We start from the raw sequence: 230,686 nt of genomic DNA on the forward strand, positions 1-230,686 counted from the left end.
AAAGAATATCCTAAACCCAGACAGGTTAATAAAATTGCAGAAACAAACAGCGGCAATCCCTGCGTCCCCAACAGCAGCCACAAATCGCCCCAGAGTTGACTGGAAGAAGCAGCATCTTTGAGATCGAGCGATCGCCCCCACTCTTGCCAAGTTTCCCTCGCCCCTTCATACATTCGCACTCGAATGACTTTAGCACCGTCTAAGAAACCCACTTTGAATCCTTGGGTAGCGGCGTAGCGAGCAAGGGTTACGTCGTCGCAAAACGAACTTGCCGCACTGCTATATCCTCCCAACCTCTCTAAAACCGAACGACGACAGAAAAAACACTGTCCGTTTGCCATGACTCTTTCCGGTACTTGCTCCCTCACGCCTGCCGAATTGAATCGGTACAGTAACGTCATCAACAGGGCTGGTTGCAACCACCATTCCCCCGGATGGCGGAGGATAAACTGGGGCGACAGGGAAACGAGATCGTATCCTTCTTCCTCTGCTGCTGCCAGCAAACTCGCCACTAAGCCGGGTTGAGGTTGTGTATCGGCATCGATGCCCAAAATCCATTGACTTTTAGGGGAACTGTTCAAAAAACCCGTATGTAGTGCCCAAGGACGACCGACCCAACCGCGAGGGAGGGGATCGTCCGTCATTAGGCGAAAACGGGGATCTTTTTGGGCGGCTGCTTTAACCCGTTCCTGCGTCCCGTCTTGGGAATGGCTATCGACGACAATAATTTCCCGCACTTCGTAGCTTTGCCGACTCAACCCCGCCAGACAAGGATCGATTCGTTCCGCTTCATTGAGGGTAGGAACGATGATGCTGACCGTTCCTAACAGGTCTGGTGTGGGGTTTTTGGGTTCGAGGGGCGGACGGCGACCGGAACCCCTCAAAAGACGGGAGAGAAGAATTGGGATAGCGGTTCCCTGGAATAGCAACAGTCCAAGGGAAATCGCACCCAGAATTTCTTTGCCCAGCAATCCAGCTATCACCAAGAACCTCCGGGAAGCCCCGTGAGTTCGCGCTGGGGAGGGATAGGAGCGGCGGTTAAGAGGCTCGATGCCTCGAAAACCGCCACATAATCTTCAACTATAAACCGCTTCTCTTTATCCACTTGCTACCTCACTAATTGATATGATTGGAGCATGAAACAAACACTGACACTGGTTTGTAAGCTTAAACCTACACCTGAACAAGCCCCTCAAATTGAGGCAATGCTTCAGGCGTTTGCCGATGGCTGCAATTTTGCCAATGAATCCGTGAATCCAAAAGTTACAAACAAGGTAACGATTCAGGCACAGACTTATGGGCAGTTGCGCTCTCGGTTTGGTTTGAGCGCTAATCAAGCAGTGCGTGTTTGTGCCCGTGTTGCAGCTAACCGGAAAACCGCAAAGCTCAAAGGCAAATCGGTTAAAACGTTCAAACCAACTAGCGCTGATTATGACGCTCGAATCTTTGCGTTTCGAGAAAAGGATTGGTCGGTGAGCCTGACTTTGTTGGGGCATCGGGAACAGATCGAACTCGATGTTGGCAAATACCAGAGTGGCAAGCTCAAAGGGAGAAAACCGACATCTGCAACGCTGTGTAAACATCGCGACGGGCAATTCTACATCCACATTCAGGTGAGCGATGAAACGCCACAGCCAATTAAATCTAATCATGTCATCGGCGTTGATTTCGGCAGACGAGACATTGCTGTAACGAGCGATGGAAAGAAGTGGGACGGTAAACCCATCGAGAAAGTTAGAGACAAATTTTCCAAGACAAGAGCATTGCTCCTGGCAAAAGTCTCGAAAGGCACAAGAACGACGCGCCGTAGGGTGCGCAAGATCTTGAAACGGCTGTCGGGAAGAGAGCGATGCTATCAAGCTTGGTTGAACCACAACATCAGCAAACGCATCATTGAAACTGCAAAATCTCAAAGCGCCATGGTTGCCATTGAAAATCTGACTGGCATCAGAGATAGAACCAATCAGCAACCGCGAAACAAGACAGAACGGAGACGTTCTAACTCTTGGGCATTTTACCAACTTCGCACCTTCGTGGAATACAAAGGACTCAAGGAAGGGATTGGGGTTGTTGCGGTCAATCCTGCCTACACAAGCCGAACTTGCCACGTCTGCAATCATTTGGGATTGCGCAGTGAGAAGCGGTTTAAGTGTGGCAACTGTGGATGGCATGGCGATGCTGATGTAAATGGCGCAATTAATATTTCTAAGCTTGGGGCAGCGTTTGTAAGCCTGCCTGGAGGCTCGAATCTAAGTTTTTCTTTGAACCGCGATGATTCAGGGCTACTGAAAGCTCCGCCCTTCTAGGGCGGAGTTGCTTACTCGGGCATGACTCCTATAGGGACTTTTACGGAGGCGATCTCGGTCATTTCCGTAGCGACCATTTCATCGGAGGATTGCATTGCAGCTTGGCTAGCCCCAGCGCGTGCCAATTGATAAAATGCGATCGCGGGCACTACTCCTAAAATGACCCCTAAGAAGACAGGAATGTAGATCCCAGCAGCCACACTCATAATGGTGGCAAACGCAAAGTTGCTGAGATATATGGCTAATGGAAGTCCCAATTGTGTCCGAGGCAGGGTTACGGGTTTTGCTTTCCATAGCAGAGTTGCTACGGTCATAAATACCGTTCCCGTTCCCAACCAACCAGCAAAGTTTTGATAGGGCATGCCAAAGAAAGCGCCCGGTTGCTCCCAAATCCAAAACGGCATGGTGGTTTGACTCATAGCGGGATCGAGAACGAAGTCCCAAGAAGTTAACATGGTTGCACCGAGAGCGATCGCGCCCACATATTGTACCCAATTCGGAATTTGACGGCTTTCCAAGCCCGCACGGGCAAGCAGATAGGCGCTAAATCCCAGATAGAACCAAGATAGGGGAATGGTAAAGGGCACTAAACCCGCCACCTTATAGCCCAAGCCGGTCAGATAGCGGTAGTGACCGAAGGGAAAGCCCGTACTCGTTCCCAGCAGTTCGCTACACAGAGACAGAGCGATCGCCGGCGCCATAAACCCCAGCCAGTGCCACAGTCCCAAGGTTCGATAGGCGTAGACGGCAACGGCAGCCGTTGCTAAAAGCATATAAACTACGCCACCCCCCGCCATCGACCAAGCAAAGGCAGTTTTACCGAATTCTGGCAGGTTGACGACAAATTCAGGATTCGGCAAGACGATTAATAATCCTGCCAAGCCAAAAGCCATCGATAGGATATGACCGATTAGTAAAAAGCGCTCAGCACTGATAATGGGTTTCATTAATTTGATATCCAGCGTTCAAATAGAGAGATGGATTAGTAATAGTTTACAAATCTTTATGAGAATAGGTAACGCAAATCTAAAAATTCTCTTAAAAATCGTGATTGCTGAAGATAACCTATGGAAATATTGGCACTTTGCCTCTTAACAAACGATCTTAGTAGTAAGAACGCAAAAGTGCCGATCGCTACTAAAATCGGTCGCCCCAAAAATTTTGATAGACTGATAGAAATATAAGATAAGGGCAGTAGGCATTTCACCGAGCCGCGATCTGATGAACTCATTTCTTTCTGACACCGCCAAAATCCTCGTCCGTCCGGCACAGTATCGCGACTTAGAAGCGATCGAGGTTCTAGCCGCCGAGTCTTCCGAAGTCGAACGGTTGAGCGATCGCGCGAACATAGGCGAGCAAGTGCAACAACTCCGACGCTGGTACGGGCCTCTTAAGTTTTTGAGTCTTTTTCCCAATCCGTTTCAGTACCATTTTTGCGTTTACGTTGCCGAGCTAGTAAAAGCAGACAATCGCAACGCGCACAAACTGCTAGGTTGGATTCAAGTTGCCCCCTTCAACAAAACTCGCAGCACCTGGCAAGTAGGTCGGGTATCGATCGCAAGATCGGGCGATTGCCCGGAAACCCTGGTAGATCCGCTAGCGATCGGTTCGCAACTGTTACGCTACTGCTTTGAAACTATTTGGGAAGCAAGAACCTGGGTTCTGGAACTCGATGTCAACGAAAAAGATGCTTTGGCATTATATCGACACAATGGGTTTCAGCCGTTAGCTCAGATGACCTATTGGTCGCTCGCTCCCGATTTGCTAGCAGAGTTGGCGCAAAACGACCCGGACTTGCCCAATCTGCTGCCGATTAGCAACGCAGATGCTCAATTACTCTTCCAATTGGATTGTGTTTCGATGCCGCCTCTGTTGCGCCAAGTCTTCGACCGTCACGTCCAGGACTTCAAAACCAGCTTTGTCAACACGCTGCTGGCAAAATTCAACCAATGGTGCCATCGTACCGAGACGATTAGCGGTTACGTTTTTGAACCGCAGCGCAAAGCAGCGATCGGCTATTTTCAGTTAAATTTGCAGAAAAATGGTTCTCGTCCCCATCAAGCTAGACTGACCGTTCACCCAGCCTACACCTGGCTCTATCCCAAGTTACTCGCTCAAATGGCGCGACTTGTAAAAGATTTACCGTCTCAAGATCTCGAACTGGTATCGGCAGACTACCAGCACGAACGGGAAGAGTATCTGGAAAAATTAGGAGCGCAAAGAATAGCGCATACGTTACTCATGTCTCGTTCCGTATGGCACAAATTAAAAGAGACGAAACCAGAAGGGTTGCAGTTGTCAGAAATGCTTCAGGGATTGCAAGCAATTCCTCGTACTCCAATCCCTAGCAGAATGTCTTGGCAAAAAGTCCCGTTTCAGTCGCCGCCAATCACCTCTCGTCGTCCAGAAAGTTCGGAAATTCCCTCCAACTCGTCGTCTAAAAATGGGAAAACCTCTGACGGAGCTTCAGAAGGATCGGATATCAACCCTCAATTCTAAAAAAAGAGTCATTGATGCCAAAAATCTCTGCCTTGGGATTGGATGTGGGTAAAAAGCGGATTGGCGTGGCGGGGTGCGATGGGACGGGGTTAATCGCCACCGGCATAACTACCATCGAGCGAACCTCCTTCGAGCGAGACCTAGAGCAGCTCAGGCAACTCGTCGAGGAACGAGACGTCCAGATACTGGTCGTTGGTTTGCCCTATTCGATGGATGGCAGTCTGGGATTTCAGGCGCGGCAAGTACAAAAATTTGCTCGGCGACTATCGAAAGCCTTGCAATTACCCGTCGAATACGTTGACGAACGGCTGACCTCCCTAGAAGCCGAACAGCAGTTAAAAGAGCGCAAACAATTTTCTAGCCGCGACAAAGGAGCGATCGATCGCCTAGCTGCTGCGATTATTTTACAGCAGTGGCTCGATAGCCGTCGCTCTAGTCAGTTATCAGTCACTAGAGAATGAGCGCGAGGAAAAAATTAATCTAACAAGGGCAAAAATAAAGTGACGAAATAGTAAACCAAAGGAGCAGTAAAAACATAACTATCCGTGCGGTCTAGAATTCCGCCGTGTCCGGGAATTAATTGTCCCGAATCTTTTACGCCTGCATCGCGTTTCATCATCGATTCGGTTAAATCTCCTAGAAGACTGACAATGCCAATTAACACCCCTAAAATCAGCCCCGTTATTTGCCAATAGGGCCACTCTAAATACCAGGCTCCAATTTCTGCAACGGTGATACTTCCTAAAATGCCAAAAATAGTGCCTTCAACTGTCTTTTTTGGACTAATGTGCGACAGTTGAGTGCGACCAAAGAACTTGCCCGTGATGTAGGCACTGATATCGGCTGCAATAATGCAACCGAATGCCAGAAAAGTAATGACTAAAGCTGGCGGAAACAGCTTAAGGTGCATCCAAGACTCGGGCCAAAAACCCATCAAAGGCAGATTGCTGCTAGCAATACTGACTGGCATTGTGGCTGGCATAAAACCAATCCGCAATCTAATCCAATAGCTGGGAAGATAGCCACCGTAAAATAATCCGAGAATCGAGGTCGATATGTCGGCAATCGTCGCTAATTTGGGCTGAAACAGCAGATAAAAGCAGATTAGAGCGCCCGTCAAGGGAAATACGGCATCGGTTAGCGTAGGCGCGATCGCAGCCGTGACGAGCAATAATTGAGAGAGGACCAATGTCGTCTTAGCAGCAGGTGCAATGCCTTTGGCACGAACCAGTTGGAAATATTCCCGTTGTCCCAAAAAGACAATGACTCCAATTCCTAGAGTGAAGTACCAGCCCCCGACAATAATCATCCCCAAAGCCAGGGGGATCGCAACAATAGCACTAACAATACGAGACCAAGGCATATTATTGTTTTTAGAAAAAAACCCAGTGGCGAAAATAAATACCAGCCAGGTCAGGTTAAGAAATCCTTATGAAAGGTTAACAAATTCCTGTATTCAAATTGTATAAATTTTGGATGGATCGTAGGGAGCGATCGCGCTCTCAGGAATCCAACTTTTCGCCGCTCAAAATAAAAATGGGATCGACTGCGGCGAAGATTTGATGAATTCCGCGCGTCTCCAAGCGATTGACGGCTGCTTGAACTACGTCAATATTGCGCGCTTGTAACTTTGCCAAGCCTTCTGAGATCAGGTAAAGACTTTCTAGATTGGCTGCCGTTGCGACGACTCTGCCTCCGGGTTTTAGGTATTGCCAAACTTGCTTCAAAATCTCTTCAATCGGTCGCCCTCCTTCAATACAAACGCGATCCGGCAAAGGATGCAGCCCTTCAAGACAATCTGGGGCGCTTCCTTCGATGACTTCTACATTGGCGACGCTAAAGCGATCGCAGTTGCGACGAATCAAGCTGGCAACTTCTTCGTCTCGTTCTACTGCAATAATTTTTCCTTTGGGACAGAGCAATCCTGTTTCTACTGGAATAGTGCCAGTTCCTGCCCCAATATCCCATAAAACCGAATCGGCTTTTAATCTGAGGGCAGAGATCAACAGCAATCTTACCTCTCGCTTGCTTAAGGGAATGCCGGGCAAGCGCTCGAATAGATCGTCGGAAATGCCGGGAGTTGTATAGGGCCAAAGCATAGCGATCGCAAAGACGAACGACGGACGAGGAGATAGACATCAGAAATGATTTTCCTTGCCAAATCTTTTTCTTGTCCTCGACTTCTTCTATTTTCGACTAACTTCTTAAGTTGTGATGGTGCAATTTCTATAATTTCTATAGAAGTCAATATGGCAAAGAAGCGATCCTTTGAGTGCGAGAAATTGTGCAAAAGAATTAACCTCGCATTTACTTTCCGGATTCCCAAGGAAAATATTCCGATATTTTGGTTTTTAATGGCTCAAAATAGCAATAATTGCCAATTTAAGGAAATTATACCCTAAGGAATCGGTGTTTGCTTCTTCTAACGTCTTTACAGATACAATATCCAGGATAAGCTAACCAGACAATTGCAATACGATTGCAATAATGATGGTAGAAATGTCTAAAAGCTAGATTTTTCTGGTAAATTTACAAAAAACTCAAGAAATGTCTGGACTCTGTTTCGCTCAGCTTGCAACAAAAGGCATGTTAGAGCGAGCCAGACTATTTGAGAATTTAATAAAGACATTTGCTTAAAACCAACAGACAAAATCTAGCATCAATTCCCTCTACCCTGACCGAGAAAAGAAACTAACGATCTCAACAGCAAGATTTTAGTGACTCTCTAATAGATTGCCTAACTGTTATGGTTGTTCCCTCCGCTCAAAATAAAATAATGGTTGTAGATGACGATCCGGCAGTTCGTTACCTAATTTCTCGTTTTTTTAGCTATAATAACTATGAAATTGCCGCCGCAGAAGATGCGAAAACTGCTCGTAAAATCTTCCAAATATTTCAACCAGATTTGGTAATTTTAGATGTCAATCTTCCCGACGATAGTGGCTTCAATCTCTGCCAAGAAATTCGTCAAACAGGGAAATTTGTTTTGATGTTAACCTGTCTTACAGATGCCAATTATGTATTAAAAGGATTTGAAAGAGGAGCTGACGATTATCAAACTAAACCATTTAATCTAGAGATTCTCAAGGCTAAAATTGAAGCCTTATTAAAACGACGACAGGTTCCTAATGACGTAATATCTCCCCTGGTTTCTTCTTATTCACCCCGCCTCATTTTTGATAACTTAATTATCGATCCTCAAAAATTCGAGGTAGTAGTAGGAGAAAAAATAGTATCTCTAACCGCTTTAGAGTTTGAGTTGTTGTATTTTTTAGCTAGCCATCCCGATCGCGTTTGGGAACGTTCGGAATTAATTTTATCAGTCTGGAGTCAAAATGATGAGATCGGTGCCGAAAGGAAAGTTGACGTTCATATCGGTCAAATTCGTAAAAAAATCGGCGATTTTGACAGCAAATGGATTAAGACTATTCGCGGTAAAGGTTATATGTTTGAGCCACCTGTTTGGAAATAGGAAATGCAAATTAAAATTGCAAATATATTAGTTTGTTAACTTGAAAATGAGCAGCAAAAAAGTAACCAATTAAAACATCGCTACAAAAGTTGCTGAAGCGCTTGGTCTACTCTTTTGCTCACGGCTTCCCAAGAATATTCTGCCTTAACCAATTCGTAAGCAGCAGCAGTCAGTTTCTCAACTAGGGCATTTTTCGACCAAAGCTGTTCTACGGCATCGGTTATCGCTTCAATTTCGTCTCTAATTAAGAGATGCTCGCTATCTCTGACGTTTAATCCCTCTGCCCCTTTAGTAGTACTGACTGCCGGACAACCAGATGCAAAAGCCTCCAGAAGTTTTAAACGAGTGCCTCCTCCTTGCTGTAAAGGAACGACCATAACACTAGCAGCAGCTAAATAAGGTCGAATGTCTGGAACGCTTCCGGTCACGATGATTCCCGGTTCTAACTCGGCAGCTTGCAGCATCGATTTGGTCGGGCTTCGTCCTACCAGCAGCAGGCGACAATTTGGGTTAATTTTTCGCAGTCGAGGATAAATTTCTTCTATGAGTAACTTCGCTGCAACTTTGTTGGGAGGATAAGAAAAAGTTCCCATGTAGATTAAATTGTGTTGTTTTTCCCCGAACCCTTCAGGAGGATTGCATTGCTTGAGGCGAACGCAGTCATAGGAAGCTACATCAATTCCGTTAGGAATCGCTTGGGGTTGAAATTGCCGCCCGTACAACGTCTTTACAAGAGCGACATCTTCTTCGCTACAAACCCATGTTTGATCGGCTTTACGAATAAAATCTAACTCGATCGATTTAAGGCGCGGCAATCTCATTTTTAAGGCGCCGTGTTTTTGCTCGAAGAGATCTGCTTCAATATTGTGTTCGTCAAAGATAATTCGACATTTTTGGCGTTTTATAATTTTAAGATAGCGATACAACCATATCTCTTCGACTATAGTTAAATCTGGCTGAAATTCTGCTAATACTTTTTCTAATTCTTTGGCAGCAGCTTGTTGATACAACCTATCCACATCGGGATGGGCATTGGGGCGAAGCAACCAGGCACGGCGTTTCCAATTTTCCCAAGACGAAACGGACTTGGCAAGCGTGTAGGGATACCAAAAGTCAATTCCTGCGGGCACTTGCGAACTCGCGCTCCACTGACAGATAGAAAAAACCCCTACCGAGCCATATTGCATCATAATGTTGATATTTTGCCAGTTGCGCAGCTCCACGCCACCTGCTGGGGGGTAGGGTTTTTCCTTGGTAATAAAGAGAGTACGAACCACGTTATATTATGCAAATATTGTGTTTTTCTTAATGTATCAAGCTCTCTTGCAAATAACATCATCCTTGTGGTTCGATGACTTCAAATTCTGCCTCTTCTAAAGACAAAAAAAGTGGCTCGTCGCTCTTTTCAAGCGGATTTTCCTCTAACTTGACTATCCAACGTCCCGACGTTTCCCTTGCTAGGATCCGTCCCAGAATCCCTGCTGCATAATCGGGATAAAGTACCCGAACCAGGGTTCCTACCTGTACCATTGCTTCACTGTGACATATCATAGCTTAGTTAAGTCCTGATTAATAATAGGTTAAAAGAGGAGCAAAAAAATAGAAGATTTGGGTCTTAGCTTTCTCAGCTTTGTTGCTCCGCGCTATAAACAAGGCTAATGAATACTTAGAAGACATCTGAAAAGTAAAAAACGCGGCTCATGTGTAAAATATGTGCAGGAGAAGTAATGTCAGCATGCTATGGAATTTCCCCTGAACGATTTGCTCAATCGAGACAAATGCACGCAATTTTGGAGCATTTTCATCCGGATGGCTTGAGCTGTCCCAACTGTAAAGCTGGGGTGGAACAAGCCCGAAGATTTAGAACCACGCATCGCTCTCAGTTGAGAGTTTATCGCTGTCGTGTGTGCGACCACACTTACAACCTCTACAGTGGCACGTTACTAGCGCAACATCACCTGAGACCTGAACGGGTTGTGTTGTTGTTGCGAGGCATCCTCAAGGGAGAGTCCACTAAAAGCTTGGCAGGAGAATTACAGTTAAATTACAAAACGGTGTTAACCTTACCTCATCAACTGCAAGCTCGTGCCGAGCAGTTACAATCGCAGGAACCCGTACCTGACACTCGAACTGAAACCGATGAGATGTTTCAGAAGGCGGGGGAAAAAAGGAGAGCAGCATCTTGACCCGTTTGACCCACCTCGACGACGAGCGAACAAACGACGAGGTAAAGGCACCTAGGATCATGACCGACCACCAGTGGTTGGAACGGTTGGACGAAACAGTGGGCAAGTCCGATTGCGAGTAGTGAGGAACACTACAGGTGAAATACTGGTTAATCATGTGCATCAATTCACAGTAATTGAGAGTCAGCTCTTCACTGACGAATCAGCCAGTTATAATCACGTCATTCGTCCTCATGCTACTGTTTGTCATAGTCAGCATAAATGGGCAAGGGATGATGAGGGAGATGGGCTTCGAGAAGTTCATGTCAACACAGTTGAAGGGATGTGGACAGATATGAGGAATTTCTTGAGCTCCTTTAAGGGTGTTCACCAAGAGCGCCTGAGTGGTTATGTTGCTATTTTTGAGTTCAAGGGAAACCTCAAACGCATCTGCCCTGCCTTCATTGCCTCACTGGTTACTCCGCACACTTCTTACTTATGAGCCAAAAAACGCTACAGATGCTCGAGGAAAAAGCCTTACACCCAGAGCAGCTGACTAATTGATAATTCGCAATTCGCCATTAAAATATAAAAACAAAGAACCCGAACTATTTGTTCGAGATCGGAGCGCGAGTTAACCGATCTCAGCGATCGCAGCAGATGCAGAATGTTTGAAGGCTGAACCTAATAACGAGAAACGATCTACTCATTTTGCCCAGATGCTCGAAAAGTAGGAACGGTTTCTTCTTCAGAGGAGGGAGGCAACATGGATTCCACCGTCCGTCGGGATGGACGAGGTTTGCCCGATCCACCGCCTTTTAAGAAGGCCTCTTCTAGATTTTTAATGACGATATAAAGGATAGGAGCAAACAACAGACTCAAGAAAGTGGCTACCAACATGCCACCAAAAACGGCAGTTCCCAGAGACCAACGAGCGAGAGAACCCGCACCCTTTGCCGTCACGAGAGGCATGAAACCGACTAGGGTAGAAATTGCCGTCATGAGAATTGGTCGGAAGCGCTGTTCTGCGGCATAGAGTGCTGCTTGAGTAATGCTCATGCCCAACTCTCGCGATTGGTTGGCAAATTCCACAATCAGAATCGCGTTTTTGCTTGCCATCCCGATGAGCATTACCAGACCCACCTGACAATAGATATTGTTATTGACCACGGGCCAAAGTCCGCCCGCCTGGAAGATATTGGCTCTGAACCAGATGCCTCCTAGAGCGCCCAAAACGGCTAGAGGCACGGTGAGCATGATGATAGCGGGATCGATGTAGCTTTCGTACTGAGCGGCTAGAACTAAGAAAACCATGACAAAACCCAAGCCGAAAATAATCGGCGCAGCACCGCCAGAAGATTTTTCTTCTAGGGCGGTTCCCGTCCATTCAAAGCCAAAACCGGGTTGTAAGACTTGGGCGGCTATCTCTTCCATGGCTGCGATCGCTTGTCCGGTACTGTAACCGGGTGCGGGAGCGCCTTGAATTTTGATCGAAGGGTAGATATTGTAGTGAGCCACCGTGGGCGGATAGATAAAGTCATTGATATTAACCACGTTGCTCAGTTGTACCATGTTGCCATCGCGCGATCGCACGTACAAGCGGCTGATGTCGTCGGGATTGGAGCGAAACTCGCGGTCTGCCTGCACGTAAACCCGATATTGTCGTTGTCCGAGGACGAAATCGTTGACGTAGTTGGAGCCAAGATAAGTTCGTAGGGTTTCAAAAATTTCGTCGATATCGACGTTGAGCGCCTTTGCCTGAGCGCGATCGATGGAAATCTCCATCTGAGGCGTGTTAGATGTGAAGGTCGTAAATACCAGCGGTCTCGGACTGGGCGATTTGAATTCGGGTCTTTGGTTGGCTGCCGCAACGAGTTTCTGGGCATTGTCGATCAGCGCTTCCATCGGAAGAAGTTGGCGGTTTTGCAACTGAAACTCAAAACCGCCAGACTGACCTAATCCGTCAACGGGAGGCGCATTCACGGCAAAGGCTAGCATGCCCGTAAGACTTCCAAGTTTCTGGTTGGCTTGAGCGAGCAATCCATAGACCGAGTTTTCTGCGCCGGGGCGTTCGTCCCAGGGTTTGAGAGGAGCAAAGCAGATCAGTTTATCGGAGCCATTACCATCAAAGCCAAAACCAACCAGACAGAATCTGCCTCGAATTCCCTTAATGTCGCTCATAAGCTTATCGATCTGTTCTGCTTGGGCGGCGGTGTAGTTGAGGGAAACGCCAGCTGGGGCTTGACCGATAATGATAAAGTATCCCTGGTCTTCTTCTGGAACAAATCCACTCGGAACGATCTGATAGATCCCTATCGTTATTACCAAACCTGCAACAAAAATGCCGACGACCAGCATTTTAATGCGGGTCAGAAATTCTATAAACCTTCTGTATTGTCGGTTGACCCACTCGAAGAATCGATTGAACAAGCGGAAGAATGCGCCCAGAGGACCTTGGGCTTCCTGCCTGGGGCGCAGCAGGACGGCTGACATGCTCGGCGAGAAGGTGATGGCGTTAAAGGTAGACAGGGCGATCGCAAAAGCGATCGTTAGCGCGAATTGCCTGTAGACGATGCCCGTACTGCCGGGGAAGAAAGAGACGGGGATGAATACTGCCATCAATACGATTGAGGTGGCGATGACGGCTCCAAACAATTCTTCCATCGAATCGAGGGCGGCTTGCATCGGTCGCATGCCATGCTCGATTTTTTTAGCGATCGCTTCAACGACAACGATTCCGTCGTCTACGACCAACCCCGTGGCTAACACGCAGCCGAACAAGGTTAACTGGTTGAGTTCAAACCCAAACATCAACAGAAACGCCATCGCCCCAATCAGGGCAACGGGGATGGCAATGGCGGGAATTAAGGTGGTGCGCCAGTCTTGCAAGAAGACAAAGATGATCGCAACTACTAACGCGATCGCTTGCACCAGCGCCAAAACTACTTCTTGAATCGAAGAAGTGACGAATAGAGTCGGATCGAATCCCACTTCTCCTTTCATGCCAGGTGGGAATTGCTTTGATAGCTCGGCTAGTTTGGCTTTGATGGCATTAGCCGTATCCAGAGCATTGCTGCCGGGCAACTGATAGACTGGCAAACCGATGGCTGGCAAACCATTCCAGATTACGTCTGTGTCATAACTCTCTGCACCTAATTCGGCTCGACCTACATCTTTTAGTCGAATTAGAGTGCCGTTATCCCCCACCTGAATAACCAGGTTTTCTGCTTCTTCGACGTTCTTAATCCGACCGACGGCTCGCAGGGGGATTTCATATTGTTGCTCGTCTGGAGCTGGCTGCTGACCGATTTTTCCTGCCCCCACCTGAATATTCTGTTCCTGAACGGCACTGACGACATCCCGAGCGTTCAGTCCCCGTGCGGCGAGTTTGTCGGGGTCGAGCCAGATCCGCATGGCATATTTCCGTTCCCCAACGAGCTGTGCCCTACCAACCCCTTTAATCCGCCTAATTTCGTCAAGAACGTACAAGTCAACGTAGTTACTGATGAATGAGGTGTCGTAGATGTACTCTCCGTTCTCATTTTTTTCTGAGTAAAAAGCCATCGCCATAAGAATGTTTGGGGAAGCTTTGTTAATTGTCACCCCCGTTTGTCTGACCACCTCTGGCAACTCTGCTTCTGCCTGAGCAACTCGATTTTGAACGTTAACTTGAGCAGTATTTCTGTCTACCTCTGTGGGAAAGGTAACGGTAATATTGGTAACCCCATTGTTGCTCGTGTTGGAGGACATATATTTCATGTCCTCAACCCCGTTGATTTCTCGCTCGATAATCGTTGTGACGGTCTCTTCTGTGGTTCTCGCATCGGAACCGATGTTAGTGGCGGTCACTTGTACCTGCGTTGGGGCGATCTGCGGAAGTTTCGCGATCGGCAGTAGGGGAATGGAGATTGCTCCGACTAGGATAATTACTATGGTGCAGACTGTCGTTAGGACAGGTCGTTTGATAAAGAGAGTGGAAATAGAAAACAGCATAAGCTCCTCGATAAGAGTGAGGGGAAGCAGAGGAACGGGAAGAGGAGGAGACAAGGGGGAGTTAGGGGATTCCGAAGAAGAGGAACCAGACAAACTACTAACCACTAACTACTAACAAATGACCAATCCCCGATCGCCTTCTCACCCATTACTTCTTCTGTTCCGATGCGATCGTCTCTTGGGCAACGGGCGTTCCATCCTGGAGATTGAGCAAACCCGAAGTAATTACTTTTTCACCTGCCTTAATTCCCGATCGCACTGCGTAATCTTGCCCTTGAATGCTTCCCAGAATCACGGGCTTTTGCTTTGCTACTAATGTCGGCTTTCTTTGTTGGTTTTCTGCTTGTTGGGCGACAAAAACAAAAGCTTGTCCGCCAATGCGGGTAACGGCAGTGGTGGGAATTAACACGCCCGGTTGTTGCCCCCAAACGATTCTCGCCTTGACATATTGGTTGTCTCGCAAGCTGCCGTCATTGCGGAAGGTGGCTTTGGCGAGGATGGTTTGGTTGCTGTTATTGACATTGGGGGAGATGAACGTAACTTGACCCTTGACTGCTACCTTGCCATCTGCATCGATCGTCTCGACAGGTAGTCCGGTTCGCAATTGGGCGCGACGTTCTGTGGGAACGCTAATTCGTAGATCGAAGGTTTGGTTATTTGTAATCGTGGTTAGTTCTTCCCCAATTTCGACGTAATCTCCTACTTTACTGGGGAAATCGCCGACTATGCCGTTAATTGGAGCAGTCACGGTGTTAAAGCCCAACATCTGGCTGCTGACTCCTAACTGTCCTTCAGCTCTTGCCACGGCTGCCTTTTGACTGTCTATGTTAGCTAATGCCTGTTCGACTCGTTTTTCGGCTGCTTGTAAAGATTTGACGGAGGCATTGAGCGATCCTCTCAGAGAATCGCGGGTTTTAATTCGGGATGCGAGTTGCGCTTTCCTGGTATTGAGGTCGCGGGTGCGATTGTCTAAATCCTGTTGGGATTGTGCCCCTTCCTTGACTAGAAAAACGAAGCGAGCGTAATTTTTTTGCGCCAATTCTAATTCGGCTTGAATGTCTTGTACGTCCGCATCTGCTCTCGCCAAATTAGCCCTAGCCTCTTCGACTTGGGCTTCTGCTCGCGCGCGTTCTGCTTCTGCTGCCCTCAAGTCAGCTTGTCTTGCATTGAGATTAGCTTTCTCGATGTTGACTTGCGAGGCGGCGGCTCTTACGTTTTCTTGCTCTCTGGTCGGTTGCAGTTCGACGATTTTCTGCCCTGCCGCGACTCTCTCGCCACTATCGACGAAAATCCGCAGAATTCGACCGTCGATTCGTGGTGCCAAGCGAACTCTCTGTTTGGCTTCGAGATTCCCTACGTATTCGCTGCTGTCGGAAACCAATCCTTTTGCGGCTGCTTGCATTTTGACCTGAAAGGCTGGCGGACCGCCAGCCCCTCCCTGCTGTTTGCCGGGGCTGCACGCTGCCGCGAGCAGAGAAAGGGCAATAGCAGTTCCCAATAACCGTTTTAAGCACGGACTGTTAGGTGTAACCATTAAAGTCTCAACTGGTTAGAGAATTAATTGGGTAAGAAACTCTAAGCTCTGTCGTCAGGTGGATGAAATTATTCAACCCATAAGGTAAAAATTCTGAGTCGAAAATTTTCAAAGACAATTCATGAAACATTATATAAATCCTTTCGCGATCGCTGAATTTTTTTTCTGGCATTTCGTCATTCTACTAGATAACAAAAAAGACAAAGTTAAGAAAAGAAAATTAGAGCTATAGCATTATTTTTTCTTTTGATTTAATGATTTTGTTTCGTTCGCTGGGGGCATTACATTCAATGGGTTAGTTTCGCTCGCTGGAGGCGTTGGATTCGCTGGGGGAGTGACTAACTTGCAGTCAACCATTCGCTTGCTAAGTGTGACATATTCGAGCCTTCCTCCATTAATTTGATATTCTTGTCTTGGGTTGGGAAGATGTCCTATTGGTGCGTCGAGACTATAGTTTAAATTTTCCTTAAAATCGATCCATCGTTGTTCCTTTCGCCAGCCAACGCGATCGCCAAATTTTTCGTATGCATCTACGTCTACCAATCGCCCCGGTCTATTACCAGTTTCTACAAAAATAGGAAACTGAATGCTAAAACCAAAGCGCCCTTTGGAATATTCTTTCCAAAGACTGTCAATTGTTTTCAAATCCCAGCAAGGAAATTTTTCGATATTTTGGCTTGAAAGCCATCCTTGCGCTTCTCGATTGGCTGCTTTCAACATCAATTGTTTGGTTCGGTCATTGGCTTTGCGCCACTGTCCAGTCGCTAATAATTGACGCAAAAAGTTATAGTTAATGCGAGTTTCGGGCGAAATCAGCGAAGAGTCGTTAGTGGGTGGGGAGTTAGTCTGAGAAAGCAGTTGGGCTAAAGCAGCACTCGTCGGCAACAAGCACAAAGCCAAAGCTAACGCGAGCTTTTTCATAGTCATCATCATTTTTGTCATATTTATGTCTATTAGCTTGAAGTTAGGAGTCATAGAATAACGCGATCGTTGTTTTCTTGAGGCGATGCGCCACCTTTTGTAGCAAAATAATCGAAGATATGAATAGGGAACTTTCCCATTATGCAATTTACCTGGACTCGTCATCACATCCTCGCCCTAGCTGATTGGGTTCCCCAAGAATACGATATCGTGTTGCAAACCGCTTCGAGTTTCCGGGAAGTTCTCTCAAGGCGAACCAAAAAAGTCCCAGCGCTTCAGGGACAGGTGGTGACAAATTTATTCTTTGAACCTTCAACGCGCACGCGCAGCAGTTTTGAACTTGCCGCTAAGCGGCTTTCTGCCGATATCCTCAATTTTTCGCCAGGAACTTCTTCTATAACCAAGGGAGAAACCATTTTAGACACGGCGAAAACCTATCTGGCGATGGGAACCGATATTATGGTGATCCGTCACCAGCAAGCAGGCGTTCCCAACGCGATCGCACAAGAAATGGATCGCCTTAATACTGGAGTTAGCGTTTTCAATGCAGGCGACGGACAGCACGAACACCCTTCTCAAGCTTTACTGGATTTATTTACCATTACATCTCTACTAGACCCAGAAAATCCCCGCGTCGAACTGCTAAAAGAAAAAAAAATCGCCATTGTCGGCGATATCCTACACTCAAGGGTAGCGCGGTCTAATATTTGGAGTTTGACGGCGGCAGGAGCGGAAGTTCATTTAGCAGGACCGCCGACGCTAGTTCCCATGTTATTTGCAAGTATGGGCAATCGCACTTATGGAGGGAAATTATTGTTGCACTGGGAGATCGAACCCGCCTTGCAGGATGCCCATTTCATTATGACCTTGCGACTGCAAAAAGAACGCATGACCGAGCATTTATTACCCAGTTTGAGGGAGTATCACCAACGATATGGCATTACACGCGATCGTCTCAAGCTCTGTCAAAATGATGTCAAAGTTCTCCATCCGGGTCCCGTTAACCGAGGCGTAGAAATTGATTCCGATTTGATGGACGACCCGGCTTTAAGCCTCATCTCCGAGCAAGTCACCAATGGCGTAGCAGTACGAATGGCGCTTTTGTATCTGATTGGAAACCTCAAGGCGAGTTGAAAATCTGAGCCAAAACAATTCAAAAAATGGTCATGCGACCAGCCTATTTAATATCGTGCGAATGGACGAGCTTGCAGGACTTTTGCTCATTGGTTTGAGTGTTTTGGTCTATCGCAAGTAGAAAGATTATTCTGTTGCATAATACAAATATATTTTTGTAGTATATGATTACATCAAGGCGATCGAGTCAGGCAGAACCACGAGCAGAGAAAAATGAATAACAATGACTCACTAATGACTCACTTGCTTTATGGCGATCGCTTGCACCTGCGTCCGTGCCAGATCGACGATCTCGACTTCTTGCACAAGTTATGGAACGATCCAGATATACGGCGGTTTCTCTTCGACGATCGCATTATTTCCCGCGAAGAAGCACAATCTTTCGTCGATTTAAGTATCAAAAGTTTCAAAAGTGGATATGGGCTTTGGCTTTTCTTTGAACGCCAGAGCGATCTAGTCGCCGGGTTTGCAGGTCTGTTAGACTTTTCCCAGGAAGCGCCGAGTCTCATCTTTGGCACCAACCCTCTACTCTGGGGGCGCGACTATGCTACTGAAGCCGCTTCAGTAGTATTGCGTTATGCTTTTGATACGCTAAAGCGCGATCGCGTTATTGCCGATGTTGACGAACCAAACGCAGCTTCAATCCGAGTGCTTGAGAAACTCGGCATGTCGCCTGCCCGACGGACGATCGTTAACGAACGACCGCTTTTGTATTATGAAATTCGCGATCGCGTTGGGAATTGATTGTTAGCGATCGCCCTTGACTACGCCAAAATATAAGTAAGTCAATCCAAAATCCTTTTTGCCTATGACTTTTAGCGTAACCCCGGTTTCCAGTACGACTGGAGAACGCGATCGCTTTAGAATCAGTTTTGCTCCCCTATCGCTCGATGAAGTTTACAATCTTGCCAACGATCCTGCCAATGGCGCGATCGTCGTGATGAGCGGTACGGTTCGCCAGCAAACCGATGGAAAGCCCGTTCTTTACCTAGAATACCAAGTCTACGAACCAATGGCACTGGCAATCTTTCGTCAAATTGCCGCCGAGATTCGCCAGCGCTGGATGGATACCAATCGCGTTATCATTCACCATCGCATTGGCAAGCTAGAGATTGGAGAAATTAGTGTTTTAGTAGCAGTTGGTTGTCCCCATCGCGCGGAAGCTTTTGAAGCTTGCCGCTATGCCATTGATACCCTTAAACACAATGCCCCCATTTGGAAAAAAGAATACTGGGCAGACGGTTCGAGTACTTGGGTGAGTATCGGGGCATGCGAGCAAACGAATGCTAATTGCTGAAGTTTTAGATTTGACTTGTAGTGCGAGCATCTTGCTCGCTAGATATAAATATCACCCTAAAAAGAATTTATTCTCATTAAGTTATTTTGAGAATTATAAAAAACAAGTCATAAAAGCTCAGAGCGATCGACCCTCAATAAGCTTATCTAATAAGAGTTTCGTCGCAACTGAGAGAAAATTCATTAAAGATTTTAGATCTTTTTTTAGTTCTTTCCAAAGTTGAGCTAGCTTACTGCAAAATATTACAGATTATGAAAAAACGAAATTTTGGCAAACGCCATCTTTTACCCTCAAAGATAAATAAGCAAAATTACTTATTCAATTGAGAGCGGCAGCGATTTCTGACTAAGACGAAAACTTTAGCTCTGTGCTCGATTGAGGAGGTTAAGGTGTCGATTCCTTTGTTAAACTATCCCCCATCTACCTCAAACCAGCGAGTAGAAGGTTTTGAAGTTCCGGGGGACGAACAGCCCGCGATTTATAACACAGAAAATCTTCTATCAGGAGGAGAAATCGACGAGCTAATTAGAGCAGCCTATCGGCAAATTTTTAACGAACAACAGCTTCTCGCCAGCAATCGCCAAAAAACTTTGGAATCTCAACTGAAATTCGGTCAAATTACGGTTAGAGATTTCATCCGGGGATTGGTTCTTTCTGACACTTTCCGGCGGCGCAATTACGAGCCAAATAATAATTATCGGTTCGTACAGATGTGCATTCAACGACTGCTAGGACGGGATGTTTACAGCGATCGCGAAAAACTGGCTTGGTCTATCGTACTCGCTACCAAAGGGTTGAAAGGGTTTATTGACGAACTGCTCGATAGCGAAGAGTATCTGACTAATTTTGGCTACGATACCGTTCCTTATCAACGACGGCGAATTCTGCCCCAACATAACCAAGGCGATCTGCCTTTTGCGCGAATGCCTCGCTACGGGGAAGACCATCGCAAGCAACTGGAAGCACTAGGTTATTTCCAAGCCAAACCCATACGAGAATATCGGTGGGAGTGGCAGAAACCGCCTTATCCGAAAGCAGCGCGAATGCTGGGCAAAGCGATCGTTATCTTTGGCGCGACCTTTATCGGACTGGTTGCTATTGCCTCTGCCTTAGCGGCTTGGGAACTGATTAGCCTATAGACAATAAAGAGCGGTTCCATCAAATTCTGAAAAAATTTACAAGATGTAACAAACAAAAGTTCATTCCCATTGTATAAAAGTAACTTGAGGTGGGAAAAAGTCAGGTGAGAGTTAACCCAAACACCTAAATCCACCTTCTTGAGGTTCATCACATTTGTGTGAAGTTTTCTCAGTTTCTTAAAAAAACTTTAAGAAATGCTGGGGGAGCGGAAAAACAAGACAACTGTTTCTATAAACCTTCTAAGTGGCTCAAACTGCTTAGAAAATTTGCATCGAGACTCGGTTTTGTCAAACCAAACTCAACTTAACTTGAAGTACTTTAATTAGGAGATGAATTCCAATGTTTGACGCATTTACCAGGGTTGTTTCCCAAGCTGATGCTCGCGGTGATTTCGTTTCTACCGCTCAAATCGACGCCCTCAACAAAATGGTTGCCGATGGCAACAAGCGTCTAGACGCAGTCAACCGGATCACCAGCAACGCTTCTGCTATCGTTTCTAATGCAGCTCGTGCCTTGTTTGCCGAGCAGCCTCAACTGATCGCTCCTGGAGGTAACGCTTATACCAACCGTCGTATGGCAGCTTGCTTGCGCGACATGGAAATCATCTTGCGCTACGTGACCTATGCTACCTTTACTGGCGATGCTAGCGTACTCAACGATCGCTGCTTGAACGGTCTGCGCGAAACCTATGTCGCTCTGGGGGTTCCCGGTGCTTCCGTTGCTGCTGGCGTTCAAAAGATGAAGGAAGCTGCGATCGCGATCGCTAACGACCGGAATAATATCACTCCTGGCGATTGCAGCGCTTTGATGGCTGAAATTTCTAGCTACTTCGATCAAGCTGCTGCGGCTGTTGCTTAATAGCAGTCATCAAAAGCAGATAGATTAAACAACATTACTTTCTAGGAAAATTTTGCAAAATAATCGGGAGATAGCAAAACTATGAAAACCCCTTTGACTGAAGCCGTTGCCTCTGCTGATTCTCAAGGTCGCTTCCTCAGCAGCACCGAGATGCAAGTTGCTTTTGGACGTTTGCGCCAAGCCAAATCTGGATTGGAAGCCGCTAAAGCATTGACTGCCAATGCTCAAAACTTAATCAACGGTGCCGCTCAAGCGGTATACAATAAGTTCCCCTACACCACTCAAATGCAGGGACCGAACTATGCTGCCGACCAACGCGGAAAAGACAAGTGCGCTCGCGACATCGGCTACTACCTCCGCATGATTACCTACTGCTGTATTGCTGGCGGTACTGGTCCGATGGACGAATATTTGATCGCAGGTCTTGATGAAATCAACAGCACCTTTGAATTGTCTCCTAGCTGGTACATTGAGGCGCTCAAGTACATCAAAGCCAACCACGGTTTAAGTGGCGACGCAGCAGTCGAAGCTAATTCCTACATCGACTATGCAATCAACGCCCTGAGCTAATAGAGCTTTTAAGCTCCTTTTGACCCGGAAAGGCGGGAGGTTGTTAGCAAAAGGGTTAGCAATCGTTCGTCTTTCCGGGTCTTGTTATATCTAAAACCAGCTAGGAGGCAAACATGACAAGCTTAGCAGCAGCCCAACGGTTAGGAATCGAACCTTATAGCGAAGCAGCAGTCGTCGAACTGCGTCCTGATGCTTCAGAAGCCGATCGAGCGACGGTCATCAGAGCCGTATATCGGCAAGTTTTGGGCAACGCTTATGTAATGGAGAGCGAACGGCTAACCGTTCCCGAATCTCAACTCAAACAAGGAAATATTTCCGTGCGCGAGTTTGTCCGGCAGGTAGCCAAATCGGAATTGTACCGTTCCCGATTTTTTGATAATTGCTATCGATATCGAGCTATTGAATTAAATTTCAAGCATCTCCTCGGTCGCGCCCCGGAAAGCTACGAAGAAATGATGGCTCACAGCCAATTGCTCGATGAAGGCGGCTATGAGGCAGAAATTGACTCTTACCTCGATTCAGAGGAATATCAAAGCAACTTTGGCGAGTGGATTGTGCCTTACTATCGCGGCTTTGCTACCCAAGGTCTACAAAAAATGGTTGGCTTTACCCGGATTTTTCAACTGTATCGCGGGTATTCCAGTAGCGATAAAGCTCAAATTGGCGGTGGAAAACAGCCCCGTTTGAACCGAGAAGTCATACAGAATACCTCTTCGCCTATCTATATTGGGTCTACGGGTACCGTTCTTGCCGGAACTTCTGGCGGTAGCCGAGGAAGATTCTATCGGGTAAGAGTTACGCAAGCACCGAAAATCGGGCGCATGGCACGAATTCGTCGCAGCAATATGGAATATTTGATTCCTTACGAGCAATTATCTGAAAGATTGCGGCAAATTAACCGCCAGGGCGGTCAGGTTACCAGCATTACGCCGGCTTAAGAACGCGAATTGAATTCTGTTTTCATTAAGGAGAACTCAAAAATGGCGATTACATTAGCCGCATCTCGGCTGGGCACCTCGGCTTTTAGCGAGATGGCGCCCGTTGAGTTGCGCCCTAATTGGTCTCAAGAAGATGCCGAAGCTGCTATCCGTGCCGCCTATCGTCAGGTCATGGGCAACGAGCACCTGATGTCGAGCGAACGGCTAGCGAGTGCTGAGTCTCTGTTACGCAATGGCACGATTAGCGTTAAAGACTTCGTTCGGGCTTTGGCACTCTCAGAATTGTATAAAGAAAAGTTTTTTTACTCTAATCCGCAGAATCGGTTTATTGAGTTGAACTATAAGCATCTGCTAGGACGGGCACCTTACGATCGCGCGGAGATTGCTTATCATACCGATCTCTATAACCATGAAGGTTATGAAGCCGAGATCGACTCTTATCTAGATTCTCCAGAGTATCAAGAAAATTTTGGCGACTCAATCGTCCCTTATTATCGAGGATTTACGACTCAACGAAATCAAAAGACGGTGGGCTTTAGCCGGATTTTCCAACTTTATCGGGGATATGCCAGTAGCGATCGCTCTCAAGGAACAAAAACAGCTAGACTGGTGCGAGAAGTTGCTTACAATACTGCTTCGCCCATTCGCATCGGTTCGACAAAAGAAGCCCTGGCTGGGATTGCTGGTGGCAGTCGCGGACATTTCTATCGAGTGTGCGTCGCTCAAGCCCCGACGGTCGGTCGCATGGCAAGAATTCGGCAAAGCAATCAAGAATATCTCGTGTCCTACGAGCAATTATCTGATAGATTGCAACAAATCAACCGTCAAGGTGGCAGAGTTACTAGTATCACGCAAGCTTAACCAGTTAGATTTTGATTTTCAAAAAGGAGAATTGTAAGTGGCTATTACAGTAGCAGCATCTCGTTTGGGGACATCAGCCTTTGATAGCGCAGCACCTGTTGAGCTGCGTCCCAATTGGTCTCAAGATGACGCTAAAGCCGTCATCCGCGCCGTCTACCGCCAGGTAATCGGCAATGAGTATATCATGGAATCCGAGCGTCTAAAAAGCGCAGAGTCGCTTCTGACTAACGGCTCTCTCAGCGTGCGGGAGTTCGTTCGCGCCGTAGCGAAATCGGAACTTTACAAAAACAAGTATTTCTATAACAACTTCCAGACTCGGACGATTGAGCTGAACTTTAAACACTTGTTGGGTCGCGCTCCCTACGACGAGTCAGAGTTCATCTATCACCTCGACCTCTATCAAAATCAAGGCTACGAAGCTGATATCGATTCTTATATCGATTCAGCCGAGTATCTGGAGAATTTTGGCGAGAATGTCGTTCCTTACTATCGCGGCTTTGCGACCCAGACCGGACAAAAGACAGTCGGATTTACCCGCATGTTCCAGCTGTATCGCGGCTATGCCAATAGCGATTGCTCGCAACTTGGAGGCGGAGTACCTCGCTTAGCAGGCGAACTCGGTCAGAATACCGCATCTGCGGTGGTTGCACCCGGGAATACTTATAGGGCTTCCCGGTCTCGTAACTTGGGAGTAGGAACTACGCCTACGAAAGCATTGGGCGGTTCCGTGCCTTTCGGTTCTCCCAACAAAGTTTACCGCGTTGAGGTAGCAGGAATGACAGGACCCGGATATCCCAGAGTACGTCGGGGCAGCAAAGCTTTCTTCGTTCCTTACGAACAGCTCAACAGTACCTTAGAGCAAATCAACCGTCAAGGGGGCAAGGTGGCGAGTATTACTCCTGCGAGTTTGTAACTTAGCCTAAAAAGAAGATAGGAATTGGGGAAGCTGTCTGCTAGAGCGCGATCGCTCTCCAATTCCTAATTCCCCAGATAAAATCTTTTTTGAGTTAGCTAAAGAAATATCGCAATTATGCTCGGTAAAACTGCATCAGATAATCGCGTTTTTGTCTATGAGGTCGCGGGACTGCGGCAAAATACGGACAATGATAAAAATAGCTATTCTTTTCGTTCGAGCAGCAGCGTTTTCATTAAAGTGCCCTATCAGCGCATGAATGATGAAATGAGACGAATTACTCGCATGGGTGGCACAATTTTAAGTATCAAGCCTTGGACATCCAACTAATGGGTTGGGCGAGCAGTCGAATGATGGAGACTAATCCCAATTCAAATTTGGAAACTTATTTATCGGCAGGCGATTCATCCGCCGATAATCCGTCTTTAACGGTCGAAGGCGCGATCGCCAATCTCAAACAGCGAAAAGACTTGGGACAGCGATACTATGCCGCCTGGTGGCTCGGTCGTTTTCGCGTCAGGGAACCGGAAGCGATCGCGGCTTTACTCGAAGCGTTAGAAGACGAAACGGATAGAACTCCCGATGGCGGCTATCCCCTGCGTAGAAATGCGGCAACGGCGTTAGGAAAATTGGGCGATCGCCAAGTCGTTCCTCCCTTGATTAAATGTTTGGATTGTCCGGACTACTACGTCCGAGAATCCGCCGCTCAAGCCTTAGAAAGGCTAGGCGATCCGACAGCTATTCCCGCGCTGAGAAAATTGTTGGACGGGGGAGTGCAAGCCGCCCGGCAATTTCCCGGCAAGCCTCATTTAGTGCAACCCTACGAAGCGATTCTTGAGGCATTGGGAACGCTACAGGCGAAAGACGCGATCGCAGCGATCGAACCGTTTTTAGAACATTTTGTCGAAAAAGTTCGGTATGCAGCGGCCCGGGCGATGTACCAGCTGACCGGGAACCCCGTTTATGGAGAGCGTTTGGTTCGAGCATTAGAACGGGACGATTTGCAATTGCGGCGCTCGGCTTTGATGGATTTGGGGGCAATTGGTTATCTTCCCGCCGCTGAAGCGATCGCAGACACGCTTGCCGAAAATAGCCTCAAACTGATTTCCCTCAAAGGATTGCTGGAGAAGCATTTAGAAAACCAGTCGCCGGCAGCGATTTTATCCCCAGAAAGCATTCGCGTCATGCAATTGATGGATACGCTTTTGTAGGAGCAAGATCGTTTTTACCTGTAGGGCGAGCCAAAATCTAGCTCGTCCTATTTCTAATCTCTAAATTGCTCTATTGACGAGTTTTGTCCTAGCAGATCGGCTCGTGCATCAACCGATCTACGTAACCACGGCTTCCGCAGGAAAAAGATTTGATGAGGTAGCCCAGCTAGTCATGCAAGCGACTTGCTACGACCGAGACGCGATCGCTCGCATTTAACAGTTCTCCCGATCGTTGCGAAGAGGACTGCGATAGCTCTGACAGATGGACGATATTCCAAAGACAAGCCGTTAAAAAGGCACTCCAGAAAAGACGTTCTAACATTTGCTCCTCCTCTTCCACACTCAATCCTTTGGGTTGAGTTTTAAGCAACTCCCCCATCTTTCAACTACTTCAGCCACTCAGGAACTTTTTCCGCAAAATTTTTTTAATGCCTACTTTAAGTTTAAAAGCGATTCCCAGTTTTGCGATCGCTCAAATTTAATAAGATAAACCAATAAATTCTGTTTCTGACATTTTAAAATATCAATCAAATAGCTTTGTTTTACATATCTTAATGTGTGAGAATAATTTTTATTAAGCAACGAAGTTTGGTCATTTGAGGGATTATTATCTAAAGATAATCCCAGGCCTGCTATAACTAAAAAATAAAGTGATTTTCTAAGATTTAGATTTAGCAAGACTTTTGCTCCAATATTAAATAAAAAAAATGAAATTTTTGCTTTTTTCAAGCGATCGTCTCGTATGAATTTATTTAAAGCAATATAAAAATTCTTATAGAGGAATTGACAAAAAACGACTATAGATACAAAGGGACATCTGAAAAGTCCATATAGAGCAGAAGGAAATAGAGTATCGTTGGCGAATTTAGTCCGGAGGATAGCGTAGACTTTGTTTCCTGGTTTAGTAAAAAAGTGAATTGGTATTACTACTTATGTCCCTACGTCACTGTATCCTGCTCTTGACGATAACTGGTATTTGCCTGCTAGGACAACTCAGTCCGGTTCGCGCAGATAGTCCTCTGATATCAACCGATTTGGCTAGCGCTTATCAAGATTTGTCCGTCGTGCGCTTGGCACGGCAGTAAAAGGTACTTCAGGGAAAAATTTTAGAATTCTTGCTAAGTTCGGCTTCTAGCGATCGCAAAGCGGCAGTTATCAACGCGCTGGGATGGAATGTCGAAGGGCAGAATAACGGATCTCGTTTTCTTGAGGGATTGGCAGATACTAGAGGCGTTCGGGTAGAAGACTTAACTCTTGAGGATCTCTCGTCTGAAGAGCGCTTCGTGTTAGGCTACCTTCTGGCGATGGATGACTATTCTAATTTGTCACCCTTGCAACCCAATGCTTCAAACCCTCTGTGGAGCGCAACTCCCCTAGAACTCCTCAGCCAAGCAACTTATGCGCTACCAAGCGATTTTACCGTTCATTTCGTATGGGCGATCGTTCAGGGACAAACAAACTTTTCTAGCTCCTGGTGTTCGATTTATTTAGTTCCTAAGCTGATATTAGATCGATTTCCTCCAGAACAACGAAATATGCGCGAGGGAGCGATTGAGAGCGCAACGAGCTATCTGGGGAATATGAGCCTTCTTGCAACCCGCCAGCAGCAAACAGCATTGACAGTTGATAACTAATGGGAGAATAATTGCGAATTGGGAAGACAATTCTTCTCTCATCGTGCCAAAGAAAAATTCCCCTCTCCGAAATTAGAAAAGGGGAAGAAAAATAATCAACTCTTGTACTTAGCTAACTGCTAACAGACGCGACTAAAACCTTACAACTTGGTGCCGCAGTCGGGACAGAATTTATTGCTGGGAGGATTTTTGGCTCCGCAATTGGTGCAAACGATTGGCTCGTTTTCCGGGCGAGGAGTTTTAGGTTCTGGCAGTCCCACCATCTGCGCGTTGCTCTTACCGGGAGCAACCATTGGATAGCAGTTTTCGTCTTTAGTGACGTGGGCATCGACGAGAACGGGACCGTCGTGGGCAAGCATGGCCGCAATGCCATCGACAAGTTCGGTGCGATCGCGAATTGTGATACCTTTGATACCAAAAGCTTTCGCCAATAGCTCGAAGTCGGGCATTCCCGTCTGCATGTTTGAGGCGGAATACCGCTCGCCATAGAAAGCCTGCTGCCACTGGCGCACCATGCCTTGCCAACCGTTATTGATGATGACTGTCTTGACATTAATGTTATATTGTGCTAATGTTCCCAACTCTTGTAAGTTCATCTGGAAGCTGGCATCGCCGCTGATACAGATGACCTCTTGGTCTGGTACGGCTAGCTTGGCTCCCATCGCTGCGGGCATGCCATAGCCCATTGTTCCCAAGCCAGCGCTGGAAATCCAGCGACGGGGACCTGTCTTAAGGAACTGAGCCGCCCACATCTGATGCTGTCCGACATCGGTGGTATAGTAAGCGTAAGGAGCCTGGCGACCGACTTCTAGGATCACTTCTTGGGGAGACATGCTATCGCTGTGGCGAGGAACGATTAGAGGATAATCCTCGCGCCAGCGTTGGATTCGTTGTAGCCATTCCTGCGTGCGTCCCGACCGAGAGGGGAAATTCAGTTCTTTTGCCCGTTGCAGGATCTGTTCTAGAACTTGGCGTACGTCGCCCACGATGGGAACTTCGGGAGCGCGGTTTTTACCGACTTCAGCCGGATCGATATCGATGTGAATGACTTTAGCGCGGGAGGCAAACTCGTCTAACTTACCCGTAACGCGATCGTCAAATCTCGCCCCAACTGCAATCAACAAATCGCAATCGGTGACGGCAAAGTTAGCATAGGCTGTCCCGTGCATCCCCAACATGCCGACGGAGAGAGGATGATTCTCGTCAAAAGCTCCTAACCCCATCAAAGTTGTAGTTACGGGTAACTGAAAGCGTTCTGCCAATTCGTGGATTTGAGCGTGAGCGTTAGACGCGATCGCGCCGCCCCCGACATACAGCAGCGGTCGTCTGGATTCTTCAATGAGCTGCAAAGCTGCGTTAATCTGACGGGGATTGCCTTTGACGGTGGGACGATAACCGGGCAACCTCACATCTCCGGGTTCGATTGGTACGTAGTCGCACTCTTCTAAACCCACGTCTTTGGGAACGTCGATTAGCACTGGACCCGGACGACCCGTACTGGCAAGATGGAAAGCTTCTGCTACAATCCTCGCCATGTCGCTGGCTTGGCGAACGACATAGGAGTGCTTGACAATCGGTAAGGTAATTCCGTAAATATCGGTTTCCTGGAAGGCATCAGTACCGATCGCCGGACGAGGAACCTGACCCGTCACCACCACCATTGGGATAGAATCCATATGGGCGGTAGCAATTCCCGTTACCAAGTTCGTCGCGCCAGGACCGGAAGTTCCAAAGCAGACTCCGACTCGACCTGTCGCGCGAGCATAGCCATCAGCCGCATGAGCAGCGCCTTGTTCGTGTCTGACGAGAATATGCTGAACCTCTCCTCTCGCTTCGGCTCGATATAACTCGTCATAAATCGGCAGGATCGCGCCGCCGGGATAGCCGAAAATATGTCTAACACCGTGGCGCGCGAGGCTATCGATTAAGATAAAAGCACCAGTCCGGCGTTGGGGAATTATCTTTAGCAGATTTGTTGTCGGGGGAACGCTTGAAGAAACCACAGGGCAACCTACTCTAACTTGTTTATTCTTTTTTGTAATTTTGTTGTTTTTGATGCAACAAGGGCAGTAACAACATTGTTATGCTGTTATACTTTAAGTTTAATAGTTTAAGCTAAGGTGTAAATGCTGTCGAGAGGGCTTTTGCTCTTAGATTGAAAAGCTAGTGGCTAAGAGCGACAAGCAAGATCCAACATTGTGAATCAAAGCTAAAGGTTTGCATGTTGAGCGTTTCCTGACAAGATCTCTGGGTTTGTTACATTACTTTATAGAATGGTCATTAGTCATTTGTCCTTTGTTATTGGTTAATGGTCGATCGTTTCCACTTCCGCTCCCGCTTGTGCCCTAACGTGAAGTTTCCTTGCACTTAAACAACGTTTTTGTTGCTTAAGTGCCATGTTCAATCCTAGTCAGCACAAACAAGACAGCGATCGCTCTTTATGTAAACTCTTATGAGTGCCTGCTTGTCAAGGTCTCTAAGTCTGGGACAATCAAATAGAGTTTTAAAAGTCACTTATTTTTGTCTTCTACTTATCCTCTTCACTTTCTGACAGCAAAAGGGAGAACTCTATGAAATTAGCCTACTGGATGTATGCAGGACCCGCTCATATTGGCACGCTGCGCATTGCCAGTTCCTTTAAAAACGTCCATGCGATTATGCATGCTCCTCTAGGAGACGATTATTTCAACGTCATGCGCTCTATGTTAGAGCGAGAGCGGGATTTCACCCCAGTAACCGCTAGTATTGTTGACCGCAACGTTCTCGCACGGGGTTCTCAGGAGAAAGTCGTCGAGAACATAATCCGTAAAGACCAAGAAGAAACTCCCGATCTAATCGTTCTTACTCCTACTTGTACCTCCAGCATTTTGCAAGAAGACTTACAAAATTTTGTAGAGCGCGCTCAGATGGAATCTAAGGGCGATGTCATGCTGGCGGACGTGAATCACTATCGAGTTAACGAACTGCAAGCAGCAGACAAAACTCTCAGTCAAATCGTCCAATACTATCTTGAAAAAGCTCGCAAGCGGGGAGAAATTCCGGAAGGGAAAACAGAAAAACCATCAGTCAACATCATCGGCATTACTACCCTTGGTTTCCACAATCAACACGACTGCACGGAATTGAAGCGATTGATGGCAGATTTGGGAATTGAGGTGAATGAAGTCATTCCCGAAGGCGCTTCCGTCCAAAACCTCAAGAATTTGCCTCACGCTTGGTTTAACCTCGTGCCTTACCGCGAAGTCGGTTTGATGGCAGCGCGTTACCTCGAACAAGAATTCGGGATGCCCTACGTAGAGATTACGCCGATGGGCGTGGTAGAAACTGCTCGTTGTATCCGCAAGATCGGGCAAGTAATTAATGCTCAAGGGGTAAAGGTTGACTACGAAAAGTATATCGAAAACCAAACCCTCTATGTTTCTCAAGCAGCTTGGTTCTCCCGTTCTATTGACTGTCAGAACTTAACGGGCAAAAAAGCGGTTGTTTTTGGCGATAATACCCACGCTGCGGCGCTGACGAAGATTTTGGCGCGAGAAATGGGCATTCATGTAGTTCTCGCAGGAACTTACTGCAAGTACGATGCAGAGTGGTTTAAGGAGCAAGTGAGCGAGTACTGCGATGAAATCCTTATTAGCGATGATAACGGAGTTATTGGTGATGCGATCGCGCGTCTCGAACCCGCCGCCATCTTCGGAACGCAAATGGAACGTCACGTCGGCAAGCGGTTAAACATTCCCTGCGGCGTAATTTCAGCACCGATTCACATTCAAAACTTCCCCATCGGATACAAGCCTTTCTTAGGATACGAAGGAACGAATCAGATTGCCGATTTGGTCTACAACTCTTTTACCTTGGGAATGGAAGATCACCTCTTAGAAATCTTCGGCGGACACGATACCAAGGAAGTGATTCACAAAGGAATTTCTGCCGATTCTGACTTGAACTGGAATAAGGAAGCCTTGGCAGAATTAAATAAAGTTCCTGGTTTCGTGCGCGGTAAAGTAAAGCGCAATACCGAGAAATTTGCTCGCGATCGCGGTTTGACTGAGATTACCCTTGAGGTAATGTACGCTGCGAAAGAAGCTGTTGGGGCATAGTTAGTTCTCAAATCACACAATGATAGCGATTGTCTTAGGAGGCGATCGCTTCTTCCCTTTCTAGCTTAGCTTCTTGTCGTTGAAACTCTGCCAATTGTGCCTCGATCTCGTCGCGAACAATTTGGCGATATTCGAGAAAATGCTCGTTATGGGCGCATACGGTTAGATAATGTTCCCAAACTGCCGGATTATTCTTGAGAATGCTAAAGAGATGATGCCAGAATTTCCAACGAGTGTTGCGTTTGAAACCTTGCCGCCAAATGACAATCCCTAGCGCACGTAAATCCACCCAGCTAGGCATCTTAAAGGGAGCTTTGCACTTGGGGGCACCTAGCTTCAAGAAACAGCGATAGGTACGATCTAGGAAGACCTCAGGGTCGTACAGCGTCCAAAATGCCTCGATGTATTCCTTGGCAATATCTTCGATGGGGCGCGTGGGGACAAAGTTCATCAGGGTGGTCTGATTGATATCTTGTCTGCCACTTATGCGCAAACGCCCCTCTTTTTCCAAGCGATGCCAAAGGGCAGTGTTAGGCAATGCTTGCAACATTCCAAACATAGCGGTGGGAATGGCTGCTTGTTCGACAAAGCGAATAATCCGGGAGGCAGCGCCTTTTTTCTCGCCATCAAAACCGATAATAAACCCTGCCATTGGGCGTATTCCCGCACGAACGATCTTATCGACGCTATCTGCCAGAGAACTGCGAGTATTTTGAAATTTCTTTGTGAGTTGTAAACTCTCTTCATCTGGCGTTTCAATGCCTAAAAACACGGCATCAAAGTAGCATTCCACCATTAACTCCATCAATTCTGGATCGTCTGCGAGATCGACTGAGGCTTCTGTATTAAAACGAAAAGGATAGTGGTGTTCGGCTTGCCAGACTTTTAATTCTCTGAGCAATAACTTGACATTGCGCTTATTGCCAATAAAATTGTCATCTACCATAAACACGCCCCGTCGCCACCCCAATTCGTAGAGATAATCCAATTCTTTTAAAAGTTGGGCAGGGGTTTTGGTTCGCGGTTTGCGACCGTAAAGAACGATGATATCGCAGAATTCGCACTGGAAGGGACATCCCCGCGAAAACTGAATCGACATCGAGTCATAGGCATCCAACTCCAACAAATCGTAGCGAGGGACGGGGGTTGTCGTAACATCGGGTTTTTCCATGGCGCGGAAAACTCCGCTAGTTTCTCCTTTTTGTAAGGCTTCGACAAACATCGGCAGGGTGATTTCCCCTTCGTCTAAAATCAGGAAATCTGCCCCTGCGCTCTGGGGTTCGGATGGCACGGAAGTCGCATAGGGACCGCCGACGGCGACTAATTTACCCCGTTGTTTTGCTTCTTGGATTTGCTCTAGTAAATCCTGCTTTTGTACGATCATTGCCGAGAGAACGACGAGATCTGCCCATGCCCATTCTTCTTCGGTGACGGGACGAATGTTGCGATCGACTAGCTTAAATTTCCACTCTTGGGGCAGAATTGCTGCCACGGTAATTAACCCCAAAGGGGGCAATAAGACTTTGCGGTTGACTAATTCAAGAATTTTGTTATACGACCAGAAAGTCGGCGGAAATACCGGATAGACTAATAAGATCCTCAATGTTTTGAACTCCTACTGCGTTTTCCCCATTCTAATTTTTGTTCGTTACTTCTGTGTCGGTAGCATCAACGCCTAGAATTTTAGTTCTAGGCTCAAAGCTCAACTCGATTAAAATAGACTGAAATTCCTCTCTGTACGGAACAAAAAATTAGAGTAGAGGTTGCAACGGTTAACCAAAAAAGGGTTTCATAGAAAGTTACCACACAATCATTGAAACCCCATAAACCAGGTCGATCTACAGCGATCGCCTTCACTTTGAGACGCCAGTTTGGGGAATAGCTAAAAATTTCCTACATTTTATCGATCTGATTGTTTAAACAATCGAATAAATTAAAAGCAAATAGGGAGCAGCGCTACCTTCTCCCCATACCAATTTTTCATCTAATAGAAGCCTAGCACAATGACTAATTTCCCCGACGATCAAAGCTCGATAACAGGAAAAGATTTACAAGATTTGAGAAGCTTTTTGACCGAACAGTTTACCCAAATCGAACGGCGATTTAGCCAATTGGATGGGAAAGTAGATGAGGTTGATAGAAAGTTAGAAGTCTATATGGCTAGAACTGACGAGCGATTAAAAGGAATTGACGACCGTTTCAGGTTGGTGGAAAGCCGTTTCGATACTCTCCAATCAACCGTTAACAAAATTCCCGAATTGGCAGAGAGAGTTGGCGAGCTGAAGAACTGGAGGCAAATCGCTATTATCGTTATCACTGGAACTTTTGGCAGTATCTTTGGTTGGCTGCTACGAGGAGGTAAACTCTAAATCCTCTCAAAACCTTCAAACTTACATGGAAAAATGTGCAAGGTATGTTTTAGAAAATTGATTCAAAAAAGAGTAAGGTTTTTCTCGTCGCGGTCGTGGCCAGAAAACTTGATTTTTTCACAGGAGAGGCGGGACTCGAACCCACAACCGACCGCTTAGAAGGCGGTTGCTCTATCCATTGAGCTACTCTCCCAAGCACCAGATGAAGCGATCGCAACAAAACGATCTTACACGATAACTGGAGATTGGATACAGTTTTCCTCAATCTCCAGTCTTCAATGGTTAACCTGCCAAACTCTCTAAACTCAAAGGCACAAAATCTCCGTGTATTGTCAATCCTAGTAACATTGGTTCATTTTCCCGAATTAGCTTTCCGGTTAGGACGCAGCTTTCATCCTTTCTAGCAGTTGCTTCTAACGTAGCGCGAATATCGGCTCTCGAAAACTGCGGTCGATAATCTCCCGACTTCTGTTGTACGTAGTTCCAGAGAATGTCTCTGATCAGCGCTTGATAGCCTTGGTTGCCAGACAGTTCTTTGAGTCTATCTTTGAGGGATCTCTCAAGGCGGATGCTAGTAACTTCCATCTCGGTTGTGGATGTGCGAGTCAGCGTTCGCATAATTTTTTTTCCTCCAGGTAGTAGACATTTCAGTAATACAAGTGTAGTATTAAAATGTCCCTTTTGGCACGAGTAAAAAATTCATCAATGCTTCCGTCTTCCCTACTAACCTCCATTTTTGCCGCCAGCTGCCCAAATAGTTGGCAATTTGCGGCAATAGCGGGGGTATTTTCATATTTAGGGCAGCTCGGAGATACGAACGATGCAATTAGATTTAAACCTCAAATTAATAGCGATCGAGATTATCGCCATATCTGCGGCGGTAAGCTTGAAGGTATTAACGTAAAACTGTATTTAGGACGCGGGAGGTGCATACTAGCCAGTACTGTACCTAAGTAAATTAAAAGAACCATAAAGGTTGCTACACCCCCGCCTCTAACCAAAGAAGTGGGGGTTTTTCAATCCAAACAATCTATTTTCAATCCAAACAATCTATAAATGGTGTCAGCCGTGAGCAGTGCAACTGAAATATTAGATCGATCGGTAGTGGTGTTTTCAAAAAACTATCTTCCCATTAGTCGGGTCAATATCCGACGCGCCATTTGCCTGCTAGTGACTGGCAAAGCCGAACCGATGGAGTTTGCCGATGGAATGATTTTTGAAGTTCGTTCGCCGAACCTAATTCTAGAAGTCCCCGCCCATATTCGTCTCAAAATTCACAGTCGAGAGCGAATCTGGAAAGTGCCTCCCGTCAGTCGGCGCGAGGTGCTACGGCGAGACAAACATCAGTGTCAATACTGCGGGAGTGGCAAACGCTTAACGCTCGACCACGTAATTCCGCGCTCGAAAGGTGGAAAACATACTTGGGATAATGTAGTTATCGCTTGCGAGCCGTGTAACTCCCGTAAAGGCGATCGCACTCCCCAGGAAGCTGGAATGCTGTTGAAAATGATTCCTAAGGCTCCTATTCACCCCGCGATCGCTTTCGCCGAACGGTTTTGGCGCAAACAACAACTGGATTCGGAATTAAAAACAATTAATTAGCCCTAGTTGGGAAACTCAGACCGATGCTGAAACTTACCTATACTGAAAATGGCTTTAATTTAGAGCATCTGGCTCAATCTCTCGAAGATTGGGTAACTACCAGAGTTATTCTCGCTCTGCGATCTGGGACGGGTTTCTATGCCGAACCCAGCACGGCTGCCTTTTTACTCCCCGCCGATTTGCCCTACTTGAGCGATCTAGAAAAACTCGTTCAAAAGGAAAACGGCGAGAGCATCGAACTATCTTTTTGCGATGGCGAGTATGTCGAAGTCATCCTGCAAGGAACTTGGCTAGCTTCATTGCCAGATAGCGAAGAAGGAATATTTGTTACTGTCATGAGCCAACGAACTGAATTTTTCCTCTACCAACTGTGGCAGGAAGTTCAAATTGGGGCTTCTGTAGTTAATGACTGATAGTAGCCAGAGAAATAAATGTATTTTATTGTTCCTATTTCTGTTGTTTCTTTGGTCAAAAATGGACAACCCTGATCTAAGCTGCTAGTAAATCTCATTACAGTTACTTCGCGAGGATGCTTCATTTAGCTAGAGAGAGCTAGTCAATAAGGAATGTAATTGTTGATTGAGAAGCTCGAAGGAATTTTGTTCGGGTATTTGAGCAATTTGCCGAACAATTTTGCGTATGTCTCTAACTAAACGTTCTTGATCTTCTAGAAAAGAAACTCCTTCAAATTGGTGGACATAATCGTTTCTTTGGTCGCAATACTTGTTTATTTTCTTCAGTGGCTCTAATAAGCTTGATTGCTCGGAAACATATTCTAAAATAGCTAGTAAAACTGGTCGGCTTGGATGATTTAATTGTAGAGAGCGACCATTGGGTAATCGGTAATTTTGCAAATAGCTGTACAGTTGTCCTTCCTGATATTGTTGAATAGCTTTTTCAACCTGTTCTTTCACATCTTTCCAAGGATAATTGAGCAGTTTGGGACACAATCTTTTTCTTACTTGAAAGCGCAAGACGCTTTCTTGGAAAGCAAAAAGAAGCACCAAAAAATTAGAATACTCTTGATTTTTGAGTTTGGTGAGAGCCTGGAAATATAATTCAACAACAAAGTACTTTTGATCGTGACTAGCTAAACGATCAATTTCTTCTGAAAGTCTCGGGTCGATTATTGTCCGAAACTGATGAATTTCTTGACGAGCTTTTTGAAAATCGCAAGCTAGACGACAACGTCCATATTCTAAAAGAACGCTGACCCCGTTATCTTTCAAACCGCTTTCTTTAAAGTTAGCTAAAGCCCCACTATAGTTATAGTTATTAATCTGCTCTCGAATAACTTTTAAATCAAATTCTTTTTTAAGAGAATTGACATTAGTTTCAAATACTCTGCTTTGACCGGGCATCATTTTGTCAGGATTTCTTACCTGCCAGACTCGACTTTGAGGTGCATAACCAGCAGCTTGTAAAATATTCCAAGCCGATTTCATTGCAGGTGTACCAGAAGAAGCATTTAATTCTAAAAAATCTCCTCGATTCAAATACAATTTGGCTCGTTCTAACGCTTGTCTCGCTGCTTGAATTGCTAATAATAAATCGATTGGATCTTGAGATAGTTTTTCATCTACTGGAATTAATTCGATATTTTTTTCAACAATTTTTAGTTGAGGTAATTCACTTGAAAGTAGCCATTCTTTAGTAAAATTAGCAGCTTCTTGAGTGCCGTGAGTATATAGTAAAATTACGCGCTTAATTTCTTGATTTTGTTCTAATAAGTGATTAGTTAAACTAACAATCGATCCTTCTTTGTCATTTTTATCCGTACCTGGATCTTGATTGCCGACAAAAGATAAAACAATACTGGTCATATTAAAATAACGATGAAGTATGAATCGAGTAATGATTATTTGAGGTTTTTAGAAAAGCAAAAGCAGAGAAGATAGAGATGGAGTTAGTTAGTTGTAAAAGGAAATATTTGATAATACTGCTGCGATCGCTGACGTAAATTGTGTAGATATTTAGATCGAGGATTAGCGGTTGCACCAAAAACTGTAACTACTTGATAATCTTCTAAATCCGCTATCCAAACAGGAGAAGGTTTGACAGGCTTATTAGTTTGTCCGCAAAGATTGCCATCGTAATCTAATTGACCTCTTGAGTTAGTAACTTTCAAATCTTGACCGTGTAAAACAGCTAAAGCATGGGGTTTGCCGTATTGTTCTTGTCCCGAACAAACTACAATACGGCAATGATTATCTGCTGCATCAGACCAATTGCGATCGCTTGGATTATTAAAAGATAGAAGAGAATTAATATTTTTAGCAATATTGCTATTAGGAATTAATTGTTCTAAAGCAGTATAAAAAGTTTTAAGCCTGGTTTGAAATAACTTTTGAAAATTTTTAGCTGATTCTGGTGCATACCAAAAAGAATTAGGGTTTTCTAAGTCTGCATCAACAAAGAAAGTAGAACCGCGAAACCAAGGGGCATATGGTCGATTTTGACGAGAATAACAGGGTCTTCTCGCACCTTGTCCAATGCCACCAAGATTAAACATCATCCAAGTAAGATTTTTGAATAAAGATGAAATTGCTTGGCTTTTATCTTGAGGTGCAGCCACAGAATAAGATAAGGTTAAAATACCTTCTTGTTCGCCACGTCGCTCGTTATTTCTTTTTGGTTCTGGTTGAATTAATTGACCATTAATAATATTTACCCTTACCCAACCTAACTGTTGTTTGGGAGTAATGGCACCAAAAATTTGACCTTCCCAATTCATGACTTGTTCGACAGGTAATACACCCAAAGCAAAAGCCCGAAACCAATAGCGCAGCATTGATTTAAAAGCCGTAGGACGAACTTCAGGAACGGCAGAAGTAGCAGGTTTTAGGTTTCCATTTCTATCAGTTTTTAAATTGCCATCTCGAGCTGTTTGAAATGGCTGTCTGATATTAGCAAACTTTTGGTGAGCGTGAATTAATTGCCCTTCTACGGCAAATTTAACGCGGAAAAATTCACTACTAGATTTATCTCGATCGCCTAAAATTAACTGTCCGTATCCAGTATTAATTTGCGAACCTACACCAGCTTGTAAGCCTTTGATTAACCATTTTTTGATTTTATTTAAAACTTCTTTATCCTGACAATTACTAGCTAAACGTAAACCAATTAAAAAACTAGATTCTTGAAGAGATAGGAAAACATTGGGGTTAGATTCGTATTTGGGTTGCCGATTTTCATCCCATTTCCAAATATTATTTGCCATATCCATACTCAAACCACCAGTTTTACTGGGTAAAGGATAGGCATCGAGAAAAACTACTTTTCCCGTACTATGTTGCGGATTATCGGTATCAATCGAACCAAAGTAAGGGGCTATTTTTTGTTCTGCTGCCGACCATTTAATCTTTTCCGCAGCAACTATTTCTCGAATGGCTTGAGTTCTAGCTACACCGCGAAGGGTACTGGCTGGAATATAGGGCATTCCCAAAGCATCAAAAGCGGGTAATAATATACTTTCGGGTCCGCGATGTCCGCCAACACGAATACGCCAGGGGCATTTGACTGTAAAGGTGTTTTCTTTACCTGCGATTAGTTCGGTACGTTGATTTAATTGCTTCAGGCGATCGCGATAATTGGCATTTTCCTGGGCTAATTGCAAGATCTGTATTTTAGTCGCGTCTTTATATTCCCGTTCTGGTTCACGCATCCAACGCAAGTATTCGACAAAACTAGCTGTAGAATCAGGTCTAGGTGGTTTATCCGAGTTTAGCCAAGGCGAAGGAGGTTGGTTATTTCCTCCATTGTTGTTTCCTCCATTATTATTTCTTCTATTTCCATGACCGTCGTTATTTCCTCCACCATTATGATTGGAAGATTGTTGAGATCTATTAGGTCTTGTTATCGGTCTTTGAGGTCGTTGAATAGGTTGAGGAGACATTTTAAAAACTATAAATTAATAAGTAATAAGTTTTTTAAATGATGAAAAATGAGTGATGAATATTTAATTATTCCGCGTTCATCATTCCTAATTCATCATTTTCTTAAGCATCGCCTTTGACATCATGGTAAATAGCATTTGCCCAAAAACTAAATTCTTGTGCCAAGTTTAATCCCAGTCCAGTTAAACCCAGATAATCATCGGCTTTGAGTTGTTTGAGAGAATCTAAACCTTTATTACCAGCTAAATCTTTGACTGGAGAAAGAAGTTGCAGACATTCAAAGTACTTTTTGACTACATCTTGTTTACCTTTCTGGCTTAAAGCTTGTTCTTCGGCTTTTAATCGCATCATGCCCCAAGTAGCAAGATAGGTATAGAGTTCGACTGCTTGGCTTTTTTGTTCTTTAAGACGAGAATTATCGTTACTATTGCGATTGCGTAACTCTTGTAAAGCTTCGTAGACGGGAGTGCTGAAGGTTCGGGGGTCAAAGGTTTGCATAGACTTTAAATAAGTGATGAGTGATGAGTTTTGTTTTAATGATGAAGGATGAATGCTGAATGATGAATCTTTTTGTTTATCGTTCATAATTCCTAATTCATCATTTTTCTAGCCACTGTTGAACAAAGCCTCTTCCTAAGCTTTCTTGTCCGCCAATTTGCAAGATTTCGTGTTTGGCTAGTAACTGACTGAACTCTTGATGTATTTGAGATGCCGTACCATTAGCAGCCGAGGTAGTTCCCCAAGTAAAATACATTAGGGTATCGGGAGGAATGGCTTCTTCGTAGCGAAAACCACCATCGACAGTTTTGTTTTCGTCGAGTTTAATTTTGACCTGTCGCCACAGACTCATTTGAATTAAGGTGGCACAATGTTTGTCTGGAAGAACGATCGCTCTTTCAATCGTGTTAGTTTGAGGAGTTTGTGGAAGAAAATCTTGCCAATCTTGCCATTGCTTTAATTCTTCTGCTTTGAGAATGGCATCTTTGAGATAAACAGCCGAGTTACCATTCAAAAAATTGCAGCTATATTCAACTGGAATTCGATTCAACTTACCTGTGAACCTCGCCCATCGTTTTAACAGCATCGGGCAACTAACCCACACTACCCCATGACTGAGAGAAGGTACGGGAAGCCAAAGTAGAGAACCATCACCGATCCAAATAGTTCCTTGTTCTAGTTGGCTAGCATTCTCTAAATCTGTACCAAAAAGTTTAAATTTCTGGTCTTTGTCTTCAACACTAGCCCGTAGTCTGCCGCGAATACTGCTAGAAGGAATATAGGGAAAATTGGTGTGAGATTCACGGGCAATTCCTAACAAATTACCCTCTTGAGTTGTTCCACCTGTATGTAAGGGGGAAAGTAAATAAAGATAAGCGTAGTTAATCATAATTTCAGTCTGATGTTTAATTATCTTGATAAGAAATCCAAAGTAATTCCGAATATCCCAACTGTCGCCAGCGTTTGGCTTTTTCTAAAGCTTTACCTGGTTGGGAATTGAGATTCTCAGCAAACAAAGTATCTGGTCGCTCTAAGTAGTAAACGCTACCAGCAGGGGCAGCAAACACTTGAGGGGCGGGGATGCTTTTTAATGATGAAGGATGAGTGCTGAATGATGAATTATTTCGTTCATCGTTCATCATTCCTAATTCAGCATTGTCTTTAACTCTTCCACTAATCGGTAAAGGTTGGGCGGTTGCTACGCTAACTAAATTTCCTGGTTTTTGATTGGAATTAACTGTATGGGCTAGTTTCCATTCCCAAGGATAGGGTTGACAAACTGCTTTTTGGTTTTTATGGATGCGTTCAAACACTCCAGGGGTGATTAAATAAGCTAAAGATTTACCTCCTCGTTGATAGTTGCGTTGAGATTGCTGCTGTAATTGCTCCCATTGTTCGCCTAGTGAAGGACATTCTTCGACTAATACCCGATGTCCTTCTCCTCCTAAACGCATCGAAGTAGGAACATTGGGGATTTTTCTGTCTATAGCGATCGCCATACTCCAACCTGAATGCAGACGAATGGCATTCTCGACAAAGTAGCCATCTGCATCTTTTACCTGACGACTATCAGGGGCGATCGCATTGTGGGAACGAGTTTCTACCGTCCAGGGTTGGGAACTTTCCCCCTGTTGGCATAACCAATCTTCAGGATTTAAAATTTCGTTATTTAGCAGTTTGGTAACTACAGAAAAAGGTAAATAATGTCTTGGTTTTTGTTCGAGCTTATTTTCTTTTTCTTTGCCCTTGCCTGATTCTTTTTCTTTTAATAACAGAGGCGCGGGCGATAGCCTATCCCAAATCATTTGCCGAGCGGGAGATTTTTCATCTAACCAAGTTAAAGGATGGAGCAAAGAGTTATTAACGTAATTGAGAGGACGAGGGAAATAAAGCTGCTGTTGATAGCAAAGAAAAGTACCTTTAATAGTTAGGTTGTCTTTACTATTTAATAATCCTCTAATTGCGCCCGCGATCGCGTGTCCGTTGGGAGGAAAAACACTGCCCGCCCAGGCTCTTTCTCCTGGGCTAAAAGGTTTAGCGTCGCGGAATAAAAGTATATCTAGGGGTGTGAGAGTATACCAGTGCATAAATAAATTATGAATTATGAATTATGAATTATGAATTATGAATGAGTAATTGTTTTGTTTATCGTTCATCATTCCTCATTCATCATTAGTTTGCTCGTTTTGCTGTTTTGACAGAGGCAACTAAAATACGCATTAGTTCTTCTGCTTCTTGAAACAAATTTTGAGTTTTAGCCGTATTTACAGTATTAGTTTCTGTTAAAAGCTCTAGCCAATAAACAGTTTCTTCTAATTCTTGTAATCCTCCTTCTATTTTGCTAATAAATTCTGCTGTTGAACGGGCGCGAGTTGCTTCTCGATAATGTGCGCCAACGGAAGTTCCGCTACGAAGTATTTGTTTACCCATAACACTTGCTTCTGTTGTTTTTGGTAAATTTGAATAGAGAATAATAATTTGTATGGCAAAATCTTTAGTCCTTTTCCTCAAATCATGTTTATTCCCGTTCATAATTCCTAATTTATCATTCATCGTTACTAATTTATTTGCCTATTTCTTAGAGTAAATGCTGCTAATTTGAGCCAATTTTTTATTTCAGTATCTGCTTGTTTATTATCTAAGCTATGCTCTACTAAAATGGTTAGGAAATTGCTCAAATAGTCAATAAATAATTGTTTTTGAGATTTTGATTCTTCGCTGAAAATTGCTCGTCGTTCACAAAAAGCCTTTGTCCATTGAGCAATAGCTACTTTGGGTGCGGGATGAGCTGACCAAATTTCAGCAGCTTGTTCAAAGATGGCACTGTCTAATTCTGAATGTGTTTGAGCAAAATCTACCAATTCGCGCCAGCTTGCAAAGACTTTAAATTTAGCAGTAGATTTTAAAATATTACCGTTGCCATAGATTGTGCGAACTTGAACCGCATCTTTCGAGAATTTTTCGTTATTAACAATATAATAATGCTCTTTGGCTTCTTCTTCAGCCTCCCAAAGATTTTCTAAAGCAATAGCTAATGGTACAGAATGATGAGCGATAACTATGCCAAAACTAATAGTTGCTGACGACCCCAGAGTAAATAAAGGACGGTTTGTTAATGATGAAGGATGAGTGCTGAATGATGAGTTTTGGTTTAATGATGAAGGATGAATGATGAGGGATAAATCTTTTTGTTCATCGTTCATAATTCCTAATTCATCGTTATTTTTTTTATCGTTCATCGTTCCTAATTCATAGTTATTTTTATATTTCCAATAATCCCCTTCACTTTCAAACTCACCTTGCGGATCTTCTTGACCTTTAAAACACTGACGAATATCCCACAGCCAACTATCCCATTCCCAGAGATTGGTATAGGATAAAATATCATCGCCACCGCAATAAATTAGTCTGCCAGCGTAGCGAGATTCAGTCAGATAAGGTACTAATTGATTGGCAAAATCAAGCAGAGAACGACTCAAGGCACTATGGGTAGCGGGTCCCATTCTTTTCTTAACTTTGAGAAATTCGCTTACTGGTTGTTTGATTTCGTCGGGAAAGCCGTCGATTTTTTCTTGTAATTCTTGGGGAATATATTCTTGATAGGGTTTTAATTTTGCTCCTTTTAACCACTCACGCATGCTATCGCCGTCGCCAGCAGCGAGTACATACCAATCTGTCGGATTTTTACCAGGAGGAAAATAATTAGCAATAATATTTTTTATTTTACTAAGTTCAGTTTGTTTTTCATCAATATTTTTAAAATCTTCGATTAGCCAACCTGCATTTAATAATCTAGGATTGGGTAATTTGGGATAATTATTTTTAATCCAAGGAATACCCCAGGCGGTTCTGGCTGCATCTTGTGTCCAACTAAATTGCTGATAAATTTCACCACAAGCAGTTTGATAATATTTAATTGCTTCTCTATTTCCTGCTATCTCCGCTTGCTTTAACCAACCAGCAACCCCAGAACTCAGGTCGGGATAAGTTAAAGATAAATCGTTGATACCTAAGATATCTGGCAATATTTTATGTAAAACTCGCTTAACAACTTCAGTAGCGTTTAATTCTTCAATGCCATCAAATAAGCCAGTATTTTTTTGCTCGGACCAAAACTTTTTGGTTTGTCCTTCTGTTGCCCAGTCTGGTTTAGTTTCATCGTAAATGGGATGGACTACCGAACCGATTCCAGAAATGGTCGAGCGAGGACCAAAAGCAGTTGGCATTGACCAAGTACGGGCATTTTTGACTGCGGTTAGATTATCGCGAAGGCGATCGAAGATACTGCCCCACCAAGAACCGACATTCAGATTAGGCTGCCTGGAATAACCTTTAGAATCAGTTTCTGTTTCTTTGTCTAATAAACCAAAGACTGCTTTGAGAAATTTTGCTTCATTGGTTTCAAATAAAGCTAAATTTTCTTTTAAATTAGTAAAATCATTTTGTGAATCGCACCATTTTTCATATTCTCCTGCTTCATTTTTTCGGGGAGAATGATGTAATTCTGTCTCTAAATTACCAATGGGTAAAGCCGTCCAATAGGTTTGCCATTGAGATTTTAGCCAATCATCCCAAGTATGAGGGTTAATTTCTTTCCAAGCTGGATTCATCTTTTGGAGAAACTCTAATGATTTAGTTCCTAATTCTTGCCACTCTTTTTCTAAAACTTGTTTGGCATATTGGGTTGCTGCATAGATGGGATTATCTTTAATCTCATCTCCCTGTTTACCGTTGTTGGGGAGAATCATCACAATGACATTAGGAAAACCAGCCGTAAGTAATTGTTGTGGTGTCGGTTCCTCTATCCACTGACCAAAGTGGGGATATTCTTTTAATAACCAATGGTCGATTAAAGGTTGTTGATACAAACAAGGATATAAAAATGTATCTGCACCGTATTTTTTGGCTAATTCCCAACAAACTTTGGCTGATAGATAATGCAGCAACCACGAACCAGCCCAAAAATCTCGCATTTTCCGACTAGCTTTTACTAATTCTTGAACGGGAGAGAAAGTAAAGACAACTAAATGAGGACGAGAGGAGCGAGTAAAACTTTGATTCTTAGCCGGATAATTTTCTTGTTGTCGATAATAGCCTGCTAATCCTCCAGCTAGAGCGGAAGTAATACTGGTATGACTCCAAAGAGAAGCATCGGGTAGGCGAGTTTCGGCAGGCAGTAAATAAATTTCAGGAGTATCTTTAGCTAATAAGTCGGGATAGCAACGCCATAACCACCAATGTACTTGAGAGGGATTGTCCCAGTCTTTGATGGAGTTTAAGACTTCTAGTTCTTTCTGTTCTAAAAATTCTTTACGCTTACCTTGTTGTAACCTTTCATGCCATTGGCATATTTGTAATTTTTGGGCTTTGCCAGAGAGTAAATGGTGAATTTGTAACCCGTTTTCTTGATAACTAATCGCACTATATTGAGGAGCGAGTCTACCTATGGTACTGCGATCGCTTGCCGAGGCGATTAAGTCACATAATCCTACATAGTCTAGCCATCTACGATTGAGCGAATCTACCGCAGATTTGTCTTTTGGAGACTGCCATCCTTGCATACATCTAAGGATTGCCCATTGTCCTTCTCTACCTAAATCTTGACTGTGGGATAAGGCTTTTAAACCCGGATCGTGGAGCAATCCCCAAATTTTGGCTTGCCAGTAAGCTTCAGACACAATCGAAAGTTCCTTACAAGAGCTTTTTGAAACTATAGCTATTGTTCCCGTTTAAATTCTAGAGCTAACACGATCTTGCAATTACTTTTTTAAAAAAGTCTGAAATTGTCTACTAGTCTGGGTTCTAGGATTTTTTGATTCGGATTTTCAATTATTGGCTTTTGTGTATCTATCGACTAGATTTAAAGCTGCCTGACGGTGCTTTTCCACTAACTGAGGGGGAGATAGTACCTGTGCTCGATCGCCATAGCGTTGAACCCAAATACTAAATTCATCCAAGGAGCGAGGGGGCAATTCGAGGCAGTAATCTACATACTGAGGCTTGCCCGTCTGACTATCTTTGGGTCCGCGCCGAATCTTTTGATGGGAATGGCGCAGTTCTCCTTCTTCGATAAAACTACTTACCGGAGGGAAAAAGCGAACTTTCACCCTGACAAACTCTAGCTCTCCTCTTAACTCTAACTGTTGTTCTTCAAGCTCGCCCAATTTAAACCCCCACCCATTCTTGAGAAGTCGATAAGCTCTTTTGAGGCTTTGTTTTTGGGCTTCTATTCCCCTTCCCCCCGGTGTCAGAATCTGGCAGTAATTACTAAAACGATTGACCCGAGCGATCGCTAAACAACCATTACTACAAGATTCATAGAGCAAGTACCAAGCAATATCATAGTAAATTAACTGGAGCGGCCAAATTACAAGCGGGCCGACTTTTTGATGTCCATACAAATCGAAGGAGCGAGAAATTTCTATCGCTTGTCCTTCCACGATCGCTCGTTCGACCTTGTCAATTTGATGGAACAGAGTATTCCTAAATTCTCCTTTTTCCATCATTTCTTGAGGATCTGTGTAATTAATGGCTCGATTTAAATGTTGCCGAACTGGATAAAAAAAATCTTTTCTCGGGTAATCCTTTCCCCATCGAACGGCGGAGGTTTGGACTTCGTTAAATTCAAATCCTCTCAGTCTTTTACGAAGCTGGCGGTAAATTTGTCTGATTCTGGGGTCGCCTTGGTAAATAGCTTGAGATTCTAAAGCATTGAAAGCTACTCTGAATTCATCTCGATCCATGACTCCAGTACCCAAATAATAACCCCAGCGATACATTCGGCGATCGAGAATGTAATAATCGCGCAGTTTCTCCAAATCTCTTCGCAAGGTAGGTGTAGCTGGATAACCCTCTGGAAGTTGGAATCCAACTGCGGCTGCCAACTCTCGCAACTGGTTTTTCAAAGCTTCTAGGGCATTGTGATGATTACCTGGTTCTGAGATTTCCGCTCTATCATTTTCCCGATAGCCGACACCGGGATAGTTAACCAAAGTAGCAATTAACAACATCAGACGGTCAAAAGCTTGCGGGTCGGCGTAAGGATGAGATTTAGCTTGTTTAGCCATAATAATGAATGATGAATGATGAATGATGAATGATGAATGATGAGTTTTAATTCATCGTTCATCGCTCCTAATTCATCGTTTTTAAATGACGATTAACTTGAGGGAGCTATTCTCGTCAAGCTAAAGCCAATCTAGCATTAACTTACCCACACCGACGCAAAAACTCTCAAGTCCAAGGTACTCCGCTAAGAGAAAAACTTATCTCGATATTGGCTTTAATTCGCTACCGAGACTTAACCCAGCTAAAGTAGCAATAAGAATTAGACCTGTAAAAAAAAGCGAGGCATCGAATGTATCTTTCCCTGCGTGCTACTTTTGTGCGCAATGTAGTTGTTGCTGGAGTTAACGGAGCCATTACCCTCATTTTGCTTTTGATTGCACCGTTAGGATTGGCAGCAGTGATTGTTAACACTGTTATGGTTACGGCTTCTACCTTTGTGGTGTGTACTTTGGGAGATTTGGTCGTGGCGTGGTTATTGAAATCTTCCTCTCCCAATCAATTGACTCGGGGTGGAGAACTCAGACAATTCAACCCCTTCTCCCAACCCAAAGCAATTGACAGAAGAAAACGTTATTGATTCGGCTGTAAAAAAGGCATGAAAAGTCTTTATGTATCTCAGCAAGGCTGTTACGTTTCCCTCAAACAAGAAAGCCTAATTGTCCAGCAGAAAGGAAAAATTTTAGCAGAAGTTCAACTTCCCCTGTTGGAACAAATTCTGATTTTTGGTAAATCTCAGGTTACTACTCAAGCAATTCGCACCTGCTTGTGGCGCAATATTCCCATTGCCTATCTTTCTCGCATGGGATACTGCTACGGACGACTCCTTCCCCTCGAGCGTGGCTATCGCCATCTAACTCGCTATCAACAACAGATTAGTTCGCTAGAGCGATTGCTCGTAGCACGGGAAATTGTGCGAGCCAAGCTTAAAAATAGCCGCGTCATCCTCTTACGACAACAGCGACGGCACAACTCAGAAACGATCGCTTTTGCCATTCAAAGTTTAGAGCATTTGATTCAAAAAGCCACACAAGCAGATAATTTAGAGCGATTGATGGGATATGAAGGTGCTGGGAGTGGTAGTTATTTTTCCGCTTTTGGCGAAAGTTTAACTAATCGCGAGTTTGTCTTTCTGGCTCGTTCTCGCAGACCGCCAGGGAATCCTGTCAATGCCCTGCTCAGTTTTGGCTATCAGGTATTATGGAATCACCTTTTGGCATTAATCGAAATCCAAGGACTCGATCCCTATCAAGCTTGTTTACACCAAGGAACAGAACGTCATGCCGCTCTAGCTTCAGATTTAATCGAAGAATTTCGCGCACCAATTGTCGATTCTCTCGTGTTATGGCTGGTTAATAGCAAAGTAATGGATGCTGCCAACGACTTTGAATATGGCAATGGAGGCTGCTATCTCAATAATTCGGGACGGAAGAAATATTTGAAAGCCTTTTTACAGCGTATGGAAGAGGAAGTTCAAACCAATTCCCAACAGAAGCAACCGCGCTGGGATTTGCTCGCGCAGCAGGTGAAGTTGTTTAAGCAGTTTATCTATGAACCTTCTCGAGGTTATCAACCTTTCTTGATTCGTTAGCTGAAAAGATGCTTTTCTATGTAGTCGTTTACGATCTTCCTTGCGATAAGCGGCGCAAAAAAGTAGCAGATTTATTAGAGGGATACGGTCAGCGGGTACAATATTCTGTCTTTGAATGTATCCTCACTAAAGCTAAGTATGATGAATTGCGCCAAAGATTGAAAAAACGCATCAAAGAAGAAGAAGATAGTGTCAGATTTTATCCCCTTTCCGGTCATACTTTAGCTCAAGTAGAAATTTGGGGACAACCTCCGCTAACCAAACCTCCCAGTTCTCTCATCGTCTAATTTGGGTTCACCCGAGAGCGAGGGCCTCGAAAAATCTTTAGAAAGCTTTTTTTTCGTTCAGCCCCTCGAACTCAATCTTAATAAGGGTTTCAAGATTTAGAAGTTCTTTTTTGTCGAGCAGGTAACTCCCTAAGCGCGACCCCCTCGCGATTGCCCTCTGGACACTAGTTGGGATATAGGTTTCAATAAAGAAGACTCTCTATTTATTAGAGAAATTAGTTGAATGGAAACTCAAGGGCACGACCGGCGAGGCGCGGCTAGGCAACCTCTCTATTTATTAGAGAAATTAGTTGAATGGAAACGCCGGCCAGGGCCTCGGCCACGGTGCGCGCGGCCTCTCTCTATTTATTAGAGAAATTAGTTGAATGGAAACAAAACCCAGTTTTTGCGAGTTAACGGCTTGTAAAAAAGCTCTCTATTTATTAGAGAAATTAGTTGAATGGAAACTAGGTCTGAGGCCTTGCGACAAGCACAATTAAAACTCTCTATTTATTAGAGAAATTAGTTGAATGGAAACTTGGTAAAAGGATTGACCGTTCCTGTGTTCACAAAGGTTGCAGCTCTCTATTTATTAGAGAAATTAGTTGAATGGAAACCCTGAAAAAATAGGCGGATTTGTAGATACGCTTATTCCCTCTCTATTTATTAGAGAAATTAGTTGAATGGAAACAACATCCGCCGTCGGAGTTTACCTGCCCGTGCACCGAAGCCCTCTCTATTTATTAGAGAAATTAGTTGAATGGAAACATAAACCCAGTTGAGATTGGCCGCCATGCGCACCTCGCCTCTCTATTTATTAGAGAAATTAGTTGAATGGAAACGGTCGTCCTGCCAGTCTCCCGCCACCAGCGGCGCTCTCTATTTATTAGAGAAATTAGTTGAATGGAAACCGGGCTTTGCCTGGAGCGCCCGGCGCAACACGGTGGTCTCTCTATTTATTAGAGAAATTAGTTGAATGGAAACGTCAGGTCCACGACCCGAACCCCTCGCCTGTGCGTCACTCTCTATTTATTAGAGAAATTAGTTGAATGGAAACGACTGTTTGAGTATCAATGAGGACATTTTAAAACAAGCTCTCTATTTATTAGAGAAATTAGTTGAATGGAAACACAAAATCACCAGCGAGCTGGAAACCCGCAATGCACTCTCTATTTATTAGAGAAATTAGTTGAATGGAAACGTCGAGTATTACGACGCGCTGGCCGCCAGCTTCCTCGGCGAACTCTCTATTTATTAGAGAAATTAGTTGAATGGAAACTATCTTTTTTGGATTGTAAATCTATATCAAGATTAACTCTCTATTTATTAGAGAAATTAGTTGAATGGAAACTTCCTCATCGGATTCCCCACGCACGTCTACTGTTTCAACTCTCTATTTATTAGAGAAATTAGTTGAATGGAAACATCTCTGGTTACCGGCAAGCGCTTGTTTATGCGGCAGTTGGCAACTCTCTATTTATTAGAGAAATTAGTTGAATGGAAACGGCTTACTTCAAGAAAGAGAACTCGGACCTCAGGCCACTTCAGACTCTCTATTTATTAGAGAAATTAGTTGAATGGAAACCAAAAAGGTTTGGCAGAACCTAAGTCAAGAACATCAGAATGCCTCTCTATTTATTAGAGAAATTAGTTGAATGGAAACCGATAGAAGCGAGTTTCAGCCGAGGAACGCCGGGTGCTCTCTATTTATTAGAGAAATTAGTTGAATGGAAACAGCCGACCACTATAACGCGATGGTCATGTTCGTCAAACTACGCTCTCTATTTATTAGAGAAATTAGTTGAATGGAAACGCCCGTGTAGAGCGAGGCTGCGTCGGTCTGCTCTTCTCTCTATTTATTAGAGAAATTAGTTGAATGGAAACTTAGTGTAATAGCGCTCGATTTTAGTGATTGGCTTTTCAATTATCTCTCTATTTATTAGAGAAATTAGTTGAATGGAAACCACAATTCCAAAACATCAAAGCTAAGATAGAGACCGACTCTCTATTTATTAGAGAAATTAGTTGAATGGAAACCACTTTCACCATCGAATCCGGTGACACCCACCAGGGTTCCACCCTCTCTATTTATTAGAGAAATTAGTTGAATGGAAACGACAACCCCCATATCTTCAAACTCGGACGGTTCAAAGTCCGCTCTCTATTTATTAGAGAAATTAGTTGAATGGAAACTCAGCTCTCATAGCAGTGCTAAGCCCTTTAACTGCTTCCTCTCTATTTATTAGAGAAATTAGTTGAATGGAAACATCTCCGATGCTACAAAAATTGCCAATCGTGCCGAAAGCAAACTCTCTATTTATTAGAGAAATTAGTTGAATGGAAACTTTCATCGCCCATGAAAACCACTATCGACTGGATGCGCCTCTCTATTTATTAGAGAAATTAGTTGAATGGAAACATCGGTTTCCCCATTTCCAGCGTCAACAGTTGACCAAAGCTCTCTATTTATTAGAGAAATTAGTTGAATGGAAACTCACCAATGCGGTCGGCATGGCACTCGCTGAAAAGCTACTCGCCGCTCTCTATTTATTAGAGAAATTAGTTGAATGGAAACGTCGCGGGGCTTGCCGTCGCGATATTTCCAACTTGGCCTCTCTATTTATTAGAGAAATTAGTTGAATGGAAACTCGCGAAGGTGAACGGCGCGCGCGGCGACGCGGCGGGGCTCGCCCGGCTCTCTATTTATTAGAGAAATTAGTTGAATGGAAACAGTATCCGGCTCACGCAACGAGAGCGCTCTTCATGCTCTCTATTTATTAGAGAAATTAGTTGAATGGAAACCTATTTACTTACTTATATAAGTAAGTAATTAATTTATATCTCTCTATTTATTAGAGAAATTAGTTGAATGGAAACTTGATCGTCTTTATAGGCTGAATTGTTTTGCTCAGGCGTGTGTCCCAGCGATTGCTCTCTATTTATTAGAGAAATTAGTTGAATGGAAACTGGGCGCGCAATGCCTCTGTATTGCAAAAGTTGCCTTAGCTCTCTATTTATTAGAGAAATTAGTTGAATGGAAACCACAAGTTGGCCGAGTCGCAGAAAAAATCGGCGCGGACTCTCTATTTATTAGAGAAATTAGTTGAATGGAAACGATGGGCAACTGGGTCTTCGGGTGTGACATCTGCCAGCTCTCTATTTATTAGAGAAATTAGTTGAATGGAAACACTCCAATGTGGTTTTTACCTCTTGTTCCACACTGGCTCTCTATTTATTAGAGAAATTAGTTGAATGGAAACCTGAGTTGCATGCAGAGCCATAAGGGCATCGAGCTGAGCTCTCTATTTATTAGAGAAATTAGTTGAATGGAAACACCTGGTATCTTCGCAACCCTACTCGACACACCGTAGTTCTTTGTAACTCTCTATTTATTAGAGAAATTAGTTGAATGGAAACTTGGATAAAAATATTCGTTACCTTTTGCAGCTCCGCCAACTCTCTATTTATTAGAGAAATTAGTTGAATGGAAACTAAACCACGTAAAATTATTTCCACCCAAGACAATTGCTCTCTATTTATTAGAGAAATTAGTTGAATGGAAACGTGGTAGCTCTAACATTACATGGATAATGGTTTGTATCCGCGCTCTCTATTTATTAGAGAAATTAGTTGAATGGAAACACCTTCGGGTCAGGTGGGCTGGTTGAGCTTCTTAAGCCCTCTCTATTTATTAGAGAAATTAGTTGAATGGAAACAACCGAAGCCAGCTCTTGAGGTTCCATGCCAACAACTCTCTATTTATTAGAGAAATTAGTTGAATGGAAACAACCGAAGCCAGCTCTTGAGGTTCCATGCCAACAACTCTCTATTTATTAGAGAAATTAGTTGAATGGAAACTCCACCAAGAATTTGGCTGATGAATTTAGCAGGGGATGAACAACAGCCCCATTCAATTAATTTCGGATAGCTAATACAGAGAAGCTTGGGCCATTAGGATGATCTGGCTGTTCAAAATTTATTTCAATTTCATTAAAGCCAAGATATTTAAGGCAGGCTAAGATATCCCCTCGACTCATCCAATTACTAAATGGTTGACTCCCGCCACAAAATCCCGCATCATCCAAGGCTGTTAAATACTCATACCGATATAGAGTATGTTTAAATCCGTTATGTTCTGCACTGATGCTGCTGGGAAATTTTTTCGCAATTTTGTGAGGGTTTGCTTGAAGCAAGTCACGGTCATAATAGTGAGTCCAAATAAATACTTTGTTGGTGACTTGGCTGATTAAACTGAGTAGTTCCACCGGGTTGGTCATGTGGTAAAGCACACCACTGGCAAGACAAATATCAAACTTAGTCGAACAATTTTGCAGATATTTTACAAAGTCACCACAAATAAATTTGGCTCGTTTTAATTCCAAAATTTCTTTGATGATTAAACACTTTAAATAGGCGCGAGTATTAGCTTCTATTGATAGAATAGAAGCGGCTCCCATTTTTTCTAGCATATAGGTATGTCCGGCTTCTAGGGGGCCGAGTTCTAGGATAGTTTGATCCGCAATGCCACCTAAGCTTTTGACACACCAATGGATGCGACCGTCTTCAAACAAGGGAATCTGCCCTGCTGCCAATTCGGCAAATTGATCGGGTAATCGAGATGCCCACTCGTTTTTAAATATATTTAAAGCGTTCTGTTCACAGGGTGATGATGTGATGTAACTGTCAAGAATTTCCATGATAATTGCTCTAATTATTTACTGGTTATTGTCAAAATAATCATCTTGATCGCTGCTCATAATTGATTATGGCATTAAAGGCAATATCATACTAGATTATGCTAGATTTTTTATATCTATACAATTTCACCAAATCAATAGCTAAATGAAGTCTACTAATTTGTTTCCTGGCTTTTCTCCAACGTTTAGATGCTTTAATTTTCTTTTTGAAATTAGGCGCACGTTTGCGACGCAATCTCTTAGATAATTGCTCTATTTTTTGTTGGGTTTTGGCTAAAAATTTCGGAGGAGCAATTATTGTTCCATCTGAACAAGCAATAGCGTGGTGAGTACCAAAATCTAAACCTATAGCACCAGTGCTAGTTTCTCGTTTTGGTTCGCAGTTTACAGTGATTGAAGCATACCATTTACCTGGTTTCCAGATGATTGTACAAGTTGTTGGTGTCCCCCAAGTTCTAGCTTTACCTCTCATCTGAATTTGTCCTAAATTAGACAATTCCAGGTAGCCGTTATCCCCTGTTGTCTGCGCCTTCCATCCACTTATTCCCGGATAAGTCCAACCACGATCATGTCGTGCGGACTTGAATTTTGGGTATCCACCCCATCCACGGAAAAAACGTTGAAAGGCATAGTCAACACGCTTTACCGTTGCCTGTAAAGCTTGCGCACCTAATTCTTTATATTCAGGCCAACATTCTTTGAAATCTGGCAGAATATTTTGCTGGTCATAGTAGCTAATAGAATTCCCAAAACGCTGATATTCTGTCTTTCTGTGGTAAAGACAGGCCTTGAACAAATCTTTATGAAGTCGTCGCCAATAATGCAATTTCGACTCCTGAGATTTAGTTGGATATAAGCGAAAGGTGGTTCTACGTGTTACTCTCATGGGTGCGAGCGTACCATTCACTTAACGCCCAGTGCAACCTTTGCTCAGAAAGAGTTCTCATGCTGTATTTTTGTATTCACTTGCATATTGTATTGATAACGAAGTATCGAGGCAAGGTGATTACTTCTGAAATTCTCACTAGGTGAACAACAAAAAAGCATTATAAATCCCCGTCCTTAAGGACGGGGTCTCAATTGGTCAGTCTGTCTCCAGACAACCAGATTTCTGAGTTTGTAAAAGTTCTCAAAGCGTCATCAAGCAGACTAATTCGCAAGGAGTTCAAGTCTCATGTTGACAAATACTACTGGAAACCTGTTTTTTGGTCTAGCTCATACTTGGTCAATTCCAGTGGCGGAGTATCGCTTGATGTTTTGAAAAAATCTATCAAGCAACAAGATTCTCCGCGTAGCTAACTATATCCTGCCCTTGCTTTCATCCCCCAGTTCCGTTTCCCTGCACTGGGGGACTTCCCGCAAGGATGTTAAAGATGTAGTTTTTGAGCGCGAATTAGTATTATTTTTCCTGCTGTTGAATCACTAAAACCGAGCAATGGGCGTGATGAATCACGTAGTTACTGACACTTCCCAGAATCAATTCCGATAAACCCGATCGCCCTCTGCGACCGATGACGATCAGATCTGCGCCCCACTGTTTGGCAGTCGCGCAAATTTGCCGACCGGGTTCGCCCGGTTGATAATCGGATTCTGCCTTAATTCCCGCCTCGGTGGCTTTTTGGACGAAAGAACTCAGCCAAGCTTTCAGTTCCTCTGTCGCTTCTCTAATCAGTTGTTCTTCTAGTTCAATAATTTCTTGGGAATAAACGCCGCTGTAAGCCCCCATTCCGGCGTGAGCGAGGAATTCGGGCATTCCTGCTATGGGTTCTTGCAGGCAATGAAAGATCGTCAACTGACTGTTATAGGCTTTGGCTAGCTGTAGCGCCTTCTCAAACAATTCTGGCGTAGATGCCAAATAATCAACCGCTACAAGAATTTTTTTAAAACCAACTGTTAAAGAGTGCCCCTCTTGGTTTTGCGGGGTAAGGACTTTCTGACTGTTTACCGAATAAGTCATAGCCCCTCACTTGTATTTTGCTATACCTCTAATTTCAGAGTGACATAGTTTTAAAGTTTAGGAGCGGCTTCGATAGAAAAGTTAACTGGCTCTTTAGAGGGGACGAACTCGCTCTAGAGCGGCTTGCAGTTCTTCTCCTTCAATGACTTCCGTTTTAAGCAACTGTTGCGCGATCGCGTCTAATAACTCGCGATTGCGATCGAGGATGGCTATAGCTCTTTGATATTCGCCTTCTACTATCCGTTTGACTTCCTCATCGATCGCTTTAGCAGTTTCTTCGCTCACCAGGCGGCGGAGATTGCCGTTGCCATTGCCCAAAAAGTTCGCTTGTCCGGCGCGATCGAATGCCAACGGACCTAATCTTTTGCTCATTCCATAGGTAGTCACCATGCGTTCGGCAATATCCGTCGCGCGTTGCAAGTCATCCGCTGCGCCGTTAGTCACGCTGTCGAACACCAGTTCTTCAGATGCCCTACCGCCGAGCAGCGTAGCAATTTGCTCGCGAAATTCCGCTTCGCTCATCAAAAAGCGGTCTTCTGTAGGCATTTTCAGCGTATAACCCAAGGCAGAAAGACCGCGAGGAACGATGGAAATTTTAGCCACTTTCCCGCCTCCTGGCATGACGGCACCGACTAAGGCATGACCGACTTCGTGGTAAGCGACAATCTGTTTCTCTTTTTCGTTGAGGACTCGACTTTTCTTCTCCAACCCGGCAATTACCCGTTCGATCGCCTCTTTCAGTTCGTTTTGGGTTACGACTTCTTGCTGGCGGCGGGCGGCGAGGAGGGCAGCTTCATTGATTAAATTAGCTAGATCTGCCCCAGCAAAGCCAGGGGTACGAGCGGCGATCGCTTTTAAATCCACATCTTCTGCCAACTCGACCTTGCGAGCATAGACCTCTAAAATTGCTAGCCGTCCCAACAAATCGGGGCGATCGACCAGTACTTGTCGGTCGAACCTTCCGGGGCGCAGAAGGGCTGAATCGAGGGTTTCCGGGCGGTTTGTCGCCGCCAAGACAATGACCGTCGATTCCCCGGCGGCGAACCCGTCCATCTCCGTGAGCAATTGATTGAGGGTTTGTTCGCGCTCGTCGTTACTGCCGCTAGCAACCCCTCCGCTATTGCGAGATTTGCCAATCGCATCCAATTCGTCGATAAAAATAATGCAAGGCGCTTGTCTCTTTGCCTGATTAAATAAATCGCGGACTCGCGCCGCACCAGTCCCGACGAATAATTCTACAAACTCGGAGGCGGAAATGCTGAAGAAAGTCACGCCCGCTTCTCCGGCAACCGCTTTTGCCAGAAGCGTTTTTCCCGTACCGGGAGGACCGACGAGCAAAACGCCTTTGGGAATTCTAGCTCCAATTTTGTTATAGCGCTCTGGGTTTTTGAGAAATTCGACGATCTCGACTAATTCGGTTTTTGCCTCTTCTGCACCAGCAATATCGGCAAAGGTAATCCGGGCAGACTCTCCCTCGACATAAACTTTGGCTTTGCTTCTGCTAAAAGCAAGGCTTCTACGCTCCTCGCCGCGATTGAGTAAAAAATGCATGGCTCCCACCAAGATTAGCGGCGGAACTACCCAAGCGAGTAAAGTCATCCACCAAGGATTTTGAGGCGGGGGGGACGCAGCAAAAACGACTCCCTTCTCTCTCAGTTTGTTGGGCAATTGCGGATCGTTAAGCGGGATCGTTTCTAAAACCTCTCCTTCAGCAGACGTGTTGTTAGCGCTTGACGAAGCATCCGCATGAAATGGGTTATTGGGGGTTTTCGTTGTCTGAAGTGGGTTGTCAACGGGAAACTGAAATAGGTTTTCGGGATTCTCCCCGATACTGCGAGAAGCTTTAAGCTGGTAGCGAATCAGATCGTTGCCAATCATCACCACTGCAACTTCGCCTTTTTCTACTTGCTCTAAAAACTGGCTGTAGGGTTGTAGCGGATATCGAGACGATCGCGGCCAAAATAAATAAGCTAAAAAGGATACGCCTGCTAGCACCAAAAGAAGATTGCCAAGAGAGGGAATTTGAGGCTTGTTTTTAATACTCATGATTTCGCGATGCTTTCTAGAAAGCTGATGAGAGCAAGCAACAGTTTTTCCATTTTAGCTGTAGATCTTCTCCGCCCCTACGTCTAGGGATAGTCCTTTGTCATTGGTCATTGGTTATTGGGGAAAGGGAAAAGGACTTTTGATAAAGGACAAATGACAAAGTCCCACTCCTTTTCAGGGTGGGATGAGCTTAAGATTACCCGGTAATTGATTTGTGACGCTCTACGGCAGCTAAAAACCCCGTACTCCTTAAATCCAAAGCTTTTCCAGCGATTGTGTCCTTTGAATCTTGGATAGCCTGGTGTTTTGCCTGCTTTAAGCCTACGGAAGAAGGCTTTAAATGCCTTATCCAAATCTTGTACTACATTTTGAAGAACATGACTGTGTACTTTGTTAAATATATATATCTAATACCAGTTATCAACTAAAGATTCAAGCTCTTATCTGGCTAAAGCCTACAATCGCCTAACGACTGGGGAGGACGCGGTGCCGGAACTTGTTTCCGGCACTTTAGCCGTCCGTGCTACAAGCCCCGAAGCTTGCGGCGAGCTAAAGCCAATTTCGGTCATTTAAGCGTCGAACGGCAACGACTGCCGGACGGGGAGGATGGTTAGCAGCTTTGTCGGGCCAGTTTGAACCGATTGGAATCTTGCGCTCTTGCATGAATTCCCGACCTGTTGTCGTCCGCATGTCAAACTGACGAATTTCTGTTTTGAGATCTTGGCGTATTCCTCCTGCTTCTCCCGGATGTTGGATCGCTAGAAATAGGGTTTGCCGATCTTCGGTAAAACGCAGACCGCAGATTTCCGTATCCATGGGAGAAATCGCAAAGGGATATGCTGTGCCAGCATTGGCACCCGATGTGGGAATAAACCAAGCAGAATTGTTGCCAAACAGACCAACTAAATCGATTTGGCTGACTGGATTTCCATTAACAACTCGGCTAGCAACTGCTTTATTTTGGCTGCTGGTAGACATATCAGTGACCATCCAGAGATTGCCATCGGGATCGATTTCGAGATTATCGGGATTGGAAAAACCCAACCCTCCTTCGGCAGGTTCGCCTCCGGTTGCAAAAAGCTCCCAACGAAAGGTCATCGAATCGGGATTGCTGTCGTCTTCCTGCAAGCGCATTATCCAACCGAATTCGTAGGGAGTTTCTCCTTTCGATCCTTTAAAAATTTGCTTGTCGGAACCGCCATCGCTGCCAGGAGAACCGGAAGTAAAGGCGATAAACAGCGTTCCGTCTTGGGCTACTTCGGTATCTTCAGGACGTGCCGTACAGGTAATTCCTGCCGCGTTTGCCGCGTAGTGAGCGTCGATTAAAATTGCCCCCTGTTTTTCGGTAGGATCGCCTTCATAGAGGTCGCCCAGGGTTTTGAATCGTTCTTTGAAAATGGCAATTTCAGATTCGCTAATCGCTTTGATAATTCCCCCAGCAAGACGATCGGGATTGGGGAGAGGAACCATGCCTTTTCCGTCCTCGCCTGCCACTTGACTGGGCAAAACCGGATTGATAGGGGTATCGGGACTAAGGGGAATCCAGCGACCCGTTCCATCGGGATTAAATTTCGCACCATAGAGCATTCCTTCTTCGAGCAAGCGAGAGTTTGCCTTGTCTTTGATATCGTTTATCGTTTCCTTGGAGATAAACTTGTAGAGGTGCCCGCCCCGGCGATCGCATCCCGAATAAACGGCTAATGGCTTGCCAGGAACGGCTCGAAAGGCAACGGCTTCGTGGCGATAGCGCCCTAACCAAGTATGCTTAGTACCGTAATCGTCGGGGTTGGCGGGATCGATTTCTACCATCCACCCGTATTTATTGCCAGCCAAACCCAATACATTGGCTCGACCGTCTAGATCTTCATCGGTAATCAGAAAGGGAGTCTCGGAAGGGTCTAAAGAAGATCCGTCTGCCATGACGGGTTCGGGCACTTGGTCTTGAAAATTCTCTTCTGCACTCAAGACGGTTCCCCAAGGAGTCGTTCCGCCCGCACAGTTTTGAAAGGTGCCGATAATTTTGTCGCCCAGTTTGTCATCGTAGCCTTTCTTATTGGACTTGTTAAAGATGGCAACAGCAGGACCGGTTGCTTTGAGATAGCGTCCGTCTTCTAAACCCGAAATTCCGGTAATGCGGCGATCGCTTTTTGAAAAAGTCCGCTCCCATCTACCATCAGCGTTGCGACGAATGGAGATAAGGCCAATCCCTTGATCGATTAATCCTTCTTTAGAAATTTCGAGAATTTTGGCTTTAAGCGGGTCGTTTTCTGGCAAGGCAAAGGCATCGATCTCGCCTTGAGTGTCTTTAGCGGCGGCTTTTACTTCGTCGAAGGGCAGAGACTTCCCGATAACCATTGGATAGGTTTGCATCCAGGTTTTGCCGCTAATGTATTCAAAGTTAACCGTCAAAAATCCTTCGTTGGGACTGGTTTCAATAAAAGATAAGTAATCGTTATTGTAACCGAAGCGAGAATCTCCCACGCGATCGCCCCACGCGGCAATCACATCGTAGGTAAAGCCTTCTGGCAACACCAGATCGTCCACTACTTCATAGGTGCTGTAAGCTGATATCTGTTCTGCCTCTGCCATGCCATCAATATCGAGTGGCATGGGGACCTTAACGGGTTGAAAACTCAGTCCTTCGATCTGTAGCGAGTTGGTTTTGGGAGAGGTTTGAGCTAGCGTCGGCGTGGTAAAGGACAGAGAAACTTTTTTACTGGGTTCGCCCAGTGCGATCGTTCCAGCACTTGCCCCTAGAAAGTAAAGAAATTCTCGACGTTTGATTGTCATGGGTCGGTCTTGTGTTGAAAATGCCCATCTGGGAAAAGTACCAGATGTTATGAGTGATAAACGTTAAATCTTAGTCGATGTAGTTTATGAAAAAGTTATAGCTTGGCGAACAGAATTAATTCGCCGCTAGACAAACAAAGCCTGCCTACACAGGGTCGTAACTTGAGATCGTCAAACATATAGCTTGTGGATTTGGATTGGGGGTTGTTATAATACAACTTGAAATATAATTGGTATTATGACAAGAGCGCGATCGAATTTTCATCGAGACCAACAACCTCGCGGCATAATATTACAAGAGAAATATTACCGAGTATTCCCGTAGAACTGTGACAGAAGTAAAGAAGCTCAAAGATACCGTTAATCTGCCCAAGACCAAGTTTGACATGCGGGCAAACGCCGTCAAGCGAGAACCAGAAATCCAGAAATTTTGGGCAGAAAACCGAATTTACGAAACCCTGTCGCAGAATAATCCCGGTGAAATTTTTGTCCTCCACGACGGACCTCCATATGCCAATGGTGATTTGCATATGGGTCATGCTCTCAACAAAATTCTCAAGGATATCATCAACAAATACAAGCTGCTGCGCGGCTATAAAGTTCGCTATGTACCTGGATGGGACTGTCATGGGTTACCCATCGAACTGAAGGTGTTGCAAGCCATGAAGTCCGAAGAACGGGAAGGTCTAACCCCTTTAAAACTTCGCCGCAAAGCAAGAGATTTTGCCCTGAAAACGCAAAAAGAACAATGCGAGGGCTTCAAACGCTATGGCGTTTGGGGAGACTGGGAACATCCCTATTTAACGCTGACTCCCGACTACGAAGCGGCGCAAATCGGCGTCTTCGGTCAGATGGCCCTGAAAGGGTATATCTATCGAGGATTAAAACCCGTTCACTGGAGTCCCAGTTCGCAAACCGCCCTAGCAGAAGCAGAATTGGAATATCCAGAAGGTCACACCTCCCGCAGCATTTATGTGACTTTTCCCATCACCCAAGCAGGAGAAGCAGCTAAGGAAGTTTTAACCCCATTTATCCCCAATCTCGGTGTTGCCATCTGGACGACAACTCCTTGGACGCTTCCAGGAAACCTAGCCGTTGCTCTCAATCCCGATTTAACCTATGCAGTAGTAGAAGCGGATTCTTCTTTGTGCCAACACCGATATCTCATCGTTGCCAAGGATTTGGTCGAGAGGTTATCAAAAACCTTTGGCGTGAACCTGACAGTCAAAGCAACCATTTTAGGAAAAGACTTAGAACATACCACCTATCGCCATCCTCTTTACGATCGCCTTGGCGAGATCCTCATCGGCGGAGATTATGTTACCACTGAGTCCGGTACGGGTTTGGTTCATACCGCACCCGGTCACGGACAAGAAGACTTTATAGTCGGTCAGCGGTATGGATTGCCTATCCTTTCCCCCGTAGACGACAAGGGCAATTTTACGGCAGAGGCGGGACAGTTTGCGGGGTTAAACGTCCTCAAAGATGCCAATGAAGCGATTGTTAAGGAACTGCAAGAAAAAGGCGTGCTTCTCAAAGAAGAACCCTACACGCATAAATATCCCTACGATTGGCGCACCAAAAAACCGACGATTTTCCGCGCGACAGAACAGTGGTTTGCATCAGTCGAAGGATTCCGGGATGAGGCACTAAAAGCTATCAAATCCGTCAAATGGATTCCAGCCCAAGGCGAAAATCGCATCACCCCAATGGTAGCCGATCGCGCGGATTGGTGCATCTCTCGTCAGCGGAGTTGGGGCGTTCCCATCCCCGTTTTCTACGACGAAGAAACCAACGAACCCTTGATGACCGAGGAAACTATTAATCATGTCCGGGAAATTATTGCCCAAAAAGGTTCCGATGCTTGGTGGGAGTTATCGGTAGAGGAATTATTGCCTCCAACCTACCGCAATAACGGACGCAAGTATCGCAAGGGAATGGATACGATGGATGTCTGGTTCGACTCCGGTTCTTCTTGGGCAGCAGTTCTCAAGCAACGAGAAGAATTAAAATATCCGGCGGATATGTATTTAGAAGGGTCAGACCAACATCGCGGTTGGTTTCAATCGAGTTTGTTAACCAGCGTTGCCACTAATGACATTGCCCCTTATAAAATGGTTTTAACTCATGGCTTTGTTTTAGACGAACAAGGTCGCAAAATGAGTAAATCGTTGGGAAATGTCGTCGATCCAGCCGTTATTATCGAAGGCGGCAAAAATCAACAACAAGAACCTCCCTACGGGGCAGACGTGCTGCGGTTATGGGTATCTTCAGTCGATTATTCTGCCGACGTTCCTCTCGGTCCAAATCTTCTCAAGCAGCTAAACGACATTCGCGGAAAAATTCGCAATACAGCCCGATTTTTATTGGGAAATTTGTATGATTTTGACCCAGAAAACCATGCGGTTTCCTACGAACAATTACCCGAATTAGACAAATACATGCTGCACCGGATAACCGAGGTGTTTGCAGAAGTGACGGAGGCATTTGAAACTTTCCAATTCTTCCGCTTCTTCCAGGTGGTGCAGAATTTCTGCGTGGTAGATTTATCGAATTTCTATCTCGATATCGCCAAAGATAGACTTTATATTAGCGCTCCAGATTCTTGGCGCCGTCGCAGCTGTCAAACGATTTTAGCAGTAGCCGTAGAAAATTTAGCAGTTGCGATCGCGCCCGTACTATGCCATCTAGCAGAGGATATCTGGCAATTTCTTCCCTACAAGACCCCTTACAAGTCCGTCTTCGAGTCTGGATGGGTAAAAACGAAAGATGAGTGGAAAAAGCCAGAATTAGTCGATTCCTGGTTAAAATTCAGGCAGATCCGCAATGAAGTCAATAAGGTAATGGAGTTGGCGCGAAATGGTAAATCGATAGGCGCATCTTTAGAAGCGAAAGTGTTGCTTTACGTGTCGGATGGAGAGTTACGAAAGCAGTTAAATTCTATCAATCCGGCCGACAGTTTGAGTGGCAATCGAGTCGATGAATTGCGCTATCTGTTTTTAGCCTCTCAAGTAGAATTAGTTGATTCTCTCGAAGCAATTGCTTCAGCAGACTACAAAAGCGAATCCGATCTCGTTTCTGTTGGCGTTGTCAAAGCTGATGGGCAAAAATGCGAACGCTGTTGGAATTATTCGACTCGTGTAGGAGAGTTTCCAGAAGCTCCGACGATTTGCGAGCGATGCAACGCGGCACTAGCTGGGGAGTTTTGATTGAAGCTCGCGTTTCGGGAAGCATTGCGCTATCCTAAAAACAGCTTGTAGGCTAGATTGTGGCTTTCGTCCCAGTAGCGATAGCCGAGTGTATCGAGAAAAGCCTGCCACTCCTCCATCTCGTGGGGAGGAACCTGGATCCCAACAACAATTCGCCCGTAGTCTGCCCCGTTGTTGCGGTAGTGGAAGAGACTAATATTCCAATCGGGACTCATGGAATCGACGAACTTCATCAGTGCACCGGGACGTTCGGGAAACTCAAACCGATAGAGCAACTCATGATGGGCGAGGGGAGAATGTCCTCCAACCATGTGTCGCAGATGCAGTTTCGTCAATTCGTCATCGGTTAAGTCAAGGGTTTTAAAACCGTTAGCTTCAAAAGTTGCGGCTATTTTTACCGCGTCGGCGCGGTTTTGAATTTGAACGCCGACAAAAATATGAGCGGTTTGTTTATCGGCGATGCGATAGTTAAACTCGGTCAGATTGCGTTTGCCGATACATTCGCAAAACTTGCGCAGACTGCCTGGTTCTTCAGGAATGGTGACGGCAAAAATAGCTTCGCGGCGTTCGCCCAACTCCGCTCGTTCTGCAACAAAGCGAAGGCGATCGAAGTTCATATTAGCACCGCAGGCGACGGCAATTAAAGTTTGTTCCTGAATTTGTTCTCGTTCTACATAGGCCTTAGCTCCCGCGATCGCAAGCGCCCCCGCAGGTTCTAAAATCGATCGCGTATCCTCAAACACGTCTTTGATGGCAGCGCAAGTATCGTCCGTCCCCACCAGAATAATGTCATCTACGTACTGTTGGCACAACCGAAAGGTTTCTTCGCCCACTTCCCGCACTGCCACGCCGTCGGCAAATAAGCCCACCTGAGACAAACGTACCCGCTTTCCGGCTTTGAGGGATTGGTGCATGGCATCGGCATCCACTGGTTCAACGCCAATAATTTTAATTTCGGGACGCAATCGCTTCACATAAGCTGCAATTCCAGAAATCAATCCGCCCCCTCCAATGGCTACAAAAATGGCATGAATAGGTTTCTGATACTGCCGCAAAATTTCCATGCCAATCGTTCCCTGTCCGGCAATCACATAGGGATCGTCAAAGGGATGAATAAAGGTCAATCCTTTTTCCGCCGACAGTTGACGGGCGTAGGCATAAGCATCGTCGTAGGTATCCCCATATAACACGACCTCTCCCCCGCGCGCTTTAACCGCGTCTACTTTCACTTGGGGAGTAGTCACTGGCATGACGATAATCGCTCGCGTTCCCAGCACAGAAGCGCCGAGGGCAACTCCTTGGGCATGGTTTCCCGCAGATGCGGCAATTACTCCTTGTGCCAACCGCTCCGGCGGCAATTGTGCCATTTTGTTATAAGCCCCCCGCAGCTTGAAGGAAAAAACTGACTGCATATCCTCCCGCTTGAGGAGAAGTTTATTATTAAGCCGTGTCGATAGATTCGGAGCGTATTCTAAAGGCGTTTCTTGGGCAACATCATATACGCGAGCAGTCAGGATTTGTACCAAGTAGTCACAATACATGAATTGACACTCCCACGGCTACGCTTCGCTTTCTTAATCTTTATGAAACAACGACTTCTTGAGGGGCTTCGCTTTCAGCCGTTTCCTTCTGCTGCAACGCTGCATAGAGACGATTGAGCGCACTGATGTAAGCGCGAGCAGAAGCAACGATAATATCGGTATTCGCTGCATGACCGGAGTAAATTCTTCCTTCGTGCCGCAGGCGAATGGTAACTTCACCCATTGCATCAATCCCTGCCGTGACAGACTTGACGGAAAACTCGATCAGTTCGTTAGGGATGTTCACCACTCGATTGATCGCTTTGTAGACGGCATCCACGGGTCCCGTACCAATGGCAGCATCCATAAGTTCTTTTCCGTCTGGGGTACGCAGCGCAACTGTGGCAGTGGGACGAGCATTATCGCCGCAGGAAACTTGTACTAACTCTAGGCGGAATAGTTCCGGTGCGGTATTAATTTCGTCGTTGACAATTGCCTCTAAATCCCAGTCGGTAATCTCTTTCTTTTTGTCGGCGACTTCTTTAAAGCGCAAGAACGCTTTATTGAGATCGGTTTCCGATAGATCGAATCCCAATTCTTTGAGGCGAGTGCGAAAGGCGTTGCGTCCCGACAGTTTACCAAGCACGATCTGATTGTTGGTCAAACCGATGGACTCGGCATCCATAATTTCGTAGGTTAGCTTGTGCTTGAGAACGCCATCCTGGTGAATGCCCGACTCGTGGGCAAAGGCATTGGCACCCACGATCGCTTTGTTGGGTTGTACCATCATCCCTGTCAGGTTGGATACCAGGCGGGAGGTGCGGTAAATCTCTTTAGTATTAATATTTGTAAGCGGTTCGGTGGAGTCGGCGGGTCGTCCCAAGAAGGGGTTAAAGTACTGGCGGCGCACGTGCAGCGCCATTACCAATTCTTCCATAGCGGCATTGCCTGCCCGTTCGCCGATGCCGTTGATGGTGCATTCGAGCTGTCTAGCCCCATTTTTAACGGCTTCGAGGAAGTTGGCGACTGCTAAACCCAGGTCGTTGTGTCCGTGGACGGAGATAATGGCGCGATCAATGTTGGAGACGTTTTCTTTGATTCCTTTTATCAACGCGCCAAATTCGCTAGGCGTCAAGTAGCCTACCGTATCGGGAATGTTGACGGTGGTTGCCCCTGCTGCGATCGCGCTCTCCAGTACCTGATAGAGAAATTCCGGATCGCTGCGTCCGGCATCTTCTGGCGAGAACTCTACGTCGTCTACCAGCGACTTGGCATAGGCGACCATCTCCGGCACGATCTGCAAAACTTCCTGCCGCGTCTTTTTGAGTTTGTACTCTAAGTGGATATCAGATGTAGCGAGAAAAGTGTGAATTCTTTTCTTAGCGGCGGGCTTGAGGGCTTCTGCTGCGGCTTTGATGTCCTGTTGGGTCGCTCTTGCCAAACCGCAGATAGTGGGTCCTCCTTCGACTCCAACGGCTTCGGCAATTTTTTGAACGGCTTCAAAATCTCCCGGACTGGCGTAGGGGAAGCCTGCTTCAATTATGTCTACTCCCAGTCGTGCTAGTGCCGTCGCGATCGTTAGCTTTTCATCTACATTCAGGGTAGCTCCTGGCGACTGTTCGCCATCTCTGAGCGTGGTATCGAAGATGATAATGCGATCTGGTTGATTATTCATGGCACTATTTGCACGTTATTTGAGAATTTTTGGCAAAACTTATCGATAATATCGGCTTAAATTCTATATTAAGCCATTAATTTGTGAGTTGAATAGATTAAGAATCCGTTTTTTCGATCTTGTCGCGAATGTCATTGAGGTCGATGTAGCGATCGGTGGCATTTCTTAGCTCTCTGGCAATCATTCCTTCTGTCGATACAACGGTGATGTGGGTATTTTTAGAACGCAGGAGTTCGATCGCTCTCTCAAAATCTCCGTCGCCGCTAAATAAAATAACGCGATCGTATTGATCGACAGTATTAAACATATCTACAACAATTTCTATATCGAGGTTAGCTTTTTGGGAATAGCGACCGGAACTATCGTCGTAATATTCTTTTAAAATTTTGTATCTTACCGTATAGCCGAGGCTGATTAATGCATCTCTAAAACCCCTTTGATCCTGAGAATCTTTTAAGCCAGTATACCAAAAAGCATTAATCAAAGTAACGGTAGGATCGCTGGTAAAATATTCTAGAACGCGCCTAGGATCGAAAAACCATCCATTTTTTTGCTGGGCATAAAACATGTTGTTTCCATCGACAAAAATAGATAGTCTATCCTTTTTTTGACAAGTACAATTATTAAAGTAAGTCATAAAAGCTCATACCTAATTTTTTTAAAGATAACTAATTTAATTACATAATTTAATCTACTATTTTAGCAGCTTTTTTTAGTAAAAAGCCGAGGGCAAAATTTACGATTTTTAGATTCCTATAAGTAGGCAAAATTTTTCCTACTTAGATGAGATAGGAACACCAATCGCTCCATCCACCGGGATATAACTTAGCTGTACGGATTCCAGCAAGTTCCATCGAGAAAAGGTTGACGCAAGCCGTTACCCCAGAGCCACAGTAGACGATAATTTCGTCAGCTTGTTGATAATCTGCCCATAGTTGCTGCTGTCTGGAGAGAGGCTGAAGGTTGCCTCGTTCGTTAGAAACCAGTTGCCAAGGGGAATTGACAGCGCCGGGGATATGCCCGGCGATCGGGTCGATGGGTTCTCTTTCGCCGCGATAGCGATCGCCGTCTCTAGAATCGAGCAACACTACCGAGGGCGAATCTTTCCTCGCTCTAACCGTTTCGATATCGACAATCCAATCGGGTTGAGGATTGGGCGCGAAGTTGCCCGATTTGGGTGCAGGAATCGCATCGCAGACGGGATATCCGTCCGCTATCCATCCCTGCCAGCCACCGTCGAGGAGAGCAACCCTATCGTGTCCGAGATAACGCAACAGCCACCACAGGCGAGCGGCAAAGGCAAAGCGAGAATCGTCGTAAGCCACTACTAGGGTTTCGCCAGAGACAATGCCGATGCTGGCAAGCTTTTGAGCTAGCAAATCGCGATCGGGCAAAGGATGTCGTCCGCCGTGTTTGTTCGGGGGAGCGGAGAGGTCTTTTTCGAGATCGAGATAGTAAGCACCAGGAACGTGACTGGCGAAATATTGTTGATATCCCCATTGAGGATTCGCTAATTGAAAGCGGCAATCGACTACAACAACCTGTGGGTCATGCTGTGGGTCATGCAAGCGCTCCCAAAGCCACTGCGGCGATACAACGCATTGAATTTTTTTCATTTGAATTAAACATAACAATTACAGAAGTAAAGAGTTAATATAGTTTCCGATAATTAGGAACGTTAGAGAATTCTAGGGGTCATTGACAGCAATTGGGGTTTCCGAGGAAAATTGCTTGACGATTAACAAACAATTGCGATCGTCATTCGTGCGAGTATAGCTCAAATGAGAAGCAATTTTCTGTAAAATAACTAATCCCTGACCGTGCCCGGACAAACGATCGTTGCGCAGGGCAACATTTTTCAGAAATCCGTCTAAATCGAAATAAGAACCGCGATCCCAGATGCGCATTTCTATACTTTGCTGACTCAGAACGATTTCCACCTCAATGGGAGTTTCAGGGGGAAGATTTCTGTGGGCGTGTCGAACAGCATTGGTAAACCCTTCCGCTAGTGCTAGTTGGCACTGCAACCAATCTTTTTTGGGAATCCAAGGTTGATAAAGTCGGTCAAAGTGTTGCAGAAGAAGGTCTAATGCTTGTAAGGCGCTCTCAACCTTGAAAGCACTTCTTATGGGAAGTCTCAACTGTTCAAAGCCTCTTAAATCGACTAAGGTTGAATCAATACGGCTAGGGTATAGCTTTTGTTGGCTATTCGTCCAGTCGAACTGGAGTATCATGCTACTTACTTTGATTACTGATTCACATCCGATCCAATTATCTCACTGTCTTAACGATGTCAACTTCAGATTCAAAAATTTGGTTAGAGAATTTAAAAGTTTCTCCAATCTAATCTCGCCTTCTTACGCTCTCTACACGCACGCAACCTCTTATGGTAAAAATACTGATTATTGACGACGATAGCATCGTTCGGGTTTTGTTGGAGCGAACCCTCACTCAATGCGGCTATGAGGCAATTATCGCTAGCAACGGCGAGGAAGGCTTGGAAAAAGCATTACATGTCCGTCCGGCGTTAGTGATTTGCGATTGGTTAATGCCTGGCATGAACGGGTTGGAGGTTTGTCGTCAGATTAAGACAACTCCAGAACTTTCCACGACATTTTTTATCTTGCTCACTTCCTTGGGATCGATTGAAGATCGGGTTAAAGGGCTAGATGCGGGGGCAGATGATTTTCTGTGCAAACCCATTGAGATGAACGAGTTGAAGGCAAGGATCAGGGCGGGATTGAGATTGCATCAACTCAGTCGCGATCTGCAAATTCAAAAACAACTTTTAGAAGCTGAATTGGCAGAAGCAGCGGAATACGTTTGCTCTATTTTGCCCGAACCCTTGAACGATCCATCGATCGCCATTGACGTGCGATTTATTCCTTCGCGACAACTGGGCGGAGATGGTTTTGATTATTATTGGTTAGATAGCGATCGCTTGGCTATCTATTTGCTCGATGTTTCCGGGCACGGTTTGCGAGCGGCTTTACCCTCGCTTTCGGTGATTAATTTATTGCGCTCTAGAGGCTTAAGTAAAGTTAATTACTATCGTCCTAGCGAAGTGTTGCGAGGGTTAAATAAAATTTTTCAAATGACTCATCGCAACGATAAATATTTCACGATTTGGTATGGGGTTTACGATCGCAAAAAACTTCAGTTAACTTATTCGAGTGCCGGACATCCGCCTGCTATTTTGCTCTCTCCCAATGCCCAGGGAAAGACCATCGAGCAACCTCTAAAAACTCCCGGTTTTCCCGTCGGCATGTTTGCCGATGCCGAATATACCGATGCCGATTGTCAGATTATCCAGCCTTCTAGCCTCTACCTTTTCAGCGATGGCATCTACGAAATTGAAAGACCCGATGGCAAAATTTGGGGATTAAAAGAATTTATTAAATTCCTAAGAATTTATCATTCAATGCCCCGTCATAACCTAGATTTACTTTTAGATTATATTCAAACTTGGAATACTAAAAAGCAATTTGATGACGATCTTTCCATCATGCAAATTAATTTTTATTAGTTACTTCCATCGCTTGGAAGTTGTAGAGAACCGTTAAAAATTTTTTCTTCTAATTCTTCTCGGCTTGGAAAAATATCAAAAACGCGATCGACATTCGTTAATTCAAATAACATTTTAATTTGCTCGTTGATCGCACAAAGAAAAAGTTTAGCTCCAGCCGAGAGGACGATTTCGCGAGAGAGAACCAAAGCGCCCAAGCCAGAACTATCCATAAAAGTTACATCTTTAAAATCAATGACAACAACATCAGTCTTGTCTTCTACCAGTTTGCTAATCTCTTGTCGAAAGTGACTCGCTTTTGTGCTATCTAAAATACCGGAGGGTTGAAGAACTTTAATAACAGGATTCATAAACTGAAAGCTTGACTAGAAACTGTTGCTTAGCAAGTAGGAACTAGAAATTAGAAATCATTTCCCGATTGCCCATACTTGATGCTCGTACAAAACTGACAGGTTGTCCCAAAAGTGAGAATGTCATGTTGAGCGTAGCGATAGCGAAGCGAAACATCTGAGTATACCAACTCCAAAGAGAGATTCTTCATTACCTTCTCCTGCACTCAGAATGACAAAACAGACTTTTCAGATGACCTCTGAGCCGTTTGGATAAAAAGCGCCGGACTTTGCTAGTATAACTCTCATACTTCCCACAATCAAAGTATTAACATTCACCAATCCTTAAGTTACTACAATCGACTCTCTCAAGCCTAGATTGCCCTCGCTCTGTATTATTTCTTTGCAACCATTGGAAGCAAATTGAATGGAATCCTATGATGTTATTATTATTGGCGCTGGTCACAACGGGCTAGTTTGTGCCGCTTACTTGCTCAAAGCAGGCTACAGCGTCTTAATGCTCGAAAAGCGTCCAGTCCCAGGGGGAGCCGCAACAACAGAAGAAGCCATGCCAGAGGATGCCCCTGGATTTAAGTTTAATCTCTGCGCGATCGATCACGAATTTATTTTTCTCGGGCCCGTCATCAAGGAACTGGAACTCAATCGATACGGCTTAGAATATCTCTGGTGCGATCCGACAGTCTTTTGTCCCCATCCCGATGGCAAATATTTCCTAGCCTATCAATCCCTGGAAAAAACCTGTGCTGAGATTGCTCGTTACAGCCAGCGGGATGCCCAAAAATATGCCGAGTTTATCCAATATTGGTCGCGCTTAATAGGCGCGATCGCGCCTTTATTTAACGTACCACCCCAAGCGATCGTCGATATTGTCAGAAACTACGATCTCGACAGCCTCAAAAACGTTTTAGCGGTTGCTGGTTCCCGCAAAAAGGCGCTTGACTTCATCCGCACAATGATTAGCTCCCCTCAAGATTTGCTCGATGAATGGTTCGACACCGAAATCGTCAAAGCGCCTTTGGCGCGACTAGCGGCGGAAATTGGCGCACCTCCTTCCCAAAAAGGCATTGCCGTAGGCACGATGATGATGGCGATGCGCCACAATCCTGGAATGGCAAGACCGCGCGGCGGTACGGGAGCGCTGACTCAGGCATTGGTAAAGCTAGTTAAAAACAAAGGCGGAGTCATTTTAACCGAACAAACAGTCAAGCAAGTTCTTGTAGAAGATGGTCGTGCCGCTGGCGTGCGGGTTGCTGGCGGCAAAGAATATCTTGCCAAGAAAGGAGTCATTTCTAATATCGACGCTCAACGCTTATTCCTGCAATTGATAGACAAAGCCGATACAGACGATGCCGATCCCGAATTGCGAAAAAGGCTAGAACGCAGAATTGTCAATAACAACGAAACAATTCTTAAAATTGATTGTGCCCTCTCAGAACCGCCTCGCTTTGAAGCTTACGGTCACAAAGATGAATATTTAACTGGCACGATCTTGATTGCCGATTCGGTTAGACATGTAGAAAAAGCACACGCTTTGACAATTATGGGAGAAATTCCCGACGAAAATCCCTCGATTTATTTAGACATTCCAACAATGTTAGATCCTTCGATGGCACCGGAAGGCAAGCATACTTTGTGGATCGAATTTTTTGCCCCCTATCAGATTGCTGGTGCTGAAGGAACGGGATTAAATGGCACGGGTTGGACGGACGAACTGAAAAATAAAGTAGCCGATCGCGTCATTGATAAACTAGCAGAATACGCGCCCAATATTAAGAAAGCAATAATTGCGCGTCGGGTAGAAAGTCCGGCAGAATTAGGCGAAAGATTGGGTTCCTATAAAGGCAATTACTATCACATCGACATGACCCTCGACCAAATGATTTTTCTGCGCCCTCTACCCGAAATTGCCAACTACAAAACCCCAATTAAAGGATTATATTTAACTGGTGCGGGAACCCATCCAGGCGGATCGATTTCAGGCATGCCGGGACGAAATTGCGCTCGTGTTTTTCTGCGATCGCAAGAACCAATTAAGACTTTTTTGCGATCGATTTTTAGGATTGGTTAATAGTTAGTTGTTAATCGTTGGTTGGAGATACTTCTTTGCGCCTTTGCGTGAGGTCAAACAAATGCTTCTGCTCTTCTGTGCTTATTTATTCCCCGATTAACGCCCCATACTGCGCTTCATCCGTTCGAGTTCTTCATCTGTTTCCAAACGCTGAAATTGCGCTTCTAAAGGGTCGGTTGCTCTACTATAACTGCTTCCCCGATCCCAACCGATCGTATCCCAGTTAGACGTGCTTGTGGCTTTAGCTTGAGTCGCTTTAGCTTGAGCCGCTTTAGCTTGGACTTCTTGCTTTCTCTGCTGAATCTGACGCAACAGCTCCTGGGACTGGAGAATACGTTTTCTGGCTCCTTCCATTTGTCCCCAAAGCTGGTTGCCCTGACGCAACAACGCTGCTTCTCTTTCTTGCGCTGCTTGAGCTAGATCCAATCTTCCAGCCGCTTTTGCCTTATCGATTCTGAGATGCCAAGTTTTGATATCTTGAGCGACGGAGAGAATTTCAGTTTCCAAGCGCTGTTTTTCTCGCTCTAGGTCGGTAATTAAGCGTATCGTACCTTGCTCTTGTTCTCGCAGTTGCTCTAGGAGCGCTTGCAACTCCAGATGCGGATTATTGCGTAAAAATTCTTCGAGCCGAGTTTCGAGGAACCGACTAACTTCATCAAATAAACCCATTGTCGATCGCTGGTTGTTATTAGTTCTTCGTTAGTTATATCCCATCCTTGTGACTTTCGACTTCTAACTTCCGACTTCTTTAAAACCCCTGTCCTACCTCAAGAGAGCGAGTCGCGCCGTTGGAGTGGACGATCGCCTGTTGATTCTGTATGCCTACTAGCGTCCAGCCGCTAGCACCAAGAACTTCGCCCTGCTCGAACCGCCGAGTCGTCCCTTTGACATCGAATAATGCATAGGAGCGATCTCCAGATTCCAGCACGCCTACCAGGGTGATGTCTGCCTTATCGGTTTTTGAAGTGGGGGCTGCTTTTGGCGAAGGCATTGCTGTAGGAGCAGGTTTGGGAGCTTCTCCTACTGAGGTTGGCGGGGCTTGCGGATAAACAGGAACGTAGATCTTTTCAATAATAGTCGGTGCGTTCTCAGGAGGCGGAGGCGGTTCGCTGGAAGTCATAGCTGGAGGAATGGCAACCGTTGGCGGAGCGGGTGCCGCAGCGGTAGCTTTTTCGGGTTCTGCTTTGATTCGTTCGAGCGAGCGCTCTAGGTAAGCGATGAATCGAGCATCTGCGGGGGACACTTGCTTAGTTTGAGCGACGGGTTGAGGTTGAGGCTTAGCCGCCCAAGGAAGCGCGAGTCGATCGTTGCTAACCAGCCAAAATAAGACCGTACCGAGATAGGTGCTAGCTGCCGCAAAAAGGAGCTTGTCGATATGCTTCATGTCAAGATACTAGAACGCGATCTTAATATTAAGCCTCTAACCGCCTAATATGCTAATTTTATCAGCAAGTATCCAAAGGCAAACTTAGGAGTTTATGACGAGCAAGAAAACTGAGAAGACGAGGTTTTTAACTTCTTTCAAAAATCAGCCAATTCAATAAACAATCGCTTATAATTGCTCAATTAATTTCTCAATCGCATTGGATAAGAGGGGTGAGGAGCGGAGCATGTACAATATTATTTCTCGAAAAACCATTCCTTGGCTGTTGCTAGGCAGCGATATTGTTGGTCTAATTGTATGTTTTAACGTTGCCTTTTTGTTGCGGATCGATCGTTTAATGAGCTGGGATTCCCTACTTTCTTATGGGATTATTTCACTGTGTTTGTTAGGACTGTATATAGCAGATACCTATAGGCTGGATCGATACGCAGTTCACATTGCTGGTCGCTTGACCCCAGCTCGCGTCCTACTCAGTTTAGCAGTTACGTTTGGACTCGCCAGCTCTTTCATTTATATAGCTGGCTTGTGGGGAAGCCAACCGATTACAGGTCGGGGAATTTTGCTGCTGGGCATGGTTTTTTTTGCGATCTGGGCAGTCATCTCGCGTTTCGCTGTGGTTAGATGGTTGCAGCGAAAGATAGAACAGAGCCGTTGGTTAGTGATTGGCAGTAGAGAAGAGGCGGCACAACTGGAATGCGAATATCGAGCTTTCAGTCCTAAAACCGAGTTTGTTTTTTGGAGCGATCGCGAGGACAAACCCGTTGCTAAGGGCAATCTTGCTTTATCTGTTAGAAGTACGGATAAACTTGCTATCTTGTGCCAACAGCAGTGGTCGGGGGTGCTAATCGCTCAGGACAAGGAACCTTTATCGGATGCAACGGTAAGACAATTAATGGCAATGCGCTTGCGAGGCATATATGTTTATGAGCTATCGGCTTTTTACGAGCAATTTTGGGGAAAAATCCCCCCCGTGTTAATTAGGGAGGATTGGTTTGCTTTTGCGGCTGGATTCAGCCTGCTACACAGTCGCATCAACGTCAAGCTCAAACGACTCTTAGATGTTGTCATTGCTGGATTATTACTAATTGTAATGCTTCCAGCGATGTTGCTAGTTTCCCTAGCGATCGCCATCGACAGTCCCGGACCGATATTCTACAGTCAAGTACGGACGGGACTAAACAGACAAAAATTTAAAGTGCATAAGTTTCGCTCGATGTATCGCGACGCAGAAAAGATGGGGGTACAATGGGCTAGCACGAAAGATTCTCGAATCACCAGGGTGGGAGGTTGGTTGCGAGTCATGCGAATTGATGAATTACCTCAATTGTGGAATGTCCTCAAAGGAGAAATGAGTTTAATTGGTCCTCGCCCAGAACGTCCCGAATTCGATCGCCGATTAAGACAAGAAATTCCTTATTACGATTTGCGCTACTTAGTCAAACCAGGAATTACAGGTTGGGCGCAAGTCAACTATCCCTATGGGGCTTCTGTAGAAGATGCTTACCAAAAAGTTGCCTATGACCTCTACTATCTCAAAAACTATTCTTTGTTGCTCGATGTCATGATTATTCTCAAAACCATACGGGTTGTTTTTCTGGGGAAAGGTCGATGAGTACTCAGAAAATTTTGGTGACAGGAGGGGCTGGTTATATTGGTTCTCACGTGGTACGCCAACTAGGGGAAGCTGGCTATGAAGTCGTCGTTTACGATAACTGCTCTACTGGAGTGCCTTCGGCAGTGCTGTATGGGGAATTGGCAATTGGAGATCTAGCCGATATCGAGAGCTTATATCGAACCTTTGCACAAAATCAGTTTGATACGGTCTTGCACTTTGCCGCTAGTACTTTAGTACCAAATTCGGTGGTTCGACCGCTAGATTACTACACCAATAATAGTCGCAATACGTTGAACTTGCTGCGTTGCTGTCAAGCTTTTGGCGTGAATCAGCTCGTTTTTTCCAGTACGGCAGCGGTGTATGGCAATCCACAAGAAAATCCGGTGTCAGAATCAATGGCTCCATTACCGATCAATCCTTACGGACGCTCAAAACTGATGAGCGAGTGGATGATTCGAGACTATGGACTAGCATCAGGTTTTCGTTATGTCATTTTACGGTATTTTAATGTCGCTGGAGCCGATCCACAAATGCGCATCGGTCAGTATAACCCCAAGGCGACGCATTTAATTAAGGTAAGTTGCGAGGCAGCTTTGGGGCTGCGATCGTCGGTAAGTATTTTTGGGAGCGATTTCCCTACGCCTGACGGGACGGGAATTCGAGATTACATTCACGTGGAGGATTTAGCTGCCGCACATATAGATGCGCTGCGGTATTTACAAGCTGGCGGTAAGAGTGAGGTACTCAACTGCGGCTATGGACGGGGTTATAGCGTGCGGGAAGCGATCGCGATGGTAAAAGAGGTATCTGGAGTGGATTTTCCGGTTTTTGAAGGAGAAAGGCGAGCAGGAGATCCGGCTTGGGTTGTCGCAGCATCGGAACGAATTAGGGAAGTATTGGGATGGCACCCTCGGTACGATAATTTAAAAGCCATTGTGGAGACAGCTTTTGAGTGGGAGAAAAAGTTGTATAAGCTGTAGCTTAATAGTCTGTCAGCGATGTTCTATCGCTGCCTCATAGGTGAAGTCGTCTAAAGACGACTAAATAATATAAATGTTTTAGTCCATTAAAATGGACTTGATATGTAAGCCTGGAAATTGATTTCCAGGCACCTGTTGCGAAGAGTACAAGCTCTCAATTTTAATGTACTTGAGATATAAGACGCTTAATTTATTCCCCGGCACCTGTTACGACTTCGCTCACTTGGGAATCGCTATAATCTTTTCTCTTGACAGGATTTTAACTGGCTTATTGACACGATAATTTCATCGATCGCGGCGCGTAAATCCGATGCAGGGCGATCCGATTGATTGACAATAATACTAAATACTAAACGTCGATATCCGGGGACGGTTAAATATCCAGAAAGTGCGGAATTTCCCGATAAAGTTCCCGTTTTTCCTTGCAAATTTTCTGCAACTAAAGTATTCTTAAATCGCTCTTGTAAAGTGCCACTAACTCCGGCAACGGCTAGGGAGTCTTGGTAAGTCTTTGCTTCTGGTGTTTGTGCCATTAATCTTAACGTTTGCGCGATCGCTTCTGGACTGACGAGATTGTGGCGAGATAGTCCAGAACCGTCTGCTAAAACGTAGCTTTCGGGATTGACTCCTAGTTCGGTTAATTTTTCTTTGACGACTTCTAAACCCATTTTATCGTGCGATTCGCTGCCTAAGATTTGCAGCAATACTTCAGCAAATAAATTATTACTTTCTCGATTAGTTTTTTGTAATAAAACCGACAGAGGATCCGATTCGATGAAGGCTAATTCTTTTCCCAAAGAATTCTCCTTAGACTCTTTTGCGATCGCTCCTCGTTCTACCTTAATTCCTTGAGCAATTAACGCCTCAAGAAAAGATTCTAAAAAATATTGATTTGGATCGACAATAGCTAACTCCCAAGGAGTTGGTTCGGAATCGATTGCCATTTCTCCTTGAATTTCTAGAAACGATCTCCCGAAATTTCCTTGGATTTCTATACTTGAAGAGGTTTCTTCGGAAGCAGTTATCGTTTGATTTTCTATTTGCCATTGTCTAGCTGCAATTGGGTCAGACCAATCTACTTTTAAGGAGAAATCTGGTTCTCGGGGGGAAAGGGTTAATGTCACTGAATTTTCGTTTAAAATTAGACTATTAATAGAAGTCCCATAAGAGAAAAAAATATCTCCCCATTCCCAACTAGAATTAATTCCAGTTTGCTCGAAATAATTATCCTCAACAATAACGTTGGATATTCGATGAACACCTTGGCGTTTGAGTTGTTGGGCTAAATCTTTTAAGCGATCGCTACTAAAACTGGGATCGCCTTTGCCAACTAATCTTAATGTGTTAAGATTGGCAATATCTCCCGTTCCATAAACGGAGGTACGAATGCGAAATTGCGATCCTAATTGCAGCAATGCGGCAGCAGTCGTTAATAATTTGACGCTGGAAGCAGGAATAAAATATTTTTCAGCATCTAAGGAATAAAGCATCTCTCCAGAGTCGAGAGTTTGAATCAGAATTCCCCAACGCGATCGCTTAAACTCAGGACGATTAATAACTGTTTCAATTGCTGTTTTTAAATCGCTGGGACACAGAGATTCAGAAAACCCTCTAGATTCCTTACTAACTAACGATTCTTCAACTGTATTTGCTAAAATTTCCTGTCTGGGAACTTGAATGCCTAATAATAAAACGAGGAAGCAGACAGAATATCTCCAGCCTACAATACGATTCTGCATTTTATAATAACAAGTTTTTCGTCCTGAAATCTTTAATCACTCTACAACTCAAGTCGAAGATCGAACAATAGGATGACGGTACTGCCCATGACAACAGAACTTTATGGTTGCATCCTTACCCAAAATAGTCCTCAATGGAAAGCGTTGGTAAACAATCGCATTCAAGGCAAGTAGTTTAATTTAGAAACAGAAAGCTTTCCTTATATAATAAAAACCTTCCCTTAAAATTTTTTTCCTTTTGCCTTTTTACTTCCTTAGTATGTCTTTCGTCGGTTTACATACGCATAGCGACTATAGCCTCCTCGATGGCGCTTCTCAGATTCCCGATCTCGTCGATCGCGCCGTAGAATTAGGAATGCCCGCGATCGCGATTACCGATCACGGTGTTATGTACGGCGCGATCGAATTGCTTAAAGTTTGCCGAAACAAAGGGATTAAGCCGATTATCGGCAATGAAATGTATGTCATTAACGGCGACATTGAAGTTAACAAGCGCTGTAGGAAATATCATCAAGTTGTCCTAGCCAAAAATAACCAAGGCTATAAAAATTTAGTTAAATTAACAACAATATCTCACCTTAAAGGAATACAAGGAAAAGGCATTTTTGCTCGTCCTTGCGTCAATAAAGAATTGCTAGAAAAATATCGCGAAGGATTGATTGTCACTAGCGCGTGTTTGGGTGGCGAAGTTCCTCAATCAATTCTCGCAGGCGATCTACAACGTGCCAGAGAAGTTGCTCAATGGTATAAAAAAGTTTTTGGAGACGATTATTATCTGGAAATTCAGGATCACGGCTATCCAGAAGATCGAGTAGTTAATGTTGAAATTGTCAAAATTGCTCGCGAACTAAACATTAAAATTATTGCTACTAACGATTCCCATTTCACTTCTTGCTACGATGTGGAAGCGCATGATGCACTATTGTGCATTCAGACAGGCAAGTTAATTCAGGAAGAAAAACGCCTACGCTATAGCGGAACAGAATATGTCAAATCACCTGAAGAAATGCGACAATTGTTCCGCGATCACTTACCCGATCAGGTTATTGAAGAGGCAATTAATAATACCTTAGAAGTTGCCAATAAAATTGAACCTTATAAAATTTTAGGCGAACCTCGAATTCCAGATTATCCCGTTCCTGCGGGTTATACGCCAGATAGTTATCTAGAAGAAATTGCTTGGCAGGGATTGATGGAACGCCTCAAATGTCGATCGCGTGCCGAAATCGATCCAACTTATAAAGAACGACTGGAGTATGAACTAAAAATGCTTCAAAAGATGGGTTTTTCAACCTATTTTCTAGTCGTTTGGGACTACATTAAATTTGCTAGAGATAATGGAATTCCAGTTGGACCAGGAAGAGGAAGTGCCGCAGGTTCTTTAGTTGCATATTCTCTCAAAATTACCAACATCGATCCCGTTCACCACGGATTATTATTTGAAAGATTTCTCAATCCAGAACGGAAATCAATGCCAGATATCGACACAGATTTCTGTATCGATCGCCGGGATGAAATGATTGATTACGTTACTGCAAAATATGGAGAGGGTAACGTCGCGCAAATTATTACCTTTAACCGCATGACATCAAAAGCGGTATTAAAAGATGTTGCCAGAACTTTAGGCGTTAGCTATGCAGATTCGGATCGCATGGCAAAATTAATCCCGGTAGCGAGAGGCAAACCTACCAAACTCAAAGTAATGATCTCCGATGAGACGCCAGAACCACAGTTCAAACAAGCTTACGAAAATGAAACCGTAAAAATCTACAACGATCGTAAAGAAGAAATCGGAGAAATTTCCGTTCGGCGTTGGGTAGATATGGCAATACGCATCGAAGGAACTAATAAAACCTTCGGCGTTCATGCAGCAGGAGTTGTTATTTCCTCGCAACCGTTAGATGAAATTGTTCCCCTCCAAAAAAATAATGATGGTGCAACGATTACCCAGTATTTTATGGAAGATTTAGAATCGCTGGGACTGCTAAAAATGGATTTTCTTGGATTAAAAAACCTAACTACTATCCAGAAAACCGCCGAGTTAATTAAACAAAATCGAGGTCATGAATTAGATTTAGACCAATTGCCAATTGATGAAAGAAAAGCGCTACAAATTCTAGCAAAAGGAGAAATTAAAAAATTACCCCCTGATGTAGAAAAAACACATAAACTTTTAGAATCTGGAGATTTAGAAGGAATTTTTCAATTAGAATCTGATGGAATGCGTCAGATAGTAAAAGATTTAAAACCATCTGGAATCGAAGATGTTTCTTCTATTTTGGCACTCTATAGACCCGGACCTTTAGATGCAGGTTTAATTCCTAAATTTATTAACCGCAAACACGGTCGAGAACCGATTAAATACGAACATCCTCTACTCGAACCAATTCTAAAAGAAACTTATGCAGTTCTCGTTTATCAAGAGCAAATCATGAAAATGGCGCAAGATTTAGCCGGATATTCTCTAGGAGAAGCCGATCTATTGCGTCGTGCCATGGGTAAAAAGAAACCCGAAGAAATGAAGAAGCATCGCGAGATTTTTATTGATGGTGCAACTAGAAATGGAGTCGTTCGCGAAATTGCTGAAGAATTGTTCGATCAGATGATGCTTTTTGCTGAATATTGTCTCAGTTATGACACAAAAATTTTAACGGTTGAATATGGGGCAATGCCCATTGGTAAGATTGTCGAAGAACAAATAGATTGCACCGTTTACACGGTCAATCAAAATGGATTTGTTTATACTCAACCTATCGCGCAGTGGCACGATCGCGGCAAACAAGAAATTTTTGAATATTGCTTAGAAGATGGTTCAATTATTCGCGCTACTAAAGACCATAAATTTATGACAACTGACGGTCAAATGCTGCCGATTGATAAAATTTTTGAAAAAGGACTTGATTTAAAAACTATTAATTGCGATTGAACGATTAACTTATCTCCGTTCATTTATGACAGGAATGAGAGTGTGATTGGTCATCGGTCATTGGGATTGGGGGGAAGGGAGCAAGCTTCGCTTGGGAAAAGGAGAAAGAACAAAAGACTTTTGATAAGGGACAAAATACAAAAAGCAAAGGATAAAACGGTGCTTCCTTTCCCACTTAAAAAATGAGAGTTATTGAGCGTATTTTCTGTAAAATAAAACATCGGCAAAATAAATTTATTAATATAAGATGATTGCGCATTAATCTCACTGAATTTTCTTTTTGAATTAACAATATTTTCAAATAATTTTAATATTTATTGTCAGAATTGATTGCTGTTAAAATTGTAATATATAGCAGTCAATGTCATGTCGATCGTAGCGATAGCGAAGCGAAACATCTTATCCCAATTCTTATAATATCAAAAAAAACAACAATTAAAGACTAACTAATAACAATAAGGGAACGTTGGTACGGGTTAGAACAATGCCGGAGTGGCTAATCGCGATCCTCAAACCCTAGTTTCGGTTGGTTTGGGATTGCAGTGGCAAATGGGGGATTTTTTGAGCGCCCGCATCGACTGGAGCATTCCTCTGGTCGAAGACAATCTTGATGGCAATACCTGGCAAGAAGATGGCATTCACTTTTCTGTCATCATAAAACCATTCCAATAAGTCAGTCTTGCGGCATAGCACTCATCTGTTCTAAATCGAGAACTTTTGCCAAGGCTTCTTCAGTCATCAGTCCTTTCTCAAGCACGATTTGTCGGAGAGACTTGCCCGTTTCCAAAGATTCTTTAGCGACCGCAGCAGCATTGAGATAGCCGATGTGAGGATTGAGAGCAGTAACTAAAGCGAGACTGCCTTCGGCATAAGCCAGACAGCGATCGCGTTTTGCCATAATTCCCTCGATACACTTTTTACTCAAAGCATCGATAGCATTGCCGAGAATTTCGATACTGTGAATCAGATTATAGGCGATCAGCGGCATCATCACATTCAATTCCAATTGTCCCGCTTGAGCTGCAAGCGCGATCGCCGTATCGTATCCCATCACCTGAAAACACACCATCGAAGTCATTTCTGCCATGACTGGATTGTATTTCCCAGGCATAATCGAAGAACCGGGTTGAACGGGCGGAAGTTGGATTTCTTTCAACCCCGTTTTTGGTCCCGAATCCATCAGTCGCAAATCGTGAGAAATTTTGATGCAATCTTGGGCTAGGTTTCGCAAGGCCCCAGAAACGCTGACGAAGGGAGCCATACTTTGCATAGCTGCCATGAGATGGGGAGCGGGTTTTAGCGGTTTGTTAATCAATTGAGAGAGAATTTCGGCAGCGCGATGGCGATATTGAGGATGGGTATTCAATCCCGTTCCTGCGGCACTTCCTCCCAAACCGAGCAAGTATAGATCTTCTTCCGCTCGTTCTATCCTGGCTCTATGATCGCTTAAAATCTGCGCCCAAGCCCTAAATCCTTCTCCCAGTCTCACGGGAACGGCATCTTGCAAGTGGGTTCTGCCGGATTTGACGATATCTCGATATTCTATCGCTTTGTTTTCTAAGGTAGCGATCGCGTCGAGTAAAGCTGGGTAGAGGGAATGTTCGAGGGCAAGTAAAGCACCGACGCGAATGGCAGTGGGAATGACATCATTAGTAGACTGACCGTAATTTACATGGTCGTTGGGGCTAACTCGCTTATAATTTCCTTTCTCATCTCCTAGAATTTCTAAAGCACGATTTGCCAAGACTTCATTAACATTCATGTGGTGGGACGTTCCCGCACCCGCTTGGTAAACATCTACCACAAATTGATCTCGATACTTGCCATTGAGAACTTCATCGGCAGCTTGTGCGATCGCGTTGCTAATTTCTTGGGAAATGCAACCGAGTTCGCCATTGGCGATCGCAGTTGCTTTTTTAATCAGCATGCAAGCATCGACATAGGTTGCTAAGGGTTTAATGCCGCTGATGGGGAAATTTTCGATCGCTCGTAGCGTTTGAATCCCGTAATATACACTTTCTGGGATTTGTCTTTCTCCCATCGAATCTTTTTCGATGCGATAGTTGGAGCTTGTCAGTTCAGTCATAAGATTTAGGATGGTAAATTTTTTTTCTAATCTGAGGCGAAGGCAAAAGAATACAGGGCTTACGCACCATAACGAAATTGTGTCATCGGTCGCGATCGCGAAGGGTCTCTCAGAGGACTAAGATGCTTTACTATCGCTCTTGCATGACAGTTGACTGCGTAAGTCTGAGAATGTATGGCGCTGCCTTAACTAATATAGAAGGGGAATGGCTCATCAAGCCCGATCTCTTAAGCAATTGTTATGGTTTCTCAACACGGAGTAGAAGAGTATTACGGTTACGATCCCGATAAAAATGACTTAGCTGGTTGGTTGCGTTCTCAAAGGCGTTTGGATGTCATCGATCCAGAGGAAATTGAATAAGTAGGGGCGCAACGCCTGTAGGGATTAAATTTTAGTTACTATCGCCGCATGTTTCAAACCACTCGCCGCCGCCTAGCCCTTTGGTATACTGCCGTCACTGCTATACTGCTCTTGCTGTTTGCGACTGGCGTTTATTTCTACGTTCGCAGCACCCTAATCGAACGGATAGACGACACGCTCAAGCACGTCGTAGAAGTGGTCAGCCGCTCTCTGGTCATTCAATCGCTCCCTGCTGCCGAGGGGCGCTATCGTATTAACCTCGAAGCCAGCTTTCGCCACAATGCGGACGAGGTGGAAGACGATCGCATCGATCTCGAATGGTTCGATTCCCAAGGAAAATTGCTCTGGTCTACGTTTTCCGAACCCTTAGATATTCCCCTACACCCGAATCGTAGTGGCGAAACCGTTCATTTCGATCGCGATCGCCTACTGCGGCAAGTGACCGAAAGAATTGAAATCAACCATCACGTCCTCGGTTATCTGCGGGTTAGTCATCCCTGGTTTGAAGTTACCAAGCCGATTCGTCAGTTAGCGGTAGATTTGACGATTGGTATCGGTATGACGATCCTTTGCGTCGCCGCGATCGGCTGGTTACTCTCCGGCATTGCCATCAAACCCGTGCGAGATTCTTACCAAAGTCTGAAACAATTTACGGCTGATGCGTCCCATGAACTGAGAAATCCGATCGCCACCATCCAAACCAACGTGCAAATGGCACTGGCGTATCCCGATGCCGAACCGCAACTTCAGCAACGGCAATTGAGGGTTATAGAAAGACTCACCCAACGGTTGGGAAATTTGGTTAACGATTTGTTGTTTTTGGCTCGTTCTGATAGCGGTATGGTAAAATTAGATTACCAAGCCGTACCGCTCGATGCTTTATTAATAGAAGTCATTGAAGAACAGAGAATAATTGCCCAACAAAAAGGAATTTTTTTATCGCTGCATATTGTCGAACCCCCTTCTGAATTCGATCGCGCCGATGAAGAGATTTTTACGCTCAAAGGAGATTGGGATCAGTTAGCTCGATTATTTACCAATTTAATCGGTAACTCATTAGAACATGGGTTTGAGAAGCCAGGAGTCATAGAGGTGGGTTTGGGTTTATCGAAAAACTCGAAGGACTTACCGACAGTTAATGTAGAAAACACGCCCATACAGGAGTCAGAGGCTAAAATCCAAAATCCAAAAGAGACTTCAGTTGAAGTAGAATTGCAGCGAATTAAGCGAGATCGCCATGCTTATTTGCAAGTAAAGGTAAAAGATACGGGAAAAGGCATTCCTGAAGCAGACTTACCTCACATCTTCGATCGCTTTTATCGAGTCGATCCATCTCGCAGCCATCCGCAGCAAACATCAGCCTCAACGGGTTTGGGATTGGCAATTGCTCGCGCTATTGTCGAAAATCACCACGGACACATCGCGGTAGAAAGCGCTTGCGATCGCGGAACGACTTTTACAGTTACTTTACCCATCAATCCCCAACCTTGATATTGTTAGTCGCTATTCTTAAATAAAAATTTAATCAAAGAATTTAGTGCAGGAGTCATTCTAGCTTCTTACTCGAAGCTTCTGTCTCCTTTTCAATAAAATTAATAATTTTTTTATTAATACCCTCTTTGGATTCTGTGCCATCAACTTTCAATAACAAGCTATGATAATTCTCAAAAATATATTGATAATTGTGTCTGACTTTTAATAATTTTTCTTGATGTTCATAAACTTCTTTAAAAGAGCGAGCGCGGATTCTTTCCAAAGCTACTTCAATCGGAAGATCGAGATAAATAACTAGATCGGGATTAGGAAATCTTTGATTTAAATTCCTAACGAATTCAAAGTCTTGTTGGTTATTGCAATTATAGGCGAGAGAAGAAAAATAATATCTAGGCGTAATGACATGAGTGTTCTCATCCCTGATTAATTTAAAAACACCATCGATATCATTATACAGATGGTAATGGCGATCGGCAGCAAACAAATAAGCCATTTGCTCGTCGAACTTTTGGCTATCTTGAATCAAAATCGTTTTATTTTGTAAAGCTTCTCTAATTAATTTTCCAATCGGACCATTAGAAGGTTCGGGACTAACTATTGCCCGATCTCCTTGACTGAGAAAATAATCTTTTAAAAGGGATGCTTGCGTAGATGTACCAGAGCCGTCAATTCCTTCAAAAACGATAAATAATGGCTTCATTTAGACTTCTTTAAATTCTCAAGTTTATTTTAAGATGAGAAATCGCGCAAGCAAGTAAACAAGTTTTCAAGAAAATTCTGTAGAGTTTTGTTGGTCTTGAAGCGCTGATTTTGCCACTCAAGGGCGAGTTTTTGCACAATCTCGGAAAAAGTCAGCCAAGGAAAAGAAGTACTAGCAATCGAGCTGAGTTTAATCTTATTCTTCATCGCCAACGCGATCGCACCGATTAATTCTCCTGCTTGGGGACCGACAACGTGCGCTCCCAAAATCTCTCCATTTTCTCGAATAACTAACTTACAAAACCCGGTCGTTTCTCCTAACAATTGAGCGCGATCGCTTGCCTTAAAATCTTGTTTGACTACCCAAACATCTTTACCATAGCGTCTTTTTGCCTGTGCTTCGGTCATCCCTACTCGTGCTAGCGGTGGATTGGTAAACATGACATAGGGAATTGCCCGATAATCTACTTTCAGTAGCGGTAGAAACAGGGCATTCTTGAGAGCAATACTGGCTTCGTAGCGAGCAACATGAGACAGTGAATAGCCGCCAGCAACGCTTCCACAAGCATAAATGCGAGGATTAGTCGTCTGTAACTTTTCGTTAAGCTGTATGCCCCTATCGTCAAATCGAACCCCAACTCCTTCTAAATTTAATCCATCAATATTGGCTTTGCGCTTTCCGACTAAAATAATTTCATCGGCTTCGATGGCGCGATCGCCTGCCTGCAACCATTTTTTCCCATCTATGCGCAACACCTGCGTTACGGGACTCTCAAGTAAAATTTCTACTCCAGAGGCTTCTAACTGTGCCTGAATTAGCCTAGCCGCTTCGAGATCTTCTGCGCAGAGAAGATGTCGATCGGCGACGATGAGAGTGACACTTCTCCCAGTTTGGCTAAAATTTTGCGCTAACTGGATGGCAACCGGACTCTCGCCAATGATGGATAAGTTACCAGGAAGCGATTCTAACCTATCTTCTTGCCAAAGGTCATTAGGAGTGAGATAGCCAACTGCTTCTATTCCTAGAATGTCAGGGATAACAAAATGGGAATCCGTCGCAATCAAATATTTTCGCGATCGCAGCTTTTTATGCCCCACGACGAACGCTTGACGGGGAAGTCGGCAAAATTCTCCCGAACCTCGGATGAGATCGATTCCCAAGGATGCCAAAACTGCTGGAGCATGTCGTTCCGATAGAATGGCATTAACTTCTCGCGCCCAAGACGCGACTTGGGTTAATTGAATGCCTAAGTTGGGAGTTGGCTGGTATACGCCGATTTGCACAGCCATATCCAACTGTCTGGATAAATGGGCTATGTGGCTGAAGGTTGAGTGATAAATCGTCTCACAGTCTCCCCAGCAGACCTTGAAAGGCTGTTCGACTAGGGCGACGCGAGCATTGAGAGAAGCAGCCGCGATAGCAGCAAAAATCCCTTCTGGACTGCCTCCGATTACAACAAGGTCATATTCTACTGACATGACAGTTGATTTTGGATGAAAGGATTTTAGATTTTGGATTGATTTTTTCCTTATTCCCCTTCTAAGCGATCGCCGATTTTAGCTAAAGCTTCTAGGAGCTTTTGATTATCTTCTTGGGAACGAACGGCGATGCGAAAGTAGCGATCGCCCAATTCGGGAAAGCTAAGACAGTCGCGAATGAGTAAACGAGCTTTTTTTAAGAGTGCTTTTTGCAATTGCGAACTGGATTGTTTGGTACGAACTAATAAAAAATTGGCGGCTCCCTCTAGAGGATGCAATCCTGGCAAAGAGGACAGTCCTCGATACAGTTTTTCTCTAGTAGGGAGTAACCAATCCCAGGTTTGCGCCTGAAAAGTTCGATCTCGAACGACTGCTGCTGCTGCCGCAGCAGCAAGCGTATTGACGGGCCAAGGATCGCGCCACCTTTGCCAACGTCGGAGACGATCGGGACGAGCAATTGCGTAACCCAAGCGCAGTCCGGGCAAGCTGTAGAATTTAGTGAGCGATCGCACGATTGCCAAATTGGGATAATCCTGCACCGCTGAGATGAGACTTTGTTGCTCCTGGGGAGGAAGAAAGTCCATAAATGCCTCATCTACGACCGTTAGAGCAAATCTGTCTAGGTAAGGCAGGAGCTTGTCCCGTAAAAACAACCTGCCCGTTGGATTGTGGGGATTGTTTAGCAGTAGTCCTGCCGATTTGGTATCGATGGAAGCGAGTTGAGCGGGGATTTCCTGCGCCTCACTCTCCAAATCTAGTAGGCAAGCTTGAATCCTCGCTCCAAAAGTTTTTAACGCCCGCCAGTAGTCGCCAAAAGCAGGCGTGACGATGTAAGTTACCTCTTGTTGGGACAATTCCCAGCTTGCCCAAGTGAGTAATTCTGCCGAGCCATTGCCAGGCAAAATCCAGTCTGGTGGTAGCTGATGGTATTGTGCCAAAGCGGATCGAAGCTGGGTGTAGTCAGGGTCTGGATAGGCAGTGAGTGCCGCCAATCCTTCCTGGATTGCCGCGATCGCGCTAGGCGGCGGTCCCAACGGATTGATACTGGCAGAGAAATCGATAATGAGGGATGCCGGACAGCCTGTGATTTGAGCTGCCCAAGCTAAGTTTCCTCCATGAATGGGTCGGTTCAAGCTTGCTACTGTCGGTCGGAGTGGGAATTATTTTGTCGCTACTTTCTCTTTGAAAAGCTTACCTGCCGAAAAAGCCGGAACGATGGTTTCTGGAATCACCATCTTTTCGTTAGTCTTCGGGTTGCGACCTTCTCTGGCTTTGCGATGGCGTGCCTCGAAGGAACCAAACCCGACTAGAGTAACTTTATCCCCGGCAGAAACTGCTTCCATGATCGCCTCAATTGCAGCCGTCAGCACTGCATCGGCTTGTTTTTTGGTAACAGTTGCTTTCTGAGCGACTTTATCGACTAATTCGCCTTTATTCATTTACAAATCTCCTTTTTTGCTTGTTTTTGTTGTTTTTAGGTTCGATCGCTTAAGATGAACCCAAGGGATTTTGTGAGATTCTTTGAATCTATCTGATTAAAATTGCGCGATCGATCTCTGAAATCCCGATAGATTCAAAGTTTCACTGCATTATTCTAAGCTCTATTTGCTCGATCTGGATCGTTAAAACCTTGTTTTTATGTAGATTTCAATAATTTTTTGTTTTTTCTTATCTCTAATTCGTAAATTTCCGATGTCCGAGCAACCGTTCTAAGTGGCTCAAAAGTAGTCTAGATAAAGGATTGAGGCTCTAAAGCACAACAGGAGCATCTCAAGCACAACAAAAGCGATTGTGAAGAAAGACAAACAAGAAACCTTAGCGAGATAGTGCGATCGCCTCTCATAATTTCAATAAAATAGTAATAATAGGTAAATCTACTAGAGAAAAAATACTTATGAATAGCGAGCGATCTCAAACTCCTGCCTCCCTTTCGGATAGGGAATTGGAAATTCTCGATTTAGTGGCAAATGGCTTAACCAACGATCAAATTGCTAAAGCACTGGAGATTAGCAAGCGAACGGTTGATAACCATGTTAGCAATATTCTGAAAAAGACTAGCACCGAGAACCGGGTGGAACTGGTGCGCTGGGCATTACACTGGGGGAAAGTCTGCCTAAATGACGTTAATTGTTGTGCCTTACCTCTTTCCAGTCCGCAAACCAGTTCTCAACAAGCACTTTCCTAAGCTTGAAAATTTTTGTCAAACGCTTTTGGCAATCGGTTTGATTGCTGGGATGAGTAGTTGCAGTGATGCTAGTCTTGTCACCTCACCTCCACAGAATTTTGGTTCCAGCCTCAATACTACCGCAGCAGAACAACATCCTCGTTTCTCTTACGATGGTCGCTATTTAGTGTTGGCTTCCGACCGTCAAGCTCAGAGAAATATTTTACTTTACGATCTGCCAAATCAGCGCTTCATCCCACTGCCGGGATTGAATCAACCCGGTATCATGCACGACTTGCCCGATATTAGTGCAGACGGTCGCTATATTGTTTATGTTTCCGAGAACTCAGGCAGACCGGATATTTTTATTTACGACCGCCACACACAACAAACGGAAAAAATATCTAAAGATTGGTTGGGCGAAGTACGCAATCCAACCATCAGCGGAAACGGACGGTTCGTTGCTTTTGAAACCAACCGTACCGGACAATGGGATATCGTCATTTACGACCGAGGCGCGAACGCAGAACTATCTCTGCCGCAGAGGAATTAGGAGAAGTCGGAAGTCGGAGGTTAGAAGCCAGGGGAGACAAGGAGACAAGGGGAGTGTGGGGAGACTGGGAGACAATTAACTACTAACTACTAACTACTAACTACTAACTACTCACCAATCCAAAATCCGATCCCCCCAACCCCCCCTTATCAAGGGGAATAAAAAAGGGGGATTCCAAAATCCTTTCATCAAAGAACTAATGATTAATGACAACTGACCAGTCCCTAATTGTAGGGTTAATAATTCCTTTGATTTTGATATTGAGGAGGTACGACATTAGTGCTGTAGTTTGGCTGTCTGAGCTGATTCTGAGTAACAGGGGGAGTTTGTTGGACGGGGCTATTAAGGTAAGGAGATGGATAGTTTGGCGTAGAAGATTGAGCTGGATTGGTTTGGACGGGATTGTTGAGATAGGGGGATTGATAAGGCTGGCTGGGTTGTTGAGCTTGCTGAGCTAAATTTGGCGTTTGAACGGGTGTGTTGCGGTAAGGATTAAAAGAAGGATCGTAATATTGAGATGACTGCATTGAAGAGGAAGATAGTCCTGGCAGTCCCATATTGCCTTGCGTTGGAGCATTATTATAGTAAGGCTGGTAGGGCTGAGTGGGAGGTTGACCGACGGTGGGTTCGTTAGAAAAATTATTGCTGGTTGGCTGAGGTCGACTGAGTGGATTGACTTGTTTTCGCCCAGTAGAATCCTGTTGTTCGGGCGAAGTTGTAGCAGCCGAAGTAGAGCCAGCGCCAGTCGAAGATCTTTGATTCATTGCATCTTGTAATGCATTATTTGGGAGAGTTGTCGATCTAGGCTTTGTTAATACATCAAGAGAAGATGGCTGTATCTGACTGATTGAAGGATTTTGATTATTTTGTTTCTGAGAATTGGTGTTAGGCGAAGTAGGCGCTGAAGAGTTATTGAGATTGGGAACCAGAGGCATAAAAATTTGAGGCGATTCTGGCTCTTTTTTCGCTTGCTCTGCTGGCTTTCCAGTCAATCGACTTAAGACATCGGTGTTAGCGGTAGATGTCGTCTTATCCATTCCTTTTTGTGTTCCCAAGCCAGGCATGGGATCGCCATTGGGATTAATATTAGCATTATTGAGGGGATTTGTTAGCCTTAACTGCTCCTCCTGCCTCTGAGCTTCCTGGGATAGCGATTGTAAAGGCATCTCTAACCCGATGTCTGGGTTGCTTGCATTGTTTGGATTATTGCCAAGCATATTGGCTACCCCGTCCGGCTGCTCGAAATCGGTATTGAGCCATTCTGGGTGCTTGCTATATTGCCAAAAGCACAACGCGAGAACGGCAAAAATACTTGGCGGTCCCCAAAAGCTAAAGCGTCGAAAAGGTTTTAAACCAGCTTTGAAATAGCGCCAGACTGAAAGAGGGTTTTTAGGAGATCTCATAAGCCAATTCAAGGATAATTTAGCTCGAGCCAGACTTTTGCGTCTAAATCTATATTAAATCGTTACTAAATGTCGTCAACTCCCGACGCTCGATCGCTCTAGCCCAAGGTTAAGACAATCGATGTCCAATTTCAACCGAACTCTTCATTAATTTTTTTTTAAGCATTAATCTAAAATCTTACCAATTAGTCTTTAAGATGCGATAGATAACCTGGCGTAAACAGGGACTTGTCAAGCTTTCCCCTTTTAGAGCAAGTTGCAGTTGATTGAAGTCCGCGACCCTTAGCTTCCAAATTTCCGGCAAGATGTCCCTTAATTTCCTTAAAAAACGCTAAATGCGCTCTAATAGCAAGATTTATGTTTAAGGCTGAAAATCATTTGCCAAAAGAACTGCGTTTTTTTATCGTAACTGTCTTGGTTGTCGGAATAGTTTTTAGATTTATCAATATCAATAAAAAAGATTATTGGAATGACGAGATCTATACTTCGTTGCGAATTTCTGGTTATACGAGTCGTGAAGTCAAACAGCAAGTCTATACAGGTCGTCAAATTAGCGTTGAAGAACTGCTTCGGTATCAATCTGTTAATCCTGATAAAAGCGTAATCGATACGGTTAAAGGGTTAGCTAAAGAAGAAGCTCAACTGCCACCACTCTATTTTGTGATGGTCAGATTATGGGCGCAATGGCTTGGAAGTTCGGTGGCGATGGTGCGAAGCTTGTCGGCTGTAATGAGTTTATTTGCCTTTCCTTGTCTCTATTGGCTGTGCTTGGAATTATTTGACTCGCCGATGGTAGGAAGTGTAGCAGTAATGCTATTAGCTGCTTCGCCTTTTCAGGTTTTATATGCTCAGGAAGCAAGGATGTACAGTTTGTGGTCAATACAAGTTTTGTTGACCAGTACGGCATTTCTCAGAGCCATACGCCTTAATACTAAATTTAGTTGGGGCATTTATGCAGCAACTATAGTTTTAGGACTATACACCCACCTTTTATCTACATTAGTCATCATTATTAGTCATCATTATTATTAGTCATCATTGGTCAGGGAGTTTCTTTAAGTATTTTAGAAAGATTTAAAGGGACTAAAAAAAGCTTTTCTTATCTAATTTGTTTAGCGATCGCACTTCTTTGTTTTACTCCCTGGCTTTTCATTATATTGTATTATTTTAATGGAATAAAATCTGCTCTTGCTTGGCTCAACACTTCATCTAATTTTTCAGAAATATTTAATCAATTTATTATCCATATCTGCGAATCGCTAGTCGATCTGGGATTTTTGGACAAGGATATTTACTTACTCAATCTCAAAATTCCTAATTTAAATTATGATAGTCACTTGCAACCAATTATAATAATCCTCATAGGATATTCTCTTTATTTTTTGTGTCGTAGAACTCCGATAAAAGTCTGGCTATTTGTCTTAATTCTAATTATTGTAACTCCACTGCTGTTGGCTTTAAGAGATATAATCGCTAACTCACAAAGTTTAGGTCACGCTAGATATATAGTACCTTGCTATTTAGGAATTCAGTTATCTCTTGCCTACCTTTTTGCTACTCAAATAAGTCAAATATCGATTAGGGCATGGTCAAAAAAGTTTTGGCAGTTGGCTACGGTTTTGTTAATTTCAGGAGGTATATTATCCTGTGCAATTAGCTCTCAAGCACTAACTTGGTCAAACAAATACAATAGCAATCAATATCAAGCCGCCCGTGTTATTAATCAATGCGATCGCCCATTACTAATCAGCGATGTTAAATTTACTAAAGTCCTATCTCTTAGCCATTTACTCAAGCCAAAAGCACAGTTTCAGTTGATAAAAAATTCCAATTTTTTTTAAGTTTCCTAGTGACTTCAGCAATTTCAGTGATACTTTCTTATTTAAACCTTCTAAACTACTAAAAGAGACAATAGATAAAAAAATAGCTCGCGAACAATTTACTGTAAAAAAAGAAGCAGGATTGTGGCAAGTAAAAATAGGCAATAAAGAATCGTTGACTAAAATAATTCAGAATTCTGAATTATGAACTATTAATTATTCGGTTACATTGAGATGTTTCACTTCGTTCAACATGACAGTTGATACTTTTGAGACAACCACTCAGGCGAGTTGATGGTTGGTAAGAGATTTCCCCGCTTGATGCCAAAACTGAAGGATTTGCCTACCGACTAACTGAGGATGGTAGTAATGGAAAAAGTGATGTCCTCCTGGACATTCCCAGATGAGATCGCCTTCTTTCATCCAAGCTTTCCATCCTTGCAAAGCCATGGGATCGACGATGAGATCGTCTTTACTTCCGCATACCATCAAGGGAACCGATACGCCGCCAGAAGGGATGCTGGCTTTTCGGTAAAGAGAATGGGGTGAGGGAGAAGAATTTAAATCTTGTTCTAGAAGTCGGATTAAAGTATGAGTGCTATTTTTTTCTTGAAAGCCAAACAAATTCTGAACCATTTTGGCAAGAATCATTCGACGACTGCATGGCAAAAGCTGATACATGGCATAGTAATGAGCTTGCCAGTCAATGGCTGGATGCACTCCTACGGCAAGTAGAGTTAGAGATTTGACCCTTTCTGGATGTTGGCGTGCATATAGCAATCCTAACAATCCTCCCGTGCTGTGACCGATGAGATGTATTGGCTGTCGGCAGGATTTAAGATAATCGTGAAGCAGCACTAGAGCGATATCTAAAGAACTGGGTTCGTCCGGATTTTGGAGATATTCCCATTGTGCGATAGAAACTTGATGCGATAGGTAACGAATCAAAAAGCGATCGAAGCGTTGAAAACTAGGACTCACATTTATCCAAAGAACATCGGTTTGTACGGACATATAACTTCTCCTCAAGAAAGCTGAGATAGATTTTTGGTAATAGTCTCCTGTGAAAAAAAACACGGCGACTGCAAGGAATTTGATTAGCGAGCCAACTAAGAGTCATACATAAGTTCCAAGAAATAATTTCAATCCCACTACCTTCTACTTCTTAGTTTAATATCAGTTTCGCGATCGGTTAATAATTATGAGTTATTAGCCGATCGCTATTTAGATTCCAACTCAGTTTTTAATTAAGAAACTCATTTTTTAATGCGATCTTTATCCAAATAACCAGGACATTGTTGAATAATTAGTTATTGCTCCTAGAGGTAAAAGTTTGCGATCGCAATGAGTTACAAGAATTTTTTCTTAGCAATGGCTAATTTTCTAGGACTGTTTCATTCATTGCACAATCCGCCTGGAAATTGATTTCCAGGCTAACATCTAAAGTCCGTTTAAACGGACTTAAAGCAATTAACCCAGTTGGTTTAAACCAGCTTCTGTTATTGGTTCCAAGGAATTCATTTCTTAGCAGATTCATCGAGCATTTTTATAGCTCTGTTATTCTAGGGCGGTAAAAAAATGCTATAGAATCTCCCTTCCTTTTACCTTGTCCCGAAGAGGCTTTAACAATCTAGATTTACACTGCTAAAAATCTTTGAATTACTTCTTGACTGAGTTCGCTAGTAGAACCAGAAGCGACGATTCCTCCCTTTTGCATGGCATAATATTTATCGGCTTGGCGCACGAAATGTAAATGCTGTTCTACTAATAAAACCGATATACCAGTTGCTTCAATAATACGACGGACAGCCGCTTCGATTTCAAGAATAATAGAGGGTTGGATCCCTTCAGTTGGTTCGTCCAAAAGTAATAACTGCGGTTTACCCATGAGGGCGCGTGCTATTGATAGCTGTTGCTGTTGTCCGCCACTAAGATCGCCTCCCATACGAGATAACATCGTTTTTAGCACGGGAAATAGTTGAAAGATTTCTTCAGGAATTTCTTCCTTTCCTTTTCTTCCTCCCGGACATGCTTCCAAACCTAATAACAAATTTTCTTTTACAGTAATTCGAGGAATAATTTCTCGTCCTTGGGGAACGTAACCAATTCCCATCTTGGCACGTCGATCTGTCGATATTCCTGTAATTAATTGCCCTCCATAGTTAATATTTCCCGTGCGAGGTTTTAACAATCCCATAATCGTTTTTAGCAACGTAGTTTTTCCTACGCCATTGCGTCCGATCAGGCAAACCATTTGTCCTTTTGGTACGCTTAAATCTACATTGCGAAGGATGTGGCTCTCGCCGTAATAAACATTCAGATTTGAGATTTGTAACATTAAATCGGTCATTTGATGAAAGGATTTTGGATTTTGGATTGATAATCTGTTAATAATTATCTTCTTGTCTTCCTAAATAAACTTCAATGACGCGAGGGTCATTTTGCACTTCATCCATGCTTCCTTCACACAAAACGGAACCTTGATGTAAAACCGTTACCTGACGGGCAATTTGTCGCACAAATTCCATATCGTGTTCGATGACGATAATCGAACGATCTTTTGATAAGGCTAGTAGTAAATTCCCTACATTTTCGGTTTCTTCATCGGTTAAACCAGCGACGGGTTCGTCAACTAATAATAAATTGGGCGACTGAGCAACTAGCATGCCGATTTCTAGTCGTTGCTTTTCGCCATGAGAAAGTAAAGCAGCTTTTAAATCTGCTTTCGCTTCTAATCCGATGGTTTCTAATAACCCCGCTACATTTCGATTTTCAGTTGAGGAAGAATGACTAAATAGGGTAGAAAAAACATTCTTATTGCGATTGCAAGCTAAATCTAAATTTTCCCGAACGGTTAAATTTAAAAAAACTCTTGGCGTTTGAAATTTTCGACCGATTCCCAAGCGAGCAATTTTGTGTTCTGGCATTCGTTGTAAATTGTGTCCTTTAAAGATAACTCTTCCTTCAGTTGGCTGAACTTTGCCTGTAATTACATCGAGAAAGGTGGTTTTACCCGCACCATTAGGGCCGATAATCACTCGCAGTTCTCCAGCATTCATGCTGAAGTTTAAGTGATTGAGTGCTTTAAATCCATCAAAACTAACCGTTAAATTTTCTATTTCTAATATTTTTTCATTCATTTTTGATTAGCGTTTAAATGTTAACTGTCCTGAATACTAAAGCCCAAAAAACACAGATAAGTATCAAACTAAGTGCATACAGAGTTCGGGTAGTACGTTGAGCCATAACCCAAATTTCCCGATAGGAAAGTCGATGATTCTGGATGAGAAAGAAAGCTGGAGGACTAAATCCGAAAGGCAACAAGCGACTAAGTGCGAGTCGGAGGAAAAAGTTGATCCCCCACAACCACTTGCCAAGGGCATCTTGATTGTATTGCCAGGGAAAAGCCGTTTGGGCAAGACGGATCAAAGCTTTAACATCGTGAAATCGCAAGGATTCGTATAGAGGCAGGGCATGCGAAAGGTCGTCATTACTCTGAGAAAGTGCCTCATTGAGAACGCACACATCCTCTAATACCGAGTTTACCCCTTGTCCGATGTCTGGAGGAAAGCAATGGATGGCATCTCCTAAGAGAACTATGCCGGCAGTAGACCGATCTTTGTCTGCTCGCGCTTGTCTGGGCAAGAAATACAACCCAGAACAGTATTGGGGTTCGGGGAAGTAACCGCCTTCACTTTTGGCAAAGCGATCGCATTCTTCGGGGGATAGGATTTGACGCACGGGCAATTGTGGGAAGGCTTTCTCTAAAAAGTCGCACACTTCTTTGCCGCTTTTCAATTTCCAGATCTCGTGGTTGGGTCGCGTAATAATATTGGCAGTACGGGGTTCATTTGGGTTTTTGAGGGGCAATAAACCGAGGGATAGCGATCGCAAGCGATCGCGAAAAGACCCGCGAATGGCATATGCCATGTCGGATACGGCGCGTTCCTCGCCGTTAGCATCGAGAGGAAACCTCGGCGGCAAGCTTAAGACTTTATACCTCAAACCCGAACTATGCGAGGGGAAACGTTTCATCTCAAATCTGTCCGATTTGTCCCACTCTTGCAAAGCGTTTCGGACAATCGAGTTAACCCCATCGCAACCAACCAAAAGATAAGGCTCAAATTCAATAACTCTACCGTTCTCGGCATTGGCAACAATTTTCAGTTGGTCTGCTGCTGTTTTGTCGATGCGATCGCACCTGGTATCGAACAGCACGGTGATTTGGTTTTGCCAATTGCGTTGGATTTCCTGGTATAGCAACAGGACAAATGCTCTGCGTGGCAGCCAATAGGCGGTTTTCCGGTTAGGATCGACGATGGGTAATTTGGAAGTTTTTCGGCTACCATCCGCTTTAATCTGCGTTAAGTAAAATTCTGTATTGGGAACGCTAATTTCTGCAAGCTGTTGGGTAAGTCCGAGGAAGTCGGTCAATTTTTGACCTCGACCGTCAATCTGATAGTTGAATGATTTATCTGGTTCGTAGTAATCGGCGGCAGGACGTTTTTCAAGTACTGTAATCTCCGTCCAGCCTCGTTTGGCTAGCATTAATGCAGTCGCAAGTCCTGCTGAACCTCCGCCAACAATTAATACGTTTTTTCGAGAGGAAGTTGAGAATTCGTTAGCAAGCATGATAGCAAATCAGAAATTTTTGCCAGCAATTTCTAGATTAACCAATCTCCTCTCTTTCCTTTTGCACCTCTGGCGCTTCTTCTATACTCGGATAGGTTACCAGACGCGGACGGAAACCCAATTGCGATCGCAATTGATTCAATCCCCCTAAAATTCCATCGGGAAGCACCGTTACGACGATTAAGAATAATGCCCCTTGGAAAAATAGCCAAACTTCGGGAAATCGTTCGCTCAAAAGCGTCTGCGCCCATCTCACTAAAAGAGTCCCAATAATCGGCCCAACCAGCGTTGCCCGTCCGCCGACGGCAACCCAAATGACCATTTCAATCGAAAAAGCCACATCCATTGCCTTGGGGGTAATAATGCCAGTTTGTACGGTATAAAGTGCCCCAGAAATGCCTGCGATCGCACCAGAAATGGCGAAAACTAATACTTTAAATCCAGTCGGATCGTAGCCCGAAAAACGAGTCCGTACTTCATCATCGCGAATGGCAACTAATAATCGTCCAAAACGCCCGCTAGTCAGCCAACGACAAAGTAAATAAGTCAGAACTACCAATAAAATGGTAAATTCATAAAATGCTATTTGTGCGCCCGCAGAACTGGCAAGAACGCCAAAAATCGCTTGCGTATCCGTCTTGAGTCCGTTAGTTCCATTAATTAATTTCTGTTGCCCGTTAAAGAAATTGAAAAAAACTAACAGTGCTGCCTGGGTGAGGATGGAGAAATAAACGCCTCTAATGCGATTGCGAAAGATTAAATACCCTAGCAAACCAGCGACGATTCCTGGAATTAAAATAATCGCAACCATCGTAAACGGAAACGAATAAAAAGGCTGCCAAAACCAAGGCAGTTTGCTGACTCCATAAAGGCTAAAAAATTCGGGTAACTGTCCTTGCGGCAGTTGCAAGTTGAGATACATGGCAAAAGCATAGCCGCCGAGAGCAAAAAAGATGCCATGCCCCAAGCTAAGTAATCCGGTATAACCCCAAATTAAATCGATTCCTAACGCTACGATCGCAAGCGATAGAATCCTTCCCAGAATTTTTAGGCGAAAAGCTGGCAGCAATAATGGCATTGCGATCGCTAAAATCAGGACAACTGCTAAAAGTATTTGCACTTCAAGTAGTAGTCTTTTTCGCTTTCTAATACTCTCAAGTTTCATCAATTTTTCCAGAGTAATTTTTTCTAGAATTCATACTTCAGAATTTAGAGGATATCCCCAAAATTCCTGGTGTCATTCTGAGTGGAGTCAAACGTAAGGAAGAATCTAGGTTTTTCGCCGAGATTTTAGACCTGTTGCATCAGGTTTTTTTATCTCACGCAAAGGCGCAAAGGATTCCGCTAAGATTTCGTTCAACATGACACTTGAGACAACCCTTAGATTTCAGCCGTGCGTCCTTTTTGCGGGAAGAGTCCGGCGGGTTTAACTTGCAAAAAGGCAATAATCAAGACAAAAATCATCACCTTTGCCATGCTGCTATCGGCGAAGAAGAGAAAGAAATCCGTCACTGGTTTGAGCGATGCTACGGGTGATAGTATCAATGCCAGAGTTCCGCTACCGATGAGGTAATTGAGAATACCAATTCCCATCGCGGCAACAATGCTGCCAACTAAATTGCCGACTCCCCCGACGACGACTACCATAAAAGTATCGACAATGTAAGCTTGTCCGGTATTAGGCCCGACAGAACCCAAGTAACTAATCCCACAGCCAGCAATACCTGCCAGTCCAGAACCCAAGGCAAATGTCAGGGCATCTACCTTGTTAGTCGCAATCCCCAAACAAGCGCTCATGGAGCGATTCTGCATTACGGCACGAATGCGCAATCCCCAGCTAGAACGGTTTAAAAACCAATATGTCCCGACGAGACAGAGGATCGTTAAGACAATGATAAACAGTCGCGTGTAGGGGACTTGGAACCCTAAAAGGGTAAACCCACCTCTCAACCAAGTCGGTGCGGTTACGTTAACATTTCTGGCACTAAACAGAGGTCTGATTAAGACCGATTGCTTGCTTTGTGCTATTAACATTCCCGTTACCGTTGCGATCGCGCCGGATAAAACCAGTAAAATTGCGATCGCCCAACCTCGAATCCTTTCCCAATCCAGACGGCGGTGTACAATCCACCAACCGCCAAAAAACAGCAGGCAGAAGGTAACGATACTAATGACCAAAAGCCAATTCACGCTACGGACGAATTGTTGCAAGATCAGACTCACGCCCCACGTCGCCAGTAGCGTCTCTAAAGGTCGTCCGTAGAGAAAGCGAATCACTCCCCTTTCTAACGCTAACCCTGCCAACCCCGCCACCAAAAAAGCCATGGGCAGGGCAAAGAAAATATATAAACTAAACCAGGGTTCGCCTAGCGATTTGAAGACATTTTGTACGACAAAGGTCGTATAAGCTCCCAGCATCATTAATTCTCCGTGGGCGAGGTTAATTACGCCCATCAGTCCGAAGACGATGGCTAACCCCAGCGCTGCAATTAGCAGCACCGAACCAATGCTAATGCCGTTAAATAAAGCTTCTAGTAATGCAGACACTTTTATTTGGCCATCCGTTTTCTAGTTATTAGTTACCGACGTTCTCGCGCCATCTGAGAGGAAAAAACGTCGGCTCGTCAGTCACCAGCCGTTTGGTTATAGGAATATAGCGATCGCAGATCGGTTTCTGTTCGCTACAAACTTTCTCGCGATCGCTGGTTGCCGATGGCTGAATCAAGTTTTTTCGACTTTGTACTTACCGCCCTTGTTAGGATCTGTCCAATCGCAAGCGTACCCCTTGGTATCGGGAACGTATTGATTCCACGGCACCGGATCGACGGGACCGTCACTCGACCAAACGATGTCAAACAAACCGTCATCTCTAACTTGACCGATGCGTACCGTCTTGGAAATATGATGGTTGACGTTCATCTTCACTTTCCCCTCAGGCGCGGCAAATTCCTGTCCGATAGCAGCAGCGCGAACTTTTTCCAAGTCTGTCGATCCCGCTTTTTCGACTGCCTGCTTCCAGAGATAAACCATGATATAAGCGGCTTCCATTGGGTCATTGGTGACTCTATCGTCGCCGTACTCTTTCTTAAATGCCTCAACCCATTTTTGATTTTCAGGCGTGTCTACGGTTTGGAAATAATTCCAAGCAGCATAGTGACCGACAAGATACTCTGCCCCGATTTGTCGGACTTCTTCTTCGGCGATACTGACGGACATGGTGGGATATTTTTCTGGAGTCAATCCCGCTGCCTGAATTTGCTTGAAGAATGCAACGTTGCTGTCGCCGTTGAGGGTGTTGAAAATCACGCCGCCATCGGGTAAAGCCTGTTTGATTTTGGTGATGATGGCTGTAACTTCGGTATTGCCTAGAGGAAGATAATCTTCGCCTACCGTTTTGCCGCCTTGGGCTTTGAGTTGTTCTTTAATAATCGTATTAGCAGTACGCGGGAAAACATAGTCAGAACCGACTAGGAAGAAGTTCTTTCCCTTGTTCTTCAATAGCCAATCAACGGCAGGTTCGATCTGTTGGTTGGGCGCTGCACCCGTGTAGAAAATATTTTGAGAACATTCCTGTCCCTCGTACTGGACGGGATACCACAACATGTGTTTCTTTGACTCGAATACGGGCAATACGGCTTTGCGACTTGCCGAAGTCCAGCAACCAAAGACGGTGACGACTTTATCTTCATCGATTAGTTTGGTGGCTTTTTCTGCAAAGGTGGGCCAGTCAGAGGCACCATCTTCTTCGATTGCTTCGATTTGCTTGCCGAGAACGCCCCCAGCTTCGTTAATTTCTTTAATCGCGAGTTTTTCGGCTTCTACGACGGTAGTTTCGCTAATCGCCATCGTACCGCTTAGAGAATGAAGGATGCCCACTTTAATCGTGTCGCCAGTACTACCAGTACTGGCAGCAGGACTTGCAGCCGTGGTTGGCGTTGTTGGTGGGGCTGTTGTGGTGGTGTCTCCGCCACCGCCCCCGCAAGCCTTAAGCAATAAGCTAGTTCCTAAAGTAGCAGAACCATAGACTATAAATTTTCGTCGTCCCAATCGCTTTTTCATCGTTTATAAATTGATTATCCTTTGTGAAATTCTGTTTAAGCTAAAAGTTGCGGCGCCCAGAAAACGCAAATTTAGACCGATTGAGAATAGTAAAGCTAGGCGATCCAGTGCATTGTATTTTTAGATACAATTTTTCTTAAGTTTAAGATTTAGTTAATATCTGCGCTCCCATATGAAGTTTGATGAAGTCTTTGACCGTCTCCAATCCTTCTTTGGTTTTTAAATTCGTGAAGACAAAAGGCTTATCGCCTCGCATTTTTTTGGCATCTCTTTCCATCACGTTTAAATCGGCACCGACGAAAGGAGCGAGATCGATTTTATTGATAACTAAAAGATCCGACCTGGTAATACCGGGTCCGCCTTTGCGCGGAATTTTATCGCCTGCTGCGACATCGATGACATAGATAGTCAGATCGACTAATTCGGGACTAAAAGTAGCCGCTAGATTGTCACCGCCACTCTCTAGAAAAACTAAGTCTAGATTCGCAAAGCTATCTTCAAGCTGTTCGATCGCGGCTAGGTTCATAGAAGCGTCTTCTCGAATGGCGGTATGAGGACAGCCTCCCGTCTCTACGCCAATAATCCGAGTCGCATCTAGCGCTTGGGAACGAACTAAAAATTGGGCATCTTCTTTCGTGTAAATATCATTGGTTACGACAGCGATTTGATAAGTATCCCGCAGCGACTTGCACAGGGAATCTAACAGGGCAGTTTTTCCCGAACCTACTGGTCCTGCAATTCCTACTCGAAAAGCTGTCATCGGCGATCGCCTCCTAAATCAAAAGATAATTTAATATTATTTCGTCCTCAAAACTATGCAATTTAAATTTTAAAATAAATCAATAGAGTTAACAGACAACCTATCGAGCTTTGTTTTTAAAATTTTGATTTTTTGAGGATTTAAAATTTCTTTGATTGTCCGATCTGTATATTTTCCAAATCGGACTTTTGATAGTCTAAAAGACCATTGTATTTTAATTTAGTATATGCTTCGATACCTGAAAAGTATTTTAAGTTTTATGGTGTTTAGGACTAGGAAAAGAAATTGCCTAAAATTTTAGATAAATAGCAACTAGACTGTAGCGATCTCGCGTAATTGCCTCGTTGCATTCACACGGATAAGCATATTGATGTGCTTGGTATTATGAGATGAACGATTGGCTGTACAATAGACGAGACAATTTCACCGGATAAAGGGGCGATCGCGTGAGTCAAAAAATCGTTGGGATGCTAAGCAGCTACCGAGGACTGAGCGATCGCGCAGATTGGTTATGGAAGCAAACCCCCTATCCTTTTGGACTCTGGCGAAATATGCAAATGCTGGCGAAAGCAGATAAGCCTGATTTTTTGCTTCTGTATCAATTTGACTTTTTTACCTCGCCTAAACCTCAGTCTCTTCCTTGGTGGAAACGCTGGCGAACTCAGAAAAAACCTCCTACCCAACCGGACTTTTCTTCGTTGATGAGAGGCGTTTCTAAAGAACGAATTATTTACCTATTAAGAGAACCTCCCTTAGAAGAAGTCATCGCCAAAAACAAGGCGAATTATCAAGCAGCAAGCCAGTATTGCGGCTATGTGTCCGGGCCCGACAATTTTGCGCCCAATCCCGACTACATGCCAGCCATCTGGTACGTAGACAATTCTTTCCGCGAGTTGAACGAGATGGGAGCGCCAGAGAAAACGCGATCGTGTAGTTGGATTACCTCTGGCATCGATCGCACGGCAAATCATCGCAAGCGTTTGGACTTCCTCAAGCTTCTGAGGGAAAATGAGATCGACTTCGATTTGTACGGACGGGGTTTGCCAGATTGGGCAAATGGTTGCGGCAGCGTTGATAACAAATGGAGTGCCATGGCTCCCTATTATTACAATCTCGCGATCGAAAACTATGCAGACAATGAATGGTATGCCAGCGAAAAGCTTTGGGATGCTCTGCTATCTTGGTGCCTGCCGCTCTATTATGGGGGGACGGCTGCGGATAAATTACTGCCGCCGGGAAGTTTTTTAAGATTGCCGAGTTTGGACGAACGAGGAATGGCTTACATCAAAGAAGTGACGGCGAATTTAGATGCATGGCACGAGGCAAAAGACGCGATCGCCCAAGCAAGACAGATTATTCTTCACAAGCTCAATTTGCTAGCATGGCTATCCGATTTTGTCGGAAAATTCTCTTGAGATCGGGTAAATCTTAGCAACGGAGACTTCCGTAGGAGGAAGATATTGTCTTGAACCCTTATTTTTCCAACTGCGAGAAATCGATTCATGGCACTTAGGAAACGCATTTTAAAAAGGTTTGCACTCATCGTCAGCACAATGGTTGCGATCGCTGTGTTTATATCGCCAGCGCGATCGCAGCTTTCCCTACCCAATTTCGGACAAACGCCAAATTGGTTCATCCAAAACGCCGATAATTTGGTGGTTTCCTATTGTATTCGCCTCGACGGACGTTGTTTGTTTAAAATTGCCTCACCCAAATCCGATCTCTCCCAACGAGTCGATCAGATCGAACAGCGATTGGAAGATATCAGCGATGATTATTTCAATCGCAATGCCGAATCCTTGAAAGTTGAGAGCAGAATCGAGAATAACGCACCGAATATTTATATTTCCGTCGGCGATCGCGAAGTTCGACTTTTGAGCGTTACCAATTTGGATACCGGACGCGAAGGGATCGATCTCGAAACGAAAGCCAGCGAGATTGTCGAACAATTAGAAACCGGATTAAAACGAGCCAAACAAGAACGACAATCGGAATTTCTTATCCGTCAAGGAATCATTGCTGGCGGTTTATTGGGAGTCATGCTTTTATTGACTTGGATAATTGGTCGCCGGGAAAAGCGACTCAAGCAGTCAAAAAAGCTTATTTCTCCTGAAATTCATCTCTCCAATCATCAGCCGATTTCAACTCAGTTGATGCAACGGCAACAATGGAATCTCAAAGAAGTTCAACATCGACTCCTACAGCTAATTCAAATAGGTATTTGGATCGGAGGCTTACTGCTAGTTTTAGGACTCTTTCCCTACACCCGCATCTTACAAATTGAGATTCTCAATTTTCTGGAAATTCCTTGGCGAATAGTTATCATTGCCGCGTTAGTTTATATTTTTATTCGCCTCAGTTACGCTTTCATCGCCAAACTGAATTCCTTTCTGGCTAGCGACTATTTGCTTCCGCTAGAAGCCGATCGCCGGGTGCAATTGCGCATCAAAACTATCTCTGTCGTAGCCAGAAGCATCGTCACGATTCTTTGGATTGGGGTTGGTATTTTAGTCGCTCTTGCAGCGATCGGCGTTGATATTACCCCCGTACTCGCTGGCGTGGGACTTCTCGGCGTTGCCGTCTCCCTGGCTTCGCAAAACTTAATCAAAGATGCCATCAATGGATTTTTGATTATCCTCGAAGATCAATATGCCGTAGGCGATGTGATTAGCGTTGGGGACGCAAGCGGTTTGGTTGAAAATATCAATCTACGAATTACCCAGCTTCGAGATGCAGAAGGGCGATTGATTACCATCCCCAATAGTAAGATTGAGATAGTTGCCAATCTATCGAGCTATTGGTCGAGAGCAGATATTACGATCCCTGTCGCCTATCAAGCAGATTTAGATAGGGCGTTAGAACACATTAACCTCGTCGCCCAGGAAATGAGCCAAGATGACAGTTGGCGGCGACAGATCCTAGAAACTCCCCAAGTCCTAGGCGTAGATAGCTTTGACGATCGCGGGGCAATCGTGCGAGTCTGGATCAAAACCCAACCGCTCAAACAATGGGATGTCTCGCGCGAATTTCGCCGTCGCATTAAGATAAAGTTCGAGCAAGCCGAAATTCCTCTGCCTGTGCCGCAGCAGCAAGTCTGGTTTAGTAGGCAGTATACAAGTAAGAACAGAAGACGGAAGGTAGAAAACGGAGGAGTGGGAGACTTTTGAGACCAGGGATTGTGGGGAGTGTGGGGAGAACTGGGAGACAATTAATCACTAACTACTGTACGGGCAGTTTTTTTGCAGTAACTGTAGATAAATCTCTAGGGTTTTTAGATAAACTTGCCTCTACTAACCATTAAATACTAACCGATCCCCTAACCCCCTTATTAAGGGCGGATAAAGGGGGGATTCCAAAATCCTTTATCAAATGACCAATGACTATTCTGGAAGAAAAATTCTTTGCCAAGCTCAGAGAAGCAGGCATGCCAGAAGTTCCCCATCGCTTTTCTGTGGTTGCGCATCATCAAGAAATTCCCCAGTCAATTTTGACAGAAATAGGCACCTTTATTCGCATCTTCGATCGCGTGACACAAAGATCTACCTGGCAAGAAGCAGTAACGACCGATGCCCCAGAAATCGCCCGTTCTCCCCGTCCAGAAGTCTGTTTTTTTAGCGCCTGGGATTTTCATCTGCCGCCCGAACGTCCGTTTGCTTGGCAAGCGCTCGAATTCAATGACAACGGTTCTGGGCTTTTCTTGGCTGGATTAATTAACGCGACTTTTTATGAAATAGCCGACCTACAAAAACGCGCCGATATCCAACCTCCACTGCAATTTTCTGCCCTAAGCGAGTTAGTAGCCAGCTTCGTCGAAGAAGAAGCCAGAAGATTTTATGGAGAATTTCCTCGAGGGATATTTCTCATTCTCGACGATGCCGAATCGCTAGAGCGAGGTAAGTTTCAGTCAGAACTGAGACTGATGCGAGACCTCTGGCGGAATCGAGGATGGCAGGTAGAAATCGCTTCCCCGACAGAAACTCAATGGGATGGTCGGCGACTACTAGCTAAAGGAAAGGAAGTTTCCTTTATTGTCAACCGCTCGACTGATTTTTTCTGGCAAGCCGATGTATTCTCGTCCCTGCGTGCTGCCTACGCGGCAGGCAAAGTGTATGTAGCTCCTAATCCCTTTACCTACATTACTCGCAGCGATAAGCGATTATTAGAGTTTTTCTCTCTGCCTCACTGGGATAAAGAATTAGGTATTCAACCGGAGGAGCGAATTTGTCTGAGTACCCATGTCCCAGAAACTTACTTGCTCAGAGAAAGCAATGTTGACGAGATCGCATCTCGCAAGGAGGAATTTTTCTTTAAGCCTCTCTATAGCTTTGCTAGTCACGGTGTTTTGACCAGTTCGCAGGTGGGGCGATCGCGATTGCGCCGACTGATCGAGAAGGGAAAGCCTTATGTCGCCCAGAAAAAGGTTCCCAAGTCCTGGCTGCGACTGCCAAAAATGCAAGAAAATGCTCGTTTGTGGGCGGATTTGCGAGTGTGGGCTTATCGAGGCCAGATTTTTCTCTTATCTGGACGAGCTTCCCGCCATCCCGAATTGCTCGATCTGACTCCTCCAGGAGGCTGGATTCCTACTTATGCAAGATAATATCTCTTTACATGCAAAAATGCTACAAGTCTTCGGTTGAAAGCCCCTCTCCCGCTCTGGGAGAGGGGTTGGGGTGAGGGCGATTGTCATTTTTGAGGCAATAAATTTTTCCTTTTTCCTTTTAATTTGAGGGCGCGATCGCCATAAATTATTTGAATTACCATAACATATGGTTGAGAAAGTAACGGCAAAGTTTCAGTCCTTCTGGTTCCTGGTAGTCTGTTGGCAAGAGTGCGACCAATGCAGCTTGCAACGCCTCCAAAGCAGCATCTACTTCTTGGCGTTTCGGTCGCTTCGATTGGGGAAAACGTAATGGTTCTCCGAACCGAATGGTTAATTCTTTCCACAAATAAAGATCTTGTGTTCCAATCAGTACAACAGGTACGATTGGAACTCCAGCCTGTAACGCATAAATTGATGTCCCTCGTTTTAGTGGCAGGTATAATTTCCCTTCGGCAGTTCCCAAGCGTCCTTCAGGAAAGAGGATAATCCCTTCCCCACGCATCAAAATTGTTCGAGCGATGCGATTGAGTTGTCGTAGGGTTGGCATGTCACTTCCTGTTGGGACATCTCGTTCGATGCTTTTAGCTAACTCGACGAGATCGGCGCGATCGCGTTTTGCCCCTTCGATGACCGCCTTCTCCTCTTTCCACCAACGATCTAGAGGAACGATCCCACCGGCAAAAGAGAGAATTTGGCGCTTCCACCACTTATTGTAGAGCGCGCGACCATCACCGAAAACGTAGTAGTAGGGTTGCGCGGGGAGTTCGGCAAGCAGGAGCAGGGGATCGATAGAATTGAGGTGATTGGCTGCCAGAATTGCCGATTCGTTAGGTAGTCGTTCGAGGTGTTCGACCCGTATCCGAAAGAGCGCATGGAGCAGCGATCGCAGCACAAAGCGTCGCAGTCTACCGCTGGCTCTAGATTCAGGATATTCTTGGGAAAGCGGATCGAGCCGATCGAGCGTTTTCTCCATTGCATGGCGAACATCGCGATCGCGTGCGGCAGCGAGTCCCTCTTGCGCCCGTTTGATGGTTGCGGCAGTCAAGGGCGGCAAACTATCCGATTGTGTTTCATCCATTTTTCTCGTTTTTTCCCACCAACAGGCTCTTAGCTAGCAAAAACAGAGCCGATTAGTCTAAATTTTATAGATATAGTTACTAACTGCGATCGCCCGTCGCCGAGCTAATCGTTTTTGCTTGTGCTTATATGACTTTTATCCGCATACCAAAATCCCGGGAAGTTTCAGAGAACGAAATTACCTCAGAAACCATCTATTTCAATCGCCGTCGCTTTCTAAAAACTTTAGTCGGTGCTGGGATTGGCGCAAGTTTAATTCCGCTGGCAGGATGTCAAAAATCTTCTTCCGAAGCTGCATTGGCAGCCAGCCTCGATTTGCCGAAAATTAGCTCTTTTCACACCAATCCTGCTTTTGCCAAGGTCGATCGCCCCATTTGCGATCGCGAGTTGGCAGGACGTTACAATAATTTTTACGAATATGGTAGCACCAAAAATATCTGGTTGAAAGCTCAAAAATTACCAACTGAAAATTGGCAAGTAGAAGTTACGGGATTGGTCAAAAATCCTCGTACTTACGATCTCGACGATCTCAAAAAAACTTTTCCTCTCGAAGAGAGAATTTATCGCTTCCGTTGCGTTGAAGCTTGGTCGATGGTTCTCCCTTGGATTGGCTTTCCGATGAAGTCGTTAATTGAAGCCGTCGAACCCACTTCAGCGGCTAAATTCGTGCGCTTTACCTCCTTTTACGACTCAGACGTGACCAAAGGGCCCGGTCTTCATTTAGGATCTCTTCCTTGGCCCTATACGGAAGGATTGCGCATCGAAGAGATGGCGAATGAATTAGCCTTTTTTGCCGTAGGAATTTACGGACGCGAGTTGCCCAAACAACACGGCGCGCCCATCCGCATGGTACTTCCTTGGAAGTATGGATTTAAAGGGGCAAAATCGATTGTCAAGATTGAGTTTGTCGATACTCAACCAGCAACCTTTTGGAATACGGTCGTACCGAAGGAGTACGATTTTGAGGCCAACGTCAATCCTACTAAACCCCATCCTCGTTGGTCGCAAGCGACTGAAAAATTTATCAGCAAAGGGCCGGGTTTATCGTGGGAATTTAAGGAAACTTTACCATACAACGGTTATGGAGAGTACGTTGCGAGTTTATATCGAGTTTAATTTTATGCAGAGGTAATGCTGTTGGTTTCTAAAAATAGCTCTAAATCTTTATAGGTGATGCCATAGGTCACGGTCGGCTTTTCGTATCCTTTGAGCGTTACTTCAGACTGATGAAATAGCGCTTGAGCTTCCTTAAATTCTGATAGGTAACTGTAAGTCGTCTCTCCGATCGCGATATCCAACCCGATTTCTTTTGTCGTCGATTCCAAACGAAAGGCTGCATTGACGGTATCGCCGATCGCCGTGTAATCTGGATGCTCGTCGCTGCCCGTATTGCCCACCATAGCATAGCCTGTATTGATTCCCGTGCCAATTCTCAACGGGAAAGGCAGCGGGTATTGAGCGCTCAATTCCTCTGTCATTTTATAGAGATCGCTAGCTGCCTGAAAAATTTGCAGCAGTTCCTCTTTTTTAGCTTCTTCGTGTCCGTGAAACCAGATTGCCATGATGGCATCGCCGATGTATTTGTCTACCCAACTGCCTGCGTCGCGAATGATATCTCCTGCTTGACGAAACCAGTTGCCGATCAGCGATGAGAGCATCTCTTCGTTTAACTGTCTGGTAAGGACGGTAAAGTCCCGCATATCCACTACCATCACGGACATCAGTCTTCGCTCGTGCAACACGGAGGTCATCGTTTCTCGATCTGAGTTGTGACGAGAGCTTTGCGCTTGGCGACTAGCAGAGGGACAATGAAACTCTACGTCAGTTTTGCCAAAGGTGACGCGATCGCTATCCCGTAACGTTACCGGAATACTGACTCTGCGTCCGTTGACAAACGTGCCGTTGCGACTGCCTAAGTCGATCAGAAAAAATTCTCCCGTCCCCATAGACTGTAAAATGGCGTGATGGCGAGAAATACAGTTATCGGAAATAACAAAATCATTATCTTTACCGCGACCGATCGTCCAATAGGTTTTGCCAACTAATGGTAGGTAGCGGTTACCTCTAGTTGTTTGAAGTAGCAAGTATGGATTTTGTCCTGGGTTCTCCACGGGTAGGCGAGCGATGTGAGTATAGATTTCTTTTTTAACTCATAGACGCTGCTAGCAAAAACAGACTATCCACTAAGATTGTACTCAATACTGCCCCAGCAAATGCCCACCAGTGTAATTCTGGTTTTTGTAGCGATCGCCACCCCACAACAATCAGTAAATCGACTAAAACGACTGCCCAACTGATGCCCCAAGGCGTTTGGATTTGCGCGATCGCGCTTTGAAAAATCGGTCTTGCTAACGCGGGATTGACTTGCATCAATTGTCGCCAGTAGGGAATTAACCCAGTTAAATAGAAAAATAAGTCTGTGATAGCAGTCCCCAACAAAGAACCGAGATAAAACCAGTTGCCTATTTTTCCCCAACCCCGCCACAAGCACCAGCAAGCAAACGGTACGCCAATCGACTCTACAGGCAGATGAATAAGGGGTTCCCAACGCAGCCATCCCCAATAAATCGAGCCAGCCAGCCAACTCCAACTAAATCCTATCAGCAAATCTCCCCAGATTTGCGTCTTCGGATGCTTAAGCAACGCGATTCCTAAGATCGCCCATCCACCTGTCAGCAATAAACTTACCCAGGGAAATAATCTCACCAGAGGAGTCTGAATAAAGACGGGAACGGAAACTAAAAAAGCTGCTGCTAAGAAAAAAAATCCAGCTTGACGTTCTCTCGTTTGAGTTAAAGATAGAACCTGCGAAGTTTTGCCTGATGGCAATGCGCGAGCGGAAGTGACAGAAGACGTGGAAGAAACCAAGGTTTGATTTATCAAAATGTTTTTAATATTCTTTACTTATCTTTACCTATCTCAATATACCATAGGTCAAGATTCCTTATATTTAAGGATAAAAGATGGGGCATAAATTGGAAAGACCTTCTGTAAGTCAATTAAGAGAGACAGGATAACTGGGGGATCCTTTTTTAAGGATGGGGAGACTGGGGGAGGGGGGAGACAATTAACTACTAACCAATTCCCAATGCGATCGGCAAACGCCCCGATTCGATGAATTCGATTTATAATATTATTTAAGGATTAAGGATTTCTAAAAATTTTTCAAAAACTTCATTTTTTCAATTTTTTTATCAAATAACAATTGACGACTTAAGTCTACTTTCTCAGTCTTTTTAACAATGGTGCGTCTGCCCTAAAACACCACTGGTAGCTTTAGGAAGGTAAAATATGTCTAGAACGACCGATCGCAATTCTTGGCTATCGCTAAAAACTGGCACGATTTCCTTCGAAAGCGCTGTGCGGATAGCAGCAAGTACGCTAATGTTGGGGATGTTAATCTCTATCCCCCCGTTGAATTTACCTGCTAGCGCATACAAGCTGAGTACCGGACAGACTGTCTTTTTTAAATCTCCCCGCTTAATTCGGGCTGCTGCCAGCCAAAACGCGCCAGGAGCCGCATCAACAACCTATCAGTTTACTATTGAAGTTCCCAAAAATGCGGGAGAAGCGCTAGCCGCCGTTACGATTACGCAGAAACCCAGTCCAGAACGGATTAAATTTGATGTCAGCCAAAGCAAAGCGTTTATCGGCGACAGTTTTGCTGGGGGATCGCAACTGGCTCTCTCTAGTATTGGCGGGAGCGAGCCATCGGAAGAAAACTCGGTGACTATAGCGTTTGACGAGCCTGTAGAACCCGGAACGACGGTAACGGTTTCTTTAAAAGCTTTACGCAATCCCGACCGAGGCGGCAACTATCAGTTTGGTGTTACGGCTTATCCAGTAGGAGAAAATAGCCTCGGTTTATATTTAGGTACGGCACGGTTGCAGTTTATGCCCCGTTAGCTCGCTTTTTGCTGAAAACTAAATCCTATCGGCTAAAGCCCTGAAACATCAGTAGTATGAGTGGTACGAAGTCCTTCGAGTTTGGAGACAATCTTAGGTTTGAGCTTTTCTAGTTCTTGTTTAAGTAGCTTTTTGGTCACTTGCGGCTTTCCTGGCTGGACGATTTGACTGGTATTTGCCCATTCAAGCAACATTTTGCATTGATTGGGTGCGATAGTAGACTTCATCACATGCTGGCATCGCTGGGGATTTTCTAAGGGAAAGAACAAAATCCAGTAGCAGCCAGTCTCTGCTAAAAGCCTAGCTAATTTCTGGCCGGCAGGCGTTTTGAGATCCAAATAACAGGGCAACCACCGAGGACCGTAGTCGCGGTGATAGAGAACCGTTATCCAGAGAATCGTTGGATGGGGATTGGGCATAAAGAGAAATTGGTTATAGCGGATGCTGGCGATGCGATTGTGAATGTCTTGGCGATCCAGCATGACCCACAAGCTAGTAAATATGCCCTCAGAAGTGCGAATCAAATTAGGAAAAACAATTTTTTGCTGGGGTTTATCTTCGGGCCAGGATTTTTGCAGGCAAATATCTTTCGTTGAACCCAGAGAGCTGCGAGAACTGCGGCTGATAGTTTTATCCTGCTCTAAAGTCGGTGGCAACTCGCGAGCAATTGGACGATTATTTTGATAAATGGGATCGATCCCGTCTAGAGCTTGGATCAGTTCGCTGACGCTTTGTGGGCGATCCTGGGGCGATTTGGCAAGGCACTTCACGATCAGTGCTTCTAATGCCGGAGGGATTTTTAAGCTAGGGTTGAATGGTTGAGGCTTGGCATAGTGATGGGCTTCATACCACCCGCCAAAGGAGGAATTTTCTGGGAAGATCGGCATCTCGCCCGTCAGCATCTCGTACATCATAATCCCCAGACTGTAAATGTCAGAACGATTGTCGAGTTCTTTGCCCTCCATTTGCTCTGGGGAACAGTAGGCGAGAGTTCCCATAAACGACTGGGTTTGCGATTCGCCAGACTGAATCAGCTTGGCAATTCCAAAATCGAGGATTTTAACTAATTCTCCTAAAGCAGAATCTTGCGTGACTAAAATATTGCTCGGTTTGATATCTCGGTGAATAATAGGACAAAGTTCGCCCCCAAATATGATTCCCTTATGGGCGCATTCCAAACCAAAACAAATTTGGCGAGTTAGCTTTAAGAATCGCGGCAGAGGGAGAGGTTGATATTTAATAACTTCACTGAGACTTTCTCCTTGAAGGTATTCCATGACATAGAAAGGAATATCTCTCTCATCGACTCCGTAGTCTCTGACACGAACGATGTGAATGCTTTTTTCGCCTAATTGGGCAGAAATGGTAGCTTCTCGCTCGAAGCGATCGCGCATTTTGTTGTTGAGTAATGCCTGAGAGAGGAATTTAACGGCAACAGTGACCCCTCCGAGTACTTTATCCTCGGCGCGATAAACGTGACCCATAGCACCGCTACCAACTAAGTCAACGAGTTGATAGCGGTTAGCGAGTAAGCGGCGGTGTCTGGAATCTGTCGTCATGATCGGGCGACTGTCTGAATGGTGAGTAATGTTTCTAAAAGCAATAGCTAATTAATCTGTCTCAAGGCTGACGTTCCAAAACGGCTTCTATGGTACATTCAAGTAAATGCCCCGCTAGAATGCCACCGGAAAGGTGATAGGTGTTATCGTTAACTCGATAATAGGTTTCAAAACCGCTCCGCCTTTGGCGATCGCTTAAAACCAAGTATCGTTGAACGATCGATTCCGGCCCAATCCATCCTTCTCCTTCAACTCGCCCCAAGAGACTTTGCTGTAGAACATAGGTGTACTGGCGTTCCTCCTCGTCGAGACGACCCCGATACTCAAAGGAGATTTCTTGGCGATCGCTGTCGGGAAAAACGATTTTGGTTACCATTGTGAACCAGTTTTCCTGATTCCAGGCAACAATGGTTCGACCTTTAACGGGAAAGACGATCCCGTTGCGTTCTAGCCAATGTCCTTCGATTGTCCAACGTCCCGCTTCCATCAAAAAGCTGTGCGTCAAGGCAGTACTCCTTATCCCATCTTGGGTTTTAAGGTTTAGATCGAGAAGGTCTGTTCTGGTAGACATTGCCAAAAATCCTCACTCGAATTGGATTATGGATCGATAGCGCGATCGGGTTTGAGGGGCGAATTTAGAAATCTACAATCATAGAATTCCCAAAAATCTTTAAAAGATCGCCATGACAATCAACAAAAAAAATTTGAGTTTTATCTAAGTCGTGATGGGAAGATGAATTTCTCCTAGTAATGTGGGTTGTTTTGCTCCAGTTACTTGCACTAAATTACCGGGAAAAGAACAACAAAAGCGCCAGTAAGCTAAAACGGCAAACGCGATCGCTTCTTTAGCATCTGCGCTGATTCCGACTTCATCGGTTGTCAAAACCTTCGCTTTGCCTGCTAATTTCTCTTCTAAACGTCGTTTTAAATAACGATTGCGACTGCCGCCACCACATAAAAGTACTTCATCGGGCATTCGCGGTAAAAATGTGCGATAGCTGTGGACGATTGAAGCCACGGTGAATTCTGTCAGAGTTGCCAGCCAGTCTGCCTCGCTGAGTTGATGGATTTGAGCCTCCTGCCAACAAGTGTCTAGATACGCTTCGCTAAATAATTCTCGTCCGGTAGACTTAGGTGGCGATTGTTGAAAGAAATCATGGGCTAACCATCGCTCTATCAGTTCCTGAGCTGGCATTCCTTGCGCTGCCCAATTGCCGTCTTTGTCGAACGTTTGCCGTCCGCCAGTCAGTTTAGATACTGCTAAATCCAGTAAGGCGTTTCCCGGTCCCGTATCCCAACCGCAAACCGACTCCTCCCAGTCGTTTTGCTGGCGGGCTGGCAGATAGGTGACGTTGCCGATGCCACCAATATTTTGCACGCAGCGATACAAAGTCGGATGGCTCAGCAAACAAGCATCGACTTTGGAAACCATCGGTGCGCCCTGTCCCCCCGCTGCAATATCCGCCGCCCGAAAGTTATAGACGGTGGGAATCCCCGTCAGATTGGCAATGACCTCTCCCCGTCCCAGTTGTAGGCTATAACCGATTTTGGATTGATTCTCTCTCTCTTCCAGAAAAGGTGGTCGATGAAAAACCGTTTGACCGTGAGAACCAATTAATTGTGCGGGGGGATTTCCCGTTTGAATTTTCTGTGCCGCTAGGGCAAATTGAGTGGCGATCGCGTCGTCTAATTCGGCAAATTCTGCCATCGATAGAGATTGTCCGCCACAAACCGCTAGAATTTGCTCTCTAAGCTCGATGGGATAGGGAAAGGTTTCTTCAGCTATTAGCTTGACTTGTAGCTCGATCCCCGTGCCAGTAATTTCTACTAGAGCAGCATCAATTCCATCGACAGAGGTGCCGCTTATTAAACCAATGCAGTACACTTAATTCCTTATTCGCTTGACCGATAACAACACTATAGGGAAAAGAACGCGAAAAGTTGAGAGTTTAGGATAAATTTTGGCAAAAAACATTTATAAGTCCGTACTTTATCTCGATCTCGCGAAAATACCCCACGAAAGTGGGGTACTTACTCCTAGTTATTTTTAACTCGGTACCAGACAATAAATGCAGTCTAGATTAGGCTTCGCTTTCGATGTAAATAAATAACAGACCCATGACAACGGCTGGCAAGAGCCAACAAACAATTGGAATCAGAATCCAAGGTAAATACGAAGCTGCATATGTACCTGTCATTTCAAATTCTCCTATCTAAAGTTTGAGGATTACGAGAAGAGTATTGCTATGCAAAAAAGACTTAATTATTGACAAGCCCGCGCATGATGGCATCAATAACACCTAAATTTTCTAGGAGGAAATAGGCAGTAAAAGCGCCGCCCATGCCGCCGACAAAGAAACCAGCCGTAAACTGGCTCCAGCCTTCCGAGGATTTCAGCGATGCATCGCCGGTTCCGATCGCTCGTCCGCCTTGGAAAGAGACAAGACCGTAGCTAGCTAAACAAGCCGTTGCAATGAGAATTATTGCTAAACCTGAAATTAAACCGCCCAGACTAGCAAACTCCGAATCCCGTAACGGTCCGAGTAAAACCCAAGGACCGATAATAAAATAGCCGTGAGCCATGCCAATCTCTAGACCTCTTAGGAGGGGAGATAGCCCCGGACGATAGGCGGGAAGATTGCCGATAAAAGCTTTAGTAAAATCGGAAGCAGAAATGGGGGTTGCTAGATGACCAGTAAAGGGATCGCCGTTATAAGGTTGAACTACTTGTTTGTAATCAGCCATCTTTTTAGAGTTCTCCTCTCTATTAAGAAAGTGAAATTTTTGAAAAACTCAAGAATCCATTTTAAGCATGGACAGGTAGTCGCACGGTCAAAATTCGTCTAAGCGTTAGAAAAGTTCATGAATTTCTCTATCCTTCGGTTAAGGAAGAGGGCAGAAAGATAAATGACTAATGACCGATGACCAATGATAATCTGGGATCGATTAATATTGGGATGAAGGACAATGAAACAGAGTCTTACTCCACACAATAGCAAACAACGGATTTTAGCGCGTTTATTTGCTGGCTTGCTATCTTTTATTTTTGCATTAGGCTTAATGGCAGCTCCTGCCAAGGCTACGGGAGCGTACGATCTGCCGTCTTTGGGGGTCGGGTCGTCAACTTGGGTGGTCGATTCGGCGGAGGTTATCAGCCTTGCCAATGAAGGCAAGCTGAGCAGTGCTTTGAAGCAATTAGCCCAAAAAACTGGCAATGAAGTAAGGATGGTGGTTATTCGCCGCCTCGACTTTGACGAGACGATTGACAGTTTCGCAGACAAGCTGTTTGCGAACTGGTATCCTACTCCAGAGGAGCGGGCTAATGAGACGCTACTGGTCATGGATACTTTGACAAATAGTACTGCCATTCGCACTGGGGAAGCTGTCAAAGCAATTATGTCCGATGAAATTGCCAAGAGCGTGGCTTCGGAAACAGTAGCCATTCCTCTGCGAGAAGGCAACAAGTACAATCAGGCATTGTTAGAGGCAAGCGATCGCTTGGTCGCCGTTCTCTCCGGTCAACCCGATCCCGGTCCTCCCAGCCAACAAGAACTCAATATTGAGAGTACTTTTGCCAGTGCAGAAGAAACCGACGATCGCAGTGCAACTGTCTGGGTTGTGGTGCTGTTAGTGTTAGCAACAGCAATTCCGATGGCAACCTACTTTTGGTACGTCGGCTTACCCGGACGCTAATCCTGAACGTATTCTGTCCCGTCGATCAGAGCATACTCAGCCCGCATGAATTCCCGTCCTAAATACGCTGCATGGTCGAGCATCGTGATGGGAGGTGGCTGGGTTTGCTCGAAAATTTTGACGCAAAGTTCTTTAGCCGTTCTGCCAGTGTATAGTGTTTGGGCAGTCCGTTCGACTTTTCCTTTGGCGGGAATCACTTTACCCGTTTCTGGATCGACGGCTAAGCCTTTTTCGTTGATGATATTGGTGAAGTGCTTGGCGCAGATCAGTCCGGCTTCGCGATCGAGATAAATGATAAAATACCCGCCCGGATCGAGTTCGATGTGGCGTTTGGAAAGTTCGTTATTGATAGAAGTAATGGTATCGGCTAATTGATTCATCTTGTCATTAAATCCCCGATCGACTAATTACTATAGTAGAAAATTATGCGACTTTCCAAACGATTCCCAAACTGTCGTTGGTGCAGTGACATTACAGGCAAACTAGCTTGTAGGCAGGCTTGATGAAGTTAAACTCAGATCTTGTACCTTTGGCATTAACGCCTAGAACTAAAGTTCTAGGCTCAAAGCTCAACTCGATTAAAATCGACTGAAATTCCTATTGGGTCTTTTTTAGAAGACTTTTTCGATCGTCTGGGAAATTAATGACAACAGCAGTAGTTGAGAGCGATCGCTTTTTTCCCTCAAAAAAAGCAGCACGCTTTGGTGCTGCCCAATTTGAATAGAAACAATTACTTACTAGGTTAGAGCTGCCATTTTCACGTCATTGTTTGCCAAGAGAGCTTGCAACTCTTCCGCGTCTACTGTTTCTTTCTCGACGAGGATTTGTGCCAATTGGTCGAGGACGTGACGATTGTTGACGAGAACATCTTTGGCGCGGCGATAAGCTTGTTCGACGAGAAGGCGAACTTCTTCGTCGATGGTTGCTGCCGTTTCATCGGAGAAGTCGCGATCCGATGCAATGTCGCGACCGAGGAAAACTCCGCCATTCTGCCGTCCCAAAGCCACGGGACCGAGGCGATCGCTCATACCGAAGCGCGTAATCATCTGACGCGCAACTCGCGCTACCTGTTGTAGGTCGTTTGCCGCACCCGTGGTCACTTCTTCTTCACCGAAGACGATCTCTTCGGCGATGCGACCGCCAAGGGCGACTGCCATTTGATTTTGCAGGTAGGCACGAGAATATAATCCTGCTTCCATGCGCTCTTCGCTAGGCGTAAACCAAGTCAAACCGCCAGCGCGACCGCGAGGGATGATGCTGATTTTCTGTACGGGGTCGTAATCGGGCATCAGAGCGCCCACTAGCGCGTGACCTGCTTCGTGATAGGCAACCAGAGTCTTGCGCTTTTCGCTCATGACGCGGTTTTTCTTCTCCGGACCCGCTAAAACGCGATCGATCGCGTCGTTGACCTCATCCATGGAAATTTCGGTGAGGTTGCGACGGGCGGCGAGAATAGCCGCTTCGTTCAAGAGGTTAGAGAGGTCGGCACCCGTGAATCCAGGAGTCCGGCGAGCAATCTTATCTAGGTCAACATCCTTGGCAAGGGTCTTGCCGCGAGCGTGAACTTTGAGAATTTCTTGGCGACCTGCATAGTCGGGGCGATCGACGACGACCTGGCGATCGAAACGACCCGGACGCAACAAGGCGGCATCGAGAACGTCGGGACGGTTGGTAGCGGCAATGACGATAATGCCCGTATTCCCCTCAAACCCATCCATCTCGGTGAGCAACTGGTTCAGAGTTTGCTCGCGCTCGTCGTTACCGCCGCCCAAACCAGCACCCCGCTGACGACCGACAGCATCAATTTCATCGATGAAGACTATACAAGGAGCGTTGGCTTTTGCTTGCTCGAACAGATCGCGGACGCGGGAAGCACCAACGCCGACGAACATTTCGACGAATTCTGAACCAGAGATGGAGAAGAAAGGAACGCCAGCTTCTCCGGCAACTGCACGAGCTAAGAGGGTTTTTCCGGTTCCGGGAGGTCCGACTAAGAGTACGCCTTTAGGAATTTTTGCCCCAACTGCCGTGAAGCGATCGGCATTTTTGAGGAAGTCAACGACTTCAGCTAATTCTAGCTTGGCTTGTTCGATTCCTGCTACGTCTCCGAAAGTCACCTGGGTTTGGGGTTCCATTTGCACTCTGGCTCTAGATTTGCCGAAGTTCATCGCTTGAGAACCGGGACCGCTTTGAGCGCGTCGCAGGAGTAAGAACAGTCCTACCAGCAACAAAATGGGGAAGAAAAGGCTGCTCAGAGCGCGGAACCAAACGCCATCATCTTTTTGGGGAAGCACTGAGATATCTACCCCGTTTTTGGTTAGGAAGTCGATCAGTTGAGGATCGTTGGGCAGAAGGTTGACCAAGACTTGCGTTCCATCTTGAGCGGGAACGATCGCTTTGGTGCGATCGGCGGTCAGTTTGACGCTCTCAACTCTGCCGCTGGTAACTTCTGAGATGAATTTATCGTATCTCCAAGTTGCCTGACTTTGGGGTTGTCTGTCTAAAAAGGCGGTCGCTAGGGCAATGACTACTATAGCTAGCAAGGCATACAGTCCTGCATTCCGCCACTTTTTATTATTGTTATTTTTGTTCACGCTTTAAGCCTCCTGGGATGTGAGGATGAGGATAGATTCATCGTTATGAGGATTTATTTTGAGCTTAGAGATCGATGCTCCTGGAATGTTAGGGATTCGCTTTGAATTCACTCGTTGTTAAATTATGTTAACCTTTCTCAGGAACTATTGACAGCATCGATTTTCATTTCGGTTTTTCTAGTGAGTCTAGCTGGGAGATCCAGTCTGGATCGGTAGTGTCTATAGTAGTAATGTAGGCTCGTTCGAGTTCGCTAAAGGGTTCGGCTGTCGCTTGCTGCTGCGCGAGCAAATCAACAGTCGCATCGGAGATGTCTTTTGTTCGCTGCAAAATGCGATCGCGCAACACTTCCATCGGAGCGCTACAATGGATAATCCGCAAGGGGATCTTGTTGGAGCGAGCATAGTCAATAGCAGGATCTCGCCATCTGTGCCGATCGTATTTGGCATCCAAGATGACTGAATATCCTTCGCTCACAAGCATTTTACCCAATTCCAACAAACGTTCGTAGGTTTTTTGGCTCATCTGCGGGGTATAGAGTTGGTCTCCTCCTCGTTCGGAGATCTCAATTCCTGCTAGATGCTTGCGTACCGCATCGGAACGAATGTGAATCGAACCAATACACTTGGCGAGCTGTTTTGCCACAGTGGTTTTTCCCGAACCCGACAATCCCGACATTAAAATGAGTTGTCCCTTTGTAGTTCTAGTATATTCCCAAGCCAATCGATAATAGTTGGCTGCCGTTTGTATGGCGATTTGTTTATCTTTCTCAGAAATAGCGGGATCGTCTAATAATAATGAAGTAACTTTGGCTCTAACATAAGCTTGGCGGCTCAAATAAAGTGGCAAGACTTGCAATCCTTGCCAGTCGCCAGTTTCTTCTAAATACGTGTTGAGAAAAATATTACTAAAGTCCTTTCTTCCCCGCGCGTCTAAATCCATTACCGTAAAGGCAACATCGTACATGACATCGACAAACCGAAATGGTTCGTTAAATTCAATGCGATCGAAAAGTTGAATTTTATCGTGCCACAGACAAATATTTTTCAGATGTAAATCGCCATGACATTCTCTAATGCGATCGCTGTCTTGACGGTGCTTAAATAATGCTTTCTTTTGGGAGAAAAAATCATCGGTAAACTGTTTAGTTTCATCATATTGCTTTTGCGTTTGAGCGATCCCTATATATTTCTCGGTTTGGTCGTAATTTTCATCGACTGCCTCTTTGATTTTTTCTACTTCTCCAAAACTCCGTATGTAATCGTTAGTCAAAGTTTGACGGTGAAAGCGAGCCACAACTTTCCCTAAATCCTCAAGATGGATTTCTGTCAGCTTTCCTTGCTCGATCATATTAATAAATAGATTTTCTTGAGGAAATCGATGCATTTTGAGAACGTATTCTATCGGTTCTCCCGTGCCATCTAAGATAAACCTGTCTCTGACTTGAGTAATTGGCAAAACTTCTAGATAAATATCCGGTGCGATCGCTTTATTCAATCGTAGTTCTTCATTTAAAAAATGTTGTCGTTTGGCTAAAGTAGAAAAATCTAAAAAGCCAAAATTGACAGATTTTTTGAGTTTATAAGCATGATCTCCAGCCAACAACACAGAGGAACAGTGAGTTTGAATTAATTGAATGGGTTCTCGAACCGGATGGGGATAAAATTCCGATTTTTGCATCTGTTCGATGAGAGGAGTAAATGTGGCAGACATAGTTTGAGAAGCTATCGACTTAAACTAGATGCTTAGGGCATAAAGCTGACTTTTTCCACCAAAAAATTAGCGGGCATATTGCCCGCATTATCTAATCTTAAGAAGCTGCTAGCAAGCCACTGTGTCTCAGTAACGGTTCGGTTTTGGGTTCTCGTCCTCGGAAAGCTTCGAAGACTTCCATCGGATGCAAACTTCCTCCCAACCCTAACACCGTATCTCGGAAACGTTTTCCAGTTGTAGTTACAGCATCTTCATTCTCTAACCCCGCCTCCTCAAAGGCAGCAAAAGCATCGGCACTGAGAACTTCTGCCCATTTGTAGCTGTAATAACCTGCCGCATAACCGCCAGCAAAGATATGTCCGAACGAACACAAGAAAGCATCTTCCGGTAAAGGTGGGATAACGGTAGTGATTTTAGCAATGCGATCGCGCACTTGGTAGGGCGTTTCTTCGCCGCCTGGTTGATAGCGATGGTGCAGTTCGAGATCGAGCAAACTAAAATGTAACTGCCGCAACATGGCAAAACCGCTCATGTAATTTTTGGCAGCTAGTAATTTCTGATAATAATGTTCTGGCAAAGGTTCCCCAGTTTCGTAATGCCTTGCCATGCTAAATAGAGTAGCGCGATCGTAGCACCAGTTTTCCATAAACTGACTGGGCAACTCGACCGCATCCCATTCCACATTATTAATTCCTGCCGCCCCAGAATAATCTACTTTGGTCAGCATGTGTTGCAATCCGTGACCGAATTCGTGGAAAAGGGTAGTCACCTCATCAAAAGTCATTAAACTGGGTTTGCCATCGACGGGAGGGGTTTGATTGCAGACCAGATAAGCGACGGGTAAACGAATGCTGCCATCTACCATTTTCGCCCGACCGATGCAATCATCCATCCAAGCACCACCGCGTTTTTCGGCAGGACGGCTATAGGGATCGAGATAGAAATAGGCGATCGCTTCTCCAACTTCATTGTTAATCTGGAAATAGCGTACATCTTCCTGCCAAACTGGGGCTTGTCCGTCCGCAGGAATAATCGTGACTGCAAAGATACGCTTAACCAAGCTAAATAATCCTTCTAACACTTGTGGTAAAGGAAAATATGGGCGTAACTCCTCGGCATTAAAATCAAACTTGGCTTCTCGCTGTCTTTCCGACCAAAAAGCAATATCCCAGGGTTTCAAATCGTCGGTTTGGGCAAACGCTTTTAACTCTTCTAATTCCCTTACAGCCGCATCATAACTCGCGCCGCGCAGTTCTTCGAGTAAGTTTTCTACAGCTTCCACGTCAGGAGCCATTTTTCTAGCGAGACTGACTTCTGCGTAACTGTTATACCCCAGTAATGCGGCTTTTTCTTGGCGCAGTCGTAGAATTCTGTCGATTAAAGGATTGTTGTTTAATTCGCCGCTAGAGGCGCGGCTAATGAAAGCTTTGTAGAGTTTTTCCCGCAATTCCCGATTGGTACTGTATTTCATAAAGGGGAGATAGCTGGGGTAGTCTAGCGTAATAACCCAAGATCCTTCCTCTGGCGTGGCGTTCTCTTCTCCTTCGACGCGGGCAGTTTGGGCGGCTAAACTGAGAAGGCTAGCGGGTAAACCATCTACGTCTTGCTTATCCGTTAGTTTGAGTTTAAAGGCTTTGGTTGCATCCAAGACATTATTAGAAAACTTAGTAGAGAGTTCCGCCAACTCCAGCTGAATTTGGTTGAAGCGTTCCCGTTTTTCGGCTTCGAGTCCTACTCCCGATAGTTCTGCATCGCGGATAGCTGCCTCGACAATGCGTTTTTGGGCGCTTTCGAGCGCATTCCACTCTTGTCCGTCGCGCAACGCTTTAAACGCCTCGTAGAGGGGTTTGCTTTGGCTGAGTTTATTGATAAATTGAACGACTTGGGGTTGGACGATTTCGTAAGCTTGCCGCAATTCGGGACTATTTTTTACGCCCATCAAATGTCCTACGATTCCCCAACTCCAGGTTAAGCGTTCTTCAATTTTAGTCAAGGGTTCGACTAAACTCGACCAAGTGGGAGTAACGTTGGCTTCTAGGTTAGCAAGTTCGGTTTCTAAGTCAGCTAACAGTTGAGTCATCGCGGGAACGATGTGTCCCGGCTGGATTTTGTCAAAGGGAGGAAGTCCTTTGCCGATAAGTAAGGGATTATCGATCGCAGTCGCGTTAGTCATGCTTGGGTAATTTATATTTCTATGTAGTTCGCTATTTCTTACCCTAGCGCGATTGAAGGGTATGTTGCCGCGCGTGCTGATTTGGAAATTTCTCTATTTGACTTCGATACGTTTGCTCGACGTTAGCGGATTGAAGGTCAATCCCATGAAGGTACTTGTGTCATCTCTTCAGATAGATCTAACTCTGGCGTTTGAGTTAAAAAGGGCAAACCCGCACCTGCCAATCCTCGCTTAATCCTAAAAGGCGTTGTTTCAAAAACGATAAATAGAGGATAGGTTTTGGCGACTCCTTCGCTCAACATGTGTTGCTCGCTGAGGGGCATCAGCCATTCATAATCCCTATCCAAATAAACCTGCATCTTACGCCAGCGACCGAGCAGCTGAGAAAAATCTTCTTGGGGACGATGGATAAAAATCAGGATTTCCGTCTCCATTTTAATTTTCCACTCCGGATCGCAGGTAAGAATTGCGAGATCGCAGGGCAAATGAATCGTTTCTCTTAAATTTGCCGCACTCGCGCCCTTTTGACCGACAGATTGAGAGCTGCGAATTCTCGCAACTGGTAAAGGAATGGTAATCAAGCTTTCCTCTGGGCGACGCATGCTAGGAATCATCTCCAGATAAGAGCGATACTGTTTGAGGAGCGCGATCGCACCTTCGCGGCTACTGTACTCCGACAGCAGGGTTTCGTAATCAGATTGCTTGACAGACATAACGTTATTAGAAGGAGGAAAACTCGTGAATGATGAACGATGAACGATGAAAAATAAGTTTTTAGAAGCTATTCTTTTCATAATTCACAATTCATCATTCAGAATTCGGCATTCATTATCCGAGTTGATCGAAGATGGAGAACATCGGTAGATACATAGACAGCAGAATGGTTCCTACCATCCCAGCGATCGCGACCATCATCAAAGGTTCTATAATGCTAGTTAAAGCTTTGAGGGCTTGTTCTACTTCATCTTCATAGAAATCAGCGACTTTCATCATCATCGAATCCAGCTCCCCCGTCTCTTCGCCAATGCTGATCATTTGAATCGCGAGAGGAGGAAACACGTTAGCTTTTTGCAACGCCAGACTCATCATGCCACCTTGCTGAATTTCCGCCTTGGCTGCCGAGATCGCGTTAGCAATCACTTGATTGCCCACGGTATTGCAGACTATCTCTAAAGACTGGATGATAGGTACGCCCGAACGAGTCAAAGTTCCAAATACCCGACAGAAACGAGCCACGGCTGATTTTTCATTCAAATCCCCAAAAAGTGGCAGCTTTAACATCAAAGCATCTATCTGCAAGCGTCCGGCGGGAGTTTTATAGTATCGTCTAATCAAGAAGACAGTTACCATGATGGCAACGATGGGAATGAGAATTTTCGGACTTCTCATGATGTCGCTCAAAAAGAGCATAAACTTGGTCAACGCAGGTAATTCTGCCCCCAAACTTTTGAAGATGTTAGCAAAAATAGGGATAAGAAAGACGGTCATCGCGAAAAATACGACCACTGCCAAGATCCCAACTGCAACTGGATAAGCCATAGACGATTTGATTTGGTTTTGTAGCCGAGCCATATCCTCCAGCAGCTTAGCCAATCGGTTCAGCACCTCGTCGAGAACGCCACCTGCTTCGCCTGCTTCTACCATATAGATATAAAGCTCATCGAAGCATTCGGGGTGTTTGCTCATGGCATCAGAAAGATTACCTCCCTGCTGAACGTCAGCACTAATCGCCAAAAGGGCTTTTTTGAGCTTGGGATTGGGAGACTGGTCGGCTAAAACTGCCAAGGAGCGGACAATTGCCACCCCCGCGTCGATCATTACCGAAAATTGACGGGAAAAAACAGCTTTGTCTTTGACGGAGACTTTACTAAGAGCTAACTCCAAACCGGATAGATCGATATCCATGTTTATGCCCGCTTTTTTGATTTTTCCAATCGTGGTATATTTCCCTTTGAGTAGGGTGCGGACTTGTTCTGGAGACATCGCCTCCACTTTTTCTTGGTGGGTTTTCCCTGAAGAATCAATAACTTGAGCAATAAAAGTAGGCATAATAGGTCAATTCAAAATTTACAATTGGACAATTCATCAAGCGCGGGCTTTCGCTTTAGGATTTGTTAGCGCGCCACTGCTAACAAGGCGCTGTAATTCATCGGGTTTGCTGCTCTTGGAAATCGCTTCCTCAAATGAAACGGTGCCACTGAGAATCAAATTGGCAAGCGCTTGTTCCATGGTTTGCATTCCTAGTTTTCCTCCAGTTTGAATCGCTGAGTAAACTTGAGGTGCTTTTCCTTCTCGGATCAAGTTAGCGATCGCTGGGGTGACTACCATAATCTCCTGTGCCAAACACCGACCATATTCGCCGGGTTTGGGGTTTTTCTTCTTCACCAAACATTGGCTAAAAACAGCGAGTAAAGAGTTAGACAGCATTGCTCTGATTTGAGCTTGCTGGTTAGCTGGAAACACGTCAATAATCCGGTCTACCGTACCCGCAGCCGAGCTGGTATGTAGCGTTCCAAATACCAAATGACCGGTTTCTGCTGCCGAAATCGCTAGCGAAATCGTCTCTAAATCCCGCATTTCTCCTACCAGGATAATATCGGGGTCTTCGCGCAGCGCCGCTTTGAGAGCGTTGGCAAAACTCTTAGTATCCTCTCCCTTTTGTCGTTGGTGGAATAGGCTTTTAACATTGGGAAAGACATATTCAATCGGGTCTTCCACTGTCAAAATATGTTCGGCTCTCGTGCGGTTGATTAGGTCTAGAATTGCTGCCAAGGTGGTTGTTTTTCCCGATCCCGTTTGTCCCGTTACCAAAATCAGCCCTCTCGGTCTTTCTGCCATTTCGCGGACGACATCGGGCAATCCAAGCTGGTCGAAGTTAGGAATTTTAGAAGACAAAGCTCTCAAACACGCTGCATAGCAACCCCGCTCTTTATAAACGTTGACCCGGAAGCGTGCTAATCCTTTAACGCCATAGGAACAATCCAGCTCCCAATTCTGCTCTAATTCCTTGCGTTGGGTGTTGTTGAGCATGCTGAAGATTAATTTTTGGCATTCTTGAGGATTAAGAGGCTGGTCGTCGATGGGAGCTAGCTTGCCGCTCACCCGAAAGTAGATGGGCGCGCCTGCTTGGATGTGCATGTCCGAGCCGCCCATCTCCACCAAACGCTCCATTAAGTCTTCAATCATTAAATCCATAGCCATAGTCTCCAAATTAGTTATTGGTTATTGGTTATTAGTTATTGAGCAACTAATAAAAAATCAATCGCTGAAGCGAGGGGTCATGCAATAAGGACAATCCAACCACTCCGGCACCAGTTCTGCATGACAAGTCCGACAAGTCAAAGCAGTTTTGCGTTTGGCTTTGAGTTCTGCCTCTAAACCGGAATCGGTAAACGTTACTCGCTCTACTTCTTCTAGGGTTGTATAGCCTTCTCGCACCAGATTTAAGCTGTAAGCCAGCAGCGTCGTCATGCCCTCTTCGACGGCGGCTTCTTTGATTCGGTCGGTGGTTGCACCTTGGTTGATTAAGCTTTGCAGGCGCTCGCTGTTTTGCATCACCTCATAAACGCCAACCCGTCCTTTGTAACCGCCACCGCCACACTTAGCGCAGAGAGTGCCTTTCGCTTTGGCTTCTTGAATTTCTTCGGTGGTTAAGGTGTTAGCTTTGTAGAAGGTAACTTCTCCTTCGTTAGAAGCCGAGAAGCCAAATCGAGCGAGTTCTTCTTTGGTTGGATGATAAGGAATGCGACATTCGGTACAGACGCGGCGCATGAGACGCTGAGCCAGAACGCCGATTAACGAGCCAGAAATCATAAACGGTTCGACCCCCATTTCGTCGAGACGGGCGATCGCGCCTGCCGCGTCGTTGGTGTGCAAGGTAGTCAAAACCAAGTGACCCGTCAGTGCGGCTTCAATCGCCGTTTTTGCCGTTTCTTTATCTCGCGTCTCACCTACTAGAATTACGTCTGGGTCTTGCCGCATGAATGCCCTGAGAATATTGGCAAAGTCCATCCCTTTTTCGCGAATGACCTGCACCTGCGTAATCCCTGGCAGCGAATATTCGATCGGGTCTTCTGCCGTACTGATGTTGACGCCGGGATGGTTTCGTTCTGCTAGAACCGAGTACAGCGAGGTAGACTTTCCGGAACCCGTCGGACCCGTTACCAAGATCAATCCGAAGGGACGGCTTGCCATTTCTCGAACGATATCTAGGGTTCTCTGGTCGGTAATCAACTTATCCAAACCAAGCTGAGTTGCCGAGTTATCGAGAATCCGCAAACAGACTTTCTCTCCGTAGCGGCTGGGTAGGGTATTAACCCGAAAGTCCACTTTGCGACCTTGAAACATCCGCCGAATTTTTCCGTCTTGGGGCAAGCGTCGCTCGGCAATGTCCAACTCTGCCATAATTTTGAAACGCGCGACTACGGCTGGCGTAATCTTTTTGGGCAGGGGGTCGAAGGCTTGCTGAAGCACCCCATCTTTGCGGTAGCGCACTCGCAGATATTCTTCTTGAGGCTCGACGTGAATGTCAGAAACATTTTCCTGTAAGGCTTTTGCCAAAATTTTGTTGACCAGATTGATGACGGGGGCTTGATTGGCTTCGTTAGCTCCCAGATCGTCGTTGATTTCGTCTTGCGCTTCTTGAAGGTTAACGTCTAAATTTTCGACGATCCCGCTAAGATCGGCTAACTTTTCGAGGTCTTTTTCTTTTTGAAGCCGCTCTTTTTCTTTTTCTCTTTCAGTCTGTATCTCGTAATATTGTTCCAGCAATCTTTCGTAATCTTCCTGGGTAATGACTGTGCGCTGGAGTTTGATGTCTCTGGGGCGCAAGATACGGTTGAGGTCGTCTTGAGCTTCCAAGTTATCCGGATCGACCATCGCTACTAAAACGCTAGGGGGCTGAGTATCGATCTTTTTGAGAGGAACTAGCTTATAACGGCGACAAACATCGATCGCAATTAAGGTTTCGATGAGATCCGCCATCTCGTTATTAGCGATGGGATCGAGTTCTGGGTCGAGGCAATCAACTCCATACAGAATTTTGAGTTCAAATAAATGATGTTTTTTATACTGGCGAACCAAATCGGCGGGGAGTTCGCGACCCACGATCGACTGGAGAACCTCTACCAAAGTACGACCGGACTTACGAGTTTCGATTAATGCTTGCTGCATTTGTTCGGGCGTAGCATGACCCGCTTGAATCAATTTGTTCCCAAAAGGCGAAAAATAATTGCGTAAAGCAACGGCTCTAGTCCGCTTTGAAGATGAAGAGTAAGCCATAGTGTCGCGACGAGATCTTCTAACAACACTGAGTATTCCCAAAGTCAGGCAAAAATTTAATAGGAGCTATGAAAAAGGATGAGGAAGAGAGTAGGTCAACCCATCTCACAAAATGTTACATTTGAGTTTAATGAATTTATCAACCCACAGAGAAAACAGACTCAAGTAAAGTAAGCACAAGAGAAAACTAATAAAATCTCTTGAGAGTAGACAGAAGTGCCTTATGATTGACGAGCAAAAGCAGCCAGAAAACAATCCAATAGAGAGCGAGCAAAATTTAAACCCTTCTGAGAAAATCGAGAAGGAAGAGTTCGGTCAACCCAATGCCAGCGCAAGCCAACCAGAAGCCGCTGCAACTACTGAAACTTCCTTCCAAGACACGATCGGCGCAGCAGGGGAAGCCGAGTTGCCAGAATCAGAAAAAATCACTGAATTGCCAGAACCCGCTCAAGTCATAAAAGCTCTGAGCCAGGAAAATGAAAGCCTCAAACAGCAACTCGAGCAGCAAAACCAACAAGTAGATGCCTTAAAGAAACGGTATATTTCTCTAGCTGCCGAGTTCGATAATTTCCGCAAGCGCACCCAAAAAGAAAAAGAAGAACTGGAAGTTCAAGTCAAGTGCAAGACAATCGGCGAACTTTTGCAAGTAGTAGATAATTTCGAGCGGGCACGAACCCAGATCAAACCAGCTAATGAAGGAGAGATGGCAATCCACAAAAGCTATCAGGGAGTTTACAAAAACCTGGTAGATGGACTCAAGCGTCTCGGCGTTTCGGCAATGCGTCCAGAAGGGCAGCCCTTCGACCCTAATTACCACGAAGCAATGCTTCGAGAACAAACGGACGAACATCCAGAAGGGACAGTACTCGAACAACTGGTTCGCGGATATACTCTCGGCGATCGCGTTCTTCGCCATGCAATGGTCAAAGTTGCTGCGCCTAAAGAACCCACGATAACGTCAGCAGAAGAGACAACTGAGAAAGAAAATCTCGAAAATAAGGAAAGTTAAATTTGCGAGATTGTAATAAAAGCACGATAATAGAGCTTTTAGGAGCTTTTTTTGGAGAAGAGTCAGTTAAATTTACACTAAAATGACTGACAGCTTCTCTAAAAGTTAACTCCCGATCTTGGATGGTTTTATCGCCGAAGCGCTATGGGAAAAGTCATTGGTATTGACCTGGGGACGACTAATAGTTGTGTATCCGTGCTAGAAGTGGGGAAACCAGTAGTCATCCCCAATTCGGAAGGAGCGAGGACAACTCCCAGTATCGTTGGATTTGGGAAGGCAAATCAACGTCTCGTAGGTCAGTTGGCAAAGCGGCAATCCGTTACCAATTCAGAAAATACTGTCTACAGTATCAAGCGCTTCATCGGTCGTCGGTGGGACGAAACAGAACAAGAGCGATCGCGAGTTCCTTACCAATGCGTTAGGGGTCGAGACGATACCGTTAACGTGCAAATCCGCGATCGCGCTTTCACGCCCCAAGAAATCTCCTCGATGATTCTGCAAAAGCTCAAAGCCGATGCCGAAGCTTTCCTCGGCGAACCCGTTAGAGAAGCCGTCATTACCGTTCCCGCCTACTTTACCGATGCCCAACGACAGGCAACTAAAGATGCGGGAACGATCGCGGGCTTAGAAGTTTTGCGAATTATTAACGAACCCACAGCCGCAGCCCTCGCCTATGGCTTAGACAAACAAGAAGAAGAACAATACATTCTCGTCTACGATCTAGGGGGCGGAACGTTTGATGTCTCTGTCCTTCAACTTGGGAACGGGGTGTTTGAAGTAAAAGCCACCGCTGGCAACAATCACCTTGGAGGCGACGACTTCGACAACGTCATCGTCCGCTGGGCGATCGACGAATTCAAAGCCCAAGAGGGGATCGACCTAGCAACCGATAGAATGGCGCTACAGCGTCTGCGAGAAGCCGCTGAAAAAGCTAAAATCGAGCTTTCCAGCATGCTCACCACCTCGATTAACCTTCCCTTTATCACGGCAGACGAAAGCGGTCCAAAGCATCTAGAAACCGAACTCACGCGGGCAAAATTTGAAGAACTAACCAACCATCTGGTCGAGGCAACTGTCGGACCAGTCGAGCAAGCGCTCAGAGATGCCGGACTCAAACCGAGCGAGATCGATCGCGCGATTCTCGTTGGCGGTTCAACTCGGATTCCCGCGGTGCAAAAGACGATCCAGCGCTTGTTCGGTAGCTCTCAAATCGATCGCTCTATCAATCCAGACGAAGCCGTTGCCTTGGGCGCAGCCATCCAAGGGGGAATTTTAGGCGGCGAAGTCGAAGATTTACTGCTCCTAGACGTCACTCCCCTCTCGCTGGGAATTGAAACCCTCGGCGAAGTCTTCACCAAAATAATCGATCGCAACACTACCATCCCCACTAGCAAATCCCAAGTTTTTTCTACTGCCTCAGACGGACAAACCTCAGTAGAAATTCACGTTCTCCAAGGAGAACGGGCGATGGCTAAGGATAACCACAGCCTGGGCAAGTTCGTTCTCACGGGAATTCCGCCAGCACCGCGCGGCATACCTCAAATCGAAGTATCTTTTGAAATTGACGTAAACGGAATTCTTAAAGTTTCAGCTCAAGACCAGGGGACAGGTCGAGAACAAAGCATTGCCATCAATCAGACGGGCGGACTCAAAAGTGGTGAAATCGAGCGAATGCGGGAAGAAGCCGAAAGATTCGCCGAACAAGACCGCCGTCAACTGCAACTGATCGAACTCAGAAATCAAGCAGATAGCTTATTCCACACCTACGAAACCACTCTAGAAGAAAACGCTGCCTACATTAGCGAAGACCTCAAAGTCAAAAGCAAGCAGAGAAAGGAACAGTTGGAAGTCATTCTTAGAGAGGTTCCCATTAATCCCGAAAGGCTGAAGATCGCTATAGAAGCATTCCGGCAAGTTCTCTTGACAATCGGGACTCAAATTTATCAAAAAGGTAATCCAGAAGTCGCTCAAAACTTTGAAACCGTCGGCTCGCCAAATTTAACCTACAGTGAAGGCGAAACTGAGTTCAGCGAACAAACTCAAACTTTCGCCTTAGACGAACAAGAGTACGCGATCGCGCAAGGAGAAGAAGACTATAATTATACGACGGAAGGAACCGAAGAGTACAGCTTCGATTTTGATGAGGATGAAACGGTTGCCAGCGATTATGAAGCAGTAGACTAGGAATAAGGACGGAGAACGAAGGACACAAAGCGGAGGAAAGAATAACTCCCAGTCATCAATCCCGTTCACTGAAGGCGATAGTTTGCTACAGTACAACTAAACCTGAATATTAATACTGAACCACTAAAAAACGAGATCAGCGCTTTATGCCAGCCGACTACTATGAAATCCTGGGGGTTCCCCGCGATGCTAGCAAAGAAGAGATCAAACGAGCCTTTCGCCGTCTGGCTCGAAAATACCATCCCGACGTAAATAAAGAACCGGGGGCAGAAGAGCGTTTTAAAGAAATCAATCGCGCTTACGAAGTCCTCTCAGAACCAGACGCTCGCGCGAGATACGATCGCTTTGGCGAAGCCGGAGTTGGTGCTGGTGCGGGAGTTGGTTTCGATTATGGCGACATCGGCGGGTTTGCCGATATCTTTGAAACCATTTTTAGTGGTTTTGGCGGGATGGGCGCAGGAACGTCGGCCCGTCGGCGCACCGGTCCGGTACGAGGAGACGACCTGCGATTAGATTTAAAGCTGGAGTTTCGCGAAGCTGTTTTTGGCGGCGAAAAGGAAATTCGCATTCCCCATCTGGAAACCTGTCAAGTCTGTAAGGGAACGGGAGCAAAGCCAGGAACCGGGGTGCGTACTTGTTCGACCTGCGGAGGGTCGGGACAGGTTCGCCGCGCTACTAGAACGCCTTTCGGTAGCTTCGCTCAAGTTTCCGTTTGTCCGACTTGCAATGGCGCGGGAGAAGTTATAGAAGAGAAATGCGAAGCTTGCGGAGGAGTCGGTCGCAAACAAGAAACCAAAAAGCTGAAAATTACTATCCCGCCCGGAGTAGATAACGGAACTCGCCTGCGAGTTGCCCGCGAAGGCGATGCAGGAGCGCGAGGAGGTGCTCCCGGCGACCTCTACGTTTATTTGTTTGTCGAGCCGGACGAAGAATTTAGACGAGATGGAATTAATATCGAGTCGGAAGTGACGATTAGTTACCTGCAAGCGATTCTTGGTTGTCGCCTCAAGGTCAATACAGTGGATGGAAGCGAGGAGATAACGATCCCTCCCGGAACCCAACCCAATACGGTGTTGACCCTGGAAAATAAAGGCGTGCCTAAGCTAGGCAATCCCGTCAGTCGCGGCGATCATTTGATAACGGTTAAAATAGCTATTCCTACGCGCATCAATGCAGAGGAACGGGAGTTGTTAGAAAAGCTCGCTAAAATTAAGGGAGAAAGTCACGGTAAAGGGGGTATAGAAGGATTTTTAGGGGGTCTGTTTCACAAATGAATGCTACCGCCGATTCGCTTCTCGACCTACGCGACACGCCTTGTCCGATCAATTTCATTCGCACTAAGCTCAAGTTGGAGCAAATGTCTCCTGGCTCTTTGTTAGAAGTCTGGCTGGATCCGGGAGAACCAATCGAACAAGTGCCAGACAGTTTAGCAATGGAAGGTTATAAGATAGAAGCCATCGAAAATCGGAGTGAGTTTTTTGCGCTCAAGGTGCGTCGCCCAGTGGTCTCGTGAGGAATTCTGTCGTTACCCAAACTCAGAATTCGTCTGGACTTCTTGGCACGGTTGTAGCGGTACAGGCAAATTTTTATCGAGTGCGTCTAGAACGCCCAGAAGGGGAGAATTATCCTCAATATCTGCTCTGTACGCGCAGAACGCGCCTGAAAAAAATTGGGCAGCAAGTGATGGTGGGCGATCGCGTTGCGATTGAAGAACCGGATTATGCAGACGAACGGGGCGCGATCGCAGAAGTTTTTCCGAGGAAAACCGAGTTAAATCGCCCTCCCGTTGCTAACGCCGACCAAATTCTCTTGGTTTTTGCCCTAGAAGAACCTAGTTTAGATGCTTGGCAGTTGAGCCGTTTTCTAGTCAAAGCCGAGTCTACAGGTTTAGATTTGTGTCTGTGCCTCAACAAAACCGATCTCGTCACTAAAACACAACAGCAGTCGTGGGAAGAGCGTTTGGGCGAGTGGGGTTATCGTCCCGTATTTATTAGTATTGCTGCTAATCGCGGTCTAGAGCAATTGCTCGATCGCCTCAAAAACAAAATTACGATTCTGGCAGGACCTTCGGGGGTCGGCAAATCTAGCTTGATTAACAAGTTAATTCCTGCGGTCGAGCAACGAGTTAGCCAAGTCTCCGGCAAACTCCAAAAAGGTCGCCATACGACTCGCCACGTAGAACTATTTGAATTACCTGACGGCGGTTTGCTGGCAGATACCCCTGGCTTCAATCAACCCGATCTCGACTGCGATCCCGCGCAATTAGCCCAATATTTTCCCGAAGCGAGAATGCGACTCGCCCAAGGGAATTGTCAATTCAACGATTGCCTGCATCGCGACGAACCCAACTGCGCCGTGCGCGGGGATTGGGAACGATACGAACATTATTTAAGATTTTTAGAAGAGGCGATCGCTAGACAAGAAGCAATTCAACAAACCCGCGATGAAGAATCGACCGTAAAACTGAAAATTAAAGCGTTAGGACAGCATCAGTACGAACCCAAGCTAGAGACCAAAAGATATCGTCGGCGATCGCGGCGAGAAAAACATCAAGCCCTGCAAGATCTCTATGATAGTCAATCAATTGAAAAGCTCCATGAAGAGCTAGAAGATTATTAAATAATGTAAAAATATTTGCTGAATTCTATTGCTAGATTAAGAATTGAATCAAATTTAACCTGTCCTTGAGCAACAGAAGTTATCTAGAAAATAGAGAGTTTCTCAAGGAGGTGCGAAAGATGATGCAATTACTGTTAATATTGTTCATTATTTTGACTGTCGGCTTGACATTACTTTTTGAAGCTTTGTTTTACACCGAAGAGCAGGAAACTCAATCGTAGTGGTTAGTCGTTAATTGCCTCTCCGTCCCCCACTTCCCCGCGCTTCTCATCTCCCCGTCTACCTGCTCCCAATCGCCTGGAACGATAGACTAGAAGAAAATAATGAGGAGGCAGTCGTGACGGAAAAAACTCGTTCTCCCTGGAATGTGGGTCGTTTTTTTGAGACTTTGACTTACTTTGACGCTATCCCATTTATTGGTTGTCTCAAGCGACTATTCGCCGAGCGCGCGAGTGAAGAAACAGCAACTCGAGAAGGAAAGAAAATAGTGGGAACAATTTTAGTCGTTGGTGCAACCGGCGGGGTTGGCAAACGAGTTGTCCGTCGTCTTTTGGAGAAAAATTATCAGGTTCGCGCTTTGGTTAGAGATGCTAAAAGAGCGAGAGAATTATTAGGCGATAAAGTCGAACTATTTGAAGCAGATCTTACCATCCCTGAAACGCTAACTTCAAAATTAGCCGATCGCATTTCTGCCGTAATTTGTTGTAGTGGAGTCCGAGTTCAACCCGTAGAAGGCGATACGCCAACGAGAGAAAAATACTATCAAGGGATTAAATTTTATCTGCCAGAAGTAGTCGATAGTCCCGAACTGGTAGACTATCGAGGCATTAAAAACTTAGTTGAAGTTGTCAAGAAATCTCTGCGATCGGGAGAAAAAATTTTGTTTGATTTTACTAACCCGTTAGCCGATTTAAAAGAAACTTGGGGTGCGGTTGACGATGTCGTCATGGGAGGAGTTAGTGAAAGTAATATTAGACTCGTAGGTGGTAGAGCTATCTTTTCTGGCAATGTTTGTACGGCCAACAATGGCGGGTTTGCTTCAGTTAGAACGCGCAATTTTAATCTACCTTTAGACCTATCAGATTATCAAGGAATTGAATTAAGAATTCAAGGAGACGGAAAGCGATATAAATTTATCATTCGCGCTGAAGATAAATGGGATGGAATCGGCTATTGTTATTCCTTTGATACTCTCTATAATTGTTGGACGACAATTCGCATTCCTTTTACCGATCTCATCCCGGTTTTTCGTGCAAAAACCGTTCCCAATGCAGGTGCTTTTGAGGCAAGCAAAGTCTATTCAATGCAGCTAATACTGAGTAAATTTGAATACGATGGCGCATTAAATCCAAACTTTTCGCCCGGATTATTTAGCTTAGAAATTGAATCGATTAAAGCCTATGGCGGTCAAGCAAAACCGCAATTTATTATGGTCAGTTCTGCTGGCGTTACTCGTCCAGGTCGTCCGGGACTTAACCTAGAGGAAGAACCTCCGGCAGTGCGCCTAAACGACCAATTAGGAGGAATTCTAACTTGGAAATTACAAGGCGAAGAAGCCGTTCGTCAGAGTGGCATAAATTACACAATTGTAAGACCTTGTGCTTTAACCGAAAAACCAGGCAATAAAGTTTTAGTCTTCGACCAAGGCGATAATATGAAAGGCCAAGTCAGTCGAGAAGCGATCGCCGAACTTTGCATTCAAGCATTGCAAATTCCCGAAGCCTGTAATAAAACTTTTGAAGTGAGAGAAGAGGAAACAGTAGCGAATTCGATTGATTGGAAAAGTTTATTTGCCAATTTAAAGCCCGATTGAGCGCGATCGCCATTAGGAATGAAGATTTTATGCCTTTCAGGTCTTGGCTTGAGCATTCTTAGTATAAAAAACGCTTTAACGAGTTTCTTGTCCTTAAAAGAGGCGGAATGCTTTTATTTTCAGATTTGAAACTGGCGCGATCGCGATCGCGCCTTTCTAAGATGATATAAATAAGTTAAATCCTTAGTAGACTCCACTCGCGATCGCGATGTTCATTAGCCGAACTACGAGATTGAAATGGCTTTATTTTTCGATTATCGTGGTAGCTATTGGCGCGATCGTCTACTTTTTCAGACAACAGCCAAGCCTTTTGCTAGCCACTAGCCTTCTTCTGCTCGTTCCCGGACGAATTCAAGGGCATCTTTGGCGAGATTTCTTCCGAGGTAGACGACTTCTGCAACGGCGGCAGTGCGATCGCGCTCTCGCGTACTTTTATAATTTTCTCAAACGTCTCAAAGAAAAACCAATTCTAAAGCGGGCAATCTGGTTGAGCTGGGCTGTTTACTCAAGAGATATCGAAGCGATGACGCACAATAACATTGGCGTAGCTTATATGGAACTCGGCGACTTTAAGAAGGCTAAACGCGCTCTACTAACCTCTATCTCTATCGATCCCAAGTATCCACTTCCTTTTTTTAATCTGGCAATAGTTGCCAAAATGCAGCGCGATTCTGCCCGCGCCAGAAAACTGTTAGATAAGTCAGCGAGATTGGGATACAGACAGACAACAGTCGATCGGTTAATCCACCTATCAGAAAGCTTACTTGCGCGTGTTGAGGGTCGCGGGATCTCTGAAAAAGAACTACCTACACTGCCCTAGAAGGTCAGTGCGAGCTTTCCTTCCCAACAAAAAGCTTAGTAGTGAATTTCTTACGTCCTCCTCTAGTAGGACTTATACCATTTCTAAAAAAGAACGCTACAAATACTCAAGGAAAAAGCCTTACATACAGAGCTGCTGACTAATTGCGAATGGCGATGCCGATCCTTTGAAGAGAGTGTGTTGTCTTTGCAAATTCGGAAAGATATACTAAAAAGGCTAATTTCCCTGCATCGGTAATGATCGCTCCCAAAACTTCTACCGCTAAGACTGCTTGGGCGCTACCCATTCTACTTGCTATCTTTTTTGTTTCGGGTTTTACTGCGCTTCTGTACCAAGTTGTATGGCAGCGAATGCTGGGGTTGTTTTCCGGTTCTGATGTGCGCTCCGTAACGATTGTGGTAGCCTCCTACTTAGCAGGACTGGGATTGGGCGGTTTAATTGGTGGCTTTTTGAGCGATCGCCTCAGCAGTCGCCAGAGCGTCCAGACTTACGGGTTGTGCAATCTGGGGATCGCTGCCTTCGCAGTCTTGAGTCGTTTTTTATTTTATGACTTGCTTTTCCTCAAGTTGCGATACCTGGCGCGATCGCCTGTTTCGACGCTACTTATTGCTTTCATTAGCCTGTTAATCCCAACCATTTTGATGGGATTATCCCTACCTTTATTATCCAAGGCGATCGCTCGCCGTGCCGATAAAGCTGCGTCTGGGATTGGTTTGCTCTACGGCGTTAATACGCTCGGTTCGGGACTGGGATCGCTCATCTGCGGCTGGTACATTATCGGAACCTTGGGGTACGAAGGAACGGTTTATGTAGGGGCAGCTTTAAATGCTGTGGTTGGGATAGTTGCTCTGGGCAGTGCCTACCAGTTTGAGCGCGATCGCCTCCTCCGGGATGCAGACACACCGACAATTCCTTTGCTGCATCAGCCTGTCGATCGCTCTGTAAAAACGTGGTGTTTTTTAGTCTTCCTTTCTGGGTTTGTCGCGATTTCTTTAGAAATTATTTGGTTTCGCGTTCTAGACATCGCCCTGCAATCAAATGCTTATACCTACGCCCATCTGCTGGCTTTTCTTCTAGTTAGCAATGCGCTGGGCAGTTTAATGGGAGCGAAAGCTATCCGCTACATTCGCCAACCAAGACGGGTATTTTTAGCGATTCAGGGATTTGTTGCCGCTTACTCGGCGATCGCTATCTGGCTCATCGGTCTTTACTGGCAATCTCATCCAGACTTGCGATCGGACATAGGCTACATCGATCCCAATAATATTACTGCGGCAGTGGTATTCAAGTATCTGGTTTTGCCTTCGATAATGATAGTGTTGCCCAATCTATTGCTGGGGTTTTATTTCCCACTGGTACAAAAGGCGGTTCAAACCGACGATCGCACTATTGGGTGGCGAGTCGGTCTGATTCTGGTTGCGAATATCCTCGGCAATACGGCGGGAAGCCTGCTTACGGGTTTAGTGCTACTCGATAAATTGGGAACGGCAAATTCATTGCGATCGATCCTCTTATTAGGATTGGGATTTGTCCTCGCCATCCGTCCCAATTGGATGAAAGCGAAGTTTATTGGTGCCCTAGCGCTAGTTTTGCTGGCTGCCGTGGTATTTTTCCCCAACAATACTCGCCTCTGGGCATCACTGCACAGCATTGAGCCAGAAAAATATTTTATCGTTGCTGAGGATTCGACGGGCACAGCCGCGATCGCACAGGACAATCGGCAGGGAATTTTATTGGCTAGCGGACAAGTTCAGGCAAATTTCCCTTACATGCACGTCCACGCGCTATTAGGCAGCATACCAGCCCTACTTCATCCCAATCCGGCACAGGTAATGATTATTGGACTGGGTTCGGGAGGAACACCCCACACTATTGGTGTAAACCCTTTAACTCAGCGGGTTCGAGTGGTTGAAATTCTGGGCGCTGAGTTGCCCGTGTTGCAAGAGTATGCGAAAACGACTGTCGGGAAGCCTCTCAGTTTCCTCTTCCAAGATCCGCGTTACGATATCGTCGTTAACGATGGACGCAGAGAATTGATACTTGCCGATCGCAAGTTTGATATTATTGAGGCGGATGCGATTCAGCCCTGGCGATCGCGAGCGGGGATGCTCTATTCGCAAGAATTTTTCCAAGAAGTGCGATCGCGCTTAGCACCTGGAGGATTCTTCGCACAATGGAATGTCGGATCGGAGGCAGAACAAACCTTTCGCAATGTTTTTCCCTACGTTACTAGGTTGGATATGAGCGGGGGGTTGAGCGTTTTAATAGGGAGCGAGCGTCCTGTTGATTTTAACCGAGAGACGTTACTGACAAGACTAGATTCGCCAGTTGTATTAAGTTTTCTGGCAAAAGCTGGAGTCAATGTAGAAGCAATCCGCACAGATATAAAAGCCGCAGGGGTCTTTATATATTCCCATGCGAAGGACGGTCAGCCCAAAGCTATTAATACCGATTTATTTCCGCGCTCGGAGTATTATTTAAATCGTCCTTCAAGCTTCAAGTTGAGTTTTTAGGATATTTTTTCTCTGCGGTTCTGTGGTCTAGTTATAAACAGAACGGTTGGCGCGATCGCTAATAAATGTTAGCCAATAGGCAGTACTAACTCTCCAGACAAAATTAAAGAATGGGACAAAAATTGGAGAGATAAATTATTACTGAAAAGATTTAGTTAGCTTTTCCTAAATGGCTACAGCTTCTGCCAGATTGTTCATCAGCAGTGCGAGCATCTCGCTCGCGAATGCTTAAAAGCGAGCGAGACGCGAAGCGTTAGCCAGCGAAGGGCGAAGGATTTTTCGCACTCCAGAAAACACTCATAATTTATCTAGGACTGCCATCTAATCGCTACGAAAGTTTGGTCAAGAAACCTAATAAACGCTTCGTTCGAGAAGTTAGTAAGGTGCGTCGATAGGTATCTGCTGCTTTCTTGATTGCTTCTGCTTGAGTAGGGTAGGGATGAATGACGCTAGATAACTTACTCAAACCGATTCCGCCTACAATCGCTGTCGTCACTTCACTAATCATTTCTCCAGCATGACGCGCCACGATGGTTGCGCCTAGGATTTTATCCGTTCCTGCCTGATGTAGAATTTTGACAAATCCTTCTTCCTCTCCGTCGGCGATCGCGCGATCGACTTCATTCAAGTTAATCTTAATTGCATTTGTCTTAATTCCTTTGGCTTGGGCTTCATGCTCGTACATGCCGACGTGAGCCACTTCTGGGTCGGTATAAGTCACCCAAGGCATTACCAAATCGCTAACTTTAGATTTGCCCAAACCCAAGGGAGAAAAGAGAGCATTCTTAATGACAATTCGCGCCGTTGCATCGGCAGCGTGGGTGAATTTCCAATGTAGACAGATATCGCCCGCAGCAAAGATTTTTGGGTTAGTCGTTTGCAAATAATCGTTGACTTTAACTCCTTTGCGATCGTAGGCTATTCCTGCCGCCTCTAAATTTAAGCTTTCTGCATTCGGGGCGCGACCCACTCCTACTAGAATTTCATCAACGACGATTGCTTCTTCTTTTCCATTGCGATCGCAGTAAATTACTTTTCCTTCTGGAGTTAATTCTGCTCGTTTTGGCGAACAATTTAGTACTAAATTAATGCCTTCCCGGACGAACGTGTTTTGAATAATCGCAGCCGTATCGCCATCTTCGCGGTTTAATAAGTGCGTGCTGCGATGAATTAACGTCACTTGCGAACCCAAGCGATGAAATGCCTGTGCCATCTCGCAACCAATAGGTCCTCCTCCAATAACCGCTAATCGTTTGGGGCATTCAGTCAGAGAAAATACCGTTTCATTTGTTAGATAGCCAACTTCTTCAATCCCAGGAATCGGAGGTTGAACTGCCCTTGCACCCGTGGCAATGACAGCTTTTTTAAATTTCAGCGTTTTATTTGCAACCGTCACAACCTCGTCACTAACAAACTCAGCACTGCCCAAAAAGACATCAACTCCCAACTTTTTGAACCGTTCTGCCGAGTCGTGATGGCTGATGCCAGCACGGATTTTCCGCATTCGCTGCATCACTGCCGCAAAGTCGATATCGATGTTATCTGGCGGATTAATGCCAAAGGAGCGAGCATAACGAATATCGGCGACGACACGAGATGACCGAATGATAGACTTTGAGGGAACGCAGCCCACATTTAAACAATCTCCTCCCATCAAATATCGTTCGATTAGCGCCACTTTCAAACCCAAACCCAAACCAGCCGCACCCGCTGCCACGACTAATCCGGCCGTTCCCGCACCAATGACGACTAAATCGTACAAAGCGGCAGGAGTGGGATTTACCCAACCGGGAGGATGGACGTAAGAAACTAACTGCTGGTTATACTCGTCCATCGGTAAGACGGTTACTCGTTCAAATGTAGGATTTTAATCATTAGTCATTAGTCCTTTGTCATTGGTTATTTGATGAAAGAATTTTGGAATCCCCCTTTATCCCCCTTGATAAGGGGGGTTGGGGGGATCGGATTTTGGATTAGTTAGTAGGGGCGGGTTGATCTAAAAACGCGAGAGATTTACCCACACTTACTGTAAAAAAACCGCCCCTACAGTGGTTAGTCGTTAATTGTCTCCTCCTCTTCCCACACTCCCCACACTCCTCACACTCCCGGTTCTCCCCATCTCCTCCTCTCCCAGTCTCAGAAGTCTTCCCGTTCGCTGGTCACTGTGTTGAGTGCTTTGCGGGCAATGCGAGTTACGTAGACGGTAACGGCAACTGTAGCGATTAAGCCAACAATGCGAATTGCCCACTGTACGGTAAGATTGGTTGGTTGCTCCCCAACTCCTAGGGTAGCGAGATTCCCCGCTAAAGAACCAAGGTATACATACATCACCGTACCGGGAATCATTCCTACAGAACCTAAGAAATAATCTTTGAGGGAAACGTCCGTGAGTCCGTAGGCGTAGTTGAGCAAATTAAAGGGAAATATAGGGGATAATCGGGTTAGCAGAACGATTTTAAACCCTTCTTTTCCGACTGCTTTGTCGATCGCTGAAAATTTTTGACTTCTCTCAATTTTCTTGGCAATCCAACCCCGCGCCAAGTAACGTCCAACTAAAAAAGCAAGAGTTGCGCCGAGAGTCGCCCCAATAAAAACGTAGATAGAACCGAGAACTACGCCAAAGACGACACCAGCCCCTAAGGTGAGAATCGATCCTGGCAAGAAAGCAACTGTAGCGACGATGTAGACTAGGATAAAGGCGATCGCGCCTATAAAACCCAGATTTTGAATTTGTATTAGGGCATTTTGCAGTAGTTGTTGAGGATTAATAGCTCCCCTTTCGGTTACTTCCTGAGCAAGCGCGGGAAGCGTTGCACTCAAGCAGAAAATAACGATTAATGCGAGACATTTTGCTAAATTGGTGAGGCTATGTCGATCTCGAATTTGTGTTTTGTTCATCGAAAATTTTGGGTCTGAAACTCCGTCCCTCGCTTGACGGCTTTACATAATGGGATAAAGCTCCGTGGCGTTGACTCCTGGAGTTGGTTACCACATTAATTCGAGCCTGAATTGATTTTTCATTGACAGTTTTTAGTCGATTTTTCGGCAATTAGATACTAGCTAACTGCCAAGCGCTAGGCTAGCTATCGCTTACTTTTATATATGACATCCGGAACTGAAAATAAACTTAATTACCGATTAAAGTTTCCCAATTAGATCGATTGAGTCGCTAATGCAGCATATCGAATTAAGGTAACGTCAACTGAGCATTTTGATTGAAAAACCGACGATAAACCCCTTCTGCGACCAGTAAAGCCGCCAGCAAATTTGTCAAGGCGATCGCAAACAAAATTAAAATTTGATAGGATGCCGCATCGACGGGATCGACTCCCGCCAAGACTTGTCCGGTGAACATTCCCGGCAAACTGACGATTCCCACTACCAGCATTTGATTGAGCGTCGGAATGAGACTGATGCGAATGGCTTCTTGACGATAAGCCACGATCGCCTGTTTCGGCGTTGCCCCCAAACACAGGTAAGTTTCTACTTCTAGGCGATTGTGCGAAATGAGGCTGGCGAGGCGTTCTCCTGCTAGAGAAGCCCCATTCATCGCATTTCCCAACACCATCCCCGCTAAAGGAATCAAATACTGAGGAGAATACCAAGTAACCGGTCGAACGATGAGGATAATAATATAACTTAGCGATAGAGCGCTGCTGATAAACAGCGAACCCCAAATAATCGGTAACATGCCTTTTGTTTTTTTGCCAATGCGATTGCGAGCAACGATCGCGGCAACTGTCACCATAACCCCTAAAATTCCCAATACGGCGATCGGATTGTTCAAAGCAAAGATAATCGCTATGATATAGCCCACTACCAGAAGTTGTAGCAGCGATCGCGCGGCAGCAAAGATTAGTTGTCCTTCTAACCCCAATCGCTGCCAGCTAGACAGCACCACTGCTATGCCAATAATGCCTAACGACCAACCCAAGTCGATAAAATCGAGTGTGATTAATTCATTCATATTCGTTAGTACGTGGCCCTACCTTGCTCGTACAATTACCGCTCTCCAACTTAATATATTTCTTTTTTGGAAAAAATTTGCTTTGATCGATATAAATTCTGGGTAAAAAAACGAGTGAATCAGATTCCACCTGTCAATTTAGCCCGTCAGCATCAATTAATTCGTGAGGAAACGGAAGCTGCTGTCTTAGAAGTATTGAGTTCTGGTCGTTACATCGGCGGTGCAGTCGTCAGCGAGTTTGAGAAACAGTTTGCTAGCTACGTTAGCGTATCTGAATGCGTCGCTTGTAATTCGGGTACGGACGCGCTTTATTTGGCACTGCGATCGCTAAATATCGGACGGGGGGATGAAGTCATCACTACGCCCTTCAGTTTCTTCGCCACGGCAGAAGTGATTACGAGAACCGGGGCTACTCCCGTTTTTGTCGATATCGACCCGCAAACTTTTAATATCGATGTCGATCGCATAGAATCTGTTATTACCAGTAAAACAAAAGCCATTATTCCAGTTCATCTATTCGGGCAACCGACGGATATGAACGCAGTAATGGCGATCGCTTGCAGCTACAATCTCTTTGTCATCGAAGACTGTGCCCAAGCAACGGGGGCGCGATGGCAAAGCAAACCAGTAGGCAGTATCGGACATATTGGATGTTTTAGCTTTTTTCCCACAAAAAATCTAGGAGCGTGCGGAGACGGCGGGGCAATAACGACTAACGATCGCGCGATTGCCGCCTCTATCCGCACGCTTAAAGAACACGGCATGAGCGATCGCTATCGTCACGACGCGATCGGACTCAACAGCCGTCTCGATACGATTCAAGCAGCGATTTTACAAGTCAAACTGCGCTATCTCGATCGCTGGAATCAACAACGAACCGAAATAGCTGCTATTTACGATCGATTGCTCTCTCTCCTGCCGGGAATCGAGCTTCCACAGACATTAGCTAACAGCAAGCATGTTTGGAATCAATACACGATCCGGATAAAAGATAGGGGAGAAGATTCTCAACCTTACCGAGATATCGTGCGCGCCAAACTACAACAAATGGGGATAATCTCGATGGTTTATTATCCCATCCCCTTACACTTGCAGCCCGTTTACAAAGATTTGGGTTATCAAACAGGGCAACTCCCAGTAGCCGAACAAGCCGCCCGTGAAGTTTTATCCTTGCCCATGTTTCCCGACCTTTCTTTTGAAGAACAGCAGCAAGTGGTCTATAGTTTGAAGGATTGTTTGGATTAAAAATTAATATGGGCGATCTAGATAATCTTCAGAAGATTCGGGATCTAACTCCCATCGCTTTTTGTCGCGCCACTCTAACTTGTCTAGCGTATGCACGGGTTCGCCATCGGCAACGTCAATTCCCATCGACTGAAGCAGGGCATCGGTCACGTTTTGATCGGGTGTGGGATTATCTCCTCCAACCGCTTCTTCTCCCACTACCTCAGCTTGATACCAATCGTCGTCGAGATCGCCTCCCGTCGCGTCAGCGCCAGAAAGCCCAGAAGCTCTTAATTTCGCCAATATCCGTCCCATGCCAGTATCGCGATCGACTAAGCCTTCACTCATTGGGTCAGCGTTTTCTGCTGCGATCGGATCGCCAAACAGCGCTTCGTTAGAAGAATCTTTCCACGGGTCTTGGGGAGGATTACCTGCCCCAGAAAAGTTGGTCTTTTTCATAAAATTCACTCCTTGCTGGCTTAGCGCTCAGAGGTGAAAGAGTTATAGAGACCAACTCTGACCCAGGTGGACGTTACCCGCTTGGGAAACTAAGCGTGGATGCTGCCATCCGGCATCGTTGCGCCGCTCAAATCCGTTCCCGTCAAGTCGGCTTCAGCGAGGTTAGCTCCCCATAGTTCTGCTCCCCGCAGGTTGGCACCGCGCAGGTTAGCTTTGCTTAGATTCGCATTAACCAAATCGGCTCCGCTTAAGTCGGCTCCACACAGAATAGCGCTCATGAGTTTGGTCTCTATTAAGCTAGCTCCCTTTAGAGAAGCTCCGCTCAAATCCGCTTCGCTCAGGTCGGCTCCCTTGAGAAAAGCGCCACTGAGGTCGGCTCCAGTTAAGTTGATATGCGTTAGGTCAGCGTCACTTAAGTCGATCGAGCGCAAAATTACTCCATTTAAGGAAACGCGATTCAGTTTAGACTGGCTAAAGTTTCGCTTTCCTTCTGCATATTGCCTTAGAAGCTCTAGGATCTCCATACTCTAGCCCTATCTCTCTAATTCCATCCTATTCTATTTTGTTAAATCTATAACAAACTCTATGCCCTGGCGATCGCGATTCATAATCTTTAGCAGTGGTTAGTAGTTAGTAGTTAATTGTCTTCCCACACTCCCAACTCTCCCCACACCTCCTCCTACTTCCGACTTCTATTAGTCACTTTTAATCGGGATCGTCAATTAGAACTTCCCCTTGCCAGATTTTTTCTTGAAGAAGGCTAAATAAATGGGCTTCTTCGGAGGTAACTTTCTTATCTGCATAGATCGCAGTTTTGATTGCTTCGCTTTCTAGGCGAGAGAGCCTGCCATCAGCTAAAGCACGTTCTATCGTGACTTGAATTTGTTTAATTTCCACGATCGATTCCGCCCTATGGTTTTCCTTCAGCTTAGGCAAACCCTACTGGCGCGAATCTTAAAAAATAGCTAAAACTTTTACTACTATACGAGTTGGGCGATCGGTTCCCAGTCAAGTACGTCTTGCAGTAAGGCTTTATAACCTTGAGTGTTGGGATGAAGTCCGTCGGGATTGAGGCGCGATCGCACCCAAGCATCTCCCCGCTTCACCCATAGGTCAAAAATATCTAAATAGGGAATTTGCCGCGCCTGGCAAGCTTGCTTGGTAAATTCTTTATAGCGATATTGGTCTTGATGGTTGAAATACAGGCAATCTAAAAAAGGCATTTTGGTTTCATCGACGGGTGCCATCCCCACAAAAAGAACGGGACAAAGCAGGCGCGATCGCTCTAGCAGGTTAGTGACTTGTTCTTGAAACGTCTCAAATTCGGTAAATAATCGTCCGTTGGGGCGACCCAAACGCGCTGAATCGTTAACTCCCACTGAAAGAATGATTAAGTCTGGAACTTGATTGCGCAACTCTCCCCGATTGCGAAATTCATGTTCGAGTCGCTCGGAAACCTGAAAGACTCTATCGCCGCGAATGCCTAAATTGTACAAAATGTGACCTGGTTGCTCTGCTGCCATCCATTGTCTTCGCAGCCGTTCTACCCACCCTCCGCCTTCAGGGTCGCCATATCCGTAAATTAGACTATCCCCAAGCGCAATTACTTTTAAAGAGGAGCGCAAGCGCTGTTCGATAGCTCTAGTCCTAGCGGCAGAAATCGTTTGCATAGAAAAAGCAAGATAGTTTCAGCTCAGCAGCAACTTTACATTTCTACATATATAACTATACCCAATAATAATAGCGAACGATTGGCATTCGTCAACCAGTCTAGTGCGTCTGCTATTGTGCTGGATCTTTCATAAAGAAGCGATCGCGAAAGGGTTTTAAAGATATGGCGATCCCGCGAGAGGTAATAGAACTTTGAAAACTCTTCAGCCCAGATCGGACCAAACCCCAAATTCGCTCGCATGCTTGTACTACAAGCTTTACAATTAGTCAACTGCTCGGTCGTTTGGACAGAGCGCGAACGATAATTGAGGTAGGAGGCTAATTTTTCTGAGATCGCGAAATGGCAAAAAGATTTACTCAACCCTTAAATGTCAAGATCCCATGAATTTTGAGCGACTCATCGACCTCGATCTTTCTCAACCCGTATGGGAGCGATTCTTTTCCGTTGCTCCCCTAGTTCTCATTGGAACGCGGGAAGAAGGAGGCGGCTACGACCTTGCCCCCAAACACATGGCGATGCCGCTAGGCTGGGGAAACTATTTTGGTTTTATGTGCACCCCTCGCCACCACACCTATCAAAACGTTTGCCGCGAGCGAGTCTTTACCGTTAGCTTCCCGCAACCCGAGCGCGTAGTGCTGGCAAGTTTAGCTGCTGCTCCTCGCTGCGATGACGATTCTAAGCCTTCTCTGTCTGCCTTACCGACCTTTCCCGCTTCCGTTATCGATGGAGTCTTTTTTCAAAATGGTTATCTATTTCTAGAATGCGAACTAGACCGAATTGTAGACGGATTTGGGGAGAATAGCTTGATTGCAGGCAAAATCATAGCTGCTCGCGTTCGGGAAGAGGCAGCGCGGTTGTCCGATCGCGACGACGGCGATCTCCTAGTGCAAATGCCTCTACTGGTATACCTTCCGCCGGGACGCTACGCCACGGTCGAGCGCAGCTTTTCCTTTCCCTTCCATTCTGGTTTCAAGCAATGATGCTCGCGAATACAAGATCGCCCCAAATGTCTCGGCGGCTGCTCGACTACCTACACCGCCGCCAGAAGGAGACGGTCGAATTGCTAGAAAAACTGGTAAGAGCCGAATCTCCTTCGACCGATCCGGCGGCACAACAGCAAGTGTTGGCACTGCTTGAGGGAGCTTTGCAAAAACTAGACTATCGCGTCCGTCGCCTTCCCGGTCGTCGGACGGGAGGACACCTGTTAGCCATTGGGCGCGATCGCTCAAAGAATCAACCGACGCAACTGTTGCTGGGACATTGCGATACCGTCTGGCCCCTGGGAACCCTAGACAAGATGCCCCTATTACAAAAGGCAGGCAAACTGTACGGTCCCGGAACCTATGATATGAAAGCCGGATTGGTTCTGAGTCTGGCGGCGATCGAAGCCATTCGGGCGCAAGGACTCGAACCGGAAGTTGCCCCCGTCATTTTTATCAACTCCGACGAAGAAATCGGCAGCATTGAATCGACTCCCTATATCCGACGGCTGGCAAAAACCAGCGATCGCGTTTTTGTCATGGAACCATCTCTCGGTCCAACGGGAAAACTAAAAACGAGTCGCAAAGGTGTCGGTCGGTTTACCATTCGCGTCGTTGGCAAAGCGGCTCATGCTGGCTTAGAGCCGGAGAGGGGGGCTAGCGCTATCCTAGAGCTATCCTTTGTCATTCAGAAGTTATTCGCCCTCAACGACCCACAACGAGGCATTACCGTTAACGTCGGTACGATTGACGGAGGGATTCGCCCCAACGTGATTGCTCCCGAAAGCGAAGCCGTTGTAGACGTGCGAGTTCTGCATCAAGAGGATGCCAGGGAAATCGAACGAGCCATCCTGGGATTGCAACCGACCACTCCGGGCACGCAACTTATTATCGAAGGTCGTATTGGACGACCGCCAATGGAGAGAACCCCAGGCAACCAAAAACTCTGGCAGCAAGCGCAACAAGTCGCCGCCGAATTCGGATGGCAGCTTGAGGAAGAAACCGCTGGCGGCGGTTCCGACGGCAATACAACCAGCCTCTACGCACCCACCCTAGATGGTCTGGGCGCAGTAGGCGACGCAGCCCATTCGCCAGGAGAGTTTGTCTACTTGGATCGGCTGGTAGAACGAGCCGCACTCCTATCGCGACTGTTGTTAGAGCCAGCAATTAGCGATTGATGATTAGTGCTGGGGATTGGTTTAGGAGTTTCTCCTTTCCCTAGCAATCGGAGGAAAAACGATGTCTGATAAATACTTCTTCGCTTCTCTGACCCGGATCTCCGATCTAGAATCCCGTCCCTTTTCGGTTTGCCCTCTGCCTCGGTATCAATGGGCGACGGGAGATTACGTCGTCGGAGAAGTCATTCCTCCAGTGTACCAGTCCTCAAGCGTTGAGTTAACTAACGGACGCATCGCGTATTTGCTGGAAGGAGACTTAATTATCGGTGCTTTTGGAATTCGTCGAGCGACTTTGGAAGCGGTAGGAGACTGGCAATCGATCGAATCCGACGATCGCATGGAGAACATGACCACAGCAGGGCTTTTCGGGCGAGTCACTTCTAAGTCTTTCCTGCTAGCCCCGCTTACCTCTCTACTTTACCGAGGTCACGTCCTTCGAGATGGGCAGAAAGTCTGTATGAAAGATTTTGTTGCTGACCTGCCAGCACTTCAATACAATTGTCCGACGATTATTATTATCGGCACATCGATGTCAGCCGGAAAAACGACGACGGCAAGGGCTATTATCCATCAGCTCAAGCGCATGGATCTGAAGGTGGTTGGCGCGAAGTTAACAGGAGCTGGGCGTTACCGCGATATTTTGTCAATGGGCGATGCTGGAGCCGATAAAATCTTCGATTTCGTCGATGTCGGTCTTCCGTCTTCTATCGTTCCTCCCGAAGAGTTTCGCGTCTGCGTGCGCAAATTGCTGAGTGCGATCGCGGCTGAAAAACCCGATGTAGTCGTCGCAGAAGCGGGAGCCTCTCCTTTCGAGCCTTATAACGGTTCTGTCGTGTTAGAGGAATTAAAAGAGCAGATTCGCTGTACCGTGCTGTGCGCGTCCGATCCTTATGCAGTCGTCGGAGTTAGCCGCAGTTTTGGTTTAACTCCCGATTTGATTAGTGGAATAGCCACCAGCACGACAGCAGGCGTGGAGTTGGTAGAAAAACTCTCAGGAGTCAAAGCTTTGACGCTCAGCGATCGCAAATCTCTACCCGAACTAACGCAAATGCTCAAAATTAAGTTAGCACTTTAGCAGGGGCAGGTTTTACCATCCAGTTATTGTCGTAGTCGGGATGCAATAGAAAAATGGCTCTGCCCAACGCAGAGCCAGATCGATGGGAAAGTTGTGGGATTTTAGCGAACTGTTCCTTCTAAGGAGTCAACCCGAATGGGTTTGATTAAGTACAATTTCAGGAACTGCCAACCGTTGGAGACGAAATAAGGTAGCTTGCGCAACAGTTTTAAGAATTTGGGGCTGCTAGATTCATCGATCGCCCGCAATTGCTCGTTATTCTTAACGCAAATCTCCAGGCGATCGTAAAATTCTGGATTTTCTACATCCAGAATGACTGGGAAAACTCGCCCTGCCGTTTCATTGGTTTTCTCAATCACGTACTTATCATATGACCGAGCTTCTAAACCGATAGAAGCATAGAAGTCAGCACGCTGGATGTCGTTGAGATACATCGTTGCAAATACCGACAGCAGGAAGAAACGGCACCACAGTCTTGCCTTCCAATCATTCAAAATGTCGGGCTGCGATCTCATGATCGCATCGAAGAAATCTCCATGGCGATTTTCATCCTGACACCAGTTTTCAAAGAAGCGGAAGATCGGATATATCCGATTTTCTGGATGCTGCTCTAGATGGCGATAAATGGTGATATAGCGCCAGTAACCGATCTTTTCGGATAGGTAAGTGGCGTAGAAAATAAACTTAGGCTTAAAGAAAGTATACTTGTGATTTTTGGTCAGAAATCCTAAGTCCAGCGAGAGTTTAAAATCCGACATGGCTTTATTCAAGAAACCAGCATGACGGGCTTCATCTCGCGACATCAGCGTAAAACACTCTGCTAGGACTGGATTTTTATCCTTTAACCGCCGTCCTAATTCTTTGTAGAGTAAGAAACCAGAGAATTCCGCCGTGCAAGATCGTTCCAAAAACTCAATAAACAAGCGGCGAGTTTCCCCATCGATACGATCCCAAGATTGATTAAATTCTTCATCCCGAACGAAGTGATGGCGGTTATAGTCAGCGCGGAATTCTTCTAGAATCGCTCTCAACTCGTCCTCATTGGCAGAGATATCCATTTGCGCCATTGCTTCAAAATCGGTCGTGTAAAACCGAGGCGTGAGGATTGTTTCTTTGGCAGGGACTTTGATTCCCGGACGCAGTTCTTCAAATTCTGGTTTTTTGAGGGTATTGACCATGGCTTGTTTATAGTGCTTTTTTCTTTGATTGGGCTGCCTGGTGGCGTAGCGAGGTTTGAATTCCTCACAATTGGGTAAGTCTAAATTGTCTTATGCGAGGCTAGAATTCAGTCTACCAAGGTCTAGACGAGGAATTAAGCGGCTTTTCATTAAGAGTTATAACACAATATAAAATTTTGTTAAAAAAGCCAGCTAAAACCTTGACAAAATTTTGAGTGACCGCGATCTCGGCTAGAGATTGAGCGAATTCTCTGACACCCCGCTATTTTCTTGTTAGTCTGACTAATGAAAGATTTAAACAGCAATTTTTAAACCCAGAAACTCAACAATGCAGAACCAATTTCACATCAAATTTTGGGGCGTTAGAGGAAGTATCCCCTGTCCGGGAACGGATACCGTTCGCTATGGCGGCAATACTTCTTGCATAGAAATGCAGATAGGAGGCGAACGTCTAATTTTTGATGGCGGTACGGGACTGCGAGTTTTAGGCGAATCTATGCTTGCCGAAATGCCCGTGCAAGCGCATTTATTTTTTACTCACACTCACTGGGATCATATACAAGGATTTCCCTTCTTTGTACCAGCGTTTGTTAAAGGCAATCGTTTCAGGATTTATGCGATTCCTGCTCCCAATGGAGCAACGATCGAACAACGCCTCCACGATCAAATGCTTCATCCCAACTTTCCCGTCCCCTTGCAAATCATGCAGGCAGATCTGCAATTTTATGACCTCGAAATCGGAGAAACTATCAAAATTGGCGAGCTAGTTGTTGAAACAGCCAGACTCAACCATCCCGGCGTAGCAGTAGGCTATCGCGTCAATTGGAGAGGGCTTTCAGCCGCCTACATCACCGATACGGAACATTTCCCCGATCGCCTTGACGAGAATGTTCTCTGGCTCTCTCGCGAAGCCGATGCGGTCATTATCGATGCGACTTACACTGACGAAGAATATTACGATGACAAATGTAGCAAAGTCGGTTGGGGACATTCAACTTGGCAAGAAGCCGTAAAAATCGCCAAAGCTGCCAAGGTGAAACAGTTGATTCTCTTCCACCACGATCCCTCTCACAACGATGACTTTTTAGATCGCCTCGGCGAACGAGCTGCCCTAGCTTATCCGAATACCATTTTGGCACGGGAAGGTTTATCAATTGAGTTGATGGAAACAACTAAAAGATTTTCGATTCCAAAACAAATCACCAATGACCAATGACCAATGACTAAATTGTGTCAAAATGTAAAGCGTGTGGGTAACATCTTCGACCGATAAAGTTTTAACGCCTAGCGCGATCGCCCTTGGCAATTTTGACGGCCTTCACCGAGGGCATCAGAGAGTCTTGCAGCCAATTTTACAACAGGCTTCGGCTGTCATTGGTTGTCCGGCTTCTGCTCAAGAAGTTGTCAGAGATAGCCAATGTCCTTATGCGACAGTAGTTACTTTTAACCCCCATCCCCAAGAATTTTTTACGGGGCAAAGCAAACAACTACTAACGCCACTCCCAGAAAAGGTTAAGCTACTAGAACAGTTAGGCGTAGAACAGTTAGTTCTGTTGCCCTTCGATCGCGAACTGGCTGCCTTGAGTCCGCAACAATTTGTCGAAGAGATCTTAATGCGGCAGTTGCAGGCGACTCGGATTAGCGTCGGAGAAGATTTTCGCTTCGGGCACAAACGGGCAGGAACGGCAGAAGATTTAAGAGCGATCGCGGCGAAATTTGGCGTAGAAGTTGTCATTACCTCCCTCCAAACCTGTCAAGGCAATGAAAGCGAGCAACCCACTCCCCGCATCAGTAGCTCTGCGATCCGCCAAGCCCTAGCAGAAGGAGACATTGCTCGAGCCAACCGCATGTTAGGACGTGCTTATACCCTGATGGGAACGGTCGTGAAGGGACAGCAGCTAGGCAAAACGATTGGCTTTCCGACGGCTAACCTACAACTTCCCCCCACAAAATTATTGCCCCGCTATGGGGTTTATTGTGTCAAAGTTTTCCTGGAAGGAGAGGAGGGGGAGACGGGGAGACTCCCAGAGGGGAAGAATATTATTACCCAGTCCTCAATCAAAGGTGTAATGAATATTGGCTGCCGTCCAACAGTAGCAGGCAATACACCGACTGTTGAAGTACACCTACTCGATTGGGCAGGGGATTTGTATGGGAGAACCCTTACCGTAAGCTTAGAAAAGTTTCTGCGTCCCGAACAAAAATTTCCTTCAATCGATGCCCTCAAAGCCCAAATTGCTTTCGACTGCGACTTAGCTAGAAAAATTCTTGAGCGAGCGACGTGAAATCTGGCAGGGGAATCGGGAAAGTTAGTTAATAATTAGAATTTGACGATTACTATGAGAGAAAAAATTGACACGCTGACCGAAAACCTAAGTCGCACGATTGTCGGAAAAGTGAATGCGATTCGGTTAGTATTAGTCGCCCTGCTGAGTGGCGGTCATGCCCTTTTGGAAGACGTTCCTGGAGTGGGTAAAACTCTGCTGGCAAAATCCTTAGCGCGATCGATTAACGGTCGCTTCCAGCGCATCCAATGTACCCCAGACTTGCTGCCAACTGATATTACGGGAACGAATATTTGGAATCCCAATACGAGAGAATTTGAATTTTTGTCAGGGCCTGCCTTTGCTAACGTTCTGCTCGCCGATGAAATCAACCGAGCAACCCCCCGCACCCAGTCCGCCTTGCTAGAGGTGATGGAAGAGAAACAGGTAACGGTAGACGGCGCAGCCCGTCCCGTTCCCCAACCCTTTTTTGTCATTGCCACGCAGAACCCCATCGAGTATCAAGGGACATTTCCCTTGCCAGAAGCACAAATGGATCGCTTTACCCTTTCTCTGAGTCTGGGCTATCCGACTGAACAAGAAGAACTGCAAATGTTGCAAAAACAACGCCAGAGAATTGGCACCGACGAACTGCAACCCTGTATTTCCCTAGAAGACGTTCTAGAATTACAACATCTCGTCAGTCAGGTAAAAGTGACCGCAGATTTACAGAAATATATGCTCAATTTGGTGCGAGCATCCCGCAGCGATGACGAAATTACGTTAGGAGTGAGTCCGCGAGGCACCGTCGCTTTACAAAAGGCAACTCAGGCACTGGCTTTCCTAGAGGGACGAGATTATGCTATTCCTGATGATGTTAAATTGCTAGCACCTCACGTTTTGTCGCACCGTCTTATTCCCGCAGGCGGACGACAAGCCAAGACAATTGTCGAAAGGTTGCTGCGTACCATCCCGGTGGAAATCGTTGCCACTTGAAACACCAAATGTTCAACTTAGTTCGACAAAAACTGATTCGACACAAAACCATAAAGGCTCTTTCGCCGTTAATTTTGTTATTGGCGACCGCGTTGTGGTGCGTCGGACTGGGGTGGGGAATGGCATTTGCCCTCGATCCGATTCCCAGTCGCTACGAAAACGGACGAGATTTATATTTAGAAAATTGCTCTGGCTGTCATATCGCCATTCCTCCAGAAGTTATGCCAACGCAAACCTGGAAACAACTTCTAGAAAACCCTGAAGACCATTACGGTCGATCGCTGACGAATTTGATTAGGATTACCCAACTTCTAATCTGGGATTACTTGAGTGCTTATTCCCGTCCCTTAACAACAAACGAACCCATTCCTTTGCTGATAGAGCAATCCCGTTATTTCAAGGCACTTCATCCCAGAGTTCAATTCTCCGAACCCGTTACTGCCGATGCTTGCGTTAAATGTCATCCAGGAGTGGCTCAATTTGACTATCGTACCCTGACCCCTGAATGGCAAGATGCGCCCTAATATCGATTACCTTTCCTTGATTTGTACCGAGCGGTTGAACCAGTTCATGAGCGAAGCAATAATTAAGTCAAAAATCAAATAGGTCGCCATAACGACTAGCAACATTTCTACAGCGTTTCCCGTTTGATTGGAAATCGTGTAAGATACCGCGTAAATATCGCTGTAGAGAACGGCGATCGCTAAACTAGAATTTTTGGCTAAGTTGAGAAATTCGCTAGTTAGGGGCGGAATCATGACCCGCAAGGCTTGGGGAAATATCACCAAACGCATGATTAGAGAGGGTTTTAGTCCTAATGCCCTCGCTGCTTCCCATTGTCCTTTGCCTACGGACTGAATCCCCGCGCGAACCACTTCTGCAATAAATGCCGCCGTGTAAACTGTCAGTCCGAACGTCAAGGCGGCAAATTCAGAAGAAAGGCTCAATCCTCCTTCAATACTATTAGTCGCGCGATCGAATTGAGGTTGCTGCCAATCGAGACCGAAAATTATGGTAAGAATGGCAGCGATCGCAATCCCAATCAATCCCACTTGGAAAACTCGTCCTGACGACCCTTGTCCTACGATTGCCTGGGTTTGTTTGCGCCAGATAATAGCGGCTAAAATGGCGCTCAAAACCAGAAATCCTAAAGATAGCCAGGTCTGTAAAGTTCCGGCCGGAAAAGGAATCTGCATTCCTCGGTTGGTGAGAAAAATGGAATCCCAAACGACGAGTGGATTGTCAATTTTCGGCAATCTGAGAAAAATGGCAAAATACCAGAAAAAAAGTTGCAATAGCAGAGGCGTATTGCGAAATGTTTCTACATAAACGGCGGCAATTTTTCGCACTAGCCAATTATCCGATAATCTGCCCATGCCAACGGTAATACCGAGGATGGTGGCAAGAATAATCCCGCTTAACATCACTCGCAACGAGTTGAGCAAACCTACCAAAAGAGCACGAAAGTAGGGATCTGTAGGACTGTATGGGATGAGGGAATCGCCAATTTTAAAAGAAGCGGGGCGATCGGCATCAAATAGAAATGCCAAGCTAAAATCTAAACCCCTGCGGCGAAAGTTACGAGCGAGATTATTTCCCAGAATAACGAAGATAGTAACGACAATGAAGACGATTACTATCTGAACAAGGATTTTTAGGAAGCGATCGTCCCGCCAAAAAGGAATTTTTTCATTATCGGTCATTGGATGAAAGGATTTTAGATTTTGGCGAAGCTGCCGCACGCTCCCGGAACCGCTTCCGGGAGAACGGCGGATTTTGGATTGGGGATTGGTCAGTTGTCCTTTGTCATTAGTCCTTTGATTTTGGATGCAAGGATTGAGGAGTAGTTAGTAGTTAGTGGTTGGTGGTTAGTGGTTAATTGTCTCCCCATTTCCCCGTCTCCCCCCACACTTCCCACACTCCCCACACTCCCGGTTCTCCCCACCCTCCCACTTCCTCCCAGTTCCCCAGTCTCCTAACGGAAAGGTGGCGAATACATTAGTCCGCCTTTTGTCCAAAGGTTATTGAGTCCGCGTTCTAGCTGGAAAGGTTTGCCGATGTTGCGATCGTAGACTTCGCCATAGTTGCCGACGTGTCTGATGACGCGAGAGGCAAAATCATTGGGCAATCCCATCTCTTCGCCCAGTTTTCCATCTTGACCTAGGAAACGTCTGATGTTGGGATCTTGGCTATTTTGAAATTTGGACAAGTTTTGAGAGTTGATGCCAAATTCTTCCGCTTGGATGAGCGTATAGGTAATCCATTTAACCGCATCAAACCATTGTGAGTCACCATCGGCAACCGCCGGTCCCAACGGTTCTTTTGAGATCTCCGCGTCTAGCAACACGTGGTTATCTGGTTTGGGCAGCAGGGTGCGCCGACTAACCAGTTTGGAGCGATCGGCACTAACGGCTTCGCAACGTTCTTGCTCGTAAGCGGTAAAAAGAGCATCGTCATTATCGGAGGTAACGGGAGTATAAGTCTTTACTCCTTCCTTGCGCAACCAATCTGCCAGGTTTTGTTCCGTTGTCGTTCCAGAAAGAACGCAAATAGATTTTCCTTCTAGGTTTTTTGCTCCAGTTATGTCGCTTACTTTAGCAACCATTATCCCCTGACCGTCGTAGAAGAGGGTAGGTCCAAATTCCATACCAACGGCTGTATCTCGGTTAATTGTCCAAGTTGTATTGCGACTGAGTATGTCAATTTCTCCTGTTTGTACCGCCGTAAATCGTTCTTGGGCGCTGACAGTACGGAATTCAACTTTTTTAGGGTCGTCAAATAAAGCCGCAGCAACGGCGCGACATAAATCGACATCCATACCGGAGTATTCGCCTTTTTCATCTGCGAAGCTAAATCCTGGAACGTCTCCGTTGATTCCGCAGATGAGAGTCCCTCGGTTTTTCACGACTTCCAAGCGACTTTCACTCTCTGCTTCGCCTCCTGCACAAGCGCTTAGGGACGAGGCAAGCAGTAAGGTTATCAATAGAAAACGCCATTTCTTCATTGAGAAATTTCGGCGAGGAGCGCCGCCTCCATAATCTTTGCAAAATCTTTACAGAGACTGGCTTTTGACCAATCTAATATAGAAATATGCTGAACTCGCTTAACGCGCTCGATTAGCTGTCGAGAGGCTTCTATGAATGCCCTCCTAATTCTGGGAATAGGTTGCGCAGTTAGGAATACAGCCTCAGACTGCTGGCGGAGATCGGTTAAAAGACCAGTGTTATCGGACATTTATTTATTCGATCGCTATTGCAAAGATTGTCTCTTAAAGTCTGGGACGATACAAGTTCGAGTTTCTGCTTTTACTATCTACCCGATCTCGGTTTAAAAAATGTTGGCGACAGATAGATCTCTAAAACGCCCATTAGAAGTACCTTTCAAAATCCAAAATGGTATGAGTTTTGCATAAGAGGGGTGGCAGTAAACCAAAGGAATTGAGCAGATAGGGCTATTTGAATGTTCCGTCGCTCGAGCGCATAACTTAGGTCTAAGCGACGGTTTTGGCAATAACCGCCGAGGAGTATTATGACGAATGAAGAAAGCTCGATTGGCTGCAATGCCAGTTCGGGGCGCGGGTTATGGAGTGGTATCGCAGTCAGTGGCGCGATCGCGCTGAGCTGGCTTTATCTAAACTTGCTGACGCTGCAATGGTTGGCACGGGCAGTTCGGGAGATGAGTTTATTTAACCTCGTCCTGCTCGGATTGGCGGGGTTATTTTTTAGCGTGCAAGGGATACGGCACCGCCAACAGCTTCGTTGGTCGGCAGTTCCGGTGTTGCGTCCCTTGCCACTGGCGTTGATGTTTGGCAGCGCGATCGCCGCCAATGCTTTTCGCTGGTTTCTCGACCTGGATCGGTTGCCAGCAATCTGTTTTATTCTGGGCAGCTACGGTCTATTGGGGCTATTTTTAGATAGTGCGATCTGGCAGAGAAGATTATCGATCGCCGTCGCGATCGCAACTCTCCTGCCATTTTGCCTTAAGTTTGGTACGGGTTTAGGTTTTCCCGTCCGCATGCTTACCGCTCGCGCCGTTGAATTTATCCTGGCAAGAGCAAACGTTTCCGCCCTTTCTTCCCAAGACATCATCGTTTTGGAGAATGGCATTTCCCAAGTCGATCTGCCCTGTAGCGGGTTGAGAAGTTTGTGGATAGGAACCCTCTTCCTGCTGGCATTAACATGCTTAGAAGGTCGTTGCATTGATATCCGCTGGCTGTTAGTTAGCATCGTCAATCTGGTTTCGTTGATGCTTGCCAACATCGTGCGAGTGCTAGCGTTAGTCATCCTCGTCGATGGACTGAAACAGCCAGAAATTGCCAATATGCTACATATTCCTCTGGGTTTAATGGGTTTTCTTTCCTGCTGCTTGTTGGCGTGGGGATTGTTGCGGTTTGTGCCCAAACAGCGCTCGGAAAAACGAACTGAAGAAGTATCGAGAATTCAAAAGCAGAAAAATTTTAAATCCCTAGTTCCTCAAGCCCTCGTCGCGATCTGCGTTCTCGCGTTGACTTTGCTGCCCCAGCCTCCATCGATCGCGGCGCGATCGCTAATTCTAGCAGACTTGCAACTGCCATCGTCAATCGCAACGCAGGAGATCTCGCCGAGTCCTTACGAGCAAGATTTTTTTCAGGGTTATCCCGGCGTAGAGGCTCACAAGCTGCGATTTGAGGTACGAGGGCTTTCTGGATCGGCGATCCTGGTATTTAGCCCCACCTGGCAAGCGCACCACTCGCCCGAACTGTGCTTGCTTGGGAGCGGATTTCAAGTCGATAAAATGGAGCGGCGGCAGCTCGCCCCCGATACGCTCGGACGCTGGTTATCGCTCAATAATGGCGAGCGATCGGCTGCTTATTGGTTTCAGTCATCCAAGCGAACCACCGATGAATACCTCGTTCGTCTGTGGGGAGAAATGAACCGTCGGGAACCGATCTGGGTGATGGTATCGGTTCTGTTCGATCGCGCTAGCCGTCCCGACGATTCGGCAGTGCAAACCCTAATTGCCAGTCTTAACCAGGCTATCGATCGCCGTTTGGAGGAATAAAGCGATGAACTTGCCAACTCAATTTAACCAATTGTCTCGCGTTCTTTTCTGGCTGTTCAACGGCTCGCTGCTATTAATCGTTTATCTGGGATTCTTACCCTTTTTAGCCCCTGCCATTATCGCCGATGCGATCGCCGGAAAGGTTCCCTTGAATTTCCTGATTCCTTTCGTCGGATTGGTGGGGGTTCCAACCACCTGCACCGCGATCGGCGCAATCCCCAAACAAAAGCGATCGATATCCCTATTTCACTTATTCTACGGCGTAGAAGCGCCGCTATTGATTCTGTGTCTGGCTCGCTTTTTCTGGTTGCGCGATTTAACGCCCTTCACAACCTTACTACTGGCGAGTGGACTGCTAGGGACGCTGGCATTTACCCACTGGCTCTTGAGCGCGAGGGGTTCCAACTCTAGCAATGCTAACTGGTGGCATCTGGCAGGGCAGACGGTGATGCTGGCGATCGCTCTTTACCTCTTGACAATATCTGCATTTTATGCAGTGCCCTTCATTAGTTTTATCCTCGTCATCCTGATTATTTTGTTGTATCTGTTTCCCCTTGGCATCCTAACGATTGGATTTGGTACGCTCCCAATTGGTATGGCGATCGCTTACTTGCTAGCCTGGAAGCAGAACCTAAAACAACTTGCCAACCGCCACGGCAATTTTCTAGTCGGGGGATTTATCGTTGCCGTGTTAGCCGGATGGCTGGGAATTCTCATTGCTGTCGCCCATCAGCCCCAACATCAGGCATTTGCTTTGCTGCAAACCCCTCCGCAAACCGAACAAGCTCGTCAAGCGTTAGTGCAAAAATCGGAGGCGATTCGACGGGGATTGCTGAACGCCTACCTAGCGAAATACCGCTATCCTTGGTTTGAGAGCGATCGCCACATCTACGACATCTACCGTAACACCTTTGCCTTCTCCGACAGATCTGCCCAAATCCTACAAAATCTCTACAGTGCCTTAACTGCTCCCTTTGCCTATCAGGGAACCGAAGCAGACGAGGCAAAAGCAGCCGAACTGTATGCCCAGTTTTTCGATACGCCGATTATGCGCGGAGAGCTAGCGGCAATTCAGAAGGCGCTTCAGTCTACCTTCAACCGAGGCGAGGCAAAAGCAGGACTGTTAGACATTAACGAAGAGCGGGTTTGGTTAGCCCAGCAGGAAATTACCGTCAACCCTCAAGGGAACTGGGCAGATGTGGAACTTTACGAAGTCTACCGCAACCAGACCCTCGACCAGGAAGAAATTCTCTACTACTTTTCCTTGCCCGAAAGCGCCGTCGTCACGGGCGTGTGGTTGGGCGAAACGCGCGATCGTGCCAAGCGATACGTCTTTCAAATTGCTCCGCGCGGTGCGGCTCAAGAGATTTATAACAATGAAGTCAGCCGTCGCGTCGATCCGGCTCTCCTAGAACAAGTTGGTCCCCATCAATACCGACTCCGCGCCTTTCCCATTCCGCCGTTAGGACAGGGAGAAATGCATTTATGGTTGACTTACAAAGTCTTGAAGCAAGATGCGGGTTGGGCATTGCCCGAACTCCTCGAACGGCGCAATATCTTCTGGACAGCCAAAACGAAACGAATTGTCGATGGCAAGATAGTTGGAGCTGGGGATCGCTGGTTGCCCGCGACTTTGAGGGCAAAAAACGCGCAAGCTGTTAGCCACGAAGTCGTTTTACCCGATGGCGATCGCGTTCTCGCAAAACCGTTCGCTTCCTCCTATCGCCTTCCTCAAAATCAACGGTTTGCCATCATTCTCGATGGTTCCTACAGCATGAATCGCCATCGTCAGGAAACTGTTGAGACTTTCCGCTGGCTCAAAGATAACGTTCTCAAACACAACCAAGCCGATCTTTATCTAACGGCAACCAAACCAGCCCAACCCAAACGTTTGGATGGCTTGCCGGAATTCGCAGCGAATCAAACAACCTTCTATGGAACCCTGCAACCCAAAGAAATGCTGGAGCAGTTCTTGGCTTTGCGCGGCGATAGGGCTTACGATGCCATTCTGATCCTTACGGATTCGGGTAGCTACGAACTGACCCAAGATAGCAAATCGGTCTTACAAATGCCCGCTCCTCTGTGGCTAGTCCATCTGGGCGGACTCCAACCCGCATACGACGATGCGACACTTCAAGCCATCCAGGATAGCGGCGGCGGCGTTGCCACTCAAGTCCAAGAGGTCGTGCGGCGACTGGGTACGCAACCTAGTTTGGGCGAGTCTGCCATCAACTTAGTCGATGGCTATGCCTGGTTTTTGCAGAAAACTAGCGAACCACCGTCTCCAGTCGAGGGATTCAGTCCTATTGCGGCGCGACAGTGGATCGCGCACTTGAGCCGAACGACCAAACCCGATGACGTTCGGGAGTTAGATGCTATCCACGCGATCGCCAAGCAGTACGAAATTGTGACTTCCTACTCGTCAGCGATCGTGCTGGTAAACGCTCGCCAGCAAGAAGCCCTGCGGCAGGCAGAACAGAGGAGCGATCGCTTCCAGCGAGAAATTGAAGACCAACAATTACCTTCTCCTAGCTCTTTGAATACTGTCTCAGCCGTTCCCGAACCTGCCGAATGGTTGCTGATGATTGCGGGAGCGATCTGTCTTTGGTTTGTCTACCAGCGTCAGAGACAGCGAGGATGCAATAATGCTTGATTAGCGAGTATTTAACAAGAGGCAGTTTTCAAATCTGTCCATGCGGAGATAGGAGAGAGTATATTTATTAGAATTCTCTCCTAAAAACCTTCATATTCCAGAAATAATCTTTTTAATCCCTTTAAAATCAAAAATTAAATTGACTAAATTCAGCCTATAAAATACCGCTTCAAATAATTTAGCGATCGCAATCTATCTAAAGGTAGAAGCCTCTTTAATAAACATAAATTAACAAAAGGAGATTTTTGGGAGTTCGCCACCGTCAATCAAGGATAAATGACAGACAATCCCAGTAAAGTTATCTATGATATAAAAAGTAATAAATCTTTAACAATATTCATGGTTGTTTCCGATTCTCAATTAGAGCGGTTCAAAACCTTCTTGAAAAATAAAGTTCTTTTTGGCAACGAGCCAACCCCTGAGCTGATTGCCATCTTGTGCGTTTATTTCGTTCAGGGAATTCTTGGCTTGTCGCGCTTGGCAGTCAGCTTTTTTCTCAAAGATGACCTCGGTCTTAGTCCCGCTCAAGTGGCAGCCCTAGTAGGCGTTGCCGCCCTACCGTGGACGATCAAACCCGTGTTTGGCTTTCTGTCTGATGGCTTGCCGCTGTTTGGCTATCGTCGGCGCTCTTATCTCGTCTTTTCGGGCATTCTAGGCGCACTTGCCTGGGGAGCGCTAGCCACGGTCGTCAACAGTCCTTGGGCGGCGACGGCAGCGATTCTGGGGGCTTCCCTATCCATTGCCATCAGCGACGTGATTGTCGATTCCCTGGTCGTAGAACGGGCGAGGAAAGAATCTCTGGGGCAAGCAGGTTCTCTGCAATCGCTCAGTTGGGGAGTTTCAGCCTTGGGCGGATTGGTGACGGCTTACTTGAGCGGTTTGCTGCTAGAGCATTTTAGCAGCCGGACTGTCTTTGGCATTACCGCCACTTTTCCGCTGCTAGTCTCTGCCGTAGCTTGGTTAATTGCCGAAGAAAAAGTCAATCGCCGCGATCGCTCTGAATCTGAGAAGGCAACGGAAACGCCAGGCATACGGCACCAAATCAAGCAATTGTGGCGAGCGATCGCTCAAAAATCCATTCTCTTGCCAACTGCTTTTATCTTCCTCTGGCAGGCGACTCCCAGCGCTGACTCGGCTTTTTTCTTTTTTACAACCAACGAACTCGGTTTTGAACCGGAATTTTTAGGGCGCGTGCGCCTCGTTACCAGTCTGGCTACTCTGTTGGGAGTTTGGCTATTTCAACGCTTCTTGAAAACCGTTCCGTTTCGGAAAATTTTGGGCTGGAGTATCGTCATTTCTACCCTGTTGGGAATGACCAGCCTGCTTTTAGTGACGCATGCTAACCGCGCTTTGGGCATCGACGATCGCTGGTTCAGTTTGGGAGATAGCCTGATCCTTACCGTCATCGGACAAATCGCCTTCATGCCCGTTCTGGTGCTTTCGGCACGCCTGTGTCCTCCTGGCATAGAAGCCTCCCTGTTTGCCTTGCTGATGTCGGTTTGGAATCTTTCAGGCTTATTATCTCAAGAACTGGGAGCTATACTTACTCACTGGTTGGGAGTCACGGAAAATAACTTCGATAAGCTGTGGTTGTTGGTATTAATTACTAATCTCTCGACTCTCCTTCCCTTACCCTTTATCCACTGGCTGCCAAAAGGCGACCCGCAAGAATCGACTTCTGAAGGTTCGATAAATCGCTCCCTACCACTAGCAGAAGTCTACGAACATCATGCGACAGGCGCGATCGTAGAACAGCCTTTTATGCCCGACTTAGTTCCAGAATTCGTTACCACCAAAGAAGAAGGATGATATCAATTCTCAATTCCCAATTCACCATTCCCAATTCTTCTGAAAAGCCCTACAATCGTCAAGACTGGCAAAAAGGATACGAATCTCAGCCCAACGAATACAGCTATTGGGTTGATGACATTGATGGAGAAATTCCTGCCGATCTAGAAGGAACGCTATTTCGCAACGGACCTGGATTGCTGGATATTCACGGGACTCCCCTTCGACATCCCTTTGACGGCGATGGAATGGTAAGCGCTATTACCTTTCAAAACGGTCGCGTCCATTTTCGCAACCGCTTCGTCCGTACAGAAGGCTATGTCGCCGAACGAGAGGCAGGAAAGATCTTGTATCGCGGCGTTTTCGGCACCCAAAAACCTGGCGGCTGGTTGGGCAATGCCTTCGATCTCAAACTTAAAAATATTGCCAACACTAACGTTATCTATTGGGGGGATAAATTACTTGCTCTGTGGGAAGCTGCCGAACCCCATCGCCTAGATCCCGCTACGCTGGAAACGTTGGGACTGGACTACTTGGATGGAGTTTTAGAACCTGGGGACGCTTTTTCTGCCCATCCTTGCATCGATCCCAGTTGCGAAGCGGATGGGGGCGAACCCTGTTTGGTCAATTTCTCGGTGAAAACAGGGCTTTCGAGTAAGATTACCATCTACGAATTCAATCCCCAGGGCAAACTCCTGCGCCGCCACGCCCACAGCATTCCGGGCTTTTCTTTTATGCACGATTTTGCCATTACGCCACACTACTGCATTTTCTTTCAAAATCCAGTGACCTTTAATCCCCTTCCCTTTCTCTTCGGATTTCGGGGTGCAGGAGAATGCGTCCAATTTCAACCGGGGCGATCGACTCATATTATCGTTATTCCTCGGACTGCGCCTTACCAAGAAGTAAAAACCTTTGAAACGCCGTCAGGTTTTGTGTTTCACCATGCTAATGCGTTTGAGTCGGGCGATCGCATTTGCATTGACTCGATCTGCTATGAGTCTTTACCCCAGGTCAATCCCGATGTTAGCTACAAAGAAGTAGATTTTGATGCCCTCGCACCAGGGCAATTGTGGCGATTTACCCTGAACCTAAAGGATGGAAAAGTGCAGCGCCAAATGCTGGAAAGTCGTTGCTGCGAGTTTCCAGCCGTCCATCCCGACAAAGTGGGGCGTTCCTATCGCTATCTATATCTCGGTGCGGCGCACGATGCCACGGGCAATGCACCCCTACAAGCGATTCTCAAGATCGACTGGCAAACCGGAGAACGTCAACTTCACTCGTTTGCACCGAAAGGCTATGTTGGCGAACCTATTTTCGTTCCTCGACCCGATGCTAAAGTGGACGATGAAGGTTGGGTGCTAACTCTAGTTTACAATTCCAGTCGCCATTGCTCGGATGTAGTCATCCTCGACGGACAAGATTTAAATAAAGCTCCCCTTACACGAGTGCATCTGACGCATCATATTCCCTACGGTTTGCATGGTAGTTGGAGTGCATCAACTTTCGGGAATTAGAGAGTATTTATCAAGTTAAGATAACGCCACGCGCTTCAGCGGACGGCGATCGTGTTTGCATTGTAACTGTCAGCATATCCCTATCGCGGCTTTAACGTTCAAGCGATAACTGGATCGGGCTTCTTGCTATCAACTGCTTCTGCTCTGGCAAGTTCCACTTCATGAAAATGTTCTGAAGCCCAATTACAGAGAGTTTTAAGGGGGTTTACCAGCGTTTCACCTAGAGGAGTCAAGGAATACTCCACCATTGGCGGTACAACCGGATAGACCTTGCGATGAATCAGCCCGCTGTTTTCCAGATTGCGTAGGGTTTGAGTCAACATTTTCTGAGACACTCCGCCAATTTCACGGTGCAATTCACCATATCGTCTTGTGTTCCTAGATAGCGACAGAATCACTAAGGCCGTCCATTTATCAGCAATCAGATCGAGCACCTGACGAACATCAGATGTTTGGTCTAAGACACAAGGTCGAGATTGAGGTTCTATCATCTCACGCACTTTTGGGTATGTATAGCACTTTCAAGTATGTACTTATTTTCTAGATTGTAGCCCGTTGATAATGAAATTGCACTCAATCAAGCGAATTTCAGTATGATGATTTTTTCAAATAAAGTCGCAATCGTTACAGGTGGAACCTCTGGAATTGGTCGGGCGGCGGCGATCGCTTACGCCCAGCAAGGAGCCAACGTAGTGGTCGCTGGTCGTCGATCGCTTCAAGGGGAAGAGACAGTCAAAATAATTAAAGATGCTGGCGGAGAAGCATTGTTTATTCAAACAGATGTCACCCAAGAATCAGATATCAAAATAATGGTTGACAAAACAGTTGAAGTTTTTGGTCGTCTGGATATTGCGTTTAATAATGCGGGAACTTATGGCGAGAATACCTCGCTGATTGACCAACCGGACTCTGAATACGATCGCATTATGAATGTTAATGTAAAAGGTGTTTGGTTGTCGATGAAGCATGAGATCGTGCAAATGCTGCGTCAGGGCAATGGCACGATCGTTAATACATCGTCTGTTCTTGGTGTAGTTGCGATGCCGAGTGTCCCTCTCTATACTGCGAGTAAATATGCCGTGGAGGGCTTAACAAAAGCGGCTGCACTGCAATATACCCGAATATTTTAGTATCATTCGGAAGAAACTTAAAATCGAGGAGATTATGGGACTTTTTGACCAAGTTATCAACGCCATTAACGATCCCAATCAACAAGCCAACACCAACCAAATCGGTCAGATTATAGGTGTAGTGCAACAACTCGCTAGCAGTAAAGGGGTCGATCCCTCCGTTGCCCAAACCGTTACATCGGTTGTCGGCAATTACGTTCGTTCGTCACTCAAGCAGCAACAGGCAGCAGGCGGTACCCAACAAATATCAGCCATCCTCGACCAATTTAGCGGTACGCAAGCAAATCCAGCCGCCGTGCAAGCCTTATTTAGCCCACAACAGCAGCAACACATCGCCCAAGATGCAGCCCAAAAAACTGGTTTAAACGCAGATACTATTCAATCTATGCTGCCACTCATCGTTCCAGTGATTCTGAACTTGTTGCAATCGGGCAAGCAAGCTAGTGCTGCCTCTGGTTTGCCCGCCGGGAATTCGGTACTCAGCAGTTTTTTAGATAGCGATTCCGATGGAGATGTCGATATCGGAGATGCCCTTTCGTTTGCCAGCCGCTTTCTGAATCGTTAAGAGATTGGGGATTGGGACAACATTCTAATCCCCAGTTACTGCCACTCATCCCAATTTTCATTGAATATTGAAGTATCTGGAAAAGCAGTCGGATTACCGCTTTTATTTAATAAACGCTGGAGTTCGAGTAATTTTCTCTCTTTGATAATCGGGGTTTGGTCAACTAGCTGATAAGGCAAAATTTTGCCATCATCTAGCACAAACGCTGCTGTGATACCAGTTGCCGCCCCCGACGACCACTCAAAGGAATGGACTCGATAGGCTGCTGCGGCAATGTGGCTGACAGCGATACTTTTTCCTGCCACTAACAAATTATCGATTCTCTGGGGAATCATCGCCCGCAGGGGAATCTGGAAAGGATAAGCTTGTCCTGCGCCTCGACGTTCTCCTTCTCGTTCCGTATTTCCGGGGGCTTCTGGGGGTGATTGAGTCATACAGGGATGGAAATCGATCGCGTAGTGACCGATTCCCACCGAATCGGGATAAATAGTAGAACGCTTGCGCCGCTTGACGGCATCGGGCGAAACCTTGCCGCCAATGACATCTAATCCTTCTAATCCCGCTAAAGTCGCTTGCAGACGGCGATAAGTTTCGGGGGATAGGGTTTGGCGATAGTAGTCATCTTGATAGTTGCGGCGGGAAATATCGATTTCTGTAATCGAGAAACCATCTGCATAGGCATAGGAAGGTCTTCCTAAAATTCGTCGTCCCTCGCGCATGTAGGGATACTTAGACAAACCGTGTGCCGTTCCCATAGGAGAATCCAATCCTGCGAGGAAACGATTATTGGGATTGGGTTTTTTCACGCCATCTCCCAGTTGAGAATCGGTCGTTCCCATCACCAGCCAGTAAAAGTATGCTAAGGCGTGGTCTTCACCTCTGCGGAGGGTTTCTGTCCGCAATCCTCCCATCCAACCGCCAGGGGTTAATTGTCCGGTTGCTTTGAGTTGTTCGCGGGTGTAGATGAGATTATCTTGAGAGGTTCCCGGACGATAATCGTTGCCCCACGTCCAGTTTTGCATGGAAATATCTCCAGGCATGGGGGCATCAAAGGTAATGCCGCCAAATGTTTCCGATTGTCCTTCTTGCGGACTCCAAATGCGTCGATAGGTGAAAACTAAATTGAAGTTGGCTAGACGTTCTAATTCATAACTGAAGTAGGGGGCGTGCTGGAGATAAAATGGGGGCATCTCATGCTTTTGCGATTCCTCGGTCGCTTCCATGGCGAAGGTGTAAGTAAATCCCTGGGTGCAATAGGGGTCGGCAGTCGCGCTAGAGGAGGAAGGTTCTAGATAGGAGCGAGGATCGATGCCCAAGCGATAGGGAACGTCTGCTAGACCGACGATTTCTCCGGTTTCAGTCGCTTCGATAATGTACCAGTCAGCGGGTTTTTGTTGGTTGGAAGCTTTGGGAACGAAGCGAATGATGGTTTTCTTGAAGCGGGGGGAATTGTCGTAGCGATAGGCATCTTCAATAGTTTTCGAGAGGGGTTCGCTATTGAGAGGCGGTGCGCCTTCGGCAGGGCTATGTTGAATGGCGATCGCGCCCTTAATTTGTTCCCCCGTTCCCCCATTCGGGACTTTGCCGATCTCTAACTCTTTAATAACGGTGGTCGGAAACCATTTCAACGTTCCTTCGCCCTTTTGGGCGGCATCCTGTAACTGTTCCATCAATAGTTGATGACCGTCGCTAGGAAGAAAACAGGATTCGCTAACCCAACAATTGCCAGGATTGAGTTTGCCGTATTTCTCTTCGATCCGCTTTCTTAATTCTAGATAGCCGCGAGGATAGAAGAGACGTTCTCGCTGGGTTTGACGTTCGTCTAGGGCAGAGGTTCCCTGAGAAGAAATTTGTCCTCCTACCCAGTCGGTAATTTCTGTCAAACAAACGGTTTTTCCTTTCAATAAGGCTTCATAAGCTGCTGCCGTTCCCGCTAGTCCGCTGCCAACAACCAAGATCTCGCATTCTATCGTTTGGTCGGGATTTCTCGGCGGCGCAGCAAGAGTTAGTGGAGACATCGATTCCCAAACAATTAGACTCACGGGAATAGAAATAACACTCCGCCACCAATGACTGACAATCTTTTTCAACATCATCTAGTAATTATCTATGTTTCGTACTTTATTATCGAATCTTCAGTACTCATCGATCGCTTTTCCTCGATCTCTGTTCCCTAAATTAATGCAATTTAGATTGTGAAAAGATTGCCTATTTTCTTACAAGTCATCCCAAAAGTCTAGAATGTTATGTTGAGCGGAGCGCTCGCTCCGCTCAACATCTGAGTATACCAACTCCAAACAGAGATTTTTCGTTATGCTCTCCTGCACTGAGAATGACCAAATGGACTTTTGGGATGTCCTCTTACATAGCGTTAAACTTTTCCGTTGCCTCTCTCCAACCTTTGCACAAGTGCCAAAATAGTAGATATTGCAGGAATTCTCTTGACTTGTAAAGCCAATGTCTTATACGCCCAAGTATCTTAGTGGTAGCGAAATCCGACAAAAATTTCTAGACTTCTATGCACAGCGACAGCATAAAATCTTACCCAGCGCTTCTCTTATTCCAGAAGATCCGACGGTATTGCTGACTATCGCTGGAATGCTACCGTTTAAACCAATCTTCCTCGGTCAAAAGACACCGGACTATCCTCGCGCCACCACCTCCCAAAAATGCATCCGTACCAACGATATCGAAAATGTAGGACGCACTGCCAGACATCATACCTTTTTCGAGATGTTGGGCAACTTTAGCTTTGGGGATTATTTTAAAGAAGAGGCGATCGCTTGGGCGTGGGAACTGTCTACCGAAGTCTTTGGTTTGCCGCCAGAACGTCTTATTCCCAGCGTCTTTGAAGAAGATGACGAAGCATTCGCTATCTGGCACGATAAAATCGGCATTCCTCCCCACCGGATCAAGCGTATGGGGGCAGACGATAACTTCTGGGTATCGGGCCCTACAGGTCCTTGCGGTCCCTGTTCGGAAATTTATTACGACTTTCACCCAGAATTAGGAGACGAGAACATCGATTTAGAAGACGACAGTCGCTTCATCGAATTCTATAATCTGGTGTTCATGCAATATAATCGCGATGCACAAGGAAATCTCACTCCCTTACAAAGCAAAAACATCGACACGGGAATGGGACTAGAAAGGATGGCGCAAATCCTGCAACAAGTCCCCAATAACTATGAAACCGATCTAATTTTCCCCATCGTTAAAACGGCGGCGGAGATTGCAGGGATTGATTATTCAAAAGCAGACGAGAAAACCAAAGTATCTCTAAAAGTCATTGGCGATCACATTCGCGCTGTAGTCCATATGATTGCCGATGGGATTAGCGCATCGAATATCGGTCGCGGTTATGTATTGCGTCGCCTTATTCGTCGAGTTGTGCGTCACGGACGCTCGCTGGGGATCGAAGGCGTCTTTACACCTCAAGTTGCTGAAGTTGCGATCGCGCTGGCTAAAGACGTTTATCCTAACGTTATCGCAACAGAAGAAGATATTAAAGGTCAACTGCAACGAGAAGAGTCCGCTTTCCTCAAAACTATCGAAAAAGGAGAAAAACTACTTACAGAAATTCTCCAGAAAGAAAAACAACAGATTTCTGGCGAAGATGCCTTTACGTTATACGATACCCATGGCTTTCCTTTAGAACTGACTCAAGAAATCGCCGCAGAAAATAGTTTAACTGTAGATGTAGAAGGGTTTGAGAGGGAAATGGAGAAACAGCGCCAACGCGGCAGAGAATCTCACAAAACCATCGACCTCACCGTACAAGGTAGCCTAGATAAACTGGCAGAACATATTCATTCGACTGAATTTGTTGGCTATACTCAGTCTCAATCGACTGCCAAAGTCGAAGCTGTTTTAGTAGACGGAAAAACCGTCGAAGCAGCAGAAGCAGGAGAGCAAGTTCAAATCGTTCTCGATAAAACGCCTTTCTATGCAGAGTCTGGGGGACAAATTGGCGATAGAGGTTATTTAACTGGAGAAAATTTATTAGTCCGTATTGAAGATGTCCAAAAAGAATCGGATTTCTTTGTCCATTTCGGTCGCGTCGAACGGGGTATTATCCAGATAGGCGATACCGTCACCGCACAAATCGATCGCGCTTGTCGTCGTCGCGCCCAAGCCAATCATACCGCAACCCACCTATTGCAAGCGGCGCTGAAAAAGATCGTCGATGATTCGATTTCTCAAGCGGGTTCTTTAGTCGCCTTCGATCGCTTGCGTTTCGATTTTAACTGTCCTCGTGCTTTAACTCAGGAAGAATTACAACAAATCGAGGAACAAATTAATACTTGGATTGCTGAGGCGCACGATGCTCAGATTTCTATTATGCCGCTAGAAGAAGCAAAAACCAAAGGCGCGATCGCGATGTTTGGGGAAAAATATGGCGCACAAGTCCGAGTCATCGATATTCCCGGCGTTTCGATGGAATTGTGCGGTGGAACTCACGTGAGAAATACCGCAGAAATCGGACTGTTTAAAATTGTCTCGGAGACTGGGATTTCTTCTGGAGTCCGGCGGATAGAAGCGGTTGCTGGTCCTGCGGTTTTAGAATATCTAAACGTGCGCGATAAAATCGTTAGAGAGTTGAGCGATCGCTTTAAGGTTAAACCCGAAGAAATCAGCGATCGCATCACCAGTTTACAAGCAGAATTAAAAGCGACTCACAAGCAATTAGAAGCTGTCAAACAAGAACTCGCGATCGCAAAATCCGGCCAATTATTAGCACAAGCAGAGTCAGTCGGCGCGTATAAGGTTTTAGTTGCAGAAATGGGAGATATCGATCCTGATGCGCTGAAAACTGCTGCCGAAAGATTGCAACAAAAACTCGGCGAAGCTGCTGTTGTTTTAGGTTCCGTTCCTGAAGAAGGTAAAGTCAGTTTAGTTGCTGCTTTTAGTCAAAAAGTGAATAAAGATAAGAACCTACAAGCCGGTAAATTCATCGGCGAAATCGCCAAAATCTGTGGCGGTGGCGGCGGTGGAAGACCGAATTTAGCTCAAGCTGGCGGACGCGATCCGAGTAAGTTGAAAGAAGCGTTAGAAACTGCCAGGAAACAGTTAGTTGAAAGCTTGCAGTAATCCGTAGGGTAGGCAATATTGTCTACCTTACTCCAAATTGTTGAAGCTGTATATCTTGTTTACCATAACCAGTAAACATTAAAATCTCGCCAAGAAATTTATTTCTTGGCTAATAGCATAAGTCCATTAAAACTGAGATCTTGCACCATTCTCAACAACTGTTCTTGTAATTAATTTCCTGTTCGTAAGTTAGGGAAAAAAGAAAACTTAACAAAAGAGGGATAACCAGTGACCAGTGGATTGAACAGCTGGTCACTGATTATAAAGGACGTACTCTTTCTATTTAGGCAGATAAAACCCTCTCCTGAGAAGAGTGCTTTCTGAAAAATCTTCTCAGCGATCGCGCTTCTTGCTTTTAAGGTATTATATTTGTTTCTTACGGGCTTGGAGGGACTCGAACCCCCGACCTTGTGGTCCGTAGCCACACGCTCTAATCCACTAAGCTACAAGCCCTTGGTTTCATTCAACAGTAATCATACTATCACAAGATTCTAGCGATGACACAAGATTTAACCGGCGATCGAAAACTTTCTCATCTTAATGCCCAAGGAGAAGCCCAGATGGTAGATGTTTCCCACAAACAGTCTACCCGACGGGAAGCCATAGCCGCAGGTCGGGTGCGGATGTCAAAACATACCTTTGAAGCGATTGAAGCAGGAAATTCCCCCAAAGGAGACGTTTTAGGAATGGCAAAAGTCGCCGGGATTATGGCAGCAAAACAGACTGCAAATTTGATTCCTCTGTGCCATCCCCTACCTTTGCACAAGATAGACGTTCAAATAATTCCCGATGCCGAACTCCCCGGCTACCAAATTCGGGCTTCCGTCGCCACTAAAGCAGAAACGGGTGTAGAAATGGAAGCCCTGACAGCCGTTTCAGTAGCTGCTCTAACGCTCTACGACATGGCAAAAGCACTAGAAAAGTCAATGCAGATTGAGTCAATCTGCTTACTCAGTAAAACTGGCGGAAAATCGGGAGATTATCTCAGCCAGAAAGATTAAAATAATTTAAAATTAGATCAAATCGTATTTGTGACAGATCGCAGCAAACAAGGCAGCTAGAGCAGTGATTGCCAAGGCAATTAGGGGATGTTGTCCTTGGCTGACGGCAAAGGAAGTCACAACCCCAGCACCTAACCCAGCAGTTAATGCTGCCCCAACAAAATCTTTATCCGTGTTTTTTTTGTACATAAACGTTCTATCCAGTAGCTAAATGACTGACGAGAGAAAATAGTGTTCTCAAACATAGCACCCCGTTTCGAGCTGCTGAATAGCAAACTGAAATATTGCAATCAAGCTTTAGATTTAGCTAATTTTCTTAACAATAGAATGGAGTCTCGAACGATACATTAGATCGAGATGGAGTCCAGATTATTGCGCGATTTATGTCCAAAACTCATACTGTTGAAATTCGTCACCAAGGCAATACCCATATCATCCAAGTTTCAGAGGAGCAAACTATCTTAGAAGCGGCTTACGCTGCGGGGATAGATTTGCCGAGTTCTTGCCATGCCGGGGTTTGTACCACCTGTGCCGCTCAAATTCTTCAGGGAGAAGTCGATCGCGGCGATGCGATGGGAATTTCTCCCGAACTGCAAAGCGAAGGTTACGTGTTACTATGCGTTGCCCGTCCTCTTTGCGATCTAAAAATCGAATCGGAGAAAGAAGAAGCAGTATATCAGCGACAATTCGGACAGCCTTGATTCGGGCAAGAAATCGACGATCGCTCAGATGCGAAGATTGGCTGGGACTATCCATTCAACCCCAACAACCGCTTAGTGTGGATTACAGCTGCGATCGTCACGATTTCTTCTTTTACCCGATAGATGATGCGATAGGTATAGGCGTTTTTTTCTAGGATAGCTGGGTCGCTAAATTCAGGAACGACCGACCCAGCCCAAGGACATTCGATGAGGTCGCGGGTGGTATCTACAATCTTTTTTACCACCGCTGCCGCATAGGAAGGCGAGTCGCGGGCTATGTACGTGGCAACTGCGTCTACATCTTCAACTGCTTTAGAAGACCAAACTACTCGATAAGCCATTTTCTTAGAAGCCCTTCGACCTCCTCCTGTTTCAGCCCATTTTCTGTATCTGCGATATCCAGTCCTTGACGGACTTTTTCCAGGACATATAGATGATACTGGATATCTTCAATTGAACAATCATCTGGTAATTGATTCAAGATAGATTTAATGGCTTCTTTGATGGTATTCATACAGATATTACTGATTTTTAAAAGGTTAGAGAAATTATTAAACTTAAGTTAAAATTGCGATCGCCTCAATCGTAGTAGAGGACATCCCAAAAGTCCATTTGGTCATTCTCAGTGCAGGAGAACGTAACGAAAAATCTATGATTGGAGTTGGTATACTCAGATGTTTCGCTTCGCGATCGCTCCGCTCAACATGACATTCTCTACTTCTCAGACAACCTGTTAGCCACTGCGAGCGAGGGCAACAGTAATGAGCTATTGGCAATGCGTTCTACTGTTGGTAGCTGCCTATTAGGAAATAGTATAGTATCTTCACCCGATAGAGTGAAGAAAAAGTCAGGGTTCTTAAACCTTGGAATGTATGCTCTCTTGCTCTTTCTAGAAGAAATAAGCGACAAAAATAGGGGATTTAGAACCAGAAAACTCCCTCTACTAACTCCTCGTTCCTTAGATAAGCGATCTATCTCTAAATCGTTTGATTAACCAATCATCGAAGCCGTTAAAAAAATGACTCCAATCGTACTAATAGCCAACCCTAGCGATCGCATGACTGGAAAAGCGCGATCGCTAAATTTTTCTAAAATCACTTTACTAATCGCCCAGATTATGCTGCCAACGAGGATTTGAATAATTGCAAAACCTGCTAAGTATGCAACTAACGGAGTCATTTGTGCCCCAACAATTGACTCTCCATAGGCATAACCGTGAAAAATTCCGGCAACAATTGCTAAAGCGGCTAAAACAATGCCATAAAATTTAGGCGGATTCACCCTTATGTTTCTTAGTGCCAACAAGATTCCAAAAAGTACGACCGATGCAGAAATAATAATTTCGGGAAAAGGCAAGTTAACTGCTTGCAGATGAATTCCCGTTCCTAGCAGAGTCGCTAAAATAAAAACAATGGGAATATAAATGCCGCGATCCACAACCGCCGCGATCGCGCCAATTGCCACCACAAAAGCAAAATGATCCAAACCAATAATCGGATGGGCTAACCCCGAAATAAACCCTTCAAAGAAGTTAGCTGGCGTCTTCCCTCCGATAGCGTGGTGCGCCATCGCCTGTTGAGTAAAGCCCAAAAACGCGATTGCGACAATGGTGGAAAGCGTACCAATCTTGAACCACCGTTGACCAACTGTTAAATTGAACATCCTCTGTACCTCGCAGATAGATAGAAAAATGCCAGTTCTTTTATCGGCGGGCATCCTGACTCATCGATTTTGGATTGATAACTCACTAGATTGCTACTAATCCAATCCAAAATCTAAAATCCTTTCATCCAAAATCAAAAATCAAATCACAGTTGCGGGACAGCGTTGGACTTGCACCAAACTTTCCCCGTTACCTCTAATGGCTGCTCCCCATTAGAACCGATAATCCGGCATCATACCATTATTGAGAACGCAAAATTCAAATAGCTTGGGCAATGACGGTACGATGTCGAGGACTATTAGGAATGATAGTAGGGTTCTTAAACCCCGCTTCAAGCAAAGCTTGTTTGATATCCAAAGCAAAATATTGACCGAGAAAGGGTTCCGTACTTTTGAGTAACGTCAAAACGTAAGGCGGCATTTTCTTGTACGCCTCAGAGTGAGGATTCATATCCATAAGAGTGAAATATCCGCCAGGCCGCAACAATCGGCGTGCCTCGCGCAAGATTTCCCTGGCTGCTTGTTGAGGAAGTTCGTGGAACATCAAAAAAGCAGAGACTAGATCGAAAGAAGCATCCGGTAAACCTGTCGATTCCGCAGCAGCGTGTATCCAATCAATCCTGGCGTTGCGTTCTCTAGCCCGATATTGGGCTACGGCTAGATAATAAGGAGACAAATCCAAGCCAGTAATTTTTGCTTGGGGATAAACCTTCTGTAGCGCAAAGGTACTCAGTCCTACGCTACAACCCATGTCTAAAATATCTTGAGGCTCGATCGAGAGTTGTGCCCCTAAGACATCATGATAACTCTGGCGAAGCTTTGGATCTCCATTAATCCCTGCACCTTGCCAAATTGTGGCATGAACAGCATAAGCAGCCGATTCTAATTCTAAGGCGGCATCCCAGTTTAAATTCCCTTTTTCGTAAGCATGGAAGGAACACAGATAATAATCGGGATAGGTTAATTGGGAGTTGTCTACTGTAGCGAGTTCGCTTTCCCAGTCGTGAGATCGCAATTTTTGTACGTTTTCCCGCCAAGGCACGCCAATTTTTTCTGCCCGTTTAATCATCATGTTGCGGGCTTGGTGTTTTGCTAGGTTAGCTAAAGGTTTGATGGAAAGTATGCCATCAATCAGAGAAGAAGCTAATCTCAATTGCGTTTTAATTGATGTGGCTGTCATGGAAATTCTTGATGTGAAGTTGATTTAAACTGAGATCTTGCACCATTCTCAATAACCCGCCCCTCGATTAAAATCGCTGCCTCATATATAAAGTATAAAGTCGTCTTAAGACGACTAAATATTTATTCAGTCCATTTTAATGGACTTTACATGTAAGCCAGGAAATTTATTTCCTGGTGGCTAATGCGACTGGTACAAGATGTAAGTTTAAATAAAAAACGGCTTTTCTTAGCATATGAGTGCAACTTCACTATTTTAAATCCGAGGGGTGAGTTTTTCGCAGTAAGTGTAGATAAATCTCTAGCGTTTTTAGATAAACTCGCCCGTACGGTGGTTAGTAGTTAATTATCTCCCCGTCTTCCAGTCCCCCCGTCTCAGAAGTCTCTCCTATCTGTGGGACTGACTGTATCTCTTTCTTGGGACCTACATAAACCTGCGATCGCGCAATAGAATAGAAGTAGAGTCCTCGAAAGCTAGAGTCTGAGAGACGTTATTGCGCCTTTAGCGCTCTGTTTTTTTCATTACTGTGCTTTAAATCGAGATCGAGATAGCAGCCACGTTTCTATCTCGGTGCAGATTATTTCTCTATGAAATTAGTTTGAGTGCAGTTTGGTCGTTTAGTAGACTTTGTCAGGGAACGGCTTATGTTAAATTATCCATCATTGCATCAAGAACCGCGTTACGCACCAGCAGGAGTAATTCCCCTCAATCGAGATCGTTCGCATCTAGATTGGTTAGCAGCCCATGGTCGTCTTATTGCTCGCCAACGCGAAGAAACCGAAGATCGGTTGCTCGATAGTATAGATTTATCGGATTTACTCGATGTAGAAGAGGATATCTTTGAGGGTACCGAAGTTGAAACCGACCAGGAGTTAGATACCCTAGACGAAGAGTACCTCGACGAAACCGCATGAAGCTCTCAATCTTCTCAACCTTGTGGCAAAAATCTTACTGTCTATTATTTTCCCATTAATGGGTCAAAATCAATTACAAAAGTAGGTAAGAAAGGCAAAATTGAAAAGTTTCGGGAAAAATTCTATTTTTCTCGAACACGCCTTTCATTGTCTGGCGCGATTCGGAGAATAAGCGCGATGCCCCTACTCAATCGTCGATATTGGTTTCCATTACTAATGATTTTAGGGGTTGCACCCGCGATCGCGCAAGGAGCTAACTTCGGACAATTAAAGCTGGCTAGCGGTTTCGATCGAACAACGGCTGTCGTTAGCGGCTACACTAGCGGCTCTTACTCTCTCTCGTCCATTGCCAACACAGATCGATATCGCAGACCTTGCGTTGGCTACGGTGCGCCCAACCCCGATCATATCTTAGTACTGGAAAATGATTTTCCGAAACTGGCATTGCAAGTAGACAGTGGTGGAAAAGATACCACCCTGGTTATTCGAGGACCGGATAAAAATACGATTCGCTGTAACTTCGGCACCAATGACAGCCAAGATGCTCGCATCGAAGACAGTGACTGGAAAGCAGGACGATACGAAATCTGGGTTGGCTCGATGAAGTCCGGTCAGCGTTTGAACTATAGACTATCTGCCCAGTAATGGGATAGAATTATGAAAGAACAAAATTAAGATAATGGAGTAATCTAGTGACTCAGCGACTAAAACGATGGGAGTCGCCGCGTCGCCAAGGACGCAACGATAAGGGGAAAGGCGGTTCGGCACGACAAAGACAACTGAAAAAACAACAACAAATGCTGCGCAAAAAGCTAAAAGAGAATTCTCAAGCCAAGCAGCCAAACCAACAAGGGGGAAGAGAAATAAATCTCTTCCCTCTAATTTTTTGTCGGGCGATCGCGTTCTATTTTTTTATTTTAAGCAGCAACTTGGCTCAACTCGCCATTCGCGCCCATGAAAGACTCGTCTGACATGAGTTTGCCAATCGTCTCAAACATCTCGATCCAAGCTCGTTGCATCTGTACCGTCCACTCTGCTTCTAAGAACTCTGCAAAGGTAGATACTAAAGCTTGGCTAACCGAAAGATAATATTCTGGCGTAGCATGGTATCCGACATGGCTAGCCCCAACCTATTAATAGTCAAGATCGTAGCGATTATAAACATTATTCTTGTACTGAATTAACAGCTGGCTCCGACGCAAAAGATTACATTTTGTAAAGAAAAAGGCGATCGCTCTCTGGAGTTTCCCATTGCGATCGCACTAATTTTTCTGTTACGAGTTTAAACTGAAACTTCGCTCAACTCGCGGGTCATATGATCGAAAGGCTCGTCTACAAAAGAAGTATCTGATACTCCAGCCTCAAAGACCAACTCTTTAACCATTTCTTTCATAATTTGAATGCCTCGCACCGTTGGTCCGATGGGCACTCCCAGGGAGTTATAGGTTTCTCGCAATCCTTGCAGCACCCGTTCGTCCAAGACGTTAGTATCTCCTGCAACCAGCGCATAACTGGCATAGCGCAGGTAGTAGTCCATGTCCCTCAAACAAGCCGAATAACGACGAGTCGTGTAGGCATTGCCTCCAGGACGAATCAATTCTGGAACTTCTTCAAATAGTTGAGAACCCGCTTTTTTAACGATGACAGGAGAATTGGCATTAATGACGGCTGCTGCGGTGATGCGGGCAGTGCCAGACTCGAAATAAGTCTTCAGCTTGTCCATTGCATCCCGATCCAAATAACGTCCTGTCACGTCATAATTTCTAATCAGCTTAGTAACTGCATCTCGCATTAAATTTTTCTCCCAACAGCAATTTTTTTAGTGGCTTACAAACTTAAGGAAGCAGCGCGAATCTCTTCACGCTGACCCTTGAGTTTCGATCTATTTATTTATAATCCCACAGGGATGAACTGCTATAGACTTCGTTCGAGTAAGTCATTTATGTTGTTTGACAATATCGTTACTTTTCTATAGATTTCTTCATAAATAAAGCCCAACAATCAATAGTTAGTATAGTTAAATACATTTTTGTATTGTTTACAGATTTGAGTGCGATCGAGATAGAAAATTTTGTATCAAATAATACAAACCAAGAGCGAGCCTCTCTCTACGATGAATGATTCGAGACATAAAATACAGTTAAATCCGCAAGGAGTCATCCATGCCCGAAACGCCCCAAGAAGTCTTGAAGATGATTCAAGACAACAACATTCAAATAATCGACCTCAAATTCATTGACATGCCGGGGATCTGGCAGCACTGCTCTTTTTATCGAAATCAAATTGACGAAAGTTCTTTCGTTGATGGGGTTCCTTTTGATGGTTCGAGCATTCGGGGTTGGAAAGCCATTAATGAATCCGACATGGCAATGGTACCCGATCCAAAAACTGCATGGATCGATCCCTTCTACAAAGAGCCAACCTTGAGCATGATCTGTAGCATTAAAGAGCCTCGCACGGGGGAATGGTATACTCGCGATCCTCGCTCTATTGCTCAAAAAGCCGTTGATTTCTTAAAAAGTACTGGCATTGGCGATACGGCTTTTTTTGGTCCTGAAGCTGAATTCTTCGTTTTTGATGACGTTCGCTTCGATCAAACCGAAAGTCAAGCTTATTATTATGTAGACAGCGTTGAAGGTCGCTGGAATACGGGTCGCATGGAAGAAGGCGGCAACTTGGGTTACAAGCCTCGCTATAAAGAGGGCTATTTTCCCGTTGCTCCCACGGATACGCTGCAAGATATGCGTACCGAAATGCTGCTGACGATGGGCAAATGCGGCGTGCCTATCGAAAAGCACCATCACGAGGTAGCAACTGGAGGACAAAATGAGTTAGGTATCCGCTTTGCTACGCTGATTGATGCGGCTGACTACCTAATGACCTACAAGTATGTCATCAAAAACGTTGCCAAGAAGTACGGCAAAAGCGTCACTTTCATGCCCAAACCCCTGTTCAACGACAACGGTTCTGGGATGCACACTCACCAGTCTATCTGGAAAGACGGACAACCCCTCTTCTGGGGCGACGGCTATGCTAACTTGAGCAAGATGGCGTTGAATTATATCGGCGGTTTGCTCAAACACGCTCCCGCTCTCCTAGCGTTAACTAACCCAACAACCAACTCCTACAAGCGTTTGGTGCCTGGTTTTGAAGCGCCCGTAAACCTTGCCTACTCTCAAGGAAACCGTTCGGCTTCTATTCGCATTCCCCTATCCGGCACAAATCCCAAGGCAAAGCGTCTGGAGTTCCGCTGTCCCGATGCTACCTGTAACCCTTATCTGGCTTTTGCTGCGATGCTTTGTGCGGGTATTGATGGCATTAAGAACGAAATCGATCCGGGCGATCCTTTAGATGTTGATATCTACGATCTCAGCCCCGAAGAGTTGGCTAAAGTTCCTTCTACTCCCGGCTCTCTAGAAGCTGCTTTGGAGAATTTGGAAAAGGATCGTGCCTTCTTGACGGATTCGGGGGTCTTTACCGAAGACTTCATCCAAACCTGGATCGAATACAAACTCGACAACGAAGTAAACCCGATGCGCCTGCGTCCTCATCCCTACGAGTTTGCGCTCTACTACGATGCGTAAAAGCGATTAGCTTGACGTTGATGAGTTCATATTTTCTCATTTTTTGCCACCTCTTAAGGGTGGCTTTTTTACTTCAGTCCCAACCGCTCCCCCTAACTAGCTCTCTTTCTGGAAAGAAACCAACGAATCAATAATTTCTCTAATTCAACCCACACGAACATTAAAGTACTAAAGCCTATACAGATAAGTAACTGCTCCATGGTGAGAAACTGGGTGCCAAAAAATCTTCGTAAGGGTTCGACGTAGATCAACATTAACTGGAAGATAGTTGTTATCATGACTGCGGCGAGTAAATAGGGATTGGAGAGAGGATTCATTTCTATAGTAAGCCGAGTACTCGAACGAACTGCGATCGCGTGACCCATTTGCGCCAGACACAGCGTTGTAAATACCATCGTTTTCCAACTATCGGGATGGCCGACTTGGCGGGCTTGGGTAAACGACCAGATCATTAAACTGATGCTAATAATAGAGAAAATCAGACCGATACGAATGATGTAAGAGCCTAATCCTCTAGCAAAAATGCTTTCTTTGGAACTAAAAGGCAGACGGCGCATGATATTGGGATCGGCGGGTTCTACCGCTAGCGCCAAGGCAGGCAATCCATCCGTAACCAAGTTCATCCAGAGAATTTGTAGCGGTGTTAGGGGAACGTCTGGCACTCCCAAAAGCGGTGCGGCAGCGATGGTAATGACTTCGCCGATATTGCTGCCAAGAATATACTTGACAAAAAGACGTATATTGTTGTACACAACCCTGCCTTCTTCTGTAGCGGCAACGATGGTGGCAAAGTTGTCGTCTAGAAGAACCATATCGCTCGCTTCTTTACTGACATCGGTTCCGGTAATTCCCATGGCAATGCCGATGTCTGCTTGTTTGAGCGCGGGAGCATCGTTTACCCCATCTCCCGTCATGGCTACAAATTTACCTCGCTTCTGAAGCGCTTGTACGATCCGCAGTTTGTGTTCGGGGGCGACGCGGGCATAGATCCTAACGCGATCGACTTCTTCTTCTAGCTGGCTTTGGGAGAGCTTTTCCAACTCTCGTCCCGTGAGGATGCGATCGCCCTCCTGAATGATTCCCAATTGTTTGCCGATTGCCTGCGCCGTTAACTGGTGGTCTCCGGTAATCATTATCGTGCGAATGCCTGCCTCGCGGCATTTGGCGACTGCCTCTTTGACTTCTGGTCTTGGGGCATCTAACATGCCCACTAACCCCAGCCAAATCAAATTTTGTTCGATTGTTTCCGCCGAGTCAACCTCTGGAATAGCTTCCAGAGGTTTGTAAGCAAATCCCAACACTCGCAACCCGCGCCCTGCCATGTCGTTATTCATTTGGAGAATTTGCTGTCGTTGCTCGTGGGTCAGAGACAGGATGCGATCGCCGAGTTGAGAGAATTGACAATGCTCTAAGACTAACTCTGGCGAGCCTTTGGTAAACATTAAATAGCTTACAGCTTTTAGCGATAAGCTTTCAGCCAACCGGTCGCCGATCGCCCAATTCCCAGACCAACAAATAACGCTCATCCGCTTGCGTTCGGAGGAAAAAGGAATTTCTTCCACTCGCTTGAAGTGGCGACTGAGGGCTTGCTGATGGAAACCTGCTTTTCCTGCTAGGGCAAGCAATGCCCCTTCCGTGGGATCGCCAACGATCTTCCATTCCTCTTGTCCCTGCTGGGTAAGTTGAGCGTCGTTACATAGCGCGCAAGCCATTAACAATACCTGCAATTCCAGATAGTTTTCGATCGCGAGCGCTCGCCCGTCTTCATCGAGAAATTCTCCTATAGGTGCATATCCTTCTCCCGTCACTTGGAAGCCGCTCTCAAGAAGATCGACTTCTCGAACCACCATTTTATTTTGGGTGAGCGTTCCCGTTTTATCCGAGCAGATGACGTTGACAGAACCAAGAGTTTCTACGGCTGGTAATTTGCGAATCAGCGCGTTGCGCCTGACCATGCGCTGCGTTCCCAGTGCCAAGGTCACGGTAATGACGGCAGGCAAGCCTTCGGGAACGACGGCTACTGCCATGCTCAGGGAAACTTCTACCAATTTTTGTAATTGTCCCCAACCTGCCTGAATGACTCCAATGGCAATGACGAGTGCGACTAAAATCAAAGAGCCGGAAACTAGGACGTTGCCTAATTGCCCCATTCGCTGTTGCAGGGGAGTGGCTTCGGTTTCTACCAATTGAAGCATCTGAGCAATTTTACCGAGTTCCGTCTCCATGCCCGTCCTAGTGACGATAACCTTGGCACGCCCTTGAATGACTTCGGTTCCCGTGAAGACCATATTGCGGCGATCGCCTAAAGGGGTATCTTCGGCTAATCCAGGGTTAATTTGATGTTTGTGTACTGCCTGCGCCTCTCCCGTCAGCGCCGATTCCCTCACTTGCAAGCTTGAAGCTTCGATGACTTGCCCGTCCGCACACAATTGCGCTCCCGCTTCGAGCAACATGATGTCTCCCGGTACTAACGTCGGCGCGTCAACTTCTATCCTTTGCCCGTCCCGAATGACTTGTACCTTAGGAGAGGAAAGGCGCTTGAGTGCGGCCAAGGCTTTCTCGGCACGGCTTTCTTGCAAGTAGCCCAGAACGCCGTTGAGGATGACGATTAATAATATGGCAATAGTATCTTTAAAAGGAACCCCCTCCTTTGGGGCAGCTGCGTTCTGTAATTCGACCACATCCAGAACTCCAGAGACGATCGCGACAGCGATCAGCATCAGCAGCATGATGTTTTTGAATTGATCGAGTAAGATTTCCCAGTTACTTCGACCCGCCGTTTCTTGGATTTCGTTAATTCCGTAATGCTTTAGGCGCTGTTCGGCTTCATCAGTTGTCAGTCCTTGTTGGGCATCGCTGCCTAAGATTTCTAGGGTTTTTTCAACTGGATAAGTATGCCAAGATTGTTGCTGTACGGGCAAACAATGGGAAGAATAAGATGTAGTCACGGGCAATCTACTCGAATCTAAATATGCTATTTGAAGGTCAACTGATAACCTAACAAATATTAAGAAACATCAAGCATTCTCGCGATCGCTCTCTCATAAAAATTTATATAAATCAACCAAATTGCTAACATAACCATTCTAAAACGATCCTAATTTTTTCCAGTCTAGCTCGTCATAAATGACTCGAAGCAAACCAGGAATCAAACAAGCGATTGAAGACGATCGCAAGGCTGCCAAGAAGGAAATAAAAATAGTAAGTCTATTTAATGTGTGAAAAGTAGTGAGATCGTCTTGCTCGCGCTCTTCGGACGATCGCCCTACAATGTTCATAATTCTTCTAGACCCACTATAAAATAATTCTTAATCAAAAAAGTTTTAAAAAATTAATATTCACCCCTTCAAGCAAATAAGTTCAAAATGAGCATTCAAAGAAAGTCTAAGATTGATAAGGTAAGGGATTGCAGCGATTTATAGAAGACTGCATTTATCAAATATTGAAGCATGATTCCCGATCTGACCACCCCTACTTCACTCAAAAACCAACTTAGTGCAAAAACGATTCGACCCATTGCTGCGTCATCGATCCACGGCATTGCTTTTCGAGGAGACGCGATGCTGGCGATCGACGCCAAAAATGGCTATCTCCTAGAAATCAATCCCTCCACCAACAACACGAAAATCCTCAACCCCCAGCACTGGCAGGACTTTGTCGGGGCAACGGGTTTGGCAGTTGCTGGCGATGTACTCTGGTTTGCAACGGAAGAAAGCGTTTATTTCTGCTCTCTTGTTGAGGGCGATTTTACGCCGCAACTGTTTGTTAGACTGTCTTACCCAGCTAATGGGGTAGCAGTTTGGGAGTCTACAGTTTACGTGACTTGCCAAAAGACAGGCGATATTCTCGTCTTCAGTCGCGAGACGGGCAAGCAGATTACCCGTTTTTATGCGCCTGGAATCGGGGTAGAAAATCTTACGGTTAAAGGCGAGGAACTGTGGGTTTCCGATACCCTCGAACAGACAGTCTATTGCTTGGATCGAGCAACAGGTAAAGTCATTTTTAGCGTGTTGACTCCGTTTGAGTCGCCAACGGGACTAACGTTTTATATCGACCCAGAAACAGGCAAAGAAACGCTCTACGTTGCTTACTCGCATTGGGAACCCTATATTCGAGACAATCCCAACGCCGAACCCGAACGCGAACTCCAGTACCGCGATCGCACCTTCATTCATCCCTTACATTTCCACTATTACCCAGATAAGCGCTACGCCCTCTCCAACGGCTATCTGGTAGAGATGTCCTACGTCGAAGAACTAGCTCCCTTAGATCCGATCGAACTCAATAACCTAGAATGGCGCATTGCCCTTCCTGCGGAAACGCCGCGTCAGAAAGTCAGAAAAATTGAAGCGATCGGACTGCCGTTTACCGAAGAAATTCGCGACGGACAGCGAGTAGCGGTGTTTAAATTCGACCAACTAACCGATCGCGATCGCCATATTTTTGGCTGGAAGGCATTGCTGGAAGTCTGGAGTATTAAATATCGCATTAAACCTAAAGACTGCGAAGATCTGCCGGAACTGCCAGAAGAATTTCAAAGCCGCTATCTCGTCGATAATGACGATTTGGCAATGGATACGGATATTATCCGTCGAGCGGCAGTCGAAGCGATCGGCAGGGAAACCAATCTGTTGCGCAAAATGTACAGCATTCGCAATTACATCTACGATCGTCTTTCCTACGGCATTAAACCCCACATCGATACGCCAGATATTGTCCTTAGACGGGGCGTAGGCTCCTGCGGCGAGTATTTGGGCGTGCTGCTGGCTCTCTCGCGACTCAATGGCATTGCCTGCCGCACCGTCGGACGTTATAAATGCCCTCCCTATCCCCTCCAGCGTGGTGTTCCCCTAGAACCCGATTTCAATCACGTCTGGATGGAGTTTTACCTGCCGGGATTCGGGTGGCTGCCAATGGAATCCAACCCCGATGACATGGTTGACGGAGGTCCCTATCCAACTCGCTTTTTTATGGGGTTGGCTTGGTATCACGCAGAAATGGCAAAAGGGATTCCTTTTGAAACCTTAACAAGCGAAGGCGTTCTCGTGCCCAAAGAAAAGGTGTCGATCGGAGAGCTAGCAATCAATCACGTACAGTTTACGATTTTAGAAGAGTTAGAACCAGAAGAAGGGTGAGGGGGGAGTGTGGGGAGACTTGGGGGACAGAGAGACTCTGAAGAAGAAGACAAGCTACCGATCGCTAACCACTAACTACTCATATCAAATCCGTTTAATCAGTCATAATATTGTCGTGCGACTATCTAGGTCGCGAGCGGGACGTATGTCCTAACGGATATGCTACGCTTGCCGCACTACTTGTTATTGTGGTCGTTCAACCGGATTTGATATCATTAAACCCCTATTGCCAGTCGCCAATAATGGTAGGATAAGTGGAACTTGATATCGTTAGTCTGATTAAACTTAATAATCATGCATTTAAAATCCTACCTATCGCGTTTTCTGGCTTTAGTATTAGTAGTTGTCGTCGGTTTATACGGTTGTTCGTCCAGTCCAGGGGGATTAACCGGCAATTACAGCCAAGATACTCTAAATGTAATCGAAACGTTGACGACAGCGATTGACTTATCCCCCGATGCTCCTAATAAAGCAGAAATCCAATCGCTAGCACGCAAACAAATTAACGATTATATCGCTCGCTATCGGCGCAAAGACAAATCGGACGGACTTCGTTCTTTCACTACCATGCAGACGGCATTAAATTCCTTGGCAGGGTATTACACTGCCTATGGAAACCGTCCTTTACCTGAAAAGCTCAAGAGTCGTCTCAAACAAGAGTTTAACCAAGCGAAATTAGCAGTGGAGCGAGGGATTTAAAGTCAGAAAAACGATAGAGACGCAACCGATTAGCGATCGCCTTGACGAACAGCTACGAGATAGCGAAAGATGTATTCGGCTACCTCAACGTAATTTTGCGCCGTTTGGGGAGAATCTGCCCAAACGGTAACCCCATGATGGCGAATGAGCAAGGCGGGAATTCGGGGTGGGGAGACCGAGAAGCGATCGCGAATGGCACGAGCAATGCGAGGAACTTCGAGATAATTCTCAAAGACTGGCATGGCAACTTCGGGGTTTTCTTCCCACACCCCCAACCCCTTAACCATTTCCAGGGGAGGTAAAGACAAGCTATCTCCCGCTGCCCAGCTAGAGACTAAATTCGCCTCGACGGAGTGAACGTGGTAGCAAGCTTTAGCTTCTGGAAACAGAGAATAAATGGCTTGGTGAATGCTGGTTTCAGCCGAGGGGCGGTTGCTCGGATGGCACAAATCGAGGACTTCGCCGTCTATCGTCACGCGAACAAAGTCATCTTCTTGCAATTGTCCTTTACTTTTTCCGCTAGCCGTAATCCAGAAGCTGCCATCGGGCAGCTTAGCAGAAAGATTGCCAGCCGTTCCTACCATCCAACCGAGTTGATAGAATTGGCGAGCAGAAGCAATCAAAGCAAAACGGGGATCGGGGTCCATCAGTAATCAGCAATCAGTAATCGGTTATCAGTGGTAGAGGCGGGTTTAATTGTCAAAATCATCAATCTTGTTCGCACGAATCAATCGAAACCCGCCCATACAGCGATCGGATATTCTGGGAATGCCGCGTTGCAAATTCCGAAATCGAAGCATCCAACAGTGTAGTTTAAAGCTGTTCGCGATTTCATTCACTCATGAAATCATCAACCGAAGCTCGTATTTAGCGATCGCGATCGTACTCGCTTTAGGTTGCTTTATCTTCATTCTATTTCAGCCGATCCGGTCGGCTTTGACAATGCCCAACCCAGCGATTCAGCCTTCCGAACGCGCAGAGGTTGCTCAACAACCCAATTTTGGACGGCATTTTCAAGAACTGGAGGTTGAAGGATCGATTCCTATCTACGATTTGAGCCGCGATCGTATCTTTCAACACAATCGATCCCGGAACACAAATGACCACACGATCGGGGGCAAGACGGGTTGGATTGGATTTGACGATAGCGTGAAACCCCAAATCGGATGGTTGGTTGGGTACTTAGAGAAAGAAAAAAATGTTTACTTTTTTGCCACAAATATAGAGATTCGTAAAGAAAAAGATGCTTCTGCCCGAATAACATTGACGCGCCGTTGCTTCAACGATCTAGGACTGTTGTAGGCGCTTTTGCAGAAAATCGCGGATTTCAAAAAAGTCGTTCCAGGGAATATAAGGTTTATTTTCCGATTCCATATAATCGATGAGGCGATCGCGAGCAAAAACCAAATCGGCTTTCAGTGCCATATTGATATCCGTAACGGAATCGCCAATCGCGATCGTTTCTTGAGCGGGATATCGGGCCATCACTTGTACTTTAGCAACTAATTCCGTCTCTCCCTCATAGTCCGAGTAAACTTGCAGATAGTCTTTGCTGGTGTCGATATCTACGGCAGAGATGGCAGCTACTCTTTCTAAGAGTCCATAGCGAGATAAGACTTTCGTTACCATTCCCCGCAGTCCGCCAGAAATAACGACAAAAGGCGTGTTTTGGCGATCGAGAAAGTCTAGTAAAGCCTCTAATCCGGGGCGAATGGGTTTGTCCGAGGCATAGTCAAGGATTTCGGGATAGCGAGAGGAGGGAATCGATTCTAGCAGTTGGCGAATGCCTTCTCGTAGCGTTAGGGTGCGATTATACATTTGGGGCATCAGTTTTGCCGATAAATCTGGGGCAAACGCTTTGAGCATTCCCGCAAAGGTTTCGATCGCAGTAATAGTGCCATCAAAGTCGCAGAAAACAACTTTTTGGTAGATGGGGGATTGGGACATGATACCATTTGGGATTTGGGATTTTGGATTGAGAAAGACCGAATCTTATAAAGGTTTTAAAAACCCATTTGTAGCCAAGATTTTTCAGATTGGGATGAGAAAGTGCCGACCTATTTTATCAGGACTTACGGGAAAATAGATTTTCATGCCTTCTAGAGATGGCAGTTAGTGACGACTACTTAGAAAAAGCCGATTGAGAACAAACTTTTAGCTTTTCTCGTTCTTGCGAATGACTGACTAAATAATCGTCCAACCACTTACATCCTTGTTCGAGAAGACCTTCCAATCTCGCTAATTCTTCTTCTACTTGCCAAAGTCTAACCGTGCCATTCCTGGAAACCGTTACCACCTGTTGGCTATCTTTTTTAGAAAAAGGCGATCGCTCGGCTTGAAAATTGATTCCGTAGAGCAAATCTCGATCTCCCTTAAACTCTGCCCTGAGATTTCCTTGTAAGTCCCAAACTCTCGCCGTCCCGTCGCTAGAAGCCGTTGCTACTCTTTTTCCATCGGGACTAAAACTGACGCTGTAGACGGGGAAGGGATCGCCTTTCAAGTCAGCGATTAGGTTGCCTTGCAAGTTCCATAACTTAGTCGTCCCATCTCTAGAGGCGGTAGCAATGGTGCGTCCGTCGGGATTAAAGGTGGCTCGGTAAATTAAATCCTGATGTCCCTTAAACTCGGTTAATAGATTGCCCTGCAAATCCCACAGCTTAGCCGTTCCATCTCTGGATGTCGTGACGATTTGCTGTCCGACTTCCGGGGAAAGCGTCAAGCGAACGGGACTGAAACTGACGCTGTAAACCGCTTCCCGATGCGCCTTGAAACTCGTGACTTTCTTGGGTCGATCTCCTCCTACATCCCATAACCAGACATCGCCATCTCTAAATGCGATCGCCAGCAACTGCCCGTTAGGACTAAAATTGACACCGTATACGGGAACGGAATTGACTTTTAATTCTACTAACGCTTCGCCTTGCAAATTCCAAATTTTGACGATCCCGCTGCTTGAGGCAGTAGCAATTTGCCGACCGTCGGGGCTGAAGTTAATGCTGTAAATTCGATCGCGATGAGCTTTGAACTGATGTTTGAGATTGCCTTGCAAATCTTGCAAATAAACCATACCATCTTTAGAAGCGATCGCAATTAACCGTTCGTCAGGACTGAAACCAACGCTAGTGACGGTATCTTCTATGATTTTAAACTCTCCTGGGGGTCTCTCTTTGAGGTGCCATAGCTTAACAAGGGTATCGCTAGAGGCAGTCGCCACTTGTTGTCCGTCGGCACTAAACGCCACATCATAGATAGGTTCTTGATGTCCTGCAAGCGTTGCCAACACGTTTCCTTGCCAGTCCCACAGCTTAGCGGTTCCATCGCTCGAAGCCGTTGCTATCTTCTCTCCGTTGGGGCTAAAGGCAACGCTATTGACTAATTCTTGATGTCCTATTAGAGTCAAGATCGGATTGCCCTGTCTGTCCCATATTTTTGCCGTACCGTCTCTAGCGGCGGCAGCGATATGCTTTCCATCTGGACTCCAAGCGACGCTGTAGAAAGCATTGGTAACATCCTGAAAAATTGCCAACTGTTTGCCCTCTAAGTTCCACAGCCTCACCGTTCCATCTCTGGAAGCAGTTGCTATCTGTTTCCCGTCGGGACTAAAACTAATATCATCGACCGACCTTTGGTGTCCTACTAAAATCGCCAGCTGCCTGCCCTGCCAATCCCAGATCCTAGCCGTTTCGTCTCTCGAAGCCGTGGCGATTCTCGTGCCGTCGGGACTCCAAGCAACGCTATAGACCGAACTTTCGTGTCCTTTAAACGTGGCTAGTTCCTGCCCGCGTAAGTTCCAAAGTTTGACCGTACCGTCTTTAGAAGCCGTTGCCAGCGTTTGTCCGTCGGGACTCCAAGCAACGCTATAGACATCGCTTTGGTGTCCTTGAAAGATAACGCGCCCGTTACCTTGTCGATCCCACAACCGAGCCGTTGCATCTCTAGAAGCAGTAGCAATCCATTTCCCGTCGGGACTGAAGCTGATGCTGTTGACTGTCTCTTGATGTCCTTCTAGCTGATTTTTTTCCTGAATGGTGTCGAGAATTTGTTGCAGAGCGAGTATGGGGCTGGTAGCAGGATAGTCTTGCAAGGGACGATTGTCTTTTTGAATCAGGTTTTCTAATTCTTGTCCCGCTTTCATAGCGGTGAGCAAGGCTTCGAGTTGCTCGAACTCGAACTGCCGCCACGCCGTATCCCCCATTTTTTGAAGCTGGGTGCCGAGGCGAGCTTGTTGCTGCTTGTTGAAGGCATAAATTGCCGTCGAGAGCGCGATCGCCGATCCTAGAACAGAAACGATTAAAATAGCAGAACCGATGCGAATCATGCGCGTGGCTCTTTCGTTGGCATCGGTCAAAATTTTGTTGGCTTTGCGTTCGGCTTCTAATTTGCGTTCGGCTTCTCGTTTGTCTAATTTTTGACTGGCGGTCAAAAATTGATAGTCTACATTGCTAAGATTTTTTCCCACAGCCCAGGCTAGCGCGTCTTTTAAAGCTTGCCCTCGCAACAGGCGAGATTCATCTTGATATTGAGAAACTTGCCAAGCGACGAGTGCCTCGGCGTAAGGACGCAGCTTTTCTAATTGTTTGTCTACCCAAGGGCGATTGAAAACGGCTTGATAAATTGGGTTGTAGGCTTGTAATTTCCCATCGCGCTTGACGACTAACCCCGATAGCCGCAATTCGCTTTGTTCGGGACTGCCGTCTGCTTCGATGAATCCTTGTTGCAAGATTTGCTGATAGAATCCCAGAAGCGCGCCGGCGCGTTGTTCGTTGACCAAAAGGCGATCGCGAATCGTTTTCAGATGGATGGGTTCGTCTTGGGATTCCCAGTTTTCAATAATGCGATCGCGCGCTATTTTTTCGACAATTTCTGCTTCATCGCCTAAGGGAATGAAAGTGTCAGCCGTAGCGACGATCTGACAAAGCTTTTGAGTTAGAAAAGGTTGTCCTCCCGTCCAATACAATATTTCTTTGAGAACGGCGCCAGGATTTTCGGCAATGTTTTTTAATCCTCGCTCTAGGGGTCGAACTTCTTCGATTGTAAAACCCGTCAGTTCAATCGCAACTCCGATATTAAAGGACGTTTGGGTTTTCTCTCGTATTAAGTCCGAAGGCGTGGCAACCCCAAATAAGGCAAACGCTAGGCGATTGTATTGCGGATTTTCAGCCCGCTGATTGTAGCAGAAGCGAATTAAGGAAAAGAAATCGTCTAGAGGGAAATCAAGACTGATAACCTTATCAATTTCATCGATAAAAATGAAAATTTTTTTTCCCGGACAGTTGACTAAAATTACCGCTTCAATAAACTGTCCCAATTTTTGAATGGGAGGAAGTTCTTCTCTCTCTCTCAACCATGCTTTTAAATTAATTTTTTCAGTCAGATTAAAACCCAAACATAGCTGCGTAATAATCCCGCTATACCACTGCTGCTGGCTAACATGGCTTCCCAAGCTGGTCAGATCGATCGATGCACAACTCATGCCTTGGGCTTGAAGCCGATGCATGGCACGCACGCGCAGGCTAGACTTGCCCATTTGTCTGCAATTGAAGACATAGCAAAACTTTCCCAATCTGAGGGCATCTAAAAGTTCTTTATCTGCCCTTCGTTCTACATAGGTAGGGTGATCGAATGCTAGACTTCCACCAACTTTGTATAGGCAACCGGAACTGAGGGCAGAAGGTACAGCAGAGAAGTCATGCATAGGCGGCAAAAAAGGTCGATTAAGCCATTAGCTCTAGCTTATCTCAAGCGCCGCACCGAACCCACAAGCGCGATTCGCCTGGAAGGCGCTGCGCCCGGCGCAATCGCTCTTCCAAAATTGGAGTAGTTTAATGCTTCGAGAGTCGCATTAGTTTAGCGATCGCTTCGGTTTGCCCGTCAAGCGCCTACAATAGGAAGAGGAAAATGTTGAGAATTGTATAGCTTGTCCAAGCACGGAAACATTTATGGCTCCTGCCGTTATCATCGAACAGCTAAAAAAACGATACGGCTTTGTAGAAGCCGTTAAAGATATTTCTTTTAAAGTCCAAAGCGGAGAAATATTCGGCTTACTCGGACCTAATGGTGCTGGGAAGACGACGACGATTCGCTGTCTGTGTACCCTGACTAAGCCCGATGCTGGCAAAATTGAGGTTGGCGGAGTTTCCGTCATCGATCGCCCCAAAGCGGCACGCAGGCGACTGGGTTATGTGGCGCAAGAAGTAGCGCTCGATAAAGTCCTGACGGGACGGGAATTACTTCAGTTGCAAGCAGCGCTCTACCACTTGCCCAAGGATAAAGCTAAAGAGCGCATCGCGCAATTGCTCGCATTGCTCGGTTTAGAAGAATATGCCGATAAGAAAACGGGAACTTATTCGGGAGGAATCCGCAAGCGCCTCGATTTGGCGGCAGGTTTGCTGCATCAACCCGAAGTCCTGGTACTCGACGAACCCAGTGTCGGGTTAGATATCGAAAGTCGTTTCGTCGTCTGGGATTTCCTGCGCAAGCTGCGAGAAGCCGGAACGACGGTGTTAATTACGAGTCATTATTTAGAAGAAATCGACGCGCTTGCCGATCGCTTGGCGATTATCGACCGAGGAATGGTGATTGCTCAAGGAACGCCATCGGAATTAAAAAATAGAGTTGGCGGCGATCGCGTTACCTTGCGCATTCGGGAATTCTCGCCCGCCCAAGAAGCGCAAAAAGCTCAAGAAATTTTACAAGCTCTCCCATTTGTAGAAGAAGTTATTATCAATAGCGCTCAAGGAAATTCCCTCAACCTCATCGTCACTTCTGGGGGCAACCCTCTCAGCCAGATCGAACAATCCTTGCAAGAAGCTGGCTTGCCTATCTTTAGCATGGCACAATCGCGTCCCAGTCTCGACGATGTTTATCTAGCAGCCACGGGACGGACTTTATTAGATGCAGAATTAGCTGCCGTCGGCACTCGCGATCTTAAGGCAGAGAAAAAACAAGAAATGAAATGAATGCTCAATGATGAAATTAGATAGGGAAAGATAAAGCTATGAGTCAAACGATTACACCGTCAAAATTTGAGCCGAGTTTAGCGCCGAATCCCGCGATGGGAAAGCAAGTAGATGAAGCTGGCAATGGGTTAGGAGAGTTTCTACAAGAAACCTTAGCCCTAACCAAACGCCTGTTTATTCAACTGCAACGCCGTCCCTCGACCTTAATCGCTGGGATTATTCAACCATTTATGTGGTTAATCTTGTTTGGCGCGTTGTTTGACAATGCCCCGCAAGGGTTATTCGGAAATGACCTCGGTTATGCCAAATTTCTCGCTCCTGGAATCATCGTTTTTACGGCTTTTTCGGGCGCGTTGAATGCAGGTTTGCCCGTCATGTTCGATCGCGAATTCGGTTTCCTCAACCGCCTTTTAGTCGCGCCTCTCGCCTCGCGCTATTCGATTGTCGCAGCTTCGACGATTTATATCATCGCCCTCAGCTTTATCCAAACGGCTGTTATTGTAGGAGCTAGCGCCTTATTGGGGGCGGGGTTGCCCAGCTTAGCCGGATTGGGAACAATTGCCTTCATCGTCTTTCTAATCGTTTTAGGCGTGACGGCATTGAGTTTGGGTTTGGCGTTTGCTTTGCCCGGTCATATCGAATTGATTGCCGCGATCTTTGTCACTAACTTGCCTTTGCTCTTTGCCAGTACTGCTTTAGCGCCACTTTCGTTCATGGCAGGATGGTTGCAAATCGTTGCCAGTCTCAATCCCCTAACCTACGCGATCGATCCGATTCGCTATCTCTATCTCAACAACGACTGGACATTTAATAGCGTAGTGCTGCATACGCCCTGGGCATCGCTTGATTTTAGCGGCACGCTGCTAATTTTGGTAGCTTTTGATGCGCTAGTATTGTTAGCAATTCAACCCTTACTCCGTCGCCGTTTTGCCTAAAAAATTCTCTCTGGGTTCCATGGTTTATCTATTATGAAAAGCTACAACTCTACCTTGAAAACACTAGCGATCGCTCTCAGTCTCTGCTTGGGAGCAACAGTCGCTTTCGGACAGTCAACTTTAGCTCAGTCCGTCAATTCGATGGATAATCGCGATCGCGACGGCTATCAATCTAACGAACAAAATGTTTTGGGCGGTAATATCGGTAGCGGTTCTTTTGACGCTTTTGACTTAATTCACCGCGCCAATACAAATCGCGGTCGCAGTATGGGCGAGTTTCAGCAAGAGACGGATTCCGGCATTAGAAATGCAGCTGACGAGTTCAAGCGCCAACAAAACGAGCGATTGCAAAATCGACAGCCAGAAGCAGTGACCGATCCCAATCCTCAAAATTAGCTCGATTAATAAGGGTATGGCACTGCCATACCCTTATGTCAATAAGTACTGAAAAGAATTTTGCTGTCTTTGAGGGCGACTAACCGCAACTTAAGCGGACCTGCTGTATAGGCTGTCTCCGATGCGATCGCTTTGATCTCATCGGGGACATCTTTAGATTGACTGAGTTGCTCGATGAAATTCAAAATCTTTTTAATGCGACCGTCCTCAACTTGAATATCTCCGACAATTCCAGAGCGACGAGCGCGAAATTGCGAAGCCGACAATAAAATATCGAGTCGATTTTGGAGAGCGGCTTCGGTTAGCTCTTTTGCATCGACTGAATCGACCGAGATAGTCGCAATGATATCATTTTGCTCGAATATCTTTTGATTGAGAGCGACATCAGCAAAGACGCGCACTTCCTTTTCCCCCTGGACGTAGTTTCCTGCCGAGAGAATTCGTACTACATAATCTCGCCCATCCTTAATTTGCGCCATTAATTGTTCGACCTGGGCTTTGGTAATTTTAACGACTCGTTCTCGAACTTCTTCATTGCTGGGTTGAGTAGCAGAAATAGCAGTACGATTGGCTTGACTTAAAAGGCGATCGATCGCTCCCACTACTGCATTGGGATCGACAATGCGAACGGCAGCAAAGGAGAGAACTTGACCTCTGACGATCGCAATTCTCCTTTCTCGTAATTCTTGATAAGTCTGATAATAGTCTTCTAAAACTTCGACTTCTCGCTTGAGAAATGCTTGTTGGGATTCTAGTTCTTTGAGTTGTTCTTCTTTGCTTTTAAGACTTTGGTCTTTGTCAGAAATTGACTTATCTAATTGTCCGATTAACCGGTCTTGCTCGTCGATTTTTCCTTGAAGTAAACTTTGCTGTTTTTCTAATTCCTGAAGGCGAGTTTGTCTTTGTTGTAAAATTTCAGTTTGTCGGGCAATTTTTTGGTCTTGTTCGCTTAAGGCTCTGTCTTTTACTTTGAGCTGTTCTTGAAATCGAGCAATTTGTTGAGATAGGTCATTTTTTTGCCGAACTAGCTGCTGCCTCTCTGCCAGTAGCGTTTTAATATCTTCTCGAAGTGTCCTAGCTTGGTTAGAAATCGTTTTCAATTGCGATCGCGCGCGAACGAAATTTTGATTGATCTCTTGAAGGCGACCTTCAACAGTTGTTTGTTCGCTTCTGGCAACAGAAAGTTCTCGTTCGACTTGATTTCTTTGTTGTTTGACTCGTGCTAACTCGCTCTCAACTTCTCTCTTCTCTTTGAGGATCCGATCTAAGTCAAACACCCCCTGACGCAAAGATTTACTGAGGGCAAACAAAATTCCTAACGTCGAAAGAGCAATTAACGTTCCCGTCAAAACTGTGACTAACTGCGCCGTTTGACGAGGACGCAAACCGAATAGTGTCAGGCGAGCTTTACCGATCTTGCTGCCTAAGCGATCGCCCAATACAGCAATTAAGCCTCCCAAAATAACAATTGCTGCAATTAGGACGTAGGCGCTAGTCATTCGAGACGATCGGTTAAGTAAACTGTTGGCTGAGAGCGACTGGATTATAAACGGTTATTTTTTTCTTGTGAATGGAAATCATCCCGCGATCGCGCAGATCTCCGAGCAGTCGAGTAATCGTCACGCGAGTAGAACCAATAGCTTCGGCGATCGCCTGGTGAGATAGCTTCAGATCGATGCGAATGCCATCGGTAGTCGGCATGCCAAAATCTCGACAGAGAATCAAAAGAAAACTGACCAACCGAGAACCCATATCTCTATGAGCGAGGGTTTCGATCATCATTTCTGTCTGCAAAATTCTAGAAGAAAGCCCGCGCAACATCAACATCGACAGTTCGGGATTGCTTTTGAGCGATTGCTCTACTTGCTCGATAGGGGCAGAAAGCAATTCTACAGGCGTAAAAGCAACGGCATGATAAAAGCGATCGGAGCGCTGTCCCGTAATCAGAGACAATACTCCGAACACGCTATTTTCTCGCAACAAGGCGACAGTAATTTCTTCCCCAGCTTCGTATACTCTCGATAGCTTAACTGCTCCTTTGAGCAAAAAGTAAACTCTTTCGGCAGGATCGCCTGGGAAAAAAATCGTTTTTCCTCGCTCAAACGTTTCGACGACCGGAGGAAAGCCTCCGCCACCAATTTGTCGGAATACGGCTGCTAGCGGTTTATCTTGAGTCAGGGACAGATCCATCACGGGTTTAAAACAATGGAAAAGTGAGTTGTAGACTATCCTTATGGCGTTTTTAACTTAGGAGATAGATAAAACACTTTATCTAAATTGCCAAAGTTTCTGGTACTTTTTGCTTCAAAATAATTGTATTGAGAGCAATAATTTCCGCTTTCGTACAAAAATTATACATGCCAATCCTAGTAATAGGAGGATTGAGCGGCTCAAATTTAAAGATTCAAGATCATGTTAGATTTAACCGGAAAAAATGCGCTAGTCACTGGCATCGCCAACAATCGCTCTATTGCTTGGGGAATTGCCCAGCAACTCCACAAAGCTGGCGCGAATATCGGTGTCACTTACTTACCAGATGACAAAGGGCGTTTTGAAAAAAAAGTTGGCGAACTGGTAGAACCCCTTAATCCTAGTATATTCGTTCCTTGCGACGTACAGAATGAAGATCAAATTACCTCTGCCTTCGAAGCGATCGCGCAAAAATGGGGCAGGTTAGATATCCTCATTCACTGTCTTGCTTTTGCTGACAAAGAAGGATTGACAGGCGACTTTAGCGCGATCCCCAAAGCCGCTTTTACTCAAGCCCTAGAAATCAGCACCTATTCTCTTGTCAGTTTAACAAAGGCAGCCAAACCTTTAATGAGTCAGGGAGGAAGCATTCTCACTCTCACCTATCTAGGCGGCGTTAAAGTGATTCCCAACTATAACCTGATGGGAATTGCCAAGGCTGGTTTAGAAATGAGCGTTCGCTACCTAGCCTCAGAATTAGGTCCGCTCAATATCCGCGTTAATGCGATTTCTGCCGGACCCATCCGAACGCTTGCTTCCTCAGCCGTCGGGGGAATCTTAGATATGATCCACCATGTAGAAAAAGTCGCCCCCCTGCGACGAACTGTTACCCAAGTAGAAGTTGGCAATACAGCCGCTTTTCTCTGTAGCGATCTCGCCAGCGGGATCACCGGACAGATTATCTATGTGGATGCCGGGTACGAAATTATGGGCATGTAGCTGAAGTCGGAAGGTAGAAGGCAGAAATTATATCATTTTGGATTTGGGATTTTGGATGAAAGGATTGGGAATTAGTTAGTGGTTAGTGGTTGGTGGTTAGTTTCCTCCCTTGTCTTTCCCCCCTCCCGGTTCTCCCCGTCTCCCCGTCTCCTTGTCCCCCCCCACACTCCCAGCTCTCCCAGTCCCCTTCTCACCAATCCCTTGCTTTCTGCTATCATAAGCTTAGCGAAGAGTTAAGTTTTGTAAAGAGCCTTGACTGCTACCTTTAAACCTCATGATGAAACGACGCGAGCATCTCAATGGTATTCTCTAACCCCTATCTGGGAGGGAGGTGAAGACGTTGTTCGCCAGGGATTACCTCACGCTCAACTAGCACCGACATGGCAAATATTGCTGTTAGGAGATGGTTCGCCGACTCGTCATCTACAACTCTTGACGAGAGAGAAAACAGAAGTGGATGTCATCGATATGTCTTTCATCGGAACCGACGATGACAGGGCGCCCAATCAGGTAAAAGCCGTTCCCGAACCGAGGTTGCGACGACAGGTTTGGTTGCGCACAGCATCAGGACAAAGATTAGCATATGCAGCCTCTTGGTGGGATGCCAACCATGTAGACGAGTATTTGCAGAATCGCTCTCTGCCGATTTGGGAAAGCCTCTCGCGCTTGCATGCCGAGTTATACCGAGATATTCAGGGCATCTATTACGGTCATTCCCAGGAATTGGAAGTCGCATTCGGCGAAAAAGGACCTTTTTGGGGTCGTCATTACCTCTTTTGGCACGATAGCAAGCCGATAACGCTGATTTATGAAGTATTTTCTCCCTATTTAAGAAAATATTTGGGGCAGATGAGCGAAATTCTTCCGGACTCGCGATCGCCTGCGTAAGCGCTTCGCGATCGCGCTTGAACGACTTGGAAATTGCCAAGAGAAAAAATAATTGTTGGTAACTTCGAGGGAGATTCTGGGAATTCTGGTAGGTAGAGAAGAATAAACCAACTACAGAACTTACCCATCTTCTTTGGAGACTACGATTATGGCATCTTCTGTCAATCTTTACGAACGCCTGCAAATCTTAGAGAATCTGCTCGAAACATTCACCCGCGAATTTCACCAACTCAAAAGAGAGTTGGATGCCGCGTCAAGAACTTCTACTCAAAGCACTACTGTCAAAGAACCCGAAATGCAATCCTCGCCCAAAAGGAAGTTTGCAGGCGATAAAGAAGCTACCATGATTTCTGAAGATTTCTTCAGCGAAGAGTCGCGGCAGATGGGTCATCAACAGCAACCTGGCAGAAGATTTGCAGGCGATAAAGAAGCTACCATGATTTCTGAAGATTTCTTCAGCGAAGAGTCGCGGCAGATGGGTCATCAACAGCAACCTGGCAGAAGATTTGCAGGCGATAAAGAAGCTACCGTAATTGCTGACAATCTCTTTGCTGAAGAGTCTCTGATTTATGAAGAATTAAACGCTTCTGGAGAGTGGGAAGATTTACACAAAGAATTAGATCCTGGGAAAGCAACGATCGCTTTTGATTTTTCTGTGGGAGACCAACCTGCACCAAAACCCGTCGAACCATCCAAATCGCCATCTAATAAACACATGCCCGATCCTTGGGCATAAATCGAAATCTTAATTTGTTCGTTCGAGCTGCTAAAAACCCGCCTGGGCGGGTTTTTGTGTTTTTAAACCTTCTTTGTAGAAAAACTTAACAATTAGCAAGACTAGACTTAATTTCAAGGAGTTCCCACTGTCTGATAGACTTTTGACTGTGAAGCGAACAAACAACGCCAGGAAAACCAAATAACTAGATAAGCTGTTGGGAGGAAAAATTCCGTGGAAAGTACGCTGGGTTTAGAAATTATTGAAGTTGTCGAACAAGCCGCGATCGCCGCAGCCAAGTGGATGGGCAAAGGCGACAAAAATACCGCCGACCACGTAGCCGTAGAAGCGATGCGGGAGCGGATGAACAAAATCCATATGCGGGGTCGCATCGTCATTGGCGAAGGCGAACGGGATGAAGCCCCCATGCTTTATATCGGAGAAGAAGTAGGCATCTGTACCCGCGAAGATGCCAAAGACTATTGTAATCCAGACGAACTGATCGAGATTGATATTGCCGTCGATCCCTGCGAAGGCACCAACCTAGTCGCCTACGGACAAAACGGTTCTATGGCAGTACTAGCCATTTCCGAGAAAGGAGGTTTGTTTGCTGCGCCAGACTTTTACATGAAAAAATTAGCAGCGCCACCCGCAGCTAGAGGTCATGTAGACATTAACAAGTCGGCAACAGAAAACCTCAAAATCCTCTCTGAGTGTTTAAATCGCGCGATCGAGGAATTGGTCGTCATCGTGATGGATCGTCCCCGTCACAAAGAACTGATCCAAGAAATTCGAGAAGCTGGCGCGAGAGTTCGACTCATTAGCGATGGTGATGTCTCGGCAGCAATTTCTTGTGCGTTTTCAGGAACAAACGTTCACGCGCTGATGGGAATCGGTGCAGCGCCCGAAGGCGTAATTTCCGCAGCAGCAATGCGTTGCTTGGGCGGTCACTTCCAAGGACAGTTGATCTACGACCCCGAAATCGTCAAGACTGGCTTGATCGGCGAGAGCAAGGAAGGCAACATCGCTCGTCTAAAAGAAATGGGCATTAGCGACCCCGATCGCTGCTACAACGCAGAAGAACTGGCAAGCGGAGAAACAGTTTTATTTGCTGCCTGCGGCATTACCCCCGGTACTTTAATGGAAGGCGTTCGTTTCTTCCATGGCGGCGCGAGAACGCAAAGCTTAGTTATTTCCTCCCAGTCGATGACAGCCCGCTTTGTCGATACGATTCACATGTTTGAGAAGCCCAAGACAATACAATTGAGATAGGTCGTTAGGAATTAGTTAGTCGTTAGTAGTTAGTAGGAAGTAACCACTAACAACTAACCTCTAACTCATTAATTGAAATCGAGAATTAACGATCGTGTTGTCTCATTCATAAAGTTTGTTTTCAAATCCTTTCTCTAAGAACCGATCGCGTTTAAATTGCAAAGATTAGAGACTTGTAAGTTCCTCTGTAGTTTTAATTCGAGCAACGGAAGACAAAAAACTCTAGGAGAACACATGAATATTGCTGTTGTGGGTCTGAGTCACAAGACAGCCCCCGTGGAAATTCGTGAAAAATTGAGTATTCAAGAAGCCAAGCTAGAAAGCGCCCTAGCTCACCTGCGAAGCTACCCTCACATCATTGAAGTTGCGATTATCAGCACCTGCAACCGATTGGAGATCTACGCGATCGCAACCGAAACCGACCAGGGCGTGCGAGAAATTAACCAATTTCTCTCCGAGATCGGTCACATTCCCCTCGACCGACTGCGGCGGTACTTGTTCATTTTGTTGCACCAAGACGCAGTACGCCATCTGATGCGAGTCGCAGCAGGACTAGAAAGTCTAGTGTTAGGGGAAGGACAAATATTAGCACAGGTTAAAAATACTCATAAATTGGCACAAAAATATCAAAGTCTCGGACAAATCCTCGATCGCCTCTTCAAACAAGCGATGACGGCAGGCAAGCGAGTCCGCAGCGAAACGAATATCGGTACTGGCGCAGTTTCTATCAGTTCGGCAGCCGTAGAATTAGCGCACATGAAAGCCGAGAATTTAGCCGCCCGTCGCGTCTGTATTATTGGTGCGGGGAAAATGTCTCGCTTGTTGGTTCAGCACTTGTTGGCAAAAGGAACACAACAGATTTGCATCGTTAACCGTTCTCATCGGCGTGCCGAAGAATTGGCAAGTCAGTTTCCAGAAGCGCAACTCAAACTTTATCCTTTGACAGAAATGATGAGTGCGGTAGCCGCATCGGATATTGTCTTTACCAGTACCGCCGCCACAGAACCGATTATCAATCGCTCGCGATTAGAAGCCTCATTAACTCGCGATCGCGAGTTAATGTTATTTGACATTTCCGTGCCTCGCAACGTCCATGCCGATGTTGGGGGAATGGAAAGCGTTCAGTCCTACAACGTAGACGATCTCAAAGCAGTAGTGGCACAGAACTACGAAAGCCGCCGTAAAATGGCACAAGAAGCTGAAGCCCTGCTAGAAGAAGAAATCGCAGCGTTCGAGTTGTGGTGGCGATCTCTCGAAACCGTTCCCACTATTAGTTGTTTGCGCTCCAAAGTTGAAACCATCCGCGAGCAAGAACTAGAAAAAGCTCTCTCGCGCTTGGGTACGGAATTCGCCGAAAAACACCAAGAAGTCATCGAAGCGCTCACGAGAGGCATCGTTAACAAAATTCTTCACGAACCGATGGTACAGCTGCGGGCGCAGCAAGATATCGAAGCCCGTCGGCGATGCATTCAGTCTTTGCAAATGTTGTTTAATCTAGAAATAGAAGAACAAGTAATCTAGTTAGGTTCTAAAAAGAACGTAACACCACAAAGCTCCTCCCAACCTCCCTTCATAGGGGGAGGTTTTCGACGAGAAGTAGCCAAGAGACAGACATCGAGAGTAGGAGCCGACGCGCTCGTCAGAGAAGCACCCTTCGAGAGGGAAGAGCATTGCGCACTAACGCGGAGCATGAGCCAACCTCTTCTCGGTGCTTCCCTATCCCCGTGTCTACGTGTCCATCAATCTCCTAATCTAAACTACCTACCCTTGACAGAAGTCAAGCGGTAGATTCATCTGTTGCCAATATTGAGACGGATTTTCGAGTGAGTAGAATAGAGGATTTTTTCCCCCTTCCCCCAATCGACCAATGCCCGTCTCTCATCTAACTGAAAACTGCTATAAGGTCACACTTCATACGGTGGCGAAAATTTCAAAAAGAAATTAGAGTAAAGCATGCTTACAAATTAAAATTAATAAGTTTTATTTGCCATTTTTGGTTGAAGATTATAAATTTGCTTTTAAATTTATGGAGCAATTAATAAACTTTTTACATGAAGATCCGGTCATTACTTTTGCTATTCTCCTAGCAGTAATTTTAGTCGTACCTCTATGCTTCGAGAGACTGCGGCTCCCTGGAATGATAGGGTTACTCTTTGCAGGTGTAGTACTAGGTCCTAACGGACTAAAAATACTAGACTCCCAATCGCAAATGATGACGCTGCTGTCGGACATTGGATTGCTGTATCTAATGTTCGTCGCCGGACTAGAGATCGACCTCGAACAATTTCGTCGAGTTAAATATCGTTCTATTGGCTTTGGCAGCTTGACTTTTCTAGTTCCTTTAATTACTGGAATTGCGATCGGTCGAATTTTTAACTTTGATTGGAATGCGGCAATTTTATTGGGTTCTTTGTTAGCTTCTCACACGCTTCTTGCCTATCCCATTGTTAGCCGTTTGGGAGTTGTAAACAATGAAGCCGTTACCGTAACCATCGCTGCCACTATTTTTACCGATATCGGCGCTTTGCTCGTTTTGGCAATTTGTGTGGGGGTTAATAAAGGAAATTTCAGCCTTGTTAACTTGCTATTTCTATTAGGATCGCTTGCAGTTTACACTGTAGTTGTGCTTTTTGGTTTCGATCGCGCCGGACGAGAATTTTTTCGCCGTTCTGGGGCGGATGAAGGTAACCAGTTTTTATTTGTGTTGCTAGCCGTATTTCTTGCCTCCTTCGGGGCAGAATTAGTTGGCGTAGAAAAGATTGTTGGAGCTTTTTTGGTAGGGCTGGCAGTCAATGACGTTCTCGGCGAGAGCAGCGTCAAAGAAAAAGTTCTCTTCGTTGGGAATGTCCTTTTCATTCCTATTTTTTTTGTTGACATTGGCTTGATTGTCGATATTCCAGCCTTCATCAGCAGTCTGTCATCGATTTGGCTATCGCTAGCCATGACGGTTGGATTAATTTCCAGCAAATTTACGGCTGCCTTAGGAGCGAAACTGCTTTACCGCTATAACTGGCGCGAAATGCTGACTATGTGGTCTTTGTCACTGCCGCAAGTTGCGGCAACGCTGGCAGCGGCGCTGGTTGCCAAGCAGGCTGGGATCGTCTCGCAAGAGGTGTTAAATGGCGTGGTCGTAATGCTGTTGGTGACGGTCATTCTTTCTCCCCTAATCGTCCGCAAAACCGCACCCGGTCTTTCCCTACCAGAAACTAACTCCAAGGCGGCTACAGAGCTATTTAGCTGGAAAACAGGCTTGAGTGAAGACGAGCCGTTTACAGTCGTCGTTCCCGTCTACAACCCTGAAACTGAGCGGTATTTAATCGAGATGGCGGCATTACTAACTCGCCACGAAGGCGGACGGATCGTTCCTTTGTCGATCGTAACCGACAATCCTTATATGGAAGCTTCTCAAGTGCAAACAGCCCTACGTCAGGGCGAGGAGTTACTAGAAAAGGCGATCGCTATCAGTGAAGAATTAGATGTTTCCGCCCAACCGCTGTTACGCATTGATGATAATGTCGCTCAAGGTATTACTAGAGCCAGTCAAGAACAAAAAGCCAGTTTAATCATCATGGGTTGGGGGCAAAGAGCGGGTTTGCGAACTCGCTTATTTGGCAGTATTATTGACAGGGTTTTTTCCACCGCCCACTGTCCGGTAGCAGCTACGCGCTTGTTGACTTCTCCGACTAAAATCCGGCGGATTTTGGTGCCTGTAGAAAATGATTCCCCGCAAGTCGTCCGAAAAGTTTATTTTACCCAAATTTTGGCACATGCCAACGATGCTGAAGTGACATTGTTGCAGGTTTGCGATCGCAGGCTTTCAGGCGGGCAAAAAAGCAAGATTGAGTCTAAAATGCGATCGCCGATCTCCGAATTTGCCCCTCAAACTAAGATCGAAACCAGAGCGATCGCCAGCAACGATCCCGTCAGAGCGATCGTGGATTGCTCGCAACAGTTCGATTTGGTCGTGTTGAACTCTCAAAAAAATATCACTAATGCGGAAGGATTTGCGTTTAACAATATCACTAACAGGTTAGTACATCAACTAACCTGTTCCGCGATCGTGTTAGGAGAGCCATAATTCCCAATCACCTCAAGCGATGGTCATTGGTTAAAAGGAAGATGGGGAAAGACGAAGCCGACGCAGCCCCCCGAACCTGCGTCCAGGGGAACGTCGGACAAATGACAAGGGACAAAGCTAAGAAAAGGGAATGAGCTTAACTTCTCACAGATTGCCACTCACTCATAACTAATACAAGTTTTAAGAAATTCCTCAACTCCATTGACGGGTAAAATTTTAATTCCTAATTGGCTAGCGACTTCTTCTACTGTTAAATCGTCCAAAAATTTATACTCATCATATTTTAGCATAACCGATGGCAATAAAATCGCTTCTCCTAACTCCTTTTCTCTTAATCCTTCTATTAAATCCTGTCCGGTGAGCAAACCAGTTACAGTAATTTCTTGTCCCCAATAATTGCTGCGCAAAGGAGCTAAATTTACCTCTAATCCTTTAACCTGATTGAGCTTTTCTACCAAAGGTTTAAAAGCAATTTCAACAGCATTTCCTACCACCCAAGTAAATTTTCGAGGTTTCTTTAGTTGAGCAGGAAGTATCTTTTTCGCAGTTGCTTGATATTGTTTGATAAACTGACAAATCGAACCTACTCCATTGCCAATTTGAGGATAATCTTCGTAGTGAGATTCTGGCGGCAATTCTTGTCGAGCAATGAGAAACCATTCATCTGCTAGCCAAGCGAAATTACTGCCAAATTCTTGACGAAACTTTTCTTGCAATTTCTCAACTTGAGAAATAACCTCTGTCGCTTTTTCTTGGCTGACAGGAATTAACTCATCCTCTGTAGGACGAAAGCGAGTTAATCCGACAGGAACGACCGCAGCAGAAGCAACAGCAGGAATTTCTCCTCGATGAAATGAGGCTAAATCCAAGAGAGTTTTTTCTAAATGAATTCCGTCGTTAATACTGGGACAAACAACGACTTGAGCGTGAATTTGTAAGCGCCTTTCTTGAAACCATTGAAACTGTTCCATGATTTGTCCTGCACGGGGATTTTTTAAGAGGCGAATGCGAACTTCTGGTTCTGTGGCGTGGACGGAGACATAGAGAGGAGAAAGGCGCATTTGCTCGATGCGCTGCCATTCTTTTTGGGTTAAATTGGTTAGTGTTAAATAACTTCCATAAAGAAAACTCAGGCGATAGTCGTCATCTTTGAGATAAAGACTATCTCTTTTTCCTGGTGGTTGTTGCTCTATAAAGCAAAAAGGACAGCGATTATTACATTGAATGAGACCATCAAAAAGAGCCGTTTCAAATTCTAATCCCAGATCGTCGTCGTAGTCTTTTTCTATTTCAATATGATGAGTTTTTCCGGCAACGTCGATTACTTCAATTTCTAAAATTTCATCCGCACAAAGAAACTGATAGTCAATGAGATCGCGGGGCTTAGTTCCATTAATAGAAACGATCGCATCTCCCGGTTCAAATCCAATTTCGGCTGCAATAGAGTTAGGAATGACTTTATTGATTCGAGCAGGACGAATAGAAGTTTCGCTCATAATAAAAGAATAAAAGATAAAAGTTCTCAATAGTATCAAGAAGACTAATCGATCCGAAGGGTCGAAGAATGGCGCGATCGCTCCTCAAACCCCACTGCCAAGCTTCAAATAGCACACAGTCGATAGCCTATGCCTCTAACCGTTTTAATGGCTTCACTGCCGAATCGTTAGTTATCTAAATATCATTATGATGGGATTAGTTCGCACTTGTGCTGTCGAATATATAGTTACGTTGGCGAACTATCTTCAGCATTGGCATCATTTTCAATTAATTCAAAAAAAAATTGTGAAATTTGTTGAGTAGATCTGATGTAATAAACACTTTTGGTGCTTTGAGCCTGCTTGATATACTCACGATATCTTGGGGTCAAATATTTGTGGCATAACCAAAGCATACGGTAACTATTAATCGACCCTCCGATTGATATTTAATCTTGTCCAAGACATGAAGTAGCAAACCAGTAATTTCCGATAATCTCTTGCTTAGCGTTGATTTACCGCCTCCAGTGTTGCCAAATACTGCAACTTTTTTCATAGCCAATCTTCTTTTGGTGCGATCGAATCACCTCTTATTTAGACTTATTATGCTGGGTTAATATTAAAGCAATTTAAGATGCGATCGCGTTAATAACCATAAAGCGCGATCGCATACCGTTTTGAATTGCCCCCTTAAAGAAATAAGTTTATGCGCCACCGCGCAACTTATCGAGTACGCTGCGGTCTTCTAGCGTCGAGGTATCGCCTGCCACTTCTTGACCTGATGCGATGCTGCGCAACAAACGACGCATAATTTTACCCGATCGCGTTTTAGGCAAAGCATCGGTAAAGCGAATTTCTCCCGGACGCGCGATTGGACCAATCTCTTTACTGACGTGTTGTCTCAGCTCGTCGATCAGCTTTTCGCTAGGACTATGCTTGCTTTCTAGGGTAACAAAAGCAACGATTGACTCGCCCATCACCTCATGGGGTTTGCCGACGACTGCCGCTTCAGCGACGGCAGGATGAGATACCAAGGCAGATTCGATTTCCATCGTCCCCAGACGGTGCCCGGAAACATTGATTACGTCGTCTACGCGACCCATTATCCAGAAGTAACCGTCTTTATCCTTTCTCGCTCCATCCCCAGAAAAGTAAAAATATTGTCCGTTTTTGGGCGGAATGTGTTCCCAATAGGTGCTGCGGTAGCGGTCGGGATTGTTATAAACAGTACGCAGCATACCGGGCCAGGGATGTTTGATGACTAAGTATCCTCCTTCTTCACCTTTAACGGGATTGCCATCTAAATCCACGACATCGGCAACAATGCCGGGAAAAGGAAGCGTCGCAGAACCCGGTTTCATGGGAATAGCACCGGGGAAGGACGCAATCATATGACCTCCCGTTTCCGTTTGCCACCAAGTATCGGTAATCGGACACCGTTCGCCGCCAATAACGCGGTAATACCACATCCACGCTTCGGGGTTAATCGGTTCGCCGACCGTTCCCAACAGTCGCAAGGAAGAGAGATCTCTGGCTTTGGGTAGGTGTTCGCCCATCTTAATAAATGTCCGAATTGCTGTTGGTGCGGTGTAGAAGATATTTACCCCGTATTTTTCGACAATATCCCAGAAACAGCCAGGATTGGAAGGACGGGGCACGCCTTCATACATTAGACTCGTCGCACCGTTTGATAGGGGACCATAGACAATGTAACTGTGACCCGTAATCCAGCCCACATCCGCCGTACACCAGTAAACATCGGTATCTTTGATATCAAAGATCCATTTGGTTGTCATGTGGGTGTAGAGATTGTAGCCTCCGGTAGTGTGAACGACTCCCTTGGGTTTGCCCGTGCTACCGCTGGTGTAAAGGATGAACAGCACGTCTTCGCTGTCCATTGGTTCGGCAGGGCAATCGGCAGATACTTCTTGTTTGAGGTCGTGCCACCAATGGTCGCGCCCCGGTTCCATAAGAATTTGTTGTTGGCTGCGTCGAACGACTAAGACCTTTTCCACGGTTGGCGCGCCGTTATCGGCTAGGGCGCGATCGACTTGTTCTTTGAGGGGAATGATATTATCTTTGCGATAGCCTCCATCTGCGGTAACGACCAGCTTAGCTTGCGCGTCTACGAGTCGATCTTTGAGGGCTTCGGCACTGAAACCGCCAAAAACAACGCTATGGGGCGCACCAATTCTCGCACAGGCTAGCATTGCAATCGCGGCCTCGGGAATCATGGGCATATAAATGCCGACGCGATCGCCTTTCTTAATGCCCAATTGTTTCATGGCATTGGCAAACTGGCAAACTTCCCGATGCAATTGGGCATAGGTCAGCGTGCGCGAGTCTCCGGGTTCTCCTTCCCAAATCAAAGCCGCTTTGTTTTTGCGCCAGGTGGTGAGATGTCTGTCGAGACAGTTATAGGAAATGTTAATCTTGCCGCCGACAAACCATTGGGCGAAGGGGGGTTGCCAGTCGAGAACTTTGTTCCACTTCTGGAACCAGTGTAATTCCTGCTCGGCTAATTCTCCCCAAAACTGCTCTGGATTGGCTTTGGCTTTATCATAAAGCTGCTGGTATTCGCTGAAGCTGCCCACATAAGCTTTTTGAGAAAACTCCGGCGGGGGCGCAAATAAACGCTTTTCCTGAAGGATTGATTCTATGGTTGCTTGCGTTGCTTGTGTCATATTAATTTTGCTTGTCATAGAATACCTATCACTATTTTGTCATGAGAGAGCGATACTAAATGTTTTTTAAGCTCTTTTGGCACGGCACAGAAAATAATTCAAAGCAGTATGCAAAGTTTTTTAAACAATGGTGAAGAAATAAAACACGATAGTTAAATTCAATCGTCAGTTTCGCAACAGGTGCATGGAAATTAATTTCCCAGCTTACAGATTGAGTCCATTAAAATGGACCGCAATACTTCTCTAGTCGAATGAAGATGACTTGAAATATGAGGCAGCAATAGAACATCGCTGACTTCCTTCCTAAACACCAAAGTCGTTTTTGACAGAAGAAACAGTGGAATTTTTGAGGTGTTTTGTTTGAGTTGAATAAATTTCTTTGATGGTTTCAAAAAACTAATCCAAATTAAAAATTGTAAACGCGGCTTTTGCGGCGCGATCGCTGTCTTTATTCATTGAATTTTTGTAATTATTACTATTGAATAAATCGCGGAGCTAACAAGCGAGCGGGATGGAAAAAAAGCGATCGTTTTTCCGAACTTTTTATCTATCTGGTTAGTGCTTGAATGCTGCCTCAGTGTCTAACTCCTTACAGGTTGTCCCAAAAGTAGAGAATGTCATGTTGAGCGTCGCGATCGCGAAGCGAAATATCTTATAGCAATTCGCAATTCGCAATTATCAATTCGCAATTGGGAAATAGAGATAGATTCTAGCTAGAAATTCAATGTTTTTAGATTTTAATGGCGAATTATCAATTGCGAATTATCAATTAGCCAGCCGCTCTGGGTGTAAGACTTTTTCCCTCGAGCATCTGTAGCGTTCTTTTTTAGAGATGGTCTTATAGCACTTTTCGGTTAGATGAGACACCAAATTGGTCGATTGGGTGAAAGGGATAAGGGAAAAAATTCTGTATTCTACTGACTTGAAAATCCATCTAGTATACCAACTCCAAACAGAGATTCTTCGTTACGTTCCACTGTACTCAGAATGACAAAATAGACTTTTGGGATATCCTCTTAAAAGCTAGAAAACCTATGACTAGGATAGATTTTGAGCTAATATCGTTTTTTCATCAATCGTTCTCCTTTCTCTTCTGCCTTACTTGCATCATAAAACTTACTTAGGTAAATTGCCTAGATTTTTTCAACATAATTTATGAGGTGAGTTATGTTGAAGGGAAATAATGCAAATATTATCGGAGTTTTCGAGCATGAATTATGCATACTATACCATAAACTAATAGCAGAGGCTGCCGAGCCAAGTTATGCTTGAGTGAATATTGCCTAAAATTACATGGAGTAAAGTTCCCTACCCTAATCGATCGATGAATTTTGAAGAAACCCTGAACTTTGTAGATGCTATCGTTTTTCAGCAAGCAGGCAGACACCTGAGCGCCCCAGAGGTAATCATCCTTGAGGGAACCTGGCAAGGAATGACCTACGACCAAATGGCAGAAAACTCCCAGTACAGTCTCAATTACCTCATGCGCGACATTGGACCTCGGCTCTGGCGAATGCTTTCAGGAGTTTTGGGAGAAGAAGTTAGCAAAACCAATTTTCGGGTCATTTTGGAGAGACGCTTGTTTTCCCTACCAGTCAAAACAACCCTATCGCAGCTAATCCAAGAAAATCCAAATGAGAAAAACATTGGATCGATCTCTTATGAAGAATTGGACGGGCATGTCACCTCAGAAATAGCAACATGCCACAATTGGAACGAAACGCCGGAACGATCCGTCTTCTTCGGTCGAACTGAAGAACTAGCCACCCTCAAACAATGGATACAAGATGGCTGTAATCTAATCGCCATACGAGGCATTAGCGGCATTGGCAAAACGGCTCTCGCCAGACAACTGGCAGAAGAAATTCGAGAACAGTTTGACTGCACGCTCTGGTGCTCTTTGAGTCAAGCTCCTAGGCTCAAAGAACTGCTTGCCAGCCTGCAAAAAGCGTTTTCTGGCGCGCAATCGGAATATGAAGACGATTCACTATCTTCGCTGATGGGTTATTTACGCTCGTCGCGCTGTTTGCTAGTCCTCGACGGCGTGGAAGCCATTTTACAACCCAATCAACTAGCCGGACGCTATCGGGAAGGTTACGAGAATTACGGCGAACTGTTTGCGCGAGTCGGAGAAGAATCCCATCAGAGTTGCTTGTTAGTCACCAGTCTAGAAAATCCGAGAGAGATTGGTTTGTTGGAGGGAGAATCAGCCCCCGTGCGTTCATTAATTTTATCTGGCTTATCGATCTCCGATGCCGGAGAAATTTTGCAAGCTGAAGGACTGAGTGATTCTAGCAGTTGGCGATCGCTCGTCGAACGCTATCAGGGCAATCCAGCCGCGCTCAAGCTGGCTGCCAAACTCATTTGCGACTTATTTAATGGCAATGTCGCCGAATTTTTAGAACGAGAAATCTTTGTTTTCGGGGATATTGGCAAACTGCTAGCGCCGCTGAGGAGACGCTTGTCGGAGTTGGAGCGGGAAGTTCTCTACTGGCTGGCGATCGAGCGACGACCGATTTCCTTTTCTAGCCTAGCAACCAATCTGAGCTTACCTATCTCCCAAGGCGAACTCTTAGAAGCTCTTGCCTCTCTGGGGCAGCGATCGCTGCTCGAAAAAACCACGACATCCGAAGCCGGAAAGTCTCTTTTCGCCCTCCCGCCCATGGTAATGGAATACGTCACCAGCCAGCTCGTCGAGCAAATTAGCGGCAAGGTTTCTCATCGCCTCAAATTGTCGTCTGCATTTGAAGATACGATTGAATTAACGCCATCGCCCAAACAACCAACTAACCTCAGCCAATGGTTCGACTATGCTTTTGAGGAGGCTTGGCAACCCGTAGAAGTCCTGATCGCAAACCCCAGAATTTTACCTCGGCTGCGCAGTATTTATCACCTGAGAGGAGAAGACACCACCAAACGATTCAAAGCGATTCGGCTGCCCGAATCTCAAAAACAGGTGGCTTTGCTAGTCGCGATCGCTCAAGATTGCGACCAAAAAATCGGCATTCGCATCCAGCTTCAACCGATGGGAGAGGAAACCGTGCTTCCCGATAACTTGACGCTAGCATTGCTCAATGAATCGGGGCAAATTTTGCGGGAAGTGCGATCGCAAAATCAAGATAACTTCATTCAGCTACCGCGCTTTAGGGGCGAAGCCCAAAAACGCTTTAGCATTCGAATAGCCCACAATACCTTTAGCATCAAAGAAGATTTTGTGATTTGACGTGCTGGCAAATGGAGACTGACGAGAAGATAAGTACTCATAACAATTTCCCAAGCTTCATCCGATTCCGCTCAAAAAACATGGTCGTCGTGCCCGGAGTCTTTTCCGCTTGAGCTTTGAGCATCTTCGTCATCTGATTCTTAACCCTTCTTTGCCCAATCATCGGGATTTTCTTCATTGCCTACAATTTTTGTCCTGTACTTAGATTTGCATCATTTGATTGACGGTTTGTTTGCCTAGAGAGTCATAAATAGCTTCAGACTCAATTTCAGCCATTGTCAAGCTGCCCTTACTTAACCATCCTCCCATTTCTTTGATAAAAACCCTCTCATAGTCTTTTTAGGAAGTGCCTTGGATGGCAAGAGTTACTTTCAGTAGGCACTCGTAGTGTTCGTTTTTAGAGCTTAATTCTCGATAACTTGCCAAATCGTGTTAAAAAACTACTTCAGTTGGGTAATCTATTATTATAGCCTTGTTCAAAAAAATAAAGATCTTTGTTCGATTTTAGGGATGACAAAAATTGTTAAAAATAACCGCTTCGCTCGCCGAAGTTTTGAATCTATATTGGCAAAACTTTGTGGAACGACGATAGGAATAGTGCTTGGTTCCGAGTTAGCAATGGCAGCCCCCAATGGAGTTTGGCTCTCTCAACCGCAGATTCGGTTTCACTCGTCTACTAACACGCTTGCTCAGGTAATGGCTGACATCCAAGGGCAAAACTACAAGGTGGTCTTTCTAGATTTTCGCAATGTGCCCGATGCAGTTCAGCAACAGACTGCCCAGATAGCACGACAGCAAGGACTAAAACCTATAGTCTGGATTCAGTCTCCTCAGTATCGTTCTCTAAGGGTGCCAGAACTGATTCATGAAGCACGTCATGGGGATGGGATTCAAGTAGACGATCATTTTTTTGCTCATTACACTCTAGCAGATTTCCGCGCTCTCCGTTTTCAATACAGTCAACCAATTTTTTGCAGCATTCAGCCATTCCAGGCGGCATTAGTACCGCAGACGGGTTGTAACCAGCTCGATGTTCAATGCTATACATCTAACAACTTTACTGGCTGTGAGAAACTGGCAGACCGACTAAAAGCCGTGCTGAGTTTGTATGACAAGGATACCTATAGATATAAGGAAAAACTTGGAGGTCGTCCCTTTAATGTTTTCTTGTGGCCTTATAGTCATAAATATTTTGGGACTAGGTCGAAAGTATCTGTATTAGAAAAAACCTTACGCCCATTTTCATTTTGTCAACTTTCAAGCGCTAAAATTGGGGCAGGTTTGTCAAAGTCCGAGCAGAAATCTTTTTTCTTCGCTTTACCATTTCGCCCATCCAAGAATTGTTTTTGAAGTGCTTAGCGGCAAGCGGAAAATTTTTTACAGTTAGGGCAAGCACAGACAAGATGGCAGCGATCGCTAATTTAATCGTTGCCAAGATCCGTTCCGCCCCTGGCAACAACTGCCAAAGTCCACTGGATAATTGGATTCATTTGAGGAGCTACTGAGGCAGTTAGAACTGTCCCAGCAACAAAGGTAGCAGGAGTAGCAACAAGATGTAGTAGCCAGCGATTTCTAGCAAGCCGGCAACACCAAAGACAATTAAGGCGTGTTGGGTTTCTATCCAGTCAAAGTCAGTTGAAAGATTTAAATGTCCAGTGGAAGCAAAACTATTAGACTTGTTGCGAAATAGCCGATAATGTATGGAAAAACAATCCTAATAGTAGGGCGATCGCGCTGAACATCGAAAAGATATAGAAAATATCTCTTCCTATCCTATTACAAGCTTGAAACTTAAGAACTCTAAAGCTTTGAATTTGAAATTTATTTCGCAACAAGTCTATTATCTAAAAAATCGCGTTCGTTGGCTCTCTCGATTGCTCAAAAAAAGCCACGGGGCTTCTAGCCGCCGTGGAGCATCACGTCCCTAAAGGCTCGATCTTTCCTAAAAGTTTTTGCAATCGCTGACCGATTTCTCCTAGCCCTAAGCTGCCATTGCTCGGAAAGCGCCGCTGCCGACCGGATTCGAGATAAACGTAATCGCCAATTAGCTCGTCTAATTGCGTCGCCTTGTCAATTTTCCAATCTTCCAGGCAAGCTCCGGTGAAAATTGCTCCTTGAAAATTGGTACCGCACGCTTGCACGTCGATTAGAGAAGCTCCACTCAAGTCTGCGCCTGTCAGTTCAGCCCCCGTCAGGTTGGCTCCACTCAAGTCGGTATTGGTCAAATCGGCTCCCGTTAAGTCGGCTCCTGCTAGGTTAGCTCCGCTGAGATCGGCTCCAATTAAACAAGCCCATCTTAGGGAAGTTTTCGCAAAATTGGCTCTTTTGAGAACGGCATCTTGCAAAGATGCTCGACTGAGATTGGCTTCAGTGAAGTCGGCTGCGATCGCGCAAATATTGCACAGACGCGCTCTTCTGAGATCGGCGCAGCTGAGGTTGGCTTCGCTCAGATCGACGTTATTGAGCCAGGCTCGTCTGAGAGCAGCACCCCTCAACTGGGCGCGAGAGAGGTCGATCCGTTGGCTATTGCCTTTTCTCCATTGATTCCAGGTATCGACATCTTGTTTTAGTCGCGCGAGATAAAGTTCATTTTCCATTCTTGTCAAGTTAGATTGGCGATAGAAATCGTGAAAACTATGAAAATTCCAGGAGAAACTGGGGTTTTCAATCGTTTTACTTTCTAGCTCGATCGTCCAATATTTAAAGGGAAAGGGCAGTGATTTCATAGTAAAGAGCGATGTGATCTCAGCCATAGAACCAAAAGAGTAAGGCTTGTTATCTTCTATGAAATTTCCTTTCGAGTCGTTAAGAGTCTTTATCGGCAAGAATTGGTTGCCTCATCGAGTTAATAACATTGAATTAAAGGCTCAATTAATGCTTCACGATCGAGGGACAGGAGGGATCGCCATGAAAGATAGTAATTTTTTTCAACCTATCAATTCGCCTAAAGCAGCGCCAGAAATTATTTCTCAAGAGATGTTATTAGCCGATCTGATTGGAACCGAAGAAGCAGAGCTAATCTTTGAGGGCTTGGTCGATCGCGATCTGGGAATGGGACGCACCTTGGAGACGTTTATCTACGAGTGTCACTCTAGTACTAACGTAACGGGGGGCGATCTCGACGACGATTGGTATCAAGCTGAAGTCGTGGGAGAAGAAGCCGTCGGCGGACAGACTCCTACGCCCGACCAAAGCGTGACCGAACAACTGCTTCAGTCGATGGGGATTGCTTCAGTCGATGGGGAACCTATCCGCACGCGAGACAAGTTGGAACGACGCGATCGCATACGCTGGGAACTAGAACCCGAATCCTCAGAAGACTATTGGGATCGTTTTGAATAGGCGCTCCCATCATAAAAAAGATAATTCAGGCGGTAGATTGCTCCCGATCCCTTTGTCGATTAATATAGAGGCAAAAATCAGGACTGAGCAGTTGAGGAGCAAAAAACGGTGAATTATTAAAAATTCGATTGACGCAAACCGATCGGGCTATGGTAAAGCTGTTTTAGAGTGAATTATTTTCATTCCTTAGCCTTGAGTTAGTTTTTTTGTACTATATCAGAAAAAACAAGCAGAAGTTTGGTCAGTCAACCGAAAAAAATGAGGCAAAACAACTTGATAGACTTGAGAGGAGTTGAAAGCAGAAATCCCGAAGTGGTGGTAATAGAGTTGAAATCGGAACGAGAAACCGTCAAAGCATTGCAAGCTTTGCAAAATCGAAAGATGGTCGTATTGACCCTCAACCGCTTGAGTTCCGAAACCGCCCAAAGGGTGATTGACTGGATGGCAGGCGGCACCCATGCCATTGACGGTCGTACTCTATGGATTGGAGAAAAGACATTTTTGTTTGCGCCTAGTTCCGTTCGCATTACTGCCCCAGAAGCAGCGAACCATCCCATCTCGCCAAAATTAGAGAGGAGAAAAATGACTACTAACTCTACTAACTGCCTTCCGAGTTCGGACTTATGATAACAGGTCGCTAGTTACTTAGACTGAGCCTGCTTTTGCATGGCGTACTGTTTAAAGCGTTCCAGATCGGCTTGTAGGGTTGACTCAACGATCCGTCCTAAAAATAAATTATCCATTAATTTCCCTAAAAATCCGGGAATGGCATAGGCTGCGGTCATTTTAACGATACTGCTACCATGGCGATCGTAGAAACGGATTGCACCTCGGTTAGGCAAACCATCGACCGATTCCCACTGGATGATCTGATGCGGCACTAACTTGAGGATGCGAGAAAGCCAGGTAAACTCGAAACCCCCACTAGCCAGCTTCCAGCGAGAAAGTTCGGGGTTGTCTTCCAAAACTTTAACCGAGTCGATCCACTTCATCCAACGCGGCATTTGTTCTAGATCCGACCAGAGATTCCAGACAACCTCGATAGGAACGTCAATTTCAATTTGGACGGTATGCTCTAACCAGTTCGTCATTTGATTTGGGATAGATGGGGAGAGATTTAACTATCTACTCTATTTTCGACTAGCGAGTCGGCGATCGGCAGATTATCCGGCGGTTGATGGTTGCGCGTTGACTTTTAAGATCTCAGCACCCTTTAAAATCGCTTTTGCCGCTTGCCGTCCAGAAATTGTAGCACCTTCCATACTGTCGATATAATCCTGTTGGGTATAGCTACCTGCTAAGAAAAAGTTAGCGATAGGAGTTTTTTGTGGAGGACGATAAGGGTCCATTCCTGGCGCTTCGCGGTAGAGAGACTGGGCTAGCTTAACGACGCTATACCACGTCATATTCAACTCCCGCGAAGAAGGAAAGAGTTGATGAACTTGTTTGAGGACGTGTTGGGCGATCGCTTCATTTTTCTCTTTGATAAAAGGATCGCCAGGGGTTAACACTAACTGCAACAGCGATCCCTGTCCCTTTTTATAATAATCTCCCGGACTGGTGAGTGCTAAATCTGCAAAGCAAGAAAAATCAGCGTCAGCAGTGTATAGCAAATTATCGATTCCGACAGCTTTTTCTAATTGTTGGCGTGCCTGCGGATCTCGTAATTCTGTCACCCATCCATCAAAGCGAAGTTGCACTGTCGCCACAGGAACGGTATCGAGTTTATAAATATTGTCAAACTCAGTCCATTTGCGCCAAGCTGGCGGTAGAAGGCGCTGGATGCCGGGAACGTCGCAAGCACAAACATAAGCATCGGCAACAATGGTTTCTTCCGTCTCGCCGTTGGCAATTGCCATCCCAGTTACTTGCATTTGTCCTGTTTTTTCCTGGTAGAAAATTTCCCGCACTCTCCGTCTGGTATATATTTTTCCGCCGCGCGCTTCAATGTAATCGATAATGGGTTTGTGTAAGTATTCAGAAGGAGACCCTTCCAGCATGCGCAGGATTGAGGCTTCCGTTCTTGCCGCAAAAAACTGGAAAATGGTCAGCATGCAGCGAGCGGAAATTTGCTCGGTATCGATAAATCCCAAGGCATAAGCGATAGGGTTCCACATCCGCTTGAGGCTTCCGTCGTTGCCGCCTTTCCGGCGAAACCAGTCGGCAAAGCTAATCGAGTCCAAATCCCGAATTGTTTTCATTGCCCCGTCAAAGTCTACTAAACCGCGAATCAATGGGCTAGTTCCCAACGCGATCGAATTAGCGATTTTATCGACGGTTGAAAGTTGGGAAGTGGTGAAAAAGGCTTTGAGTCCGTTGAAGGGAGCGCCCGTAATAAAGCGAAAATCCAATTCTCCAACTCGTCCCCCGTCGTTTATAAAGGTATGGGTGTGTTCTTTAAGCCGTAAGTTCTCAAAAGCACCGACTTTTTTCATCAAGTCGAACAGTTGATAGTAGCAGCCAAAAAAGACGTGCAATCCCATCTCGATATGGTTGCCGTCAGTATCGATCCAACTGCCGACTTTGCCGCCAACAAACGGACGAGATTCAAAAATTTCTACTTCGCAGCCCGCATCGACTAGATCGACGGCTGTCGCCATTCCTGCTAATCCTGCACCAACGATCGCAACGCGCATTGAGTCTTTTCCTTTCAGGTTCTTAACATATTTTAAAAGAGAAGTTACCTGCTGAGGTCGAAATTTCTTGCTCCTGTGCTCCTGACTTCTTCTTCAATCAGAATTTTCGTCTGATTCTTGTCGAACGACTGCCTTGAGCTTAGAGTAAAAATCAGATCGGTCGATCGCTGGGGTAAATTCGTGAATGGCTCGTCGCTTGTTTGCCAACAGTCTAAACTCCTTGTTCGGCAAAGAGGAAGACTTCTGTTGCGGTTTTGCCTCTGGAAAGGTATTCTCTTGAGCGCTAACTTGACTTGGCTGTTGAGAGGTAGGACGATCGAGAGCAATAGTTGACGACTCTTCGGGAGTAGTGTTGGCTGTAGACGGCTTCTTGGCGATCGCTTGATGGAAGCGGCTCAATCTCTTAGAAACTTCTTGCAGGCGAGCGACTAATTCATTGTTCTCTCGTTCTGAATCTTCTATGGCATCCGAGGCAGATTTAGATTCGCTAGCGGGAGGAAGAACCCGAAACACGAGACGTTCAAATTCATAGGAAAAGTGAAAGGTTGGCTGTCCTCGTCGCAGCCATATGCTAAGTATATGTTCCACTGAAATCGCTTTGTAACGTCCTTGATAGAGAGCTTCTATGACAGCTAAGCGAACCCATTTAGCTGGATATAGTCGCAGCCACTGGTCGATTAATTCTAGGGCGGTATATCCTTTCAATTCAAACCCATAACGAGCCAGTAATGCGGCTGTTTGGGTAACTGTTAAGTCGTTAGCCAAGTCTGTCATCAATGGTTTGTGGACAGCTAGAAGTATTTTGGTCAGCAGCGATCGCTCTCTCCCAAGAAAATAGACTATTTTCTGAATTCATCAGGGAAATTGGGGTTGTGCTTATCTTGCTTATGTAAAGCAGCCAGCTACAGCCTTCGATTTGCCAGGGACTTCTTCGTCTTGAATAAACATAGGGGTTTCATAAGGGCATAAGGGTACGGTTGATGTAGCTTATAATTTTACTCAATTGCGGATTAAATAGAAACAGGCAATCGATAATTTATTTTTCTTTCTTAATATTTTAATTTTGGGGGTTTTAGAAATTAAAAAGTGAATTTTAGATTTGCGATAATCAATTTCTTCTTAAGAAACCAAACAAGTCTCTTCATAATAGGTTATTGAAAAAAGGTAAAAAAGCAAGGAAAAATTTAAGCAGGGAAAATACCAATCTTTCTCTAAAAATTCTAGGAAAAAACTTTATTGACTGCAACCTCGCTAGTCTCTCTCATAATATCCCTAGCCAGATATTAATATACATATATTCCGGTTTTTGAAGGCGTATTTCAAGTAAGCGTGTCCGACTCGCAAACTTATAAGTTGTTAACCATAAAAAAGACTTTTCTTAAACAATTGCTAGCTTTTTGTCAAATATCTCTGGAGAGTTGCGATAGTAAGCTTTTTGAGGTAAGATGACAGATCTATTTGGTAAGGCATAAATAATAAATCGAGACTCACAGGAACCATCTGCCTTCCTTCTCTGTCTTTGTGTATGTCACTTCTGTCGCCAGTCCGAGTCATCTAGTAAGATATTCCTGACAAAGACTGGCTTAAAGAATCTTTATATTGGGAACAATGGACAAGCTTCCTAATACGTTAAGCTTCCTAATACGTTAAGCTTGAAAAACTCAAACTAAGCAAAGCAAGGAAAAGCGCAAGCTACATGAGAGTTTTACTGTTATATCCCCTATTTCCTCAGAGTTTTTGGTCGTTTGAGAAAACTTTAGCCCTCGTGAATCGGAAGGCATTATTACCTCCTCTCGGTTTGATTACCGTTGCGGCGATTCTTCCGCAAGCATGGGAGTATAAATTAGTCGATCGCAACGTTCGCGAGGCGACCGAACATGAGTGGGATTGGGCAGAACTGGTCATCGTCTCTGGTATGATCGTCCAGAAAGAAGACATGCTCGCCCAAATCCAAGAAGCAAAGCGACGAGGAAAGCCAGTGGTGGCGGGAGGTCCTTATCCTACATCCCTTCCCGACGAAGTGAAAGCGGCAGGAGCAGATTATTTAGTTCTTGATGAAGGCGAAATCACTTTACCCTTATTGGTAGAAGCGATCGCGCGCGGGGAAACGAACGGAACCTTTCGGGCAACCGAGAAACCATCCGTTACCGAAACCCCTATTCCTCGCTACGATTTATTAGAGTTCGATGCCTACGACAATATGTCGCTGCAATTTTCGCGCGGCTGTCCTTTCCAATGCGAATTTTGCGACATCATCGTTCTCTATGGTCGCAAGTCCCGGACTAAAACGCCAGCACAACTTCTCGCAGAACTCGATCGCCTGTACGCTCTCGGCTGGCGAGGTTCCGTTTTTATGGTAGATGATAACTTCATCGGCAACAAGCGCAACGTCAAGTTGTTACTAAGAGAGTTGAAAGTCTGGATGGCTCAAAAGAAATATCCTTTTAAGTTTCTGACTGAAGCCTCGGTAGACTTAGCCGACGATCCAGAACTGATGGAACTGATGGCAGAGTGCAATTTTACCAATGTCTTTTTGGGGATTGAAACGCCAGATGAGGACAGCTTAAACTTAACCAAAAAGTTTCAAAATACTCGTAACTCCCTGAGTGAAGCCATAGAAAAGATTACGCGCTCTGGATTGCGCGTTATGGCGGGATTTATCATTGGTTTCGATGGCGAAAAACCAGGGGCGGGCGATCGCATCGTTCGCTTTGTCGAACAGACAGACATTCCCGTCGCCATGTTCAGCATGTTGCAGGCACTTCCAAATACGGCTCTCTGGCATCGACTGGAGAAAGAAGGACGACTGCTCGCAGAAAAATCTGGAATGAACCAGACGACGCTCATGAACTTCGTGCCGACTCGTCCCATCGAAGATATTGCCCGCGAATATATCGAGGGATTTTGGCAACTCTACGATCCGGAACGCTATCTCGATCGCACCTTCCGTCACTTTATGAAGCTAAGAGCGCCCAAGCATTCTGGAGAGTTTCGGCTTAGGTTGAGAGAAATTCGCGCCTTACTCATTTTAATTTGGCGACAGGGGATGCTTCGCAAGACGCGCTGGAAGTTCTGGATTAATTTGTTTAAAATCGTCCGATACAATCCCCGCGTTACCGATCACTATATAAAAGTTTGTGCTTTCATAGAACATTTTTATGACTACCGTCAAATTGTGCGCGACCAGATTAACGCGCAATTAGCCGCTCATCTGGCAACCCATTCTCCCATAGTCACTAAGTTAGGCGGTGCGGATAGGCCCGATTGGCAGGAGAAAACAGCCGTCTAGAGCGCTTTTGCCCTCATCCCCTAATTCCCTCTTGAAAAAGGGGAAAGGGAAACTCACCAAATTCGTCAGTTTTTGCTTAAAATAACCTCAATTCGTCGGCGGTAACTCTAAAGGAATTGCTCCCATCAATCCTTTACGAAAATCATTTAATAACTGAAGCGCTGCTCTTTCAACATCTCCTTGATAGCGACTGTTTGCCAACTCGTGAATATATTCTTCCCCAGTCATGGAGAGGGGATCTAATCCGTAGCGCGATCGCAATATTTCTTCATAGGCTAACGCAACCAAGAGATCGACTAAAGCGGCGGCGACGTGCTGATTGTCGTAAGCTGCCTCGCCAATATCTTCACAAATGGCTAATTTGACGGCATCGGTTTGATTGTCCAGCTTGGAAGGAATGACCCCAGGCGCATCCAGTAGCTCGATTGACTCAGAAATCCGCACCCATTGCAGTTGGCGAGTCACTCCCGCACGACGGGCGCTAGCAACGGCTTTACGCCCCAACAAACGATTGATCAACGCTGATTTACCGACATTGGGAAAGCCGATGACCACTGCGCGAACGGGACGGGGACGCATGCCGCGATCGCGCCGTCTCCGATTCATCTCGACTCCTGCCGCTTGCGCCGCTTTACTGACAGCTCTAATACCTTGACCTTGTTGGGCATCGGTAAAATAAGGTACTTCTCCCCGTCGCTTAAACCAAGCTTGCCATGCCTGACGCACTGATTCGGGAATCATATCCGCGCGATTGAGAATTAAGATTCGCGGTTTGCTGCCAATCCATTCGGCAACTTGAGGATGGTGGGAAGCGAGGGGAATTCTGGCATCCAATACTTCCAGCACGACATCGACGCGCTTGAGTTGTTCTTTGAGCTGTCGTTCTGCTTTGGCAATGTGACCGGGATACCATTGGATTTCAGGTGGCATGGGAGTCAGTAGGTAGTTGTTTGTCAAGTTTGATTCGATCGTAGTACGAGCGTCTCGCTCGTGCGAGCAAGACGCGAAGGATCTTTCGCACTACCAAAACCAGGCAAAACAAAATTGACACAGTAGGTAGACAAACAATTAATATAAAATTTACCGATCTTTTTGTTAAGCTATCGCTTTCCCACGCTCAGGCTTTCTAAAATGGAATCATCTCGAATCTGAATGCAAAAAGGACTTTAGAGCACTCGAGGAGTCGAATATGGAAGCGATTTTGGGCACTCTAGTTGGTTTAGTTTTTCTCTTTGGCGTTAGCGGCATCAAAATCGATCGCGAATACGAGCGAGGCGTTATCTTTCGTCTGGGACGGTTCAACGACATCAAAGGGCCGGGCATGTATTGGATTATCCCCCTAGTAGATCGAAAAGCTCAAGTGGATGTCCGTACTAAAACCGTTGATATTGCTCCTCAAGAAACGGTCACGGCTGATAGCGTTACGATTAAAGTCAATGCAGTTCTCTACTATCGGATTCTCGATCCTTCCAAAGCAATTAATCGGGTTGAGAACTATCAAGTAGCCGTTTATCAGGCTGCGATGACCACACTACGAAACGTTGTCGGACAGAACATTCTCGATGATGTCCTACAAAATCGGGACAAAATTAATCAAGAAGTTCAACAAATTGTGGATGAGATGGCTGAACCTTGGGGTATCGAAATCGAACGGGTAGAAATGAAAGATGTAGAAATTCCCCTAGCAATGCAAAGAGCAATGGCGAAAGAGGCGGAAGCGGTACGCGAAAAACGCGCTCGCCTTATCAAAGCTTCAGCCGAACAAGAAGCTTCAGTTAAGTTAGCGCAAGCCTCGCAAAAAATTATGGAAAATCCGGCAGCGCTGGAGTTACGGCGATTGCAAATGCTAACGGAAATTGGGGCAGAAAACAACACGACAACAATTGTAATGATGCCGTCGGATATGATTACCCTTGCTAAGCAATGGTCGGAAAGCCTCCAAAATAGCGACAAACAAAACGAGCAGCTAAAAAATGGCGATCGCCTGCGGATGTAAGATCGTTCAAGCTTTTACCTCGCTGTAGCTAGAAGCAAAGTGCTCCTGCAACAATTCTGGAATGCGCTCCGGTCGGACTTGGCAGTAACGCGCTTTACCCGGCATCATCACCAAGTTGGGACCTTGTTTGCATTGTTTGAGACAACCCGTTAATTTAATTTGAACTTTGTCCGCCAAACCGCGATCGCGCAAGCTTTCTTCTAATACCTGACAGATCGCTCGACCTCCTCTTTTCCAACAACTCGATTTTTGACACACTAAGATACTGGCTTTGGACAGTGGCGGCGATTCGGAAACAGAAACTGGAATTGAAGTAGTATTGTTGCTCTTAACTGGTTTGACGGAATTCGCTTTCAGTTTGACTTTACCCGTCTTACGAGATTGCTTTTTCATTCCCCGTACTTCAACCCAGCTACCGGGGACAATCGTTTCTAAGATCTGCTCGCGAATTTCTTTGGCTGGCTTGACCCGATATTCGCGATCGGCAAAAGCTATTCTTAGATACTTAATCTTATAACTATCTTTAATAATAAAACCTAGTAATTGTCCGACCAGGCTAAAGTCCGAGACTTCGGGAATAACACTTGACATTTTTTTCACCAGACTTAAATTGCACTACTCGTTGACATTACTTTCCAGATGCCAGCAGCCATTTAACCAACGGACTAATTCGCAGCGAGGTGTGGCGATCTGTCTGACTGCGCTCCATAGCTGAATGGCAGCTGTGGGACTGTGAATGGCTACTTGTAAAGGGCGATCGGTTCTGCAATAGCAAGGAATTTGCAACTCTTGCAAGCGGCGATAGACAGCCCATCGATCTGCCCAGTTGACATTGACAACGTGACTTGATGCTAATTGTGAATTGACTCCGTTCATTGTTTTAACTAAATGATAATCTTTGGCATTTATGTCCTCCAGTTTGAGTATATCTATAAATGCTAATTATTCTCAAGTAGTTTTTAAGAAGATATTCGGTGCCAGTTGGCTGCTTGGTAAAAAAAAGTTTTAAACCTTAAGATTTACAGTGATTTTCTTTACACTTTCAAGCGATCTGCTTAGACTAGAATATTTCTAAAGGCATTCTCAAATCGAGAGGAGAACGCAACTATGTCTACAGCTCAAGGTTTACTGCGTGCTTTTGGCGAAGTTGGCGACAATCCGGTTTTGTTAGACAAAAGTGTAACAGCACCAGTTTGTGAGGGGTTAAATATTACCCTTGCTAGCTTCCAGGCTTTATACCTTCAATATCAAAAACATCATTTCATTGTAGAAGGTTCCGAATTTTATCAACTGCACGAGTTCTTCCAAGAATCCTATGAAGCGGTACAGGAACACGTACACGATCTTGGAGAGCGTTTAAATGGATTGGGTGGAATTCCAGCCGCTAGTTTTGCTAAGCTGGCAGAACTGTGTTGTTTTTCTCCCGAACCTGACGGCGCCTATGACTGCCGCCGGATGATAGAGCACGATCTAGAAGCCGAACAAGCGCTAATCCAACTCATACGCCGTCAAGCCGCTCAAGCAGAAAGTTTAGGCGATCGCGCTACTCGCTATTTGTATGAAAAAATCCTTTTAGAAACAGAAGAGAGAGCTTACCATCTCAATCACTTCCTCGCACCCGATAGCTTGACCCTGGCTTTTGTTAAGAATGGAAGCAGTCACTAAAAAGCTAGGAATATTAGGCACAATAATTTGACGGGCTTTGTCACTTATAGACTCAGCCCGTCAAATCATTTCTGTTTGATTTTCCAAGGTTCCCTCCGTAACCTTTTCTAATTGGAACCGATCGCCAGCTTCTCGCTTTCTCCTTACCTTAGTCGCCTCTTCCTCAGATCCTGGTTTGGCGTTGCCTCCTCTAAGAGGCGTTGCCACTTTAATCTAGGGTTTAGGTCGATCCACTACGATCTCAATTACATACTAGCAAAACTTTTGGCAAGTGAGATCTTTTTTTTCTCTTCAGTTTCTAATTCTTTCATACCTTCCCATTAGTTCTGCTTTGGCTAAGATGTGACCCTCCATTGCCCGTTCCACCTGCTGTTTGGTTGCTTTCTCTGGAAGGTTTAACCGAGTATCCAAAGCATAAAGCTTAAAAAAGTAGCGATGTTCTCGGTCTGGGGGACAAGGACCATAATAGTCTAAGTTTTTGCTAGTGCCGATGCCATGAACCCCCGGTGGTTCTTTTCCCTCTTGAATTTCCGTTAAACTGGGCGCAATATTAAAGACTACCCAATGATCCCACATACCATCGGCTCGCAGGCGTTTTGGTACGTCGGGATCGTCCATAATTAACACCAAGCTTTTCGCTTCGGCAGGAACGTCGGATATAACGAGTGGGGGATTGATATTTTCTCCATCGCACGTGTACTTTGGAGGAATTTTCCCTTCATGCGCGAACGCGGGACTGGTCAATTTCATTGTTGATACCTCAGCGTTTACGGCAATTTTTATGCTAGTACATTCTTTCCTACCATTGCTTGTGAGATCCTAGATATGCTATGCTTGAAAGGCGCTTGCGGATGTGGCGGAATTGGTATACGCGCACGCTTGAGGTGCGTGTGGCTATTGCCGTGCGAGTTCAAGTCTCGCCATCCGCATCCTAATATCCTAATAAGGTAAAAGGCAAAAGGGAAAACCTTACTTTTACCTTTTTGTTCTCTAAAAGGGAAAACTGAGCTGGGGCGAGGCAGAAATGATCCCAGAAACTGGTGGAACGATGCGATCGACTTCTAGGATAAAAACTGTCAGCGATTCCTCTTTGTGAGAAATAACCGTGACGTGGCTGGCAATCTCCAACGTATCGGCGCGACGATAAGAAGCAGGTAGTGCCCGAATTTGAGAGATAGGCACGTCATGCAAGGATGGGGCTTGCCCGACCAAAATCCCAAAAGATTCGCCAACGCTATTCCTGGCAATAATGAGATAACCGCGCGATCCAGATGGTATGAGTTGGCTGGCGTTAAATAGGCGCTTGTGTAGGTCAACTACCGTAATCTCGCGATCGTCAATGCGAGCTACTCCTAGATGGCTGAGTCCGCTTCCATAAATGGGAGTGTAATTGACAACTTTCTTAACGAGATCGACGGGTAGAGCAACATTCAGTTTGCCGACACTGAAGGTCAGTAATTTAATCGATCGTTGGCTCTGTCCGATTGGCAGTCCGATATTGGGAGATTGGTTGTTAGAGAGATCGTTCATCTTAGGGCGGTAAGAGCTTTAGAGGAATTTTGAGCGAGCAAGTCTTTGATAGCTGCTAAAAATTGTTGTTCGATAAAAGGCTTGGTAAAATAAGCGCTAGCTCCTAAATGCATAGCCAGCTGGCGGTGTTTGTCGCTGCTGCGGGAAGTCAGCATGGCGACTGGGATCTTAGTCATTTCGGGATCGCGGCGGCGCTGACCGAGAAATTCAAAGCCATTCATATTGGGCATTTCCACATCACAAATAACGAGTTGTATGCCCGCAGTTTGTTGCAATTGCTCGATCGCCTCGCGTCCGTCTCTGGCTTGAACGACGCGATAGCCAGCTTTTTGTAAGGTAAGGGCAAGCGTTCTGCGTAGGGTAGCCGAGTCGTCCACCACCAGAATAGTAGTTGCCTGAGCAACCGTTGGCGCTGATTTTGCATTGGCAATTTGTTGCTTGTCCGAGAACGCCGATTTGATTGCTGCCTTGGCTGTTTCGGGTTCTAGGAACTGGTCTAGCAGGATGCCTCCGTTGATAACCGGAATTAGGGTGCCATCTCCCAAAATCGTACAACCATAAGTATAGCTAGGAGAAGCGATCGCGCTTCCGAATGGCTTGATAACCAACTCTTGTTCGCTCACCAAGCGATTGACTTCCAAGGCAAATAATTGCTGTCCTCGACGCAGCAGCAGGAGGGGTAGCGCCCAATCATCGGGGGTGGGCACCGAGCTGAGTACCTTACTGGACGTAATTTCTGGCAAGGCACAATTATAGGTCAACAGTTCGTTTAATCGATAAATCGGAATAATTTGCTGCTGCCAATGCAAAAAGCGCTGACTGCCCGATTTTTTAATTTGCTCGCCAGTAGGAATAATAATTTCTTCGATACTGTCGGAGGGCAAAGCCACGGCAGTTGCTTGTCCGGTTACTTCCTGGTTCATCAAACAAACCAGCAATTTAGAAATCGTCAGGGTTAAGGGGAGACGCAAAGTAAAAGTCGTTCCCTTTCCAGGCGTAGAGGTTACTACGACAGTGCCTTTGAGCGATCGCAACTGAGAGCGAACCACATCGAGACCGACTCCTCGTCCCGACAGTTCGCTAACTTGGCTGGCGGTAGAGAATCCTGGCTCGAAAATCAGCTCGGCAATGCGATCTTCGGTCATCATTGCCAGTTCTTCCGGAGTTGCCAAGCCAACGCTAATGGCTTTCTGCCCGATTTTTTCCAGATTCAGACCCCGACCGTCATCTTTGATTTCGATAATGGTTTGGTTGCCTTGGTGGAATGCCCGAATTTCGATTTGTCCTTCTTCTGATTTGCCTTGCTGTTTTCTCACCTCTGGCGGTTCGATTCCATGGTCGAAGGCATTGCGGAGCAAATGCAGTAAGGGGTCGTAGAGCTTCTCCAGCGCGGCTTTGTCTACCAATACCCCCGTTCCGCTCAGTTTGAGCTTCACGGGTTTGTGATAAGTCGTGGATAGGTCGCGTAAGGTGCGCGGGAAGCGGTTGAGAACTTCGCCCAAAGGCAGCATCCTAGCCCACATCAACTCATCCCGCAAGTTGGTGAGCATCTGACGCTGTTGCTCCAGACTTTGGTTAGAGTTACGCGCGAACAGGACGATATCTTCGACGGCTTCTTCGAGCTGAATCATCTCTTCCACTAGCCCTTGTAGCAGCGAATAGAGCGCTCCGTAGCTGTCCATTTCTAGAGCGTCGAATTCAGCCAAGCTTTGTATTCTAAATTCCGAACTCTGACTCGAAGCGACGGTTGAATCTCGATCCGATTTCAGATCTCCAAGCTCGTCATTCATCGGCTTGACTAGCATCTGATCTGACAATTCTCGCAATTTCCCGGTCATTTTCTGGAACCGGGCAAAGCGAGCTAGCAGCTCTTTAACTCCCCCCTGGATTTGCTCGTTTTGTAGCGAAAGGCTATTGCGGTTGATGGAAAGCTCGCCGACTAGGTTATTCATCCGCTCCAAGCGGTTGAAGTCAACCCGAACTGAGAGATTAGAGGCTGCCTTGGCTGCTGACACGCCGGGAAGTTCTGGATGTTTGTCCGGCTCGGTAAATGTTTCTCGATTGGTTTTAGCGGCAATCGGCGCAGGAGTGGCAGAGGTAGGAAGTGGAAAAGAGAGGGGAGCAGAAGGTTCGGAAGTTTCCTCAATTGACGGCAGGCGATCGAAAATTTGCTCGACCGATTGAACGGCTGCATCAATTTTCTCCGCTAGTTCTTCGGGTTTGGACTCGGTGAAATAAAGCATGGGAGACGCTTCGGTAGTTTCAGGAGCGACCGAACCGAAGACTTCATCGAGAGAAGGAGACGCTTCGGTAGTTTCAGGAGCGACCGAACCGAAGACTTCATCGAGGGAAGGAGACGCTTCAGTAGTTTCAGGAGCGACCGAACCGA

The 230,686-nt window shown here is 45.6% G+C and carries 196 protein-coding genes, 3 tRNA genes, 8 pseudogenes, 1 CRISPR repeat array and 1 riboswitch (2 of these 209 only partly in view); of the genes and pseudogenes, 97 read left to right on the forward strand and 110 right to left on the reverse strand.

The genetic code is table 11. The annotated features are described in order from the left end of the window. On the reverse strand, positions 1-971 hold the 5' portion of the coding sequence (gene cruG, locus PLE7327_RS10580; RefSeq protein ID WP_041393133.1) for a 2'-O-glycosyltransferase CruG. Its footprint begins 229 nt before the window's first position; 971 of the gene's 1,200 nt are visible here — the first part of the coding sequence; it begins with the start codon at positions 969-971; the stop codon falls past the left edge of the window. Between the two features lie 165 nt (positions 972-1,136). Between cruG and PLE7327_RS10585 the strand changes: the two genes are divergently transcribed. After that, the gene (locus tag PLE7327_RS10585; protein ID WP_015143826.1) at positions 1,137-2,306 is read left to right on the forward strand and encodes an RNA-guided endonuclease TnpB family protein; all 1,170 of its coding nucleotides are present in this window, start codon (positions 1,137-1,139) and stop codon (positions 2,304-2,306) included. An 11-nt stretch (positions 2,307-2,317) separates the two neighbouring features. Here the strand turns inward: PLE7327_RS10585 and cruF are convergent, their stop codons facing one another. After that, a complete protein-coding gene (cruF, locus tag PLE7327_RS10590) occupies positions 2,318-3,253 on the reverse strand; it encodes a gamma-carotene 1'-hydroxylase CruF (RefSeq protein WP_015143827.1) in 936 nt (311 codons plus the stop codon). Between the two features lie 274 nt (positions 3,254-3,527). On the opposite strand from cruF, the gene PLE7327_RS10595 reads away from it, so the two are divergent. Further along, entirely contained in the window at positions 3,528-4,805 is a 1,278-nt protein-coding gene (locus tag PLE7327_RS10595) for a GNAT family N-acetyltransferase (RefSeq protein ID WP_015143828.1), read from the forward strand. 14 nt (positions 4,806-4,819) lie between these two features. Beyond that, positions 4,820-5,266 carry a Holliday junction resolvase RuvX gene (gene ruvX, locus PLE7327_RS10600; protein ID WP_015143829.1) on the forward strand — a complete coding sequence of 149 codons (447 nt, stop codon included), beginning with the start codon at positions 4,820-4,822 and terminating at the stop codon, positions 5,264-5,266. A gap of 14 nt (positions 5,267-5,280) precedes the next feature. Here ruvX and PLE7327_RS10605 read toward each other — a convergent pair whose 3' ends face one another. Next, the gene (locus tag PLE7327_RS10605) at positions 5,281-6,168 is read right to left on the reverse strand and encodes a phosphatidate cytidylyltransferase (protein ID WP_015143830.1); all 888 of its coding nucleotides are present in this window, start codon (positions 6,166-6,168) and stop codon (positions 5,281-5,283) included. Between the two features lie 139 nt (positions 6,169-6,307). Then, complete coding sequence (cbiT, locus tag PLE7327_RS10610) at positions 6,308-6,904, reverse strand: precorrin-6Y C5,15-methyltransferase subunit CbiT (protein WP_015143831.1); 597 nt, start codon at positions 6,902-6,904, stop codon at positions 6,308-6,310. A 647-nt stretch (positions 6,905-7,551) separates the two neighbouring features. Here cbiT and PLE7327_RS10620 point away from each other — a divergent pair. After that, positions 7,552-8,277 (forward strand): response regulator transcription factor, encoded by a 726-nt coding sequence (locus tag PLE7327_RS10620; RefSeq protein ID WP_015143832.1) that lies wholly within the window; start codon positions 7,552-7,554, stop codon positions 8,275-8,277. A gap of 80 nt (positions 8,278-8,357) precedes the next feature. On the opposite strand, the gene PLE7327_RS10625 is transcribed toward PLE7327_RS10620, so the two are convergent. Then, positions 8,358-9,554, reverse strand: a complete 1,197-nt coding sequence (locus PLE7327_RS10625; RefSeq protein ID WP_015143833.1) for a glycosyltransferase family 4 protein — start codon at positions 9,552-9,554, stop codon at positions 8,358-8,360. Positions 9,555-9,612: 58 nt separating this feature from the next. Continuing rightward, positions 9,613-9,828 carry a hypothetical protein gene (locus tag PLE7327_RS10630; RefSeq protein ID WP_015143834.1) on the reverse strand — a complete coding sequence of 72 codons (216 nt, stop codon included), beginning with the start codon at positions 9,826-9,828 and terminating at the stop codon, positions 9,613-9,615. A 176-nt stretch (positions 9,829-10,004) separates the two neighbouring features. On the opposite strand from PLE7327_RS10630, the gene PLE7327_RS10635 reads away from it, so the two are divergent. Both PLE7327_RS10635 and PLE7327_RS26520 read left to right on the forward strand, forming a co-directional pair. Beyond that, positions 10,005-10,463, forward strand: coding sequence for a hypothetical protein (locus PLE7327_RS10635; protein ID WP_144266111.1), 459 nt, complete (start codon positions 10,005-10,007; stop codon positions 10,461-10,463). A 70-nt stretch (positions 10,464-10,533) separates the two neighbouring features. After that, positions 10,534-10,944: pseudogene (locus PLE7327_RS26520) on the forward strand (transposase); the annotation flags it as partial. Positions 10,945-11,144: 200 nt separating this feature from the next. Here the strand turns inward: PLE7327_RS26520 and PLE7327_RS10645 are convergent. From PLE7327_RS10645 to PLE7327_RS10655, 3 genes are all read right to left on the reverse strand, one after another. Further along, a complete protein-coding gene (locus PLE7327_RS10645) occupies positions 11,145-14,435 on the reverse strand; it encodes an efflux RND transporter permease subunit (protein WP_015143835.1) in 3,291 nt (1,096 codons plus the stop codon). Positions 14,436-14,583: 148 nt separating this feature from the next. Continuing rightward, positions 14,584-15,969, reverse strand: coding sequence for an efflux RND transporter periplasmic adaptor subunit (locus PLE7327_RS10650; RefSeq protein WP_015143836.1), 1,386 nt, complete (start codon positions 15,967-15,969; stop codon positions 14,584-14,586). 234 nt (positions 15,970-16,203) lie between these two features. Then, on the reverse strand, positions 16,204-16,890 hold the full coding sequence (locus PLE7327_RS10655) for a GUN4 domain-containing protein (protein WP_144266112.1): 687 nt from the start codon (positions 16,888-16,890) through the stop codon (positions 16,204-16,206). Positions 16,891-17,031: 141 nt separating this feature from the next. On the opposite strand from PLE7327_RS10655, the gene PLE7327_RS10660 reads away from it, so the two are divergent. The 11 genes from PLE7327_RS10660 (at position 17,032) to PLE7327_RS10715 (ending at position 25,812) form a co-directional block, all read left to right on the forward strand. Further along, positions 17,032-18,024, forward strand: coding sequence for an aspartate carbamoyltransferase catalytic subunit (locus PLE7327_RS10660; RefSeq protein ID WP_015143838.1), 993 nt, complete (start codon positions 17,032-17,034; stop codon positions 18,022-18,024). Positions 18,025-18,258: 234 nt separating this feature from the next. After that, entirely contained in the window at positions 18,259-18,768 is a 510-nt protein-coding gene (locus tag PLE7327_RS10665; RefSeq protein WP_015143839.1) for a GNAT family N-acetyltransferase, read from the forward strand. 64 nt (positions 18,769-18,832) lie between these two features. Next, positions 18,833-19,321, forward strand: a complete 489-nt coding sequence (locus tag PLE7327_RS10670) for a molybdenum cofactor biosynthesis protein MoaE (RefSeq protein WP_015143840.1) — start codon at positions 18,833-18,835, stop codon at positions 19,319-19,321. Between the two features lie 389 nt (positions 19,322-19,710). Then, entirely contained in the window at positions 19,711-20,460 is a 750-nt protein-coding gene (locus PLE7327_RS10680; RefSeq protein WP_015143841.1) for a phycobilisome rod-core linker polypeptide, read from the forward strand. A gap of 340 nt (positions 20,461-20,800) precedes the next feature. Next, entirely contained in the window at positions 20,801-21,319 is a 519-nt protein-coding gene (locus tag PLE7327_RS10685; RefSeq protein WP_015143843.1) for a phycocyanin subunit beta, read from the forward strand. 81 nt (positions 21,320-21,400) lie between these two features. Beyond that, positions 21,401-21,889 (forward strand): phycocyanin subunit alpha, encoded by a 489-nt coding sequence (cpcA, locus tag PLE7327_RS10690; RefSeq protein WP_015143844.1) that lies wholly within the window; start codon positions 21,401-21,403, stop codon positions 21,887-21,889. A 113-nt stretch (positions 21,890-22,002) separates the two neighbouring features. Then, entirely contained in the window at positions 22,003-22,827 is an 825-nt protein-coding gene (locus tag PLE7327_RS10695) for a phycobilisome linker polypeptide (protein WP_015143845.1), read from the forward strand. Positions 22,828-22,869: 42 nt separating this feature from the next. Next, the gene (locus PLE7327_RS10700) at positions 22,870-23,688 is read left to right on the forward strand and encodes a phycobilisome linker polypeptide (RefSeq protein ID WP_015143846.1); all 819 of its coding nucleotides are present in this window, start codon (positions 22,870-22,872) and stop codon (positions 23,686-23,688) included. 37 nt (positions 23,689-23,725) lie between these two features. Further along, positions 23,726-24,601 carry a phycobilisome linker polypeptide gene (locus PLE7327_RS10705; RefSeq protein ID WP_015143847.1) on the forward strand — a complete coding sequence of 292 codons (876 nt, stop codon included), beginning with the start codon at positions 23,726-23,728 and terminating at the stop codon, positions 24,599-24,601. A gap of 117 nt (positions 24,602-24,718) precedes the next feature. Next, on the forward strand, positions 24,719-24,931 hold the full coding sequence (locus PLE7327_RS10710) for a phycobilisome linker polypeptide (RefSeq protein ID WP_015143848.1): 213 nt from the start codon (positions 24,719-24,721) through the stop codon (positions 24,929-24,931). Positions 24,932-24,954: 23 nt separating this feature from the next. After that, the gene (locus PLE7327_RS10715) at positions 24,955-25,812 is read left to right on the forward strand and encodes a HEAT repeat domain-containing protein (protein ID WP_051036533.1); all 858 of its coding nucleotides are present in this window, start codon (positions 24,955-24,957) and stop codon (positions 25,810-25,812) included. A gap of 432 nt (positions 25,813-26,244) precedes the next feature. Here the strand turns inward: PLE7327_RS10715 and PLE7327_RS10725 are convergent, their stop codons facing one another. After that, on the reverse strand, positions 26,245-26,541 hold the full coding sequence (locus PLE7327_RS10725; RefSeq protein WP_041392053.1) for a hypothetical protein: 297 nt from the start codon (positions 26,539-26,541) through the stop codon (positions 26,245-26,247). A 203-nt stretch (positions 26,542-26,744) separates the two neighbouring features. Here PLE7327_RS10725 and PLE7327_RS24825 point away from each other — a divergent pair, with 203 nt between their 5' ends. Continuing rightward, positions 26,745-26,897, forward strand: coding sequence for a hypothetical protein (locus tag PLE7327_RS24825; RefSeq protein ID WP_186005378.1), 153 nt, complete (start codon positions 26,745-26,747; stop codon positions 26,895-26,897). A 30-nt stretch (positions 26,898-26,927) separates the two neighbouring features. Beyond that, complete coding sequence (locus tag PLE7327_RS10730) at positions 26,928-27,446, forward strand: hypothetical protein (protein WP_186005379.1); 519 nt, start codon at positions 26,928-26,930, stop codon at positions 27,444-27,446. 140 nt (positions 27,447-27,586) lie between these two features. Here PLE7327_RS10730 and ilvB read toward each other — a convergent pair whose 3' ends face one another. Continuing rightward, positions 27,587-29,449 carry a biosynthetic-type acetolactate synthase large subunit gene (gene ilvB, locus PLE7327_RS10735; protein WP_015143851.1) on the reverse strand — a complete coding sequence of 621 codons (1,863 nt, stop codon included), beginning with the start codon at positions 29,447-29,449 and terminating at the stop codon, positions 27,587-27,589. 567 nt (positions 29,450-30,016) lie between these two features. On the opposite strand from ilvB, the gene bchB reads away from it, so the two are divergent. Continuing rightward, positions 30,017-31,543: a ferredoxin:protochlorophyllide reductase (ATP-dependent) subunit B gene (gene bchB, locus PLE7327_RS10740; RefSeq protein ID WP_015143852.1), complete on the forward strand. Its 1,527-nt coding sequence runs from the start codon at positions 30,017-30,019 to the stop codon at positions 31,541-31,543. A gap of 34 nt (positions 31,544-31,577) precedes the next feature. On the opposite strand, the gene PLE7327_RS10745 is transcribed toward bchB, so the two are convergent. Next, positions 31,578-33,146 (reverse strand): B12-binding domain-containing radical SAM protein, encoded by a 1,569-nt coding sequence (locus PLE7327_RS10745; protein WP_015143853.1) that lies wholly within the window; start codon positions 33,144-33,146, stop codon positions 31,578-31,580. Between the two features lie 400 nt (positions 33,147-33,546). Here PLE7327_RS10745 and PLE7327_RS10750 point away from each other — a divergent pair, with 400 nt between their 5' ends. Continuing rightward, a complete protein-coding gene (locus PLE7327_RS10750; protein ID WP_015143854.1) occupies positions 33,547-33,912 on the forward strand; it encodes a hypothetical protein in 366 nt (121 codons plus the stop codon). 120 nt (positions 33,913-34,032) lie between these two features. Here PLE7327_RS10750 and PLE7327_RS10755 read toward each other — a convergent pair. Continuing rightward, positions 34,033-34,105, reverse strand: a tRNA-Arg gene (locus tag PLE7327_RS10755). An 89-nt stretch (positions 34,106-34,194) separates the two neighbouring features. Continuing rightward, a complete protein-coding gene (locus tag PLE7327_RS10760; protein WP_015143855.1) occupies positions 34,195-34,530 on the reverse strand; it encodes a hypothetical protein in 336 nt (111 codons plus the stop codon). 450 nt (positions 34,531-34,980) lie between these two features. Here PLE7327_RS10760 and PLE7327_RS10765 point away from each other — a divergent pair, with 450 nt between their 5' ends. Further along, entirely contained in the window at positions 34,981-35,514 is a 534-nt protein-coding gene (locus tag PLE7327_RS10765) for an HNH endonuclease (protein ID WP_041393145.1), read from the forward strand. 23 nt (positions 35,515-35,537) lie between these two features. Beyond that, complete coding sequence (locus tag PLE7327_RS10770; protein ID WP_015143858.1) at positions 35,538-35,927, forward strand: alr0857 family protein; 390 nt, start codon at positions 35,538-35,540, stop codon at positions 35,925-35,927. Between the two features lie 129 nt (positions 35,928-36,056). Here the strand turns inward: PLE7327_RS10770 and PLE7327_RS10775 are convergent, their stop codons facing one another. The 8 genes from PLE7327_RS10775 to PLE7327_RS10810 all read right to left on the reverse strand — a co-directional run bounded on the left by PLE7327_RS10775 (position 36,057) and on the right by PLE7327_RS10810 (position 46,975). Beyond that, positions 36,057-37,337, reverse strand: a complete 1,281-nt coding sequence (locus PLE7327_RS10775) for a hypothetical protein (RefSeq protein ID WP_015143860.1) — start codon at positions 37,335-37,337, stop codon at positions 36,057-36,059. A gap of 83 nt (positions 37,338-37,420) precedes the next feature. Continuing rightward, positions 37,421-39,409 carry an RAMP superfamily CRISPR-associated protein gene (locus PLE7327_RS10780; protein ID WP_015143861.1) on the reverse strand — a complete coding sequence of 663 codons (1,989 nt, stop codon included), beginning with the start codon at positions 39,407-39,409 and terminating at the stop codon, positions 37,421-37,423. A 103-nt stretch (positions 39,410-39,512) separates the two neighbouring features. After that, the gene (locus PLE7327_RS10785; protein WP_015143862.1) at positions 39,513-39,908 is read right to left on the reverse strand and encodes a hypothetical protein; all 396 of its coding nucleotides are present in this window, start codon (positions 39,906-39,908) and stop codon (positions 39,513-39,515) included. 100 nt (positions 39,909-40,008) lie between these two features. Beyond that, entirely contained in the window at positions 40,009-40,797 is a 789-nt protein-coding gene (cmr4, locus tag PLE7327_RS10790) for a type III-B CRISPR module RAMP protein Cmr4 (protein ID WP_015143863.1), read from the reverse strand. 16 nt (positions 40,798-40,813) lie between these two features. Next, positions 40,814-41,995: a type III-B CRISPR module-associated Cmr3 family protein gene (locus PLE7327_RS10795; RefSeq protein WP_015143864.1), complete on the reverse strand. Its 1,182-nt coding sequence runs from the start codon at positions 41,993-41,995 to the stop codon at positions 40,814-40,816. An 85-nt stretch (positions 41,996-42,080) separates the two neighbouring features. Continuing rightward, the gene (locus tag PLE7327_RS10800; protein ID WP_015143865.1) at positions 42,081-42,461 is read right to left on the reverse strand and encodes a four helix bundle protein; all 381 of its coding nucleotides are present in this window, start codon (positions 42,459-42,461) and stop codon (positions 42,081-42,083) included. A gap of 5 nt (positions 42,462-42,466) precedes the next feature. Continuing rightward, positions 42,467-45,586 carry a type III-B CRISPR-associated protein Cas10/Cmr2 gene (locus PLE7327_RS10805; RefSeq protein WP_015143866.1) on the reverse strand — a complete coding sequence of 1,040 codons (3,120 nt, stop codon included), beginning with the start codon at positions 45,584-45,586 and terminating at the stop codon, positions 42,467-42,469. A 147-nt stretch (positions 45,587-45,733) separates the two neighbouring features. Continuing rightward, a complete protein-coding gene (locus PLE7327_RS10810; RefSeq protein ID WP_015143867.1) occupies positions 45,734-46,975 on the reverse strand; it encodes a YafY family protein in 1,242 nt (413 codons plus the stop codon). Positions 46,976-47,265: 290 nt separating this feature from the next. Here PLE7327_RS10810 and csx18 point away from each other — a divergent pair, with 290 nt between their 5' ends. Genes csx18 through cas2 form a run of 3 tightly spaced genes read left to right on the forward strand, consistent with a single transcriptional unit; the run spans position 47,266 to position 48,851 of the window. Beyond that, the gene (csx18, locus tag PLE7327_RS10815) at positions 47,266-47,553 is read left to right on the forward strand and encodes a CRISPR-associated protein Csx18 (protein ID WP_015143868.1); all 288 of its coding nucleotides are present in this window, start codon (positions 47,266-47,268) and stop codon (positions 47,551-47,553) included. Positions 47,554-47,571: 18 nt separating this feature from the next. Continuing rightward, positions 47,572-48,564 carry a CRISPR-associated endonuclease Cas1 gene (cas1, locus tag PLE7327_RS10820; protein ID WP_015143869.1) on the forward strand — a complete coding sequence of 331 codons (993 nt, stop codon included), beginning with the start codon at positions 47,572-47,574 and terminating at the stop codon, positions 48,562-48,564. Between the two features lie 8 nt (positions 48,565-48,572). Next, a complete protein-coding gene (gene cas2, locus PLE7327_RS10825; RefSeq protein ID WP_015143870.1) occupies positions 48,573-48,851 on the forward strand; it encodes a CRISPR-associated endonuclease Cas2 in 279 nt (92 codons plus the stop codon). A gap of 195 nt (positions 48,852-49,046) precedes the next feature. Then, a CRISPR array of direct repeats spans positions 49,047-52,688; the repeat unit is 36 nt; unit sequence CTCTCTATTTATTAGAGAAATTAGTTGAATGGAAAC. Positions 52,689-52,744: 56 nt separating this feature from the next. Here cas2 and PLE7327_RS10830 read toward each other — a convergent pair. Together PLE7327_RS10830 and PLE7327_RS10835 are read right to left on the reverse strand one after the other, a co-directional pair. Beyond that, positions 52,745-53,527 (reverse strand): class I SAM-dependent methyltransferase, encoded by a 783-nt coding sequence (locus PLE7327_RS10830; RefSeq protein WP_015143871.1) that lies wholly within the window; start codon positions 53,525-53,527, stop codon positions 52,745-52,747. Positions 53,528-53,675: 148 nt separating this feature from the next. Continuing rightward, positions 53,676-54,413: pseudogene (locus PLE7327_RS10835) on the reverse strand (RNA-guided endonuclease InsQ/TnpB family protein); the annotation flags it as partial. 194 nt (positions 54,414-54,607) lie between these two features. On the opposite strand from PLE7327_RS10835, the gene tnpA reads away from it, so the two are divergent. Next, positions 54,608-54,826 carry an IS200/IS605 family transposase gene (gene tnpA / locus PLE7327_RS25775; protein ID WP_254658006.1) on the forward strand — a complete coding sequence of 73 codons (219 nt, stop codon included), beginning with the start codon at positions 54,608-54,610 and terminating at the stop codon, positions 54,824-54,826. Between the two features lie 100 nt (positions 54,827-54,926). On the opposite strand, the gene PLE7327_RS10840 is transcribed toward tnpA, so the two are convergent. The 3 genes from PLE7327_RS10840 to PLE7327_RS10850 all read right to left on the reverse strand — a co-directional run bounded on the left by PLE7327_RS10840 (position 54,927) and on the right by PLE7327_RS10850 (position 60,320). After that, the gene (locus PLE7327_RS10840) at positions 54,927-55,484 is read right to left on the reverse strand and encodes a universal stress protein (RefSeq protein ID WP_015143873.1); all 558 of its coding nucleotides are present in this window, start codon (positions 55,482-55,484) and stop codon (positions 54,927-54,929) included. Between the two features lie 93 nt (positions 55,485-55,577). After that, positions 55,578-57,530 (reverse strand): ATP-dependent zinc metalloprotease FtsH, encoded by a 1,953-nt coding sequence (gene ftsH, locus PLE7327_RS10845; RefSeq protein ID WP_015143874.1) that lies wholly within the window; start codon positions 57,528-57,530, stop codon positions 55,578-55,580. 549 nt (positions 57,531-58,079) lie between these two features. Continuing rightward, the gene (locus tag PLE7327_RS10850; RefSeq protein ID WP_015143875.1) at positions 58,080-60,320 is read right to left on the reverse strand and encodes a PhoX family phosphatase; all 2,241 of its coding nucleotides are present in this window, start codon (positions 60,318-60,320) and stop codon (positions 58,080-58,082) included. Between the two features lie 386 nt (positions 60,321-60,706). Between PLE7327_RS10850 and ileS the strand changes: the two genes are divergently transcribed. Then, positions 60,707-63,529: an isoleucine--tRNA ligase gene (ileS, locus tag PLE7327_RS10855; RefSeq protein WP_217523430.1), complete on the forward strand. Its 2,823-nt coding sequence runs from the start codon at positions 60,707-60,709 to the stop codon at positions 63,527-63,529. 29 nt (positions 63,530-63,558) lie between these two features. Here ileS and ilvA read toward each other — a convergent pair whose 3' ends face one another. The 5 genes from ilvA to PLE7327_RS10880 all read right to left on the reverse strand — a co-directional run bounded on the left by ilvA (position 63,559) and on the right by PLE7327_RS10880 (position 68,853). Continuing rightward, on the reverse strand, positions 63,559-65,070 hold the full coding sequence (gene ilvA, locus PLE7327_RS10860; protein ID WP_015143877.1) for a threonine ammonia-lyase, biosynthetic: 1,512 nt from the start codon (positions 65,068-65,070) through the stop codon (positions 63,559-63,561). 40 nt (positions 65,071-65,110) lie between these two features. Then, positions 65,111-66,724, reverse strand: coding sequence for a 2-isopropylmalate synthase (locus PLE7327_RS10865; RefSeq protein ID WP_015143878.1), 1,614 nt, complete (start codon positions 66,722-66,724; stop codon positions 65,111-65,113). A gap of 97 nt (positions 66,725-66,821) precedes the next feature. Next, positions 66,822-67,361 (reverse strand): NYN domain-containing protein, encoded by a 540-nt coding sequence (locus PLE7327_RS10870; protein ID WP_015143879.1) that lies wholly within the window; start codon positions 67,359-67,361, stop codon positions 66,822-66,824. A 142-nt stretch (positions 67,362-67,503) separates the two neighbouring features. Then, on the reverse strand, positions 67,504-68,340 hold the full coding sequence (locus tag PLE7327_RS10875; protein WP_015143880.1) for a sulfurtransferase: 837 nt from the start codon (positions 68,338-68,340) through the stop codon (positions 67,504-67,506). 72 nt (positions 68,341-68,412) lie between these two features. Beyond that, positions 68,413-68,853 (reverse strand): ATP-binding protein, encoded by a 441-nt coding sequence (locus tag PLE7327_RS10880; protein WP_041393150.1) that lies wholly within the window; start codon positions 68,851-68,853, stop codon positions 68,413-68,415. A gap of 257 nt (positions 68,854-69,110) precedes the next feature. Here PLE7327_RS10880 and PLE7327_RS10885 point away from each other — a divergent pair, with 257 nt between their 5' ends. Beyond that, positions 69,111-70,250 (forward strand): PP2C family protein-serine/threonine phosphatase, encoded by a 1,140-nt coding sequence (locus PLE7327_RS10885; protein WP_015143882.1) that lies wholly within the window; start codon positions 69,111-69,113, stop codon positions 70,248-70,250. Here PLE7327_RS10885 and PLE7327_RS10890 read toward each other — a convergent pair. Beyond that, a complete protein-coding gene (locus PLE7327_RS10890) occupies positions 70,247-70,600 on the reverse strand; it encodes an STAS domain-containing protein (RefSeq protein ID WP_015143883.1) in 354 nt (117 codons plus the stop codon). The two genes, PLE7327_RS10885 and PLE7327_RS10890, sit on opposite strands and share 4 nt — an antisense overlap. A gap of 406 nt (positions 70,601-71,006) precedes the next feature. Between PLE7327_RS10890 and crtO the strand changes: the two genes are divergently transcribed. Further along, the gene (gene crtO / locus PLE7327_RS10895) at positions 71,007-72,668 is read left to right on the forward strand and encodes a beta-carotene ketolase CrtO (RefSeq protein ID WP_015143885.1); all 1,662 of its coding nucleotides are present in this window, start codon (positions 71,007-71,009) and stop codon (positions 72,666-72,668) included. 96 nt (positions 72,669-72,764) lie between these two features. Here crtO and PLE7327_RS10900 read toward each other — a convergent pair whose 3' ends face one another. Then, positions 72,765-73,337, reverse strand: coding sequence for a TIGR04376 family protein (locus PLE7327_RS10900; RefSeq protein WP_015143886.1), 573 nt, complete (start codon positions 73,335-73,337; stop codon positions 72,765-72,767). A 79-nt stretch (positions 73,338-73,416) separates the two neighbouring features. Beyond that, positions 73,417-74,052: a hypothetical protein gene (locus PLE7327_RS10905; RefSeq protein WP_015143887.1), complete on the reverse strand. Its 636-nt coding sequence runs from the start codon at positions 74,050-74,052 to the stop codon at positions 73,417-73,419. A 226-nt stretch (positions 74,053-74,278) separates the two neighbouring features. Between PLE7327_RS10905 and PLE7327_RS10910 the strand changes: the two genes are divergently transcribed. Together PLE7327_RS10910 and galE are read left to right on the forward strand one after the other, a co-directional pair. Next, positions 74,279-75,664 (forward strand): sugar transferase, encoded by a 1,386-nt coding sequence (locus PLE7327_RS10910; protein ID WP_015143888.1) that lies wholly within the window; start codon positions 74,279-74,281, stop codon positions 75,662-75,664. Continuing rightward, on the forward strand, positions 75,661-76,647 hold the full coding sequence (gene galE, locus PLE7327_RS10915) for a UDP-glucose 4-epimerase GalE (protein WP_015143889.1): 987 nt from the start codon (positions 75,661-75,663) through the stop codon (positions 76,645-76,647). The genes PLE7327_RS10910 and galE overlap by 4 nt, the downstream gene beginning before the upstream one ends. A gap of 233 nt (positions 76,648-76,880) precedes the next feature. Here the strand turns inward: galE and dacB are convergent, their stop codons facing one another. Continuing rightward, on the reverse strand, positions 76,881-78,386 hold the full coding sequence (gene dacB, locus PLE7327_RS10920; protein ID WP_015143890.1) for a D-alanyl-D-alanine carboxypeptidase/D-alanyl-D-alanine-endopeptidase: 1,506 nt from the start codon (positions 78,384-78,386) through the stop codon (positions 76,881-76,883). Positions 78,387-78,645: 259 nt separating this feature from the next. On the opposite strand from dacB, the gene PLE7327_RS10925 reads away from it, so the two are divergent. Continuing rightward, entirely contained in the window at positions 78,646-81,312 is a 2,667-nt protein-coding gene (locus PLE7327_RS10925; protein ID WP_015143891.1) for a trans-splicing intein-formed DNA polymerase III subunit alpha N-terminal partner DnaE-N, read from the forward strand. Positions 81,313-81,804: 492 nt separating this feature from the next. Continuing rightward, on the forward strand, positions 81,805-81,984 hold the full coding sequence (locus PLE7327_RS10930) for a hypothetical protein (RefSeq protein ID WP_041392060.1): 180 nt from the start codon (positions 81,805-81,807) through the stop codon (positions 81,982-81,984). Between the two features lies 1 nt (position 81,985). Here PLE7327_RS10930 and PLE7327_RS10935 read toward each other — a convergent pair whose 3' ends face one another. Beyond that, positions 81,986-83,398, reverse strand: coding sequence for an aspartate ammonia-lyase (locus PLE7327_RS10935; protein WP_015143892.1), 1,413 nt, complete (start codon positions 83,396-83,398; stop codon positions 81,986-81,988). Between the two features lie 252 nt (positions 83,399-83,650). Between PLE7327_RS10935 and PLE7327_RS26525 the strand changes: the two are divergent. Both PLE7327_RS26525 and PLE7327_RS10940 read left to right on the forward strand, forming a co-directional pair. Then, a pseudogene (locus tag PLE7327_RS26525) lies at positions 83,651-83,743 on the forward strand (Uma2 family endonuclease); the annotation flags it as partial. A 63-nt stretch (positions 83,744-83,806) separates the two neighbouring features. Further along, a complete protein-coding gene (locus PLE7327_RS10940; RefSeq protein ID WP_015143893.1) occupies positions 83,807-85,249 on the forward strand; it encodes a cell wall metabolism sensor histidine kinase WalK in 1,443 nt (480 codons plus the stop codon). Between the two features lie 55 nt (positions 85,250-85,304). Here the strand turns inward: PLE7327_RS10940 and tmk are convergent, their stop codons facing one another. The 4 genes from tmk to PLE7327_RS10960 are packed head-to-tail and all read right to left on the reverse strand — an operon-like array spanning position 85,305 to position 88,869. Further along, complete coding sequence (tmk, locus tag PLE7327_RS10945; protein ID WP_015143894.1) at positions 85,305-85,952, reverse strand: dTMP kinase; 648 nt, start codon at positions 85,950-85,952, stop codon at positions 85,305-85,307. Between the two features lie 29 nt (positions 85,953-85,981). Continuing rightward, positions 85,982-87,430, reverse strand: a complete 1,449-nt coding sequence (locus PLE7327_RS10950) for an NAD(P)/FAD-dependent oxidoreductase (RefSeq protein ID WP_015143895.1) — start codon at positions 87,428-87,430, stop codon at positions 85,982-85,984. A gap of 50 nt (positions 87,431-87,480) precedes the next feature. Next, complete coding sequence (cobD, locus tag PLE7327_RS10955; RefSeq protein WP_015143896.1) at positions 87,481-88,563, reverse strand: threonine-phosphate decarboxylase CobD; 1,083 nt, start codon at positions 88,561-88,563, stop codon at positions 87,481-87,483. A gap of 27 nt (positions 88,564-88,590) precedes the next feature. Continuing rightward, on the reverse strand, positions 88,591-88,869 hold the full coding sequence (locus PLE7327_RS10960) for an HU family DNA-binding protein (RefSeq protein WP_015143897.1): 279 nt from the start codon (positions 88,867-88,869) through the stop codon (positions 88,591-88,593). A 455-nt stretch (positions 88,870-89,324) separates the two neighbouring features. Here PLE7327_RS10960 and PLE7327_RS10965 point away from each other — a divergent pair, with 455 nt between their 5' ends. Together PLE7327_RS10965 and PLE7327_RS10970 are read left to right on the forward strand one after the other, a co-directional pair. After that, entirely contained in the window at positions 89,325-89,615 is a 291-nt protein-coding gene (locus tag PLE7327_RS10965) for a helix-turn-helix transcriptional regulator (RefSeq protein ID WP_015143898.1), read from the forward strand. Next, the gene (locus PLE7327_RS10970; RefSeq protein ID WP_083888296.1) at positions 89,548-90,147 is read left to right on the forward strand and encodes a PD40 domain-containing protein; all 600 of its coding nucleotides are present in this window, start codon (positions 89,548-89,550) and stop codon (positions 90,145-90,147) included. Before PLE7327_RS10965 ends, PLE7327_RS10970 begins: the two co-directional genes overlap by 68 nt. Before the next feature lie 236 nt (positions 90,148-90,383). On the opposite strand, the gene PLE7327_RS10975 is transcribed toward PLE7327_RS10970, so the two are convergent. After that, positions 90,384-91,550, reverse strand: a complete 1,167-nt coding sequence (locus PLE7327_RS10975; RefSeq protein ID WP_015143900.1) for a hypothetical protein — start codon at positions 91,548-91,550, stop codon at positions 90,384-90,386. A 357-nt stretch (positions 91,551-91,907) separates the two neighbouring features. Here PLE7327_RS10975 and PLE7327_RS23995 point away from each other — a divergent pair, with 357 nt between their 5' ends. Then, a complete protein-coding gene (locus PLE7327_RS23995) occupies positions 91,908-92,582 on the forward strand; it encodes a glycosyltransferase family 39 protein (protein WP_051036420.1) in 675 nt (224 codons plus the stop codon). 125 nt (positions 92,583-92,707) lie between these two features. Then, complete coding sequence (locus tag PLE7327_RS24000) at positions 92,708-93,391, forward strand: hypothetical protein (RefSeq protein ID WP_051036421.1); 684 nt, start codon at positions 92,708-92,710, stop codon at positions 93,389-93,391. Between the two features lie 261 nt (positions 93,392-93,652). On the opposite strand, the gene PLE7327_RS10985 is transcribed toward PLE7327_RS24000, so the two are convergent. From PLE7327_RS10985 to ureG, 9 genes are all read right to left on the reverse strand, one after another. Next, on the reverse strand, positions 93,653-94,384 hold the full coding sequence (locus tag PLE7327_RS10985) for an alpha/beta fold hydrolase (protein ID WP_015143901.1): 732 nt from the start codon (positions 94,382-94,384) through the stop codon (positions 93,653-93,655). A 622-nt stretch (positions 94,385-95,006) separates the two neighbouring features. Next, positions 95,007-95,708 (reverse strand): urea ABC transporter ATP-binding subunit UrtE, encoded by a 702-nt coding sequence (gene urtE, locus PLE7327_RS10990; RefSeq protein WP_041393154.1) that lies wholly within the window; start codon positions 95,706-95,708, stop codon positions 95,007-95,009. Positions 95,709-95,757: 49 nt separating this feature from the next. Further along, positions 95,758-96,510 carry an urea ABC transporter ATP-binding protein UrtD gene (urtD, locus tag PLE7327_RS10995; protein ID WP_015143903.1) on the reverse strand — a complete coding sequence of 251 codons (753 nt, stop codon included), beginning with the start codon at positions 96,508-96,510 and terminating at the stop codon, positions 95,758-95,760. 13 nt (positions 96,511-96,523) lie between these two features. After that, entirely contained in the window at positions 96,524-98,002 is a 1,479-nt protein-coding gene (locus PLE7327_RS11000) for an NAD(P)/FAD-dependent oxidoreductase (RefSeq protein ID WP_015143904.1), read from the reverse strand. A 37-nt stretch (positions 98,003-98,039) separates the two neighbouring features. Further along, positions 98,040-99,167 (reverse strand): urea ABC transporter permease subunit UrtC, encoded by a 1,128-nt coding sequence (gene urtC / locus PLE7327_RS11005; protein ID WP_015143905.1) that lies wholly within the window; start codon positions 99,165-99,167, stop codon positions 98,040-98,042. Between the two features lie 215 nt (positions 99,168-99,382). Further along, entirely contained in the window at positions 99,383-100,549 is a 1,167-nt protein-coding gene (locus tag PLE7327_RS11010) for a branched-chain amino acid ABC transporter permease (RefSeq protein WP_015143906.1), read from the reverse strand. A 28-nt stretch (positions 100,550-100,577) separates the two neighbouring features. Then, positions 100,578-100,727, reverse strand: coding sequence for a hypothetical protein (locus PLE7327_RS24830; protein ID WP_186005380.1), 150 nt, complete (start codon positions 100,725-100,727; stop codon positions 100,578-100,580). Continuing rightward, positions 100,724-102,061, reverse strand: a complete 1,338-nt coding sequence (urtA, locus tag PLE7327_RS11015; protein WP_015143907.1) for an urea ABC transporter substrate-binding protein — start codon at positions 102,059-102,061, stop codon at positions 100,724-100,726. Before urtA ends, PLE7327_RS24830 begins: the two co-directional genes overlap by 4 nt. A 142-nt stretch (positions 102,062-102,203) precedes the next feature. Further along, on the reverse strand, positions 102,204-102,821 hold the full coding sequence (gene ureG, locus PLE7327_RS11020; protein ID WP_015143908.1) for an urease accessory protein UreG: 618 nt from the start codon (positions 102,819-102,821) through the stop codon (positions 102,204-102,206). A 446-nt stretch (positions 102,822-103,267) separates the two neighbouring features. Between ureG and PLE7327_RS11025 the strand changes: the two genes are divergently transcribed. The 3 genes from PLE7327_RS11025 to PLE7327_RS11035 all read left to right on the forward strand — a co-directional run bounded on the left by PLE7327_RS11025 (position 103,268) and on the right by PLE7327_RS11035 (position 107,418). Further along, a complete protein-coding gene (locus tag PLE7327_RS11025; protein WP_015143909.1) occupies positions 103,268-104,236 on the forward strand; it encodes a glycosyltransferase family 10 domain-containing protein in 969 nt (322 codons plus the stop codon). An 87-nt stretch (positions 104,237-104,323) separates the two neighbouring features. After that, entirely contained in the window at positions 104,324-105,988 is a 1,665-nt protein-coding gene (locus tag PLE7327_RS11030; protein WP_015143910.1) for a mechanosensitive ion channel family protein, read from the forward strand. A 209-nt stretch (positions 105,989-106,197) separates the two neighbouring features. Beyond that, positions 106,198-107,418: a hypothetical protein gene (locus PLE7327_RS11035; protein ID WP_015143911.1), complete on the forward strand. Its 1,221-nt coding sequence runs from the start codon at positions 106,198-106,200 to the stop codon at positions 107,416-107,418. A gap of 157 nt (positions 107,419-107,575) precedes the next feature. Here PLE7327_RS11035 and PLE7327_RS11040 read toward each other — a convergent pair whose 3' ends face one another. Next, positions 107,576-108,499, reverse strand: a complete 924-nt coding sequence (locus PLE7327_RS11040) for a 1-acyl-sn-glycerol-3-phosphate acyltransferase (RefSeq protein WP_015143912.1) — start codon at positions 108,497-108,499, stop codon at positions 107,576-107,578. Positions 108,500-108,627: 128 nt separating this feature from the next. Between PLE7327_RS11040 and msrP the strand changes: the two genes are divergently transcribed. Continuing rightward, positions 108,628-109,614, forward strand: a complete 987-nt coding sequence (gene msrP / locus PLE7327_RS11045) for a protein-methionine-sulfoxide reductase catalytic subunit MsrP (RefSeq protein WP_015143913.1) — start codon at positions 108,628-108,630, stop codon at positions 109,612-109,614. A 2-nt stretch (positions 109,615-109,616) separates the two neighbouring features. Here msrP and PLE7327_RS11050 read toward each other — a convergent pair whose 3' ends face one another. Together PLE7327_RS11050 and PLE7327_RS11055 are read right to left on the reverse strand one after the other, a co-directional pair. Continuing rightward, positions 109,617-110,609, reverse strand: a complete 993-nt coding sequence (locus PLE7327_RS11050) for an adenylate/guanylate cyclase domain-containing protein (protein ID WP_015143914.1) — start codon at positions 110,607-110,609, stop codon at positions 109,617-109,619. A 34-nt stretch (positions 110,610-110,643) separates the two neighbouring features. Further along, positions 110,644-111,366 (reverse strand): DUF3120 domain-containing protein, encoded by a 723-nt coding sequence (locus PLE7327_RS11055; protein WP_015143915.1) that lies wholly within the window; start codon positions 111,364-111,366, stop codon positions 110,644-110,646. A 423-nt stretch (positions 111,367-111,789) separates the two neighbouring features. Between PLE7327_RS11055 and PLE7327_RS11060 the strand changes: the two genes are divergently transcribed. After that, on the forward strand, positions 111,790-112,404 hold the full coding sequence (locus PLE7327_RS11060; protein ID WP_015143916.1) for a DUF2808 domain-containing protein: 615 nt from the start codon (positions 111,790-111,792) through the stop codon (positions 112,402-112,404). A gap of 32 nt (positions 112,405-112,436) precedes the next feature. Here PLE7327_RS11060 and PLE7327_RS11065 read toward each other — a convergent pair whose 3' ends face one another. The 5 genes from PLE7327_RS11065 to PLE7327_RS11085 form a co-directional block, all read right to left on the reverse strand. Then, entirely contained in the window at positions 112,437-113,963 is a 1,527-nt protein-coding gene (locus PLE7327_RS11065; RefSeq protein ID WP_015143917.1) for a serine/threonine-protein kinase, read from the reverse strand. Between the two features lie 61 nt (positions 113,964-114,024). After that, the gene (locus tag PLE7327_RS11070) at positions 114,025-114,468 is read right to left on the reverse strand and encodes a hypothetical protein (RefSeq protein WP_041393160.1); all 444 of its coding nucleotides are present in this window, start codon (positions 114,466-114,468) and stop codon (positions 114,025-114,027) included. Positions 114,469-114,678: 210 nt separating this feature from the next. After that, complete coding sequence (locus PLE7327_RS11075) at positions 114,679-115,848, reverse strand: anhydro-N-acetylmuramic acid kinase (protein ID WP_015143919.1); 1,170 nt, start codon at positions 115,846-115,848, stop codon at positions 114,679-114,681. Between the two features lie 196 nt (positions 115,849-116,044). Next, positions 116,045-116,161 carry a photosystem I reaction center subunit VIII gene (locus PLE7327_RS11080; protein ID WP_015143920.1) on the reverse strand — a complete coding sequence of 39 codons (117 nt, stop codon included), beginning with the start codon at positions 116,159-116,161 and terminating at the stop codon, positions 116,045-116,047. Positions 116,162-116,222: 61 nt separating this feature from the next. Beyond that, the gene (locus PLE7327_RS11085) at positions 116,223-116,708 is read right to left on the reverse strand and encodes a photosystem I reaction center protein subunit XI (RefSeq protein ID WP_015143921.1); all 486 of its coding nucleotides are present in this window, start codon (positions 116,706-116,708) and stop codon (positions 116,223-116,225) included. A gap of 222 nt (positions 116,709-116,930) precedes the next feature. Here PLE7327_RS11085 and psb32 point away from each other — a divergent pair, with 222 nt between their 5' ends. After that, the gene (psb32, locus tag PLE7327_RS11090; protein ID WP_015143922.1) at positions 116,931-117,656 is read left to right on the forward strand and encodes a photosystem II repair protein Psb32; all 726 of its coding nucleotides are present in this window, start codon (positions 116,931-116,933) and stop codon (positions 117,654-117,656) included. Here psb32 and PLE7327_RS11095 read toward each other — a convergent pair. From PLE7327_RS11095 to PLE7327_RS11130, 8 genes are all read right to left on the reverse strand, one after another. Continuing rightward, positions 117,653-118,036, reverse strand: a complete 384-nt coding sequence (locus PLE7327_RS11095) for a DUF4346 domain-containing protein (RefSeq protein WP_015143923.1) — start codon at positions 118,034-118,036, stop codon at positions 117,653-117,655. The genes psb32 and PLE7327_RS11095 overlap by 4 nt on opposite strands. A 357-nt stretch (positions 118,037-118,393) precedes the next feature. Beyond that, complete coding sequence (ftsH3, locus tag PLE7327_RS11100) at positions 118,394-120,250, reverse strand: ATP-dependent zinc metalloprotease FtsH3 (protein WP_015143924.1); 1,857 nt, start codon at positions 120,248-120,250, stop codon at positions 118,394-118,396. Between the two features lie 163 nt (positions 120,251-120,413). Then, positions 120,414-121,961: an AAA family ATPase gene (locus PLE7327_RS11105; protein ID WP_015143925.1), complete on the reverse strand. Its 1,548-nt coding sequence runs from the start codon at positions 121,959-121,961 to the stop codon at positions 120,414-120,416. 97 nt (positions 121,962-122,058) lie between these two features. After that, a complete protein-coding gene (locus PLE7327_RS11110; protein WP_015143926.1) occupies positions 122,059-124,134 on the reverse strand; it encodes a M3 family metallopeptidase in 2,076 nt (691 codons plus the stop codon). Between the two features lie 137 nt (positions 124,135-124,271). Further along, a complete protein-coding gene (locus PLE7327_RS11115) occupies positions 124,272-124,847 on the reverse strand; it encodes a hypothetical protein (RefSeq protein WP_041392063.1) in 576 nt (191 codons plus the stop codon). 115 nt (positions 124,848-124,962) lie between these two features. Next, positions 124,963-126,183 carry a type II secretion system F family protein gene (locus tag PLE7327_RS11120; protein ID WP_015143928.1) on the reverse strand — a complete coding sequence of 407 codons (1,221 nt, stop codon included), beginning with the start codon at positions 126,181-126,183 and terminating at the stop codon, positions 124,963-124,965. A 36-nt stretch (positions 126,184-126,219) separates the two neighbouring features. Then, positions 126,220-127,329 carry a type IV pilus twitching motility protein PilT gene (locus PLE7327_RS11125; protein WP_015143929.1) on the reverse strand — a complete coding sequence of 370 codons (1,110 nt, stop codon included), beginning with the start codon at positions 127,327-127,329 and terminating at the stop codon, positions 126,220-126,222. A gap of 63 nt (positions 127,330-127,392) precedes the next feature. Continuing rightward, a complete protein-coding gene (locus tag PLE7327_RS11130) occupies positions 127,393-129,414 on the reverse strand; it encodes a GspE/PulE family protein (RefSeq protein WP_015143930.1) in 2,022 nt (673 codons plus the stop codon). Positions 129,415-129,637: 223 nt separating this feature from the next. On the opposite strand from PLE7327_RS11130, the gene grpE reads away from it, so the two are divergent. The 8 genes from grpE (at position 129,638) to PLE7327_RS11170 (ending at position 140,372) form a co-directional block, all read left to right on the forward strand. After that, positions 129,638-130,423, forward strand: a complete 786-nt coding sequence (gene grpE / locus PLE7327_RS11135; protein ID WP_015143931.1) for a nucleotide exchange factor GrpE — start codon at positions 129,638-129,640, stop codon at positions 130,421-130,423. Between the two features lie 144 nt (positions 130,424-130,567). Then, positions 130,568-132,607, forward strand: coding sequence for a molecular chaperone DnaK (dnaK, locus tag PLE7327_RS11140; RefSeq protein ID WP_015143932.1), 2,040 nt, complete (start codon positions 130,568-130,570; stop codon positions 132,605-132,607). 146 nt (positions 132,608-132,753) lie between these two features. After that, the gene (gene dnaJ, locus PLE7327_RS11145; RefSeq protein ID WP_015143933.1) at positions 132,754-133,881 is read left to right on the forward strand and encodes a molecular chaperone DnaJ; all 1,128 of its coding nucleotides are present in this window, start codon (positions 132,754-132,756) and stop codon (positions 133,879-133,881) included. Then, positions 133,878-134,120, forward strand: coding sequence for a sulfurtransferase TusA family protein (locus tag PLE7327_RS11150; RefSeq protein ID WP_015143934.1), 243 nt, complete (start codon positions 133,878-133,880; stop codon positions 134,118-134,120). Before dnaJ ends, PLE7327_RS11150 begins: the two co-directional genes overlap by 4 nt. Continuing rightward, positions 134,117-135,226, forward strand: coding sequence for a small ribosomal subunit biogenesis GTPase RsgA (gene rsgA, locus PLE7327_RS11155; RefSeq protein ID WP_015143935.1), 1,110 nt, complete (start codon positions 134,117-134,119; stop codon positions 135,224-135,226). The genes PLE7327_RS11150 and rsgA overlap by 4 nt, the downstream gene beginning before the upstream one ends. 337 nt (positions 135,227-135,563) lie before the next feature. Continuing rightward, positions 135,564-137,039: a CIA30 family protein gene (locus tag PLE7327_RS11160; RefSeq protein ID WP_015143937.1), complete on the forward strand. Its 1,476-nt coding sequence runs from the start codon at positions 135,564-135,566 to the stop codon at positions 137,037-137,039. A gap of 232 nt (positions 137,040-137,271) precedes the next feature. Beyond that, entirely contained in the window at positions 137,272-137,859 is a 588-nt protein-coding gene (locus tag PLE7327_RS11165) for a tetratricopeptide repeat protein (RefSeq protein ID WP_186005314.1), read from the forward strand. Between the two features lie 236 nt (positions 137,860-138,095). After that, positions 138,096-140,372, forward strand: a complete 2,277-nt coding sequence (locus tag PLE7327_RS11170; RefSeq protein ID WP_015143939.1) for a fused MFS/spermidine synthase — start codon at positions 138,096-138,098, stop codon at positions 140,370-140,372. A 328-nt stretch (positions 140,373-140,700) separates the two neighbouring features. Here PLE7327_RS11170 and PLE7327_RS11175 read toward each other — a convergent pair. From PLE7327_RS11175 to fetB, 3 genes and pseudogenes are all read right to left on the reverse strand, one after another. Next, positions 140,701-142,239, reverse strand: a pseudogene (locus PLE7327_RS11175) (mercuric reductase); the annotation flags it as partial. A 269-nt stretch (positions 142,240-142,508) separates the two neighbouring features. Then, complete coding sequence (locus PLE7327_RS11180; RefSeq protein WP_015143941.1) at positions 142,509-143,270, reverse strand: TVP38/TMEM64 family protein; 762 nt, start codon at positions 143,268-143,270, stop codon at positions 142,509-142,511. Positions 143,271-143,559: 289 nt separating this feature from the next. Next, complete coding sequence (gene fetB / locus PLE7327_RS11185; RefSeq protein WP_015143942.1) at positions 143,560-144,339, reverse strand: iron export ABC transporter permease subunit FetB; 780 nt, start codon at positions 144,337-144,339, stop codon at positions 143,560-143,562. A 114-nt stretch (positions 144,340-144,453) separates the two neighbouring features. Here fetB and PLE7327_RS11190 point away from each other — a divergent pair, with 114 nt between their 5' ends. Next, entirely contained in the window at positions 144,454-145,584 is a 1,131-nt protein-coding gene (locus PLE7327_RS11190) for a DegT/DnrJ/EryC1/StrS aminotransferase family protein (protein WP_015143943.1), read from the forward strand. Positions 145,585-145,587: 3 nt separating this feature from the next. On the opposite strand, the gene PLE7327_RS11195 is transcribed toward PLE7327_RS11190, so the two are convergent. From PLE7327_RS11195 to PLE7327_RS11210, 4 genes are all read right to left on the reverse strand, one after another. Further along, on the reverse strand, positions 145,588-146,022 hold the full coding sequence (locus PLE7327_RS11195) for a DUF6335 family protein (RefSeq protein WP_015143944.1): 435 nt from the start codon (positions 146,020-146,022) through the stop codon (positions 145,588-145,590). Positions 146,023-146,111: 89 nt separating this feature from the next. Beyond that, positions 146,112-146,546, reverse strand: a complete 435-nt coding sequence (locus PLE7327_RS11200) for a pentapeptide repeat-containing protein (RefSeq protein WP_015143945.1) — start codon at positions 146,544-146,546, stop codon at positions 146,112-146,114. A 181-nt stretch (positions 146,547-146,727) separates the two neighbouring features. Then, the gene (locus PLE7327_RS11205; RefSeq protein ID WP_015143946.1) at positions 146,728-146,919 is read right to left on the reverse strand and encodes a hypothetical protein; all 192 of its coding nucleotides are present in this window, start codon (positions 146,917-146,919) and stop codon (positions 146,728-146,730) included. Positions 146,920-147,002: 83 nt separating this feature from the next. Further along, complete coding sequence (locus PLE7327_RS11210; protein ID WP_015143947.1) at positions 147,003-147,692, reverse strand: GDSL-type esterase/lipase family protein; 690 nt, start codon at positions 147,690-147,692, stop codon at positions 147,003-147,005. 382 nt (positions 147,693-148,074) lie between these two features. Here PLE7327_RS11210 and PLE7327_RS11215 point away from each other — a divergent pair, with 382 nt between their 5' ends. The 3 genes from PLE7327_RS11215 (at position 148,075) to PLE7327_RS11225 (ending at position 150,927) form a co-directional block, all read left to right on the forward strand. Then, positions 148,075-148,674: a flavin reductase gene (locus tag PLE7327_RS11215; protein ID WP_015143948.1), complete on the forward strand. Its 600-nt coding sequence runs from the start codon at positions 148,075-148,077 to the stop codon at positions 148,672-148,674. Continuing rightward, positions 148,674-149,852 (forward strand): M20 family metallopeptidase, encoded by a 1,179-nt coding sequence (locus tag PLE7327_RS11220; protein WP_041392065.1) that lies wholly within the window; start codon positions 148,674-148,676, stop codon positions 149,850-149,852. Before PLE7327_RS11215 ends, PLE7327_RS11220 begins: the two co-directional genes overlap by 1 nt. A gap of 61 nt (positions 149,853-149,913) precedes the next feature. Continuing rightward, positions 149,914-150,927 carry a hypothetical protein gene (locus PLE7327_RS11225; RefSeq protein ID WP_015143950.1) on the forward strand — a complete coding sequence of 338 codons (1,014 nt, stop codon included), beginning with the start codon at positions 149,914-149,916 and terminating at the stop codon, positions 150,925-150,927. Between the two features lie 101 nt (positions 150,928-151,028). Here the strand turns inward: PLE7327_RS11225 and acsF are convergent, their stop codons facing one another. Next, a complete protein-coding gene (gene acsF / locus PLE7327_RS11230; RefSeq protein ID WP_015143951.1) occupies positions 151,029-152,105 on the reverse strand; it encodes a magnesium-protoporphyrin IX monomethyl ester (oxidative) cyclase in 1,077 nt (358 codons plus the stop codon). 328 nt (positions 152,106-152,433) lie between these two features. Between acsF and PLE7327_RS11235 the strand changes: the two genes are divergently transcribed. Genes PLE7327_RS11235 through PLE7327_RS11250 form a run of 4 tightly spaced genes read left to right on the forward strand, consistent with a single transcriptional unit; the run spans position 152,434 to position 155,889 of the window. Continuing rightward, positions 152,434-153,321: an MBL fold metallo-hydrolase gene (locus PLE7327_RS11235; RefSeq protein ID WP_015143952.1), complete on the forward strand. Its 888-nt coding sequence runs from the start codon at positions 152,434-152,436 to the stop codon at positions 153,319-153,321. Between the two features lie 31 nt (positions 153,322-153,352). Further along, the gene (locus tag PLE7327_RS11240; protein ID WP_015143953.1) at positions 153,353-154,390 is read left to right on the forward strand and encodes a bifunctional riboflavin kinase/FAD synthetase; all 1,038 of its coding nucleotides are present in this window, start codon (positions 153,353-153,355) and stop codon (positions 154,388-154,390) included. A 54-nt stretch (positions 154,391-154,444) separates the two neighbouring features. Next, positions 154,445-155,365 carry a MoxR family ATPase gene (locus PLE7327_RS11245; protein ID WP_015143954.1) on the forward strand — a complete coding sequence of 307 codons (921 nt, stop codon included), beginning with the start codon at positions 154,445-154,447 and terminating at the stop codon, positions 155,363-155,365. An 8-nt stretch (positions 155,366-155,373) separates the two neighbouring features. Then, positions 155,374-155,889 (forward strand): diheme cytochrome C, encoded by a 516-nt coding sequence (locus PLE7327_RS11250; protein WP_015143955.1) that lies wholly within the window; start codon positions 155,374-155,376, stop codon positions 155,887-155,889. A 6-nt stretch (positions 155,890-155,895) separates the two neighbouring features. Here PLE7327_RS11250 and PLE7327_RS11255 read toward each other — a convergent pair whose 3' ends face one another. From PLE7327_RS11255 to PLE7327_RS11265, 3 genes are all read right to left on the reverse strand, one after another. Beyond that, positions 155,896-157,068, reverse strand: coding sequence for an amino acid ABC transporter permease (locus PLE7327_RS11255; RefSeq protein ID WP_015143956.1), 1,173 nt, complete (start codon positions 157,066-157,068; stop codon positions 155,896-155,898). A 272-nt stretch (positions 157,069-157,340) separates the two neighbouring features. Beyond that, positions 157,341-158,369, reverse strand: coding sequence for an amino acid ABC transporter substrate-binding protein (locus PLE7327_RS11260; RefSeq protein WP_015143957.1), 1,029 nt, complete (start codon positions 158,367-158,369; stop codon positions 157,341-157,343). Further along, positions 158,366-158,599, reverse strand: coding sequence for a hypothetical protein (locus tag PLE7327_RS11265; protein WP_015143958.1), 234 nt, complete (start codon positions 158,597-158,599; stop codon positions 158,366-158,368). The genes PLE7327_RS11260 and PLE7327_RS11265 overlap by 4 nt, the downstream gene beginning before the upstream one ends. 294 nt (positions 158,600-158,893) lie before the next feature. On the opposite strand from PLE7327_RS11265, the gene xrtO reads away from it, so the two are divergent. The 4 genes from xrtO (at position 158,894) to PLE7327_RS11285 (ending at position 166,363) form a co-directional block, all read left to right on the forward strand. Continuing rightward, the gene (xrtO, locus tag PLE7327_RS11270) at positions 158,894-160,405 is read left to right on the forward strand and encodes an exosortase O (protein ID WP_015143959.1); all 1,512 of its coding nucleotides are present in this window, start codon (positions 158,894-158,896) and stop codon (positions 160,403-160,405) included. Positions 160,406-160,409: 4 nt separating this feature from the next. Then, entirely contained in the window at positions 160,410-163,058 is a 2,649-nt protein-coding gene (locus tag PLE7327_RS11275; RefSeq protein WP_015143960.1) for a TIGR02921 family PEP-CTERM protein, read from the forward strand. A 339-nt stretch (positions 163,059-163,397) separates the two neighbouring features. Then, positions 163,398-164,867 (forward strand): folate/biopterin family MFS transporter, encoded by a 1,470-nt coding sequence (locus PLE7327_RS11280; RefSeq protein WP_015143961.1) that lies wholly within the window; start codon positions 163,398-163,400, stop codon positions 164,865-164,867. Continuing rightward, positions 164,864-166,363 carry a carotenoid oxygenase family protein gene (locus tag PLE7327_RS11285; RefSeq protein ID WP_015143962.1) on the forward strand — a complete coding sequence of 500 codons (1,500 nt, stop codon included), beginning with the start codon at positions 164,864-164,866 and terminating at the stop codon, positions 166,361-166,363. Before PLE7327_RS11280 ends, PLE7327_RS11285 begins: the two co-directional genes overlap by 4 nt. A 98-nt stretch (positions 166,364-166,461) precedes the next feature. On the opposite strand, the gene PLE7327_RS11290 is transcribed toward PLE7327_RS11285, so the two are convergent. After that, positions 166,462-166,854: a helix-turn-helix domain-containing protein gene (locus PLE7327_RS11290; RefSeq protein WP_015143963.1), complete on the reverse strand. Its 393-nt coding sequence runs from the start codon at positions 166,852-166,854 to the stop codon at positions 166,462-166,464. Positions 166,855-166,959: 105 nt separating this feature from the next. Here PLE7327_RS11290 and PLE7327_RS11295 point away from each other — a divergent pair. Beyond that, positions 166,960-167,484 (forward strand): annotated as a pseudogene (locus PLE7327_RS11295) (SDR family NAD(P)-dependent oxidoreductase); the annotation flags it as partial. 43 nt (positions 167,485-167,527) lie between these two features. After that, positions 167,528-168,058 (forward strand): DUF937 domain-containing protein, encoded by a 531-nt coding sequence (locus PLE7327_RS11300; protein WP_015143965.1) that lies wholly within the window; start codon positions 167,528-167,530, stop codon positions 168,056-168,058. A 35-nt stretch (positions 168,059-168,093) separates the two neighbouring features. Here the strand turns inward: PLE7327_RS11300 and PLE7327_RS11305 are convergent, their stop codons facing one another. Further along, a complete protein-coding gene (locus PLE7327_RS11305) occupies positions 168,094-170,151 on the reverse strand; it encodes an FAD-dependent oxidoreductase (protein WP_041393168.1) in 2,058 nt (685 codons plus the stop codon). Positions 170,152-170,515: 364 nt separating this feature from the next. On the opposite strand from PLE7327_RS11305, the gene alaS reads away from it, so the two are divergent. After that, positions 170,516-173,149: an alanine--tRNA ligase gene (gene alaS, locus PLE7327_RS11310; protein ID WP_015143967.1), complete on the forward strand. Its 2,634-nt coding sequence runs from the start codon at positions 170,516-170,518 to the stop codon at positions 173,147-173,149. Between the two features lie 379 nt (positions 173,150-173,528). Here alaS and PLE7327_RS11315 read toward each other — a convergent pair. Beyond that, positions 173,529-173,602 (reverse strand) — tRNA-Arg (locus PLE7327_RS11315). 44 nt (positions 173,603-173,646) lie between these two features. Here PLE7327_RS11315 and moaC point away from each other — a divergent pair. Next, positions 173,647-174,150 carry a cyclic pyranopterin monophosphate synthase MoaC gene (gene moaC / locus PLE7327_RS11320; RefSeq protein ID WP_015143968.1) on the forward strand — a complete coding sequence of 168 codons (504 nt, stop codon included), beginning with the start codon at positions 173,647-173,649 and terminating at the stop codon, positions 174,148-174,150. Positions 174,151-174,162: 12 nt separating this feature from the next. Here the strand turns inward: moaC and PLE7327_RS24835 are convergent, their stop codons facing one another. Then, positions 174,163-174,339, reverse strand: a complete 177-nt coding sequence (locus PLE7327_RS24835) for a hypothetical protein (RefSeq protein WP_015143969.1) — start codon at positions 174,337-174,339, stop codon at positions 174,163-174,165. 194 nt (positions 174,340-174,533) lie between these two features. Here PLE7327_RS24835 and PLE7327_RS11325 point away from each other — a divergent pair, with 194 nt between their 5' ends. Beyond that, positions 174,534-174,851 (forward strand): 2Fe-2S iron-sulfur cluster-binding protein, encoded by a 318-nt coding sequence (locus PLE7327_RS11325; RefSeq protein ID WP_015143970.1) that lies wholly within the window; start codon positions 174,534-174,536, stop codon positions 174,849-174,851. Between the two features lie 47 nt (positions 174,852-174,898). Here the strand turns inward: PLE7327_RS11325 and PLE7327_RS11330 are convergent, their stop codons facing one another. The 4 genes from PLE7327_RS11330 to PLE7327_RS11345 form a co-directional block, all read right to left on the reverse strand. Further along, the gene (locus PLE7327_RS11330; RefSeq protein WP_015143971.1) at positions 174,899-175,192 is read right to left on the reverse strand and encodes a type II toxin-antitoxin system RelE/ParE family toxin; all 294 of its coding nucleotides are present in this window, start codon (positions 175,190-175,192) and stop codon (positions 174,899-174,901) included. Beyond that, a complete protein-coding gene (locus tag PLE7327_RS11335; protein WP_015143972.1) occupies positions 175,177-175,365 on the reverse strand; it encodes a hypothetical protein in 189 nt (62 codons plus the stop codon). Before PLE7327_RS11335 ends, PLE7327_RS11330 begins: the two co-directional genes overlap by 16 nt. Before the next feature lie 476 nt (positions 175,366-175,841). Continuing rightward, a complete protein-coding gene (locus PLE7327_RS11340) occupies positions 175,842-176,513 on the reverse strand; it encodes a HupE/UreJ family protein (protein ID WP_015143973.1) in 672 nt (223 codons plus the stop codon). Between the two features lie 27 nt (positions 176,514-176,540). Beyond that, positions 176,541-176,752, reverse strand: a riboswitch (cobalamin riboswitch). Between the two features lie 20 nt (positions 176,753-176,772). Beyond that, positions 176,773-177,693: a class I SAM-dependent methyltransferase gene (locus PLE7327_RS11345; RefSeq protein WP_015143974.1), complete on the reverse strand. Its 921-nt coding sequence runs from the start codon at positions 177,691-177,693 to the stop codon at positions 176,773-176,775. 644 nt (positions 177,694-178,337) lie between these two features. Between PLE7327_RS11345 and PLE7327_RS11350 the strand changes: the two genes are divergently transcribed. From PLE7327_RS11350 to PLE7327_RS11360, 3 genes are all read left to right on the forward strand, one after another. Continuing rightward, on the forward strand, positions 178,338-178,607 hold the full coding sequence (locus PLE7327_RS11350) for a DUF3134 family protein (RefSeq protein ID WP_015143975.1): 270 nt from the start codon (positions 178,338-178,340) through the stop codon (positions 178,605-178,607). Between the two features lie 177 nt (positions 178,608-178,784). After that, positions 178,785-179,252 (forward strand): hypothetical protein, encoded by a 468-nt coding sequence (locus tag PLE7327_RS11355; RefSeq protein ID WP_015143976.1) that lies wholly within the window; start codon positions 178,785-178,787, stop codon positions 179,250-179,252. A 47-nt stretch (positions 179,253-179,299) separates the two neighbouring features. Further along, on the forward strand, positions 179,300-179,578 hold the full coding sequence (locus PLE7327_RS11360; RefSeq protein WP_015143977.1) for a hypothetical protein: 279 nt from the start codon (positions 179,300-179,302) through the stop codon (positions 179,576-179,578). Here the strand turns inward: PLE7327_RS11360 and PLE7327_RS26530 are convergent. Both PLE7327_RS26530 and apcB read right to left on the reverse strand, forming a co-directional pair. Next, positions 179,525-179,722: pseudogene (locus PLE7327_RS26530) on the reverse strand (hypothetical protein); the annotation flags it as partial. The gene PLE7327_RS11360 and the pseudogene PLE7327_RS26530 sit on opposite strands and share 54 nt — an antisense overlap. 167 nt (positions 179,723-179,889) lie before the next feature. Continuing rightward, positions 179,890-180,399, reverse strand: coding sequence for an allophycocyanin subunit beta (apcB, locus tag PLE7327_RS11365; protein ID WP_015143978.1), 510 nt, complete (start codon positions 180,397-180,399; stop codon positions 179,890-179,892). Between the two features lie 370 nt (positions 180,400-180,769). Between apcB and glnA the strand changes: the two genes are divergently transcribed. After that, the gene (glnA, locus tag PLE7327_RS11370; protein WP_015143979.1) at positions 180,770-182,191 is read left to right on the forward strand and encodes a type I glutamate--ammonia ligase; all 1,422 of its coding nucleotides are present in this window, start codon (positions 180,770-180,772) and stop codon (positions 182,189-182,191) included. A gap of 92 nt (positions 182,192-182,283) precedes the next feature. Here glnA and PLE7327_RS11375 read toward each other — a convergent pair whose 3' ends face one another. Together PLE7327_RS11375 and PLE7327_RS11380 are read right to left on the reverse strand one after the other, a co-directional pair. After that, on the reverse strand, positions 182,284-185,139 hold the full coding sequence (locus PLE7327_RS11375; protein ID WP_015143980.1) for a cation-translocating P-type ATPase: 2,856 nt from the start codon (positions 185,137-185,139) through the stop codon (positions 182,284-182,286). A 138-nt stretch (positions 185,140-185,277) separates the two neighbouring features. Next, entirely contained in the window at positions 185,278-185,469 is a 192-nt protein-coding gene (locus tag PLE7327_RS11380) for a hypothetical protein (protein WP_015143981.1), read from the reverse strand. A 171-nt stretch (positions 185,470-185,640) separates the two neighbouring features. Between PLE7327_RS11380 and PLE7327_RS11385 the strand changes: the two genes are divergently transcribed. Next, positions 185,641-187,326 carry a transglutaminase domain-containing protein gene (locus PLE7327_RS11385; protein WP_015143982.1) on the forward strand — a complete coding sequence of 562 codons (1,686 nt, stop codon included), beginning with the start codon at positions 185,641-185,643 and terminating at the stop codon, positions 187,324-187,326. Between the two features lie 294 nt (positions 187,327-187,620). After that, entirely contained in the window at positions 187,621-188,025 is a 405-nt protein-coding gene (gene psb27, locus PLE7327_RS11390) for a photosystem II protein Psb27 (protein ID WP_015143983.1), read from the forward strand. A gap of 29 nt (positions 188,026-188,054) precedes the next feature. Here psb27 and mtnB read toward each other — a convergent pair whose 3' ends face one another. After that, the gene (gene mtnB, locus PLE7327_RS11395; RefSeq protein WP_015143984.1) at positions 188,055-188,672 is read right to left on the reverse strand and encodes a methylthioribulose 1-phosphate dehydratase; all 618 of its coding nucleotides are present in this window, start codon (positions 188,670-188,672) and stop codon (positions 188,055-188,057) included. Between the two features lie 202 nt (positions 188,673-188,874). Between mtnB and PLE7327_RS22670 the strand changes: the two genes are divergently transcribed. Further along, positions 188,875-189,327: a penicillin-binding transpeptidase domain-containing protein gene (locus tag PLE7327_RS22670; RefSeq protein ID WP_083888340.1), complete on the forward strand. Its 453-nt coding sequence runs from the start codon at positions 188,875-188,877 to the stop codon at positions 189,325-189,327. On the opposite strand, the gene PLE7327_RS11405 is transcribed toward PLE7327_RS22670, so the two are convergent. Next, positions 189,313-189,972, reverse strand: a complete 660-nt coding sequence (locus tag PLE7327_RS11405) for an HAD-IB family phosphatase (protein WP_015143985.1) — start codon at positions 189,970-189,972, stop codon at positions 189,313-189,315. The genes PLE7327_RS22670 and PLE7327_RS11405 overlap by 15 nt on opposite strands. A 175-nt stretch (positions 189,973-190,147) precedes the next feature. Next, complete coding sequence (locus tag PLE7327_RS11410) at positions 190,148-193,720, reverse strand: AAA-like domain-containing protein (protein WP_015143986.1); 3,573 nt, start codon at positions 193,718-193,720, stop codon at positions 190,148-190,150. Here PLE7327_RS11410 and PLE7327_RS26150 point away from each other — a divergent pair. The 4 genes from PLE7327_RS26150 to PLE7327_RS11425 all read left to right on the forward strand — a co-directional run bounded on the left by PLE7327_RS26150 (position 193,715) and on the right by PLE7327_RS11425 (position 196,315). Further along, the gene (locus PLE7327_RS26150; protein WP_256377686.1) at positions 193,715-193,846 is read left to right on the forward strand and encodes a hypothetical protein; all 132 of its coding nucleotides are present in this window, start codon (positions 193,715-193,717) and stop codon (positions 193,844-193,846) included. The genes PLE7327_RS11410 and PLE7327_RS26150 overlap by 6 nt on opposite strands. Before the next feature lie 118 nt (positions 193,847-193,964). Continuing rightward, complete coding sequence (locus PLE7327_RS11415) at positions 193,965-194,984, forward strand: daunorubicin resistance protein DrrA family ABC transporter ATP-binding protein (protein WP_015143987.1); 1,020 nt, start codon at positions 193,965-193,967, stop codon at positions 194,982-194,984. Between the two features lie 38 nt (positions 194,985-195,022). Next, complete coding sequence (locus tag PLE7327_RS11420; protein ID WP_015143988.1) at positions 195,023-195,919, forward strand: ABC transporter permease; 897 nt, start codon at positions 195,023-195,025, stop codon at positions 195,917-195,919. A 33-nt stretch (positions 195,920-195,952) separates the two neighbouring features. Then, a complete protein-coding gene (locus PLE7327_RS11425) occupies positions 195,953-196,315 on the forward strand; it encodes a hypothetical protein (protein WP_015143989.1) in 363 nt (120 codons plus the stop codon). Positions 196,316-196,353: 38 nt separating this feature from the next. Here PLE7327_RS11425 and PLE7327_RS11430 read toward each other — a convergent pair whose 3' ends face one another. After that, positions 196,354-197,814 (reverse strand): DUF3084 domain-containing protein, encoded by a 1,461-nt coding sequence (locus PLE7327_RS11430; protein ID WP_015143990.1) that lies wholly within the window; start codon positions 197,812-197,814, stop codon positions 196,354-196,356. Between the two features lie 13 nt (positions 197,815-197,827). Further along, positions 197,828-198,505 (reverse strand): global nitrogen regulator NtcA, encoded by a 678-nt coding sequence (ntcA, locus tag PLE7327_RS11435; protein WP_015143991.1) that lies wholly within the window; start codon positions 198,503-198,505, stop codon positions 197,828-197,830. Positions 198,506-198,727: 222 nt separating this feature from the next. Between ntcA and fabI the strand changes: the two genes are divergently transcribed. From fabI to PLE7327_RS11465, 6 genes are all read left to right on the forward strand, one after another. Beyond that, positions 198,728-199,504, forward strand: a complete 777-nt coding sequence (gene fabI / locus PLE7327_RS11440; RefSeq protein WP_015143992.1) for an enoyl-ACP reductase FabI — start codon at positions 198,728-198,730, stop codon at positions 199,502-199,504. A 252-nt stretch (positions 199,505-199,756) separates the two neighbouring features. Continuing rightward, a complete protein-coding gene (locus PLE7327_RS11445) occupies positions 199,757-200,392 on the forward strand; it encodes a chorismate lyase (RefSeq protein ID WP_015143993.1) in 636 nt (211 codons plus the stop codon). 148 nt (positions 200,393-200,540) lie between these two features. After that, the gene (locus tag PLE7327_RS11450) at positions 200,541-201,128 is read left to right on the forward strand and encodes a hypothetical protein (protein WP_041392069.1); all 588 of its coding nucleotides are present in this window, start codon (positions 200,541-200,543) and stop codon (positions 201,126-201,128) included. Positions 201,129-201,341: 213 nt separating this feature from the next. After that, on the forward strand, positions 201,342-202,379 hold the full coding sequence (glpX, locus tag PLE7327_RS11455) for a class II fructose-bisphosphatase (RefSeq protein WP_015143994.1): 1,038 nt from the start codon (positions 201,342-201,344) through the stop codon (positions 202,377-202,379). A gap of 234 nt (positions 202,380-202,613) precedes the next feature. After that, the gene (locus tag PLE7327_RS11460) at positions 202,614-203,900 is read left to right on the forward strand and encodes a glutamyl-tRNA reductase (protein ID WP_015143995.1); all 1,287 of its coding nucleotides are present in this window, start codon (positions 202,614-202,616) and stop codon (positions 203,898-203,900) included. Positions 203,901-204,405: 505 nt separating this feature from the next. Then, positions 204,406-206,457: a cation:proton antiporter gene (locus tag PLE7327_RS11465; protein WP_015143996.1), complete on the forward strand. Its 2,052-nt coding sequence runs from the start codon at positions 204,406-204,408 to the stop codon at positions 206,455-206,457. A 158-nt stretch (positions 206,458-206,615) separates the two neighbouring features. On the opposite strand, the gene PLE7327_RS11470 is transcribed toward PLE7327_RS11465, so the two are convergent. From PLE7327_RS11470 to acs, 3 genes and pseudogenes are all read right to left on the reverse strand, one after another. Next, positions 206,616-207,953, reverse strand: coding sequence for a TIGR03279 family radical SAM protein (locus PLE7327_RS11470; RefSeq protein WP_015143997.1), 1,338 nt, complete (start codon positions 207,951-207,953; stop codon positions 206,616-206,618). Positions 207,954-208,180: 227 nt separating this feature from the next. Beyond that, positions 208,181-208,488 (reverse strand): annotated as a pseudogene (locus PLE7327_RS26535) (hypothetical protein). Positions 208,489-208,636: 148 nt separating this feature from the next. Then, the gene (acs, locus tag PLE7327_RS11480) at positions 208,637-210,616 is read right to left on the reverse strand and encodes an acetate--CoA ligase (protein ID WP_041393174.1); all 1,980 of its coding nucleotides are present in this window, start codon (positions 210,614-210,616) and stop codon (positions 208,637-208,639) included. 1,324 nt (positions 210,617-211,940) lie between these two features. On the opposite strand from acs, the gene PLE7327_RS11485 reads away from it, so the two are divergent. The 3 genes and pseudogenes from PLE7327_RS11485 (at position 211,941) to PLE7327_RS11490 (ending at position 215,189) form a co-directional block, all read left to right on the forward strand. After that, the gene (locus tag PLE7327_RS11485) at positions 211,941-213,839 is read left to right on the forward strand and encodes a DUF1822 family protein (protein WP_015144000.1); all 1,899 of its coding nucleotides are present in this window, start codon (positions 211,941-211,943) and stop codon (positions 213,837-213,839) included. 52 nt (positions 213,840-213,891) lie between these two features. Beyond that, a pseudogene (locus PLE7327_RS25780) lies at positions 213,892-214,044 on the forward strand (IS4 family transposase); the annotation flags it as partial. A gap of 305 nt (positions 214,045-214,349) precedes the next feature. Next, complete coding sequence (locus PLE7327_RS11490; protein WP_217523091.1) at positions 214,350-215,189, forward strand: hypothetical protein; 840 nt, start codon at positions 214,350-214,352, stop codon at positions 215,187-215,189. Positions 215,190-215,349: 160 nt separating this feature from the next. On the opposite strand, the gene PLE7327_RS26540 is transcribed toward PLE7327_RS11490, so the two are convergent. Beyond that, positions 215,350-215,541: a DUF4126 domain-containing protein gene (locus PLE7327_RS26540; RefSeq protein WP_371265297.1), complete on the reverse strand. Its 192-nt coding sequence runs from the start codon at positions 215,539-215,541 to the stop codon at positions 215,350-215,352. Positions 215,542-215,755: 214 nt separating this feature from the next. Continuing rightward, complete coding sequence (locus PLE7327_RS11495; RefSeq protein ID WP_051036423.1) at positions 215,756-216,565, reverse strand: pentapeptide repeat-containing protein; 810 nt, start codon at positions 216,563-216,565, stop codon at positions 215,756-215,758. A gap of 58 nt (positions 216,566-216,623) precedes the next feature. On the opposite strand from PLE7327_RS11495, the gene PLE7327_RS11500 reads away from it, so the two are divergent. Further along, positions 216,624-217,181, forward strand: coding sequence for a DUF6335 family protein (locus PLE7327_RS11500; protein ID WP_015144004.1), 558 nt, complete (start codon positions 216,624-216,626; stop codon positions 217,179-217,181). A gap of 273 nt (positions 217,182-217,454) precedes the next feature. Further along, positions 217,455-217,808, forward strand: a complete 354-nt coding sequence (locus PLE7327_RS11505; RefSeq protein WP_217523093.1) for a cell division protein SepF — start codon at positions 217,455-217,457, stop codon at positions 217,806-217,808. A 14-nt stretch (positions 217,809-217,822) separates the two neighbouring features. Here PLE7327_RS11505 and PLE7327_RS11510 read toward each other — a convergent pair whose 3' ends face one another. The 3 genes from PLE7327_RS11510 to PLE7327_RS11520 form a co-directional block, all read right to left on the reverse strand. Then, a complete protein-coding gene (locus PLE7327_RS11510) occupies positions 217,823-218,272 on the reverse strand; it encodes an SRPBCC family protein (RefSeq protein ID WP_015144006.1) in 450 nt (149 codons plus the stop codon). Between the two features lie 72 nt (positions 218,273-218,344). Beyond that, positions 218,345-219,817 (reverse strand): 9,9'-di-cis-zeta-carotene desaturase, encoded by a 1,473-nt coding sequence (zds, locus tag PLE7327_RS11515; RefSeq protein ID WP_015144007.1) that lies wholly within the window; start codon positions 219,815-219,817, stop codon positions 218,345-218,347. 93 nt (positions 219,818-219,910) lie between these two features. Next, positions 219,911-220,591, reverse strand: a complete 681-nt coding sequence (locus tag PLE7327_RS11520; RefSeq protein ID WP_015144008.1) for a hypothetical protein — start codon at positions 220,589-220,591, stop codon at positions 219,911-219,913. Between the two features lie 922 nt (positions 220,592-221,513). Here PLE7327_RS11520 and PLE7327_RS11525 point away from each other — a divergent pair. Beyond that, entirely contained in the window at positions 221,514-223,106 is a 1,593-nt protein-coding gene (locus PLE7327_RS11525; protein WP_015144009.1) for a B12-binding domain-containing radical SAM protein, read from the forward strand. Positions 223,107-223,193: 87 nt separating this feature from the next. Here PLE7327_RS11525 and ylqF read toward each other — a convergent pair whose 3' ends face one another. Further along, positions 223,194-224,036, reverse strand: coding sequence for a ribosome biogenesis GTPase YlqF (ylqF, locus tag PLE7327_RS11530; protein ID WP_015144010.1), 843 nt, complete (start codon positions 224,034-224,036; stop codon positions 223,194-223,196). 259 nt (positions 224,037-224,295) lie between these two features. Here ylqF and PLE7327_RS11535 point away from each other — a divergent pair, with 259 nt between their 5' ends. Continuing rightward, on the forward strand, positions 224,296-225,102 hold the full coding sequence (locus PLE7327_RS11535) for a slipin family protein (RefSeq protein WP_015144011.1): 807 nt from the start codon (positions 224,296-224,298) through the stop codon (positions 225,100-225,102). A gap of 6 nt (positions 225,103-225,108) precedes the next feature. Here PLE7327_RS11535 and PLE7327_RS11540 read toward each other — a convergent pair whose 3' ends face one another. Then, entirely contained in the window at positions 225,109-225,693 is a 585-nt protein-coding gene (locus PLE7327_RS11540) for a (2Fe-2S) ferredoxin domain-containing protein (RefSeq protein WP_015144012.1), read from the reverse strand. 24 nt (positions 225,694-225,717) lie between these two features. Next, positions 225,718-225,978, reverse strand: coding sequence for an Asr1405/Asl0597 family protein (locus PLE7327_RS11545; RefSeq protein WP_015144013.1), 261 nt, complete (start codon positions 225,976-225,978; stop codon positions 225,718-225,720). 231 nt (positions 225,979-226,209) lie between these two features. Between PLE7327_RS11545 and PLE7327_RS11550 the strand changes: the two genes are divergently transcribed. Beyond that, positions 226,210-226,767 carry a Dps family protein gene (locus PLE7327_RS11550; RefSeq protein ID WP_015144014.1) on the forward strand — a complete coding sequence of 186 codons (558 nt, stop codon included), beginning with the start codon at positions 226,210-226,212 and terminating at the stop codon, positions 226,765-226,767. Positions 226,768-226,827: 60 nt separating this feature from the next. Here the strand turns inward: PLE7327_RS11550 and PLE7327_RS24840 are convergent, their stop codons facing one another. Both PLE7327_RS24840 and PLE7327_RS11555 read right to left on the reverse strand, forming a co-directional pair. Next, on the reverse strand, positions 226,828-226,974 hold the full coding sequence (locus tag PLE7327_RS24840) for a hypothetical protein (protein ID WP_186005315.1): 147 nt from the start codon (positions 226,972-226,974) through the stop codon (positions 226,828-226,830). An 84-nt stretch (positions 226,975-227,058) separates the two neighbouring features. Beyond that, a complete protein-coding gene (locus tag PLE7327_RS11555) occupies positions 227,059-227,517 on the reverse strand; it encodes a YbhB/YbcL family Raf kinase inhibitor-like protein (protein WP_015144015.1) in 459 nt (152 codons plus the stop codon). 97 nt (positions 227,518-227,614) lie between these two features. On the opposite strand from PLE7327_RS11555, the gene PLE7327_RS11560 reads away from it, so the two are divergent. Next, positions 227,615-227,696, forward strand: a tRNA-Leu gene (locus PLE7327_RS11560). Positions 227,697-227,757: 61 nt separating this feature from the next. Here PLE7327_RS11560 and PLE7327_RS11565 read toward each other — a convergent pair. Beyond that, positions 227,758-228,297: a chemotaxis protein CheW gene (locus PLE7327_RS11565; protein WP_015144016.1), complete on the reverse strand. Its 540-nt coding sequence runs from the start codon at positions 228,295-228,297 to the stop codon at positions 227,758-227,760. Continuing rightward, positions 228,294-230,686, reverse strand: the 3' portion of a protein-coding gene (locus tag PLE7327_RS11570) for a hybrid sensor histidine kinase/response regulator (protein ID WP_015144017.1). 976 nt of this gene lie beyond the right edge of the window; the window shows 2,393 of its 3,369 coding nt (coding positions 977-3,369); the start codon falls outside the window, past its right edge — the gene reads right to left on this strand; its stop codon occupies positions 228,294-228,296. Before PLE7327_RS11570 ends, PLE7327_RS11565 begins: the two co-directional genes overlap by 4 nt.

It is taken from the genome of Pleurocapsa sp. PCC 7327, from assembly GCF_000317025.1.
In the GTDB taxonomy this organism is placed as follows: domain Bacteria; phylum Cyanobacteriota; class Cyanobacteriia; order Cyanobacteriales; family Microcystaceae; genus Hydrococcus.

Bases quoted from the DNA above. Each gene is read 5' to 3' on its own strand.
- PLE7327_RS10585 (WP_015143826.1), top strand. From the start codon at position 1,137: ATGAAACAAACACTGACACTGGTTTGTAAGCTTAAACCTACACCTGAA.
- cruF (WP_015143827.1), bottom strand. From the start codon at position 3,253: ATGAAACCCATTATCAGTGCTGAGCGCTTTTTACTAATCGGTCATATC.
- PLE7327_RS10595 (WP_015143828.1), top strand. From the start codon at position 3,528: ATGAACTCATTTCTTTCTGACACCGCCAAAATCCTCGTCCGTCCGGCA.
- ruvX (WP_015143829.1), top strand. From the start codon at position 4,820: ATGCCAAAAATCTCTGCCTTGGGATTGGATGTGGGTAAAAAGCGGATT.
- PLE7327_RS10605 (WP_015143830.1), bottom strand. From the start codon at position 6,168: ATGCCTTGGTCTCGTATTGTTAGTGCTATTGTTGCGATCCCCCTGGCT.
- cbiT (WP_015143831.1), bottom strand. From the start codon at position 6,904: ATGCTTTGGCCCTATACAACTCCCGGCATTTCCGACGATCTATTCGAG.
- PLE7327_RS10620 (WP_015143832.1), top strand. From the start codon at position 7,552: ATGGTTGTTCCCTCCGCTCAAAATAAAATAATGGTTGTAGATGACGAT.
- PLE7327_RS10630 (WP_015143834.1), bottom strand. From the start codon at position 9,828: ATGATATGTCACAGTGAAGCAATGGTACAGGTAGGAACCCTGGTTCGG.
- PLE7327_RS10635 (WP_144266111.1), top strand. From the start codon at position 10,005: ATGTCAGCATGCTATGGAATTTCCCCTGAACGATTTGCTCAATCGAGA.
- PLE7327_RS10645 (WP_015143835.1), bottom strand. From the start codon at position 14,435: ATGCTGTTTTCTATTTCCACTCTCTTTATCAAACGACCTGTCCTAACG.
- PLE7327_RS10650 (WP_015143836.1), bottom strand. From the start codon at position 15,969: ATGGTTACACCTAACAGTCCGTGCTTAAAACGGTTATTGGGAACTGCT.
- PLE7327_RS10655 (WP_144266112.1), bottom strand. From the start codon at position 16,890: ATGAAAAAGCTCGCGTTAGCTTTGGCTTTGTGCTTGTTGCCGACGAGT.
- PLE7327_RS10660 (WP_015143838.1), top strand. From the start codon at position 17,032: ATGCAATTTACCTGGACTCGTCATCACATCCTCGCCCTAGCTGATTGG.
- PLE7327_RS10665 (WP_015143839.1), top strand. From the start codon at position 18,259: ATGACTCACTTGCTTTATGGCGATCGCTTGCACCTGCGTCCGTGCCAG.
- PLE7327_RS10670 (WP_015143840.1), top strand. From the start codon at position 18,833: ATGACTTTTAGCGTAACCCCGGTTTCCAGTACGACTGGAGAACGCGAT.
- PLE7327_RS10685 (WP_015143843.1), top strand. From the start codon at position 20,801: ATGTTTGACGCATTTACCAGGGTTGTTTCCCAAGCTGATGCTCGCGGT.
- cpcA (WP_015143844.1), top strand. From the start codon at position 21,401: ATGAAAACCCCTTTGACTGAAGCCGTTGCCTCTGCTGATTCTCAAGGT.
- PLE7327_RS10695 (WP_015143845.1), top strand. From the start codon at position 22,003: ATGACAAGCTTAGCAGCAGCCCAACGGTTAGGAATCGAACCTTATAGC.
- PLE7327_RS10700 (WP_015143846.1), top strand. From the start codon at position 22,870: ATGGCGATTACATTAGCCGCATCTCGGCTGGGCACCTCGGCTTTTAGC.
- PLE7327_RS10710 (WP_015143848.1), top strand. From the start codon at position 24,719: ATGCTCGGTAAAACTGCATCAGATAATCGCGTTTTTGTCTATGAGGTC.
- PLE7327_RS10715 (WP_051036533.1), top strand. From the start codon at position 24,955: ATGGAGACTAATCCCAATTCAAATTTGGAAACTTATTTATCGGCAGGC.
- PLE7327_RS24825 (WP_186005378.1), top strand. From the start codon at position 26,745: ATGTCCCTACGTCACTGTATCCTGCTCTTGACGATAACTGGTATTTGC.
- bchB (WP_015143852.1), top strand. From the start codon at position 30,017: ATGAAATTAGCCTACTGGATGTATGCAGGACCCGCTCATATTGGCACG.
- PLE7327_RS10750 (WP_015143854.1), top strand. From the start codon at position 33,547: ATGACTAATTTCCCCGACGATCAAAGCTCGATAACAGGAAAAGATTTA.
- PLE7327_RS10760 (WP_015143855.1), bottom strand. From the start codon at position 34,530: ATGCGAACGCTGACTCGCACATCCACAACCGAGATGGAAGTTACTAGC.
- PLE7327_RS10770 (WP_015143858.1), top strand. From the start codon at position 35,538: ATGCTGAAACTTACCTATACTGAAAATGGCTTTAATTTAGAGCATCTG.
- PLE7327_RS10775 (WP_015143860.1), bottom strand. From the start codon at position 37,337: ATGACCAGTATTGTTTTATCTTTTGTCGGCAATCAAGATCCAGGTACG.
- PLE7327_RS10780 (WP_015143861.1), bottom strand. From the start codon at position 39,409: ATGTCTCCTCAACCTATTCAACGACCTCAAAGACCGATAACAAGACCT.
- PLE7327_RS10785 (WP_015143862.1), bottom strand. From the start codon at position 39,908: ATGCAAACCTTTGACCCCCGAACCTTCAGCACTCCCGTCTACGAAGCT.
- cmr4 (WP_015143863.1), bottom strand. From the start codon at position 40,797: ATGATTAACTACGCTTATCTTTATTTACTTTCCCCCTTACATACAGGT.
- PLE7327_RS10795 (WP_015143864.1), bottom strand. From the start codon at position 41,995: ATGCACTGGTATACTCTCACACCCCTAGATATACTTTTATTCCGCGAC.
- PLE7327_RS10800 (WP_015143865.1), bottom strand. From the start codon at position 42,461: ATGAATGATAAATTAGGAATTATGAACGGGAATAAACATGATTTGAGG.
- PLE7327_RS10810 (WP_015143867.1), bottom strand. From the start codon at position 46,975: ATGGCTAAACAAGCTAAATCTCATCCTTACGCCGACCCGCAAGCTTTT.
- csx18 (WP_015143868.1), top strand. From the start codon at position 47,266: ATGTATCTTTCCCTGCGTGCTACTTTTGTGCGCAATGTAGTTGTTGCT.
- cas1 (WP_015143869.1), top strand. From the start codon at position 47,572: ATGAAAAGTCTTTATGTATCTCAGCAAGGCTGTTACGTTTCCCTCAAA.
- cas2 (WP_015143870.1), top strand. From the start codon at position 48,573: ATGCTTTTCTATGTAGTCGTTTACGATCTTCCTTGCGATAAGCGGCGC.
- PLE7327_RS10830 (WP_015143871.1), bottom strand. From the start codon at position 53,527: ATGGAAATTCTTGACAGTTACATCACATCATCACCCTGTGAACAGAAC.
- PLE7327_RS10840 (WP_015143873.1), bottom strand. From the start codon at position 55,484: ATGACTTATTCGGTAAACAGTCAGAAAGTCCTTACCCCGCAAAACCAA.
- ftsH (WP_015143874.1), bottom strand. From the start codon at position 57,530: ATGAGTATTAAAAACAAGCCTCAAATTCCCTCTCTTGGCAATCTTCTT.
- PLE7327_RS10850 (WP_015143875.1), bottom strand. From the start codon at position 60,320: ATGACAATCAAACGTCGAGAATTTCTTTACTTTCTAGGGGCAAGTGCT.
- ileS (WP_217523430.1), top strand. From the start codon at position 60,707: ATGCGGGCAAACGCCGTCAAGCGAGAACCAGAAATCCAGAAATTTTGG.
- ilvA (WP_015143877.1), bottom strand. From the start codon at position 65,070: ATGTATTGTGACTACTTGGTACAAATCCTGACTGCTCGCGTATATGAT.
- PLE7327_RS10865 (WP_015143878.1), bottom strand. From the start codon at position 66,724: ATGAATAATCAACCAGATCGCATTATCATCTTCGATACCACGCTCAGA.
- PLE7327_RS10870 (WP_015143879.1), bottom strand. From the start codon at position 67,361: ATGACTTACTTTAATAATTGTACTTGTCAAAAAAAGGATAGACTATCT.
- PLE7327_RS10875 (WP_015143880.1), bottom strand. From the start codon at position 68,340: ATGAAAAAAATTCAATGCGTTGTATCGCCGCAGTGGCTTTGGGAGCGC.
- PLE7327_RS10885 (WP_015143882.1), top strand. From the start codon at position 69,111: ATGGTAAAAATACTGATTATTGACGACGATAGCATCGTTCGGGTTTTG.
- PLE7327_RS10890 (WP_015143883.1), bottom strand. From the start codon at position 70,600: ATGAATCCTGTTATTAAAGTTCTTCAACCCTCCGGTATTTTAGATAGC.
- crtO (WP_015143885.1), top strand. From the start codon at position 71,007: ATGGAATCCTATGATGTTATTATTATTGGCGCTGGTCACAACGGGCTA.
- PLE7327_RS10900 (WP_015143886.1), bottom strand. From the start codon at position 73,337: ATGGGTTTATTTGATGAAGTTAGTCGGTTCCTCGAAACTCGGCTCGAA.
- PLE7327_RS10905 (WP_015143887.1), bottom strand. From the start codon at position 74,052: ATGAAGCATATCGACAAGCTCCTTTTTGCGGCAGCTAGCACCTATCTC.
- PLE7327_RS10910 (WP_015143888.1), top strand. From the start codon at position 74,279: ATGTACAATATTATTTCTCGAAAAACCATTCCTTGGCTGTTGCTAGGC.
- galE (WP_015143889.1), top strand. From the start codon at position 75,661: ATGAGTACTCAGAAAATTTTGGTGACAGGAGGGGCTGGTTATATTGGT.
- dacB (WP_015143890.1), bottom strand. From the start codon at position 78,386: ATGCAGAATCGTATTGTAGGCTGGAGATATTCTGTCTGCTTCCTCGTT.
- PLE7327_RS10925 (WP_015143891.1), top strand. From the start codon at position 78,646: ATGTCTTTCGTCGGTTTACATACGCATAGCGACTATAGCCTCCTCGAT.
- PLE7327_RS10935 (WP_015143892.1), bottom strand. From the start codon at position 83,398: ATGACTGAACTGACAAGCTCCAACTATCGCATCGAAAAAGATTCGATG.
- PLE7327_RS10940 (WP_015143893.1), top strand. From the start codon at position 83,807: ATGTTTCAAACCACTCGCCGCCGCCTAGCCCTTTGGTATACTGCCGTC.
- tmk (WP_015143894.1), bottom strand. From the start codon at position 85,952: ATGAAGCCATTATTTATCGTTTTTGAAGGAATTGACGGCTCTGGTACA.
- PLE7327_RS10950 (WP_015143895.1), bottom strand. From the start codon at position 87,430: ATGTCAGTAGAATATGACCTTGTTGTAATCGGAGGCAGTCCAGAAGGG.
- PLE7327_RS10960 (WP_015143897.1), bottom strand. From the start codon at position 88,869: ATGAATAAAGGCGAATTAGTCGATAAAGTCGCTCAGAAAGCAACTGTT.
- PLE7327_RS10965 (WP_015143898.1), top strand. From the start codon at position 89,325: ATGAATAGCGAGCGATCTCAAACTCCTGCCTCCCTTTCGGATAGGGAA.
- PLE7327_RS10970 (WP_083888296.1), top strand. From the start codon at position 89,548: ATGACGTTAATTGTTGTGCCTTACCTCTTTCCAGTCCGCAAACCAGTT.
- PLE7327_RS10975 (WP_015143900.1), bottom strand. From the start codon at position 91,550: ATGAGATCTCCTAAAAACCCTCTTTCAGTCTGGCGCTATTTCAAAGCT.
- PLE7327_RS23995 (WP_051036420.1), top strand. From the start codon at position 91,908: ATGTTTAAGGCTGAAAATCATTTGCCAAAAGAACTGCGTTTTTTTATC.
- PLE7327_RS10985 (WP_015143901.1), bottom strand. From the start codon at position 94,384: ATGTCCGTACAAACCGATGTTCTTTGGATAAATGTGAGTCCTAGTTTT.
- urtE (WP_041393154.1), bottom strand. From the start codon at position 95,708: ATGTTACAAATCTCAAATCTGAATGTTTATTACGGCGAGAGCCACATC.
- urtD (WP_015143903.1), bottom strand. From the start codon at position 96,510: ATGAATGAAAAAATATTAGAAATAGAAAATTTAACGGTTAGTTTTGAT.
- PLE7327_RS11000 (WP_015143904.1), bottom strand. From the start codon at position 98,002: ATGCTTGCTAACGAATTCTCAACTTCCTCTCGAAAAAACGTATTAATT.
- urtC (WP_015143905.1), bottom strand. From the start codon at position 99,167: ATGAAACTTGAGAGTATTAGAAAGCGAAAAAGACTACTACTTGAAGTG.
- urtA (WP_015143907.1), bottom strand. From the start codon at position 102,061: ATGAAAAAGCGATTGGGACGACGAAAATTTATAGTCTATGGTTCTGCT.
- ureG (WP_015143908.1), bottom strand. From the start codon at position 102,821: ATGACAGCTTTTCGAGTAGGAATTGCAGGACCAGTAGGTTCGGGAAAA.
- PLE7327_RS11030 (WP_015143910.1), top strand. From the start codon at position 104,324: ATGGCACTTAGGAAACGCATTTTAAAAAGGTTTGCACTCATCGTCAGC.
- PLE7327_RS11035 (WP_015143911.1), top strand. From the start codon at position 106,198: ATGACTATTCTGGAAGAAAAATTCTTTGCCAAGCTCAGAGAAGCAGGC.
- PLE7327_RS11040 (WP_015143912.1), bottom strand. From the start codon at position 108,499: ATGGATGAAACACAATCGGATAGTTTGCCGCCCTTGACTGCCGCAACC.
- msrP (WP_015143913.1), top strand. From the start codon at position 108,628: ATGACTTTTATCCGCATACCAAAATCCCGGGAAGTTTCAGAGAACGAA.
- PLE7327_RS11060 (WP_015143916.1), top strand. From the start codon at position 111,790: ATGTCTAGAACGACCGATCGCAATTCTTGGCTATCGCTAAAAACTGGC.
- PLE7327_RS11065 (WP_015143917.1), bottom strand. From the start codon at position 113,963: ATGACGACAGATTCCAGACACCGCCGCTTACTCGCTAACCGCTATCAA.
- PLE7327_RS11080 (WP_015143920.1), bottom strand. From the start codon at position 116,161: ATGACAGGTACATATGCAGCTTCGTATTTACCTTGGATTCTGATTCCA.
- PLE7327_RS11085 (WP_015143921.1), bottom strand. From the start codon at position 116,708: ATGGCTGATTACAAACAAGTAGTTCAACCTTATAACGGCGATCCCTTT.
- psb32 (WP_015143922.1), top strand. From the start codon at position 116,931: ATGAAACAGAGTCTTACTCCACACAATAGCAAACAACGGATTTTAGCG.
- PLE7327_RS11095 (WP_015143923.1), bottom strand. From the start codon at position 118,036: ATGAATCAATTAGCCGATACCATTACTTCTATCAATAACGAACTTTCC.
- PLE7327_RS11105 (WP_015143925.1), bottom strand. From the start codon at position 121,961: ATGTCTGCCACATTTACTCCTCTCATCGAACAGATGCAAAAATCGGAA.
- PLE7327_RS11110 (WP_015143926.1), bottom strand. From the start codon at position 124,134: ATGACTAACGCGACTGCGATCGATAATCCCTTACTTATCGGCAAAGGA.
- PLE7327_RS11115 (WP_041392063.1), bottom strand. From the start codon at position 124,847: ATGTCTGTCAAGCAATCTGATTACGAAACCCTGCTGTCGGAGTACAGT.
- PLE7327_RS11120 (WP_015143928.1), bottom strand. From the start codon at position 126,183: ATGCCTACTTTTATTGCTCAAGTTATTGATTCTTCAGGGAAAACCCAC.
- PLE7327_RS11125 (WP_015143929.1), bottom strand. From the start codon at position 127,329: ATGGATTTAATGATTGAAGACTTAATGGAGCGTTTGGTGGAGATGGGC.
- PLE7327_RS11130 (WP_015143930.1), bottom strand. From the start codon at position 129,414: ATGGCTTACTCTTCATCTTCAAAGCGGACTAGAGCCGTTGCTTTACGC.
- grpE (WP_015143931.1), top strand. From the start codon at position 129,638: ATGATTGACGAGCAAAAGCAGCCAGAAAACAATCCAATAGAGAGCGAG.
- dnaK (WP_015143932.1), top strand. From the start codon at position 130,568: ATGGGAAAAGTCATTGGTATTGACCTGGGGACGACTAATAGTTGTGTA.
- dnaJ (WP_015143933.1), top strand. From the start codon at position 132,754: ATGCCAGCCGACTACTATGAAATCCTGGGGGTTCCCCGCGATGCTAGC.
- PLE7327_RS11150 (WP_015143934.1), top strand. From the start codon at position 133,878: ATGAATGCTACCGCCGATTCGCTTCTCGACCTACGCGACACGCCTTGT.
- PLE7327_RS11170 (WP_015143939.1), top strand. From the start codon at position 138,096: ATGATCGCTCCCAAAACTTCTACCGCTAAGACTGCTTGGGCGCTACCC.
- PLE7327_RS11180 (WP_015143941.1), bottom strand. From the start codon at position 143,270: ATGAACAAAACACAAATTCGAGATCGACATAGCCTCACCAATTTAGCA.
- fetB (WP_015143942.1), bottom strand. From the start codon at position 144,339: ATGAATGAATTAATCACACTCGATTTTATCGACTTGGGTTGGTCGTTA.
- PLE7327_RS11195 (WP_015143944.1), bottom strand. From the start codon at position 146,022: ATGAAAAAGACCAACTTTTCTGGGGCAGGTAATCCTCCCCAAGACCCG.
- PLE7327_RS11200 (WP_015143945.1), bottom strand. From the start codon at position 146,546: ATGGAGATCCTAGAGCTTCTAAGGCAATATGCAGAAGGAAAGCGAAAC.
- PLE7327_RS11210 (WP_015143947.1), bottom strand. From the start codon at position 147,692: ATGCAAACGATTTCTGCCGCTAGGACTAGAGCTATCGAACAGCGCTTG.
- PLE7327_RS11215 (WP_015143948.1), top strand. From the start codon at position 148,075: ATGAATTTTGAGCGACTCATCGACCTCGATCTTTCTCAACCCGTATGG.
- PLE7327_RS11220 (WP_041392065.1), top strand. From the start codon at position 148,674: ATGCTCGCGAATACAAGATCGCCCCAAATGTCTCGGCGGCTGCTCGAC.
- PLE7327_RS11225 (WP_015143950.1), top strand. From the start codon at position 149,914: ATGTCTGATAAATACTTCTTCGCTTCTCTGACCCGGATCTCCGATCTA.
- acsF (WP_015143951.1), bottom strand. From the start codon at position 152,105: ATGGTCAATACCCTCAAAAAACCAGAATTTGAAGAACTGCGTCCGGGA.
- PLE7327_RS11235 (WP_015143952.1), top strand. From the start codon at position 152,434: ATGCAGAACCAATTTCACATCAAATTTTGGGGCGTTAGAGGAAGTATC.
- PLE7327_RS11245 (WP_015143954.1), top strand. From the start codon at position 154,445: ATGAGAGAAAAAATTGACACGCTGACCGAAAACCTAAGTCGCACGATT.
- PLE7327_RS11250 (WP_015143955.1), top strand. From the start codon at position 155,374: ATGTTCAACTTAGTTCGACAAAAACTGATTCGACACAAAACCATAAAG.
- PLE7327_RS11255 (WP_015143956.1), bottom strand. From the start codon at position 157,068: ATGACCGATAATGAAAAAATTCCTTTTTGGCGGGACGATCGCTTCCTA.
- PLE7327_RS11260 (WP_015143957.1), bottom strand. From the start codon at position 158,369: ATGAAGAAATGGCGTTTTCTATTGATAACCTTACTGCTTGCCTCGTCC.
- PLE7327_RS11265 (WP_015143958.1), bottom strand. From the start codon at position 158,599: ATGTCCGATAACACTGGTCTTTTAACCGATCTCCGCCAGCAGTCTGAG.
- xrtO (WP_015143959.1), top strand. From the start codon at position 158,894: ATGACGAATGAAGAAAGCTCGATTGGCTGCAATGCCAGTTCGGGGCGC.
- PLE7327_RS11275 (WP_015143960.1), top strand. From the start codon at position 160,410: ATGAACTTGCCAACTCAATTTAACCAATTGTCTCGCGTTCTTTTCTGG.
- PLE7327_RS11280 (WP_015143961.1), top strand. From the start codon at position 163,398: ATGGTTGTTTCCGATTCTCAATTAGAGCGGTTCAAAACCTTCTTGAAA.
- PLE7327_RS11285 (WP_015143962.1), top strand. From the start codon at position 164,864: ATGATATCAATTCTCAATTCCCAATTCACCATTCCCAATTCTTCTGAA.
- PLE7327_RS11290 (WP_015143963.1), bottom strand. From the start codon at position 166,854: ATGATAGAACCTCAATCTCGACCTTGTGTCTTAGACCAAACATCTGAT.
- PLE7327_RS11300 (WP_015143965.1), top strand. From the start codon at position 167,528: ATGGGACTTTTTGACCAAGTTATCAACGCCATTAACGATCCCAATCAA.
- PLE7327_RS11305 (WP_041393168.1), bottom strand. From the start codon at position 170,151: ATGTTGAAAAAGATTGTCAGTCATTGGTGGCGGAGTGTTATTTCTATT.
- alaS (WP_015143967.1), top strand. From the start codon at position 170,516: ATGTCTTATACGCCCAAGTATCTTAGTGGTAGCGAAATCCGACAAAAA.
- moaC (WP_015143968.1), top strand. From the start codon at position 173,647: ATGACACAAGATTTAACCGGCGATCGAAAACTTTCTCATCTTAATGCC.
- PLE7327_RS24835 (WP_015143969.1), bottom strand. From the start codon at position 174,339: ATGTACAAAAAAAACACGGATAAAGATTTTGTTGGGGCAGCATTAACT.
- PLE7327_RS11325 (WP_015143970.1), top strand. From the start codon at position 174,534: ATGTCCAAAACTCATACTGTTGAAATTCGTCACCAAGGCAATACCCAT.
- PLE7327_RS11330 (WP_015143971.1), bottom strand. From the start codon at position 175,192: ATGGCTTATCGAGTAGTTTGGTCTTCTAAAGCAGTTGAAGATGTAGAC.
- PLE7327_RS11335 (WP_015143972.1), bottom strand. From the start codon at position 175,365: ATGAATACCATCAAAGAAGCCATTAAATCTATCTTGAATCAATTACCA.
- PLE7327_RS11340 (WP_015143973.1), bottom strand. From the start codon at position 176,513: ATGTTCAATTTAACAGTTGGTCAACGGTGGTTCAAGATTGGTACGCTT.
- PLE7327_RS11345 (WP_015143974.1), bottom strand. From the start codon at position 177,693: ATGACAGCCACATCAATTAAAACGCAATTGAGATTAGCTTCTTCTCTG.
- PLE7327_RS11350 (WP_015143975.1), top strand. From the start codon at position 178,338: ATGTTAAATTATCCATCATTGCATCAAGAACCGCGTTACGCACCAGCA.
- PLE7327_RS11355 (WP_015143976.1), top strand. From the start codon at position 178,785: ATGCCCCTACTCAATCGTCGATATTGGTTTCCATTACTAATGATTTTA.
- apcB (WP_015143978.1), bottom strand. From the start codon at position 180,399: ATGCGAGATGCAGTTACTAAGCTGATTAGAAATTATGACGTGACAGGA.
- glnA (WP_015143979.1), top strand. From the start codon at position 180,770: ATGCCCGAAACGCCCCAAGAAGTCTTGAAGATGATTCAAGACAACAAC.
- PLE7327_RS11380 (WP_015143981.1), bottom strand. From the start codon at position 185,469: ATGAACATTGTAGGGCGATCGTCCGAAGAGCGCGAGCAAGACGATCTC.
- PLE7327_RS11385 (WP_015143982.1), top strand. From the start codon at position 185,641: ATGATTCCCGATCTGACCACCCCTACTTCACTCAAAAACCAACTTAGT.
- psb27 (WP_015143983.1), top strand. From the start codon at position 187,621: ATGCATTTAAAATCCTACCTATCGCGTTTTCTGGCTTTAGTATTAGTA.
- mtnB (WP_015143984.1), bottom strand. From the start codon at position 188,672: ATGGACCCCGATCCCCGTTTTGCTTTGATTGCTTCTGCTCGCCAATTC.
- PLE7327_RS11405 (WP_015143985.1), bottom strand. From the start codon at position 189,972: ATGTCCCAATCCCCCATCTACCAAAAAGTTGTTTTCTGCGACTTTGAT.
- PLE7327_RS26150 (WP_256377686.1), top strand. From the start codon at position 193,715: ATGCATAGGCGGCAAAAAAGGTCGATTAAGCCATTAGCTCTAGCTTAT.
- PLE7327_RS11410 (WP_015143986.1), bottom strand. From the start codon at position 193,720: ATGCATGACTTCTCTGCTGTACCTTCTGCCCTCAGTTCCGGTTGCCTA.
- PLE7327_RS11415 (WP_015143987.1), top strand. From the start codon at position 193,965: ATGGCTCCTGCCGTTATCATCGAACAGCTAAAAAAACGATACGGCTTT.
- PLE7327_RS11420 (WP_015143988.1), top strand. From the start codon at position 195,023: ATGAGTCAAACGATTACACCGTCAAAATTTGAGCCGAGTTTAGCGCCG.
- PLE7327_RS11425 (WP_015143989.1), top strand. From the start codon at position 195,953: ATGAAAAGCTACAACTCTACCTTGAAAACACTAGCGATCGCTCTCAGT.
- PLE7327_RS11430 (WP_015143990.1), bottom strand. From the start codon at position 197,814: ATGACTAGCGCCTACGTCCTAATTGCAGCAATTGTTATTTTGGGAGGC.
- ntcA (WP_015143991.1), bottom strand. From the start codon at position 198,505: ATGGATCTGTCCCTGACTCAAGATAAACCGCTAGCAGCCGTATTCCGA.
- fabI (WP_015143992.1), top strand. From the start codon at position 198,728: ATGTTAGATTTAACCGGAAAAAATGCGCTAGTCACTGGCATCGCCAAC.
- PLE7327_RS11450 (WP_041392069.1), top strand. From the start codon at position 200,541: ATGGCATCTTCTGTCAATCTTTACGAACGCCTGCAAATCTTAGAGAAT.
- PLE7327_RS11460 (WP_015143995.1), top strand. From the start codon at position 202,614: ATGAATATTGCTGTTGTGGGTCTGAGTCACAAGACAGCCCCCGTGGAA.
- PLE7327_RS11465 (WP_015143996.1), top strand. From the start codon at position 204,406: ATGGAGCAATTAATAAACTTTTTACATGAAGATCCGGTCATTACTTTT.
- PLE7327_RS11470 (WP_015143997.1), bottom strand. From the start codon at position 207,953: ATGAGCGAAACTTCTATTCGTCCTGCTCGAATCAATAAAGTCATTCCT.
- acs (WP_041393174.1), bottom strand. From the start codon at position 210,616: ATGACACAAGCAACGCAAGCAACCATAGAATCAATCCTTCAGGAAAAG.
- PLE7327_RS11485 (WP_015144000.1), top strand. From the start codon at position 211,941: ATGAATTTTGAAGAAACCCTGAACTTTGTAGATGCTATCGTTTTTCAG.
- PLE7327_RS11490 (WP_217523091.1), top strand. From the start codon at position 214,350: ATGACAAAAATTGTTAAAAATAACCGCTTCGCTCGCCGAAGTTTTGAA.
- PLE7327_RS11495 (WP_051036423.1), bottom strand. From the start codon at position 216,565: ATGAAATCACTGCCCTTTCCCTTTAAATATTGGACGATCGAGCTAGAA.
- PLE7327_RS11500 (WP_015144004.1), top strand. From the start codon at position 216,624: ATGAAATTTCCTTTCGAGTCGTTAAGAGTCTTTATCGGCAAGAATTGG.
- PLE7327_RS11510 (WP_015144006.1), bottom strand. From the start codon at position 218,272: ATGACGAACTGGTTAGAGCATACCGTCCAAATTGAAATTGACGTTCCT.
- zds (WP_015144007.1), bottom strand. From the start codon at position 219,817: ATGCGCGTTGCGATCGTTGGTGCAGGATTAGCAGGAATGGCGACAGCC.
- PLE7327_RS11520 (WP_015144008.1), bottom strand. From the start codon at position 220,591: ATGACAGACTTGGCTAACGACTTAACAGTTACCCAAACAGCCGCATTA.
- PLE7327_RS11525 (WP_015144009.1), top strand. From the start codon at position 221,514: ATGAGAGTTTTACTGTTATATCCCCTATTTCCTCAGAGTTTTTGGTCG.
- ylqF (WP_015144010.1), bottom strand. From the start codon at position 224,036: ATGCCACCTGAAATCCAATGGTATCCCGGTCACATTGCCAAAGCAGAA.
- PLE7327_RS11535 (WP_015144011.1), top strand. From the start codon at position 224,296: ATGGAAGCGATTTTGGGCACTCTAGTTGGTTTAGTTTTTCTCTTTGGC.
- PLE7327_RS11540 (WP_015144012.1), bottom strand. From the start codon at position 225,693: ATGTCAAGTGTTATTCCCGAAGTCTCGGACTTTAGCCTGGTCGGACAA.
- PLE7327_RS11545 (WP_015144013.1), bottom strand. From the start codon at position 225,978: ATGAACGGAGTCAATTCACAATTAGCATCAAGTCACGTTGTCAATGTC.
- PLE7327_RS11550 (WP_015144014.1), top strand. From the start codon at position 226,210: ATGTCTACAGCTCAAGGTTTACTGCGTGCTTTTGGCGAAGTTGGCGAC.
- PLE7327_RS11555 (WP_015144015.1), bottom strand. From the start codon at position 227,517: ATGAAATTGACCAGTCCCGCGTTCGCGCATGAAGGGAAAATTCCTCCA.
- PLE7327_RS11565 (WP_015144016.1), bottom strand. From the start codon at position 228,297: ATGAACGATCTCTCTAACAACCAATCTCCCAATATCGGACTGCCAATC.